This window comes from Paenibacillus sp. FSL H7-0690, assembly GCF_037980415.1.
Classification (GTDB): domain Bacteria; phylum Bacillota; class Bacilli; order Paenibacillales; family Paenibacillaceae; genus Paenibacillus_AQ; species Paenibacillus_AQ odorifer.
The window spans coordinates 3,863,988-4,094,673 of record NZ_CP150281.1; the positions used below are offsets into that span (position 1 = coordinate 3,863,988).

Below are 230,686 nucleotides of genomic sequence, written 5' to 3' on the forward strand. Positions count from 1 at the left end.
AACTCCTGAAGTAACAGGGATTACATTAGAAGGATTTCAATATCCTTTGAATGATGCTACTTTAAAGCTAGGGCAATCTCTAGGTGTAAGCAACAAACTGATTTCCTCCACTGGAACAGTTAGAATACGTAGTGGATTATTGCTGATTATCCAGAGCAAAGACTAAATACATAGTGATATAGAAACATCCTTGTAACTTTTGTTTCAAAATTAAAAAGCCGTTAAATCCTTTATATATCAAGGGGTTTGCGGCTTATTTTATTGCTCAAAATATCAAGTTATTAATTTTTTGTAACTTTTAATGAATTTTTAATAAAACGCTTACAACCCAGGCCCAGCCTCACTTTATTGCTGCTCTACCAAATTTTATGACATAGATAACCTGCTATACTACGAATCAGGCAAGCAAGACAAGCCAAGCAAGACAGATTGATATACTAACTTTGGAGGTACTTACAACATGAATAAACAACAATGGATAAAAAAAGCGATTGTTATAGGAATGGTTACTACAATGGGCTTAGGAACAATGATGGCAACTGGTGTAGGTGCAACTAAAGTTGAAGCCGCTACGGTGTCCAAAGGACAAAGCGTCGTCAATTTCGGAAAAAACTTTATGGGAACTCCATACAAATTCGGAGCCTCTACTTCTACTACTAAGGTTTTTGACTGCTCTTCCTTTATGAAACATATCTTTAATAAATATAATGTATCATTACCCCGCACAGCTGCGGCTCAATCAAAAGTAGGAACTGCTGTATCCAAAGCTAACCTTCGTGTCGGCGATCTTGTATTCTTCTCCAGCGGCAGCAGAGCAACTGGTAAAAATGTAACTCACGTAGCTGTTTACGCTGGGAACGGTAAAATTCTGCACACTTATGGTAAACCAGGTGTTACGGTTTCTGATCTTAATTCTGGTACATGGAAAAAGACTTATCTAAAGGCTCGCCGCGTACTGTAAACAACAGCTCTATAGTAGAGTCTTTTCTATAAAAGAGAATTAGTCTCAGGATGTGGTGCTGCCTTCGGGCACCCTCATTACATATCCTGTTCCGCGAACAGTATGAATCAACTTGTTCCGGTACCCTTTATCAATTTTTAAGCGGATATGCCTGATGTATACATCTACAACATTGGTATCTGCATGGAATTGATATCCCCATACTTGTTTGAGTATTTCCTCGCGGGAACATATAATCCCTCGATTCGCAGCGAGATAATATAGAAGATCGAATTCTTTATGCGTCATCTTAAGCTCGATCCCTTCACGGGTGACCAGCCTGCGGCTGGGATCGAGCATTAAACCATCTACCTTTAACAGATGTTTTAAATTTCGACGCCGACCCGTGAGGGTTAATAAATTTAGAATTCTACATTTAAATTCACCGGTATGTAGTGGTTTTGTCATGAAATCATTCCCTCCGGCTAAAAAGGCCGCAACTGCTCCGTTACCAGATAATTCTTCGGAAATCACCATGACCGGAAGAATCATTCCCTCATCTCTTACTGCGGAAATGATTTTCCATCCTTCCCATGTTCCCACCTCGCCTAAATCAGCAAGCAGTAATACCGGTTCTACTTCAGAAATGGATAAGCGAAGATCTTCGGGATCTTCGCTTTTTGTTATTTGCAGACCGATATCATTAAACACTTTCGCAATAGCGTCTAGTTCTTCCTCTCCTCTTCCGTTTCCCGCAGACATGTACCATATCATTTGCTCACTCACGAAGATCCCCCGTATCCATCAGACATGCATCAGCATCCCATTAATAGATATAGAATCCCCGGAAAACAAAGAGACCATTCCTATGAAATGGCCTGAAGATCTGTTTATTATGCTTTTTATCCAAAATATCGATGATAAAAGCTACGGGCAGCGGCAATATCCTTCGTTCCATGGATCAATGCCCGGCCATCTGCGAAGATCACCATCCGGTAAGGACCTTCCTTAAAGGAAATCAGATAAGGATTGCTCTCTACCTCACCGTCTCCTAAACGAGACAGACGACTGGCTGTTTCCTGCAAGTTAAGTTTCTGCGGCCGGGCAGGGCGGATCTGTACGGTATCCCTGCCACAAAGCACATCACTTCGTTCCGTATTTAAGGCTGTTAGATAAGGGTAGATCGGATGAGTCCCACAAGAAGGACAATTCTCCTTTTTAGCACTTTTCACGCCAATTTCTTGATGTTCATTACGCCATACATCGAAAGTCAGCAGTTTATTCCTTAATTGGTCCTTACGGTTACCGAGAAGCTTTAACGCCTCAGCTGTAGCATTTGCAGTAACCAATTGCACGGCCTGGGGAAGAATACCCGCTGTATCACAGGTATCTCCCCCTAGTGGAACTGTACCTAAAAGACAATGAAGACATGGCGTTTCTCCAGGCAAAATCGTATATGTAATTCCATAGCTTCCTACACAAGCTCCATAAATCCAAGGGATATTATTCTTTTGGGCAATATCATTAATGATGAGACGTGTATCGAAATTATCAGTCCCATCCATAATCAGGTCCACCCCTGAGATGAGTCCTTCCAGCTCTTCCTTCCGCACATCCATAACATGCGCTTCTATGACAACCTCAGAATTAATCTGCTGCAGTCTGTTCTGGGCTGCAATGGCTTTTGGAGCTCGCTCCTGCGCATCCATCTCGGTATACAGCTGTTGGCGCTGCAGGTTACTCCACTCTACATAATCGCGGTCAACGATGAGAACATGCCCAACCCCACAGCGGACTAATGTCTCTGCAATCCCTGTACCTAACGCACCCGCACCAACTACAAGCACTTTTGATTTTGCGAGACCCTGCTGTCCTTCAGTACCAAATGGCGTGAAACGTATCTGCCGTGAGTATCGATCTTCTCGCCCAGCGTTATGAAACATGCATTATCTCCTCCCCATATCCAAAAAGCGGAGAACAGCAGGATGTCTGCTATTCTCCGGATTTATGATTATTCTATACTTGTACAGCTGACCACTGCTCAACATCCCAAATTTTCGTAACCCAATCTTCATAAAAATCAGGTTCATGAGATACAAGCAGGACTGTGCCTTTATATTCTTGCAAAGCGCGCTTCAACTCTGCTTTAGCGATAACGTCAAGGTGATTGGTAGGTTCATCGAACAGTACCCAGTTGCTTTCGCGCATCAAAAGCTTACAAAGTCGCACTTTCGCTTGCTCCCCACCACTCAGCATACTAAGCGGACGTGTAATATGTTCATTTTTTAGGCCACAGCGTGCCAGATGTCCACGAACTTCGTTCTGAGTTAAACTGGAGAATTCATTCCAGACATCCTCAATGGGTGTAAGACTAGCTGCTTTCACTTCTTGTTGGAAATATGCAGGGTTCAGATAATCCCCAAGATAGGTTTTGCCGCTGTATGTTGGGATCACTCCCAGAATTGTCTTCAGCAGTGTCGATTTACCCACACCATTGCAGCCAACAATAGCAATCTTCTCTCCACGTTCAATGACCATATTTAGCTGTGGCAGCAGCGGACGATCATAACCGATCTCGAAATCAATTCCCTCGAAGACAGTTTTCCCGCTTGCCCGGCTCTCTTTAAACTTAAAGGTCGGCTTAGCAGCTTCTTCAGGACGATCAATTCGGTCCATACGATCAAGCTGCTTCTCACGGCTTTTTGCCCGGCCTGAAGTTGAAGCACGCGCTTTATTCCGCTGGATGAAGTCCTCTTGTTTTTTGATAAAATCTTGTTGCTTCTCATAGGCATCGATATGCTGGTTTTTGTTCATCTCCGCCATATCGAGGAATTTCTCATAGTTCGCCGTGTAACGGGTCAATTTACCGAACTCTAAGTGATAAACGACATTAACGACTTTATTCATAAACTCAGTGTCATGGGAAATCAATATAAATGCATATGGGTACTGTTTCAAATAGTTGGTCAGCCAATCGATATGCTCAACATCCAAATAGTTGGTAGGCTCATCAAGCAATAGTACATTGGGTTTCTCCAGTAGCAGCTTCGCCAGCAGCACTTTGGTTCTTTGACCACCGCTGAGAGAAGCAACATCACGATCTAGCCCAATCACGGACAGGCCTAAACCATTGGCCATTTCCTCTACTTTTACATCAATCAGATAGAAATCTCCGATATCCAGTTGTTCCTGAATGTCTCCCATCTGCTCCAGTAGTACTTCTAGTTCCTCAGGCGAAGCATCACCCATCTGCTCTGTGATCTTCAGCATTTCCTGCTCCAACTCAAGCAATGGCAAAAAAGCGTCCTTTAGAACATCGCGAATCGTTTTGCCCGGTGTAAGAATCGTATGTTGGTCCAAATAACCGTAACGCACCCGAGGGGTCCACTCTACTTTACCATTATCCTTCAAAAGCTTTCCTGTCAAAATATTCATTAGCGTCGATTTACCAACGCCATTTGCTCCAACAATTCCAACATGTTCTCCTGGTAACAACCGGAAAGACACGTTCTTGAACAATGTCCGATCCCCAAAATTGTGGGAAACGTCTTCTACAGTAAGTAAACTCATAAATTCTCCGCAAGCTCCTGTCTATACTTAAATAATGCGTAAATCAAATCACGTATAAATATATATTTTATCATACTTTAGCGGAACACTGAATTAAATGTTAGTCCCAATAGCCTATCTTAAGAAAAAACCACGGCGTTTTCCAACGTTTCGCTCGCCCTTAATGTCCCCTAACAGCTCAGCAATTACATCTGCCAACTTCCCTTTTTGTAAAAATGGATCTTGCTGACACGGTAGATTATAAACTCTATTTATACCTAAAGAATTTCGCAATACTTCAACAGATTGGTATTCAGCAAGTGGTAACCCCACTCTCCATTCCCGTTCAGGCTGCAGCCCACTCCGTTTAATCCATAATAAAGTTTCCTCCAATCGCCAATCGGCGCCAGAAGCAATCAGAATGGGAATATCGCTATGCTTGATTTCTTCCAGCGCTCCATCAAATCCACCCGTTCCCAGATCTAAGACAACAAATTGATAACCCCCTCTCATAAGCTCTGCTACATTCCCATGGAGAGGTCGCTTCCAGTAATGAACCTTCCTCCAGGAAAATGCAAGCTCAGGGCTCTTAGCAGGAACTGAAGCGCTCTGCGCGTCAAGCATACTGTGCATGCGATCATAAACAGATGAATCTGGAGATAGATCAACCCAAGCTGTTGAACCGATCTGTCCCAAATAACTGCTAATCGCAAATGAAGTATGTGTTGTTCCAAGTCCCGGCCTTACTCCAAGTAAGGCGATCACTATAGCCTTCCGTTTATCAACCGCTAGGGGCACAGACACTGCTAAAGGATTACCTTCATCCATATCATTTTCCACACGAACCAGCGCTTGAATAACAGCTGTTGCCTCCTGATATCTTTCCTCCGGATGAGGCCGTAATAAACGTCTAATTATAGGAATAAAAGCTCCGGGAACATGGTCACGCAACTTATTTTCCATTCCAGACTCCCAGTGGCTGCATAAGCCTCCGGTAGCCATATACAAAAGTAATGCACCAAGACCATATAAATCAGAAACCGGCTGACTCTGCCCATTCCCATACTGCTCAGGAGCCGCAAATCCTACTGTACCAAGCTTCACCGTATCTTCATCGATTCCTTTTCTATAATTTCGAGCGATTCCGAAGTCGATTAACATCAATTCTTTTTGCTTAGTTAACATAAGATTGGAGGGCTTTAAATCACGATAAACAATGGGCGGATGATGACCATGCAAATATTGCAGAACTTCTAAAAGCTGTTTAGCTATTTGTAGGATGAACTCACAAGGTAAAGGTCCGGGATTATCCTTCATCAGCTGACTTAAAGTTATCCCTTCAATATAATCCATAACTAAATAAGAATACCCTTCTTTATCCGAAAGATAGTAATCAACAATACGGGGAAGCCGCGGGTGATCCAGACCCATTAGCATCTCCGCTTCCGCCTCAATGTCTGAAGGTAGTTCTTCTGAGCTTACACTTTCTTTTACAGCCCAGCGTTTCCCCTTTAAACGCAGATCCTCCGCAAGATAGACAATACTCATTCCACCTGTTCCAATCTGATCAATAATTCTGTATCTGGCGTCCATTATCTGCCCTACCCCAAGCTTCGATGCAAAATTCACCTGAACTTCCCCCTTTTTCACATAAAAAAAGAGAAAGCTTCCGCCATTAACGTTGTTACCGCAGATTACGATAACGTTAATAACGGGATGCTTTCCCTTAAGATTTTTAAATAACTTAGTATTTAATCATATAAAGTGTGATCTCATCACGATTATGAAACAGCTGCTTGGCCCGTTGAATCTGCATACGTTCGCTCTCAAACATTGCGATGATCTCTTTGATCATCGCTAGTGGTTTCTTATGCATCAGCTTTACGGTCACAATCGCTGTTCCGCCTGGGGACAGGCTGTGCAACAGCCCTGTTACAAGCTTCGCCATCAGTTTAGGGCTCCAGCTCATATCACATACAAGCAGATCAAATTCATTATCGCGGAATTTCACTTCTCCGGCATTTTTGCGCAGGATTTTCAGACCCGGGTAATTACGCAGCGATTCATGCATCAAAGCAGGGTCAACCGCTGTTACCTTCATTCCACGCTCCAGCAAGAAAGAAGTCCAGCCCCCTGGAGAGGCACCGATATCAAGCGCATTACGGAAGCTGTAAAAAGGAATACCGAACTCCTTCTCCGCTTCCATCAGCTTGAACTTAGCACGTGAGATTTGTCCGTCTTCCTTGCGGAAACGGATTGCACCGCCATTCCAGCCGGATAGATTCTCTTCTGGTCTGGACACTCCTGCATATAAGGCATTCCCGTCTGCGTAGACAGAAATGACCCATGCCGGATCTTGTACTGTAAATTCTGCACCCAAGCTCTGCAATTGCTCCTGCAGCCATTCACGAAGTTCGCCCGGACTTTCCTGCCAGAAGGAAGGATCCCCTTTACGAACATTTAGGGATACTTTCTCCCCCTCTAGCTCACTGCGGCGGCTTAAATACACAGCCAAACGCTGTAACCCATCCATGGTTCCTTCATCCTGAAACTGCACAGGCTGTATATGACGAAGGAAAATGGGCAGATTCTGTGTGAGCAATCGTGATACTTCCTCGGGTTCAGACTGCAAGGTGGCTAGAAAGATTTCTCCCGGCAACAGCAGCGTACTCTTTACTGCTCCGAATAAGCGCCGAAGCTCTTCCTGAGCATATGGCGCAAAGCCGTGATTAGCTGTACAAATATATCGGGAGTACACTATTTCTTCCGGAGCAGTGGTCTGCTCTTCGTTATCATGTCTTAATTCGTTCAAATCGTTTTGCCTCCAGGTCTAATTTTAATCCAGGGACGACCGCTATCCCATTCTACATCAACAGGAATATCATAGGTGGCCAAGATCATTTCTTTGGTTAATACTTCTTCTTTCGGTCCGGAACCAGCTAGCTTACCGTCGCGAATTAAAGCAACATGTGTAAAAAGCGGGACGATTTCCTCCACATGATGAGTTACATATACAACGGAGACATTACGTTGTCTCAGCTTGTCTACTTCAGCCAGCATTTTTTCTCTTTCGTACAGATCAAGACCTGCACAAGGCTCGTCCATAATCAGTAGTTTGGGGTCAGCCATAAGACATCTTGCCAGCATTGCTTTTTTTCGCTCTCCCTGTGACAAGGTTCCAAAAGGATGAAGTGCCATATTGCCCAGATTCATATCCTCTAGCAAGCGGATTGCCTTCTCCTTCACTTCGTGTGGAATGCTCTCGTAGAAACGCAAATAAGCGTAAGCTCCTGTAGCTACAACCTCCCACACCGGATCATTTAAAGACATTTTCTCCATTAAGGAAGGACCAATATAACCAATCTCTTTACGCACCTCGCGTAAATCACATTGACCATATTTATTCCCCAATACCTCAACAGTTCCTTTGCTAGGGAATAAATAACCTGTCATAATCTCCAAAATTGTTGTTTTGCCCGAACCATTTCGTCCCAAAATGACCCAGTTTTCGCCTTCCTTCACTTCTAACGATACATCGTCCAAGATTAGGCTTTCTTCTCTGCGCAGAGATAAATGTTGTAATGAAATGATCATGATATAACACTCCTTATGTATTCCAGAATCCGCTCAACTGAAACCATTGAATAATAAATATGCGGATTCTCTATCCGGTCAGCAGAAGCCACAAGTAGAGCAGGGACACTGGTAATACGGTATTGTTGGACCAGATTAGGCAACATGTTCACATTTCCGGCAACCATTTGGAGTTCAGCAGGCAATAGATGTGCCGCTACTTCCAACATGCGTTCTGTAGCCTTACAGGTACCACACAGCGGAGTATGCAAAAATACTACCAGCGGTTCTCCAGGTCTCGTGAGTATCTCCAGTAAATCCGCTTCATTCATTTCCTTCATTTCAGACCCGTCTCCCCAGCGATATCATAAAGCTTATCAGAACTTAGGGGACCATTAAACAAGATCATCCCCTCAGGTTTAGCCGCGTATAAGATTTCATACATTTTTTTTCTCCCTAAAACACTGGAGGTGTGTAGATAGATTTCACGGGGGTACAGTCCTTCCAGAACAATCCGTCTAGCCACTTCCCCACCAGAATAATCATCCGGTCCCATATCATAATCTAACGATAAAATACCAACCTCACACTCACGCAACATCAGAAGACATTCTTCTGTTGTCCTGGCTAAAGCAAATCCAAGCGGACCTTTACGGAGATCGTCCATATAGATATGAGTCACTTTCTAGCCCCCGCTTCAAACCAACTGCGAACAGTAGCTATTTCATTCCGATGACTGCCATCTGAACCCTTTTCAGTTTCCAAAACAACAGATTTTTTACGTAATGGATCAGAAGTTATTAAGCGCTTAAGACCCTCTTCGCCGATATAACCTTTTCCTATTCCAGCATGCCGGTCCCGTCTCGAATCAAAGGGAAACTTAGAATCATTTAGATGAACAGCTACAAGATGCGGCCAAAATCCAAGCTGGTTTCCTCGTTCAAGCAAGTCTTCCGTATGCTCAGGATTCCAAATTCCCGCCGCAAAAGCATGACAGGTATCCAGACAAAATCCAATCTTCTCGGGAAACTGGCTAAGCTCACGAACCTTCACCAATTCTTCAAGTGTAATCCCTTCGGTACCATGGTTGCCCGCTTGATTCTCGATTAGCAGCTTGGCGTTACCTTCCCATGACTCCAGCGTCTCATTCATACATTGTATAATATTTTGATAGCCTTGTAACGGCTCCATTCCAGCAAAATGTCCAAAATGAACAACAATGCCTAAGGAACCGCAGGCTTCAGCAATATCCAGATCATTAAGTAGGGAGTCTACATACACCTTTCGCGGGGTAGCGTCATCCCTATTCGCAGCCATATTGATTGCATAAGGGGTGTGGGCGATAGAGGTGATCCCTTTTTCTTGGCAAAAGAGTGCACAATCCCTTGTATCTCGAATATCAACCGTCTTTAACTTCAGACTGCGCGGATTTTTCGGAAAATATTGAAAACTTGTTGCACCGCTCTCCCAAGCAAATCGGGCAGCTCTCCCATATCCACCACGAATGCTGACATGAGCCCCTATTTTGGGTTTAGGCTTCATGCTGACAGTCTGGGCAATAAAATACTTTGCGTCCAGACAGCTCTGTTTTGATAATCGTTCCCCCATCGCGTAGGCAAGGCTCGCCCTCACGGTCATAGACTTTACATTGATCATTATAAGAACCAGTAACCGTATCACCGGTCATAAATGGCATTTCCATGTATCCGCCAATCTCTGTCGCATCAGTCAATACTTTTTGAATGCTTTGATACAGGCGGGAAATGGCTTCCGGTGATAAATTTTGTACTAAAACTGAAGGCAGAAGCCCTGCGTCAAAAGCAATCTCATCCGCATAACAATTTCCAATACCCGCCATTACATGCTGATTCACTAACAGACTTTTTAACGCACCACGCCGCCCTTTTAATATTCCTGCAAAACGTTCCGGCGTCATCCGTCGATCCAGCAGCTCAGGTCCAAGCTTACCCATCGTTGCTTCGCTTTCCTTCACGGATACTAAATGTAAGAACCCTAACCGCAGGCCCATAAAATAAAGGATCTGATCACCAAATGCGATTTCTACTTGCGTATTACGATCCGGCCGTTCTTCTTCTGAACCATAAAAAAGCAATCCACCCAGCATTAAATGCAATAGTAATCTTCGTCCATCATGGAGATGAAACAAAATATACTTGGCGCGCCGCTCTACAAAAACAACACGCGCACCGATCAAGGCATTAATGAAAGCTTCTGTTTCCATGTTAATTGTTTTTTCTCTGTTCACAATTACATTAGTTATCGGAACATTTATAATACGCTGGCTAAGCAGCTGTCTATAATTCTCCATTTCCGGCAATTCTGGCATACTCATCGTCCCCTCTAAGTTGGTGAAGTAATAAGACCCTAGCTATTATACACCGAGAAACATTTTAAGTTCAGCTAAATCGGCACATATTTCATCGGGAGTGATCCCTGTGATGCTTTTATAGTGCTCCAGATTCTCTGTAGTGGTTAAACCAGTAAGAACAAGGATTGTACGACAGCCCGCATTAACACCCGCAGCGATATCCGTACGCATATTATCCCCAACAACAGCAGCATGTTCAGGTTGAATGTTCAGAAGATCTGTCGCATATTTGATCAGGTGGGATTCAGGTTTACCGATCACTACTGGCTTCACTCCACTTGCAGCCTCAATTGCTGCACCAATCGTACCCGCACCCGGCATAACCCCATCATCTGATGGTAACATTAAATCTGGATTGGTGAGCACAAACTTTGCCCCGCTCAAAATCCAACGCGAAGCTTGAGCTAACGAAGCATAATTAAAAGAACGATCGATACCTTGCACCACATAATCAGGGGATTCTGTGACGATTTGGAGCCCTGCCTCAATGCAAGCCAAACGCAGTCCCTCTTCTCCAAGTATCGCCACTGTAGCCCCAGGTGATTCCTCAGCTATGTAACGTGCGGCTGCCATAGAAGAGGTACATACCTCCTCAGCTTTCGCCTCAATTCCCATTCCACTTAAGTGGGCAGCAACGTTAGCTGCCGTACGCGATGAGTTATTAGTAACAAATAAAAAAGGGATATCCGCTTCACGAAGAGCTTTTATCAGCAGATCAGCACCGGGAATCATTTTATGCCCATGGTACAATGTACCATCTAGATCAATCAATAATCCTTCAATTTGTTCCATCACTAACCCCTCAGTTTCCACAATAAATTTAATTAATATAATAAATAAATAATAGTATTAACAAACATGTAGCCTTTGCCCTGCTTGGATTTACAGAAAAACTCAATCCCTTTAGGTGGAAGATATCACCTACTGATTTTCGGCAATATGTCCAGCCATTCGTTCGTCTTTTACTCCGTGATTACTTTAAATCTAACACACTTCGTCGAATGAAATCGAACAACCGTCCCATCCAGCATTTTTTAGCATAGCACTGTCATTTCCTGCGCTTTCCCGGAAAATAATCATTCCCCCTATTGCCCATTTAGTCTGCGAGGTACCGGATATGCATTAAATTCCTCAGCTAATAATGTCTCTGGGAATAGGAGTTCAGCTTCCTCAAGCAAAGGAATTAACTCTTCATGCGAGCTGTAACGAGAACTGAAATGAGTCAGCAACAGCTGTCCTGCTTTGGCTTCTTTTGCTAACTCTGCAGCCTGACGGGCTGTACTATGATGATATTGATACGCCATGTCAGCCAGATCATGGGCGAAGGTTGCTTCATGAACGATAAGGTCTGCATTAAGAGAGAGTTCTAAGGCTCCCGAACAAGGTCTTGTATCTCCAAGGATAGTAACAATACGTCCTCGTTTGGGTTCTCTGACAACATCAGCAGCACAGATTCGTACACCTTCATCCGTAACAACATCTTCACCTTTTTTTAATTTCCCATAAATCGGTCCCGGTTTTAAACCATAACTCTTAAGCAATTCCGTATTGAGGCTTCCGGGACTATCCTTTTCCGTTACCCGGTAGCCATAGCTGTCAATCCGGTGCTCAAGTAATGCAGCCTCAACTTTAAAGCTATCATCCTCGAATATAATTCCTCCTGAATGCTCTACAATCTCAATCTTATAAGGAATTCGGGATTGGCTCACAGCTAAGGAGATCTCTAAGTAAGCTTTTAATCCAGGGGGTCCGTACACCGTTAACGGCGCTGTCCCTCCCTGATAACCACGACTTGATAATAGACCTGGAAGACCAAATAGGTGATCACCATGCAAGTGGGTAATGAATAGCTTTTCCAGCTTTCCTAGCCGAATCGGTGAACGAAGAACCTGATGTTGTGTACCTTCCCCACAATCGAACATCCAAATACTGCGACGTTCTTCCAGCAGTCTTAATGTAACGGACGTTACATTGCGTTGTAGCGTTGGCACACCTGCATTAGTACCTAAAAAATATAAATCCATTCTTTTTCCTCCCTTCTGCTTATTGGCTCAACCATCTCTTTTCAATTCTAAACGACCTTCTTCCAGCAAAAAACCCCCCAGTTACGGGAGGTTCCGCTGAAAGGGATACAATCCCCTACAGACCAGGTATATAAATGAAAGAATTACAGCTTCTCTACATTAAAATACTGCGCTTCTGGATGGGCAAATACCATAGCCGAAACGGAAGCTTCGGGCTCCATCATAAAGCCTTCTGTAAGGTGAACACCGATATCCTCCGGAGATAACAACTTAAACAGTGGACCTTGATCTTCTAAATCCGGGCATGCAGGATAACCAAATGAAACACGGATTCCTTGGTATCTTGCCCCATGTCTTTGCTTCATCGTCATATCCGCCGGATCCGGGAAACCCCAAGTATCGCGCATCATATGATGGACGCGTTCCGCCAGTCCTTCTGCCACTTCAAGTGCAACCGACTGCAAGGCGTGTGAACGCAGATAATCTCCGCTTTCTTTCAGCTGAGTAGACAATTCACGTACACCGTGACCTGCTGTTACAACTAGGAATCCAACATAGTCCATAATACCACTGTCAACAGGTTTCAAGAAGTCCGCCAAGCACAGATGAGGCTCTACCCCTTGTCTCGGGAAAGTAAAGGTATGCAGGATCTCGGACGTATTCTGTGGATTATACACTATAATATCATTCCCTTGCGATTGTGCAGGGAAGAATTGATACATAGCATGTGGAGTAATGGTACCCTCTAGCATTGCTTGATGGAGAATATCGTCTACGGTACCTTTCAGTTCAACAGTCCGCTGATCTCCAGCAGCTAATTGGGCTTCTACAGAACCCCGTAACCCCAAATGATGACCCAGCAGCATTTGCATATTCACATAGGGGATAATATGCCCCAATGGATAGTTACGCAGTACGTGGCGTTCTAAATCCGGTGGAACAAATACAGGTGCATCTGGAGATATTTTGGAACGCACTGCTCTGGTTAGTTTCGGCAGTTCTTGCTTAGGCGCCACCGCAACCGCTGCTTCTGCCTCCACACGAATTTCCTCGGCAATCTTCTCCCGTTCTTCAGGGTTCATAAGCCGATTGGCAATATCCAGCCCGTCCATAGCGTCCTTAGCATACAATACTAGACCGTCATATTCTGGACGAATACGGGTCTTCGTAAATTTACGGGTCAAAGCTGCGCCGCCAACCATAATCGGAACATCGATACCTGCTGTACGTAAATCCTGAGCGGTGAGGACCATCTGCTGAGCAGATTTCACAAGCAGCCCGGACAATCCTATCGCATCAGCTTTTTCTCGACGGAAGGCTTCGATAATGGTCTCTGGTGGTACTTTTATACCCAAATTAATGATCTGATAACCATTATTAGAGAGGATGATCTCCACTAGATTCTTACCAATATCATGCACGTCCCCTTTTACGGTTGCCAGCATAATTTTCCCTTTAACCGCTGTCTCATCCTTCTGCATAAACTGCTCTAGATGATTGACAGATGCCTTCATCACTTCAGCGCTTTGCAGCACCTCAGCAACAATCAATTCATTATTATTAAATAACCGGCCGACTTCCGACATCCCTGCCATCAGCGGTCCATTGATGATCTCCAGCGGACCAGATTTAGTCAATGCTTCATTAAGATCAGGAATGAGTCCTTCCTTCGTACCTTCAACCACATAGGAGGCTAAACGCTCTTCAAGTGACAGGTTGGAAATCTTCTCTTTTTTCTCTACTTTTTTACCACGGAAAGCAGCTACAAAAGCAGAAAGCGTCTCATCATTCGTATTATAAATCAGTTCCTCAGCAAGATGACGTTCTTCGGCAGGAATGGAAGCATACCGCTCCACTTTCTCTGTATTTACGATCGCATAATCCAACCCAGCTTTTGTACATTCATAAAGGAATACTGAGTTCAACACTTCACGTCCCGCTTCCGGCAATCCAAAGGAGACGTTGCTGATGCCCAAGATCGTATGAACACCTGGAAGTGCTTCCTTGATCAAACGAATGCCGTCAATCGTTTCTTTTGCTGAACCGATATATTGTTCATCTCCGGTTCCTACAGGGAACACCAATGTGTCAAAAATAAGATCTTCTCCTGCTAAACCGTACTTATTCACTAGCAAGTCATAAGAGCGTTTAGCCACTTCCAGTTTATCTGTGGCCTTAATGGCTTGTCCCGTCTCATCGATGGTACCCACAACAATAGCTGCACCATATTTATGAATGATCGGCGTCACCAGCTCGAATTTTTCTTCACCATCTTCAAGGTTAATGGAGTTAATTATCGCCTTACCTTGACAGTACTGCAAAGCCAAATCGATAACCTTAGGATCGGTAGTATCGATCATCAGGGGTACTTTAACCTTTTTCACAACCAGTTCTAAGAAAAGCTTAATATCTTCAATCTCATCACGGTCAGGGTCTTGTACACACACGTCAATAACCTGTGCCCCACTCTTCACCTGAGCACGGGCAATTTCTGAGGCTTCCTCATATTTACCTTCGACGATAAGACGTTTAAATTTACGAGAGCCAAGTACATTCGTACGTTCACCAACCATGTATGGACGGTTGTCGTTCTCAATATAGATAGGCTCGATGCCTGAAAGTGCAGGCGGATGATTACCTGTCAGCGGGCGTGGAGGATATTCAGAAAGTGCTTCCTTCATCGCACGGATATGCTCTGGTGTCGTTCCACAGCACCCCCCCGCAATGTTCAGCCAGCCTTTTTCGGCAAAGGCTGCAATCTTGCGAGCTAAAGAATCTGGAGATTCATGATAATGTCCGTTCTCATCCGGCAATCCTGCGTTTGGATAACAGCTCACGGCTGCGGAGGAGATCTCCGAAAGCGAACGAATGTGATCCCGCATGAACTCAGGACCAGTCGCACAGTTGAGGCCCATAGAGATAGGCTTCAGATGTTCTAATGAGATATAAAATGCTTCAATATTCTGACCCGCCAATGTAGTACCCATTGGTTCAATTGTTCCTGAAATCATAACCGGCAATGTGATGCCAGTCTTTTCAAAAGCATTACGAATACCAATACTTCCAGCTTTAACGTTAAGTGTATCTTGAGAGGTCTCCAGCAGCAAAACATCTACTTTACCGTCGATCAATGCCACTGCTTGTTCCTCATAGCTATCAACTAACTCTTGGAAAGTAACGCCTCCAGTTACTGAGAGCGTTTTTGTTGTTGGACCCATAGCCCCCACGACGTATCGCGGACGGTCAGGTGTGTCATATTTGTCTACTGCTCTGCGAGCCAACTCTGCTGCCGCTAGATTGATCTCACGTGCCCGCTGAGGAATATCATATTCAGCTAGCACAACAGAGGTTGCACCAAATGTGTTAGTCTCAATGAGATCAGCCCCTGCTTCGAGGTACTGCTCATGAATCGTCTGAATGACTTCTGGACGTGTTAATACCAGCATTTCATTACAGCCGTCCAGCTCATCGCCTCCAAAATCTTCTCCAGTAAGAGGCACCTGTTGGATCATCGTGCCCATTGCGCCATCAAGGATCAAAATCCTTTGTTGTAAGCTTTCCTCAAGTGTATATTTAGCCAACTAATAGTCCCCCCAGTAAAACATTAGAGTAAGTTTAGCAGAATAAAGGAATTTCGAAAAGCCTTCCTTTCCACTCTGCTTTATCTGTTATTGCTCAGTAAGCGTTGCGAACCTTTGAATCATGGTTTCACAGACAGCTCTTTGCTAGGCATAGAGTGCTGTGTCCGGGCTGTCACATGTGAAGTGACATTATATTGTCCTTCCTTTTCAAGGGTCCCTTCTGCTTGATAGACTCCTTTACCAATTAGCTTTCCCTTAAGCTCTATTTTCTGTCCCTCATCATTTTTATTCACAATTTCGAACAGAACCTCTTTTGCATCATCTACTGCCTCGTTATCTTGGGTCACCACAGCTTCAAAGGTTACCTTTTGATTTACAACAACTTCTTCAGGACTCCATTGTAGTTCGACTTTGATAGGTTCCATAGACATGTTCATATTCATGTTATGTATTTCTGAATGCTTGGTTCCATTTGAAGAACATCCACCTAGTACTAGAAGTGTTGCACCTAATAATACAGCGACTAATTTCTTCGATCTCATCATTTGGAGCCCTCCCAATCATTATCGAATAATAAAAATCTACCAATTCATGTTATACATCTCCATCTATTATACACATTATTATTGGTTTTTCAGTATTTTGCGTCAATTCCGCATTAGTCTTGTGACTTAAATCATTTACTTAAAAATCTAATGAATTCCTTATGTTAGTATGTATGTACAGAAAAGCAGCGAGTTTCTTAGGATCTCAGAAACTCGCTGCTTTTATAAAGTCTTTATGTTGGAGCTAATAGCTCTGTATATCTTACAAGGATTGAACTAGTGGAAGAAGTTCCTCAAGGTGATTGATTTCATGATCCGGATGAATATCAAGACTAGGTGCTCTACCTTTTCTATTAATCCAGACCGTGGTCAACCCTGCTGCCAGCCCCCCACGGATATCCGTTGTCAGCTTATCGCCGACCATAACCGCTTGCTCAGGCGTTACATCAAGAAGCTCTAAAGCATGCAGGAAAATTTCCTTATCCGGTTTGCCTTTACCAAAGCTTCCGGAAATCACAATATGATCAAAGAAAGGAATTAACTCGGGCACACCATCTAGTTTCTCTTGTTGCAGTGCAGGACAGCCGTTCGTAAGTAGCAAAAGCTTCACTTGACCCCGTAACTGTTCCAGTACATGCATTGTTTCTTCATAGATGTATGGACGTTTTCTGCGCTCTGCTGCGAATTTAGTTGCCAAGGTCTCAGCTAGTGCTTCGTCTTCCACCCCTAACGCTGCAAGTCCGCGACGCCAAGACTCTTTACGATATACCGGTGCAAGCTGCTCCAATTGACGGAATTCTGGCTGTTCACCTGCCGTAAAGTTAGCCCAGAGTGCTTCATATGGATTAATTCCGATCATCTTTGTAAATGGGAACGTCTCATAAGATTCATACAAGCTACTTGCTTCCTTTCGAACTGCAACTTCTAGTTCTTGTGGATCTATCGTATCCCCGGCGGCTTCACAAGCAAAACGAAATGCTTCTTCGACGCTCCGATCATCCCACAGCAATGTATCATCAAGGTCAAATAGTACAGCAGAAATTGGCATTACAGGTCTCCCTCTCCCTTTAACTGGTCTAGTTCTATTCGTGAACTACTTCAATGTTGTGAGCTTTAGCAAATGCTTCTAATCGTGTACTCATCGCATTAGTATCATAGCGATTCATAAGTTTTGTGAAAATCCATTTCGTACGTTTCCCTTTGTGCTTAATGACTACAGCTCCACGCGAAAGGGTGATTTTCTCAATATCTGCAGCTGGAAGTCCGCGTTCGCGATTGAATTTAATAGTGGACAGTCTTGCTTTTTCCACCTTCAAGTACGGACGACGGAAGAACAATAGCGCTGCCAGCAAATAGTACAGTACTACTCCCAGCCAATTAGCCAGCATGCCATTGCCTTTGGCCTGATCAATAGAACCAACTACCCAAAACATAGTGCCAAGTATCACTAACACTACCGGAAATGCAATGTTGCGACCTTTAAAGACTTCGGCATTCTGGGTAGGAGATTTAGAGGCATAAATCGTATCCTTGCCTTGTTTCTTTCTTTGCTTGTTGATTTGCTGTGTGTTGCGTTGAACCATTCTTTCCCAAGAACGGGCCATGTGCGTTCCCCCTAGTCATCCTGAAATATCTATGAAAAGGAACAGCGAGCTAATGTTTAAGCCCCTTGTTACCTTGTTCATGCTCATCGTTATCTACTACTTCAATAGTATTTAATTGTGCTCGGAAGTTATTGCGGATATTCCCCAGGTAAATTTCACGAAGCTTGGCGCGTTCCGCCACTTCCTCTTGATTAAGGCCTACGCTCTTCTGTTTGCGTGCCAATTCGTTAATTCGCGCGACCAACTCATCAATATTCAATACTTTCCCTCCCCCTATAAATTAATTCTAACTCTGCCATGAGAAAAAGAGCTTGTCAAGGTCTACTCCCTGCAAGCTCTACTGGTCATTCTATTATGTTCTCAGAAAATTAATAAATAGGTAAAGTAAGTATGTCTCCAGCGTTAATTTGACTACTCTTAATCCCACTTGAACGTTTAATTCCTTCTATATAAACAACTGTCTTCATATCAGCTGGTTTATTCTTAAGAGCAATACTCCATAGTGTATCTCCACGTTCAACCACAATCCGCTTCTCTTCCTTCATTATAGTCGTCGATCCTGCAAATACATTTCCCACTACTGTTAGGCCAGATAATACTAGCACGAAAATCAATATTAACTTAATAAAGAAATCTTGACGGAACAACGAAATCATCCCTCCAAGCAAACGTTCCGTTATCTCTTTCACCTTAGCGGAATTACGTGCAACGTCATTATGTCCTATAGATTCAACCACTGGGGCCTTATCGTAGATGCTGCGGTATGTACTGTATTTTAGCATAATCATCATCCTCCAAACACTTGTTCTTACTTTCGAATTTATAATAACACGAACATGTGTTTTGTTCAATACTATTTCAGAACAATTGTTCTCTTTTTTTCGAGAGACTCAAGCGGTTCATTTTATTATCATTTGTCTACCATTTTTTAACTCTAGCAGATTTATATTTATAATAGTTAGAACTTATGTTTGTGCGAACGGTAGTTCTATGTTATAATTTTCCCAAACATTACTATATGGGGTTGATTCCAATGTCAAAGATTTCAAGTCGCCAGCTGGCGATCCTGGAATTTATACGAAGCGAAGTCCGCAGCAAGGGTTATCCACCTTCCGTCCGGGAAATTGGAGAAGCTGTTGGCCTTGCTTCCAGCTCCACAGTTCACGGTCATTTGGACCGGCTTGAGAAGAAGGGACTTATTCGTCGAGATCCAACGAAGCCACGTGCAATAGAATTACTAGGCCAAGAGGATTCAGAGAATGTTCACCAATTCGCGCAGACCATCTCACGGATTCCTGTTGTAGGTAAAGTTACCGCCGGGGTACCTATCACTGCTACAGAGAATATCGAAGACTACTTCCCACTTCCTACTCACTATGTAGGTGACAACAAAGTATTTATGCTGTCTGTCATGGGTGATAGTATGGTGGACGCAGGCATTATGAATGGTGACTATGTGATTGTTCGCCAACAACAAACAGCGGACAACGGAGATATCGTTGTAGCCATGACCGAAGAAGATGAAGCAACCGTTAAGACCTTTTACAAGGAACGTGATCATATACGGCTTCAGCCGGAGAATCCAGCTTATGAGCCGCTTCGCCTTAATCGCGTAACTATTCTCGGAAGAGTCATCGGATTGTTTCGAGATATCCACTAAGTATGCACTTCTAACATAAAAGGCTGTTCCGCATATGCGGAACAGCCTTTTTTCTACGTTTATTTGCTTTTCCAACCACTTACGAACATTTGTTCCCAGTGGCTAAAATGGCCATTTTCTATGAATAACCCTTTAGGCGTTCTGCTCATATCCTAATTAGAAAGGAGTGTTGCGTATAATGCCCAACTACCGAATTATTGTAGATCTGACCCAACGAATGTTATATCTTCTGGACAATGATATTGTGATTAGAGGTTTCCCTGTCGGCATCGGTAAGATGTTAACCCAATCCCCAGTGGGTGAATTCACTATTATTAACAAACAACCCGACCCAGGGGGTCCCTTCGGTGTGTTTTGGATGGGACTGTCTAAACCACACTACGGAATTCATGGAAACAATGACCCTTCCTCCATTGGGAAAGAGGTGTCCCACGGCTGCATCCGGATGTACAACGAGGATGTGTTAGCACTCGCTGCTATTGTCCCTATAGGCACACGAGTAACGATAAGAAATTAAATTCGAATGGAGGCTCGGCAACCCCCAAATCACATTAAAAATGGGGGTCATTACATAAGTAAGTATTTTTTCATTAGCATACTAGGAGTTTCGTGATTATATGTCGAATATTGTTAACAGGATTGCAAATTGAAAAGGATGTGTTTAGTTTGAATAATTCAAAAATTAGAACCCTCGTCGATTTTAAAGTCGATGCACTGGGTAAGCTGTCCGGTTTACTTTTAAATGATGAACAAGCTAGTGGAAAAAAAGTGAATTTGCTCACCTCTTTTGGCAGCATTCAGGGAATCGTCTCTCCAACCGTCTCCAACAAAGAGGATGTATTTGATTTAAAATCTTTGATGGATGATGTAATTGTAGACGAATACATATCTTATTTGGGAGCAGAACACCCTGATAAAAATTTCAGCTATAACTTTGTTGTCCTCAATGACGTTACTGTAAGACCTTATGCTAGTTATGGGACTCCGATCGAATACAAACAGCTGATTGTTTATACCGATCATATCACTGCCTTCAATTTTCTATAGGTTTTCATAATCACCTTAAAAAGCACCCTTGCAGCAACCCCCAATTTTGCATCATTTGCAGAATCGGAAGGTTTCTCTGGGTGCTTTTTTTGGGTTAATCGTGAAGCCGATCCTATAATTCCACGAATTTCCCTTTTAAAAGATACTAGTGGAGATCATTCAGGCATATCTTTCAATAAGCAACAATTTGAGTCTAATGAGATAACTAGGAGGTGTGATTATATGCTGATTATCTTGATGTACTTATTTGCTATTTTAGGAGTTGTTTTAATTCTAAGTGCCGCCATTATAAAATTGAAAACGCTATCTGCTTCATCTGAAATTTCTAAGCTAGTTAATGCGACCTCATCTTTTAACATCAGCTTCACCAAAACATTCATTCCCCCCAATCAATCTCACTTGATCGCACTTAACGAGCCTAATAAAAAATTGGCAATCGGTACCAAAAATCCGAAGAGTAACAAAAAAGCAGTAGCAAAGCTATACTCTTTTGATAATGTAATGGGATCCGAGATTGTGGTTAACGCACTTACCCTTTCAAAAGTATCCAAAAGACATCAAAACAGCAAAACTACTGCAACAAGTGCAGATATTAACGTCCTTAAGGAAGCTGATGAAGAAGCTAATGTGATTGAAGAGCTTACGCTTAAAATATATATGAACAGCAAAGAAACGCCTGTGTATTGTATCTCCTTCTTGCCGGGTTTATTGCCTATTCAACAATCCGACAACCAGTACAAGGAAGCTTACTCCCAAGTACAACAATTACATGCACTGTTCAGGTCAATCGTATCTGAATAATTAAGTTGTTTTTTGCGCAATAAGATGTGTGAAAATAGCAACGTCCTTGTATGGAGATAAACTGCTTAACTTAAGCTCTAGCTCCACCATTTCTACATGCCATTGCTCATCCATTTTTATTTCATTATCCACAATATATCCGTAGATATTATGTATTCCGTATATACTTCTAATCTCATAACCACACTCCGCGAGCCATTCCACTAATTGATCTTTTGTATAGATGGTAATGTCTGTTTGAATAATGCCGCTATATTCCTGCGTGTTTCCAATACTGTCTATAGCCCCCATAGGATCTTTATTCATAACGGCTTTTTTCATCACTTTTGCCACTGGATTATGAGTTATAAGAGAAAGCATTCCGTTTTCATTTTGTTTTTTACTAATGTCCATTAACAATTGTTTTGGATCATCGAGATATTCAAGCACATTATGGCAAAAAATCCAGTCATATCCGTCCGCTAATACATCTGCATCTTGTAGCGTTGCCGATCTAAAGGCTATGTTAAGACCGTCTTTACATGCAGACTCTTGCGCAATGACTATCATCTCTGGAGTCGGATCTATCCCTGTAACTGTATAACCTTTTTTTGCGAATTCACGACTGGTTATCCCAAAACCACAGCCGATATCTAAAATAGATTGAACCTCTTCAGAGCTGCAGTGATTGTCAATTTGCTGCCAAGCGGAATGATAAAACAATCTCCCCCAAGGCATTTTAATGTAGTTTAAATAAGAATCCATTGATCTAGCAAAAGCCTTTGATGTAGACACCATATCGCCATACCCCCATTTGTTTTCGACATAAAAATCTAAAATTGCACACTAAACCCATCAAACTGGTGAATGCCCGTACCATGTGCTACTACCTTTTGCTCACGTAACTCACGAACCGCTTTTTTGACCTCTTGTAAAATAGATGGATCTAAACCCAGTGTATTATGAGAACCGAATACTTGGGTAACTCCTGGAATTTCCGTAATCTTTTCTAAGGATGCCACTAAATCAACCGGACTAGTCGAAGGGTAAAAGGCATAGATTGGCGTAACGTCATACAATAAATCACCTGTAAACAGATATCCGTTGGCATGATCAAAAAGGCTGATATGACCTGGCGAATGACCTGGTGTGTGGTATATTTCTATTTTACGCCCGCCTATGTCGAGCACATCCCCTTCTTGTAAAAGAGCTGTTGGTTTCCCTTGAAAAGGTATGTAGGTGTTAGGATCAAAGGTTTCAGGAACAGGAAGTGTGATGTCCCGGCTCATATCTTTTCGAATCTGGGCAAGGGACAAGCCTTTTATTCCGCTAATCAGCCAATCCTCATCCGCTTTATGAACATAGATTGTCTCGAATTGCCCATGACTGCCAATATGATCTGCATGCACATGCGTAGTTATGACAGCGATAGGTAAATCCGTTAACTGATCCGTTATTCTTTTTATATTATCAATACCTAATCCCGTATCAATTAACGCGGCTTGTTTTTGCCCCAAGAGTAAAAAAGAATGCACCTTTTCCCAATGTCCATATTCACTGATTGCATAGGTGGTCGGATCAATTTCCGTTACTGTAAACCAACGATCTTTACTCAATTACGCTCCCCCATTCCATTTTCCCCTTACATGCTCTTCTCCCTTACAATAATCCGCCTGTTCATCTGCTTGATAGATTTCTTGATAGGGCAAAATGTTGATTTTGCCTGAGTCTGGATATTCGCAAACATCTATTCCCTGATTCGTTCGGAGATCCAGATACCTGCATGGTGCATCGGAATGATTATAAAGCTGGTGCGCCCCTTCCGGTCCCATTTCAAAAAATATTACATCCCCTTCAGTAACCTCCGTAAAACCCTCGGGTGTTCTTAACATCGCTTTTCCCGCTAAAATCACAAATATTTCTTCAGCATTTCTATGAAAATGATAAGGAAAAGAATATTTATCAGGATCTAAAGATCTGATATCAAAAACTAAATGCTTGGAGCCCACCATTTCAGCTAACCTTTCACTCGTATGCCAAGCAAACTCTGGGATCGGGGACTGTTTTTGTGTAAAAGAGACCGTATTTTCATTAAAAATCTTCACCATCTGCAACACTCCTCCTTATGTTGTGCGTTCAATTACAACAAATAAAGAATCCCAGCTACAGCTAATGAAATAAGACCACCTAAAGCGGACCAATTCGCTACTTTGTTTTTAGCTTTACGGTCTTGCTTAGATTCCGAATAAAAGTTACCTCTTTGTTGTGTACCTGTCGTGAAGGCTCCAACACATATACCTGAAATTATAAAGAAGCCCAATCCTATGTAAATAAAAATTTGCATGAACTTACTCCTTCCCAGGAAAGAATTAGTTATCTATATATAAGATATTTTAACATTAAATCCCTCTACTACGTGCCATGACTTTCGGACCCAGATGACGCTATTTGCTAATTTTGAGCCTTTGAAGCATGGTTTCGGACTCCAGTGACGTTATTCCTAAGGCTGAGGCTCATATTGAGCGTTTTTAATGCCAATAGCGACTATGGAGTCCTTTAGTATCCCAAATGTGAGATAAAGCTTCATATAAGGTCTGTTGGGTCCTATAGCAGGCTCATACGCGAAATTTGCAACCTCAGCAAACGAAAATTGGCGTTCGAATGAAGTAAGGTACCAAAAAGAAGAAGAAGTGTGCCAACAACCATTTTTTTGATTATGGTTATGGCACACCCCTTCTACTCCGCACAACTCCTACGGCTCTGATCACACTTAATTCCTTTCAAGTTCAAGTGTTGCCAGTGAAACCATCACCCAAGGTGCAAACTTCGACGAATCCCCCTTAGGATTGTGTATCCGAAAAAGAAAAGCTTCCCCCGCCTGATTCTTCCAGACCATATAATCTTCTATCCCCTTATCACTGGTAGCCTGCAGATATAATTCAGCAAAACCTAGAGGATGTTCAATTAGTTCCCCGCTATGGTCGTTTGCCTTTCCAATTGCAGAAAGCTCGGTTTGTCCCTGCTGCTTCAAAGCTGTGAGATCGTAACCGGCAGGCAAGTGTTCAATTTGGGCATAATAGGTTGGATCCTTAGTCAATAATAAACGATTAGACTGCGAGTCTAGTGTGAAATCCTGAAAGACATACAGGGAATATCCATCACCTTGCTCAAGTGTACCTTCTTGCCCTGAAATCCCTCCTTCCTGTTCACCAAATGCTTTGGTCTTTGGTCGATCGGATGTTAGAGGATCAGTGGCCTCCGGACTGGCGGACTCCTGCACCTCCATAGAAGGAGTAGCAGAAGGTTCAGGAGTGGTTGTAGCTTCGACAACTGGCATAGGTGCTGCACTTGACGCTGTAGGTTTTGCCTCGTCTGTTGTTTTATTGTTACTACATGCACCGAGAATTGAGGAAGACAGAAGAATACTAGTAACTGTAGTTAATAATATTTTTTTCATTACGCACCTCCTTATTACTATATTAGTTATTACCCACATGAGTGACGTGTCCTCTTATTCTTCAAACCTTTTCTCAATTTTATTGCTACGGATTGAAAAATTTCAAACAATCGACTCGTTCTTATTTACAGCTATGGAGTTGTGCTCGAAATTCAAATTGTTCCCGGACGATTCGGGCACCAACTATCTTAATTAATGCCACCAGATTCCATAAAGTGACCCATGAGATCTTAGTTCTTCTCGGTTTCATAAGGTTAATTGGACTGAGCAAGAGCAAGGTAGACGATAAAACAATTAAAGTGAAAAAAAATTTACAATCACTTTTACTTTAACACTTTTAGAATATACAAAAATAATAAAATAGCGACTCACAGCCAACCGCGGGGGGGGTCTGTAAATCGCCATTCTTAATGATCTGTAACTCAGGTCTTGTGTCAATACTCTTTGATAAATTCTTTTATAGTCACGATGCGGGAATATAACCAATGACTGACCATGACTATGTATAATCGTCTATAGAGTTATTTTTTTGATTTATAACTTCTTACTAATAAACTAATACCTTTAAAAATCAAAACCACTAATATCCCGAAAATTATCAAAGTAAATATTAAGTTTGACCAAACTATATCCAAATTCACTCCTCCGTCTCTGCATTTAATTCATCTATCTCCCATGATATCCCATTATTTATGATAAATGAACAACTTCTTACACGTTAAAATTGTTAATCAACAATATGCCAATTTTGATATTCACCTGTAAAACATCCTCGAATAACCTTAACCTCAGCTATTTGTGGGCATTTCGCGGGCATTTTTCGTAGACATATCATCGATGGTTACAAAACCACTATTTTGCCCAAACAAAAAAAAAACTCAACACCAAAGGCGTTAAGGGTTTAAAGGTTCTAGCAAAGCGTCATATATTGGTTTCTTTCCCACTCGTGAACCGAGTCCGGTTTACAGTTTGCCTTTTTATAATGGTCTGAATAGTACCTAATTCCGTTAAAATAAAGGGTTCTCTGAGAAAACGATTACGGATTTCATTGTCTTCCTTCTATTATTTGTGAGCATTTTGTGGGCGTTTATGTGTGCAGGAAATATAGCCCAATTTTCAATCAGAAGAGGTACTACAAATGCAATTGAAGATTTCAATCTAGGGAATAGAATCCAGAATATCGCTATCTTAAAAGTGGCTTGAAAATCGTATTGGGAGAATCATCGCCGTTAAAATTAACTTTAGATATCGGATAACCATCGCTAATTGGCTTCGTTCCGGAATCATTGGTGGATGTATCATAGGATCCATTGCCTCCGTGAGGGAAGAAATTTAATGTATGAACAAAAACCCTGCTACCATCATGGTCAGCAAGGTTTTATTATGACGCTTACTCGTAGAGTTGATTACAGATAAAACAAAATTTTTTTAGCAATAAAAGAGCAGTTCAGGTTATCCCTGTGATGACTCTTCTACATGGTACAACTCCTAACAGCAGCAATACAATGTTACACAGCTTATCTACTACTAAAGGACAAGAAAAAAGGAACCATAAAACGTCGCCCGCGCGGCAAACGAAAATAGTTTCCCGGAGACGCCACTGATGCTACCGATACAACGACAGAACCATTACTCAAATGACAGGGCTGCTTACTTTGGAATGTCCCAGAGAACTTTTGAAGAACAAGGAGCACCCTCTAAATTATGAGATGGGAAGATTTAAAGCCGGGACAGTCCGTGCATATCTGTGACAATCACGATAGCGGATTTGGTGGAAGGTGCGGAAGTATTGTAGCTATTGGTACTTTTATTGGTATCAGCGAACGTATAGGTGCGTTGATTGACATATATGAACCGTTACTAATAATTATTTAACCAGAAGCCCTCGAAGAAGTCGACTTCGAATCACTGCCACCAGGACTGGCTGAATTTGATATAAGACCCATCAAATTATAATGCCTCGTCAGCATTATCACTGACGAGGCGATTTTCACATCGTATTAGCTAGGTGTCTCATTGAGCTATCGATCTCCGTTAGTTGAATCCACCCGTGGAATGTAAAACTTGGCCAGTAATCCACTCCCCATCATCGGTGGCTAAGAATGCAACCAGACGAGCTGCATCCTTAGGCAATCCTACTCTACCTGTTACAAATTGCTTAGATAACTGCTGTCGTAGGTCAGGAGTCATCCAGCCGGTGTCTGTGGGTCCAGGATTTATCGCATTTACGGTGATGCCTTTCGGACCCACCTCTGCTGCAAAAGTTCGTGTGAAAGCATCTATTGCCCCTTTCGTTGTGGCATAAGAGATTTCACCAGCCATGGGGCCTAGTGATTGGCCCGATGTCATATTAATAACTCGACCACCTGCCGATTGCGTAAACCGTCTAGCGAATTCCACACTAAGCATAGTTACCGCCCTAACATTAATTGCGTAGTGTGCATCCAAAGACTCTGGGGTAATCGTGGTTAAGTCATCGTTAACCGAATAACAAGCATTGTTAACAAGAATGGAAGGTTCTCCCAGCTTCTGCTCAACGTTATTTAATAAATCCATAAAGCTTTCAGGTACAGAAAGATCCATCATTAGGTGTTCGCAACGAACGCCCATGGCACGTATTTCCTCACAAAGTTGCTTTTGCTCCTCGTTATTGCTACCCCAGGGCATCTGTTGATCGTAACTAACCCAGTGTGTAAAAAATACATCAGCGCCTAGATAGGCCAACTCTTTGCACACTGCAGCACCGATTCCTGTGCTGCGACTTGCACCTGTTACTATTGCGATTCGACCTGTTAATCTGCCAAGTGTAGTATTCATGGGCCTTTTCTCTCCTTTTTATTTTGAAGTCGCATTAAACTGCGGTGACTATTGTGCAAATCTGCCCGTTACTTCAATGAAAACAGCAGGCTACCGTGGCGCCTGCTCATTAATGTGTATTATTCAACTAAAGTTCCCGTTAGCTCAATAGTCTTATGTTTTAATTAGAGTCGCTGCTTATAGTTGTGAGACTTGCCGAACACCTAACGCAGTGACGTCCCGACGGGCTTAGGGGGCTGGATGTGGTCACTCGCTTCTCAGAGTGACCCGGAGCGTCAATATGGTGTTAGCCGAAGGAAGTTCTGGAAGCAGCCATTGTATTTAAGGCGTTCTCAAAATAGCTATATACTTCATCTGCAATTCCCAGAAACTCTTCAACAAGTACATTACTATCCAAGTAACAAGCATACAGATAATCAACTAAAGCGGAGTCAATGTCACAATAGTTTAATATGGCATTCTTCATCTTAATAATGTCATCTTGCCATACACCTGTATCTTCTAAAACCAAAGAGTATAATGCACGAATTAATCTCTTAGAGTAACCTTTAATATATCTAATTTTCATTGTATTATCACTAGCATTAGAAAGTAAACTATGTATACGATCTACTTCCTCCTTGGTCTCTGTATTTAAGTCTAAAATGAACTCTGGAGAAATAATTATCGGTGGTACTTTTTCACCAACGTCATGACCATATATGCAAACACAAATTATCTTTACCCAAAAACCCCACTCATTTGGTTTACTTAATACATCGTCAATCGAGCAAATTATCGTATCAATCTTAGTTACTATTGGATATTCTTCCAAAAGCCTGTCTTTAATATTTGACAATCTTTCGTAATCAATATCTTTGGGATTTACACATACAATAGTAAAGTCTGCATCTGACTTAAAAGGTTTAGCAGTTCCTTTTGGAATCGAGCCACACATATAAATGCTATGAATCTTACCTTTGAATTCGGTAAGTATATTATCTATATACTTATCAACAAAATCCTTATATTCACTTTGTATTTCAATTCTATTTATAACTTTTTCTAATATCATATAGACTCCTCCTAAACTAAGAACTTCTTTCGGCTAACGCCTTTTTGCGAACTTCGTAAATTCGTCATGACTTAAGTTATTCGCGAAATCATTCAACTATCCTGCCCAGTTAGCTTAATAAGGGATAAGTGAAAATGTATTCTGATAGACTACTCCAAGAATCAAACATTGGGGTATTTATTTTTTATGAAAAGAATTATTGTTCCAATCTTCATGTCACTTTTCTTATTATTGATGCCTGTACTTGCTGAGGCACATCCAGGACGCACAGATGCAAATGGGGGTCATTATTGCCGCACAAATTGCGCAAAGTGGGGACTGGAAAACGGAGAATACCATTACCACAACGGTGGAGGTTCAGATTCTAAACCGGCTGCCACATTTGTAAGACGTTAGATTTTTCAGCTGAGGATAAAGCAACTCTATTCGGAGATACAAAAATGTTTAATTCGCAACGAACGATAAAAATTAGTCAATCTATCATTAGCGATCTAAAGCAACACATTAAATATCAGAACCAAAATAAATTAGCTTGGAAGGGTTCCTATAGAGATGATGGAAACTTCATGCCAAAGTCTTCTTTATTCAATTCTTTTTCGCGAATTTTGAAACGTATCGGTCTTCCACCCATGCCGATTCACTCACTAAGACACACTCATGCAGTGCTACTACTAGAAGCAGGCAATGATATGAAGTATGTTCAGGAGCGACTCGGACACGGAAATATTACAATTGCATCTGATGTCTATTCTCACATTTCCAAGAAGATTGAAGAAAGTAGTATGGAAAAGTACGAAGCCCACATGAGATCTATCCTCGAATAGCACCCACTATTTATTTGTGGGCATTTTGTGGGCACCGTCATTATAGGGGTCCCTTACTACTCCCACGCCCACACACAAAAAAACCCTCAACACCAAAGGTGTCAAGGGTTTAAAGGTTCTAGTAAAGTGTCATGTATTGGTTTCTTTCCCACTCATGAACTTGTGTACGATAGATATCCCATTCGATTTCTTTCAGCTCGTAGAAGTGAGCCAGCGCATGTTCGCCGAGAGCCTCGGTAATTACATGGCTGCGGATCATTTCGCTTAGCGCTTCTTTCAAATCGGATGGCAAGCTTGGGATGCCTTCTTCAATACGCTCTTCCTCAGACATCACATAGATGTTACGGTCAATTGGAGCTGGAAGATCAAGCTTACGCTTAATTCCGTCTAGCCCTGCTTTCAACATAACAGCAAGTGCGAGGTATGGGTTAGCTGCCGGGTCCGGGTTACGAACTTCAACACGTGTGCTAAGCCCTCTCGAAGCTGGGATACGAATCATCGGGCTACGGTTACTTGCAGACCAAGCTACGTAACAAGGTGCTTCATAACCAGGAACAAGGCGTTTGTAAGAGTTCACTGTTGGGTTAGTAATCGCTGCAAAAGCACGAGCATGCTTCAAAATACCAGCCATATAATAACGTGCAGTTTTGCTCAGACCTAGCTTGTCACTTTCATCGTAGAACATGTTTTCTTTGCCATTAAACAAGGATTGGTGAGCGTGCATACCAGATCCGTTAATACCAAACAATGGTTTAGGCATAAAAGTTGCATGCAAGCCATGTTGACGGGCAACCGTCTTCACAACGAGCTTAAAGGTTTGAATTTGGTCAGCAGAAGTGATCGCGTCTGCATATTTGAAATCAATTTCATGCTGGCCGGAAGCCACTTCATGGTGGGAAGCTTCGATTTCAAAGCCCATTTCTTCAAGGGTCAATACGATTTCACGACGGCAGTTTTCCCCTAAGTCTGTAGGAGCTAAGTCGAAATAACCACCTTGGTCATTCAATTCTGTAGTTGGGTTACCTCTTTCGTCTGTTTTGAACAAGAAGAATTCAGGTTCAGGTCCAACATTCATCGCTGTAAAGCCCATTTCTTCGGCTTCCTTCAGACAACGCTTCAGGATACCACGTGGGTCTCCAGCAAATGGAGTACCATCCGGCATATACACGTCACAAATCAGACGTGCAACACGGCTATCAGTCACCCAAGGGAAGATTACCCAAGTATCAAGGTCTGGGAAGAGATACATATCGGATTCTTCAATCCGTACATAACCTTCGATGGAGGAACCATCAAACATCATTTTGTTGTCGAGTGCTTTTTCCAATTGGCTAACCGGAATCTCTACATTCTTGATAGTACCTAACAGATCTGTAAATTGCAGACGAATGAAACGAACATTCTCTTCCTTGGCAATGCGTAAAATATCCTCTTTAGAAAAGCTCACGTGATCCTCTCCCTTTCAAAACTCTGTATATTATTATTTATTAAAAAACCGGGATAACTCACCTTGAATAAGCGATACCTGTCCCGGTCTTTTACCGGAAACTAGTTCTTGCTTCAGCAAACGGTGAAGCTGCGAATCTGATAGCTCTCTACGTCTAACCTCTGTGTCAGGGGTAATCACAGTAGCTTCTTCGGATTCCTTCGAGACTGGGTTCATTACTTGCTTGATGCCAGCAATGTTAACACCCTTTTCAATCAAGGCCTTAATTTCTAATAGGCGCTCAACATCATTAAAAGAGAACAAACGTTGATTCCCAGAGGTACGTGCAGGTACGATTAGACTATGCTGTTCATAATAACGAATTTGTCTTGCAGATAAATCAGTTAACTTCATTACAATTCCAATAGGAAATAATGCCATATTTCTGCGGATTTCATCACCCATGACTCATCCAACCTTCCAATGATCTTTTTCTGATCTCATTGTACATTTCCTAATACAGCGTGTCAATGGTGTGTAAGATTTTCTGACAGTAATTTTCGATCACGCATACTTTGGAGTGCCATCAAAACGCCATATTTGACATGGGAGTAGGTTAATCCCCCTTGCATATAGCCAATATAAGGCGCACGGATAGGCGCATCTGCCGATAACTCTAAGCTACCACCTTGTATAAACGTACCTGCCGCCATGATGACAGGATGTTCATATCCCGGCATATCCCATGGTTCTGGAACTACATGGCTGTCTACCGCCGCAGCACGTTGAATTCCCTGCACGAAGGCAATCAAGTGATCCGGTCCATCAAAGGAAACCGCCTGAATCAAATCTGTACGAGGTTCATTCCACGCTGGTTTCGTCTCAAACCCGCAGCGCTGAAATACAGCTGCCGCAAAAATACTGCCTTTAAGGGCTTGTCCAACTGTATGCGGAGCCATGAATAGGCCTTGGTATAACCCGCGGGTAGTTCCTAACATTGCGCCTACCTCGCCACCGATACCAGGAGCTGTAAGACGGTACGCTGTAAGCTCTACTAGATCTCTGCGCCCACAGATGTATCCACCCGTCTCAGCAATTCCACCACCAGGATTTTTAATTAATGAACCCGCTACTAGATCCACACCAACCTGTGGAGGCTCAAGCTCTTCAGTAAACTCACCATAGCAATTATCAACGAACACAATAACATCCGGTTTCAATGACTTCACTCTCGCTGTCATGTCACCTATTTCGGCTACTGTGAAGGAAGCACGCCAATCATAACCACGCGATCTTTGGATTCCAATTACTTTAGTTTTCTCATTGATAGAGAGAGTTACCTCTTCCCAATCAATCTTACCCTCTGCTGTAAGGGCAACTTCCCGATATGTAATTCCGAAGTCTGCGAGTGAGCCTGTCCCATCTCCTGCTTGGCCAATCACCTTGTGTAAGGTATCGTACGGACGACCTGTGATGTATAAAAGCTCGTCTCCTGGTCGCAGCACACCAAAGAGGGCTGTTGAAATGGTATGTGTTCCTGAAGCAAAATGCGGGCGCACCAAAGCTGATTCCGCACCAAAAACGTCAGCATAGACAAGATCCAGCACTTCGCGTCCACGGTCGTTGTAAGCATACCCCGTTGAACCCGCAAAATGATAATCACTGACCTGATGACGTTGAAACGCTTCAATAACCTTCCATTGATTCTTATCGACAATTCGATCAAGAGCTTTGACTGCACCTTCGATTTCAACTTCTGCGGACTCTGCCGCTCCTAAAATATCTTCTGCAAAAACTGCCATTAGTTCTTATTCGCTCCTTACATTTACTTGCCATCATAATGACAGAAAGCGACAGTTGCCTGACGCTTTCTGTCATTAGCTATTATTTTATACCTATACAACAAGCATTTCCACTTTAGGGGAACAAAGAAGATTACGGCTGGTCCACAAAATCAGCAAGCATGTAACCCCATTTATCATAATCCTCTTTATTAAGACGGACGTTATAGATAACATCGTTCTCATCATAGGTGGTTTCCAGAACCTCACCTACTCTGTAAAGCAGGGAAGAAATATCGCCTCGGTCTCCAGGAATGCGAAAATTCAGCGTATCTCCAGCCAACTCATCAGAGATAATTTCAATAATCCGGGTTAAATCCTCCGGGTTAAACGCACTGATTTTCAAAAACCCTGTGCCTGTTGGCAGCATTTCCAGTTGCTCAGGCTCACATAGATCGATTTTATTAAAAAGTACTATTTGCGGTTTGCTAGCTGCCCCTAAGTCCTGCAAAATAGTTTGCACAATCTCCATCTGCTCCTCACGCATTGGAGATGAGGCATCCACTACATGCAACACCAGATTGGCCTCATTGACTTCCTCCAGCGTTGCGCGGAAAGATGCTACAAGATCATGCGGAAGATTCTGAATGAAGCCTACAGTATCCGTAAGCACTACCTCTTTGCCACCCGTTAGTTGAAGCACACGTGAAGTAGGGTCAAGCGTAGCAAACAATTGATTCTCAATATAAACATCCGCATCCGTAAGCTGCTTAAGCAGCGTCGATTTACCAGCATTCGTGTAGCCGACTAGAGCAACCTGCACTGCCCCTGCCTTACGGCGGCGTTCACGGTGCAATTCACGGGTTTTAACTACCTCATCCAACTGGCGTTTCAACTCCGTAATCCGACCGCGAATATGACGGCGATCGGTCTCAAGCTTACTTTCACCTGGCCCTCTGGTTCCTATACCCCCGCCTAATCTGGATAAGTTTTTGCCTTGACCGGATAACCGCGGCAAAAGATAGGACAGCTGTGCCAGCTCTACTTGAATAATACCCTCTCGTGTTTTGGCCCGCCCAGCAAAAATATCCAAAATGAGCTGCGTCCGATCAATAATCTTCAGATCCAGAGACTCTTCAAGGTTCCGTACCTGCGCTCCAGATAATTCCTGATCAAAAATAGCCGTATTAGCTCCAAGACCATCAGCGGCCATGCGGAGCTCTTCTACCTTACCTTTCCCGATAAACCATTTCGAATCCGGTGTTTCCTTATTCTGACGCAACACATCCAGGACTTCAACACCTGCTGTTTCTGCTAATTGTACTAATTCCTGCAGAGAAAGCTCTGGGTCAATACCGGTACGTTTAATTTTATCTGTGACGAGAGTGACCAATATCGCCCGATCTTGAATATCCGTTTCTGTATCATGCGTAGTTATTGCCATTTATTCATGCTCCTTATGACGGTAATAGAATCTTTGTGTACCATTTAATCAGTTTTTCACTTCTTGCTGATGTTATACAGATGAACCTGTTCATTCACAGCGCTTCAAAACATTTTATCATAAGTTTCATTGGTAATATAGGCTGATAATGGAACGGCTCACCATTCTGTCCGCATTTTCATTATGATAATCTTCAATCTTTTATAAAAGATAAACCGACTAAGCACGTATAAACTTAGCCGGTGTCAATTTATTTAAGAAATTATACTCTCCCCTTTTGAATAATCATCGACCGTAAGAACAAGGTCTCTCGGTAAGATCTCCATCAAAGATTGTTTAGATATTTTGACATGCCTGCTTATTAATCTAACCGCTTGATGGCGGATTGCCTGTTCGAGGATATTGCGTACATACCGGGCATTACTAAAGTTTTCTTCAATAATTTTCTCATTAAGGATTAACTCTTTTAGTTTCCCGTTTGTTTCTGGAGTAATTATATAGTCTCTTTCAGCAGCCATTTTATGTGCAATCAATATCAGTTCATCTGTTGTGTAGTCCTGAAAATCGAGTTGAATTGGAAATCGTGAGGGAAGCCCGGTATTAGCCTCCATGAACATCTCCATTTCATTTGGATAACCCGCTAAGATAATGATGAGATCATCATTCCTGTCCTCCATAACCTTTACAAGACAGTCGATTGCCTCTTTTCCAAAATCCTTATCTCCGCCTCTAGCCAAGCTATAAGCCTCGTCAATGAATAATACGCCACCCATAGCCTTCTTAACAAGGTCTCTGGTCTTTTGAGCTGTATGCCCTATGTATTCCCCCACTAAATCCGCTCTCTCTACTTCGATTAATTGACCTTTACTTAATATGCCCATATTCTTTAACAGCTTGGCAACGATTCTTGCTACAGTTGTCTTTCCAGTCCCGGGGTTGCCTTTAAACAACATATGATAAACCTGATTAACTACATTTAACCCCAGTTCTTGTCTCATTTTTTCCACTTGGATAAGCGCATGAATTTCATATATGAGATCCTTCACCTTTTCAAGACCGATAAGCTCATGAAGCTCTTGCAGGATTTCTTTTGTAGATTCTAAATGATTATTTTGAGCCAGCGCGCTCTCCAATGTTTCATTCGTAATATTTGTTGGGTCTTGATTTTTGAAAGTTATATTCATTCTGGAATCATTAATGGTTATCTTTCTTAAATTTTCTTCACCCATTGTAATCACCTCGTTAGAGCATTATATGCAATAACTGAATGACATCATGCACTTGTTTTAAAGAATGGGGTTTCGACATTGGATTCCCTGCTATCTCTCGCATCTTCTACGATGGTACACGAGGATAGAATGACCGAAATGCATAAAAGTCATAAGCAGACATTTATTTTTTTATCATTTCACAACCCCATTATTTTTGATCTACAAATAACAAATAGCCCCCATTTAGAGTTTAGTCCATTTGGGGGCTGGCTTTTCTAATCAAGTCTCTTCCGGAATAGGAAGCATTATTAGAAGATTCTGATATTTGGGAACAATTACAGGAACAACTGCTGGATTTTCCATTTCGTATAGGCTAGAATTTCACGCGACTTATGCCTTGTCATCGACAGAACAGTGGATTCAGTAAGCCCTAGTTCAGAATTCACATAACCGAGCTCGTCCGCGATTTCGTGTGAACGCCATCCATGATATGTATGCGTAATAATAATTGCTGAGGATAATCCCTCACTTGTCATAATTGCTTTGCTATACAGAAGATTCTCGTAAGTGCTGGTAGCTTTATTTTCAACAGAAATGGCGCTATCCGGAACTCCATGAGCTACTAAATAATTGCGCATGCCTTGACCTTCGGTATATTTAAGATCAGGTTTATCCAAACCTCCAGAAACTATGAAATGCGGGAACATCCCCTCTTGGTAAAGCTTAAGCCCGTAATCCAATCGTTCCTTCAATCCCGGGCTAGGTTCATCTCCCCACATCGACATGCCAAGAATGATCCCTGTATCGGCTTTGAGCATAGGATCTGTCGTTGCAGCTTTATTGATATTCCTCAATGCGTACGCACACCACAACAAACCAACTACAACAATAACCATTAAAGCAATAAGCAACGTTCGTTTAGACCAAATTCGGCGTTTTTTGCGAACAATCCGAATCGGGGAAGAGTCTCTTCCATAAACGTACCATTCCATCTTTATTTCCTCCTGAATTCTCCATGATGAAATAATTCGGCACGATGTTTCAAAGAGAGTGAGAAATAAGGGAAAGCATGAGCATCGATGCCACGTAAAATAGTATGGGCAGTCTCCCAGGCTAGCTTATAATCGTTTTCTGAGATGTCTTGCCTCTCCAGTGCTTCCTCCAGTTCATCCTCATCGAGCAAAAACACCTCGCCGTTCCAAAGTACTACCACGTCCAGATACAAATCGTCAAACCAAGGCACACCTTGGTCAGTAACGCCTTGCACTTTACAGGTGTCTATGTACCATTGAACAATATTTTGTTTTTCGTCGAACATAGCCGTCACAATATAGTGACTATCTTTCGGAAAATATTGCAGCCAGGAATAACCTTTATCTGCAATACGATATGTATGTCGTCCATAGCTCTTCCACAGTGGTTCTTTCAGCCCGTAGATGGTATAAAGCGTAATATATCCGCTGAATTCCCGGCTCTCCACATAGCGGCAGGCAAAATGGCGACGCGTAATCCGGCGCCAGTTGGCCCGGTCTCCGAATTTACGTTTCATAGAAATTACCCTCTCCAGTATGGTCTATTCAGCTTAACACATTTAGAGGATACACTCAAAATATCCCGCAAAATACAAGAAATTTTTCTTCTAAACCTAATAAAAACGGCAGTCCAGCTTCGCTCTATAAATAAAGCAAAGCTGGACTGCCATGGATAAAGCTATTGTTCGAAATTCAAATTCGTTTTATTGAGTGGAAGAATCCCCGTTCACAAAACCTGTCTCTGGATCAGGGTTTGTGGATACATTCCCACTCTCATCGCCGGAACCCTCTCCACCGATAGTGGGTTCTGGAGTTGGGGTCGGCATTGGTGTTGGCGGTGGCGGGGTGATTTCAGGGATTGTAGTACCGCCGTCATTTCCGCCTCCCTCATTGCCGCCTCCGTTATTGCCACCATTTCCATTCTCTCCGTTGTTGCCACCGTCCTCTGGGGTCGGGGTCGGAAGATTAGGATCTATGGTGGGTTCAGGGGTCGGCATTTCATCCTGCACGGATACACTAACCACATTGGAGGGCTCGCTCTCCACTTTTAGCGCAGGGTCATAAGAAGTTACATAATACTCGTAAACCAAACCAGGCAGTGCACTAAAATCGCCTGCGCTGGTAGTCACTGTATTTAACAGTGAGCCAAATTCAGCTTCCGATGTCTCTCTACGATAAATACGATACTCAACGCCGGCAACAGGAACTGCCTCCCAATTGAGATTTACAGTCATCGTAGAAGGATCATATGCTGCTGATAGTCCAGTAACGGTCTGAGCTGTTTCTGGTGTTTCAGTAGGCTCAGGAGCAATCTCGTTATCGAGCTGCGGGAAGGATTTCTTAGGAACATCCTTCAGTGCTTCCTCCATGACCTTACCCCAGAAAGCAGCGGCAAGCGGACTGCTGTTCTTAAGCAGATGCTTTTTACTTGGCTTGTCGTAACCCATCCAGACTGCTGCAGTCCATTCTGGCGTATAGCCTACAAACCATACATCACGGTTCGAGCTGATTCCAGAATATCCACTTTGCGTCGTACCGGTCTTACCGGCAACAGGACGGTCAATCCTAGCTTTTCTACCCGTACCGCTCTCCACGACCTTCTGCATCATCTCAGTCATTTGATAAGCTGTTTCCTTACTCATCACTCGCTCAGGCGTTGTATTCGCTTTGTAGACCGTCTCACCACTGCTATCAGAGATGGATTTAATGGAATAAGCCTCTCTTAGTTCGCCGCCATTTGCAAAAGCGCTGTAGGCTTGCGCCATTTCCAGCGTATTGGTCCCTTTGCTCATGCCTCCAAGAGCCAGCGATAGGTTCTTATCCTCATCTTCCAATCCAATGCCTAGTTTCTTGGCAAATTTAAATCCGGTATTCACACCAATTTCATTGAGCAGCCAAACAGCCGGAATATTCTCTGATTTCTGAATGGCATCACTCATGTTGATGCTCTTAGAATATCCGTGCAGGTTGGTTGGACAATAGTTCGCGAAACATTGCTTCTCGTTGCTTAGCGTTGAATTCATGGTGAATTTCCCAGTTTCCAGCGCTGGAGCATAAGAGACAATTGGTTTGAAAGCAGAACCTGGAGAACGACGGCTGCCAGTTACACGACTGTAGCCTTTTTTCTCATAATTCCGTCCGCCAAGGAGTGCGACAATGCTGCCATTCTCCTGATTCACAATCGTCATTGAGCCTTGTACCAGCTCTTCATCTACACTCTTTTCAAAATTATCACTATCTGCAAAAGCATCTTCAACCGTTTCTTGAGCATGCTTATCCATGGTAGTGTAAATTTTGTATCCGCCGATATTCAGATCATCTTCTGACAATCCAAATTTTTCTTCCGCCTCATCTACTGCAAAATCAATAAATGCTTGATAACGCTGTTTCTTTTCTGGCGGCTTATAGTTATAATCTACGGCTTTTGCTTCGTCTCTTTCCTGCTCCGTAATGTACCCTTGCTCATACATAAGCTGAAGCACTACTGCCCGGCGTTCCTTCGAAAGATCAGGGTTACGCAGCGGGTTGTAACGAGACGGGCCTTTTGGCATGGCCGCCAATGTCGCGATTTCCCAAACCTTAAGCTGACTCAAATCACTTTTACCAAAATATCTTACTGATGCTGCTTTAATTCCGTAAATTGTACCCCCGAAGTTAATCCGGTTCAGATACATGGTAATAATCTCTTCTTTAGATTTCTGATTCTCCAGGGCTACGGCAATCGACACCTCAGTTGCTTTACGGAAAAACGTCTTGTCCCGTGTCAGGAAGATGTTTTTGGCGAGCTGTTGAGTAATGGTACTACCGCCCTCTACCATACTTCGTGCGGCTATATCCTTTACTGCTGCCCGGCCAATCGACCATAAATCCACACCAGAATGTTCGAAGAAACGTTTATCCTCTGTGGCTACAAAAGCGTTAACCAATAACGGTGGAATTTCTTCATACTCTACTGGATCACTTTTCTCCAGTGATAATTCGCCGATTAAATTAGCATTGCGGTCATATACCTTAGTCGTTTCATTCACTGTTAGCTTATCCTGGTTCTCAAGCAGAAGCTTTTGACCATTTAGCATAATGAACAGATATCCACCTAATGCACAGAAAATGGCCAATGCCGTAGCGAAGAACAAGCTCCACAGCACACGCTTCTTCGTCAAAAATTTCTTTTTCTTTTTTGGTTTTGATTTTGGTTTTGATTTGGAACTGGACGATCCTCTATCTCTATTGTGATTCGTCCTGGATGTATCGTCTCTAGACATAATGCCTCCTGACTCCCTTTCGGAAATAAACATAAATGGTCTGCCATGAATGAAAAGAACAACCTTCACAGGTTGCTCTCTCACACTCTATTCAAACGATTTATAAACAAGAAAGGTTTCAATTCATTTTTGATAAATGTTATTCTTCACTACTGCTGTCTTGCATCAGTGATACACTACGTTGTGGTGTGAACGTGGAAATTGCGTGTTTATACACCATTTGCTGGCGTCCATCACTGTCAATGACGATTGTAAAATTGTCGAATGCTTTAATTATTCCCCGGATTTGAAAACCGTTGGTCAGATATACCGTAGCAGGGATATTTTCTTTGCGTAGTTGGTTCAAGAATGTATCTTGGATGTTAATGGACTTGTTCATATGACGTACCCCCAATGGTTCAATTAGATTGTTCAGAAGTATATTCAAGACCTGAGAGAAACTTTCCTGCTATTATACCACGTATTTTTGAGAAATTCTCAGAAAAGTTTTGTTCACCTTCGACATCGATCCACTCGATTTCCTTCATGTGGCGAAACCATGACAACTGTCTTTTGGCGAATCGGCGAGTATCGCGTTTAAGCAGTATCACAGCTTCTTCCAGCGTCAGCTCTCCCGCCAGGTAAGCGGCAATTTCCTTGTAACCCAATCCCTGCATGGACACAAGGCTTCTGCTGTAACCGTTATCCAGCAGTCCCTTCACCTCAGCAACGAGACCATCCGCCAGCATGCTATCAATTCGGTCCTCAATACGTTTATATAGTATTTTCCGGTCCATTGTCAAACCTATGAGACATAAGTCATAGGGAGATTCCTTCTTTTGAGCAGCATGAGAAGCGGAAAGTGTAGTGTTTGTCTGGTGTTGAATTTCCAGTGCACGGATAATTCTGCGACGGTCGTTAGGATGAAGTTTGGCTGCGCTGACTGGATCAACCGCCTCGAGTCTGGCATGCAGTGCAAGCGCTCCATGTTCTTCCGCAAATTGATCCTGCTCTTTACGGAAAGCTTCATCAGCCACTGCTTCCGAGAACTGAAAGCCGTAACATAAAGACTCAATATACAGTCCAGTCCCCCCTACGATAAAGGGAAGCTTCCCTCTAGCGCTTATCTCCTCGATGAGTCTAGTGCCCTGCTCTTGAAATTCAGCGGCAGAATACGCATCCTGCGGATCATGAATATCGATCAGGTGATGGGGAATGCCGTTCATTTCGGCGGGTGTAATCTTAGCTGTACCAATATCCATACCACGATAAACCTGCATCGAATCGCCGGAAATAATCTCAGCGTTATAAGCCGCTGCCAGCTCCAGACTTAACCGGGTTTTGCCTACGGCAGTTGGTCCTAACAGCACTAGAACCTTATGCCTTTCTTTAGTTGTCAATGTGTATCACCCCGTACGATGTTTTGGAGTTGCTTCGGAGCAGCTCAGTAAACCCTAGACGTTCAAATTCGCCACTCAAAGCCTTTTCTTTTAAAAGAACAGTCTTACGGGCGACCCTAACCGCTTCGGCTACACTCTCTGTCGATAAGGCTGCACGGTTAGCGAATTGCCGCAGCGGGGAAATCGAGGCAGAACCCGTCAGAGGCACGCGAAACATAGGATCAAAGTAAACAATATCCACACTTCGATCTGGTTGAGACCGTAAATAATCCAAATGTTCACTATGCACGACATTAACTCTGCGTAAAGCCTCATTGACCTTTACTTGCCCAGAGGTGTAATGAGACATCCCTTCACTGAGCAGTGCGTACAGCGGTAATGAGCTCTCCAAAGCGGTAACCTCTGAGGACTCACCACCATGTACAGCAAACAGTAAGGAGTCAGCTCCTAATCCAGCTGTACAATCCAATACGCTATCTCCGGGAAGCATTCGAGCCGCAACAAGCATCGGCTCGATCTCACCCTTTAGAATTCGTTTAGCGCGAACGAAGCCCATGCTCGGATGAAACTCCATAGGCTCCATTCCTAAGCGGTGTAGTCGAACAGCGTCCTGAGATAGAATCAGAATATCCTCATCTCCGTAATGTTCAACCATCCTTGTAATGGAGAGCTTCTCACGTGGAGCATAACTACAACCCGTTCTCTCCGCAAGGCTTTGCGCGCGTTCTACTATTTCCATTATCGGGCTATACCCCGTAGTTATAATCATGGTGCCTCCAGTCTTGCTCTTAACAAATTTCAAAAAATGTATAATTACATAACCCGCTTGAACAATTTCTCTAAATCATAGGATGAAAAAGAGATCACAATCGGCCGTCCATGTGGGCAAGTATACGGTTGTTTGCACTCTGCCAGTCGGGACAACAGAGCCTCCACTTCCTGTTCTGTTAGTTTATGGTTGGCCTTAATCGAGGCTTTACATGAACACAGAATCGATGACTTTTCTCGTAGCTTCGCAAGATCAATCATACGCTCGCTTAAGACCCACTCCGCCATTTCTTCAACGACCGCCTTCTCATCCCCTTCAGGAAACCAATAGGGCAAAGAACGAACAAGAAAGGTCTGTCCGCCAAAGTGCTCAAGGTATACCCCGGCCTGCTGAAACCAATGTAGACGTTCACTAAGCTGACGACTTTCAGAAGGCGTGAACTCCAGTGTAATCGGCAGTAACAGCTCCTGTGAGGCATCCTCCGGCCGACCAAATTTCTCATAGAAGTATTCGTAATTAATACGTTCATGTGCCGCATGCTGATCGATTAAATAGAGTCCTCCATCATTCTGGGCTATGATATAGGTCCCATGATGCTGGCCTATATAATTAAGCTCAGGAAAGGCTGGAAGTCCAGGCTCTTCTTGTTGTGGTGGAGCCCATAGCTTCTCAACCGAAGGGAGCTGCTTCTGCGCCATTGACGTTTCTTGCGGGCGATAGCTATTGGAATAACTAGTATTCGCATTAGTTTGGCGCCCCTGCGAAGATGAAGACGGATAGCCTGACCCGTAAGCTGGAGCTACCTCGCGAGCCACCTGATGATCTGCCTGACCTTCCTTGCTAAAATCACGGGAATTACGGTCAAGGTTCGATGACTGTAGTCCACTTAAGAAGCTGGCAGATCCCGTAGGGGCTGTATCCTTCTCATCACCATTCGAAGATGACGGCGGAACAGCTCCTTTGGAAAAAGCAAATTGCTCCTGGATAAAGGAGCTGCTGCCCTTGGGTCCGATTGTTTCCTTGCTTGGACGTGGAATCAGACTTTGCCCCAGCAGTATTTTGCGGATCTCCTGCTCAACAAAGGTGTAAAGCTCATTCTCTTTACTGAATCTAACCTCGAGTTTTGCTGGATGTACATTGACATCTACCAAAGAGGGGTGCATATCCAGTTCAAGAACTAATAACGGATAACGGTTAATCGGAAGCAAGGTGTGATAAGCACGCATGATGGCTGCGTTCAGTCCATTACTGCGAATATAACGTCCACCGACAATAGTAGTGATTGCATTTCGATTGGAACGTGTCCATTCTGGACGACTAATATATCCGGAAATCCGGTAATCCAAGTCTTCTGCCGTAATCGGCAGCATTGCTTTGGCGGCATTGGTTCCGTAAACAGCTGCGATGACCTGCAGCAGATCACCATTTCCGAGCGTATGCAGCAGCTGATTGCCATTATGATGCAAGGTAAAAGAGATCCCCGGATGAGCCAGCGCCATGCGGTACATGGCATCTGAGATATGTCCCAGCTCCGTCTGAATACTCTTCATATATTTCAGCCTTGCCGGCGTATTAAAAAACAATTCACGAACGGCAAGATCACTTCCCCGGCCGGATGGAGCGTCCTCATTTCGCATGAGATTGCCACCCTCAATGTCTACTAGCCGCCCTTTGCCGTCATCGGCAGTTGCAGTTAGAAGCGATACCTTGGAGACCGCGGCAATACTGGGAAGTGCCTCTCCGCGGAAGCCTAAGCTTGTGATTTGAAATAGATCGCGGCCATTCAGAATTTTACTTGTAGCATGACGGTAAAAGGCGGTCTCGCAATCTTCAGGATCAATCCCGGAGCCATTATCTTTAACGCGGATGCTCTGCAAGCCCCCCTCTTCTACCGATACCTCAATTCTTGTACTGCCAGCGTCAATTGCATTCTCGACAAGCTCCTTTACAACAGAAGCTGGCCGCTCTACTACTTCACCCGCAGCTATCTGGTTGGCAATATGCTCGTCCAATATATGAATTTTGGCCATTTCATTCACCTCTTATTTAGGCAATCAATTATTATAAAATCTTTATTGCAGATCCTTAACCTTCATCTTCAGCTCGTTCAACAGACTCATCGCCTGCAGCGGCGTCATATTCATAAGATCAGCGTCACGCACAGAAGAAATGAACTCTTTTAGCGCAGGATTCTCTTGGATTTCGGTTACCGCAACTTGATGTGCACTACCTTTGCGATTCTTGCGTGGTTCTTCCTCACCAAAGATAGACAACTGAACAACCTCATTTTCTACAGGTGCCTCAGTGATGACACTTACGGCTTGCGCTATCGAGGATGCGCTAGCAACTTCTCTTACAGCCGCCTGTCTTTCGAGGCTTCCCCCGTAATGAAGTTCAGAACCACCAGGATGGGCTGCCTGCTCAATGCTCTGCAAGAGACCATAAGCTCGGTCAATAATCCCTTCAGGAAGACCCGCAAGACGTGCACAATAGATGCCATAGCTGCTGTCAGCCGCTCCAGGAACTAGCTTGCGCAGGAAGTTAACTTTATCACCGCTCTCTTGAACAGCCATAGAGTAATTCCGCAGTCCTTTAAGACTTCCTTCCAAATGAGCCAATTCATGAAAATGCGTCGAAACTAGAGCTTTGCAAGAAATAACATCATGTACATATTCAATAACCGCCTGAGCGATGGCCATACCTTCACTGGTCGAGGTACCTCTTCCCAGCTCATCAATAATAATCAAGCTACGAGCTGTTGCTTTCTCTGTCATAACCTGGATATCAGCCATTTCCACCATAAATGTACTTTGTCCACCGATCAAATCATCAGCTGCTCCAATACGAGTGAAAATCCGGTCTATAAGCGGAACTTCAGCACTGTTTGCTGGTACAAAACATCCAATCTGAGCCATGATGCAGATCAGCGCCACCTGACGCATGTAAGTACTTTTTCCCGCCATATTAGGACCTGTAATTAGAAGAATATTACCTTCTTCCTTACTCAGCGTGCTTCCATTTGCAATAAAAGCAGAATCTTTAAGCACCGCCTCCACAACGGGATGACGGCCCCCTTCAAGCCGAAGATCATAACCATCCGAAAGGACTGGCTTCACAAAACGATGTTCGGCACTAACTGCCGCCAAGCATTGATACACATCAATCTCGGCAACCTTTTCCGCAAGATTTTGCAGGCGGGGAATTTGCCCGCTGATGCGATCACGCAGTTCGGTAAAGAGGCTGTATTCCAAATCCGTCATTTTATCCTGAGCTTCAAGGATGAGTGCTTCCTTCTCCTTAAGCTCAGGAGTGACAAAACGCTCTGCGTTGGCAAGCGTCTGCTTACGTTCATATCTTCCTTCCGGCAGTGCAGCCAGATTGGATTTGGTGATCTCTATGAAATACCCGAAGATTTTGTTATAGCCGATCTTCAGTGACTTAATGCCAGTGGCCTGTCTTTCCTTAGCTTCCAGTTCAGCGATCCAACGTTTACCGTTACTGCTAGCTTCCCTAAGCTCGTCCAAACGTTCATGATAACCGGAACGGATAATTCCACAGTCGCGCACAGACACCGGGGCATCCTCGACGATTGCGCGGTCAATATCCTCTCGCAGCTCAGCGCATTCATCCATACTTGCACCGATCTCTCGTAAAGTAGCTGAACCGGAGGTCATACATAAATCCTTCAATGCAGGAATTTGTGCCAGCGATAATTTCAGAGCATTCATATCACGGCCATTGGCACTGCCAAAAGCAATACGACCCACCAAACGCTCCAAATCATAAATTTCTTTAAGCGCTAAACGCAGGTCCTCGCGAACGATAAACTGATTGTACAAATAATCGACAGCCTCTAGGCGCCGTTCGATCGGAGCTCGCTGCAATAGCGGCTTATCAATTCTGCGGCGCAACAGACGGGCGCCCATCGACGTTTCCGTTCGATCTAGCAGCCAGAGCAGGGATCCTTTTTTGGAGCGTTCGCGAACCGTCTCGGTTAGTTCAAGATTCCGGCGTGTAAATGGATCTAGAATCATATAATTGCCTGGTTCATAAGGAGAAATCTGACTAAGCTGCCCTAACGAACGCCGCTGGGTCTCATTCAGATAAGAGATCAGAAGCGCCAGACATTGTCCACGTTCCTTCTCTAGACGTACCCATGCCGCTTCACCGAACTGACGACGTGCCAGCTCCTCCTCGCGTTTCTCCCAAGGGGTGTAAACTACAGGTTTGGCTAACAGCGGCGTTTCGCTTCGCAGGATCTCCAAAAGTGCAGCGTCTCCGATGATCTCAGCCGGTTCATAAATGCCAATCTCATCACGCAGCCATTCGGCTCCAGATAATACCGAAGTAACATACAGCTCACCAGTTGTTAAATCGCAGGCAGCTAATGCCATCATTCCGTCACTTTCGGTGACGCAAACGAGGTAGTTATTGCTCTTGTCAGCAATGATTTTTCCATCCATCACGGTTCCTGGTGTCACGACGCGTACAATATCCCGCTTCACCATGCCTTTAGTGACTGAAGCATCCTCTAACTGCTCACAAATGGCGACTTTATATCCTTTTTCTATCAGGCGTTGAATATATCCCTCGGCGGCGTGGTAAGGCACTCCACACATAGGGATTTTCTCCTCGCCCCCGCCTTCGCGGCCTGTCAACGTAATCTCAAGCTCCTTGGAAGCCAAAATGGCATCTTCAAAGAACATTTCATAGAAATCGCCCAGTCTAAAAAATAGGAAGGCATCCTTAGCCCCTTCCTTTACCTTTAAATATTGCTCTATCATCGGCGTATATTGTGCCATGGTCAACCTCCATGCCTATTTAATGCTGTCCCCCATTATAACAGAAAATTGATGGACAAAGTTACCCTGAAACCTCACATTAGTACAACGAAAGACTAGAATACTTATCAGACAAACACTTACTTGAGGTATATTCTTCTGCTTTTAAATATTGTAAAATCTTAACACAGAGCGTCAGCCCATATAAAAATCAAAGGAGAATACAATATGATACGAAAGCTAACGAAGGATGATCAAGAGCTGCTGATGGCATTGCTGCGGAAAGAGCCGGCGCTTAATTTATTTATCATTGGCGATGTGGAGAATTTTGGGTTTGAGCAGGATTTCATGGATTTATGGGGAGAGATTGACCCAGCCGACGGGCGGATAAAAGCCGCTCTGCTGCGCTTCTATAGAAGTTACCTTCCTTATGCAGATGGCCCTTTTGATGTCGAGGGGTTCGCTGAGATTATCCGAAAGGATAATGACATACATATGATCTCCGGAGCCTCAGAGGTGGTGAAGGCTTTTGACGGGGAAATTAATTTCAAACAAGTAAAACAGCTGTATTTTGCTGAATTAAAAGAAATGAACAATAAAATAAGTGAGTCCTTCTCTTCAGCTGAGCCTATTAAAAAAGCTACGGTTCAGGATGTAGAAGCGATTTGCGCACTCACGGATACCATTGAAGAATTTGAAAGCAGCCGGAATGGTTCAAGAACCAGCCTGCGTAAAACGCTGGAAAGCAACACCGGCCGCACCTATTATATGGAACGGGAAGATAAGGTCATTGTCACCGCTTCAACTTCAGCGGAAAATTCCATGTCAGCGATGATTGTAGGGGTTGCCACACATCAAGCATTCAGAGAGCAAGGCCTTGCTTCGCGCGTAATGGCACAGCTATGTGCAGACCTGCTCTATGAAGGAAAGTCATTGTGCCTCTTTTATGACAACCCACATGCCGGAGTTATTTATAAACGACTTGGTTTTCAAGATATCGGTTCATGGACCATTGTTAACATGTAGACCAAATAGTAAAATCACACTTTTACTTTGCTGCACCATAACTCACGTATATCCCGTGATTCATCCCACGTCCGTTCAGCGGCAATATAGTCGAATAAAGGCTCGATATAGGGGGCGGCAATCTCGTAGCCGCCTAGGGAACGCAGCTGCGCCAGCAATGGGGGGATTGCGGCGCGCAGCGGAGATTTATCGCCGCTGTAGTAGGCGATATGCAGGTCTTCCCGGTCGAGCGGGCGTTGCGTCAGGTCCTCATAATGGCTCACGATTAGGTGAGCCAGATAGACCGCGCCTTTAGCGATGACCGGGGATACCAGGAAGCTCGGTAAGGTCCGGTACTCGAAGCCGCCATGCGGCTGAGTCCGGAAATCGCCGAGCACACCGTATCGGGGACGACGCGCCCCTGCGCGGACGTCTTCGAGCAGAAGCATGGGCAGCGCGAGATAGTTATCGAGCGCGCGCAGCAGCGGCGCCGTCAGCGTCACGCCGCTGAAGTGCAGATGGCCGCCGAGGGCCCAGCCCGTCAGCGGCATGCCTCCCGCCCGCCAGCGCAGCGAGCGGTCGGCGATGAGCCGGTCCGCCAGCGCCGCGGCGGACATCAGCTGCGCCAGCAGTGCGCGCGGTTCCCCGCGCGGCTGAGGGCGCAGCTCGGCGACCGGGAACGCGCCGCGCGTTCCCGGAGGTCCGGCGTCGCAGCCAGCGACGCCGTCCGTGGGCAGGTACCGCGACGCAGGCACGACGCGGCCGGTGGATTCCCGGAGGATGATAAACTCCGGGTCCATGCCCATCAGCAGGCCGCTGCGGCCCGGCTGCTCCAGAGCCAGCTTTCGTTCCAGCGCTAGCGCTGCGGAACGATAAGGCTCGGGCAATCGTTGCCCGGAGGTCTTTACTAGTGGAGTGACTCCCTCCACCACATACCTCCGGTTCCCCATTGCCCTCAGCAGGACCTCACCGCTATCCAGCCCCAAGCTGTACAGCGTGCGGACAGCAATCCGCTGGAGCAATTTCATCACTCCGCGAAGCTCTCCCCGCACTCGGCCTCCCGTGGTATTGCTCTCGGCATTAGCAAAGCTCACTGCTTCGCTGTAATTATCGGTGGCCGCACGCATTCCAAGACCTGCTCCAAGCAAAGAGATGTGGAGGACAGTCAAATGATAAACCAATATCTTATAACACTGCCTGTGACCCTTCTCAGTAGCATCCGAAGCATATGTATCGACAAAATGTTTTCCAGATGGCGTCAGCGTTGCTTCAACCCCACTTCTAAGCAATCTGGACTCTCTCTCTGCCACAGACAATTCTGAATACACCTTAAGACCTTCATTCATACTCTTTAGCGCCTCCATCCGAGCGTGAACCTTTTTTCATCCTAAAAATAAATAAAAAAAAGGAGGGCATTCGCCCTCTACGCCGCCGCACTCCCTACATATAATGGACCATAACCCATTGATACTCAGTTAACGGCGGCGTATCCTTCCTTACAGCTCATCATCCAGATTGTCAGGGTCCAGATCATCGTAATCGAAGCTATCACCTTCAAAATCATAATCCTTGTCTTCTGGATCATCACTTTGCTCAGTGACATACACACGGACTTTGGTCTCAGCCACCAACTCCACTTCGAATTCGCGCTCTACGCGAAGTGTCACACTGCCTCCGCCTGGCGATACGCCCGCCTCTACACAGTTGGGTTCCTGCGTTGCCTCCGCAGAGACCTCAACTGTTGAAGTGCGGTGTCTCGTGTCCAGGTAGGAAAGCGGAATGAGCTCCACATAAGAGACTGTTTCCTTTGCTACCTCGGTCTGCTTGTTCTTGTCGTACGAGTACCAGATGTTTACATCATAAGTACCAATTACTTCGATTCCGTTCCCGGCGGCAACCGCTTCGTATTGGTGGTTGATAATCCAAGCCCCCAAAATACTAGTCGGATGATGTGGCGGAGTCACGGTATGGGTTGCTGTAGAGAACTTACGACCTTTGCCGCAAATTGCCTTCGTAATGATCTCCCTTGTTTGACGTTTATGGCTTAATGACATCTTTGAACCTCCTCCATACAATCATTCACTATCAAGTGTATGCAGGTTCTAGGCATTTGTTGATTGTTAGACTATAAATAAATTTGAGTAAGCCCTCAAGAAGGCTTTTTCAGGAGACTCATAGTTCATTTTATTTCAAAATTTGTACATATATGAGTAGATTCCAAAAATGGTCCAACCTGTTCCAGAGCCATTCCTACCCCCTCAAAAAACCTTAAAACACCAGCTATTGCGGGATTACCCGCACAATTCCAAGCGATCTATGTTTGCTTAAGTCAATAAAATCCTCATCAATATTCACCAGTGGCCGCAAAGGGTCTGTAGCAAGAATCATAACAATTTTTCCTTTTCGCCCATCTGTCAATTCCACTTCGTTCCCTAGCATTGACTGCATTAACTTATTAATAAACACTCTGCAAATATAAGGGTCGAGCTTACCGAACACACTCTCCTCCATTTGCAGTAATACTTCGTATAAAGGAGCCGCTTTGCGATAAAAACGGTCGGAGGTCATCGCGTGAAACACATCAGCCACAGCAACGATTTTACTGAAATCAGTAATCCGGTTTCCAAGCACACCAAATGGATAACCACTGCCGTCCATTCTTTCATGATGCTGTAAGGCTACTAGCGCTTGGGTATGGTTTGTGCCTACCGTATCCCTGATCATCTCATACCCAAAGGTCGTATGCTTTTTCATCAGCTGAAACTCTTCGTCGGATAATGGACCGGGCTTGGTTAATATGTCATCCGGGATTCTCATTTTGCCGATATCGTGAAGAGTCGCTGCAATGGTCAACATGCTCAAATCCTCAGACTTTAGCTTCAGCCATTTGCCTAGCAAGGTAGATATTATGCCCACAGCTACATTATGTCTGTATGTATAATCATCTTTGGTCTGCAAAGCAGCCAATACTCCGTAGAAGTCATTCTTTTCGCTTACCTGCTGGATAAACGGAATCACTTCATTTCTAACTTCCAGCATAGGAATTCTTTTATTTTTGTTATGACGAATCTGTTCAAAAATATTCTCAATCGCAGCTGTACAATCATCAATTGCAAGCTGGAAAAATTCCGCGCTATCCAGCTGGACGACGTCATGAGATTCCAGAGTGATCTTATGTTGACGAATTAATCTAATATGTTCAGCACTCAATAAAGTCAATGCGGGTAAAACAAATACTCCTTTGTCATTAAAGAGGTTAGCTACAAGTTGTTTTCCGATAAATGATTCCATATCTTTGTCCATACGCCTCACCTGCCAATGCGGAAAATTCGTATATGAATTCCCTGCTTGAATTTGAACTCACCCTATAATTGTTAATCCCTTTCGAAGATCAACTTTTAGTTCATACATATTTTATCGTGATTTCAGGGGCGAATGTTAATACTTCACTTTATTAAAGCCTAATTTTAAGCTTTTTTCCGGGTGAGCAAACGTTTCTCAGGCTTATAGCTGACCGGTATTTTATGGCGTTTCGCAATTTTTAAATAAAGTGCCAATTCTCTGCAAAGCTGCAGAATCGCTGATCGCACTTCAAATTCCTCACGTGTCTCTGGCAAATCCATGCTTTCAAACTCATGTTCAAGCTCTTCCAGCAAATGTTCCGTGCGGCCTGTATATTCTTCAGCCAAAACATCTCCGCTAAGCTGGTCGAACAATTCAGCTACCATCTCTCCATGCGGTAAATGGCGATATACTTGAGAAATCAGCTGCATCATGCTTTGTATCGATTCCAGCTGCTCCTTACGCATATAGAAATAGACATTCCAAGCTTCATCAGGATGAATTACATGATTCTCCATCTCGCGAGTAGCTGCTGTCAGTCCCCGCTGCACTGCATTATCCGCATCAATTAATTCTTTGCCATCCCACATATACGCAGGCTCACGCAAAGTACGGGCCATTTGAGTAAAAATAACTGAAAAGTATCGATCCACTTCCTTGCGGATTCCATAAATAACTCCCCCAGTCTGTGGCATGTAAATTAAGTTGACCACCCCCGCTGAACCGAGACCTATGGCCAGTAGCTCTACTTGCTGCAACAACACATGTAGCGATAACTCAGCTTGTCCAAACACACGAAACACAATAACAGAGCTAGTGACAATCCCTTCCTTGTAGCCAGACTTCACAATCATCGGAAAGCCAACAAGAACGTACAGTCCAAGTACCCAGTAATGAAACCCTAATATCCAAAATAAAATACACCCAAAAAAGAGTCCCACGAGCGAGGCCAAAAAACGCGCCGTTATCGTCCGGAAACTCCTTTTCAAGGTAACCTCCACACCCAGAATGGCTAAAAGCCCTGCACTTTGTGCATTGGGTATGCCTACTGCAGACGCGAGAAGAACGGACATTAACGTCGCAGCAGCTGTTTTAATCACACGAAATCCCATAACCCTATCTCTCCTTAAAAGCACTAACCGTTAATAGGTAAAGATATAGACATGTTACAAGATTTTGTGAATGGACACAACGTTACATTAGACTTACCGCCGGTATAACAAGCGCTTCTCCAGATACACTACCAGTTGATACATTGCCGTTGCTACGGCTGCAATAATCAGCAGACTGGACATCACAAGCGTGAAATTAAACACCTGGAATCCATATATGATCAGGTACCCAAGACCGGATTTTGCTACTAGAAACTCTCCTACGATAACCCCGACCCATGACATTCCCACATTCACCTTTAGGGTAGAGACCACCGTTGGAAAAGATGCCGGAAGAATCACTTTAAAAAACACCTGAACTTTAGAAGCTCCAAAAGAGCGGACCACCTTCACCAGATTAGGATCCACACTGCAAAAGCTATTGTAAACAACAAGTGTAGTAATAATCACCGTAATCGATAAGGTTGTCACAACGATAGCGGTGAAACCCGCCCCGAACATTACGATAAAAATCGGCCCCAAGGCCACCTTCGGCATACTGTTAAAGACAACCATAAACGGATCAAGCACCGCTGATAAAAACGGAGACCACCAAATAATCACTGCCAGCAGCGTTCCTAACAAGGTTCCCAGAACAAATCCTACCGCAGTCTCTCCTACCGTCATCCCCAAATGAGGCCACAAGCTTCCACTGATCATATCCTGCCAAATCTGCTTGAAGATTTTTGTCGGGTAGCTGAACAATAACTCATCAATCCAGCCCATTCTTGCTCCTGCTTCCCACAACACAAAGAACAGCAGCAATAGACTGCTTCTTACAGCAATAACCTGATTACGCCGGCGCTGTTTAGTTTTTTTGAAATCCACATGCATTTGCTGCAGCCACAGTTCACGGGAAGCTAAGACACCCGCTTGCTCTGTTCGTTTCATTAGCTTTCCCTCCCTGCGATCTCCATCTCTGTCCATACTTCATGAAAAAGCTCCGCAAACCCTGGCTGATCACGCGCATACAGCGGTGGGGCTGAGCGGATTAGCTCCGGAACAGGAAAAACTTTACGAATCTTCCCTGGATTTCGCTGCAATAAAATAACCCTACTGCTGACCGCAATCGCTTCTGACAGATCATGCGTGACCAAAATAGCCGTGGTTCCCCGGCTGCGTAAGGTCTCTGAGACTAAATCTTCCAGCTGAAGTTTGATCTGATAATCAAGTGCCGAGAACGGCTCGTCTAACAGCAGCAGTCCTGGATTGGTAGCTAATGTTCGTACAAGAGCCACCCGTTGCCGCATCCCTCCGGATAGCTGAGAAGGATAGGCCTGTTCTTTCCCTTCTAATCCCATCTCGCGCAGCAGCTCCAAAGTCCGTTTATGACTTTCTTCGTTTAAGCTTCCGGTAAGCTCCAGTCCAAGCACGGCATTGTCAAGAATACTCCGCCAAGGAAAAAGATAATCCTGCTGCAGCATATATCCAACCTCAGGTGAAGGGCCTAGAATGGGTTGGCCATTTACGAATACTTCACCCTCAGAGGGCTGCAGCAGTCCGGCAATAATCGATAGGAGAGTCGTCTTACCACAGCCACTTGGGCCTACTAAGCTGACGAATTCTCCTTGCTCGACATTAAGATTTAGATCCTCAACGGCCAGTGAAGCTTCCCGATCGCCGAGATAGGCATGCGTTACTCCCTTTAATTGCACTACTGGAAGCAAGGTCATCCCCTTCTTATAGTTAACAAAATCCATTTAGGATCTTATCTCTCTTATTTAGAGCTACTGCTCTTTATGGTCTTTTCAGCTTTTTCAGCAAAAGTATTATTCACGATCTTTTCTGCTGGAACACGTTCTTTAAGTTCACCTGCGTTGTCCATAACATCTAGCAGATTATTCCATTCTTCATTATCAACAACCGGATTAATGGCGTAGGTGTCCTGCTCCTTGTAGCGTTTTACAGCAGAAATCACAATGTCACGATCCGTTTTATCAAAATAAGTTATTATGGCATCCGTAATTTCTTCAGGACTATGTTCCTTCACCCAAAGCTGAGCACGCTGGATGGCATTAGTGAACTTTTGCACGGTGTCTCCATTTTTGCTAATATAGCTGTTTTTTGACATGAATACCGTATAAGGTAAATAACCGCTCTCCACCCCAAACGATGCCACTACAGCTCCCCGGTCTTCTCGTTCGAAGATAGAGGCCTGCGGCTCAAACAGCTGCACATAATCCCCAGTACCTGAAGCAAATGCACCGGCAATATTAGCAAAATCGATATTTTGGATCAAGGTAATATCCTTCGCAGGATCAATTCCCTTTTTAGATAAAGTAAACGCGCCTGCCATTTGTGGCATTCCGCCTTTTCTTTGACCAAGGAAGGTAGAGCCCTTCACTTTATCCCAATTAAAATCTCCATCAGCCTTCCGGGCGAACAGGAATGTTCCATCCCTTTGAGTCAGCTGTGCAAAATTAATGACCGGATCATCCGAGCCCTGCTGATACACGTAAATGGAGGTTTCTGAACCAACCAACGCCACATCAATAGCTCCTGAGAGCAATGCAGTCATGGTTTTATCTCCACCGGGAATCGTCTGCAGTTCTACATCCAGCCCTTCATCTTTGAAGAAACCTTGAGTCAAGGCAACATACTCGGGTGCATAAAAGACAGAGCGGGTAACCTCCCCAATCTTCACCTTTACCGTCTCTGACTTTCCGCCGCAACCGGCAAGTACTGAAAAGCATAAAGTAATGATCATGAGCGACAATGACAGCTTTTTCCGAATCTTCATTCTTCATTCTCCTTTCTTACCGGGTCCTTCGCCCTTGCTTAAAGCATATGCACATGCCTACTGAAAGGTTAAAATCCCGAATATCGTGGGGAATTAAAAGAATATCCATGATATCAGCGGTTTTTATTGATTTTATGGATAAATATCACTGGATTTGCTGTTTTTATATCTGTGCAAACGTTTTACCTGAGGATTTGATTACAGTACTATAAGAATTAAAGCGCTTACCATTTCCTTTATAGGAAAATTGCAGCAGAAGGGGTTATTTTATATGGATAAACTAGCAACATCTATCGCCAAAAAACACACAATAAACGGACTTTTGACTCTTAGCTTAACTGCCGTTCTGCTATCCGGTTGTTCAGTAAATAATAACAATATTCCCTCCTCTGCCTCCCCTTCTCCATCGCCAAAAGCAAATACAGCTCAGAATACTACAACACCTCCCGCTGCAAAAACGATAACCACTGACGAACAGCCCTCAACGGTTTATTATGAGATTTTTGTTCGTTCATTCTATGACTCTGACGGGGATGGCATCGGTGACCTCAAAGGGATTACCAAGAAATTAGATTACTTAAATGACGGAAATCCTGACACCACAGACGATCTGGGGATCGGTGGGATTTGGCTTATGCCTATTAACCCTTCACCAAGCTATCATGGTTACGATGTGACAGATTATCGTGCAATCAATCCAGATTATGGGACGATTGAGGATTTACAAGAGCTCGTTACGGAGGCGCATAAACGTGGGATTAAAGTAATTATGGATTTGGTCGTGAATCATACCTCCAAAGAACATCCTTGGTTCGTAGATTCCGCTAAAAATAAAGACAGCAAATATCGCGACTGGTACATATGGGCTGAAGATCAAGGACGCCCTGCCAATGGAGCTAGTGCCGCTGGTAGTGGCAGTGCATGGCACTCTTTACTGGGTAGTCATTATCTAGGTGGCTTTTGGGAAGGCATGCCTGATCTAAATTTTGATCATACGGAAGTTCGTAATGAAATGAAGGATATCGGTAAGTTTTGGCTGGAACAAGGGGTTGATGGATTCCGTTTAGACGCTGCTAAACATATTTACGAAGACCTTCTAAGCGACAAAAGCCAAGCCACAACCAACAAAAATGTATCTTGGTGGCAGGATTTCCGCAAATCGATGAATGAAGTAAATCCTCAAGCTTATATTGTCGGCGAAGTATGGGAGAATTCTGCAGTCACCGTAGGGGCTTATTTGGATCAAGCCTTCGACTCTAGCTTTAACTTTGGGTTAGCCGAGACCCTTATTAATTCCGTGAAAACTGAAAAAGACAGCGGGACTGCCTTTACGCTGGAACGTACGTATAATTTGTACTCCAAAATATCTGATAGCCATTTTACCGATGCAATTTTTTTGACAAACCATGATCAAAACAGAGTCATGAGTCAATTAGACAGCAATCTGGATCATGCAAAAATGGCAGCAGCCCTGCTGTTAACCTTGCCTGGAAATCCTTTTATTTATTATGGTGAAGAAATAGGAATGCTTGGTGTAAAACCAGATGAAGGAATTCGTGAGCCCATGAGATGGATGACAGCGGATCAGGGTGAGGGGCAGACTACTTGGGAGGTCGGCAGCAATAACGCTGATGATGTTAGCATTAATGTCGAAAGCCAGTCTAACGACAGCAGCTCACTGCTTAAAAGATACCGCGAACTCATTGCGTTAAGAAACGAAGTCCCAGCGCTCCGTGATGGCGGAATTCGAGACTACACTTCTGGCAATGCAGGGGTAATGGCCTACGAACGTATAACAACAGAGGATCAACTCCTCGTTGTTCATAACCTAACTGGAGATGAACAAATCATTACGCTTCATCCAAATGTTGAGGGTATCTCTTACACCAAGATCCAAAAGACAACTGCTGACAAAGTGACCTTAAATTCAGATCAGCTTACTCTTCCTCCCTATTCAACGGTTATTGTGGACTAGGAAAAGCGGAGGAATGAAACACCCACTCTGCCACAGAACCACATAATTGTGCTTTCGATATAGGAAGAGCTACAATCCAGTCTTGGGAAGGATCGCTGCTCATTCGCAGCAACCAGCCACTTGAATGATCACTTATGAAGCTAGCATACTGAAACTTCCAGCCATTTTCACTAGAAATACAGAGTCGCAATTCTCCCTCTGCGTCGAAGCATTTCATCACTTGTGCAAGATGGTTGGAATGGACATCATCTCCTGTCTCTGCAGCTAAACACTCTGAGAGTCTGTGAACCGTAGAGGAATCAGAGCCTTTTTTCAGCTCCTCGAACCTTTTTTTTGACATTAGTAACGCCGGAATCCCGTGAGCAAAGGGCTCCATCGCTCTCTCACATTCAAACAACTCGAGACAAAAGCTCTCTGTTTCCTCTCTGTTCTTCAGCACACACGGAGGAGAGTCCGGTGTATTATTGCAGTAAGCTAGTATTTTATCCTTATGTATTTGTAAACACAGATCTTTAGTTTTCTCCTTCTCTCTATATTTGAATCTACCTATCCTTTCTGCTGTAGACGCAGTATTTAACAATTCATTTAATACTACTTGGTCGGTTACCCGATCTGGAAATAAAAATTCCGTTAAATCCGTTAAATCCGTTCGTTCTTTCTCATTCACATTATTGTATCCTTCCTGTATTACATATAAATGTATATTAAACTAGCAATCTTTATGTTATCATAAGCTAATTTTAAGGTAAAATTAAGAAACAAGGGGTATGATCATTAACATGAAATACTTGTAGCGAGGTGATTTCAAAATGAGAATGCTCATCACATTTCAGAACAAACTTGTACCTGTGTATTTCACAACAGAAAATAAACAGCCCACTCAAAAAGTACTTAGATTACTTAACAGTACGCTGGAGCTCAAAATTCAAAAGGGCAAAAGTGCCCTCCAGAAATGCCTCAATTCTCTGATTAGTATCGAAATTAAAGGCTCTGAAGCTATATTGCACAGTTACAGTGAAAATGATTCATTGGCGCTATCCCTCTATTAATGGAGGGGTAGTTTTTTTGTCACAACATTGCTGTCCTAAGCTTTCTAATAAGGAACGTCCTAAGTAGCCAAGTGGTGCTGCTTGGACTCGTTGTCTTTTTGAAGCTAAACTTGATCCAAAATGACACTCCGTTTGATTTAGATACTATTTGCGCATACATAGGTATACATAGCTTCAACTCTCAAAGTCAGGGACCTTGGTTTCGCTGGTTCTGCTTGGTTCTGCTTGGTTCTGCTTGGTTCTGCTTGGTTCTGCTAGGTTCTGCTTGGTGCTACTTTGTACTGATTTTGTGCTATTTCATGGCACGTTTGGATTGCTGCTTGCCGGCCATCCCCATAGCCGCCTGCTTTCGGACTCAGATGACCTTAATCGTAACTTTTGGGCTCATTTGGAATTCTAACGGACCCCAGGGTCACTATTGGCTCGAAAAACACTAATTATCGACCTCAAAAAGCTAAATAGCTGCGCTGGAGTCCGAAACTCTGCTCTAATGTTCATAAATTCGCACTTAGCGTCATCTGAGTCCGCGGTAATCTAAATTCGAAACTCAGTTTGCTTTAGTTGCTATTGTCGTGTACATAGTTGCTACTGTCGCGTACATAGTTGCTACTATCGTGTACATAGTTACTACTATCGTGTACATAGTGAAGCTAGAATAAAAAGTGGACAGTAGTTAACAGACTGGCGATAATGAGTCCACGGAGGTGTGTTCACATGGGAGAATATCGACAACGGTATAACGAAGAATTTAAAAAACAGACAGTGCAGTTCATTCAAGAGCAAACAAAGACAGTGGGCGACTTGGCGGAAGAGCTCAACATCCCAAAAAGTACCCTGCATCAATGGATGAGCCAGTATCGAGAATTAAAGAATGAACCGGCAGCTAGCGTGGATCGAGTACGAGAACTCGAGGCACAGTTGAAAGAAATGAGCCGTCAACTTCAAGAAAAAGATAACAAGATTGCCGATGTGGAAGAGGAATTAGCGATCGTAAAAAAAGCAGTGCACATCTTCAGCAAACCAAGGAACTGAGATTCCAGTTTATTGAAAAACATCGCTCCGAGTTTCTCTTGGAGAAGATGTGCATGACCCTACATGTGTCACGGAGCGGGTACTACAAGTGGCGGACAGAAAAAACCAGTACGCATATGCTTCGTAAGGCTGCGATAATGAAGCGAATTCAGTATCATTTTACAGACCATCAAAAGCGGTATGGGAGTCCGAAGATCACCCGCCTGTTACATCAAGAAGGTTATACCGTTACCGAACGCACGGTGAGTGTGTACATGCGACATATGAAGCTTCGCTCCATTGTCTCCAAAACGTATCGGGTACAGACCACTGACTCCAATCATGACCATCCGATTGCCCCGAATACGCTGAACCAGCAATTTAAAATACGCAAACCCAATTCAGTATGGGTTACCGACATTACGTACATTCCTTGCCGGGGAGGGCGCTTGTACCTGGCTAGTGTGATGGACCTTTGCACGCGCGAAATCGTGGGGTGGCGTTTGGACAACCATATGGAAACTAGCTTGATTTCGGGCGCTTTACAAGATGCCTACGAAGCTAAACAACCGGAAAAGGGTCTATTACATCACTCCGATAGAGGTTCTCAATATACTTCTCATGAATACACAAAGCAGTTGAAAGCGTATGGCATGGAGTCCAGCATGAGCCGCAGAGGTAACTGTTATGATAACGCCTGTATCGAGTCGTGGCACAGCATTTTGAAAAAGGAGCTCATTTATTGTAATCCACGATTCAAAACTAAGGAGCAAGCCTACCAGACACTTTTTCAATATATTGAGTTTTACTATAACCGCAAGCGAATGCATGGCGCGCTGGGGTATCTTTCTCCAGTTCGTTTTGCTGAGCAATTGACTAGAATGTCTGTTGCGTGACTGTCCACTTTCTTGACAGAGGTCCATAGTTACTACTGTTGTAGCTTTAGTCGCTGCTTTTGAACTCATAGCCACTGCTTTCGGACTCAGATGACCTTAATCGTAACTTTTGGGCTCATTTGGAATTCTAACGGACCCCAGGGTCACTATTGGCGCGAAAACACTAATTATCGACCTCAAAAAGCTGAATAGCTGCATTGGAGTCCGAAACTCTGCTCTAATGCTCATAAATTTGCATATAGCGTCATCTGAGTCCGCAGTAATCTAAATTCGAAACTCAGTTTGCTTTAGTTGCTATTATCGTGTACATAATTGCTACTGTCGGAGCTTTAGTCGCTGCTTTTGAACTCATAGCCAATACTTTCGAACTCATAGCCGCCTGCTTTCGGACTCAGATGACCTTAATCGTAACTTTTGGGCTCATTTGGAATTCTAACGGACCCCAGGGTCACTATTGGCTCGAAAACACTAATTATCGACCTCAAAAAGCTGAATAGCTGCATTGGAGTCCGAAACTCTGCTCTAATGCTCATAAATTCACATATAGCGTCATCTGAGTCCGCAGTAATCTAAATTCGAAACTCAGTTTGCTTTAGTTGCTATTATCGTGTACATAGTTGCTACTGTTGTAGCTTTAGTCGCTGCTTTTGAACTCATAGCCACTGCTTTCGGACTCAGATGACCTTAATCGTAACTTTTGGGCTCATTTGGAATCCCATCGGACCCCAGAGTCGCTATTGGCGCGAAAAATACTAATTATCGACCTCAAAAAGCTGAATAGCTGCGCTGGGGTCCGAAACTCTGCTCTAATGACTGAAAATTCGCATATAGCGTCATCTGAGTCCGTTGGCCGCTGAGGATACTTGGAAGGTCACTTAGCGAGTGATTTGTTGTCTGACTTAGCCGTTAACTTGGTGTGTAGCTCAGTGAGTTACTCGGCCGGCGGGTGACTTGGTGTTACTTGGTGTGTAGCTCAGTGAGTTACTCGGCGGGTGATTAGTTGTGTTAGTCAGTGAGGTGACTTAGCCGTTAACTTGGTGTGTGACTCAGTGGGTAACTCAGCGGGAGATTTGTTGTGTGGCTTAGTAAGTCGTTTAGCGGTTGACTTAATGTGTGACTCAGTTAGTAACCTACACGTTACTAGTTATGTGACTCAGTTAGTAACTTAGCCGTTAACTTGGCGTGTGACTGACTCAGTGTGTAACTTAGCAGTTGACTTGGTATGTAACTCAACAAATGACTTTGCATTGGTTAGCAGATTAGATGTATCAGGTGGCCTGACCCTACTATGTCACCTGCCAAAAGTGACGTTTGTCGTAGGTTGGCTTTCATTTGCTGCCCCTTTATGCTGAAGCAATCTGCCAGGACTAAAAAACGCAGAGCAGTGATCCCCCCTTAACGGGAGGATCACTGCTCTGCTATATTTACGGACTTTTTTAACCCAAGGACTCTGTCTCGTTCAGCGAAAAATCTACTATTAAGAAGAGCTCAGCAATTATCAGCTGATCTTGTAATTCTTCTGCTCTGCTTTTTCAGCTTTCTGGATTCGAAGTCTAAATAGCTTCACTAAATTCTGACGCGTATGCTCTTCGTGACAGCTGTCCAATTTTTTAATGATAAACCGATCGATGGACATGTCAATCGCTCCTTTTAGATCATTCTGGAACTTATAGAGACAGGAAATTATTTCCTGTTCTCTTGTATCACCTATTAACCTTGTTTTCATTTTTTCAAACTCCTTAAGCGCAAACAAATTTCAAGAACAAAAAAATAATTTACAAACAAAAGATTACATGCTATATTAAATATAGTTAATATTAAATACACACATGCAAGGGAGAAATCATAATGTCTAAAGTTCTATTTATTAAAGCAAACAACCGTCCAGCAGAACAATCCGTAAGTGTTAAGCTGTACAATGAATTCTTGGAGAGCTACAAACTCAACCACCCAGAAGATGAAATCACTGAGCTTGATCTGTTCGCAGAGCAACTTCCATACTACGACAATACCCTGATCACTGGTATGTATAAAGCCGCTCAAGGATACGAAGCAACACCTGAGGAAGCAGCTGGTGCCGCTATCGTTAATAAATATCTTAATCAGTTCATCGCTGCAGATAAGGTAGTATTCGGTTTCCCACTGTGGAACATGACTGTACCTGCTGTATTGCACACTTATGTAGATTACCTTTGCCAAGCTGGTAAAACATTCTCTTACACTGCTGAAGGTCCAGTTGGTCTTTTGACAGGTAAAAAAGCAATCGTTCTGAATGCAAGAGGCGGTATCTACTCTGAAGGTCCTGCTGCAAGTGCTGAAATGGCAGTAAACTTCATCGTTGGTAACCTTAACCTGTGGGGAATTAAAGATATTACACAAGTAATCATCGAAGGCCACAACCAACTTCCAGCACAATCCGCTGAAATCATTGAAAACGGATTGCAACTGGCTAAGGAAACTGCTGCATCCTTCTAAACCATAACCGTTTAGATTCAATTCAATAATGAAGGGCGCCCCTTAGCTGTCAAAAGCTAATGGGCGCCCTTTTTCAATGTCTATGCCGTTATATCAATTCTTTTTAATATTCATCCAGCTCTTTACGCCATCCGTATCCTCTGGTTCTGGATGAACTCACTTTAGTGGAAGCTGCGCTTTTTCTCTTAAGCTTGGCTTCTTTATTATTTTGGTACAATACTTCTCGTTGTGTTTTTCGGTAGTTGAATAGTCTCTTCTCTTCCAGTTCACCTGTTTGGACTGCTTCCAGTACAGCACAGCCCTCTTCGCGTTCATGTCTACAGTTACTAAACCGGCACTTAGAAGCTAGACCGCTGATATCACTAAACGCTAGATCAAGACCACCTTCATCTTCCCAGAGCTGCAGCTCCCGCATCCCCGGTGTATCTACGATAATCCCCCCATCCGGCAAAACAAACAGTTCACGGTGGGTAGTAGTATGACGTCCGCGGCTATCCCCTTCTCTAACATCCTGCGTAATCTGAAGGTTCTTCCCGCATAGCCAGTTGACCATTGTCGACTTCCCACAACCGGAAGAGCCCGTAAGAGCTACTGTTTGACCCTCACCAATGTAAGGCAGCAGCTTCTCGCGTCCTTCATCTTGTATTGCACTAACAGCATGTACTGATACTCCGGGAGCCGCGCTCTCCATTTCAGCGATTTTACTGTCTGCATCATGACAAAGATCCGCTTTAGTGAGTAGAATAACTGGATTTGCCCCACTATTCCAAGCCATGATCAGATATCTCTCCATCCGGCGAACATTAAAGTCATCATTCAACGCGCTGACCAGAAATAATGTGTCTACATTGGAGGCAACAATTTGCTCATCTTGTGTATTTCCTGCGACCTTGCGTGAGATCACACTCTGCCGAGGCAATACGCCATGTATGATTCCATGCTCGCCGCCATCTTGCATCGCCAATGCTACCCAGTCTCCAATGGCAGGAAAATCACCCGAGGCTACAAATGTGTGTCTCAGCTTCCCGGCAAGCTCTCCCCACGTCTCTCCTACATCAGTTAACACCTTGTACTTACTGCCAAAGTCACCAACGATTCTCCCGGGAATAAATTGTTTATCCTCTGCATGACTCCACTTTTCATTCCATTTTGTACTCCAGTTTTCATTCCAACCATATTGCTTTATGCTATTCATTCATTTCCTCCTAAAAGATATGTTTATGTTTTTTCTTGCCCCTTGGCGTTTTCCGAGAACACAAAAAGCCGCCGGAAATAAAGACTCCGGCGGCGGTATGTAGACATGTGGATTTATTACACCAAATCCAATCTTTCTACACACGCAAAAAAGCCACCGGACCCTATACGGTTCCCGGTGGCTCTAATAAGCGTAATTGAGCTTACCTGCTAAACTGCCCGAATCAATTATTCGGCAGCAGCTGTTCCCGGAAGACACGTATCCACAACAGTTGAGTTCATTACATTTAAAACTGTCATAAAACATCGTCTCCTTCCGAAATTTAAGATGCTGTTATCATAATTGGTGCAGCAGTAAAATGTCAACCCCAAATTTTCCAGATTACAAAATAGCCTTTAATTCTTTCAGCTCACGGATCATTTTCCAAGGTTGGATGTCCAGCTGATCATCCCAAGGATGTTTTCTTTGCAGCCATATCCCTTCAAGGCCAGCCTTTCCTGCACCCCAGATATCATTTACCGGATGATCCCCTATAAACAAGGTTTGATCCGCAGAGGCACCCAGCCTGTCTAAAGCTAATTGATAAATCGCAGGGTCAGGCTTCGCAATGCCAACTTCTCCAGATATAACTATAGCCTTGAAGTACTCTCGCAGGCCGAGAATATCAATTTTGGTGTTCTGGATTTCTTTTTTACCGTTGGTGACCAGCCCCAAAGTATATCCACGCTCCACGCAATACTCCAGAACCTCCAAAGCATGCTCCATGGCTGCACCATGATTGATGTAGCTCGCATCATAATACGCTCGGATATGTTCAGCCGTCACAGGCTTTTCCCAAGGCAGGATCTCACTAAGTTCTAAGAAAAATCCGTCTTTATCACGGTAGCCATCAGCATCTCTGTGGATCATATCCTCGATCACGGCCTGCGCTTCCGCAGGTTCAAGATGCCCAAGAAAATCCTGCACGAACTGAGTGCTAAAGCTGCGAAATGTATAGTCGCGATCCATTAAAGTATTGTCCAGATCAAATAAAATAGCTTGTACTTCCTTCATCAAGCAATTCCCCTTACATGCTGTTAATTTTCAAACTTAACCTACAGAATGTAATTGTACTATGCCTTAAGAGACAAAGAAAAGACTATTCAACAAAAAGGATTTGTGGCTTCCCTTTTACTGAACAGTCTTTGTGAAGATTCGTATCTGCGTCATTCCTTTACTCGAAATGCTCTGCCCGATGGGTCAGCATCATTTCTTCATCCGTAATATACAGCGGAAAAGGAGGTGTTTCTTTCAGATAACTTTCTGTAGATAACAACCGATAATGAACCTCTGGCAACCAGGTGTCTTCAAGCAGCGGTAGCTTGCCTGTATCACTAATATAACTGTCTACAGCAGCCTGAACTAAATCCAGATAATACGGCACTAACTTGTCTTCTTCCTCGAAAATTTCATAGGTCTCTCGAGACATATAGAAATTCCGTTCGGGTATTCCACCTAAATAACGTTTCAGACGACTCATATCGATTCTTTTGTCCTCTAAGATTAATGCTGTTCTATTAATAGGTCCAGGCATATCTTCTTCGAACTTTCGAATCGCCTGTTTCACTTGAGGTAATGTGACGGTTACATGATCTGATTTGGGTTGCTTTTTTGTGCGTTTAAATAACATAACGAAAGTCTCCTTTCTAAATATGTCTCAGATAACGCTTACAATTCCATTTTATTCGAAATTCGAATAATTAATCAGTACATTTCAAATCGACACAGAATGTTAATATTTAAAAGATCATTATTTGACATATTCCCACCGAGTCCATACTTCTCGAGGATTTAGTTCATACTTGTCCTTCTCACGATACATAAACTGATGCATGATGAATTCACGACGAATAGTGGCAAAATCTTCATGAAACTGCTTAATAAACTCATTGATTTCCTTTTCCGTATAAACAACACCTGGCTCCAGCTTCTCAACCATGTATTGAAGCGCTATCAATTTCTTCTTGTATTGTGCGGGAATTTGCCGCAGCCGTCCATCTTTAGAGAAAAAATTACGGATTACAGTATCCTGAAGACTATTCTCAGGCAATTGCTCTTCCATATTCTCAGCTCCTTTCGAAAAAATAAATTGCAGTGAAGCTTCAGCCCCATTATTGATAAACTCCGGATTCAGTTTAAAGTAAACTGTATTTTTGTCGCGTCTTTCCTTTATTAGAGCCGCTTCACGTAATTTAGCCGCATGATGAGTGACTGTAGGCTGCGATAAATTCAACTTTTCAGCCAGCGCTTGCCCGTGCATTTCTCCTTGGGACAAAAGCAACAATAAGCGAAGACGCGTTGGATCAGCTAAAGCTTTATGATAACTCACGATTTTCTCCAACTGCACTGGGTTCACGCTCCTAGAATTTCACAATAAATTGATACATTAGATATATATCTAATTATATAATAATCAACGTTGTTCTTGCAATGGTTATTATACTCAATCTGCTCTTATGGAAAAATTCATGAATTTAGGGTAGGATTTAAAGAAAAGATAGTAACAATCAGGAGGTAACCCGCTTTATGAAAGATGTCATTATTATCGGTGCAGGTCCTTGCGGCCTCTCGGCAGCTATCGAATGCCAACGCCAAGGCCTGTCCAGCCTTATCATTGAAAAAAGCTTTATTGTGCACTCCATTTATTTGTATCCAACAAATATGCAATTTTTCAGTACGGCTCAGTTATTAGAAATCGGGGATGTTCCTTTCACTTCGACGAACGACAAGCCTTACCGTCATGAAGCGCTTGTCTATTATCGCCGAGCCGCCGAGCAATATGGTCTAGAGATCGCCGCTTATGAAGAAGCTTTATCCATTGAGCCGCTTGAAGATGGAACCTTTGCCGTACATACGTCAAATATGCGTGGTGAGCATCAGAAACGTATCACTGCAAATGTAGTTATAGCAACAGGTTATTTTGATCAGCCGAATATGATTGGCATTCCAGGTGAAGAACTACCTAAAGTTACTCATTATTTCGGTGAAGCCCATCCTTACACGGGAATGAAGGTAACTGTAATTGGCGGCAGTAATTCCGCAGTAGATGCAGCACTGGAGCTTATGCGTGTAGGAGCTACGGTAGATATGGTATATCGTGGTGAAAGCATCTCAGAGAATATTAAACCTTGGGTTCGGCCAATCTTTGAAGGCATGGTGCAAAAAGGGAAAATCACTCTGCACTTAGGCTCGCGTGTCACTGAAATTACTGCAAGCTCAGTAATTGTTACGGATCATAAGGGGGACAAGAAAGCATTGGATAATGATTTCGTTCTTGCCTTGACTGGCTTCCGTCCGAGCCGTACCCTCCTCACTTCAGCGGGTGTGATCATGGATGACGACATGGATAAGCCTGCTTTTAACACCTCTACCATGGAAAGTAATGTTCCAGGGTTGTATGTTGCTGGAGTAATCGCCTCCGGCCGCAATGCTAACGAAGTGTTTATTGAGACCGGAAGAGGGCATGGTAAGCTTATTGCAGATCACATTGTGTCAAAAGAAAGTTCTAATCCTAAGGAGTTGAAACATTAAGATGGACATGACCTCTTTGCTTTTGCTTGGACTTGCAGCGCTTGGAATTATCAGCAGCAATTCCCCTGTAACAATAGCAATGGTCGTCCTATTATTGCTAAGAGTACTTGGCTTACAGCAAACTTTTCCTTGGCTAGAAAAATACGGTTTAACCATCGGGATTATCATCCTGACCATCGGGGTCATGACCCCATTAGCCAGCGGCAAAATATCGCTGCAGACAGTCGGTCAATCCTTCTTGCACTGGAAGTCCTTGCTTGCTATCGCTATCGGCATTCTTGTCGCTTTTCTTGGAGGCCGCGGTGCTACGCTCATGACCAACCAACCCACAGTTGTTGCAGGTCTACTGATTGGCACGGTGATCGGGGTTGCGTTATTTAAAGGCGTTCCGGTCGGTCCGCTGATCGCAGCCGGCATTTTATCACTTATGATCGGCAAAATGTAATAGAACAGCACACAAAAAAGACCGCTTTTGGCGGTCTTTTTTGTGTGCCTTTTATAGAAGCCACTACATCACTATTCCTCCACCTGAGAAATGGACTGCGGAATTTGCTGCACCGCTCTTTTTTCAACGACTAATAAATCTTCAACGCCATACTCTGTCTTAATTTTCTGCAACTGCTTCAAAGCCTCTTCTTCTGTATTAAAATATCCTGCTTCCACGAGATATAAGCCCTTCTCATCCTTTAACATCCGCACATCCTCTAACCCATATAACATTTCTTCAGCCATACCCAGCGCCTCACCAGAAGGCTGTGAGACCGTTCTTAACGAATATACAGAGCCCCCTTTTACTTCGTCTCCTTTCTCTTTTAACGTAATCACTACCTGTGCTGGCTCTTTATATTCCTTTACCTCATAAGCAACCGAGTCCGTAAGCGTGACATTGAACCGAATAGCCGAATCATCTAGCGTAATTAGTGGATAAGCATCCTGGACATATCGGCTTTGTTTTAATGTCTCCAGATCTTTGACTGCTGAGAATTTTCTCGCCCCACTTACTGTAATCGTCATTGTTGCCGGATTTTCCGTAAACTTTACGTTATATGAGCTTGCTAACTGTTGTGTTTCATCTGGATTTGCAAAATTCAAAATCAATTGATCGCTATTCTTCAATTGTTTCACCGAAATAAAGTTCACATCTACTCCATCCTGAATGGTTCCACCACCTGCACTTCCTTCCGTAAATTGCAGAACACTGACCAGCTTACCTAGAACCGGTATTTGATCCATACTACTCGCAAAAGCAGGAACCGTATTTACACCCACCGTAAAAGAAATCAATACAGCCGCAGCTACTGATCCTGTCCATTTCAAGGCACGTTTTGAAGAACTATTTTTCTGTTTATAGATTTTCCCTCTTTCAATTCCTTTACGAGAAGCGAATGATAGTTCTTTAGGAATTTCAATCTCATTATAGGCTTGCTGTAGACGTTCTAGTTGCTTATCCAAAGTACTCACTCTCCTCCATACTTATTTTTAATTTTTCCAAACCTCTATAAATAACGGTTTTGACACTGCTCAGGGGCATATCGAGAACTTCTGCAATTTCCTTTATGGGCAAGTCCTCCAAATATCTCATCACAATCACCATTCTTGATTTTTCATCAAGGCCGCTGAGCGCTTCATGCAAGTCCATAACTTCTTCCCTAGATTTCGGAGCATAGCTGCCTCCCAGCTCTTGATCTATATACACGATTTTTTTAGATTTACGGATAAAGTCCAGCGCACAGTTGACAGCGATCTTGGTGAGCCAAGTTTTAAAATATTGCGGTTGCTTCAATTTATGAATGGAGATATAGGCTTTGAAGACGGTCTCCTGCACAATCTCCAGTGCATCCTCTTGATTCCGCACATAGGAGTAGGCCATTCGGTATAAACGCTCCTGCATGCCTTCAATAAGCGCAGTAAAGCTGTCTTCATCACCTGCTATCGCCTTTTCCTCAAGCGTGGTTTTATTCACGTTCCTCACTTCCTTTCATGATGTTTATAAGCTTTAGACGCACATGATCTCCGAAAAGACTCAGATTCCGTTTAGAATTTTTGCCATAGTATAAGTTACTGTGTGCCGCCACCCTGATTGGAATTCAAAAAAAGTGGCCTTCTCTTTCGAGAGGACCACTAACGTGTTCAAGTATTTTTCCAAAAAAATATTAAGCGTCTAAATGCTGTACGTTAAATAATCGCGCATAACTACCCTCTATCGCCATCAGCTGTTCATGCGTACCCCGTTCAGTAATTTCACCATTCTCAAGTACGACAATCTGATCCGCATGTGTAATCGTTGACAGTCTATGCGCTACAATTAGTGTAGTACGTTCCGAAGAAAGAGACTGCAGCGCTTGTTGAATTAAATGCTCCGATTCCAGATCCAGCGCCGAAGTAGCTTCGTCTAATATAAGAACCTTCGGATCCTTGAGAAATACCCTTGCGATAGCAACCCGCTGCTTCTGTCCTCCGGATAGCTTAACACCACGTTCTCCCACTTCTGTCTCATAACCCAGTGGCAGCTGCTCAATAAAATCATGCGCATTGGCAGCTTTTGCTGCTGAAATGACCTCTTCTTCCGTGGCATTAGGATTACCGAACAAAATATTCTCACGCACAGATCCGCTGAATAAGAAATTATCTTGCAGGACCATGCCGACAGACCTACGCAAGCTTTCCTGTGTTAATTCCTGTATATCATAACCATCCATTTGGAGGCTGCCTTTACTGATGTCATAGAATCTCGGGATCAAGCTTATAAGGGAGGACTTTCCTCCACCGCTCATTCCGACGAACGCAATGGTCTGTCCGGGCTGAATACTCAGATTAATATCTTTTAAGACCCAATCATTCTCTTCGTTATATTTAAACCATACATTCTCAAAAGCAATCTCACCACGTGAATCCTTTAGCACTTTTGCTCCCGGCTTGTCTACAATATCATAAGGCTCATTCAGCAGCTCAAGCACCCGTTCAAGAGAAGCAGAGGCTTGCGTAAGCACCGTCGAGGAATTAATCAATCTCCGCAGCGGGGAATACATCCGGTCCAGATAGCCAAAGAAAGCTACAAAGGTACCTACTGTCAAATTGCCATGAATGACCTGATAACCACCATATCCGATGACCAAAAGAGGTGCTATATCCGTTAATGTATTAATAATTGCGAAGGTCATAGCATTCCAGCGGGTTTGCGCCATCGCTTTTTTAAGAAAGTTACCGTTGATGTCCTCAAACTGCTTCTGATCCACTTTTTCCATCGTAAAGCTGCGGATGATTGATATCCCTTGAATCCGTTCATGGAGATAACCTTGAATGCCAGCCAGAGCTTGGGAACGATCTTTCGTTAACAGCTTAAGCCGCTTATACAATTTGTTAACTGCAATTGCGTAAAAAGGTAATACCGAGATAGACACGAGCGCCAGCACCGGATTTAAATAAAACATAAATCCCAAAGCAAAAACTAGTGTAAACGTGTCGAGCCATACATTCATCATGCCGACTTCGACCAAATTTTTGGTCTGCTCAACATCGTTAATAAATCTGGAGATGGCTTCTCCCACCTTGGTATTCTGATAATACCGCAGTGACAGCCGCTGTAAATGACTGTAAAGCTTATTTCGCATATCGAACAACACTTTACTTGTGATAAGCTGAGCAAAGTATTGGCGATAATACTCTACGGGCCCTCTTACGATAACAAATAAAATTAAGGCACCACCCAAAATAAGCATCAAATGTGATACCCGTTCCTCAATCCCCATGCTCGGGTTCATTAGGAGGTCATCGACCACGTATTTCAGAATCATTGGCAGTGTTAGCGGAATACTGAATTTGATCATGCCGATAAACAGCGTAAACACAATCAATTTCATATAAGGTCGTACAAAAGTAAAATATGATTTCCATTGCTTCACAGGAATATTCTGTCCCTTCTCTTTAGTGAGTTGCTAAGTACAGTTGACTTTTGCTCTCTACAGTGTTTTTATAATTTTAGATCATAAGTACAATTGCAGTACCGAACTTCAGGAGGATAACGATGTCTAGACAATTTGTGACGGAAGCCGTCATGATGGCGATTTACGGCCAGCTTCTCGTATCGAGCAGCCCTGTAGAATATATAGTGCCTTATACTACCGTGATGGAACTATACGAACTGCGAGACAGCGATGATCCGTTGATGAACCGTCCGGACGACGACAAGCATGTTAAGTTGAAGATAAGTGAGCTCATTGCTTATTTTGAAGAACCGCTCAACGCGAAGAAGATCAACCGCTGTTTAGCTGTGCCTTGGGCGAAAAGCTCAGGTATTCTCCTTGGCGGGCAATCCAAAATCACCATCATTAACAGTATGGATACCGCTGCCTACGGTGAGATGTTCGATCCCATCGAAACAGAGCTTCTGCTGTCCTCACAACGTGAGAAAGTACCTATCCTAACGGATCAATTTGAATTGATTCAACGGATCATCGAGGGTGGAGTTCCAGTTCAGGTGTACGATATTGACGACTTCGACTTCGCTCTGGAGGAAGAAACCTCTCGCAATTTGCACTGATAACACCTATGTATCTCCAACTGGAATACCCTCATTTTAAAGACAGCATTTGAAAAGCCCCTGCCTTTTGGCAAGGGCTTTTCCTGATTAAAATAAACAATCATTAAGACAACTATACCTGCACTTCGCCGGATGCCGGCTTTGGTTCGTACTTATATTCAATGTCATCCTCTGACTCAGAGTATACGATAGATAGGTCATAACCTTCCATATACCACAAGTCCTGCTCCTCCATGTAGAACACAATATCATCCTGTTTGACCTGAATAGCTGGACGCCCAGGTGCTTCTGTAGCAATGCCCAGCGAAAAACCGGGGTGAAGTCCACCTCCCGAGCTATAACGGGGAAATAAACGAATATAGTCTCCATTCTTAAGGTCCAATTCTCTCTTAAACCAAGCTGCCGCTGCTTGACTAATTTCCATGTTCATTTCTCTCAGCTCCTTTGTATATTCTAATCATAACGAAAATAAGTCGATATTCAAACAACTTTATGCAATTAATGATTTCCCAATCTATTTAAAATTAAGTTTGACAAATTCGCGAACCGGATGATAAACTCTGAACATAACTAAACGTCTTCTAGTTATTACCAAATTAATGAAAGGGGTGAGCGCGGTGTTTACGAAGTTACAGCCATATTATTTTACTATTGTTGGAATTTTTACTCAACCGAATACCGAAGCAGCCCAAGTGATTAAGCCATCCTGAAGTTTTTGCGAGTCTTATGGACCGTATAACTTTAGTTCTTGAAGGTCTCTCACATGCTTGGTGCTGTAACGCACCGTGCGCATGATAGCTGTAAATTACAGGCATATCGTCCGTTTTCGGATGATATGCCTTTTTTGTTTGCTGAAGAGATAATCACTTGCGCTTTTATCAGCATCACAAGCAATCATTACAACCTGAAAGGAAGGGATTTACTTGTTCTCTGTTCTTCGCGATCTCGGCTGGTTTTTTCGCCGAGAAAAAAGGCGTTACCTGATTGGACTCATATTACTCATAGGTGTGGGCGTTCTTGAATTACTCCCTCCACGTCTGCTAGGCAATGCCATTGACGACATAGTACGCGGTTCGATTACTACAGCATCGCTTGCCAAATATATCGGCATGATCTTCATTTTGCTGCTAGTTATTTATTGGATTACCTACATATGGATGCACAAACTTTTCGGAGGTTCCAACCTTGTTGAGCGCCTGCTGCGCTCCCGATTTATGAATCATCTTATGACTATGACACCCTCGTTCTTCGAAAAAAATAGAACTGGTGACCTCATGGCCCGGGCAACCAATGATATCAGAGCCGTCTCAGCTACCGTAGGATTCGGGATGCTTACACTGGTGGATTCTACAATCTACCTTACGGTTGTGCTGTTTGCGATGGGCTTTCTCGTAAGTTGGAAATTGACCCTTGCAGCAGTATTACCATTACCTCTAATTGCAATAGCTATGATTTTTTATGGTAAAGCTATTCATGATCGGTACAGCTTAGCGCAGGATGCGTTCGGAGATATGAATGACCAAGTGCTCGAATCTGTCTCTGGTGTGCGCGTAATCCGTGCTTATGTCCAAGAGCGTCTTGATGAAAAACGTTTCTCGGATATTACTGAAGATGTTTACAACAAAAATATGGCCGTAGCTCGTGTCGATGCTTTCTTCGAACCAACTATCCGCTTCTGCGTCGGACTCAGCTACATTATTGGTCTTACTTATGGGATTTACCTTGTATTCCGCAATCAGATCACACTGGGTGATCTAGTCTCCTTTAATATGTACCTCGGTATGATTGTATGGCCGATGTTCGCTATTGGAGAATTGATCAACATTATGCAGCGTGGTGGAGCTTCCCTCGAACGTATCGACGAGACGTTAAACTCCAAACCCGATGTTCAAAATGCTGCCCATCCCGTACAAGTTCCCCACCCTACTCGAATCGAGCTTAACGATGTGACTTTCCGTTATCCTTCTTCGACGATAGACAATCTAACCCATGTCAACCTAACCCTGAACCAAGGGCAGACATTAGGTGTAGTCGGGCGTACAGGAAGCGGGAAATCTACACTGCTCAAACAATTGCTCCGCGAATATCCGACAGGTAATGGAGAAATCCTTATCTCTGGCGTGCCTATTCAACAGATTTCCCTGGATCAGCTGCATAGCTGGATGGGTTATGTTCCACAAGAGCAAATCCTTTTCTCCAAATCCGTTCGGCAAAACATTCAGTTTGGTCTAGACAACGCCGATGACGATACGATTATGCAAGCCATTACAGCTGCCGCTTTCCAGAACGACCTGGGCACATTGTCCGATGGTCTGGATACTCTAGTGGGTGAACGTGGTGTATCTCTCTCCGGTGGACAAAAGCAACGTGTCTCTCTGTCCAGAGCTTTTATCGCTAATCCTGATATTCTTATTCTGGACGATGCCTTATCAGCCGTTGACGCTCGTACGGAAGCTCAGATTATCGACAATATCCGGAATGAACGTGCCGGAAAAACCACATTAATCTCTACTCACCGTCTTTCTGCCGTCCAACATGCCGACATGATTGTTGTACTGGATAACGGACAAATCGTTGAGCGAGGTACACATCAGGAACTATTGGATTTGAATGGCTGGTACCGTGAACAATATGATCGGCAGCAAGTCGAAAATAACTTATCAAATGATTAAACTATAACCATAAATAAACGAGCTACGACTACGCAAAACATTTTAGGAGGTGTCACGGTTGACACAAAGTACAGGCAAACGCCTGCTGGAATATGCATTGACCGCAAAGAAAACCTTTATCGCAGCCCTTCTGCTGCTTTCAATCGGGGTAGCGGCAGAGCTGGCAGGTCCATTTATAGCCAAAAGCATGATCGACAATCACATGCTGGCCATCGAGAAGCCCTATTTCAGCACTACGTCTCCCGATAAGGCGGCTGAATATAACAATAATTTATACAAACGCGGCGATCGCTTTGAGCCTGATGAAACTAAAGGCCAAGAAATTCGTGTTCTTCAAGCAGGGAGAAGTTTCTATTTTATTAACGAAGCTGTAACACAGCCTGACGGTGAACGAAAGTTCATCGATGGAGAGATGCATATCACCCGTGGTGATAACGAAGTTATCTATCCCGCGGTTAAGCTGTCGGCCGATGAGCTGTTCGCTTTTTACAAACCCGAGCTTCCTGGGATCTATCAGTTGGTCGGAATGTATGCTATTTTTCTTGTAATCTCCATCTTTGCTGAATTCGGAAAAACCTACTGGCTGCAATCTTCGGCGAATCAGGTAATCCGGAAGCTGCGGACAGATGTATACGCGCATATCCAGCGACTACCCGTTCATTTTTTTGACAATTTGCCTGCTGGTAAGGTAGTGTCGCGGGTTACAAATGATACCGAGGCGATTAAGGATCTATTCATTGCGGTCCTCTCCAATTTCAGCACCGGTATTATCAATATAACTGGCGTGTATATCGCTCTGTTCTTACTTGATGTCCGTCTGGGTCTGATCAGCTTGTTCATTGTACCTATTCTTGTGCTGTGGATCGTGCTCTATCGCAAAATTGCGACCAAATACAATACGATCATTCGCTCACGTCTAAGTGAAATTAACGCCATTATTAATGAATCGATTCAGGGGATGTCAATCGTCCGGATATTCCGCCGTCAGAAGCAGCTTAGTGCAGAATTTGAGAACCTGAACGATGATTACTTGAAATATCAGAATAAAATGTTAAATCTGAATGCTTTCACGTCCCACAATCTGGTGAACTCACTTCGCAGTCTCTCTTTTGTGATGGTGCTTTGGTATTTCGGACATGGCAGTATTACTGGTTCAACCTTTGTATCCTTAGGCGTTCTGTATGCCTTTGTCGATGTGCTCGGACGTTTGTTCCAGCCTATCACAGGTATGGTGAACCAGTTGGCGAACCTGGATACTTCTATGGTATCTGCGGGACGTGTGTTTACGCTTATGGATGAACCTGGAGAGAATGTTACGGACGGCTCCATGCCACGCTACAAAGGGAAAGTGGAATTTAAGAATGTATCTTTTGCTTATAAAAAAGACTACGTCCTGCGCGATATCTCCTTTGAAGCACGCCCGGGTGAAACTGTCGCTCTTGTAGGTCATACGGGTTCCGGCAAAAGCTCAATCATCAATCTGCTGTTCCGGTTCTATGATCCACAAAAAGGCGATATTACGATTGACGGTCAAAAGGTTACGGATATTCCGAAGCAGTGGCTGCGGAATCACATGGGCATCGTGCTGCAGGATCCGTACCTCTTCACGGGCACCATTGCTTCGAACGTCAGCCTAGGGGATGAACGAATTTCCCGTGAACGGGTAGAACGTGCTTTGCGTGAGGTTGGTGCGGATAAGTTACTCGCTCATCTTCCACAAGGATTTGATGAACCTGTCATCGAAAAAGGAAGTACTTTATCTGCGGGTCAGCGGCAATTGATTTCTTTTGCGAGAGCTCTCTCCTTTGACCCAGCTATTCTCATTCTAGATGAAGCTACCTCCAACATCGATACAGAAACGGAAAGCGTCATTCAGGATGCGCTGGAAGTTCTCAAAAAAGGACGCACCACTTTCATCATCGCTCACCGCTTATCCACGATTCGCAGTGCAGATCAGATTCTAGTCCTGCATCACGGAGAGATCGTAGAACGCGGCAGCCACGATGAACTGATGGCGCTTGGCGGAAGATACTTCCGTATGTACCAGCTGCAAGTAGGTGCTGCTGCTAACAGCTCTGGCGATAACGCTGGCGCAAGCAACCGTCCAGCACTCGGAAACTTGCAACCCTCTCTTGAAAAAATGTAATTTAAAACCCTGAGTCACTTCATTGTGATTCAGGGTTTTTTCCTGCTTGATCTTAGAACAGATGTTCTGTATTATGGAAATTAATACATAACCTTGGAGGAGCAAACGATGCTTACTTATAATTTGACTAAGAAACAAGCCAGGCTTTTTCTGCTATCTCATCAAAAGTTAACTGCTGGAGCTATCCCTTCTGGAAAACTTAGTATTTATGACTATGTTCGTCACGTAGGCTGCATCCAATATGACCCCCTTAATATCGCTGGCCATAATCATGAGCTGGTCCTCCAGGCAAGGATACCGGGATTCACACCAGAACTAGTCCAAGAGCTTCTGTATAAAGACAGGCTGCTCGTTGATGGCTGGGACAAGAACATGTCTATTTTTTGTACCGAGGATTGGCCTTATTTTAAGCGGAGAAGAACTGCTGCTGCCTCCCATCATCAGGCTAATGAGCCTGTAATGGTCGCTGTAGCACAGGTTCGTGAAGAGCTTCAGAAGCGTGGTCCTCTCTCCTCTCTGGATTTAGACGGAAAGGAAAAAGTAGATTGGGCTTGGGCTCCGACAAGATTATCACGAGCTGCAATGGAAAGCATGTACTTTTGGGGAGAGATTGTTGTCCACCATCGTGTACATACCCGGCGATATTATGATTTCGCTGAACGTTTGTTACCCTCAGAGCTGCTGAGTTCAGCCGATCCAAATGTCACGGAAGAACAATTTCATGATTGGTATGTGTTACGTAGAATAGGAAGTATCGGCTTGTTATGGAATAAATCTGGAGACGGATGGCTGGGCATATCCGGACTGAAGAGCAAAGAGCGTGCGGCGGCGATTCAGAGATTGCTGGAGAAGGATAGTCTCAGAGAAGTTTTGGTCGAGGGGATTAAGGTTCCGCTTTATATCCGCAGTATAGATGCTCCAACCTTGGAGTCTGTGATGCTGCAAGAATCTGAAGAGATTGGGCTTCAACCACGTGATTCATTTGCGGCCGTATTGGCTCCGCTGGATAATTTGTTGTGGGAACGTGAGCTGGTTCGGCAATTATTCGGATTTCATTACCGCTGGGAGGTCTATAAGCCGGCAATAGAACGAGAATATGGTTACTATGTACTGCCTATATTATATAATGATCGTTTTGTTGGCAGATTTGAACCGGTGATGGATAAGAAGAGCCAAACATTGAATATTAACAATTGGTGGTGGGAACCTGGAGAAAGCCTAACACCGGAGATGATTCCGGCATTAGGCGAAGCTTTAACTGCACTCTCTCGCTGTGTTAGAGCTTCTTCGGTTCATTTTAGACCAGAGGTTGTAACTTCTTGCGGATTAGAAGGATTATTACAATAAGTTTTCCTCCTCTAATCCAAGTTTCGTGAACATTTCTGTGCAGTAGCCTTGCAGTTTAACTTCAAGTCTACTTGCTTTATTTTTAAAACGTTTCAGCTCCCGAATCATTTTAGCCCTTCCGGCAGGCGTAAAGGTTTCCTGTATACGCTCTTTAAAGTAATCATGAACGATGTAATTACGTTGTTTCCACACTTCCTCCAACTGAGCGGTTTCTTGCTCCGAGAATGGAAAATGATGTTGGATTTCTTTGATGAGTTGGCCGAGTGAATTGCTGAGTTTTCGCTGATAAAGGTCTGTCAGATCTGCTTCTGTTGGCGTTTTTCCTTGTGATAGCTTAGTAAGCAATAGCAAGTTGGTAAGCTGCTGCTCGAGGGCCTGTCCATAATAAACTGCCAGTCCAAAATAGGCGAATAACTCTTTTGATTGTTCACTCTCAGGTACATATGTATCCTTCATCTTTTCCCCCACTTCTGTATCCTTGTTCCTTTTATCTATACAAGTTATGTTTTGTTGTAATCCCTCTGTCTTGATCTGTACAAATAAAAACCGATAAGCAGTGTTATATATACTAATGCTTGTGCAAAGGAACCTAACACCTCCGCTAATGACAATGTATCAGCTTTCATCATGGCCTCCATTACAGGAGTTACTGGCGGCAACAACCAGATCAAAAAATGAAATATACCAGGCAAACTTTCGCTGATTTGTGCTCCGCCCAGTGATAGTATAACGATAGCTAACAACATACCTGTCGCATGACTGCCTTTTTGAACCCAAGAAGATTGAAAGAATAGGGCAATAGCCACACCAAGCATACCCAATAATCCATGTCCTATGAGCGCGAGAATTAACCGATATCCCCCGGGTGATTCTGCAAAATGACCCGTTACCCAAGGATAAAGGACAATCAATAGATCTAGCAGCAGCGTTAGAAATGCAAGCGTTAAGATACCACCTGCACTATGTTTAGCCGCACTTCGCATGTGAACAACTGCAATCTGCCGATGAACAGCGTGCTCATGATTCAAAAAGCTAAGACTCATCCAAGCGCAGCTTATAAAGAGCATTACTGCTGTAGCGGCATAGCTATTCATAACTGGATTGGGCTTATAAGAATACAATATCAAGACTGCAATCACAATCCCTGCTAACGGGCCGAAATAACGCTGAGATCGAGTATAACTTCGCAGCATGTAAACGATAAACGGATACACGTAAGACCCCCTGTTCAACTCCTAGGATTCATCCATTTTTCTAAGTCATGCGATCCTCCGCGAGGTTCTACCGATTGTATTGAACCACCCGACTCCAAGATAACCCGCAAAAAAGTATCTGTTTCTGAACTTGTTACTGTCAACGCCGTACGTTCTATGTTACAACTATCCTTAAACGTATTTATTGAAATGAAACCTGCCATTTCCTTCAATTGCTGCAGTTTCTGAATCGACAGATTAGACAATAGTATGTATGTAGAGGGTTTTATGTTTAGCTTCTCTGACCCCTGAATTGACTTTACAATTTTCCCTTCATGTATCACATGAACCTGATCCGCAAGCAATTCAATCCATTGGGGTTCATGTACAGAGAAGACTATAGCAGTCCCCTTATTTCTCAAAACGATGAGAAGATCAGCTAACTTATTCATTGAGGGGAGATCAAGGCCCGACATAGGTTCATCAAGAAGCAGCAACGAGGGACTTCCCAACAAGCTTTGAATCAAATTAATTTTTTGCAGCATTCCTTTGGAGAAATTTAGCATCGACTGCTTGCGAAAGTGCTCCAGTTTAAAAAGTTGAAATAACGTTGTTAGCTCCTGTTCGATCCGGACTGGCGCAAGGCCGCTAATCTGACCCATACTTCGCAAGTACTGTTCTGGGGTCAGCTTCAACCCTGGAAACATCTCAGGTGCATAACCAATTCTCAGATTTGGATCCTTACAACTCAGCTTTCCTGAGGAAATGTGGACAAGTCCAGCTAAGATTGACAACAGGGTACTTTTGCCGGATCCGTTTCGTCCGATCAGAGCTGTTACAGTTCCCTTTTCAATAGTGAACGATACATCCTCCAATACGGGTCGGCGTCCATACTGTTTACTGATCTGCTCTAATTCAATTAGGGAAGTAGCAACACCTATACTACCGCCGGCAAAGTTACGATCTACTAAGTTCGCCACTTAACATTCTCCCTTCATATCTACTGTTAATTCTCCGGTTCCCTACGAATTTCCTCTTCTAGGAATCAAAAAAAAGAAAGAACTGCCATAGCAGCCCTTTCTAAAATTTACTTTCAATCCAGTATTTCTCCCCTTTTTTTGTTTATTTAATATTCTGAGATAAAATCTCATCGGCTTGAAGGCGGAACTGTTCGGCAGCTTTTTCAGGAGTGATTTTGCTGAACATAAGCAGATCATATAATTGACGTAATACGCTAGTTACTTCTGAAGCACCCACCGGATCCGGTGGATCCATCGGACTGCTATTCTGCTCCACCCAGTCAATATATTCAAAAACCTGTGCAAGCTCTGGCTCTAGAAATGGCTTCATCTGCTCTTTAATAGCTGAGGACACCGGGACGCCACGTTCTCCCTTAAGCACTTTATTAGCTTCCAGATTATTGACAAAGAAATTAATGAATTTTGCTGCTTCCTCCTTTTGCTTAGAGCTTTTTGAAATCGAAAAAAACATCCCTGGTTTCAAGAATAAGCCGCGATCATTGTGCGGGCCTGGCATGGTGGCTAAAGCCAGCGGTTTTCCGTAACGCTGAACAGTGCTAATAAACTGATTAGAATATCCCCAACCCAGCAATGCTTCCCCTTTGTAAAAAGGGTCTTGATCCGGTTTGTTAACATCTAACGTCCAGATATCAGGTTCGAAAATCAGTTTTTCCTGCATCAGACGCTGCATACGTCCGAAATACTCTACAAACAAGCGATCATCGCTATAGCCAAGGGTTATTCCATCTTCCGAGAACAATGACGCTCCATTCTGCCGTAAATAATAAGCAAAAAACTGTTCTGGCGTCAGATAAGTTCCCAGATAAATTCCTTTCCCCTGTTCCTTTAAAGTAACGCCGATCTGCTCAAAATCCTCCCAGCTCCAATCCGTCCCTGGAGGCTCAATTCCCTGCTCCTTAAAAACTTCTGGATCATACACACTGTACAAAGCATTAATCCCTAGATTAAAACCATATAGCTGCTCGCCTAGTTTACCTCCGGCAAGATTGTTGTCGCTGATGCTGCTCGTATCTATAAGTCCGCTCTTAATATAAAGTGACAAGTCTTGCAATAAATTCAAAGTTCCATATTGCGAAAGGTAAGAGATATCCATTTGGATAATGTCTGGAAGAACATTGCCTGCTGCACTAGGTGCAAGCTTTTTCCAATACTCATTAAAGGCGCTGTAATCATATTCAATTTTCACCAGAGGATTCTGTTGTTCATACATTTGGATAACCTGAATTGTAGCGTTATTCCGGAAGTCACTTCCCCACCAGGCAATCCGGAGGTTAATTTTTTCTACTGCATTCTCTGGTGGAAGGTCCGTTTGTTGCCCGCAGCTACCGAGAGTTGTAATCATGCATAGCAGTGCCAAGCTAAGTATGAATCTGCGCATCACCTACACCTCCTGCGGGAACGGCAAAAGAACACTGACTTTTGTTCCAAACCCAACCGTACTCTCAACATAAATGCCATATTCCTCACCGAAGGCAAGTCTGACCCGGTCACGGATGTTAAGCAAGCCAATACCTGTGCCTCTAGTCTCTACTTCCCCATTTAGTAATCGTTTGAGGAAATCCGCTTCCATTCCGGGGCCACGATCCTCAACTACAATCGCTAGCTTGCCATCAAATGGTTCAGCATATAATAGAATTTGACAAGGTTCAATCATCGTCTCAACACCATATTGAATAGCATTCTCCAACAGCGGTTGCAGGGTTAGCTTTGGAATAGAGACAGTATTGAAGACCTCTGGAATCTCCATATGAAAATCCAAACGTTTCTGAAACCGATAATTCTGAATAGTGATATAATGCTTCACGATTTCTAGCTCTTGCGCGACTGTGATTACATTTTGTTTCAAGCTGATCGATGACCGAAGAAGAAAAGCAAGCGAGACAACCATGCTCGAAATCTGTGCATGTTCACTTTTTTTAGCTAACCAGTGGATAGAATCCAGTGAGTTATAGAGGAAATGAGGATTAATCTGCGCTTGCAAAGCCTTAAATTCTGTCTCTTTTATAATCAGCTGGTTGGCATAGTTCTCTTTGATCAATGTGTTAATCTGTGTTATCATCTGACGAAATGTCCGTTGTAATAACCCCACCTCATCCATTTGCTGAAGTGGAGGAGCCATCAGCTTAGTATCCATACTGTCCAGATCTCCATATTGAACCTCTTTCATTTGACTGATCAGCGAGCGAATCGGTTGTGTCAGATTACGGGCAAAGCTCATCCCTAGCGCAATTATAATCACAATCGCAATTCCAAATACAATGATCATTGTATTCTTCAGCCAAATGGTTTTTTCAAAAATATCATTATAAGAAACATAGTTGTAGTAAGTCCATCCAGAGTAGGAAGATTGCTTCTGTGATACAAAGGCAACTTCTCCATTCATCTCTTTGATTTCGTATCCAGCCCCTGATTTTAAAGGCTGTAAAACCGCCGTTACACCGTCCGCCACTTTCCGATAAGGATAAACCAGTTCCTGACCTGCTTTCAAAATAATATCGCTGTCTTCTGCGGCCACACCAGCGTAATCTTGGGCTAACCTCCCTATATTAATGCGTAAATAGAGCGTGCCCAGCTTATCTAGCGTCATTGGATCATAAGCTCTCACTTCTCGGACCATGACCAGCATCGGATCTGAATCGTCAGGATACAACCAACGTACAGCACCATTCCCCGCTTCTGCCTCTCGGGTCATTCGTGCCGATTTCTCCTCTGTGAACAGAATCGTCTCTCCGTATCTGCTGACCTTCCCTTGAGAATCGATCAAATGTACAGACTGAATGTAACGTTCGTCCATACTGATATGCGTCCATAACCGATCAGCAATCATCTGCCGTGTAACATATCCAGTAAAATCGGAATCATCTTTGCGCAATTCCTTAAGGCCTTCTTGAATTTGCCGATCAGCAATCATCGTCAAAGTCATGGATTCCAGCTTTTTAAGCTCCATATCAATCGTAGTCGAAGACAAATTAAGCAGCCGATACGACTTGTCATAAAGCTGCTTGTCATAAATAGAGTAGGCATAATATAAAGAACCGAACGCCATGGATATAATCAGAATCAGTATCAGAACAATCATCAGGAACACCTTCATTTTAATACTCAAATTCCGATAAACTTTCATCCGGGCTCTCCTTTGTCACTGTAATATAACTTGTATACCACATTATGGATAACCCGGATAGTCTTCTTAATCCGCTTATTTAGCCATGTAACGGTCATATGCAGCCTGATGGATTTTTATAGCTTCTTCAATGCCCATTCCTTTGATCGTATCCACCATTTTTTCAAATTCTGAGATTGGTTTCTGGCCATTAATGATTGCTGTCATCGTTTCATTCAGATACGTGTTGACCTGACTCATAATGGAAGTGCTTTTGCTGGCTTCGTCAACGCTCAAACGAAACGGAGGAAGCGTCAAATCAGAGCTAGCCTTCATCCAAGAAGCATTAGCCTCTCGTTGCCCCTCATCGAACAATAAAGCATCCAAATAACGGCTATCCTGATTGATGGGTCCATCCATAATCGAAAGCGCATATGAGGCTAACGCCTGATCGTAAGTCAAACCTTTAGGATTGTTGGTAATGACATCTGTGAATTTTATTCCTTCTCCTTCCTTCACATAGCTCTCACCTTCAATTCCGAAGTTGAACAATTCATGTCCTTGCGGGCTGTAATTGAAATCCATCCATTGGACAATATCCTTCAGTTTCTCCTTATCCGCTCCGGTAGTGATTGCTTCACCATACGTCAATACTTTATTGTTCATATTAAAAGTAGCATAAGCTGTTCCGTTAGGAGAAACCGGCCAAGGTACACCTGTAAGATTAAAGTTCGGATCGGTATCGCGCATCAGGTTGAAGAATTTGCCCATGCCGCTAAAGACACCACCGCCATAAGAACCGGCTAAATTATTCGTCACTTTATAATCAAAGGCTTTGCCATCGTTGGTCATAATTTCTGGATCAATAAGCCCTTCCTTATACCATGTGGCCATCGTTTCCAAGAAGCTTGAATAACCTAGCTGAATCGGCCCGTATTCGACCTTATCCCCATTCATCTGAAAACCGCCGATTACCCCAAACCCTGGTGAGAAATCGTGCAGCTTCGTCAGGTCACCAGGACCCCAGTTTCCAGTGAACGCCAGCTCATCGGCCTTCCCGTTGCCATTAGGATCTTTTTCTTTAAACGCTTTCAACACAGTATGCCATTCCTCAATGGTGGTCGGCGGCTTCAGTCCCAGCTTATCGAGCCAATCCTTGCGCATTATCAACCCTGAAGTGGCATTCAGCTTCAGCGCATCCAGCTTCAAAAGAGGGAACATATAGATCGTTCCATCATCCAGTGTGATTTGTTTTTTTACATCCGGGTCGGATTCAATGATTTTGCGAAGATTCGGTGCATATTGTTCTATCAGCTCATTTAAACGGATAATTCGGCCATCCTCAATTAATTTCTCCGGCCCACCAACCGCATCCGCCCAATTATAATAAATGACATCTGGAAGCTCTTTCGTAGAAATCAACAGGTTGAACTGATCCTTCTGCTGTCCAAGTGGTGGGTGCGTAAACTTCACTTTGATGCCAGTCAACTCTTCTTTCTTTTTATAGCTGGCCATATCACCAAAACTCTCCAAAGAAGCGGTAAGCTTACCATCATTGGCACGCCAGTAATTAATCGTCATTCCGTCTTTTGTAATTGGCAGTGGAATTTCTGTCAGCTTCTCCACCGGCGTATTAGTTGCGGTAGTATTCCCCTTATGATCTCCCGCCTTATTACCCGCACTAGTTCCATCATTATTGCCTGAACAGCCAGCCAGCATTGTAGAAAGAAGGACGGAACTTAACATCATGGCCCCTATTTTTCTTTTCACCCAAAATCGCCTCCATAAATAAATGTTATTTATTGTTTCACGGCACCGATTAAAGCGCCTTGAACAAAATATTTCTGGATAAACGGATACACCAGCATGATTGGTAACGTTGAGATAATGATAGTGGCGTATTTGATGTTCTCACCGATAGCGAAGCCTGTATCTACCCCAGCTCCCATTGACTCTGTACTGCTGCTAATCAGAATATCCCGCATTACAATTTGAATCGGATAGAGATCCTGACTGCGCAAATACAGCATCGGGGCTACATAATCATTCCAATGGTCAACCGCATAATAAAGAGTCATAACCGCGAGAATAGATTTGGACAGTGGCAGTACAATTCGGAATAAAATCAAGATATCATTAGCTCCGTCAAGCTTCGCCGACTCGATCAAGCTGATCGGTATTCCCTCAAAGCTAGTTTTCATTATCAAAAAATAAAAAGTACTAATCGCTCCAGGTATAATCATCGCCCAGCGGGTATCGACCATTCCGAGGTTCTGAATGAGCAGAAAAGTCGGGATCATCCCTCCGCCAAAAAACATCGTGAAGGTGATTAACTTCATCAGTGTTTTTCTACCGAAAAGATCTGATCTGGACAAGGAATACGCTGCGATTGATGTCATCAATAAATTAACGATTGTCCCAACAGTTACATAAAAAAGTGTATTTAAATATCCACTATAGATTTTCGAATTTTGAAATACCGCTTTGTAAGCTTCGAGCTGAAAGCCTTCAGGCAGCAGCATTAATGACCTGGAACGCAGCAGTTCGTTCGGATCACTCACAGAGGAATTCAGCACATACAGGAGCGGATAAATCGATACAGCCATGATGCCTAACAACAGCAACACATTAATACAGTCAAAGATACGTTCACCTGCCGAACGGCGCATAGGTTCACCTCCTGTTCCTCACCAAAGACTGGTGGAGTTCACTTTTTTACTAATAGAGTTGGCAAGCAAAAGCAGTGAGAAATTTATAACCCCGTTAATTAATCCAATGGCTGTGGAATACGTATAATTGCCTTCCAGCACCCCAGAACGGTATACAAAGGTTGAGATAACATCCGAGGTTTCATAGGTTGGAGCGGTCTGCATCAGTAATATTTTTTGAAAATCGGAATTCATAACCGCGCCCAGACGCAGAATCAGCATAACGACGACAGTAGGCATAATTCCCGGCAGGGTAATGTTCAGAAGCTGTTTCCAGCGACCTGCGCCATCTATTTTGGCAGCCTCATATAATTGGGGATCAATTCCGCTAAGCGCCGCCAAAAAGATGATGGAAGCCCAGCCCGCACCTTGCCAGATGTTGGAGAGAATATAAAGTGGCCGGAACATATCCTTCTCTGCCAGAAACATCACAGGCTGTAGATCAAAAAAGCTACGAACTACGTTAAACAACCCGCCATCAAGTGCTGAGAATGTTTTTAACATGCCGACAACAACCACGACTGAAATGAAATGCGGCATATAGCTAACGGTTTGAATCGTGCTTTTGAACCACTTATTCCGGACCTCATTTAACAGCAAAGCCAATATTATGGGTGCCGGAAATCCGAAAATAATACTGTAAAAGCTAAGAATCAGTGTGTTCTTAATAATCCGCCAAAAGTAGTAGCTTTCAAAAAACATTTTAAAATTATCAAACCCGATCCACTGCCCCGCCATAATCCCTTTTATAGGACTATAGGATTTCTGAAAAGCCATTAGCAGACCGTACATCGGCCCATAGCTGAAAATCAGATAAAAGAGCACCACGGGAATTAACATGATATACACATATTTATTCCGCTGCAGTTCTTTTTTCACATAAGACCATTTGCCGGGTTTCATACCGGACTTCTTGGTCAGCAGCTGATGCTTAAGCTCCATTGGTTGGCCTCCCCGTATGTAATATGACTAGCTTCCTTATGCACATAACTTTACAGGTAAAGCTGTCCTTTCCCCATGTTCATATCCGGTAATTATTTGTTCAAAACCGTGGAACCCTCTTTGTCCTCGCACACAAAAATACCCCACAGTACTTATCGATCAAGTACGTAGGGTATATGGGCTATCTTTAAATGAAACAATTATGGAGCCGTTTTTTTATATTCGGAAGGAGAAAAACCCGTGAATTTCTTGAAGGCTTTGCTAAAGTAGGATACATTATCTCCAAAACCGACTTCTTCAGCTAGAGGTCCAATCGTAAAATGTGCACATCCTTCGATGATTTCGAGCGCTTTTTGCATCCGGTATTTCATAACATAATTCGTAAACTTTTCCCCCGTTTCTTTCTTGAACATCTTACTAACATAATCAGGATTCATATAAATCTCCTGTGCAACAGTCTGCAAAGTTAATGTCTCTTCACAATAACGCCTATCCACGATACGCTTTACCTCTGCCACCATTTGCGATTGCTTACTGCGATTGCGGCTATAACGATCAAGGGTAATCTCTTCTGCAATACTCATTACAAACTGCTGAAAAGACTGGAGCGTGCTAGTCTCCATCATTCGAGGCAGCTTATCAATATATGTTTGCATCTTGTTTTGATCACTCAAACGTATAATCTCCATGAAGATCTGGATCAGATAGGATTTGGTCTTGGCAATGTCATATCTAAGATTCAGAAGTTGATGCAAAAGTGACAGCAGCTCGCATTCAGCATCTGCCCAGTGCCCCGCTTTAATGAGCATAACGAGGTGTTCGAGATCCAGTTGCAGCTCTAGACCTTCCTCATCCTCTGGAATGCTGATATCTTTTTCTGTAATTAAGCTCCCTTCCCCCAGATAAAATCTATGGCTAAGACATTCAATCGTCTGCGTGAATAAAAGCCTTACTTGCGTCAGCTCTCCAGGTTCACTTAATGCGGCCGTCAGATCAATATGATAATATTTCATAAAGGTAGCGCGGATGCTGTCTATTTTCTCAAATAAAGCAGCTTCAGACAGGTCATCTTCCATTAATAACAGAACACGCCGCCCTACGGTGGAGCTTAAAATATGATGTTGAAAAATATCTCCCGCAATATTACTGACCGCGAACAAATGCTCATATTCATGTTCTCCTTCAATCTCTACCAGCAGTAGCCTAACACGTTGACTCTGAAAATTCAGTCCAAATAGCTCACCAAAATATTTCCATTCCTCCACACCATAGGTCTTGTTCGTCACAAGCTCCTTCAGGAATTGTTCTTTGGCATGTGGAAGTACACGTTCCAGTCCATATTTTATCGATAGGATAAAGTTCTCCTCGTACTGCCGTTCCTCTCGCTTCTGAACTACCTCGCTTAGCGCTTCATTCAGGCTCTCTTCGCTGCACGGCTTCAGTAAATAATGTTTAACCCCATACTGCATCGCCATCTTAGCATAATCGAATTCTGAGAAGCCTGTCAGCATAATAAAAGAGGTCTCAGGATGAAGCGCTGTAACCGTCGCCACCAGCTCCAGCCCGTCCATTCCCGGCATACGAATATCGGTAATAATAATATCAGGTATAGCTTGCTTGATTAATTCTAATGCCTCCAAGCCATTTTGCGCGGTTCCAATAAGTTCTGTGCCCAATGCTTCCCAGTTCATTACCGATGAGATGCCATCCAGGATAATAAATTCATCATCAACTAAAAGGACCTTTTGCATGATACTGCTCCTCCAATCTTTTTTGTAAGCGCTATCAATAATATGTAAAAGGTTAAATCTGTATGTATTTAGCATTCTACATGCTTGTTTCCTTTTTTTCTACCAATAGCATGAATCAAACAGACCTGGATATAAAAAACCAGACTATTGCTATATCTCTACAGCAACAGTCTGGCTATTAGTTCATATATGAGAGTTAAGTTATACGATTTACGCATATACCTCAACAGCATCGCTAATCAAACGGCATGCCTCTGCAGCTTTACGGCAGGCATTAATACATTCTTGGCAGTGATTATGTATATGCTTGCTGCTCTCATCCGCGCATGCTTCACATATTTCTGCACATAGTTTTAGAATTCCAGATACAAACGGACTTTGACGGGTCATTGCTTGAATGGCATAAGAACAAATATCCGCACATTCACGATCGAGTCGCATGCTCTCACGAAGAGATGCAAGATCATATTCTTTTAGGCTTGAGACATAGCTGTAGTTACAGGCATTCATACTTTCGAGACAAGCGTCAATGCACTCCTGATATTGAATTCGGGTCATAGCCTTCAACCTCCTGCATTTTTAATGGTATGCCTTACTATTAACCTACAAGATTAGGAATGAACCACAGCTTCTTCTGAAGCAGAACGGATTACAGGCTTCTTTTGATCGTTCCAGGCCGAACTAAAATACGTCCTTCCATCTCCAGCAGCTTCGTGCGTAACTCACTGGATGAGAAATGTTCCCCGATAAATACAGCTACGTCTGGCACTTCGCCTTGAGGTGTGATTTTCATAAAATCAGCTTCACGGTAAGCATATTGAAAAAGAAAACGACTGGAGGTGTCATTAAAGGTCACAATGCCTTTAGCCCTATAAACATCCCGCGGAAGCTCCTTGACGAACTGCTCAAAGGTCTCGCTGTTGACAGGTCGTTTGAAGTAATGTGTGTATGCCATCACGTGATCGTGGGAAGCATGGGTGCCTCCAGAAGGTTGCAGAGCTTCCTCATGCACATGGCTTTCACTGTCGCCCTCTTCAAGCTGTGAATCCGTAAGAACTCCACCTGCGCTACGCAGAAGCTCCTCTGTGTCGATCTCACAACGCTCCGCTGGCATAATCGGTGCATAAGAATTCCATTTTCGCAGAACGGTTGTGATCTCTTCTGCTTCATCTGCTGAGACACGGTCAGTTTTATTCAGAATCAAAACAGAGGCGCAGCGAATTTGCTCCTGCATCAGTCGATAGGTTGCGCCTTGCTGCGCACGGTACAATTCGAGCAAATGCGCGGCGTCAACGACAGTGATCAAGCTTTTCAGCTCTACTTTTTGATACAGTGAAGTTTCGGTTACGCCATCTACAATTTCCAGCGGGTTCGCCGCACCTGTGGCCTCAATAACAACAACATCCGGTGATTCCTTCTTGATAAGAGTAGTTAGCTCTGTACTGAGATCTCCTCGGATAGAACAGCAGATACAGCCGCCGAGCAGCTCAGCCATAGGAACGGTTTGCTCAACCAGCAGCCCATCCAGATTCACTTCACCCAGCTCATTCATCACTACTGCCGGGCGTAAGCCCTGATCTTTCCAATGTTCCAGCAGGCGCTGCAGCAGGGTAGTTTTGCCGCTTCCCAGAAATCCTGACAATATATACACAGGTACAACCTGTTCCATGATTCATCGCTCCTTGCAAATTACGGGTATGGTAGCGAGTTTACTACATGATGCCAAAGCACGCAAGCGGCATCCCTATAACCTCAAAAGATTAGCGCTGGATAACGAAACTTGTCTTTGCTTCCTCCATACCCTATCATGAGAACATCTCTAATTTAGGAGCTGATCTCATTGTCATCCGTTGAAGAACATCGGAAGGAAGCACCACAATCCGTATCCTGCTATATCATTACCGTCTCCGACACCAGAACTACCGAAACCGATACCGGTGGAGCTTTAATCCAATCCATGCTTGAGGCTGCCGGATATGAAGTTATAGGCCGTACCATTATCAAAGACAACTATCAAGACATTCGTGAACTACTCTATAAAAACGCTGATCACACTGGAGTTGAAGCCGTACTGCTCACGGGTGGAACAGGAATTTCTCCCCGTGATACCACCTACGAAGCTGTTTCATCCTTGCTGGATAAAACGCTGCCGGGCTTCGGTGAGATTTTTCGAATGTTAAGCTACACAGAGGATATAGGTTCGGCGGCAATCCTTAGTCGAGCAATTGCAGGTACGATTGGCAACACAGCTATTTTTTCTATGCCCGGCTCCACTGGAGCCGTTAAATTGGCTATGGAACGGCTTATTATCCCGGAGCTTCGTCATGTAATGCGAGAGATATACAAACAATAATCCCACCCATTTTTTTATAAACTAGACAAATAACCAAGCATACCTTTGTTCTGTGCGTATAATACGGTAAGTTCACACACAAAGGAGCTGAAGGAAATGTCAGAAGAATGTCCAAAATGTCCGGCCCAAACTGTCACCGACCCACCTAAGGTGGTTTATCAAGATTATTACCACCCTCAAGTTGTGAATGTTATTCACCCGGTAGAAATCGTTAGACGCCATCACTGTGTCCCAGTTCCTCGCCATTGCTATACCTATTCTGTTAAAGATATCATGTGCGATAACTCTATGATGCCTAGAGGCAGAAGATAAAACTCTACTTCATAACTCTATTAAAAGAATCCTATAAGTGAGAGAAACATCCATGTCCAACGCATGGGGATGTGCTCTCGCTTTTTTCTGCATAAAAGATTTGACAATCCTGACCATTCCCCCTATAATTTTGAACACTTTACGCGAAAGTGGTTTTTGATTAACCAAACAGTTAATCGGAAAGGAAAGAGATGAGCTCACTCCAAACTTTAAATCGAAAGATCAAAACGGTCGTCAGTCCTTTTCATGAGTTATTATGCAGTCTTCATGTCTTCCATCAACCAGAACACCATCCAACAAGATTACAATGGGCTTTGGAGCTCAAGAAAAGAATGCCTCTTGCTCTACAGGAGAACATCCACACACTTGGGCAGTTGTCAGAACGTTGGATCACTCTGCTAGATTTACCGGACCGTATGGGTGTCCCTATTTCTTGCAATCAAGGAATCACTCTACTCAAAAAACTTCCGGATGCAGAGCTAGTGTATCTATTTATGAATCAAGAAATTGCACTAAGTACTATAGTCGAATGGCTGAATGAATCGGAAAGCAAGCGTTCGCTGATGAAGTTGAGTGGAAACGTGAAGTACCTGATAAACAATCTGGCTAGTGTTCGCAAGCTGTTAATCTCAACATTAATTACATACGAACATGATTATTTCGGGCAGGAATGGGACTATATTGAACCATTTATGAACATCTCAGCCGCTCAGTTTCAAGACTTAGCCAGTCGTTCCCCGGAAAAGACATTAAATACGCTCCACCCACGCCTCCTCTCAGAGAACGGGACTCTGACAGTACAAAAGGCTGTAACGTATTACTTTCCTTATGACCAGCTTGGACAAGTGTACGTTTTTCCTTCTACATTCATATTTCCGCATCTGCTTGTTGGCTGGTTCGAAGACACTTTATTTTTGCCTCTCACGGTGGATGTTCCCGGTCTTGCCTTTAGTGAGGGACCGCCGAGTGACCTGTTACGCCAACTCAAAGCTTTAAGTGATGATACGCGGATGCGAATTCTGAAACTGCTGTGGAAAGGGCCGCATTGTACCAAGCAGCTTGCGCCAATATTGGGTATTTCTGAAGCTGCAGTCTCTAAACAGCTAAAACAACTAAGTGAAGCAGGATTTACCCAATCACAGCGAAAAGGGAATTATTTATTTTATTCAGTGAACAAAGAAGTCTTTGATAATCTGCTCATCCTGCAAAGGCAGTACCTTGAACAATGAGGTTAATGAAAGGTGTGAGTACATATGTGGCATATCGCTATCGCAACCCTAAAAAGAAACCAAAAATCTAATCTTAGAGCCTTTCCCTGGACCTTTACATTCGGGCACATTATTGATGGAGTTTATCTAGTCATCATCTCTTATTTTTCTTATGTGTATCTAATCAAAGGGGATATAGATTCAAAATTTGCTATCTATAGTGGCAGTGAGGACTATCTGACCTATGTAATTATTGGAGGTATGCTCAGTATATTTTCCGTCAGTATGATGATGAATGTATCCAGGGCACTTATTACCGAATGGAGAGAAGGTACACTTGAGGCACTGCTGCTCTCCCCTTCAAGCCGGAGCGGTTATTTTCTAGGAAACGCAGTCCAGCAGTTGTATCGAAGTGGGGCGGAATTGCTGGTAGTTCTCTTCTTTGGCCTTTTAGCAGGACTTCGACTCCCCTCCGTTGACTTCCTATCTGTCTTCATGGGAATTTTGCTATTTTTACTATCGTGTTATGCGATGGCGCTGGTGCTAGGAAGCATTATGCTTTATACAAGGGACACCTTCATTGTGCAAAATACTCTATTTACGCTAACTGCTCTACTGTGTGGATTTCAGTTTCCAAGGCAATACTTACCTGACTACTTGCAGGCTATAGGTGAGATTTTCCCATTGACCTATGCGCTACAACTCCTTCGAGGCTCGCTGCTAACTGGAGAAACAATACGATTACCTGACATATGGCCAATCATACTGCTTAGTGTTGTATACATAACGGTTGGTCAATGGACAAACCGGCGCATAGAGCGCGGGTTGTTCGAACGATTCTAAAACCTTGGAGGGGTGAAACCATTGATTAATATGCATGAAGTTACTAAGATTTACGAGAGCAAACATAAACTGAGCTGGTTCCGTTCGGAAAAAAGATCAGTGACAGCAGTGAAATCACTATCTTTAGATATCGCTGCAGGGGAAATCGTAGGTCTTCTCGGTCTAAATGGCGCTGGAAAAACCACAACAATACGTATGCTTTCTACTCTCCTAGAGCCAACCTCCGGCAGTATTGAAGTCGATGGAATGTCACTACACAAAAATCGACAGGCCATTCAGCAAAAAGTAAATATGATCGCCGGAGGAGAACGAATGTTGTACTGGCGGCTCACTGGTAGAGAGAATCTTCAATACTTCGGTAAACTCTATGGAATGAACAGCCCTCACATCGCTAGAGAAGCAGGACGTCTTCTGGAGGAAGTAGGTTTGACCCAAGCTGCTGACCAACCTGTTGAACAATATTCTAAAGGGATGAAGCAACGGCTGCAAATCGCCCGCGGACTTATCAACGATCCACAATACTTATTTCTAGATGAGCCCACACTTGGCCTTGATGCCCCTATTGCCAGGCAGCTTCGCAGTACGATAAGAAAGCTTGCACTGGACAGTGGAAAGGGTATCCTTCTGACCAGCCATTATTTACAGGAGGTCGAAGAACTTTGTGACCGAGTTTATGTACTGAATCGAGGCGAGCTTCTGCTCTGTGACAAACCTGAGCGGATTGTCCATCAGGTTGCAGGCTCGCAAACTGCTCATTTAGAGGTTACAGGCTGGCATGAATCACTTCGTCCCAAGCTACTAGAGCATCTACGAACATTTACTCAGCCTGCGGAATTAATGGGTGTCTGCGCAACAGAAAAACTAGAACTTCAAAATGATGGACTGCAGCGCATTTCTGTAAAAACACCTTCGGCTGATAGAATCATTACAGAGCTGCTGCCATGGACTACTGAGCAGGGGCTTAGCATTAAAAGCTTCGCATCCGAAAAACCTACTTTGGAGGATGCGATTATCCTCCTTTCGGAAGGAAGGGTATCATGAACTTACATAGCTTATGGTTTACCCTTAGCGCGGAGATCACTAAGCAGCATCGAAATAGAGTTAAGGGACGCGCAGTGTTTTTTTCACTTCTACTCTGGTCGGCGCTCACCTTTTTAACCACCTACTTTACTATGCAGCCCTTTAGAACCGGAGCAGGATCAGCACTCTCAAAAGTAATACCAGATGGACGGATTCCCCTTTTTCTGCTGAGCGGATATCTCGTCTTTCAGTTATACTGGACGGTTGTGCAAGCCGCATGGTTATTCGAACAAGAACGCAAAGGGGGCACACTTGAGGTAGTGTTCCTAACGCCAGCGTCAAAAATGGCCTTCCTGTATGGACGTTCCGTATATTCACTATTTCACGGAATATGGATGTTCGCTTGCTTCTCCATTCTGACTTTCATTTTTCTTGCGGACGTAACGACTGTTAACTGGGGCGCCTTATTACCTGTATTAATACTTATCATGATATCAGCGGTTATATGGGGAGCTTTGCTGTGTGCGATATCTCTATTCTCAAGGGATTCAGGGCTACTCTATTACATCTTTCAAGCACCAATGGAGCTGTTTGGCGGGGTTCGTATTCCACCAGCAGTATTCCCAGCATGGGCAACGGGTTTATCCCTTCTGTTTCCACTCACATATAGTCTGGTTCTTGTGCGCGGGGCGTTATACGATAATATCGGTACTAGCTGGTGGTGGGCTCTCGGCGCTTTAATCGTAGGTAGTGCTTGTCTTGTCATTTGTACCCGCTATCTTCTGGTTAGAGCAGAACAACATGCAAGAGTAAAAGGAAACTGGACTTTATTCTAACTGTAAATGACCAAGTCTTTTACACATAGGACCTAAGAGACGTTATTTGCTGGTTTTTAGCTTTTTCAGAAGTTTCGCGGACTCCAGTGACACTATTCCTTCAAAAAGGGTTCATTTTGGGAGTTTTAGGGCCGATAACTGCTTTGGAGTCCGTTAGAATTTCAAACGGGAGAGAAAGCTTTGTTTAAGGTCAGTGGGGTCCGAAAACTGCTTCTTACGCGCAAATGCTCCCTAACCACACAATAACCCGGCAGACAAATCTGCCGGGTTATTTCATATTTTATATACTGGAGATAGACACAGCTTATAAGTCAGGATGTTCGTGTTTTGCCTTGAGACGATTCCAACGGCGCTCAACTTCTTCTTCGAAGCTGTGTAAAGCTGGCTCATTCTCAGGTTTCAACAAATGACGAGTTTTACCCATTGTCTTCAGCCATGCTGAGAGCTCAACACGTTTGCCCTTATCTTCAGGATTATATGTGATATTCGTAGAACCATGCTCTACTTCATATAACGGGAAGAAGCAAGACTCAACAGCTAATGATACGATGTTCGTGCCTTCCTTATCATCAGACATCCAGTTTAGCGGACATGCGATCAGGATTTTACCATACACCAAACCTTCGTTTTGTGCGTACCACTGTGCTTTTGCCGCTTTTTTCACCAGATCCTGCGGATAAGCCTCCGAACCCGTGAAGACATAAGGAATATTAGTAGCCGCCATAATTTGTGCTGTATCTTTATGCTGAGTAACTTTACCTTGCTGCTGCTTGCCGATACTGGAGGTTGAAGTACGGTGACCCAGTGGTGTCGAATAGGACTGCTGTGCTCCAGTATTCATGTAACCCTCGTTATCGTACTCTACAATAATCATTTTGTGACCACGCAGTGCAGCTCCAATTGCCGGTCCCATCCCGATGTCCATACCGCCATCTCCGGTTACCATAACAAACGTAAAGTCCTCTTTAAGCCCTAGTCCATCCAGCTCACCGCGACGTTTGCGTTCCCAGAACATCTCTACGACACCGGACAAGGTAGCCGCTCCATTTTGGAAAAGATTATGGATAAACGTTGATTTATGGGAGGAATACGGATACCCCGTAGTCGTTACCATGGCACAGCCTGTATGATAAAGTGCGACGATATCCCCTTCAATCCCTTTGAAGAAAGTCTCCAGTCCTGAGAAAATCCCGCAACCTGGACACGCACCATGCCCTGGGGAGAGCCGTTTAGGTTTCTTCGTCAAGCTGCGCAGTGGCGGAATCCGTACGCTTAATTTGCCTGTTGCTTCATCCTGTTTCACAGTAATTAACCCTGTCTTCAGTGAGTCAAAGTCCATTGGCTTCAGAAGACGTTGCGGAGCTTTATCTGGTGTACCCGGATTGTGGCCATAATAATCAAATGGTATGTCTACTCGATCTGCAGCAACAGCATCTATTGCTAATTGGAAAAAGGCATGACCATCTTCTGCGTAGAAGTCCTTACCACCCAAACCGTAGATACGGCTAATTACTTTAGTCGTAGTGTTGCCATATGTGAACAGGGCTGCCTTGATTTCATTGACCATGTTACCACCATGTCCGCCAACAGAATCTGCACGGTCACCAACGGTGATTGCTTTAACATTTTTCAGCGCTTCAGCAATTTGCTTCTGCGGGAAAGGACGGATCATATTCGGCGAGATTGCACCGGCTTTGATCCCTTGCAACCGAAGCTGATCCACAACATCCTTAATAATCTCAGAGGCAGAATTCATCAAGAATACGGCTACTTCAGCATCTTCCATCCGATATTCCTCGATCATTGGATAATGACGTCCGGTTAACTCAGCAAATTCCTTCGCAATTTCTTCAAAAACTTCACCCGCATTGTACATAGCTACGGACTGCTGATAGCGGTTGTTAATATAGTCAGGTTCGTTCATATAAGGACCAACCGTTACCGGATTATTGCGGTCTAAAGTATCGGTAAAGCCTGTTGGAGGCTGCGGTCCAACAAATTTATGAACATCCTCCCGATGAGTAAAAGCTTGAACGCGGCGTTTCTGGTGGGAGGTGAAATATCCATCTGAAGCCACCATTACCGGAAGACGAACTTTAGCATGTTCCGCAAGCTTCAATGCCATTAGGTTCATATCATAAACAGATTGTGGATCCCGGCACATTAAAATAGGCCAACCTGTATTCAAAGCAAAATACAAATCTGAATGGTCCCCGTGAATATTCAGCGGTCCAGAGATCGAACGGCAGATTAGATTCATAACCATAGGCATACGCGTACCAGCTTGTACAGGCAATTGCTCAAGCATGAACATATAACCTTGGGCACTGGTAGCATTAAATACACGTCCGCCAGCCGTTGAAGCGCCATAACAGATTCCAGCAGAGCTATGCTCGCCATCTGACGGAATCAGCATAATATCATGCTGGCCATTCGCTTTCATCGTATCAAGAAATTGCGCTACTTCTGTCGATGGAGAAATCGGAAAATACCCCATTACATGATAATTTATCTGATGAGCAGCATAAGCCGCCATTTCATTGCCGGATTCATATAGGAATTTCTGCTCTACTTTAGCAGAGCCTACTTCTTTTTCATAATCTATAGCCACGTGTATTCCACCTTTCCTCCGTTAATTAGGCCTCAGTAACGAGATCAAAAATATGCCGGACCGTATGACTCTCTGCGTAGCCCTCTTCCTCACGTTCGCCAGACAAGGCAGTTGTAGGACAAGCTTCTACACATTTTAAACAGCCTTTGCAGTATTGATAATCAATACCTTGCAGGAACATTTGTGGACGTCCCTTCTTATCAGGCTGCTCATCCCAAACAAAACACAGATCAGGACACACCGTATCGCACTGCGCACAATGAATACAATCCTCCTGCTTAAAATGAGGCAGCAAACCGGAGCGTGAAATGCTCAAGTTCTTTAAAAAGCTGCTGCCAGGATTCGTAATGGTACCGCCGATTGGCTGTGTTTCATAACCCAATGTGGAAATATCAGACCGCACGAACTCAGGCATTGTCACGCCCGCAGGTAGTGGAAAATGCATAAACTTAACTTCATTAAATCCACGGTCGAAAGTAGTCAGTGCTGACTGTACTGCCTGTGGATATTTTTTGCCTAGTGATTTCTCTATAACGCCTTTCATAATTTCAGGGTCCAAGAAATCACACATCCGGAACAACGCGCCTAGCATCGCCATATTAACGCGGTTTTTCTCATCTAAGGCGATAGTTGTAGCATCAACGACTGCAATAGTTCCTGCCATCATATTCAGGGATGATTTCAATTCCTCCGGCGATTTTGCTGAGTTCACCAATACTGTGCTATGTTCATAAATTCCGCTAATTACGTTAACTGTCTTTGCTAATGCTTCGTGAAATACCCCAACAACATGCGGACGCTCAACCGGAGACGTGTCACGAATAGGCGTATTCAAATCACAAAACCGGATATGCGCTTTTACCGCTGATCCCTTCTTCTCCGAACCATATGACGAAAAGCTGACCCCATTCATTCCAGCACCGACAACACCTGCTTCTGCAAGCATTTTACCAGCCAGGTTCGCACCCAACCCTCCAATTGACTCCAGACGAATCTCAAAAAATCCGAGCTCGTTCACTTTTGGTAACTGTACCACCGACATAGCCCCTTTCAGAATGTCATCTAGTATAATATCCTTTTGACTTTTTCAACGATTGTAACTTGATTTTGCAAGACGCGAAGTGACAAATCTTGCATTTTCCAAGTGTTGCCTAAGCTTATTTATCTACTTTCATTTAGCAATAAAATTAAAAATTAAGATGTTAAATTCATCACATTCTTCGTGATCTATGCATAGTATCAACAACATCGTCAATAACCTTTGTTCCTTTTTCCAATTGATTTTTTTGCATCCTCTATGTATCAATAGCATTGTTAAAAAACAGAAAAAACGAATAACATTTTTACTCCTTGTGGGGAACCTGTGGGGAAAGCCCACAAAGAAAGAGACCCGGGTTATTCCCCCGGGTCATCCACTTTAAGAATATCTTTAAAAGGTATTTTAACGGTGTCATCGCATCCTACTTAATAGGACGAAGTAAAGAAAATTAACCTTAGGGGATGGAAAAATTGAAAATCGAAGAATTAACGCTTGGCGTTCAAGTCCGTATCATAGATGGTTTCCATATCAGTAAGATCGGCATTGTTATAGCTAAAGGAACAAAAAATGTCTTGCTCGATATTGGAGAGCCGTTACTTATTAGTGTGCTGCCAGCACATCTAAAACCAGCACCTGAGGATCCATTACCACCAGGATGGGAAGAAATCAAGGTATAAATTATCTAATTAAAATGCCTTATCAGTGATTATACTGATGAGGCATTTTAATTAGATAATTGTTTTAGGGTCTTATTGTCTTTATTGAGCTATCGTTTCCCGTTAGCGTAATGAATTTTACCGAATGTTCCGATGCGTGATTATGGTGTTATTTGTAGTTCCTACCTTCTAAAGAATATACATAATCTATATGTTCTCTAACAAAACCCTCAACTTTTCTTTTTTTATGTATTTTGAATCCAACACTCTCATACATTTTTTGAGCAGATATAAAGTCGATATTAGTAGTTACAACAATTTTCCTAACATCATTTTTTATGATTCTATTAACAGCTTCTTGGAGTTGCATTTTACCATAACCATTGCTTTTTTGTTTTGTAGCAATACAATTATGTCCGATTTCCACATAATCAGGTACATTTCTTGGGTCCCATGAAACAAAACCAATTGCTTCATCGTTTAATGTAGTAATAAACCCACATTCATCTGCAATCTGTAAATTATCAAAGAAGAAATTATCAAATTCCTGCCAATCTGAACTACAATTTTGTTCATATCTGCAATCAAATAAGTAAGCATCTGTCAACAATTCAAAGATTAAACCACGGTTAAAATCACTTACTTTTCTAAATTTAATACTCATAAATTAATCTCCTTTTCTTTGCTTAGATGTATAATATTAATTTCTCGTCCATATATTTTCAAACTATTTTAGCTTGTATGTCGCATAACGTTAATCACGAAGTTCGTAAATACTCCATCTCAAAAAGAGTTCGAGAAACGATTGAGCTATCCTGCCCGTTACTTCAATATAAAAAGCAGATTGCATTAGCAGTCTGCTCTTTACGCTATCGTTTCTCGTTAGTTGAACGAGCAATTCGTCTTATTCTTCGTACAACCATTCAAAATCATCATGTAGAATATATTCGTTTGGTCCTAATTCCATTGAATAACTTGAACAGACTATATCCTGTTGGTTATATTCGTTTCCGTTATCAATTCCTAAATAAATATGTTAAAGTAGTTTGTTTGATTTTGCTCGCTCAGGGACTCTTTCAAGCATCCTTGAGGATTTAACAATTGCAGAACGATAAAATTCGCTCCATTCATCAAATTCCATACAATAAGGCAAGTTAGCGTAAACGACACCTGAGAAAGTTAAAATTGCTTCCCTAACCTTATATGTGAAATTATGTTCACCTCGGTCAACACGCTCAACTACCTTTAAAAAGTGAACCTCAATCGATTTGTTTTCGTAGTCTACTATTAGTTTTTTTATAACTGAATCATACATGTAAATCATCATTATTTTTATAATCTTCTATACTCATTTAATCCTCCCATATTGGGCTAGTTCCTTAGTTAAGTTATTCGCTAAGCAATGAATCAATCCTGCCCTATATCTTAATGAAAAAGAAGCACTGCGGATCGCGTGCTGCTTCTTCGTGCGTTGAACAAAAGTTTCTCGTTAGTTCAATCCTTTGTATGCTATTCCGTCAATCATCATAAGACAATCAGAGTCAAAAAACTCTGTCGTAGATGTCATTCTAGCAGGGAATTTATCCTTTTCAAAATACTCACAAAAAACCTGTTCCATTTCAGGTAAGTCCTTAATGTACTTTAGGTATACATTCACCTTAACAACATTATCCAGTGGTACATCAAGTTGATTAAGAGTCTCTTTTAAGTGTGAGAAAGTATTGTGAATCTGTTCTGTAAAGCTCTGTCCAAAACCCCGATGTAATCCGAGAAACACATAGTCACCAGCCGCAACAGCAGATGAATAACTAAATGGTGTTGAAATTCGATTTATCATATACATGGCCTCCTATGTATTAAGTTCCATAATATATTTTAGAACATACGTTTTAAATGTAAATATTTACTTGTTGGCTCTCCACGCAATCCTGCCCGTTAGCTTAATACGAGATAAAGCGACACTCGATTAAGTGATTGCCTCAATAATTTCCTCTAGTTTAATCCATTCCCAATCGTCATCATGATGGAACTTAATCTGTTTCAACTGCCGATCGACTCTCATGACTATTCCATGGATGGATCTGTCCTCATATTCCCCAAACAATGTAATCGTGATCGGACTGCAATCCTCTAAAGATTGAGCTAATACCTGTGAGATTTCAGCTAATGCTTGGGGATCTAAATCAGGCTTTGATCGCACCTCTTCTTTCAGCGAATCGTCCAGAATCCTATTTTTATGCTCAGGTATTATCACCCGACTTCCCTCCCATAGTCCATTACCTTCAAGTTTCTTACGCTGTTGTGATTTCATTGTCTTCGTCGACTCCCTTAATAACTCTCAACGCTCGTGGCATGTTCTTACCTCTCTGTATGTACCCCTTGATCTCTAAGCGCTCCATGTGCGCATGTATTACCGCTGTAGATGACAATCCTACCTCCTTGGCAAGCTCCCGCAAAGTAGGTGGATAGTGATTGACTTTGATCATCTTAATCAACGCTTCAAGGACTTCTTTTTCTTTATTCGTTAATGGCTTCATGCAATTGCTCCTTTATCACTTGGCTGCCAAGCTAATATGTTTGTCGCTAGAAACACCCTCGGCGCTCCAGTGTTTAAACAAGTTGCGCGAATCTTCCCATCCTTTATGCCTTTCACTTCAATTTTGCGCTGAGTGATTTTACCGACTTTATCAGAGTAAATAATTTCAATGGTTTGACCAATCTGCATATGCATGTTGATAGCCCCTAAAATAAGAACATTTGTTTGTATTATATACGAACATACGTTTCATAAGCAACAAGTAAACGATCACTCAAATTCCTGCATATGTATTTTTAAAGAACATATATATTTTATCCCATATAAAGTAATTAATGTTTAGACATATTCCTCCATTAAAAGTTAATATTCAAACGTTACGCAAAATAAAGGTGGGATTCAATGAAAAAGAATAAATAGATTAAAAAGTGGAGTTATCAGAACATTAATAAGGAGGAGTGTATCAGATGAAAAAGTTTAAAATAGCTTTACTATTCGTTTTTAGCTTCGTTTTTATTTTTTCGGCTTTACCTATGAAAGAGACTTTCGCTGCTTCTGAAGGATTATTAGATGGGAAAATTTTCTCAGTGGGAACTAATGCATACTTACAAATGTACACTACTACTAAAATTACAGATGGTGATTCAAAAACCTCAGAGGACTTCAGTTCCACTAATAGGGTTATGTGGATAGATATCGAAAAAACTGATATAAAATACTATAGATATACAGGCAATAAACACATTTCTGTACTTCTTTACACCACTGATCTTTCTACCACTTCGGCTGCCTTTTCTGCGATTCCAGATGGTGTAATTCGTGAAATTCCACTTTCTCCTATCACACAAAAAGGAATTACAAGAATAGGTCTATATGCTGGAGAAGGGTGGTCAGCAAGTGAATTCAATGTTTATTCAGAAATGCCAACACCTACGCCGACTGTAACCCCGTCGCCAACACCAACGGCTACTCCAGTGCCTACAAGTACTCCTAGCCCAACTGTTACACCAACACCAACTGCTACACCAACACCAACGGCTACTCCAGTGCCTACAAGTACTCCTAGCCCAACTGTTACACCAACAGTGACGCCTAAACCTACAGCAACTCCAGAGCAGCCAACAGGTGATCGTGCTATTCTTACCATCACTCTGGTGAATGGAACAGAAAAAGAATACGACCTACCAATTGCAGAAGTAGATGCATTCTTGAAATGGTATGACTCCCGTGATGCTGGTAGAGGACCAGGTTCATATGCTATTGATAAGCATACAAATAACAAAGGACCTTTCAGCAAACGTAAAGACTATGTTGTATTCGATAAAATACTCACATTTGAGGTAAGTGAGTACACAATTCAATAAACAAAAACACCCCCGTCGACCACTTAAGGTTGACGGGTTATTTCATAATTTGGGAATTTACTGTGTGCACCATTACAATGCCACGTATCTCCTTATCCTCAACTAAGTCAAAAAGCGTTGATCCCTAGCTGATTATCTTCCTTATATTGATTAAAAAAATAACCTATATTAGAAGACATGATTGGTGACACCAATCTGTATCCTAATATAGGCTTTCAGGTATTTAATCGATTTTTGCCAATTCGGAAAATTCCCCTTACTTGGTCATATATACTACTATTTATCGTTTACTTTACATCAAAACGAAAGATTGCTAGAACGCTCTCCTCTGTAGCTCATATAGAATGACCCAAACATGAGTTATCCGAACTAGTTTTATAAATATAGATTTAAAGTTTAAAGAGAATAAAAACCGACACTAATAAAGAAATAACGCCGGCGATTCCCAAAAGAAAATTTGAAGCAGTGGAATATTTTTTTTCATAATGTGATTCTCCCAATTGTAAAAACAATGACACACTCATACTCAAAACCATAAAAAATAGGTAGATTGAGTGATGAGGATCTAGGAAAATCAGGACGACAAATATTACTGTTACAATGTTGAAAAAATAGCGTGCAAATCTGATTAGAGATGTGTTTTGCAATTGATACACCTCACAAACATTTATTAATACTCGTTCACAACTTGTCCTCCATTATTATACAACACACTATAAGCATTTTTTATAGCGGCCCGGCCACTATTCCCATTTTCATAGATTGCATAAGCACTTGCAGAAGACCCTATAAGCCCCAGCACAAATCCCGGTGTCAATATGCCTGCACCGGACGCTATAAGAGCTGCAGACGCAGTTGAAATATTTGAACGAGCGCTGGCTACATTATTAGCATACATTTTAAAATCTGATACAACAGAACCTTGGTTAGCCAACAAGACTACTTTAGGCCATTTTTCGCCTCCAGGATCAAGAAAAAAGTTAGTATTGTCTGAATAGGAAAAACATTGGAAGCGAGTAGCATTCGAAGTTGTAGCGTTTGTATAATATGCACCGTAGTAGTATCCGCCTGCTTCAGTAAGATATCTAGGCATCAACCCTAATTCTTCATTCAAAGATACTTCTGAGTTCAGCACTTCATCACTAAGTTGCTGTCCATCAATAAAATAATCGCCAGCAGATGTGATTACTATTTCCGTGTGTTTAATTTCATCTTGAAATAGCCTAGCATAATCACTTGATGGCTCATTAAAAGTGTACCGAATGTCTTCTTTAAGATCAAGTTTTGTTTCTGTGTCTGTGATTATCTTTTCAATAATTGTGTCTACTGTTTTTGTACCTACTACCTCATTGTTATCATCAAAAACATCAGTAGTGAGATTATAGGGTATAATTTCGCTTGAGTTTTCTGTAGTTCTTTCTGCTGAATTGGCATAAGTTGAACCTGAGAAAACAATCACGATACACAAGGTCATTATTAAACTGGTGATTTTCTTAAAATTATTCATTATTATTCTCCCTCAAATTTTATTTTTATTTTTAAATCCCTATCCTCCTCCCTATTAAATTTGCGTTCAACAAAACAATATCACACATCATTTGAGAATAATGTCGTTTTATGTATTTTAAACAACATCATCCTTAAAAGTTAATATTTAGTGAACTTTTGGCAATATATAACTACATCATGTTGCGCGTACTTGCCGACTTTATCTATGTAAACAATTTTACCAATCTGCATTTCCATGCTAATAGCTTTCCAATAACAAGAACATTCGTTCGCTTTATAATCAAATGTGTATTCGTTAATCAACATAAAAAAAATCCCGCCAACCATTTAAGGTTGACTGGGTATTTGTTATACACACTTATGATAAATATCACACACCGATGAAAAATCACCTCTATTTCTACAAATGTGTATCATTTATACTTTTCAACTAGTCCATTTCAGGATAAACTGATTCTTGGTGTAATTTTTTGAACCTACTTAGGAGGCATTAAATGTGAAGTCAAACGAAGCATCATTACAGAAAAAATTGCTTCCACGGCATATCAGCTTTATGGCGATGGGCGGCGTAATCGGTACGGGGATTTTTAAAGGAAGCTCTGAGACGATAAGCATTGCTGGACCAGGGGTTGTTCTCTCCTATGTATTGGCAGGCTTGCTGCTACTAGTCGTTATGGGTGCAATTGCCGAAATGGCCACGGTATACCCGAACAAAAATATGAAGGAATTCATCCGCGAGGCTTTTGGAGAACGGCTCTCCTTCATCGTGGGTTGGCTATATTGCTTCATGTGGTTGACTGTCTGCGTAATCGAAGTGCTGGCGGCAGGAAGCTTCTTGCAGTACTGGTTACCGGATGTTCCATTATGGCTACTGAGTCTAGCAAGTGGTGCTTTAATTATTGGCATCAATATGATGAGTGTAAGCGGTTATGGAGAGACGGAGTTTTGGTTAGCAGGAATCAAAATAGCTATGATTATCATCTTTATTATTCTGGGAGCTGCATTATTGTTTGGGCTATTGCCTATGTCTGAAGGGACTCCCTATTTAAGTAATTTTACGGATTATGGCGGATTATTCCCACAAGGCTGGACACCTATCTTCTCTGCCCTTCTGGTCGTCATGTTCTCCTACGGCGGATCTGAGCTGATTGGACTAACTTTAACAGAAACTCAAGATGCAGAAAAAGTGTTGCCTAGAGTTGTCAAAAGCTTCATTTTACGTGTTATTCTGTTCTACACCATTCCAATTCTGATCATCTGTGGGTTAATTCCTTGGAATCAGCTTAACGAGCATACCAGCCCCTTTGTGCAGGTATTAGCAGCTACAGGACTTAAGGGTGCTGACCATGTTATGAACTTCATACTGATTACGGCTGTGCTCTCTGCTGCTAACTCTGGTATCTACGGCGCCACACGGATGTTGCACTCTTTGGCTTCACAGGGTGAAGCTCCACGTAGCTTAGCAAAGACCTCAGCAAAAGGTGTGCCGATCAACAGTCTTAAACTTTGCGCTATAGTTCTTTTTGTTGGTTCTATGTTAGCGTACTTCGCACAGGATGGACTTTTCCGGCTGCTGATGGCTGTTCCCGGCTTCGTAGTAAGCTTGGTATGGATCAGCATCTGCCTATCACAGCTGAAGCTGCGGAAAACCTATCCTAAAGAGCCAAGCTTTAAAGTGTGGGGTTTCCCTTATATTACGATTTTGACGCTTATCTGTTTGTCGGTTATCACGATTTCCTTCCTTTTCGACACTCAGAACCGGATCAGCATAGGCACATGTCTGGGCTTCCTGCTGATGCTTACCATCTGGTCATTCGCTAAATTCCGAAAGAAGAACTAAACTATATATCTCGCACTTACATGAAAAAAGGTGTATCCATTATTCTTCGCGATCGCGTAGAACGGGGATACACCTTTTCTTATGGGACCGTTGATTTGCCTACTCGCATCGAATTCGCCCTATTCTACGGAATTTATACCGTTGATTTGCTCACTCACACCGGATGCGCCCCATTCTGCGGGATTTATACCGTTGATTTGCCTACTCGCATCGAATTCGCCCTATTCTACGGGATTTATACCGTTGATTTGCTCACTCGCACCGGATTCGCCTCATTCTGCGGGATTTATACCGTTGATTTGCTCACTCGCACCGGATTCGCCTCATTCTGCGGTATATATACCGTTGATTTGCTCACTCGCACCGGATTCGCCTCATTCTACGGGATTTATACCGTTGATTTACCTAATCGCACCGGATTCGCCCCATTCTACAGGATTTATACCGTTGATTTACCTACTCACACCGGATGCGCCTCATTCTACGGGATTTATACCGTTGATTTGCCTACTCTCACCGGATTCGCCTCATTCTGCGGGATTTATACCGTTGATTTTCCTACTCGTACCGGATGCGCCTCATTCTGCGCGATTTATACCGCTGATTTTCCTACTCGTACCGGATGCGCCTCATTCTACGGGATTTATACCGTTAATTTGCTCACTCGCACCGGATTCCCCTCCTTCTGCGGGATTTATACCGTTGATTTGCCTCCTCGTATTGGATTCGCCCTATTCTACGGGATTTATACCGTTGATTTGCTCACTCGCACCGGATACGCCTCATTCTGCGGGTTTTATACCGTTGATTTTCCTACTCGCACCGGACGAGCCCCATTCTACGGGATTTATACCGTTGATTTGCTCACTCACACCGGGCGCCTCATTCTACGGGATTTATACCGTTGATTTGCTCACTCGCACCGGATTCGCCTCATTCTACGGGATTTATACCGTTGATTTACCTAATCGCACCGGATTCGCCTCATTCTAAGGGATGTACTTATTCTTTTGGGGGTATGATAATTTGTCGATATACTTTAACTAGTGTTCTGTTGCACAAAATGCAACAAAAGCCAAATCAGATATACGCGGACAAACTAGCTTAATATACTTTCAGAAAATAAACTCACGGCGTTCGAAGTTAACAAACGAAAGCTTCACCCAACGTCAGCTTCACCCAAACGTCAGCTTCACCCAAACGTCGGCTTCACCCAAACGCAAAAAAGCACGGGAATCTAATCTTCCCGTGCTTCTTTCCATCGAAACTACAAAATCTACTCGATCTCCGGCTGAATATGCTCCGCGATCAATTGTTGCTTGCTGGTCCAGACCTTCTCACTCAGATTCACCCGGTACACCTCTGGATTGAGCTTACGCAGATATTCCGGCCAGAACAGATCCTTCTGCTCCCGATGGTAACGGCGAACTTCATTCAGATCCGGCAAAGTATAGACCTGGAAGCCGTTCACGTAAATCGGCTCAAGCATAGGCAGCGCTTCATAACGCTCCACATACTTGTGCATGTATGGATGCAGCGGATTAAACAGCTTCACCCGACCGCCGTTACGTGGAGATTCCTCTTCCGGGAAGCAGATATAATCTGCTAGCGCTTTGCCATTTTTCCCGATAATCCGGAATACGTCCTTGCTGCCTGGTGTGGATACTTTTTCAGGGTTAGAAGAAATCTTGATTGTCGGTACCATTTCTCCAGTTGCGGACTCAATTTCTACCAGCTTATAAACTCCACCCAAAGAGGGTTGATCCGAAGCCGTAATCAATTGTGTGCCTACACCCCATGTGTCGATGGCTGCACCTTGCAGCTTCAGATCCATGATTGTATTCTCATCCAGATCGTTGGACGCCACAATCTTCACATAATCGAGCCCCGCTTCATCCAGCATATTCCGTGCCTGCCGGGATAGATAGGCCAAGTCACCGCTGTCTAAACGGATACCGATCATCTTTTTACCTTGAGCTTCAAGCTTTTTGGCGGTTCTAATCGCATTCGGCACACCACTGCGCAACGTATCGAAGGTATCAACTAATAGTGTAACTTCATCAGGCATCACCTTGGCATAAGCATCAAAAGCTTCCTGCTCACTGCTGAAGCTCTGAACCCAAGAATGAGCATGTGTACCTTTGGTAGGGATGCCAAACATTTTACCTGCCAGCATGTTGGAGGTTGCATCAAAGCCGCCGATATAGGCCGCTCTAGCGCCCCAGACCGCCGCATCCGCTTCTTGTGCCCGACGGGTACCAAACTCCAGGAGTATATCATTCGGAGCTACCTGCTTGATTCGGGAAGCCTTCGTAGCGATCAGCGTCTGGTAGTTCATGAAGTTCAGAATAGCGGTCTCCACCAGCTGCGCTTCCATGATCGTCCCTTCCACACGGATTAGCGGTTCATCCGGGAAAATCAACGCCCCTTCTTTCATCGAATAAACGTTGCCCTGAAAATGAAATTGCAGCAATTCTTCCAAAAAGGCAGGAGCGTAATTTTCTTCTTGCTCCGACAAGTAACGGATATCATCTTCGGTAAAACGCAAGCCGCCGATGTACCCAACGATACGCTCTAGTCCTGCGAACACGGCATAGCCGTTTCCGAAAGGCAATTTGCGGAAATAAGCTTCAAATACAGCTTTTCGCTTATGGCTTCCATTCACCCAGTGAGCATACATCATATTGATCTGATATTTATCTGTATGTAGCGCAAGTTCTCTCTTCAAGTCCTCATCTCCTAATATCCACGTTGCTGTATGTGTATGTTTTTTATAGTATTATGCCTTAACAACGTCTGCTCCTAAACTTCCCCGGAAATGATTTAGTGCCCATTTATGTCCATCCGCGTTGAAGCTGGCGACCGCATCTTCGTGCACAGTAATAGTAAAACCTTTGTTATATGCATCCACCGCAGTGTGCAAAACACATATATCTGTACATACGCCAATCAAATGAAGGTCAGTAATGCCACGTTCCCGCAGCTTAATCTCCAGATCAGTTCCACTAAAAGCGCTATATCGAGTTTTGTCCATCCAATAGATGGAATCCTGGTCAGCTTCATAAACAGTTTTCAAACTTCCATAAAGCTCCCGCCCTCTAGTCCCTCGTACATTGTGAGGTGGAAACAGTTTACTCTCGGGATGATAAGGATCATTGTCTTCATGTAAATCCACAGCCATTACAACATAATCGCCATTTTGGACAAACTCAGACGTTAATTGGCTGATTCTTGGCTCGATATCGATTGCAGGCTGCCCAACCGGTAAATTCCCATCGACAAAATCATTGGTAAAGTCAATTACTATTAGTGCTCTCATGAGAATCGTCCCTCCCCTGATTTAAGACACTACGTATAAATGGACAACAATGGCTCGTGATCTGTAAACATATACAACTGAGCCGGGCGTTGTGAGTATTGATTGGAGCTGAGTGCATTGCCCTCTTCATCTCTCACTTCTTTTAATATACCCTGACGGCTGCGTGTTGACGTGATTTTACGAATAAAATTTGGTTCTTTAAATTCTGGCACTACTGTCTGAATTACCTGATAAAGCTCACTTAGCGTAAAATGCCTAGGCAAAAACTGTCTTGCTATCGTTGTCTGCAGCATTTGCTGTTGGATACGTACGTATGCATCCTTGATGATTTCATGGTGGTCAAAAGCGAGCTCCAGTTCTTCTAACGCTTCCTGCAACGTAAATAAACCCACTTCACCCGCATCGTCGGAAGCTTGTCTTTGCTCCAGCATCCACTCTTCTACTAAAGCGAAAAAGGCATGACTGATAATCCATCCCCGAGGGTCGCGGCCAGGTGTACTATAAACCCCAAGATATTCTAAGTGACCTCCATCAACACCGGTCTCTTCTTTCAGCTCACGAGTTGCAGCATCATATATAGACTCATCTTCCTGACAGAATCCGCCTGGTAGAGCCCACATGCCTGCACATGGCCATTTTTTCCGTCTAATTAACATTACCTTCAACTCACGTAAAGGCAGCGTCTTGGTGACCGTCTTCCGCTCGCGTTTGGTAAGTGTAAACATTACAATGTCGGCCGGAACACCATCCGGTGTACGATATTTTTTGGCGTTATAGGTTAATTCCCCATTGTCGCTCATAATTGCCCCATCCTTTTCCGAAGCTGTAGTTTTACTTATTCGTATCTTTAAATGTACCAAACATGTTCTTCATAAATCAACAGATGAATTCCATTATTTTACATTATCCTACAAAAAAGACTATATGAGAAACGACGTTGTCGTTGAATTATAAGGATTATGTATTTTCATGTACTTTACTTCTACCTCTTATATTGAAATAAAGGGACGGATCTGCATCCGCCCCCTGAACTGAGTGTGGGTTATCCGCATGTGGTCGGAGGCGCTTCAGTGCCGGCTTCCACATTTATTTTTTCCGAAACGGTATCTCTAATCACGGAAATTACCAGCTGAAGCAAATAATTAATGTCGCTCTGGCTTTGCTGAAATTCGTTCACGACTGGAATACCGTCGATCTCATCTTGCAGCACTTCAATTTCACGTTCAATTTTGGCGACCATATCTTTATTATTGAAGCTTTCGAAGGCCACGATTTCTTTTTGTTTTTTCTTAATGGTCGCAATCAGTCCTTGCACACGCTCGTGATTAAGAATTTTTTGCTCAGCCTGCTGAAAATGGCGTACCTCTTCACTGGTTGAGATTAATGATGCTAGTTCTTTAGCTTTGCCCATAATATCCTCGCGAACGATCAGATCACGGGTATTATAAGTTTTCATTCCATATTTATTCAACTGTTGTTCTTCTGTACTCATTAGTCATCTCCCCATTCGTATGTGATTAATGAACAGCTGCGGCCTCAACCACAATATCCCCTTTAATGTACCATGTTTTGGTATCTGTAATTCTCACGTTCACAAATGTGCCGATAAGCTCCTTAGGACCTTCAAAATGAACCAGCTTGTTAGCGCGGGAACGGCCGGAAAGGACTTCGGAGTTATTCTTACTCTCCCCTTCAACCAGCACCTCTACAACTTCATCCAGCATTCGGTCATTAATAATCCGGCTGTTCTCTTTGATGAGATCATTTAATCTTTGCAGACGTTCACTCTTCACCGACATCGGTACATTATCTTCCATCGCCGCTGCTGGTGTGCCCTCACGTGGAGAATAAATGAACGTATATGCCATATCATACCCAACCTCACGCACAAGCGATAGGGTATCTTCAAATTGCTCATCAGTCTCCCCAGGGAAACCAACGATAATATCGGTACTTAATACAGCATTCGGCACACTTATCTTAATCTTGCGTACTAATTCCAGATAAGCTTCCCGGGTATATTTACGGCTCATTTTCTTAAGAACGGCAGTACTTCCCGATTGAACCGGCAGATGGATATGCTCCACCAAGTTGCCGCCTTTGCCCAAAACCTCAATCAATTTATCGTCAAAATCTCGTGGATGCGATGTCATAAAACGAATGCGCGGAATATCAATCAGACGCATATCATCCATCAGGTTCCCGAAGGTGTAATCAATATCCGTAAAGTCTTTACCGTAAGCATTTACGTTCTGCCCCAATAGCGTTACTTCCTTGAAGCCTTGGCGCGCAAGCTCTCTCACCTCAGCGATAACGTCCTCTGGACGACGACTGCGTTCTTTACCGCGTGTAAACGGTACGATGCAATACGTGCAGAACTTATCACAACCATACATAATGTTCACCCAAGCGCGCATGCCTTCCCGCTTCTTCGGCAAGTTCTCAATAATGTCGCCTTCTTTGGACCATACCTCAACCACAAGCTCCTTACTAAATACCGCTTCTTTAATGAGGTGTGGCAACCTGTGAATATTATGCGTACCGAAGATCATATCCACGAAGCCATGCTTTGACATAATCCGGTTGACTACGCCTTCCTCTTGCGACATGCAACCGCATACCCCTAACAACAGACCCGGCTTCTCGATCTTCAGGTTCTTAAGATGTCCTAGCTCTCCAAATACCTTATCCTCGGCGTTCTCCCGAATCGCACAAGTATTCAGCAAAATGAGATCCGCGTCATTCCGGTCAGCGACACTGCGGTAGCCCATCTGTTCCAATAGGCCCTTCATCGTTTCCGTGTCATGCTCATTCATTTGGCAGCCATAAGTCGTTATATGATAATATTTGCCCACTCCGAAATTCTGCATCTCTTCAGGAATCTCGAAATCATAATGCACTTCTATTTCTTCCTTGCCGCGCCGTTTTCCTTCTTTATAGTCAGGCTGGCTATTAATTTGCACATTTCTTCCTTTAATCCGGTAAGTAACCTTACCTTCCTCTTCACTAATTACCTTTGCATCACTAAAATCAAAATATTTCGAATAATCCTTAGAACCCTTGCCGGATTTTAAGTCCGGTGAGTTATGGTTCCCCTTTGTCATGCTGTTTTCACGTCCTCTATTGTTCAACAATTATTTTTATACTTTGCTAATTTAAAATTATAACATAATGCTGGCCTAACATAGAAGTGCCCGGTCTATTAATGATGTAATGAAGCGTTGCATATCGACAAAAAAATACCCCGCCAACGTTTGGCAGGGTCAAGTTCTATCATATTAAGGGGGGTATGCTACTATTATAAGCAGATACACTACTCTTGAAACAGTTACACAACCTCTTACCTAAAAAAATAGTCATTGTATATTCTGCTAGTTTTAGTAAAGCGTATTCGTTGCTTCAGGAGTAAATGGGATGATTTCGTCTATCGCTCCACTCTGTACTTTGGCAGGCCAAGCCGGATCGCTAATAAGCGCTCTGCCCACTGCAACCAAATCAAACTCCTCCCGATCAAACCTTTCAGTTAACTCATCAATATTATCCTCAGGCTTCTGAGCTTTATCTTCCTCGAAGAAATCGCTTTGCAGGCCAATAGAGCCTACTGTAATACACGGCTTCCCGGTAAGCTTCTTAGTCCACCCAGCTAAATTAAGATCAGAGCCAGCAAATTCAGGTTGACTGAAGCGTCGGGTCGAGCAATGAAAGATATCTACACCCGCTTCGCTAAGCGGGGCCAGGAAACTTGCAAGTTCTTCTGGAGTCTTCGCCAGCTTCTCATCATACGCCCCCAGCTTCCACTGGGAAAAGCGCAGCACGATTGGGAAGTCTGGTCCAACCGCTTGACGGCATGCTTTAATGATCTCGACAGCGAATGTTGTTCTTCCTACCAAATCGCCACCGTAACGATCGGTACGTTTATTCGTTCTATTCCAGAAGAACTGGTCTATCAGATACCCATGAGCGCCATGCAGTTCGATGCCATCAAAGCCAACGCTTTTGGCATTTGCCGCCGCTTGAGCGAAGGCTGTTACTAAGCTTTCAACCTCTTCTGTGGTCAGCGGCTCTGTCACCGGCTCACCTGCTAAATTAAGACCCGAAGGGCCTACAGGAAGGGCTTCAACGTTAGGATACTCGCCGATTGTACGCGCCATCCCCACATGCCAAAGCTGCGGGATGATCTTGCCGCCAGCTGCGTGAACCTCTTCCACAACCTTCTTCCAGCCTTCTAAAGATGCTTCTTCATGTATATTAGGAATATCTTGGTGACTGACAGCCGCTGGATGATTTATCGCAGTACCCTCAGTAACAATTAATCCCACTCCACCCTCTGCACGTCTACGATAATAAGCGGCAACATTGCTTCCCGGCACACCCTTCGGAGACTGCGCGCGTGTCATCGGCGCCATTACAAATCGGTTCGACAGCGAAAGATTCCCCACTTGAAAAGGTAAAAATAGTTGCTCTGTATTCATATGTTACCTCCAATTTATTAATTGATTACTTTAAGTAAGCTTATTATCTACCCAAAAGATGGGAAATGCAAATTTTAAGAAAAAGACAACAAAAACCGGACCTCGCAGAATCTACGATTGCCCGGTTTCACCAAATTATAATGACTCTCTAGACTTCAAGAATCCCCGCTTTAGGTGTAACTCCAAATGCTTTAGCTAAATCCCATAGCTGTTGGTCTGTGATCTTTTGTTTGATTTCTCTACCGCCAATCAAGTTGTAGATCGTCGCAGCCTTTTCAACCGTTTCTACTAGACCAAAGGTAGCATCCATGGTGGAGCCAGTGCCAAAAATCCCATGCTGCGGCCAGATGACTAAACGGTGATCCTTCATTTTTTTGGCAGTCTCACGGCCGATTTCACTGCTGCCCGGAACAATCCACGGAATAACACTGACCCCATCAGGGAAAACAACAAGGCACTCTGTGCACATTTCCCATAACGTTTTGGTAAACTTCAGTTCGTCCAGATCATGCGTGAAGGTCATCGCGATAACATTTGTAGCATGTGTATGCAGCACGATACGGTGTGTGGGATCTACTTTCAAACGTTCAATATGACTCATAAAATGCGAAGCGAGCTCACTCGTAGGAACTGCACCATTCCGCAATCCCCACAATACTTCCACACTTTCGCCATTGCCGCTAACTCTTAACACTCCCAAATTCGCTTCAGGGTCTTTAATCACATTTCTGAAATATTTGCCCGAACCTGTTACGATAAAATACTTGCCTGCTAATTCTTTTACCGGAAAGGTGAGTTTGATCGTGCGCAACGGCTCCAGTACATTAATATACTTAGCCACCTCATTCTCATCCAGTAAATAGCTGACATTCCCACCATTCAGTTCATCCCAGCCAAGCTCCCACATATGACGGGTGATCTCTGACATTTCCTGAATAAATGGAGCTTCACTGCTGGCAATATAACCTTTTGATTCTAACAAGGATGTACTCATAGTCTATTCTCTCCTTTGTATTTGCTGCTCTCCGTATCCACTTCTATCTTAAAGACAAAACGTCTTGTTCGTAATTTTTCACTTCAGTAAGCCATTGCTCACGCACCGGTGTACCTTGTGATGCACAGTAGTAATCCCAGACCGCTCCAAACGGATACGATTTGAACTCTTCTACCAGAGCAAGACGTGAAGTATAATCCCCGGACCGCTCGATTTGCTTAAGTTCTTCCACTGGTTCCAGCATCGCACGCAGCAACGCCTTAATAGTGTTGCGGGTGCCAATGACCCATGCCGCGAGATGATTGATACTGCCATCAAAGAAATCCAATCCAATATTCGTACGAGGAAGTAAATCCCCGCGAACCAATTCACGGGCGATTTCCAGCAGCTCATCATCCATTGTTACCACATGGTCACTGTCCCAGCGGACAGGTCTGCTGACATGCAGCAGCAGCTGCTCACTGAACATCAGAATCGAAGATAATTTATTCGAAATCACTTCTGTAGGATGAAAATGTCCCGCATCCAAACAGATCGCTTTTCCATTTGTTAAACCATAACCCATATAGAATTCATGAGAGCCAACCACATAACTTTCAGAACCAATTCCAAACAGTTTACTTTCCAAGGCATCCATATTATAAAGCGGATCTATTTCCTGACTAAAAATCTCATCCAGCGACTCTTTTAAACGTACTCTCGGAGCTAGCCGATCTACTGGCGTATCCTTATATCCGTCTGGAATCCAAAAGTTCGTCACACAAGGCTGACCCAGCTCCCGCCCAAAATGCTCAGCGATCGTACGTGAAGCTTTACAGTGTCTGATCCAGAAATTCCGAATCTCCGCGTCCGAATGACTGAGAGTGAATCCATCGGCTGCTTTCGGATGTGAGAAACAAGTAGGGTTAAAATCAAGCCCTAAGCCCTGCTCCTTCGCCCAATCCACCCAGGATTGAAAATGTCGTGGCTCTAGTTCATCCAAATCTACAGGTTCATCTGTATCTGCGTAAATAGCATGCAGGTTAACCTTATGTTTACCAGGAATAAGAGATAACGCCTTTTCTAAATCTTGACGTAGTTCATTTGGTGTACCCGCTCGGCCCGGATAACTTCCCGTTACCGCAATGCCCCCGCTTAGTTCTTTTTCCTTAAAAAGAAAACCTTTTACATCATCACCCTGCCAGCAATGTATGGAAATTTTAATTTGCGCGAGTCGCTCCAGCACTTTATCCACATCAATACCGTGGGCTGCGTATAGTTTTTTGGCTTCGTTATAACTAGTGATAATGCTCTGATCCATGCTGTTTATCCTCCTAAATTAGTGCAACGTCTGTTTCGCTTAGATAAGCTCATTCACCTTGGACAGATGAAGGCTTCTCCAGCGATTTAGAATGTTATTAAAATGCTTGATCGGCTGCGGAATGTATGATGTTATTTCAAAAGATTGTTCGATAATAGCTCTTGCCTCAGTTATGTCTGCAATGGAATCTGTGCTAATCATCTGTACTACTATATTTCCTAGAGCAGTCGCTTCCGTTGGTCCAGCCTTTACTTCCCTGCCGATAACGTCAGCGGTTAGTTGGCATAAAAGCCGATTGTTCGCCCCCCCGCCGACAATTTGCAATCCCTCGATCCGACGTTCTGTCAGCTCCTCCAACTCTTCCAAATAAGTTAGATAGGATAACGCCAAGCTGTCAAAAACACAACGTGCTAACTGTCCAGGTGTCTCCGGAACGGGCTGCTCACTCTCCATACAGGCACTGCGGATTTCTTCTATCATGTTCGATGGATTAAGAAACCTTGGTGCATTACAAGGGATCAGGCTGCGAAACCCCTCTTCTCCCTGTGCAAGCTCTGCAAGCTCCGCAAAACTATAACAATTGTTCAGTAATCTGCGAACCTCTTGAATAAGCCATAAGCCCATTACATTTTTGAGGAATCTATAAGTTCCGTAGGCTCCCCACTCATTGGTGTAGTTAGCCTGCATGGCTTTTAGAGAATTTAGAGGCTCCGTTCTTTCTACACCGAGTAAAGACCAAGTTCCACTGCTGATATAAGCTGAGCCTTCTTGAAGTGGAGCACCTAGCACTGCTGAGGCCGTATCATGGGAAGCCACACAGATCAGCTGGCATTCAGGCAGGTCATATTGTTGGATTAAAGCTTCGTCAAGAGGACCAACCACTACACCAGGCTCAGTTAATTTTGCAAATTGATCTTTCCTGATATTCAAAAATTCTAATAGGTCATCGTCAAAATCCCGGCTTTCCAGATTCAACAGCTGTGTTGTAGATGCAATCGTAACCTCGTTGATTTTACGGCCAGTCAGTCGGTAATATAGATAATCTGGTACAAGTAAAATCTGATCCGCTTGCGCTAGCTCTTCTTCTTTATGAACATATAACTGATTCAAGGTATTGATGGATAACTGCTGGATTCCTGTCTTTTCATAGACGGTTTGTGGTGAAAGCTGCTGTGCCACCTGATCCACAGCCAGATCCGTTCTGCGGTCCCGGTAGGCGTATACTTCCTGAACACGATTCCCGTCCGCATCTACCAGCACATAATCTACACCCCATGTATCAATACCGAGCGTACAGGTAGTAATTCCATCGGTTTTAGCCTTCCGAAGCCCGATCATAATCTGCTCTACTAAATAATCAATGTCCCAGAAACAGGAACCCTCTTGTTCCGTAAAGCTATTGCTAAAGCGATGAAGCTCTTCTAAGGAAAGAATACCTTCTTGCAATATTCCGCGCACCAGCCGCCCACTTGAGGCACCGATGTCAACCGCGATGTGATTATTCATAAACAATCTCCTATGATAAGGGGTGATTTATAATATTTTTTTGAACAGTGTAATAACTTCTTCTTTAGTAGGAATAAAAGGGTTCCCTGGTGCACAAGCATCCTTCATCGAATTTTCAGCCAGAAGATCAAGATCTACTTCTTCTACGCCAAGCTCGGATAATTTGGCTGGAATCCCTACTTCTTTAGATAACGCCTTGATCGACTCAATTACGAAATCTGCGCATTGTTTATCTGTTTGGTTCTCTACATTTAATCCAATCGCTTTAGCAATGGATCTGAATTTCTCAGGCACATATTTGGCATTTTCTTCTTCCACAAAAGGCAGTAGCATCGCGTTACATACGCCGTGCGGCAGATCGTATACGCCGCCCAGCTGATGCGCCATCGCATGCACATAACCAAGCCCCGCATTATTGAAAGCCAATCCGCCAAGGAATATCGCGTATACCATCTGTTCACGCGCTTCGATATCATGGCCATTCTTCACAGTACGAGCCAGATTAGCAAAAATAAGCTCCACTGCGGCTAGTGCCGTAGCATCGGTTACCGGATATGCTCCCGGCGTCACCAGCGCTTCAATCGCATGAGTCAATGCATCCATACCCGTGGCCGCGGTAAGTGCAGCGGGTTTATCAACCATAAGCTCAGGATCGTTGACTGAAATCGTCGCAAGGCTGTTCTTATCTACCATAACCATCTTCACTTTGCGTTCTTCGTCTGTGATTACATAGTTAATGGTCACTTCAGCCGAAGTACCAGCAGTGGTATTCACGGCGACAATCGGCAGTGATTTATGCTTAGACTTGTGTACACCTTCATATTCTTTGATATGACCGCCATTTGTGGCAATGATACCAATGGCTTTGGCAGTATCCTGTGGTGATCCACCGCCAATGGAAATCAGATAATCACAATTCTGCGCTTTGAGATAATCAACGCCATCGTGGACATTTTTACAGGTCGGATTGGGTTTCACTTCATCATAGATGGCATATTCAATCCCCGCTTCGTCCAATACCGCCAGTAATTTACCAGCAATGCCACTTTTCATAAGGAATTTGTCCGTAACAACAAGCGCCTTTTTTAATTTAAGCTCTTGGATGTATGGACCAATCTCCTGCAAGCATCCCTTGCCCATAATATTGATCGATGGAACATAATACACATGCGTGCTCATGCTTGACCAGCCTCCTAAAGTTAATTTATCAACACCAAAGTTTTACACACAACTCTGCAAGCTAGAGCGTAGTATTCCGGCTGCAGCGCCTCAGGCTGGCCTCTAAATCGCAACTGGGCCGGCTCTGGTATCTTTCAAATCTAATTACCACTACAGGACTTATTTTCTCCTTCATCGTATGCCCGCAAATCTTTGTTGTCAACATTTTAAATATTATTTATGTTGTTTTTATTTGTTTTATATCCGTTTTGTGAATATTATTGGAAAACAAACATGATTTTACGTTGATTTTATTGCAAAACACAGATATTTGGAGCTATGATTAAGGAATATACAGATTTCGGAAAGGTGATCCCTATGCTTGCAGCTGAAAGACGCAAAAAAATAATAGATCTTGTTCATCAGGATAAACGAGTATTAGTCTCTGATCTAAGCCGGATGTTTGAAGTTACAGAAGAGACGATACGCAGAGACTTGGAGAAGCTGGAGAAGGATGGAATTCTAAGCCGAACCTATGGCGGGGCCATGCTGAATCGTCACACGAACGAGGATTTGCCTTTTGTTACACGCAATGCGCTGAATACAGATATCAAACGGGGAATCGCCCTTAAGGCGCTAGATTTAATCAATGATGGAGATACGTTAATGGTGGATCCTAGCTCCACAGCCTTTGAGTTTCTAAAACTGCTTGGCAATAAAAACAATCTGACCATTATTACGAACTCGATTAATATTTTGCATGAGTTCTCGAATTCTGGGATGGATATCATCTCTACCGGAGGTTCTTTACGTTACCGATCCATGTCACTCGTGGGTCCTGTAGCACATGACACCATTCAAAGATACAATGTGGACACTGCGGTTATCAGTTGTAAAGGAATAGATATGGAGCGAGGCATCACAGATTCTAATGAACCGGAGTGTGAGCTCAAGAAATATATGCTACGTCAAGCTAACAAGGTCATACTCCTGGCCGATCACACCAAATTCGATAAGACCGCCTTTACGAAGCTGATCGAGCTTGGCCAAATCGACTTTTTGATCACAGACCGCCAGCCTTCTGAGGTTTGGTTGAAGCGCCTGAACAAAGAGAATATTGAGCTTCTCTATTAATCGGGCTCAAACGCCTTCGCAGCCCATTTAAAAATGCCGTTCCCCAATGAGTAATGGGTGACGGCATTTGTTGTATGGAGATGATTATCTTTTTGTATAAACCTGAGAGATTGGGACTACGTTGACTGTTGATTTGGGATTTTCGCGTTGCACTTGCGTTGTAGTTTTTTTCCTGCAAATATATATAAGCGCTGGTGGAAAATTCAGCAGCACCCACTTCGTGTGTAGGATCTCAAAATGCTGGCTCAACTCTGTTTTCATCCGCGGAAAATATTCATAGGTTATAAACCACCCTCCTTCTTTTAAAGAAGAAATGATCTGTTCCATAAACCTAGTGCGGTCTGGCTTCGAGAAATTCATCAAAGACAAACTACTCACGATACAATCCAGCTTCTCCAGACTGCTGTTATGAAGCGCAAGACGCAGCCGGAGACAATCGTTGTTGCAGAAACATCCGGGGAATTCCTCTCTTAACTGACTGCGAAAATCAGGATCTATTTCAAATAGAAGAACATTCATACCGGTCTTTTCTCCACGCGGAATAAACCTTGTGATTGCACCAGTCCCCGCACCCAACTCAGCCATAGAATGCACTTGGTTCCAAGGCACTGGATCAAGCAACGTCTGGGCCAGCCAATGTGAACTGGGAGTTACACTACCATATTGTCGGGGCGCATGCAGAAATTTATTTAGAAAATGAAGTCGCTCACGAATTCCACTTTGCATGAAATCTCCCCCTTGCTTCCTAACTTACCCTTCTACCCCTAAAATATGTAAACTGCATTAAATTCGTACTCCATCTATACTTCCCATTATCTATTCCCCTTAAAATAAAAAGCCCAAATTTCTCCGCAACATAAATTGCGGGAAATTCGAGCTTGTAAACACTCAATTCAGAGTCGGCCAATCTTATTTAGTTTCCACAGCGTGTCCGCCGAACTCGTTCCGCAGTGCAGCAACTACTTTTCCAGTGAATGTGTCGGTCTCAAGGGAACGGTAACGCATCAATAACGCCATAGCGATAACCGGAGTCGCCGCTTGTAAATCAAAGGCGGTTTCAAGCGTCCATCTGCCTTCACCAGACGAATGCATAATGCCCTTAATCTCATCTAGTTTAGCGTCCTTCGAGAAGGCGCGTTCCACAAGTTCCATCAGCCACGAACGGATTACAGAGCCGTGATTCCACACCCGAGCTACTTCCTCAAAGTTGTAGTCAAATTCACTCTTTTCAAGAACCTCAAAACCTTCACCGATAGCAGCCATCATGCCGTATTCGATACCGTTATGCACCATTTTTAGAAAATGGCCGCTACCTGCTTTACCAGCATATAAAAAGCCGCTTTCTACAGCTGTATCACGGAAAATAGGCTCCACAACTTCCCAAGCTTCGGGATCTCCGCCAACCATGTAACAAGCGCCATTACGCGCCCCTTCCATACCGCCAGAGGTACCTGCATCCATAAAGTGAATTCCGTGCTCCTTCAATTCCTCATACCGACGAATCGATTCCTTATAATGCGAGTTTCCTGCTTCAATAACGATATCACCTTTAGACAACTGTGGAGTAAGTTCAGCGATTACAGAATCAACGACCTGATGCGGAACCATGATCCAAATGATTCTTGGTGTTTCCAATTGCTGTACCAATTCTGGAAGCGTTACTGCTCCACTAGCGCCTTTAGCTTTCATTTCTTCTACAGCAGGTGCATTCAGATCAAAAGCAACAACCTCATGTCCATGATCCAGCAAATTTTGACCCAAATTAAAACCCATTTTTCCTAACCCAACTAATCCTACTTTCATGTAAATTCCCTCCGATTTATAGATTCTTGTGATGTATTTTAGCTAAATTGGCAAAAAAAACAGGCAGGGGCTTAAGCCCCTGGCCGTATATATTCCTGCGCTGCTGCAACTTCTGCTTGAGCGTCGAGAAGATCTGACTCCTGATCTGTATCATCAAACCACCAGCGGTCTTCACCCAAAAGCTCCATAGCCGCATCTGGACCATAAGAACCTGAAGCATAGGTATGAAGTGGCATTAGCCCCTCTTCCATAGCTTCCTGGATTGGTGTAACCCATTGCCATGACAGCTCGACTTCTTTCCAATGAGCGAAGAAAGTGGCGTCACCACGAAGTGCATCAAAGATCAGATTTTCGTAAGCTTCTGGTACGTCTGAAGTTCCGGCTTCATAAGTAGCGAGGACAGGTTCAAGTTTCCCTTTTTGCAGCTGATCCTTCGTATTCAACTGAAGCGTAATGGCTTCATTCGGACCGATCTCGATGATGAGCAGATTTGGAACGTCATTTCCTTTATTTTTGTTATTGTTATCATTAAACGGTTCTTTAAATTCTATAACAATTCTTGTTGATTTCTCTTTCATTCTCTTGCCGGTACGGATATAGAACGGAACTTCATTCCACAATGGATCATCTATAAACAAACGCGCTGCAATAAACGTCTCATTTTGTGAGGATTGGCTAATTCCTGGTTCATCTAAGTAGCCTGCAACAGATTTACCTTTAATTTCACCTTCAGCATATTGTCCGCGGACAACATATTGATTAACTTCGTCTTTACTTAGCGGAATGAGACGCTCCATGACATATCTTTTCTTCCCACGGATCTCTTCAGGTGTACTGCCTTTTGGAAGCTGCATCGCCATCATCATGAGCAATTGCAGCATATGGTTCTGGAACATATCACGAAGTGCCCCAGCTTTATCATAATAGCCTGCCCGTTCTTCAACGCCAACAATCTCACTCGCCGTAATTTGCACATTTGCGATATACCGATTTTTCCACAGTGCTCTAAGCACAGGATTTGAATATTTTAGAACTTCCAGATTCTGAACCATCGGTTTACCCAAGAAGTGGTCAATTCGGAAAATCTCCTCTTCAGTAAATACGGCATTCAAGCTGTCATTTAACTCTCTTGCTGTTTGCAAGTCTGTACCAAAAGGCTTTTCAATTATCAGACGCTTCCAGCCCTTCGTAGATCCCAGACCACTGGAGTGAATATTGGCGGCAATTTCCTTGAAAAACTCAGGACCCACCGATAAATAGAACATCCGATTCTCCGGAATGTTAAAAAATTGCTCACGACGTTTAACATGCTCCAGGAGCTTCAAATAATCCTCTGTATTACCTACATCTAGAACGCTATATTCAAAAGCTTCCAAGAAAACCTGCAACTGTGGAGATTCTACTGCCGGCTGTCTAGAAAATGTCTGCAAAGATTGCAGGACTTGCTTACGGAAAGCTTCAGTTGAAACTTCTCTTCTTCCTAATCCAATCACTGAGAGAGGACCTGAAATTTGACCATCTAAAAAGAGGTTATATAGTGCAGGATAGATTTTACGTTTTGCTAAATCTCCTGTAGCGCCAAAAAGCACAAATGTTGATGATTCCACTTTCATTCCTCCCGCTATTATATATTATTTATTAACTTACTTTTAATTACTAGCATACTCAGTAGAATCAATCATACGACTGATATTTTTATTCGTCAACCTCATTTCGACATTTACGAAAAGTTATTATTTTCACAAAGCTTCGAATTGGTAATTATGATTAATGTCACACCAATTATCTTATTGGATTATTCGTATTAATTCACTAGGAAATAATCCGCAAATAAGATAACAATCCGCTCCCAGCATGGCTTTTGGCGTTCTGAATTTACACACTCTGATTTAAAATTCTTCATCCAAAGCTGTTTACAACATAAACAAAATTCCCAGTCGCTTAAATAAGCTCATCCTTCCACTGTGTTTCAAACTAACTTTTAGTAATGGAGTGGTTTGGTCTCGCGCGCCTCGAAGAAGACTATGCGATTTGATACCAAGTTTGGGAATTAAGCATAAAAAGTGACTGCTTCGAGGAATATTACTTGAGAAAACTTCGAAGGAATTTTCGCTGAGCACATTGGAGTGATTTGGAGTCTGTGAAGAGAACGATTGGGGATGAGATGACGTTTGCAAAGAGTACCATTGGGGATAGGTTGAAGGTTGCTAAGAGTACCCTGTGAATGTCTTGAGTTTGCTAGGTGAACCATTGGGATTGTCCTGAAGTTTGCTAGGTGTACCGTGTGGATGTCTTGAAGTTTGCTAAGTGTGCGCTTTGGGGGATCACTTTAAAGTTCGCATAGAGCGTCTTTAGATCCAGTTTGGAGTAACATTTATGTTTACCCGCATCTCCGGCTGCGGCGAGATCAGACCTTGGAGACCTTAGACGTCGATTCGTTCTCGTCTGCCGTGGCTTTATGTTCACACTAACTATGGGTTCGGACTCAGGAGACACTATTTCACAGATTTTGGTCATTTCGCCATGCTATCGGACTCAGATGCAACTATTCGACCCAATGTACTCCTCTTTGGAGCAAATACTTGGTAATAAGAGCTATGCAGTCCGATACTTCTGAAAAATGCTCCAAAAACACTAAATAGCTGCAATACAGTCCGAACGATGATGTAGTATCTTCAAACTTGGCTAGTCCGGACTCAGGTGACATTCTACTTCGATACTTACTCGTCTGCGGAGGCTACGAGTCCTCGCCATCGACGGTCCGGACTCAGGAGACGCTATTTCACAGATTTTGGTCATTTCGCCATGCTATCGGGCCCAGATGCAGCTATTAAACCAAATTCACTCCTCTTTGGAGCAAAAACTTGGCAATAAGAGCTATGCGGTCCGATACTTCTGAATAATGCTCCAAAAACTCTAAATAGCTGCAATACAGTCCGAACGATGATGTAGTATCGTCAATCTTGGCTAGTCCGGACTCAGGTGACATTAAACGTCGATACTTACTCGTCTGCGGAGGCTACATGTTCTTGCCATCGATGGTCCGGACTCAGGAGACGCTATTTCGCAGATTCAGGTTATTTCGCCATGCTATCGGACTCAGATGCAACTATTCGACCCAATGTACTCCTCTTTGGAGCAAATACTTGGTAATAAGAGCTATGCAGTCCGATAATTCTGAAAAATGCTTCAAAAACACTAAATAGCTGCAATACAGTCCGAACGGTAATGTAGTATCTTCAATCTTGCTAGTCCGGACTCAGATGACCTCAGACGTCAATTCGTTCTCGTCAGTTGAGGCTACATGTTTTCACTAACTATGGGTTTGGACTCAGGTGACGCCTATACGTCGATACTTACTCGTCTGCGGAGGCTACATGTTCTTGCCATCGATGGTCCGGACTCAGGAGACGCTATTTCACAGATTTTGGTCATTTCGCCATGCTATCGGACTCAGATGCAGCTATTGAACCAAATTCACTCTTCTTTGGAGCAAAAACTTGGTAATAAGAGCTATGCGGTCCGATACTTCTGAATAATGCTCCAAAAACACCAAATAGCTGCAATACAGTCCGAACGATGCTGTAGTATCTTCAATCTTGCTAGTCCGGACTCAGCTGACATTATACGACGATGCTTACTCGTCAACCTAGGCTATATGTCCACACTAACTATGGGTTCGGACTCAGGAGACGCTATTTCACAGATTTTGGTCATTTCGCCATGCTATCGGACCCAGATGCAGCTATTGAACCAAATCCACCCCTCTTTGGAGCAAATACTTGGCAATAAGAGCTATGCGGTCCGATACTTCTGAATAATGCTCCAATAACACCAAATAGCTGCGATACAGTCCGAACGATGCTGTAGTATCATCAATCTTGGCTAGTCCGGACTCAGGTGACCTCAAACGTCGATTCGTACTCGTCAGTTGAGGCTGCATGTCTTCACTAACTATGGGTTTGGACTCAGATGACGCTATACGTCGATTCGTTCTCGTCTGCGGAGGCTGCAAGTCCTCGCCATCGATAGTCCGGACTCAGGAGACGCTATTTCGCAGAGTTAGCCCATTTCGCCATGCTATCGGACTCAGATGCAGCTACTCGACCAAAAAGTGACCTCAAACGTCGATTCGTTCTCGTATGCTAAGATTGCAAGTCTTCACCATCTAGGGATCGGACTCAGGAGACCTACACGTAGATATCTCGTCATCCCCATGGATCAATTAGATCCGGAAGTCCTTATAACGCAGATTCAAACCACCTCACAATAGACTAGTTACCAGCCAAGTTTACAATGCCATTTGTTTAGAGCCGGTACATTAAGTGTTATAGTTAATGAACATAAGATTTTTCATTCAGTTCACGAAAGGAAGGAGTATTTTCATGAATATGGAGCAATGGGAACAAATTCGGACGGGACAGGGATTTATAGCTGCCTTGGATCAAAGTGGTGGCAGTACACCAAAAGCGCTGCTGCAATATGGTGTTGCAGAGGACAGTTACTCTAATGAAGATCAAATGTATGGGTTGGTTCACGAGATGAGAACGCGCATTATCAAGAGCCCTGCATTTGATTCAAAGCATATACTGGGTGCAATCTTATTTGAGAACACAATGGATCGTTCCATAGACGGGCAATATACTGCCGATTTTCTATGGGAGAAAAAAGGGATTGTGCCTTTCCTGAAAATCGATAAAGGTCTTGCCGACCCTGAAGACGGAGTACAACTAATGAAGCCTATTCCCGGCTTGAGTGATCTTCTGAAGCGGGCCAACGAACGTAACATCTTTGGTACAAAAATGCGCTCGGTGATTAAAGAGGCTAATCCTGCCGGTATCAAAAAGGTGGTTGAACAGCAGTTTGAAATCGGTAAGCAGATTTTAGCAGCGGGACTCGTACCTATTATCGAACCGGAAGTTGATATCCACAGTGCTGATAAAACGGCTTCAGAGAAGCTGCTAAAAGAAGAACTATCGGCCCAATTGTCTACGCTGGGCAAAGACGTGAAGGTCATGCTTAAGCTCTCCATCCCAACGGAGAATAATTTCTACCGCGAATTAGTGGATGATCCTCATGTTTTGCGAATTGTCGCTTTGTCCGGCGGTTACACACAAGCGGAGGCCAACGATAAGCTCGCCCATAATCAAGGACTGATCGCCAGCTTCTCACGTGCGTTATCACAGGGACTAAGTGCTGGGCAGTCAGAAGAAGAGTTTAACGCGCTCCTCTCCAAATCTGTAGAAGCAATTTATGCAGCCTCTATTAAATAAGATCCTCATTTAAACCAGACACATAAAAAGAGCTGTTTCCCTGACAGGTGTTCCCTGCTGGGTAGCAGCTCTTTTTTTATGATGAGAATTTACTTTAAAAGTCTAGAACTTTCAGATTAAACGCCATTTCATCTACTCATTCAGCCCACACAAGCATGCAATGGGTTTGTTAAAGTCCCTTACATCTTATCTAAGGACCACACCTGTACCTAAAACACATTAATCAACCAATTCTCTGTTGTTTCTTGGTACACCATCCATAATTCCTGTTTTTAATCCAGCGCATTTCATTACCCAATAATTTCTTGATCTTACGCAAAAAAGGCTTCCACCACGCAAGTACGCGAGGTAGAAACCTAATCGATTACTTCTATGTTATCTTAAATCGAAACCACGAGGATTAATGCAATTAAAGCTGGCAGTCCTTGCATAAATAAAATAGACTTTTTCACCGTCAGTCCGCCATATAACGCTGCCACTATAACAGTTGATAAGAAGAAGATTTCAATTTGATGACCGAAATTTACATTCGGATGAACCAATCCCCAAATTAAACCTGCCGCCAAAAATCCATTGTATAACCCTTGGTTCGCTGCCAGTGTTTTAGAAGCATCCGCAACTTCCTGTGTCATTCCAAAGACTCGAAGCCCTTTTGGCTTTGACCAAGCGAACATTTCTAAATAAACAATATAGATATGTATTAACGCAACAACACCGACCATAATATTAGCTACCCATACCATCAAAATAACCACCTTATTTTAATTTGTGTACAATTTAATTGTATCACATTAAAACTCAAAAGTGTATACAACATCTCATAAACAATTCGACACTAAAAAAGAATAGCCATAATCTTCAAAAAAAAGACTATCGCTATTCCATACGTAATGTTTTATGAAATTCTAAAATACTTTTGCAGCAATATAAACGGTTACGCTATTGTAAAAACCATAAAGAGAGCCATTGCTCCAGACGAAATTGCTAGGATCTGAAATTCCCGTATTTTGAGACGCTTGATGTCCATGTTTCTCTGACCATAGACCTGAGCTATTTTGAAGCATGAAGTGGTAATCAACGTTATCCTCAGGAATATCGACTTTACCATTACCATTTGAGTCGATCCATCCCACTCTTAGTGCAATTCGATGTTCATCGGAATTAATCGCTGCAGTTCGGCCCGGAAGTATCCGCCAACCCGGCTTAAAGTATAAAGGATTCGTATTGCCATCTTGAACCACAAGACCAGCAGTATAATACACGTTAGTAAAATAGGCAGGATCTCTGACATTTGAGACCCCGTCTCCATCACCAGGGTTGATTGCCCCTGGAAATCTTAAGGCATAACCATAACAGTTAATCCCATAACTATTTTCGGCTGTATAGGGCCACGCATGACCATAAGCGGAAGCTAGAGTTGCTTGCGGAGAATCAGGTTCAAAAGTAGGTGTTATTAGCTCCGGTGCTAACAATTCATTATTAATAAGATTGTCATCTGCCGGGGGTACAAAGCTTGATGACTCTTTGAGTTCTCCAACTGTAGTAACATTTCCTTGTGTGTCCACAATAATCGTATCGTCGCCCTTCCATTCTCCAACCCAAACCTTTTCCGGTCCAGAAGTTTGGACTTCTTTCAAATTACTCATGTCGACGTCGATGGGTGCGGCCATTGCAGCAGAGGACAGGGCCAGATTCAGCAAGAGCGTGCAGGTTAGTGCAACTTTAAAAGTCTTTTTCAAAATCACAAACATCCCTTTCTATGTAAGATAAGTAAAAATTAACGTTTTATCCTAAAATAGACTATGAAGAATGTTATGGTTTTTCCGAACACCTATAAAGCTTTATATTCAAAATAGTCAAAATAAGCCGGCTTCGCTTGCTGATCCAAATCCTGAGCACATACCCCGACATAGGAACCGGTAAAGCCAAGCTTGCCGCCATATTCATCCGAAAGCGTACCAAAATCTAAGGGAGTACAGACAGCTGTCCAATTCACCCCGTCTGATGAAGCATAAAACAACAGATCACGTCCATGAATTTCCGCCTTTAGATAATAACGATCCCAATCTTTCACAGATAGCTGCATAGAGGAAATCTCATCGTATTTGCCACCTCTACACAGCACAACGCCCAAACTAGTTCCACGAATCTCATCTGCGGTAACACGCAAATAATAGTAATCACTGTCATCATAATAGAGGACTAACCCAGCCATTTGCAGGAAGCTATCCGGCTCGAATTCCAGACAGGTTGTAGCTAAGCATTCAAAATGTTGAATCGGCCGGGCAATTAAACTCTGATCATGCAGTGAAGCTAATGACTCTCTGCCGCGCAGACGAAGAAAACCCGGACGTTCCTTCAAGCTAACCCAAGATTCATCAAAAGGTACACGCAAGCTTTGGTATGGAAATCCAAGAACCTCTCCATCAAATTCATCTCTGTTTGGCAGCTCCTCAAAAGTGAATATCGGCAGGTCAGGAGCCACGGTCTCCAATGCAGGCAGCTTCCCTCCGTGGGCCAATCGCAACCAGCCATCCTCTGTCCATTCACAACGTTGAATCGCAGTTTCCCGGCCTAACGGATTCATCGTTGACGTTCCCGGAATCGGACGTGTGCATAAATGCGCCATGTACCAGTCCCCATTCTGAGTCTCAACGAGCGATCCGTGCCCTGCTTGCTGAAACGGGTAGGTCAGATCATGTGCCGTGGTCATAATCGGGAAATCCGGATCCGTCTCATAAGGACCTGTGAGGCTTCGGCTTCTAGCTAAGGTGACCATATGGTTGATGCCGGTGCCCCCTTCTGCTGTCAGCAAATAATAGTACCCATCCTTCTGGTACAATTGCGGACCTTCGGTCACTCCGATAGGTGTCCCTTTATAAATTTCATGGATAGGTCCCGTTAATTTGCCAGTCTCCGGGTCATATTGCTGCATAACGATGCCAGAGAAGTTATTGTGATTTTTACGGAAATCCCAACGCATATTAAGCAGCCATTTGGTCCCTTCCAGATCATGGAACAAAAATGGATCAAATCCGCTGCCATTAAGTCTAACCGGCTCACTCCACGGGCCCATGATTTCCGTCGCTGTAATTAAATAATTATGCAGATCTTTATATACACTTTTGCGAGATTTCACATCTGTAAATAGCAGATAAAATACGCCTTGATCATAAGAAAGCGCGGGTGCCCAAATGGAACCAGAGCTTACGTTACCACGCAGATCTACTTGTGAGGCTTCTGTCAGCACACGTGAAATGGAATGCCAATGAACTAGATCCTTGGAATGATGAATTTCTACACCTGGAAACCATTCAAAAGTAGAGGTTGCGATATAATAATCATCCCCTACTCTAATAAAAGACGGATCTGGATGAAAACCTGCCAACACCGGATTAACAATTTTTTGCGTCATAATGTTACCCTCCACTACCGGATTTTTCATAGTTTAACGTATTTATTGTATCGCTTTCATAACGATTAAAGTTATAATGAGATATAAGAAAATGTTTGTATTTTGTCATCTTGGAGGGCCTATGAAGCAGCTGTTCGAACCTGTTGTTTTTGAAGAACATAAGACCTTGATTTGGGATTATAAAATATATACCGACGACTATTACAAAGGTTATTATCACTGGCATCAATGCTGTGAAGTCATGTTCGTGTATGGCGGACAGGGAAACGTTGTTGTGAATCAGCAGATGTACGATATCCGCAGGGGAATGTTATTCTTTTTCCAGCCCTATCAGCTGCACCGGATCTATTCTGAGGTTTCTCCCGAGTGTCCTTTTGAACGAACCATCTTCTACATTGATCCACATGTTGCTGAACACCTGCTGGAGGGTTTTGCGAAAAGGAAGGCTTTATTCACAGCGCTTTGGCAAGGGAAAAATACACATTGTGCCTTTGATCTTAAGGACCACGTTGAGTCTGTGGAGTGGATTCTGGAGCAATATAATCACAATAAAAAAGTCAGTCTGACTGAGGATACCGAAGACATTTCACTGTTAATTCTTCAATTATTGAGCAATATAGGAACTGAAGATCAGCATGTATTCCAATCAGGAGAACGGCGAACCTTGCGCTATTCTGAGAAAATCATGAGTTTTATCGAAGAGCATTATCATGAGGAGGTTAATCTGGATCAGTTAGCTGAGGAGATTCACTTGTCCAAATCCTATATCTCCAGAATCTTTCATCAGGAAACCGGAGGAAGGCTTGTTGATTATCTGACTGCCCGCCGGATCAAACAGGCCTGCCGCTTGTTAGGAACGACAGACCTGCCTGTGGAGCAAATCGGAATCACTGTTGGTTTTCCAAATGCCTCTTATTTCAATCAACTGTTCAAAAGAGTCCTAGGGACGACGCCATTAAAATATAGAAAAAGTAATTAGATCCAATCTACACAACCGTATTTTTTTCAGTCACGAAGAGTATATTTTTAGCAAAATGATTAATATCTATCAGCTCTGGGCGGGGGGCGTCCACCAGTTCACCATTGATCCTTAAATTGACAAAGGTCACATTTTCAACAGCTCTCTCTTCGTCATATCCATAAATTCGTGAAGGGTTGGCCGTCCCGCTATAGCTGATGTCGCGAAATGTAATGTCCCGGATGCTTGTCCCCGGCTCTGGATTGTAATCCTTGTTATAGACCACCCGCACATCAATTAGCTGCCCCCGCTCAATACGCTCTACACGTATATTTTCATATAGAACATTACATACCCTATTTCGATCCCCGGCATTAATCGCCAGTGCCCCCCAATAGTTCTCTTGCGGTTCGTGATGATTCAAGATATCAATATTTGCAAAAACAATAGACTCAATGGTGTCCCCGTTCCGTTCATGGTCCCCATGTGTACCAATCATTAATGGATGAGCGACATCCGCCCACAGAATGGAATCACGAACGCTAATATTACGGGTATCCCCATAAAAATCCCATCTCGAGCCGTAAATAGCAATACAATCATCCGAATTACGCATAAAAACATCCCGGATTCTAACCTCGGAACTAGACATAATATCAATGCCATCAGACCACCCCCGAGTGCTAAACGATTTGAAATTATCAATCACAATCTGCTCAGACTGCCCGATGAAAATGCTGTAATGTGGCGGATCAATCACGGTAATACCTTCCACATTTATGGATCGCGAAAAAATAATTCGTATCCCTCGAAAGGCCGAGAATCGATGAAAATCCGCAAGATAAATTATACCGCGACCACGAATGGATACATCATGAACTCCCTCGCATACCAAGGAACCTACAAGCACTGAACCTCCGGCAAGATACACCGTGGTTTCCGAAGGGACCGGCAATACTGTTTCTTCTATATAATGTGTGCCTGGAGCGAAATAAAGCACCTTCCTTTTTTCACGAGGATCAGCAGCGGCATTATCCAGCAGCCGTAAAAGATCAGGTTTCCGGTGTATACCCGGTTGGACTACTAGAACATTAGCATCCTCTGGTTGAGGGGCATCCTTCTCCTTAGGGTTAGCAAATAAATGCAGATTTCGAAAAATATCACCGTTGATCTCAATCGATAACTTTTGCGGACCTGTTAGCTTAAACAAAATGGTATTTCCATGATATTCGTAAGAGATCCCTCGCGAAGCCGGAGCAATGTTCACACAATCAATCTCCGTATAAAGACAGGTGACTTCAACTTCTACTGTACCTTCCAGATCAAAATAAGCCATGGATGCAGGACGCACCTCATGCATATCTACCTTAACCTCGTAAATAAACAAGCTATGCCATTCTCCTTCAGGCTGCCGTACTCTAACCTTATAATCCTCACGTCCCGGGATATCTTTAGGTGCTTTATATACTTGTAAATCATCCACTTTACCATCCTCCTGTTCATTTCGATTGTATCGCTTCCAACACCGATAAAGTTTTAATGTGTTATGCAGAAATGTTTGTATTTTGTCAGTTTTAAATTATAAGCCAACTTCAACATGACAATAATCAAACATTTCCTTATATCAAAACACAACTTTCCTGAGCTTTAGAAAGCTATACTCATAACATCCTAATTACACTGGAGGCAATAATAATGACAAACCCTTATTGGCAGGAAATCATAGGTAGACTTGATACAAAAGTGGAACGTATGGTAGAGCAGATCGGTAACAAGTGCCCGCATTTTGCCGGGAAAGATGGCAAATTTGATGATATCGGTTCAGACTGGTGGACCACAGGATTCTGGCCTGGACTCCTCTGGATCATGCATGATATGACCGGAAAAGATCTTTACAAGGAGGCTGCTTGGCATTGGGACGGTACCTTGGAGGAATGGTTTGTTAAACCAACGGTTGAGATGCATCACGATGTGGGATTCCAATTCCTTCCGACAGCTGTAATCAAACATACAATTACAGGTGACGAAGATGCCCTGCGCAGAGGAATTGAAGCGGCGAATTTCCTCGCTGCCCGCTATAATCCTGTAGGCAAATTCATCCGCGCATGGAATGAAGATAAATACGGCTGGGTAATTATCGACTGTATGTTAAATATCTCCCTGCTGTTCTGGGCCAGCAAAGTGACAGGTGATCCCCGCTATAAGCATATTGCAATTAGCCACGCCGAAACGACAATGCAATATGGCATACGTGAGGATGGATCCACCAAACATATTATTTCTTTTGACGCAGAGACAGGTGCTTATCTTGAGAATTTTGGCGGTCAAGGCTACTCGGCTGAATCCTCTTGGAGCCGAGGAACAGCTTGGGGATTGTACGGCTTTATCAATACTTATCGCCACACTGGTGATGAACGTTTCCTGAACACTGCTAAGCGGATCGCACATTATTTCATCTCTGCTTTGCCTGAGGATCAAGTCCCTTATTGGGATTTCCGCCTAGAGGATGATACCCGGATGTTCCGAGATAGCTCCGCAGCCTCTATAGCCGCTTCAGGATTATTAGAGCTTGCAGATATCGTACCCTTAGGCGAAAAAAGTCTATATGCAAATGCAGCGGAGCGAATTCTGCGCTCACTGACGGAAAATTACGCAACCTGGGAGCTGCCGGAGCATGAAGCGATTTTATTGCACGGAACTGGCAGTGGCAATTCCTTCATTGATGTATCCCTGATCTATGGAGACTACTATTATATTGAAGCTGTCGCTAAATTAAATGGCTGGAAACATCGGATTTTCTAATTGCAGATAGTTAATTTAAACAACAAAAAGACACCTCTCTTGAGGTGTCTTTATATATTTCAGGCTATTCGTTCACCAGTGCCGCAGCACCCTCCAGAAGCATCAAGCCGCTGAGTTGAATACTCAGCTGAACCGGAAGCTCCGGTTTCACTTCCCACGATGAACTGCACAGACCCAGTTGTTTATCCAGACCTTTTTCCCACAACTGCATTGCATTGGCCAATATAACCTCGCGAATACGGATATTTACAGGAGATATTTTACAGAGCTGAACCAAATAACGAATCAGAATGCCCTTGAACAATCCAGTATCATCAATGCCTTCATCAGGCAACATCAGATTAATTGGATCGCATAACCGATCAATACATGTATTAGCCGTTCGAATCGCATCTTCTAAGTAATGAACATCACCTGTATTCTTGTAAAGCTCTAGGCCAGCGCCTAGAAACACTCCCTGACAGTAAGTAAACTCCCAGTCGTAATCGATCTGGCCATCCCCAAGTCTATTCATCCCATCCCACACAAAACCAGTCGTAGAATCCATCAAATATGTCTTGTTCCATTCATAGATACGGAGCGCCCACTCCAGATCCTCTTGCTTATGAAAAAGTTCATATAACCGGGCTGCAAGGATGACGGCAGGTGCATTGGCAGGTGTGTTTTTATAATCTAGCTGATCCTTCTTCCACGCCAGACCTCCACCCAACTGTTCATTCCAAGCCGTCTTAATATCCTCCCATAGATCAAGCACAGCATTTAAATAGGCTTCATGTCCTGTTACCCGATAAGCACGCAGCAACGCCAATGCTGTCCATTCCATATCATCATAGTAATTATGCCTGAAAGTCCCCCCGTTATAAGCTTGCAGACTCTGACTTAGCTCCTTAATTTTCAAGGAATACACAGGATCTCCACTACGCTCATAACCATCTACTAAAATATCAATGACATGAGCCTGCCACCAATAATAAAAGTTTTCCCCCGCAACGTTGTACGCTCTGGGATACCATTGGTTCATGATCCCCGTCTCAGCATTATAATAATTACGTAGTAGACATTGTTGGAACCACTCGGACTTTTCCTGCCAACTGACTGCTTCTATGGCTTCCTTTGCTTGTGTCATTAAGAACTCACCTCAACCCTGTTCTTTAGTTAATTCAGCCATCTTCTCCAGCAGCTTGATCGCACTAAGCTGGGAGCTGAGCTGAATCACACCAGCGGAAGTCGAAGTCCAATCTGTGCCAAACAACACTTTATCCTCTGACTTTCCTTGTTCCCAGAGACATTCTGCATTCGCTCGCAGGAAATCTACAGCTTTAACTGCTGCGGAATCAGCTTTGACCCATTCAGCTGTATAGCGAATCAGGATTCCTTTAAACAGTCCCGCATCACCATTTCCTTCATCTGGCAGCACACCTCCCTCAGAGTCAGCAAGTTCATGGGCTGCGGCGGCAAAGGTTAGACGAGCATCCTCTAAATATTCCTGCTCTTTAGTGATACGATACAGTTCAACTGCTGCGCCAATGAAAACACCTTGGTTGTAGGAGTATTTCCAATCTTTATCGATCTTTCCATCGCCAGTGCGATTCATGCCATCCCATACAAAACCCGTTGCCGGATCTACTAGATGCTCTTTTTGCCATCTGTATATTTTTAACGCCCATTCAAGATTGCCAGCTTCACCAAAAGCTTGATACAAGCGTGCCGCAAGTATAGCTGCCGGTGCGTTGGCTGGTGTATTTTTATAATCCAACTGTGATTTCTGCCAAGCAATTCCACCGCCCATATGCTCGTTCCAACCTGTCTGAATGTCGTTCCATAAAAGAAGGGCTGTATCTTTATAACCTTCCACTCCTGTTGCTTGATAAGCACGAAGCCACGCGAGAGCCATCCATTCCATATCATCATACAACTCATTTGGCCACATACCACCATTTCGTTGTAGCAGACCTTCATGAAGTGCGGAAAGCCTTTTGGCATACCAGTTCTCTCCAGTCCGCTGTAGTCCATCTACCAATACATCCACAGCATGGGCCATCCACCAATAATGAAAAATAGTGTTGCATTCTCCATTTGGACAAGGTGTTTCTATATTGTACATTTTGATCGCTTCATTCCAGAAGAATGAATCCAATGCAGCTTGTGCTTGATTCGCCCGTTCCTCCCAAATCCCTATCTCCAATTGATTCATATAGACTCTCTCCCTGGTTCGATTTTTATTGCATTAACCCTTAATACCACTGAAGGCTATCCCCTGTACAAAATAACGCTGAAGAGCTAAAAATAACACCAATATCGGCAAGATTGCTACTAGCGCTCCAGCCATCATTGGACCGTAGTCTGTTTGAAAATTATAAGAAAAAGCTTGAAGTCCCATCTGAATCGTTGCTTTGTCGGGATCATTCAGCACAATCATTGGCCACAAGAAACTGTTCCAGCCCGCTTGGAAGGTAAAGATACTTAAAGTAGCCAGCGCTGGTTTAGTCAACGGCAAATATATCCGCCAAAATATTTTAAACTCTCCACAGCCTTCGATCCGGGCCATTTCCATCATGTCACTAGGCAAGGTGAGAAAGAATTGCCGCATGAAGAACACAGCAAAGGTTCCAGAAGCGCCCGGAAGAATAATCCCCCAGAATGAGTTCATCAGCCCGTTACCCCCGCTACCAAAAATATCATTTCCTCCAAAAAGAGGAATATGGCGCATGACATAAACCGTGGGGATCATCGTCACAATGCCTGGTATCATCATCGCCGCAAGCAGCACGCGGAATATCGGCTTATTGAGCTTAAAATTCAATTTTGCGAACGCATAACCACTGATAGAACCAAAGAACAGATTCGCCAATACACCCGCTACTGCAAGTACAAGCGAATTCCAGAAATAGAGCGCAAACGGAACCGTAGTAAATGCCTTACGATAGTGTTCTAAGGTCAAATGTGAAGGAAACCACCGGATGGGCATGGCGAAGATCTCTTCGTCAGGCTTCAAGGATGTAAGAACACTCCAATAAAAAGGTAGAAACATTACGATAGCAATAACTATGCACACTATATAATAGATAGATTTGCTTAAGCTTCTTTTTAATAACGAACTTCCGCTAGTATCCATACCTCTATCCCCCTTCTGCATGGCAAGCCCGGCTTATACAATGGACTCCTCCGCCTTTGTGATCCGCATGTTTATTAGTGAGAAAATGAGAATCGCCACAGCAAGCACAAATGCTTGTGCAGACGCATACCCCATTTGCAATTGATTAAAGCCCTGCTGATAGATCAGATAAACTGGAGTCTTTGTCATATTCGCCGGACCACCCTGCGTCAGCACAAAAGCTTGGTCGAACAACTGCAACGCACCAATGATTGACATCGTACTGACAAGAAAGGTTGTTGGTCGCAGCTGCGGCCAAGTAATAAACCGGAAACAAGCCAGCTTATTAGCACCGTCCAGCCGTGCAGATTCATACAAATAGTCGGGCACGCCCTGCAGACCTGCCAAGTAGATAATCATATTAGAACCTACCGATTGCCAGAGGGTAAGCATAATAATGGATAACATCGCCGTTCGGGTCTCGGATAACCAAGCTGGACCCGTAATCCCAACATAAGACAACAATCCGTTAACCAAACCAAATTCAGGATGCAAAAGCCAGATCCAAACGGTAGCAGCAGCAACGGCGGATGTAAGGGTAGGCAGATAATTCAATGTGCGGAACAACTTTACCCCACGCCAGGATCGACTAAGCAGAATCCCGAGGAGAAGCGAAATCAGAATATTAAATGGAACGAAAATGATGGAATACAGAAATACATTTCGGAATGTTTTCCATAACAAACTGTCCTCTATCAAACGGCGATAGTTATCAAAACCGATCCAATCGTTTCTACTAAGTACATCGTAGTTGGTAAAGCTTAAATATAGCGCCATTACCACAGGGATGACTGTGAATACTGTAAACAGCAATACCGTGGGTGTAATAAACAGATAAGCCGTCCGCGCCTGATGTTTCTCTAGTTTTCTGATGGAAGCCATTTCAGCTACCCCCTCCTAAGCAAAAGGGAGGCGAAACCTCCCTTCACTTCAAATGTCTTACTTATTATTTCACTACTTCATTATCCTTCAGCATTTTGTCGCCCTCTTCTTGCGATTTCCTCAAGGTCTCATCAATGCTCATCTTGTTTTGCTGGTTAAGCTGCAAATTAGGGGCCAAAGCATCAGTCTCCATCACGGAATATCCAGGATGGTTCGGACGAACCTTGGCGAACTCCAACGTTTCCAGAAACGGCTGCCACTTTGGATCATCCTTGAAAAATGGATCTTCCATCGATGGCTTATAACCCGGCAGATTTAGACTCGTCTTTGCCCAGAGCAACGCGTTATCCTTGTTCGCTGTCCACCATTTGATGAACTCCCATGCTTCTTCCTTATGTTTGGAGCCTTCTGGAATCACTAGCCCAAATCCACCCATGACACTACCTTTATCACCATTTGGTCCGGCTGGAGGAGGAACGATTCCATAATCCAGGTCTTTACCATATTTGTTATAGGTGCTGAGCATCCACGGACCGGAATACAGCATAGCCACTTTACCTGTGACAAAAGCATCTTGCCCTTCACCAAGTCCAAGTTCGAACCCTACTTTATACACTTTGTCCTTGTTCATTAGGCGATCCCAGAACTCAAGCACCTGCTTGCCCTGCTCATTATTAAAATTGGTCTTTCCATCCTCTGTAAGCATGGTGCCGCCAGCCTGTTGGAGATACATATTAAAAAGTCCCAAATCTCCCATAGAAAAACCTGCAGTCTCCAATTTATTGCCATTCCATTTCGTTAGCTTCGTAGCCGCTGCCTCTAGCTCATCCCAAGTTGTTGGAGGCTGAAGTCCTGCCTCTGCGAGCAGCTTCTTGTTATAGAAAAGAGCACGGGCATCTACTGTAAGCGGCAGCCCATATAATTTGTCATCGTATGAAAGCTCCCGTAGGGATTCACTGTAGAAATCATCTTCGGAAATACCGTCACGCGTTAAGTATTCATCCACCGGATGCAGTACATTTTTCGGGGCATACAGCGAAGTTCTCCAACGGTCCCAAAACAGTACATCAGGAGTGCCGCCATTGGTCGCAGAAGTTAGGAATTTCGTGATCATATCCTGTTGCAGCACATATTTTACGTGAATTTTATCCTGCGATTTATTAAAAGCATCCACCATGGTCTCGAATTGCTTCTGCCCCTCACCGCCCCAATCTCCCCAGAAGGTAAGCTCTGTCTTTTTCCCGGTACTGCTCCCAGCTTTGCTTGTGTTTCCGGTCTCTTTGTCCGCAGATCCGTTATTACCACCGCAGCCCGCAGCAAGTGCAGTAGTCATTACCAAAACAATTGAGGTAACCAGCCATTTTTTCATGTTCTCTATCCCCTTTAGAGTCGATTATTCAAACCTTGTTGGTCTCATCCGCGCTTAATCTGCTTACCGCAGCGCATGAGTACAAGCTCACAGAACATCATGTTTGCCCAAGAGAACCATGGACGTGTAAATTCATCAGGATTATCCACATAAAACCCTTCATGCATAAATCCAGTTCCTGCATCCGTCTTCTCCAGCAGATGAAGTAAGGCTTCCTGTTCCTCAAAGCGGGTAGATGTCATTCCCTGCATCGCTAAAGCTATGGGCCAGATATACCGATTTGGCGTATGCGGACTTCCAATGCCAGCAGCCGCTTTTCCTGCGAAAAAATAAGGATTAGTGCTACTTAAAATAAGTTCACGGGTATTTTTATAAATAGGATCATCAGCAGTCACATAACCCAAATAAGGGATAGAGAGTAGACTAGGTACATTTGCATCATCCATAAAATTCACCTGTCCCAGACCATCTACTTCATAAGCATAGACCGCTCCAAACTCTGGATGTTCTACAATTCCATACTCACTTATTCCCTTATTAAGCTGGTCAGATAGTTTTCTAGCTTTCTTTTCCAGCTCCTGATCACCTAAAATCTCACGGGCAATTTCACACACATATCGTAAAACAACCACCGCGAACATATTGGCCGGAACCAAATACCCATATTCACAGGCATCGTCACTAGGACGAAATCCAGACCAAGTCATTCCGGTATAAGCCGTCAACGTCCCTTTGCCTTCTCGAGCTAACGTATCCGTGGGCGGACAGTTCATCCGTTGAAAAAGATATTTTGAATCGCGCTCATGGTTCTGTTCGGTAGTCCATAATGTTATGATTCTTTCTACGCCTGTTACAAACGACTCATTAAACTGACTAGTACGGCCCGAATTCTTCCAGAGCAGATAACTCAGTTGGATTGGATAACATAACGAATCAATTTCATATTTTCTTTCCCAGACTCCCGGGCTCATCTCCGTCAGATCCTCTTGGTGGCCATGCCCACTTTCTTCTTCATTGAATGCGTTAGCATACGGATCAAGCTGGATGTAAGTAAATTGTCTACGTACAAGTCCCTCAATCATGTCTGCAATTTCTTCATCTTCGGAGGCAAGGATTAGGAAAGGTCTGACCTGTGCGGCGGAATCCCGTAGCCACATCGCTGGAATATCTCCGGTAATAACAAAAGTGCTTCCGTTTGGCATTCGTTTTAAGGTTGTGTTCCAGGTGTTGGCCATACATTTCTCGAACATTTCGGCTAATTTCGGGCGATCACTCAGCTGTGCTTTTACGCTAGATGCCAGTTTATGCATTGACTCGGGTATTTCTCTAGTTGCTTTCAGTTATAATACCCCCTTTTTCTTTTTAAATTTGAAGCGCTTTCATTGATTAGTATATTGTCATGTGATTAGTATGTCAATATGTTTATTTTATTATAATGATATATCAATACATCTATAATGATAAATACATATCTAAAACAAATAAAAAAACCCATCCAAAAAGATAGGTTTTTATAACAACTAATATATGTTTAATTTGGAGAATAAGCCAAAATTCTATTTAGAGATAGATTGTTTAGCGGAGCTTGTGGATTCACCAGAAATTAGCTCAGCTTCCAGCATTATCTTATTGGACACACTCTGCCCGTTCATAATTCGCAATACATTTTCTACTGCAAGCCGCCCCATCTCTTCTTCATTTTGCCGTAAATGGGTAAATGCATAACCCGAACCAAGTGGAGTTGGCGGACTATCAAAGCAAATGATCGAAATATCTTCTGGAATTCGTAGCCCAAGTCGTTGGACCGCAGTTCTAGCCAGCAGCGCAATATTATATTCCACAGCAAAAAGCGCCGTTATTGTTGGATTCTTTTGCAAATGAGAAATTAGCCGCGAAATGTCATGTTCAATATTCTCATCGTTGAAGGAATCCGGTAGTGTTGAGGTCAAATCACTGACCCACAATCCCTTGTCTACAGCTATTCCCCGTTCCGCATGCGCTTGAATAAATCCCTCTACCCGCTCTTCAAGAGCTGTGGTATCCGCTGGAGGTGGAGAGAGAAAGGAGATATTAGTATGCCCGAGATCAAATAAATACTCCGTACCTTTGAGTGCAGCCTGCATATTATCAGTACTGATCGATGCTGCTGCCACTCCTTTTAAATGGCGATCTACCAGAACTAGCGGGAACCGCCCTATCACCAATTTTAGAATCTCCGCATTAAAAAATTCGCCTTGAGCCGGAAAAATGATCAGACCATCTACACCTAAGCTGAGCAACTTCTGAATAGATTTCTCTTCGTTCTCCGGCACCCCAAAGGTTCTTCTTAAAACCAGAAAACAATCATTATCACGTGAAGCCTGCTCCATGCCATAAATCAAACCTGTGCCATAGCTGTTGCCAAAGTCGGTAATAACCAGACCGATCGTCTTTTCCTCATGGTTAAAGGAATTGAAAACAGTTCCGTCGGAGACCGTCCCCGGAGATATCGCTGATTCCATGTAATCGACTGCTGGATCTGCCACAAATGAACCTCTCCCCGGTTTTCTCACAATTAATTGTTCCGCGGCGAGCATTTCCAGAGCTTTTTTACTCGTAATCCGACTAACATTATAGGCTTCAGCCAGTTCTTTCTCTGAGGGAACCCGTTCCCCTTGTCCATAGGATTTATTAACGATAAGCTGCTTCACTTCATCAAATATTTTTTCATACATCGGTTTGGATGATGTTGTCTCACTCATGACTTTCGTTATCTCCTGACTCTAATTTTTTCATCTTATACATAATAATATATCATGATATATTAAGTTTGTCGACAGTTGTGCGGCTACAGCAAAAAAAGAGGGAGGAAGGAGGTAAAGTGGAAAAATACAAAACTTCGTATATAAACAGAGATAACCCGTATTCAGTGAATGCTGGTTAAATAAAGGCTAAGTAATCGCTATAAATATCATTTCTACTATATTCTTAGATAATATCAAACCGTATTTCATCTAACAAGTTTTTACACTTTTGTCCATTTGTTCTTTTTTTATTCAAAAACAGCTAACACAGGTCTATCGTAAATTGCTGTTCAGAATATATAATAGAGACTATCTGGTATAGAAAGGAAGTTGAATAGTTAATGAAATTTAATGATTATCGCTATGAGCGCCCGGATGTAGAGAAGTTCAAACAGGATTTTAACAACCTGCTTAAAGATCTCAATGACACCGAGCCATTAGAAGTGCAAAAGGCTTCCGTTACCGCTATTAACAAGCTTCGCAATGAGTTTGACACCCTGCAGACATTGGTTAGCGTTCGCCATTCGATCAATACAACAGATGAATTCTACAAGGCTGAACAGGAATTCATGGACGAGATTGGCCCTATCGTTCAGGAATACATAACGGACTACTACAAAGCACTCGTCAATTCCAAATACAGAGCCGAATTCGAACAAGAATGGGGCACGCAGCTGCTTCAGCTTGCAGAAGTAGCTCTGCGTACTTTTAGTCCAGAAATCATCGAAGATTTACAATTGGAGAACAAACTCTCTACAGAATACGCTCAGCTTATCGCGTCCGCCAAGATTCCATTCGAAGGCGAAGAACGGACACTGACTCAGCTTACTCCTTTTGAATTGTCCACGGACCGCGATATGCGTAAACGTGCTTCACAAGCCAGATATGATTTTATGTCTGAACATGAGAGTGACTTTGATCGAATCTATGACGAGCTAGTTAAAGTCCGTGACCGCATTGCTAAAAAGCTTGGTTACAGCAACTTTGTTGAGCTAGGTTATGACCGGATGATGCGTACCGATTATAACGCCGACATGGTAGCCAACTTCCGGAAACAAGTTCTGGAGCATATCGTACCCGTCTCCCAACAGCTTAAGAAACGGCAGACTGAACGCCTAGGTCTGGATGCCTTGAAGTTTTATGACGAGAACTTCAGCTTCAAGACTGGCAATGCCACTCCTAAAGGAGATCCTGACTGGATTGTAGCTAACGGATCCAAGATGTACAAAGAGCTCTCTCCGGAAACTGATGAATTTTTTACTTTTATGTTGGATAACAATCTAGTGGATTTAGTAAGTAAAAAAGGTAAGCAAGGCGGTGGCTATTGTACTTACTTCAGCCAATACCAAGCACCCTTTATCTTCTCAAATTTCAATGGAACCTCAGGGGATATTGATGTCTTGACCCATGAAGTGGGGCATGCCTTCCAGGTGTATGAAAGCCGAAATATTAATGTACCTGAATATGCTTTTCCTACTTATGAAGCCTGTGAGATCCATTCCATGAGCATGGAGTTTTTTGCTTGGCCATGGATGGAATTGTTCTTTGAAGAGGATGCAGACAAATACCGTTTCAATCATTTGGCAGATAGCCTTCAGTTTATTCCTTACGGAGTTACTGTAGATGAATTCCAGCATTTTGTTTACAGCAATCCTGAAGCAACCCCTGCTGAACGTAAGCAAGCATGGCGAGAAATCGAGAAAAAATATTTGCCGCACCGCAATTATGAAGGTAATGCTTATCTGGAACAAGGTGGATTTTGGCATAAGCAAGGCCATATCTTCGCCTCCCCGTTCTATTACATTGACTATACACTAGCACAGCTATGTGCCTTCCAGTTCTGGAAACGTTCAAATGAAGATTTTAAATCCGCTTGGAGTGATTATTTAGAGTTATGTCAAGCTGGAGGAAGCAAATCCTTTATCAAGCTGGTTGAACTTGCGGGCCTGACTTCACCTTTTGAAGATGGCTGCATTAGTTCGGTCATTGGAGAGATTGAAAGCTGGTTAAACAGCATTAATGATAAAGAACTTTAATAATACCTTGCAGTACCGATAAAAAAGCAATCCCTGCTTCTTAGCTGGGATTGCTTTATTTTCATATTAAGGTTATTTAGCGATAACGAATCAACAAGTCCAGTGGATAACGACCTGCATTACGGCCATACAAAGCTAGCCCGCCGTCCTCTGCTTGCAGCTCCAAACGGAAAACACGATTGCGATCCAGCTTCGCTGCTAACTGCCCCGGTACACTTGCCTTGCATAGGTAGCCATAAGATCCAGCCTCATCCAGCTTATTCGCTATTGGCTGATAATGCCAAGACAAAATCCCTCTGCTATCAGCCGGATCATCCGGTAAATAGAAAGAACCAATCCGCTGCCCATCCACCAGAACGTTCACTCGGGAAGGATGACGCTCTTCATCCGTCATATAATACGTATTCGGATTATATTCCACCCTCGCATCTGCCCCATGCATAAGATCAAGGCCCATATCATTAAGCTTCGTACCTTCAACATGCCGCGCCAGCAATCGTTTAGCACTTGCTTCGAACATGATTTCGATCTCACCAATCATTGATTTATCTGCTGCATCTGGCAGTGTAACCTCGTATACATACTGACCTTGCCCAGCACCATTGATCTTAAATCCTTGGATAGCATCCCATTGATGCTTAAAGTTATGATCGGTATAAGCTCCCACTGGAATTTGAATAAATTCTCCTTCACCTTTAAACAATACAGTGTTATTACCGCCTCTTACATCAAAAGTAATGAAATTCCGCGTGATCGCTTCACCCTTCTCATTAATCAGAGAAACAGCAAGTATTGCAGCCGCCTCCTGACCAGGCATTGTAATGTTCAAAGAAGGAAGTATAGTGTTTCCAAAGTTATCCCATTTCACAGACATATGTCCACTTTGCGCAGTGACCCGAGTCCCCAAATTGTCGTACCACAGTTCCCATTTCAGCTTCAAATTATGACCGTGATAGCTGTCCGCGAAGCTGGAACCTAGCAAAGGTACTTTAACACTCTGCCCTGCTTCTACTGTCTGGCATGGAGGAGCATCTAACACGATAAAATCTGGGGAATGCAGATCCGCAATCGTCATCCCGGGAACAAAATCCCCATATCCAAAATCCTTATCGCTCCCGTCTAGCCGGTAATAACCATTGAACTCATTCGTAACATCACGGAATTCAGTAAATACGAATCCACATAGCTTATCATGCCGCCGGAATTCATTCATCATATAGCGGTAATGCCATGCCAAATCACTGTCCCCTGCACCACCTTCTATCCCCCACACGTTACCGCATTCGCTGTTCATTAGAGGGGCATCAGACTGTACGTTGCCGCCAATACAGTTAAACTCCGATCCCGGGAATGTTTTATCTACAACCTCATTTAAGTGGGCTTGCAGCTGCTCGTAACCATTAATGTAAAAGTGCCATGTATTAATATCCGATTCCACATGATCATAATTACACGGCGAGTTATCCTCAACAATTCTAGTCGGATCAAGCTGCTTCGCCCAGCGATATTTCTCCCGCACCCATTCCTGTGTCTCTTTAAGATAACTACTCTGCTGCTGTACATCACTTGTGAGGCTAGCCTCCTGAGCATCTGTCTTCAAACCCCAGGTCTCGTTGAACATAACCCACGAAAAAATAGATGGATGATTATAATCTCGTTCAATCACCTCAAGGGCTTCTCTCTCATAGGAGGCTCTGGCCTTGTCATCCGGATTACCCCAGAAACAAGGCATATCTTCCATAACAAGAATGCCAAGCTTATCCGCCCAATACAGCTTACGGGGTTCTTCGGGCTTAATATGAATTCGCACCATGTTTAGCCCTAAACGTTTCATTAGATAAATTTCATCCCGCATGTCTTCATCCGTTGGATAGGTGAAAAACCCTGTCTTGTGATAGGACTGATCAAGAGTACCGTTCAAATATATCGGTTTACCATTTAAGGTGATCCACCGATAATCACGATCTTCAAAGCGGGCAGTCTGAATTTCGCGAATTCCGAAATAAGTGCTGACTGTATCTGTACCAAACGATCCACTAAGCTGCAATTCACCTTCATATAAATAAGGATTTTCTGGACTCCACAAATGCGGATTGGGAATATCGATAGACAGCTTACATTCGTTCACCCCTGCTATAAGCTGCAGCTTCTCTGTATGAACAACAGAATGATCAGCGAATTGCAGCGTAAACTCTGCCGAACCCGTTTCATGCGCGATTATTCTTGTAGTTACCTTCACCTGTCCATCTATACGGGTCACAAACTTTGCATCTTTCATATAAGTTTCGGGACGTGCTTCAAGCCATACAGGCTGCCAAATTCCACGGATTTCTCCATATCCTTGTTTGCCCCGCGCTTGATAAGCATGATCGAAATCCTCAGCTCTTACGACAATATTATTCTCACAATTAGCTGCCCAGTAAGGTGTAATATCAAATTCAAATGAACCATATCCACCTTGATGTGAACCTACATGTTCTCCATTTATCCACACATCACATGAATAATCTACTGCCCCAAAACGTAAAAACAATCGTGTTTGTTGGTCAACAGCCTGCCCATTCACGGTGCGGCGATACCAGCCTATTCCTTGTTGATCGCAGCCAATTCCGGATAAGGGACTTACCCAAGAAAAAGGTACAGTGATCATTGAGTCGTAAGCGATTTCAGGATTGGAGTACCATAACGCCTTCATACCTTCATTGTTCGGATCAAACTTAAATGACCATTGCCCATTCAAATTCATCCATTCATGACGTTGCCAATGTGGATGAGGGTGTTCAGAACGAGGAATCGCAAGTGTCTCAGAAGCTAATATAGAAGTTGTCATATGGCGAGCACAGCCTTTCAAAATAAGAAGTTGAGCCCATTTTAGCACCAGTATACGATTTTCGCAATGTTTATTATGATTTTACAATACTCAATCTTCATTGTACAATAACCTCAACCCATCCTATACGAAAAGGAACAAATATGATGAATGATATTTCACAAGAAACGATACGTTATCCCGCGTCACGCATTTTAGATGTAGCTAAAGCACTGTCTGGTGACGTCCGCGTCCGCATTCTTGAAGCCCTTGGAGAGAAGCCTATGAGTGTCAGTCAATTAGCTGAGACGTTAGGTGTAGCTCAGCCAACGATATCTATCAATGTGCAGACGTTAGAACAGGTTAATCTTATCTCATCTACACAAGGAGCAAATCGCGAAAAAATCTGTGCGGTCACCTGTCGCTCTATTCAACTCGATCTCCCTTCAAAGCTAGGGGATGGGCTGCATCAAACTGAGGAAATACATATGCCCATCGGAATGTTCTCCCACTGCTCCATACAACCGTCCTGCGGGATGGCCGGAAAAGATGGTGGTGTCATTGGCTCCCAAGATGATCCAAGAGCATTCTACATGCCTGAACGAGTCGATGCCTCTCTCTTATGGTTCGCAGAAGCCGGTTATGTCGAATACTATTTTGCCAACCCCCTGCCTCCAGGCGTCGAGTTGGACGAAATCCGCATTTCGGCAGAAGTATGCTCAGAAGCCCCTTCATTTCGAGAGGATTGGGCCAGTGATATCAGCTTATCCATCAATGACCAGTTAGTCGGGACTTGGACCTGTCCCTCCGATTTCGGGAACCGCAAAGGGAAACTGACCCCTGAACGTTGGAGAAGTGGAACTGAATATGGAGCTCTTACTACATGGAGTGTCTCGGAATCGGGCAGCAGCTGTAATGGTTCTTTCTCATCTTCCACTACAATCAGCTCTTTAAAGCTGACGTTTAATGAACCTATTCGTGTACGTTTTGAAATTCGGGAGGATGCACTCAATAAACGAGGACTAAATCTGTTCGGAAGTGGGTTCGGGGACTATGCCCAGGATATCATACTGGCGTTTGTACGACGTCCGAAATGAGGAAAAAGAGGCAGGAGTGCCTCGGAAGTGGATCCAATGTTCACCAGCATCAAGAAGAACATCAACAATGGATGCACACTTCCAGCCCTGACCAGATGGACCTCTCTATTTCATACTAGTAGAGACCTTTATTTTGCTTCAACTTTTTTTAGATTCTCAGCGACTCTGAAGGTTACAATCTTGCTAATTAATTCATAAGGCATAGGCTTATCAATAGGGAATTGAACGGAACCTTTAGCACCTTTATAGCCTGATAATTCATCTTTAAAAGCATTAATTCCACTTGGAGTTGGATAGAATCCAATATGCTTGGGATAAGCAGCGAAATGCACCAAATTTCCGTGTAATGCAAAAGTAGGCATCTGATAGCTTATTTTTTCCTCTGCTTCCGGTGCCGCCTCTTTTATCACCTTTCTTAACGTATTAAGGATTTCCTGAACCTCAAGCGAAAACCCGGAAATATAGGTATTGATCGATTCATATGTGATTTTACTTTCATCCATGATATAACTCCTCTCTGGATCATCTCCACGATTTGCATAAATGTAGGGCCGCTAAAGCCTCAGCTTCAGTACTTTTGAACAACATTTTATCGCCTTGATTGCATTCGTAAATAAAATCATTCAGACTTTTGCTGTTATAGCTTGTAAATTCTCCTACGATAGCAACTCTCATCTGATAGTTTGTATATTTTTGTGCAATCTCACCAGCAACTCCAGACTTTAGCTCGAAAAAATCATCCGTAATCTGTTCCTTCCTCAGAAGCATTTTATCGCATCCTTGGTATTTCACATTCATCATTAAGTCTAAGGCATCCCTTACATTATTGATTATGATCTCCTCACCAGAGATTATAGCTACCGTTGAATCATTCTTATCATCCACTGTGATTTTCATTCAAGACTACTCCTTTTCCGCGAAGAATTTCTGCAACATTATGATTACTCTGCTTAATCGCAACCGACCATGCAGATTCACCACTTTTTATTTTAGCAGAAATGTCGGCGCCATGTTCGATTTACAACTCTATTAGTTCTACATTATCCGTATGAAAAGCAGCAGAATGTAAGGAAGTATAACCATCACTATCGAATATATTATTCTCCATATTCGCAAGGTGCGGATGAGCTTTCAGGATTTCTTTCAGCCGTTCTGCATAGCCTGATTATGCTGTCTGAAATACATCATTAATGATTAATTATCGTATAAACGAGCTAAGCCATAAAAAGAAAAGAGGACTCGTTCAATGTTCTTTGAACGAATCCTCTAATGATCACAATTCTGGAGCTCAGTAGATTAGATTAAATCCGACTTTTCAAGTAGCCGCTTCACGATCTCTGCAACCTCAGCTCTGGTCATATCATCTTTCGGAGCAAGCCCTTTACTGCTTCTTCCCATGATAATGCCTGCCTGCAAAGTGTCAGTAACTCCACTGATTGCCCAGTTAGAAACCTTACTACTATCTGTAAATGGAGCTAACAAAACGTCAGCCGATTGAACAGAAAGCTTAGTCTGTAGCGCTGTAATTTTCATCGCTTTAGCAATAATTAACATCGCTTGTTCACGGGTAATATGTTCATCAGGGCGGAACATGCCATCTTCAAAACCATTGATTAATTGATAAGTAAATGCCGTGTTGATCGCACTGTTATACCAATCCGTGGTCTTTACATCTGAGAATGGTGTTGCAGCTTGTTCCATCTCAAGTCCCAGACCGCGTACAACAATCGCCGCAAACTCTGCACGGGTAATGGCTTGATCCGGAGTAAATTGACCACTACCTGTTCCCTCAATGACTAATCGGGAGCCCATATCGTTCACTGCCTCTTTTGCCCAGTGATTAGCTACATCACTAAATTCAAGCGGATGCCAGATTACGGAGTAAGTACCTCCGCTTAAGCTATTGATAGTAGCAAAATATTTGCCATCAATTACAACCACTTTAGTAGGAACATGGTGTACCGAACCTTCGGAATCAACGTACACTCCAGTTGTAATCTTGTTCGGGTCCATCCCTTCAGGAATGGCTATGGTACGTTTAACATACGTATTGAATTGGGAAAGTTCAATACTCTTATCTCCGTAGATACCTCTAGCCGTAAAATTAACTGGCGCGGAAACTAATGAGAAGGATCCTTTTTGCGCAGCTGCTTCTAAAGCTTTAACTTTATCGGCTGTAGGAGCACTAATTTCAATCTGTATCTTAATATCTTGCAAAGCTACCGACTTGCCGATTTGCTCGTTCAAAGCGTCAATATTAATTTGTTGAGCAGGCAGTGTAAATGTCGCATTTCCCGCTTTAATCTCAAGAATCGCTTGATTACCCTGCATATTTTTAACCATTTGTCCATTTAATTCGCCAACTATAACATCAGATTTACTATTTGCACCGATAGAAACTACTGTACCTTTACCTTCAGTGGCGAGCTTGTCCTCTAGCTTCTTCTGATCTAACACAATAGTGATTAACGTTTGCTCATTCCGTTTACCATTCGTTGCGGTTCCCACTGTTTCAGCTTTACCATTGATTAGAATGGAAGCAGCATTTACCACAGGTGCCGGAGTTGGTGATGGGGTTGGTGATGGGGTTGGTTGCGACGGAACAACAACATCACCACCAGATGGAGTGCTAGGAACAACTGCATTGGACTCAGCAGAGAATTCGCTGATGCCAGCTTTATTGATTGCCTGTACCGTGAAGGTATAGCTTGTTCCATTCGTCAAACCACTGATTGTCAGAGGACTTCCAGTTCCTGTAACCGTCAAACCTCCCGGATTAGCAGTTACAATATATCCTGTGATTTCGCTGCCTCCATCGTTCACCGGCGGGATAAAGGTGATGATTGCTTGACCATTCTCTGCAGTTGCAGTTACGGATGTTGGAATTCCAGGTGCTGTAACTGGTTTAACAGGTGCCTTCACAGTAACGGTTGTAGAAGCCGTATAACTACCATCTTTCGTCGTTACCGTTATGATGGCTGTTCCTTCACCAATCGGAGTTACTACTCCATAAACAACCTTAGCTACTGTCTCATCGCTCGAGCTCCAGATCACACCTTTATTTGTTGCATTAGCAGGAGCTACTGTCGCTTGTAGAGTTCCCTCGCCTTCACCCACCGTTAAGTTAAGTTCTGTCTGGTCTAAAGTCACCCCAGTTACGATAACGTCAGGTGGCTTAGGAGCGGCTACATTAACTGTGGTTGTAGCTGTAAAACTTCCATCTTTGGTCGTTACCTTGATAACCGCTGTACCCTCTCCAACCGGAGTTACTACTCCGTTCACTACGGTCGCTACAGTTTCATCGCTCGAGCTCCAGATCACGTCTTTATCTGTTGCATTCGCAGGCTCTATTGTTGCTTTTAGAATTCCATCAGCTTCACCAGCTGTTAAATTCAGTGTTTCCTGATCTAACTTCACTCCAGTTACGTCCACAACCGGCGGGATTGGAGCACTCACATTTACTACAGACGAAGCTGTAAAACTTCCATCTTTCGTCGTTACCGTAATAACCGCTGTACCCTCTCCAACCGGAGTTATTACTCCGTTCACAACGGTCGCGACTGTTTCATCGCTCGAGCTCCAGATCACGTCTTTATCCGTTGCATTGGCAGGCTCTATTGTTGCTTTTAGAATTCCATCAGCTTCACCAGCTGTTAAATTCAGTGTTTCCTGATCTAGCTTCACTCCAGTTACGTCCACAACCGGCGGGATTGGAGCACTCACACTAACTGTGGTTGTAGCTGTAAAACTTCCATCTTTGGTCGTTACCGTAATAACTGCTGTCCCCTCACCAACCGGAGTTACCACACCGTTCACAACGGTCGCAACTGTCTCATCACTCGAGCTCCAGATCACGTCTTTATCCGTTGCATTGGCAGGCTCTATTGTTGCTTTGAGGAGTCCATCAGCTTCACCAGCTGTTAAATCCAGTGTTTCCTGATCTAGCTTCACTCCAGTTACGTCCACAACGGGCGGGATTGGGGCACTCACATTTACTACAGACGAAGCAGTAAAACTTCCATCAGTAGTCGTTACCGTGATGATCGCTGTTCCAACGCCAACTGGAGTTACCACCCCGTTTACAACGGTTGCAATAGTCTCATCACTAGAGCTCCAATTTACTGTTTTGTTCGTGGCATCAGCAGGTGCTATTACGGCACTAAGCGTGTCTCCTGCTTCTCCTTCCGTTAAACTGAGTGATGGTTTATCCAGGGTCACTCCGGTTACGATTACATCCCCCGTATTGTTTACGGTCACATTAAAAGTGTAGGTGTTGCTTAATGCTCCATCACTTACCTTAACAGAAATCACACTGGTGCCAAAAGCATTCGCTGCGGGTGTTATTTCTAAAGTCCGTTGCTCACCACTTCCACTTATTTTCAGTCCATTATTCGGAATTAAGAGCGTATTCGAGGAAGTAGCTGATACTTGTAGGTCATCTCCATCCACATCGAGGACCTTAAAGGATCGTGAGACCGACTTGTTTTTATCGGTTGTAGTATTCCCCATAAAACCTGTGTCCTGCTTCCAGGTTGCCCCAGTAATTGTGCCGTTCTTAAGGGGAAGACCAGAGGTATTAATAGCGACATTCCCATCATTGCTATTCGCTAATTTATAGTTTAAAGCCAGATTAGGCTCCGAGCCTGTCAAGTCGACATTCATTTCTCGAACAATATCACTTTGGGTCTTGGCTTTACTCCAGAACCTCACGTCTCTCATTCCACCGTTATAATCTCCGTCCTGTCTCCACGTGCTTTTTCCAAGCCAGTTATTCGGACGTGCAACGTTTCCTACTGTACTTAAATCCATGGCCCCTTCTGCCTTAAGTACACCATCCCAATAAATCCGTCCCTTTTTCTGACTGTGATCATAAACAATCGCGACATGAACCCATTTAGAAATCGGGAAATCCTCAGTGACATTAATATCTCCCTTATTAGTGTAGGCAGTGAAATTCATCCGTTTACCGTTAAAACCTACAAAAATATTGTGGTTCTGCTCTGCGATCGAAGATTCAAAAAATCTCATCCATGTCTGAAAAGCATCTACCTTCAAAAATCCTTCAACTGTAAAAGAATTCCCATAAATCCGTTGATCCGGGAAGGTCACATAATCCCCGTTACCGTCAAAACTAAGATAGTCCCCACCATTTAGTTCTGTCAGATAAGGTGCATCGTTCACTGGATTTACAGTAATTACGGCTATACCCGGATCTGAGCTGAACGCGGCAGATACTGTGGTATTCGCATTTTTTTGATAATTTTGATAACCGGATGCTGTTGTATCCCATAGCTTAAAGCTAATGGATGCCGTTCCGTTCCAGTCTTTCGCCGGGACAAAACGGATTTTCTCCGATTTCAGCAGCAGAAAAGCATTACTGTTTGACACCGGCTCGATATTATACCAAATTCGTCCCACCGTGTTGTAATACTGCCAGGCCCCTTTGGTATTATCTAAAGCTACTACAGCAATCCCTGTTGACGCTGGATCCGATACTTTTCCTGTCAAAAAGCTGGCTACCTCAACTCCTGCGTTGGTATAGTCATCTTCATTGATCGACGTTATTATAGCTGGGCTATTCTCGAGCCAACCGAAACTAGCTTTTGCACTTATGATTGGAGTTTGCATAGGACCTACCCCCTGCACCACAAGTCCAGTACATAACGAAATACTAATGCCTATTTTCATAAATGATGGCTTCAAACTCTATTTCCCCCTCTAGCATAAATCATGTCCTTAATTCGACAATAATCGAGAGTATTATACAAAATTAAGATAAACAAAAAATAAACAAAAAAAGAACCCTCGATAGCCATCCTTTCGAAGGTTCCTTCCATTACAATAACTTCTGTTTCATTAACGCTTTAAGTTTAGGATCGGGTGTTGTTCCGAGCTCTTGCTGCAGCATCTCTTCCAATTGACCAAATTTCCGCTGTGCTTCATTCATTCGCCCTAATTCAATTAATAAGTTGATGATTTCATGATAGATGTCCTCTCGCAAGGAATCTAATTTTAATATTTCTCCAAAATAATGCAGTGCTTGCTGCTGCTGATTCTGCTCCAAATGAAATCTTGCAGCCAGCTCTAGCAATCCTATATATTCATGCTCGAGTCTGCGCGTCCTGCCACTGGCCCATTCATAGGCTTTTCCTTTGAGTAATGCTCCTGTGTATAAAACTTCTGCTTGAATCATCCATTCAACATGTCTTTCAGAGGTTTGCCTGATTTGCTTTAACAATCGCTCAAATTCATACAGATCACAATAAATGCTGCTTTCTACTACATGAATTTCATTCCTGCTAGCTTTTATATAATTGGCGCCGATTGCTTTTCGAATATAATACAGCGTCGAGTTCAGATTCTTCCATGCTTTTTCAGGCTCCAATCCGCTCCACAACGTGTCGATAATTTCCTCCCGGCTAACCGTCCCTTTACTAACCAGAAAAGCAAATAATTCTTCTGTTTTTGGACTTCTCAGCTTGATTAGCTCTCTGTTCTGCGTTCTGCGGTACACTTTTAAACCATTAAATAAAAAAACTTCTAACGTAGGCTCAGCCGTTGTATTTCGATTTATTTTTTTGAGTTTCTCTAACGTCTTAGACAACCGCTCCGCAGTTACAGGCTTCAAAAGATAATCCACTGCACTTAGGTCAAAAGCCTGCAGCGCATACTCATCAAATCCGGTTACAAAAACCACATCTATCGATTCATCCAATTCATGCAAAAGGCTAGAAAGCTTCATCCCATTCGTCTCAGGCATAGAAATATCCAAAAAAGCTACATCTATCGGATTGGCCTTCGCAAAAGCATAGGCTTCCGCAGGATTCAAAAACGTCTCATAGACATCAATCTCTCCGCTCTGCGATAAGATCCGCTTCAGGCGTTTTACCGATAACTCCTCATCATCTACAATAATCGCTCGCAGCATGCCTCAACCTCCCATCCGCTTAAGCTGCTGTATTGGAATTTCAAAAGATACCGTTGTGCCTAATCCTTCAGCACTTTGAATATGAATATTTTTTCCATATAATAGCTTGATGCGCTGACTGATATTCCACAGCCCCACCCCTCTTTTATCTACATCTGACTGCATTACTTCTTTCAATTTATGCTCACTCATTCCAGATCCATTATCCTCCACAATAAAGCTAATCACAGAATTCTCTAATTCTTTTACAGATATAATTACCGTTCCACCCCGCAAATTGGACATTAGGCCATGCCTTATTGCATTTTCGACCAAAGGCTGTAGAATCAGCGGAGGAATCCGGTAATCCGTATTCACTCTCACATCATATTCCACATTTAATCTGGCACCGAAGCGTGCTTTTTCAATATTGATATAAGCCTCTACCAGCTCAAGCTCATTCTCCAGACTCGTTAGTGAATCCAGTTGTTTGAAATCAAAGCTGCTTCGCAAATACTGGGACAGCTGCAGTGTCAACTCTTCGGCCTTCTCAGGTTCTTCCACACATAGTTCAGCAATTGAATTCAGAGCATTGTATAAGAAATGAGGTTTGATCTGGGATCGTAAAAAAGCAATTTCGGCGTCTTTGGCAGTCTTCACGGAAGCTCTCAATCGGGTCAGACTTTTAACACGTGCCATTAGCTCTTCAGCTTCAAAAGGTTTTCCCACATAGTCATTTGCACCGTTATCCATGGACATCTTCATATCGCTCACCCTGTTCTTGGCCGTCAACATTAACACAGGCAGTTCAAAAGGAGTAAATCTCTCTCTAATCTTTTGCAGAACCTCGTAACCCGAAATGTCCGGCATGGTAATATCCAGTACCACCAGAAAAAAGTCTGTGTTTTTCGCTAGCTCCTCAAGTGCCATCTGCCCGCGATTGACAACCACAATAGAATATTTCTCTAGCTTAAACAGATTGATCATAGATTGCAGATTGGCAAAATCATCGTCCACTACTAAAATGGGCTCATCGATCTCGCCTTTGATATAAAGGGGATAACTACCATGGGAGAAACTTAATTCTTTATAAGAATGTGCCGCCTTAAGGGTTGGCCTCGAGATTGGCTTAACCGCTTTATCCCACCGTGGAAGTGTAAAAATAAACACCGAACCTTTTTCCACTGTAGATTCCACAGCTATGTTCCCACCATGCAGTTCTACTAGCTTCTTAGTAATACTTAATCCGAGCCCTGTTCCACCATGACTATGAATCTCCGCCTCATCCACCTGCTCAAAAGCTTTGAAAATACGCTCCTGCATATCCGGTGAGATACCCAAACCTGTGTCTGCCACACGTACTTCCACCCACTCCTGAATAACTCTGGCACTAATCTCTATTTCACCCTGTTCCGTAAATTTAATCGCATTATCAACCAAGTTGTGGAAAATTTGAATCAGACGATTGCCATCTGCATTCACCATAGGGAAATTCGAAGCGACTCTGTTAACGAGCAGGATCGACTTTTCTCCGAGCAAAAAAGAATGAATACCCATGACGGAATCAACAACGGCTTTCAAATCCAGGTTGCTTTTGTATAATGTGATGTCTCCATACTTCATTTTGGAATAATCAAGTAGTTCATTTACCATATGTGTTAATCTTCTGCCGCTCCCTATTACGATCGCTAGATTCTGCGCTTGTTTTTCATTAACTGGACCCTCAACCCCATCCAGCAGCGTAGCTGTAATGTTCACTATGGCATTTAGAGGTGTTTTTAGTTCATGTGAGGTGTTGGAAAGGAATTCATCTTTAATTTTATCCAGCCCGATCAGCTGGTTTTTCATCTCGTCTATGGTATGGTAGGCTTCAAAAAAACGTAGAACAATCAGCACGATCATGATGATATTAAAAGCCACAATGTAAAACTGCCCGAGCCAAAGGTTCTCTTTTATAGAAAGAGCAAACAAAATAATGTCTATGGAATATAGATTAATAGCTAGAATCGCCATAAACATCAGCAGCAATTTGATTCTATTTACTTCTGCGCTTCTGATATATAGGGTAGCCACTCTGCATAACATCCAAATTAACATCAGCTCATATAAAATAATCACATACGGATAAATGACCGTGTAAGAACGAATCGGCAGGATGGCGACCAGAATTATAAAGCTGCCTAAAACAATCGTTATGGCTTGAGTAAATTTTAAAGATATTATGCTTTTGTGCATTTGGTAAAAAAATATTGCGAGCACAATAAAGCAGGAGATGGAGCTTATATCCTTTACTTTGTAGAGCACTATGAACGAAAGTTTAGGGAAAAAGAGTAAGAGTGAACGCTCGCCGATCAACCCATGATATATCGCAAACAGCAAACAAATAGTTGCAAACACAAGTAAAGAGTAATCCTGCTTACGGTATAAGGACGCTGCCCCAAAGCAGATAAAAAAGATAAGGGCAAGTGTGCCTAAAATAGCAACGGTGCTAAATTCACGGGCCGTACTCTTCTGCTGAACCTCCATCATTGCTGCTTCCTCACCAAAGGATAAAGAAACCGGAATGCCCCCATTTACATAATCGAAGTTGGAGACTTGAATTATAATTTCTACATCTCCCTTATCAGACGAAAAAAGCCCAATCAGCGGGATATTCCCTGACCGATAATCAGCTTCATTAGCAGCAGGATTACCATCCTCAATAACTGACTGTCCATTAACAAAAATCCTGCTTGAAAAGCGGATATTAGTTTTTTTCAAGGCGAATACCCCGCTTACGGGCAGGTTTTTTAGAACCATCCGATAGGTGGCGGAACCGAAGGCGGGTAAAGGGCTTCCATTAACGATGTTGCCGTTCCACCGGGAGGGCACCTCCATCCAAGCTGTAGAATCAGGTATATCTGCGCTACCCGCCCTAAAATGCTCAGAAGTTAATAGCTGGTTCCAATAAAACTCCCATTCACCGTCTAACTTGATAATCTTATCCTGTTCATAATCCCAAGCCGCGAGATCCATGACTCCATGCTGCACTTGCAGGTGACTTCCTTGTTTATCGTGACCCATAAGAATGGATAGAGGAATCGCAGATAATAAAATTAAACCAATCAGATAGATAAGTAATGTCCTTTTGAGCATCGTATCGGCCCCTTTTATGGAAGAGTAAAGCTGCAGCAATCACCAGGGCCATCCTGCAACACGTGATGTAGAGTAAAAAGTTTAGATGAACATAGATAATTCTATAAAATTTTCTAATTTCCTTCACAATTCGACAAAGTAATAGGCCTTTATTAGGATTTTTTTCGGAAAAAGCGGGACTTGTATGAAAAGAGGGTCTGATATGACCATGATGAGTAGGATGACGGTATGAGCACGATGAGTAAGATGACGAAATGAGCATGATGAGTTTAATGATGAAATGAATGGACCAGTTGGGCGACTTGTGCTACTTTGGCGACTCGAACGCATCTGCCCGGCACTTGCGGACTCAGGAGACCTTATTTGCTGAAAAACGAAGGTTTTGACACGCTATCGGACTCAGTTGCAACTATTCGCTCATAACTACCCCATTTTGAGTCGATATGCAGCTAATAAGAGCTATGCAGTCCGTAACTTTTGGAATACGAGCGAAAATGTACGAATAGCTGCAATACGGTCCGTTCATCCCGGAGTTACATGACTTTGGTGACATGGAAGACATGAACACAATGATATCTGATATCTTGGACTAGATAGATAAATCCGACGTCGTTGGTGACTCTGAATGCTTACGCCGCGCGCATGCGGACTCAAAAGACCTTATTTGTTGAAAAACGAGGGTTTTGACACGCTATCGGACTCAGTTGCAACTATTTGCACATAACCACCCCATTTCGAGTTGATTTGCAGCTAATAAGAGCTATGCAGTCCGTAACATTTGGAATACGAGCGAAAATGTACGAATAGCTGCAATACGGTCCGTTCGAAAATGAATAATGATATTGCGCAGAGCACGTAATCCATTTTTGCGGATCAGTAACCACATAATGCTCGTCCTAGAAAAGCCATGCGGCCGCGCGGGGGAAGAATCCGCTTTTAGAGTAACTATTAACTTCAGCAAATTTAGCTCGTTCACCATGCTAGCTTCTTTCATCTAAAACCTATTAGAATTCGTCATCTTTATACACAATAACTCATTGAAGAAATCCCCAGCACTCGTTATAATAGCAACTATAGGTCGTGAAGAACACGCCGCTTTTATACAATCTCTATCCTGGGTTAAGCTCAGGAGGAATTGTATGGGAGCGGCTTTTTCTTTTTTCAAAAAATTACTTAAGGAGGATATACAAAATGTCCAGATTCGAACAGCAACTAGAGGAATGGTTACAGATCAACTTGGATAAGGAGAACAATCCCCGCAGACAGGAGCTTCTTGCAAAAGGGTTGGGCTATGGAACAGTCGAATTTCTGCGTGCCGTATGGTTTCCTGCTGTAGGAAACTTCAACTACTTGTTCCCCGAATGGGAAGTGCGCGATTTCAACAATGGTTATCGTTATCTTGATCTGGCCTATATGCCAGGTGGAGCAAAGGGTGGAATTGAGATTCAAGGCTACGGTCCGCATGCTAGAGATCTTGATGTACGACGATTCAAAGATTTATGTAGACGCCATTCCTTATTATCGCTAGACGGTTGGACCTTCCTATCCATCGCCTATCCCTCAATCACGGACGAGCCTCAGCTATGTCAACAACTAGTACTGGCATTCATCGGCAAATTCATGGCTTCAGACGCGCCCTCTTCATTAACTTGGTTAGAAGCTGAAACACTTCGTTTCGCAAGACGTCTTCTGCGTCCGTTCACACCTGTAGAGCTCACCCACCATCTTAGAGTCACTAATCGCCATGCCCGACGTGTTTTACATGAGTTAGTTGAACAGCAGCTACTAGAGATCGTCGGTGGAAAAGTACGCAATCGAACCTATCAGCTTAGAATGTGATGATTTGATTAGTTTGTTTTGATTAGTTTGGTTTGATTAGTATGGTTTGATTAGTATGGTTTGATTAACAAAGTTACGTTCGGACCGTATAGCTCTTATTTCCCAATTATCTTCGTTTTCGCCACGCTATCGGACTCAGTTGCAGCTATTTACTCAAAAACACTGCTCTGACCCAATTCTTCAGCTCATTAAGAGCTATGCAGTCCGAAACTCACGGAAAATGAGCGAATTAGCTAAAATAGCTGCATTACGGTCCGTAATGGCAACTCTAGGGTCATACCAGCAAGGCTCATACAAAAAAATGATCCTGAATCTAATCCGTTGCACCCCCGCATTGTCCTTCCAAAATCTAAGTCTTTTTCATTACCATCTATTACTATTACTATTACTATTACTATTACTATTACTATTACTATTACTATTACTATTACTATTACTATTACTATTACTATTACTATTACTATTACTAATCATTATTCAGAAAAAAAGTGCTCTGCTTAGTCCGTATTTTAATCAACACTTGACCTTAGGTCTGACCTAAGGTTTATAGTTATTTTATCAAATAACTTACAGTTAGGAGCACCGCCCTTGAATCCGTACCTTACAATTGGCGAACTATCAAAACTTATGAATGTATCTATCCACCAGATTCGATATTTTGAAGAAAAAGAAATCCTGTTTCCATCCTATATAGACAATAATCAGTACCGGATGTACGGCATCGATGAGATCTATCAATTGGCACATATCCTGTTGCTCCGCAAATTAAACATCCCTGTCAGCACCATTAACCAAAGTATGAATAAATCCGCAACGAATGACTACCAACTGCTGTTAGAGAAATCGTTAAACAAAATCAACTCAGAAATAAACCAATTAATAATGCTGCAACAATTTATACAAAAGGTACTAAAAGAGCATGCAGATTATGGCAACATGAAGGGGGATTATCAAATTAAACATGTGGACAATCGTTATCTGAAAAAGTGGTTGGTGCTAGAGGATAACGAAACAATAACTGCACGAAGTTTATATGAAAAAAGACCGCAGTACCATCATTTATTTGAAACAGATTTGCATTATGTATACGATTCTGAACAAGTAACCTTATGCTTTGAAACCATTGAAACCACTCCCGCCCCTGACATTGTTTTAGAAAAAGGGTGTTATCTCTATAAAGCATTTTTTGTAACAGACGATCAGGATGTAGATCATGAGATTGCCAAGCTGGAACACTTTTTAAATGGGCATCACTACATGGTATTGGGACCAATCATCATTTTGGAGAAATCGTACCTATCCATGTTTAACAACGACAAGCTTCATTATGAGCTTCAAATTCAAATCGAGCATGCCTTAGATGATACCACTAAATGAGTACAAACGAGGTTATCATCGCCCATTACCAGGAACAAGATCGTGAGGCTGTAAGCAGGCTTTTGGTAGATGCATTTCACGGGAAATTCCACTCTCTTCTCTCTCTCGAGGACAATGAAATTGCTGATCTACTTATAAGACTTTGGGAACAAGATTCTACTTCTTTATCATCCAAACAAATAATCGCTTATGAAAACGGAGACGTGGTTGGCACTATCTACTTAAAATGGCAGGATACGCTCTCCCTTAAAAAAGGAACAATTAAACCACTGAATCGGGCTCCCTTTTTGCAGCTATTCAAGAAATTTGGATGCTTAAATGTCTGTAAGTTAATCCTTGGGTTATATTTTTTGGATTATCAACCTAGAGCAAAAGAGTGTTATGTGGCTCATTTGGCTGTTCGGTCCAGTCACCGCAATAAGGGAATTGGCAAAGAGTTGCTGGGTTGGGCGGCGGATTTTGTAAACAGTCATTCTGAGGTTGAAAAGCTAACGCTACATGTTGCTAACAAGAATAAACGAGCAATTAATATGTACCAGCAGTTGAACTTTGAGATCCATAAATCTGACTATAGCGCGGTAAGACATTTACTTTTTAAAGAGCCTGTTTGGCATTACATGATAAAAAAAACATCGCTACAATCTGGGGGATCAATGAATGAAAAAGAAAATTAAGCTAACTGTCTGGATGATTACCATTTCGTTGTTGATTGCAGCAGTCCTGTTCGTACTACAGCAACATTCTTTTTCAATGACTGAGCAAAAAATTGAAATAGATACGCCTCAAGGTCAACTAACAGGAACCTTAGTTCTGCCCAAAAGCTACTCTGGAACCGTCGGACTGGTAGTTTTTGTTCATGGGGATGGCCCAGTTAATGATACTTACGATGATGGATATAAACCTTTGTGGGAAAAGCTCGCCTCTGCCGGATATGCTTCCTTATCTCTTAACAAACCGGGTATTGGGGGTTCTTCAGGGAACTGGCTAGAGCAAAGCATGGAAGATAGAGCGCAAGAAACTATATATGCGATTAACTGGGCTAAAGCCTTACCTATGATTGATGCTCAAGCTATTGGTTTGTGGGGAGCAAGTCAGGCGGGCTGGGTGATTCCTAAGATTGTTAAAAAAGTGCCTGATCTCGCCTTCAGTATTCTTGTATCCCCCGCCATTCAATGGATTTCTCAAGGACAATACAATACCAGACAAGAGATGATTTTAGAAGGTTTTTCAGAACAGGAGATACAAAAGAGAGAAGATTATAACGCGCAAATCCTACTGCTACTTAAAGAACAGGCGTCGTATGAAAGTTACTTGCGAATTGCACAATCGGACGATTTAATTTCCAAAGAAAAATGGGGGTTTTTCGCTAAAAATTATCAGTCTGATGCGAGCGGGGATTTAAAAAACTTCACTACACCTGTCCATTTAGTTCTTGGCGGGCAAGATATAAATGTAGATGTTGAGGAAACCGAACGTGTTTACCGTGAAAAAATTCCTGAAAACCTACTCTCCGTCTTCTATATTCCTGATGCTGATCACTCCATGCTCTCAAAAAAGAATGCCTCATCACCATTAAGAACATATTTGACCGCTGTCTTTTTTCCACGACATATTGTTGTTGAGCCATATTTAGATGATTTGGTTCACTTTGTAAGCCAGTTTTAATCTGTTTGCCATCCATTATGCACTCTCGCCAGCTGAACTCCCTACGTTCGGACTGTATAGCTCTTATTTGCCAATTATCTTCGTTTTCGCCACGCTATCGGACTCAGACGCAGCTATTTACTCAAAAACACTGCTCTGATCCACTTTTTCAGCTCATTAAGAGCTATGCAGTCCGAAACTCATGGAAAATGAGCGAATTAGCTGAAATAGCTGCACTACGGTCCGTAACGACAACCGCGGAAGTAATGACTGCCCAAGCCCGTGTATTGGCTATGATTTCCCCAGAATCTACGTATCTTATAGAATACCTACGACTATCACCAATGCACTCCCTACGTTCGGACCGTACAGCCCTTATTTGCTGAATTTCCTCGTTTTCGCCACGCTATCGGACTCAGTTGTAGCTATTTACTCAAAAACACTGCTCTGATCCACTTTTTCTGCTCATTAAGAGCTATGCAGTCCGAAACTCAGGGAAAATGAGCGAATTAGCTGAAATAGCTGCGTTACGGTCCGTAACCACCACGCGGAAAGTACTTAACAACAGCACAAGCCCGTGTATTGGCTATGATTTCCCCAGAATCTACGTATCTTATAGAATACCTACGACTATCACCAATGCACTCCCTACGTTCGGACCGTACAGCCCGTATTTGTTGAATTTCCTCGTTTTCGCCGCACTATCGGTCTCAGATGCAGCTATTTACTCAAAAACACTGCTCTGATCCACTTTTTCAGCTCATTAAGAGCTATGCAGTCCGAAACTCAGGGAAAATGAGCGAATTAGCTGAAATAGCTGCATTACGGTCCGTAACTCCAATCGCGGGCGTAATTTTTGCTCAAACGGTCGCGGACTTCCACTGCGAACGTACTTACCGGCAGCTTAGGTTCACTAACGACAACCGAGTATGTAATTTTTGCTCAAACGTTCGCGGACTTCCACTGCGAGCATACTTATCGGCAACTTCGGCACCCGTAACCACCACGCCAGCGTACTAACCACCAGCAACAGACTCCGAAAACTCCACGTAAGTAGCAGAAGCAAAGGCATAAACCGGGTGTCATTAACTCAGATTATCCCTCTCCTGCTGCATAAACAGCGTTATATGGCGTATTGATTATAGCTGTACGCTTTAGTGATAACGTATAATTTCGGATGATCAAGCTTAGCTTTGGTCAAAATCGATCATATAAGGAGAGGTTTTAATCATTGAGAAAACAACAACGTTTGTTAGCCATGCTCGTAACCTTCCTGCTTTTGTGTTCCTCTTTTCCGTTATCGATGTTTGCAGAGGAAGCACCTGATCCTTATGAAGGAATGATTAACATTCAAAGTGAATGGCAAGGCAGCGTATTTGGTGATGTTGGGGGGCAAGACAAGATTACTGCGGCCAACTTTGGCATTACGGAGAACACGGATGGATCAGCAACACTGCGAAGCTCGAACGATAGAGGTAAAGTATCGGGCAGCACGGAAGGTATCGCTTATTACTTTAAAGAAGTTGATCCAAGTGTTAATTTTGAATTGAAGGCAACGGCTCACGTGGATGCTTGGACAGCCAATAACCAAGTTTCCTTCGGAATAATGCTGCGCGGCAATGTGTGGGATAACCAATTCGGAGCCTACTCTGGAGATTATGTCGCCGTGGGTGCTTTGGATCAAGAAATGAAAGCGTTTCATAAATTGCAAAATACAAGCCTACAGAAACTTGGGTACGTGTTTGATAACGCTAATCGCCCTGCCCAAGGAGAGAATTACGAATTAAGCATCAAAAAGACCGGAAATCTGTATATTGTCCGCATCGGCAATGAAACCAAAACGATCGAAAGCTTTGACGGCTCCATTCAATATGCGGGCCTTTATACTGCTAGAAATACTACGGTTACGTTCCGAAACATTCAATTCAGTCAAGAAGGCCAAATCGAGCTAGGACCTTGGGGCTTCAGCGCCTTCGGAGGCAATACTAGTCCAGCTAAGAACCCCGAACCTATAATTGAAAGTCCAACCTCTGTAACGATGACGACTTACGGCGGCAAAATCTCCAGCAGCGATGAGGGATTATCTTTTTATTCGAAAGAGATTCCTGTGGATGCGAACTTTGAACTGAAAGCGACCGCTTCAGTGATTGCTTTTAATAACAATAGTACTGTCAGCACACCTAACCAGAAATCCTTCGGTCTTATGCTCCGCGACAGTATTGGGACGAACGGAGATACAAACACAACTACTTCTAACTACGCGGCGGCCGGTGCTTTGGATCAGGTAATGAAAGGTTTTTATAAAAAAGACACCCAAGTGAAGTTAAATCCTTTTAGCGATATCCAGGCCCCGTCCACAGGAACTGTATATTCGCTAAGTATTAAGAAATCAGGAGATACTTATCGATTAAGTGTGGGTGATCAGACCGAAATCATAACTCTGGACGATACGTTCACTGATACTCTTTTTGCCGGAATTTATGTAGCTAGAGATGCAACTGTTACTTTCAGTGACATAGACATCCAGCTTGAATCCAAAATCGTAACCAGCTTAACCGCTGATACGAGCGCAATGACGAAAACCACTTATCTGGTTGGTGAGCCCCTTGATTTGACTGGATTAGTCGTTAAGGCTATTTTTTCTGATGAGAGCGAGGCAGTTTTATCTTCTACGGATTATATTGTTACAGGCTTTGATAGCAGCAAGGTTGGAGAAAATATCATAACCATTAACTACAACGGTGCTTTCGTGAGCATTCCTTTGCAAATCGTTCCATTATCTATGACCTCATTATCAGTGAAGTATTATCCAGCTAAAACCGTATATTACCCAGGGGATACCTTCGATCCAGAAGGTCTTGTTCTTGTTGCCAATTATAACGACGGCTTCCTGACCAAAGAACTGACCAGTGATCTTTATTCCCTCTCCATTAACGGACAACCGGTCAGCGATTTATTACCGTATCTATTTACGCAATCAGGCTCCACAGCGGTATCCGTTACTTCAACAGAGGCGCCGGCAATCACATCGACCTTTAATGTGGAAGTAAAAGCAGCGACGTTATCCGCTTTAGAAATTCGAAATGAACCTAAACAAACACTCTACTATATCGGGGACTCCCTCAAACTAGAAGGACTTGTGGTTTATGCTCATTACAGTGATGGTACACAGATTCGGCTGTTGAACAATGAATACAAAGTCTCTCCTCTCGACACCACGACATCTGGGGATAAAAAAATCACAATTACGCATAAAGGCTTAACAACCTCTTTTCAAGTTAAGGTCAACGTTAAAAAACTAGTAGGCATCGAAGTCACCAGCTATCCTAAAACTACCTTTTTTATTAACGAAAACTTTGACAGCAAAGATCTCTTCGTATCCAAAGTGTATGATAATTCAGATAGAGAGAAGCTAAACAGCTATACGCTCGACACTTCCAAGTTCAACAATCAGGCAGCTGGAGTGTATGAAATTGGCATACTCCCTACCGATTCTTCTATTATGCCCATTACGTATTCCGTTACAGTAAAAGAAAAGATGGATCCCGTTTGGAAAAGCATTCAATTCGGTCAATCCACTTCAGCTACTAACAATCAGACGATTGTCAACGAGGATGGATCCGCCCAACTGATCGCTTTGGAAGGCGGCGGTAAAGTCACCGAAGATCATGACGGCATTACCTTCTATTACACCGAGCTAGATGCTGCGGAAGATAATTTCGTGCTGTCTGCGGATATCCAAGTGTTGGCTTTTGCAAAAAATCCATATGACGGGCAAGAATCTTTTGGCATTATGGCACGTGACGTCATCGGCACACAAGGAAATTCTAGCGTCTTTGCATCCAATATAGCTGCCATCGGTGGTTATAGCGGCGGGACGAAAAGCGATCTGGGCACACAGCTTTTTGTCCGTACGGGAGTTGAAAAAACGGATGGGACTGGCAGTAAAGGGATTCAAACCATCATGCTTCAAAAAGAACGTCCTGCACCTGCCAATACTGTTCCAGCAGCACCTTACCATTTAACCTTAGCAAAGACGAATAGTGGTTTTACAGGACAGCTCAATAATGGCCAGCAAGCTATTCATTTCACACCAGACATTCTAAGCGTACAGGATTCAAAAATGTATGTCGGATTCTATGCTGCTCGTTTAGCCACAATTAATGTAAGCAATATTCAATTAACAGTCACTTCAGCAGCTACAGATTCTCCTAAAATAGAACCACCTGCGACTCCCGTCACACCTAGCTTAAATATACTTTCACTAAGTAAAACCTCAGATCCAGCTTACCAAATGATTGTGCGCTCTAATGTCAACGGAACGGTGACGTTGAAGCAAGGTTCTACGATCATCGCTCAGGATATCGAGGAAATATCTGGTAAACGTCTTTCTATTCCCACGAGACTTCTTGATCAAGGAGATACGAACTTCAGCATTACTTTTTTACCAGATGATACTCAGTATTTGACCTCTTATGAGAAGATCATCAGCAACTTTACCGTCACCCTAAAAAGTTATAACGAAGATGATGATATCTACGTATCCCCCACCGGATCAAGCTCCGGAGATGGAACAATCAATCTCCCACTTGATATCGATACTGCGATTGATTTCGTTAAACCAGGTCAGCATATTATTGTGCTTGAGGGTCGTTATGTGCGGAAATCACCACTTGAGATTAAAAAGTACAATGATGGCAAAGCCTCCGCCAAAAAGTATATAGAAGCAGCACCAGGAGCAAGACCTATCTTTGATTTTGACAAAAAAACAGAAGGTGTTCTCTTGAGCGGAAACTATTGGCATGTGAAGGGACTTGATTTCACTCGCTCAGCTGGGAATACCAAGGGCTTTACAGTGGGAGGCAATTATAACATCGTTGAAAATAGCCGTTTCTATGCGAATGGTGACACTGGTCTACAAATCAGCCGAACTGATGGTACCGCGATAGAAATCAATGAATGGCCTTCCTACAACTTAATTCTCAACAGTACCTCCTTCGACAACCGTGATCCATCCGACAATAATGCCGATGGCTTTGCGGCAAAATTGACTGCGGGTGTTGGTAATATTTTTAGAGGTTGTCTGGCGCATAACAATATCGACGATGGCTGGGACTTATATACGAAAGCAGGCTCAGGTGCAATAGGTTCAGTGCTGATTGAGCACAGCGCCGCCTTCAACAATGGGTTCTTAACAGACGGAACCGTAGGTGCCGGTGATAAAAATGGCTTCAAGCTTGGTGGCGAAGGCATTCATGTCACACATACCATCCGCGATTCCATCGCCTTTGGTAATGGCGCTTATGGTTTTACAAGCAATAGTAATCCAGGTGTGATCGCCATCAACAACATCGGATTTAACAATACGCGTGGTAATATAAGCTTCACCACTTATGATCACATTACTGCAGACTTTACGATTGACGGTTTCTTATCTTACCGAACTGCCAACATTGCAAAAGACCAATATCCAGCTTCTTTAGCTGCGGACAATAATTTCATGTTTGACGGTACGCGATCGGCGAATAAATCAGGTTTAGAACTGAGTGATTCTAACTTTGTCAGCTTAAATCCTGTAGTCAATTACTCTCGGGATACTGACGGGAATATAATCTGGGGCGATTTCTTGAAGTTCATTCCTTTGGATGGGCCGGAACCAAGTCCGACGGCTTCTCCGAGTCCAACGGCTTCTCCAAGTCCGACGGCTTCTCCGAGTCCGACGGCTTCTCCAAGTCCGACGGCTTCTCCGAGTCCGACTGTTTCTCCGAGCCCAACGGCTTCTCCAAGTCCGACGGCCTCACCGAGTCCGACTGTTTCTCCGAGTCCGACCGCTTCTCCAAGTCCGACGGCTGCCGTGAGTGCAGGCAGTTCCGGAACATCGGTTGGAGATTCGGCCACTACTATACTCCATTTGGACGGTAGCGTAAGGATTGAGATACCTACTACTATGAATGGAGAAAAAGCTAGCGCAATATTGACTGAATCTTCCTTACAAAAGATTATGGCTTTAGCCAAACCTAATTCCGCAGGCCACAAAATCCTAAGAATTCAGCTCGCAGAGGAACAATCGCCAAAAGTTGGCTCATTTGAAGTCACTCTCCCTGCCGCAGCATTTCTTGTTGGAGCATCCACACTGCAGCTGGAGATCAATACATCACTAGCTACCTTTGTACTTCCGGATAATCTATTCCCGGCGAAGACACTGGACAATGTGAAGACGGTTACCTTGCTCCTCAAGCCTGTCGATACAACAGGAAGTTTAAAGAAGCAATTGGGTGAAAGTTTGCTTATTGATTACGAGTTACTTTTGGATGGTACAACAGTTCAATTAGAGAGTTTAAATTCGGCCATACAAATTGGGCTTCCTTATCCAGCAGCTGTACCTCCATTGAACAACGCCTTTATTGTAGTGTGGAACGTCAATGAGCACGGAGTCATCCAACCGGTAGTAGGCGGGAATTATGATTCAGATAAGAAGCAAGCTATTTTCTCAACAACAAATTCATCTGGACAATACGCCGCCGTTTACAATCACAAAACGTTCAGGGACATAACTGATTCTCATTGGGCGAAGTTTATTGTAGAAGTACTAACATCAAAAGGTGTCATTAATGGTGTAACAGAAACAGAGTTTAGGCCCGACCAGACTGTTACACGTGCAGATTTCGCACTTTTATTGGTTAGAGCTTTAGGTCTATCCGCAGCAGAAGGAAATAGCTTTGCTGATGTGTCACCTAACGATTATTTTTATGAGGGACTTATGACAGCTCAGAAATTAGGGGTCGTTACGGGCCAAACCGACGGCCTTTACCACCCTCATGACTCCATCTCCAGACAAGAAATGTTTGTTATGGCAGCTAGGGCATTGAAGGCTGCTGAGGTATGGGAATCGAATACGACCTCTTCCTCCCCCTCTGCATTAGACAGCTACACCGACCATAATCAAATTTCTAATTATGCGGCAAATGATATTGCAACGCTGGTATCAGCAGGTCTCATTAAAGGAGACTCTCAGCAGCAGCTTACACCAACTGCCCATTCCACACGTGCCGAAGCCGCCATGCTGATTTACAGAATTATGATGCAAAAATAAAAAAAAGAACTCCAAGACCACTATACTCGTGGTTTTGGAGTTCTTTTTATCCTCTTCCCTCCCCCCTTTAAGTCTTCTAGTTCATTTCCTTATCAGGAGGATTGGAAACCCGATACCCTTTCGGCGATTGATGGGTGATTTTCTGGAAATTCCGATGAAATGACCGTAAGTTACTATAGCCGCAAAGGTTGGCAACTTCACCAATAGTCAGATTCGAGTTTTTTAATATATAACATGCTTGTGAGATCCGATAGTGATTCAAGTAATCTGTGAAGGGCATTTTCATCAGCTGGACAAACAGCTTTGATAAATACGGGTAATCATATTGCAGATGTTTTGCTACCGCTTTTAATGTGCAATCGGCAGAATAATTTTGTTCTACAAAAAGCAGGATTTTATAGAGCACCTTTGTTTGCGGGGTCTGTTTGACCGGAGCAAATGATGTCTGACAGATCAACTGCGCGCATACACCATACAGGAAACTTTTCTGGCTATAAATCGAATCCAGCTTTGTACAATCAGGTTCATTCACAGCATGGAGAACATTATCATTTGGTATAAAGCTTTTATAATTCATGTGAAAATCACCTATCAATTCTGTGGAGAAAAGGATTACCATAATCTCCGAAAAATCAATCGTCTCAAATTCATGCATCTGATTAGGAAAAATAAAAACCAGATCATTTTTCTGCACCTGATAGCTTTTCCCATCAATGGTGATAGATAACTGCCCGTCTTTGACATAAATAATCTCAAATGCCCGATGAAAATGAAGTGGAAAATGATAGTTTTTCAATGAAATGAGTTTAAAGTAATCTTTTTCGCTGACACCATGTTTTTCAAAAAAGGGCCACAAGTAGATTCTCCTTCACGAAAACACTAATTTTGTCTTAAAGTGTACTATATAAAGTATAGAACTAACAACGTTATTTCCTATAATATTGGATAAAGTCAACCAAGCGGAGGTTATAGGACAATGGAATATCACATATCAAAAACCGGTTCAGATCAAGGTCAAGGCACTCAGGTGGATCCCTTTTTAACCATCAATAAAGCGGCTTCAGTAGCTGTGGCTGGGGATAAGGTTATCGTTCATGAAGGGATATATCGCGAGTGGGTAAAACCGAGATACAAAGGATTAAGCGAACAAAGAAGAATTATTTATCAAGCCGCTGAAGACGAGCAGGTTGTCATAAAAGGCTCTGAGCATATACAAGATTGGCAGCAGGTTGAGAACCAAATATGGAAAGTGATCTTGCCGAACACGTTTTTTGGCATCTTTAATCCGTATGTTGAGGAAGTGTCTGGCGATTGGCTCGTCACTATAGAGGAGAAAAGACACTTAGGGGATGTATATCTAAATGGCATGTCTTTTTATGAGGTCAGTCAGTATGATCAACTGGCAGCTCCTGTCGAAAAGCTGGAGTTCAAGGATCTCTGGACACAAGAGATGGTTCCGGTCCAAAATCCAAAACAGACGACCTACGTTTGGTTTGCCGAAGTAAGCCCTGACCACACCACGATTTACGCTAATTTCCAAGGTGCCAACCCGAACAAAGAACTGGTAGAAATCAATGTACGCAGATCTTGTTTCTACCCTGAAGAAACCGGAATTGATTATATTACTGTAAAAGGTTTTGAAATGGCGCATGCGGCAACACCTTGGGCACCTCCAACGGCAGACCAGCCCGGACTGCTGGGCACTAACTGGAGCAAAGGCTGGATTATTGAAAATAATATCATTCACGATGCCAAATGCAGCGCTATCAGTATCGGCAAAGAAGCTTCCACAGGCCATAATTACCGTACCCTTCGAAAAGACAAACCCGGATATCAATATCAGCTTGAATCCGTCTTTACTGCTGAGCGTCAGGGCTGGAGCAAAGAATCGATCGGTTCACATCTTATCCGCCATAATACCATTTATGATTGCGGCCAAAATGCCATCGTCGGCCACTTAGGTTGTATTTTCAGCGAAATTCATCATAACCATATTTACAACATTGCGACAAAACGGGAATTCTGGGGCCACGAAATTGCCGGGATCAAGCTTCACGCACCGATCGATACTCACATCCACCATAACCGGATTCACGATTGTACTTTAGGTTTATGGCTGGATTGGCAGACCCAAGGGACAAGAATCAGCAAAAATCTGTTCTATCAAAATCATCGGGATTTGTTTATAGAAGTAAGCCATGGCCCTTACATTGTTGACCATAATATCTTGACAGCTAAACATGCTTTAGAGAATGTAGCCCAAGGTGGAGCCTATATCAACAATCTGATCGGCGGCAGGATGGTTCATCGAAAGGTACTAAACCGGTCCACGCAATATCATCTTCCGCATAGTACAAAAATTGCCGGTTTCTCACTTATTTATGGTGGGGACGATCGGTTCTATAACAATATCATTGTTGGAAAAGACGGATGGACAGGCGTGGGAACATCACATTTCAATCACTACACCACCTCTTTGGCGGAGTATATCGAGAATGTCCATAAGTTACACGGTGATCTTGAGGAGTTTGAACTCGTTGAACAGCCTATGTTCATTAATAACAACGCTTACTTAAACAGTGCAGAGCCTTTCGAAAAAGAGAATGTAAAGCTGGTTGAGGAAAGCTTTGATCCAGACTTCTTTATTGTAGATCAAGGAGATGAGGGATTCCTTTCCATTGATCTGCCTGATAGCTTCGTTAACTTCTTAGGTGAAGTACATTCAACTGAAACTTTGCCGCGGGTGCGCATCGTGGATGCCGAGTTTGAGAATCCGGATGGCAGCAATATAATCCTGGATACAGATTTTCTGGATAACAAGAAAGAGAATAAAAGCACTTTAGGACCTCTTACACTTTTGAATAAGGGCAAAAATTATATTAAAGTGTGGTGATCGGTAAAGCAGGTGGCTAGTCCACCTGCTTTTTTCATTGCAATCATTGAGTCTGCTACTTATTGGCCTTAATCTTTTGAATAGATACTTCGTTTTGTTCTATTATGATTTGATATTCAACAATCTCTCCTGCTTTAAATTCTTCGTTAAATTCTTTACTGACCGTTCAAAGAATTGATCTGAAGGTCATGGACGATAAATAAAACGAATATAGATAAGTCTTGTGAAAAGTTATCTGAATGATACTCTAATTCAAAATAATAATCCTGCCCGTGATTACACCCTTTTCATCTCTGGAAAATTGAAGTGCCCTAGTTTCTTTATCGTCCGCACTGAAGCTTACGGAATCCGAGTAACCGATTTGCCCTTCCTCAAACATATTTTGGACAAAAAGCTTGACACTCCAGTTATCGTATTCATAATTGAAAGCCCCTTGTTCATCAACACGCACTTCCTTTACAGATTCAGGGATAATCGTGCCGGTGGAGATTTTTTTCTTCATATCCTCTATTTTTTTAATTAGTTCCTTCTCATCATCATCAATAGAGGCAGCTGCATCTGTTGAAACCGCTGAATCAACTTTGCTGTCGGCAGAGGGTTCTTTCAACAGCTCCTGTAAATAGCTCTCAGCTTTGACAGGGTCAGCTTTGGTTGGGTCCAGCGGAAGTTCAAATAGAATAGCGGTTCCCTTGTAATCGTTATTAGCGCTAATTTCCCCCGTACTTTCATTATAAGCAAACGCATCTTTGCTGAAAAAAGAACTACCATTACTGACAGCTAGATATACCCCTCGGTCAGCGAACATCTCCACTCCATCACATTCAATCAGCCGGTACATAATTCCATCTATAACAGCCTCGCTATAGCCACCATTCATTGTTGTGATATTAACCTGCCATGGTTTTAGTCCCTTTATAAGCGGTGACACAAAGAATGGATCCTGGCCATACTCCGGTTCACTTGTAGCAGGCATGGGGCCACCGTCTATTCTGGCGATGGATACAACGGCATAGGATCTGTTTGGGTTAATATTCTGATCAGACTTACTCAGTTCTGAAAGACCTTCCCCCGAGACTATTCCATTCAACGTCACGTTATAATCACCAGATATAACCGATTGGTTGATTTCAACAGCATCCCTGCTTTCGAATGCTTTTGCCAGCAGTTGCTGGCCCAGATGCTCAGCAACCTGCTTGGGGCTAAATAGCTGTGTAGCTGCATAAGCCGTTAAAGACATTACAAGCGTGAATATAGCAACCATTAGTCCAATCGAAACTCTTTTTTTATAGGCTGGTTTCATTGGTTTAGTCTCCTTAAACTGTTGGATGATTCTTTCGTTTAATTCCTCTGTCGGCTCTGCTGTAGAAGCTAGCGCTTGCTTTAGCAGTTGATCCAACTTTTCGGAGTCATTCATTGGGATTCAACCTCCAAAATCTTTTTCATCGCCTTGCGGGCTTGGAAAAGTCTGCTTTTAACTGTGCCCGGTGGAATCCTTAGCGCTGAAGCAATCTCATCAACGGTCATTTCTGCGGTATAGTACAGATAGAGCGGTATTTTCAGTTTCTCATTCAGCCGGTCTGCGGCAGCATGAATCATGTGCCGAAGCTCCTGGGACAGCAATGCATCCTCTGGCATAACCTCTCCATCGAAAGTACACGCCAGATCGACCGCTTCATTATAATCTGCTGTAGGTGCAATTCTTTGCCGCCATGCCCATTTTCTGCGTTTGTTTTTGCGTAATGAGATAGCAATCGAGATAAGGAACGCTTTCGGATTTTGGTTCAGGTCCATTTTATGCCGCATTTCCATAGCTTTTAAAAAAGTCTCCTGATAGAGATCGTCCGTATCCACCCTATTCCCCGCAAGCGTAAAACAAAATGCGTAAATTGCTTTGCCATGTAATTTTATTAGGTCACTCAACTCTTCAATTTCCAAGTAGGCTACTCCTTTCTGAATGGCCATTCACCTATATATTGTCGTAACCTTGGAATCGGTTCACTATTTTGCTGTTGACTTTGACCTTAGGGTAAGGTGTTAAGTAGAGCTAGAACCAAACATCGATGTTTTGGCTTGGAAGCTTAATTAAAACGAAAAAAGGAGATGACTTTTTGCTGTCGATTGGAGAATTCTCGAAGATATGCGAAGTTTCTACGAAGACGCTTCGATATTATGATGAGATCGGATTAATTCATCCCGATGAGATTAACCCTGAGAACGGTTATAGGTATTACTCCATTAAACAACTTAAAAAAATGCTTTTTATCAATCGTCTGAAAGGTTATTGTTTCTCGCTGGAAGAAATCAAAGACATTTTACAATGGGAACAGAATCATTCAGAAGAGAAGCTCTACTCAGCCCTTAATCTCAAGAAAAAAGAAATACAGGAGAAAATAAGCGCTTATGAATACACCTTACAACAAATCAATAGTGATGTTTTAAATCTGGAGAAAGGTATTCCCATGATGTCTTACCTGAATGAGATAAAAGTAGAGCTTGTTGAAACTCAGCCTATGAATATTCTTTTTATGCGTCAGATGTTGAGCAGTGATGACTATGCGTTAGGTTATGGACATTATTTTAGCAGGCTATATGAAAAAATCGCCACGGAAAAACTCACTTTGCTCGGTACGCCAATAACGATATATCACAGCCATGAATATAATCCAGCCGGAAATGATACAGAGTTTGCTCTCCCCATAAAAGAGGGTGTAAAAGGTACAAGAGATTTGCCTGATGCTCTTTGTGCGAGATCTGTTCTTAAAGGCACCTATTCAGAATTGACCTCGGTCTATGCTCAGCTGAGAGAATGGATAGAAAATGAAGGTTATGAATGGGTGAACTCACCTTATGAAATCTACTTAACGGACCCGACACAGGTTGCTGTGCCTGAGGATCTGGTTACCGAGGTCTATTTTCCAGTAAAGAAAAAAAATTCATAAAGGAGTAACTTTCATGCTCAAAAACAATTATCCAACTTCAGATTGGCAAATCTCAGCCCCCGCAAACTTAGGAATGGATGCTAATATGCTTTCAGAGCTAGAATCAAGGATCAAATCCGAGTATAGCAATATCAACGGGATTGTTGTGGTAAGAAATGGAACTATTGCTTATGAAAAATATTATAATGGCGCTAGCCCGAATGACACACATCATGTGGCCTCTGTAACAAAAAGTATCATATCCGCGCTCATAGGCATTGCCATAGAGGCTGGCTTTATTAACAATGCAGATCAAAAGGTACTGGAGTTTTTCCCGGACTATGTTCCAAACGCTGCTCAAGATCCGCAAAAACAAGAAATCACCTTACGCCAACTCCTTACGATGACCGCACCTTATGCTTTTGCAGATTGGCACGAACCGCTGGAGCAAATGTGTATGCAGCCTGACTGGGTAAAATATACGCTGGATATGCTAGGCCAACAAGGAACAATTGGGGATTTCAAATATTCTACCGCTGGAGCACATCTGCTTTCTGCCATCATCACGCGCAGCACTGGACAAAGTGCCCGTGAGTTCGCCAACGAACGTTTATTTAAACCTATCGGAATGAATGAAATCCCGGATTATGAGATGAGCTCATTTGGGTTCGATGATTTGTTTGGGGTTAATGTGAAGGGGTGGGTGGAAGACCCAAATCGTATCACCACAGGAGGATGGGGACTTACGTTGTCTCCACGCGATATGGCGCGTTTTGGTTTATTATATTTGAACCATGGACAATGGGAGAATAATCAGATCATTTCGGAGACATGGATTGAGGAATCAACAGCGATGAACCCTAATCATTACGGTTACTTGTGGTGGCTACGCGAAGAAGACGGGGTTTACACCTACTCAGCGTTAGGTGATGGTGGTAATGTCATTTGCTGCATTCCAGAAAAAAAACTTGTCGTAGCCATCGCCTCAGAATTCACACTTCAGCCTCGTGACCGGTGGCCTCTGATTAAGAATTGTATTATTCCGTCTGTTGTAGAGTAAAGAAGATAGAAAACATGCTGGTTGCCACTACTTCATTAACAACTAGGAGAGCAACCAGCTGTCTACACTCTAAATCATTTTGCTTCAAGGAAAAATAATATCGCCTTCGTTGCTGCTTACATCAAAAAATCCTACTTTGTGTTTTATAGCCAACTCCCGCATCGCCGTATAAGCTTCCTCAGCTACAGAATAAGCGAAAGCCGCATAGATGACGGATGAGCCAAGCGAGTAGTCAGTCAACCGGTTATCCGTTCCGGCTTCCTCCATCGCTTCAAAAATCTCGTCCTCTACATTCATATTAGGAAATTGCTCAGACAACTCACTATAAAAGCGTTGCAACGCCTCCGATAAAACTGATGGATCATTATAGGCATGGTCTTCCGACCACTGCACTTGCTGTTCATACCACTCCATAAACGCTGCTCTCTCTTGCGGTGCTTTAGACGTCTCGAATGCCATCAAATCATAGCTCATTTAAAATCCTCCTCTAACCCACCCTAATCGTGCATTTTCAGTTCCTATAAATTGTTGGGCTGTTTCGATTATATATTAAAAATCATCAGACCCATACTATAGAATCATGATACTTCCTCACCCGTTAAATATCATGTGAGCTCCGGTGTATCCACAAAAGTAACCACTGGCTCCATTACGCCATGTAGTTCGAATAAGATTAGCTCGTTATCACCTTGACGCAGAAGCGGCGCTGGTAAGTACAGTGTTTTAGTTGGACCCTTCTCCCAGTAGCGCCCTAAATTAAAGCCGTTTATAAAAACCTGACCTTTACTCCATCCATCCAGCTGCAAAAAAGTATCCTCAGGCTTACTGACTTGAAAGCTCCCCCGGTAAAAAGTGGGCTGCTGACGTTGCTCGCAATCTATCGGTGTGAATGATAATCCCTTAAGATGGGTTAAAGGCAAAGAACGAATCGTCCAATCATGCAGGAATTGATAGCCGAGTCTAACGCCACAGGTTATGCCTTTTGGATCACGAAGCAGCGGGCCATAATTTACACGCCCCATATTCTCCACAAGGATGTCGATCTGCAGTCCCTCCGTTGGAACCTCTAATGGAATTCCTCGCGGATCCCAGCGTTCAACTGTACCGACAAAGGCCCCATTCGCGAATACAAGCGCACGATCACGTACTTCTTGAAGGACGAGCTCCGTACTGCTGCGGGGTCCACTGATCTTCGTCGAATACAAAATGAACCCATAATTCTGATTCAGTTTCTCCATTGGCTCGGGACATGCTCTATGTACTGGGTGAGACAAAACGTCTAACTGAGTGAACAGTGGTGCTGCTTCTGTCATCAACACTTTACCATAAGCTTGTGACTTTATTAACGGCGGTAATTCCAGGGGCGGCAACGTTACGTATTTCTCAATTATTGTTCGAGCTGCATAGAATTTTGCAGTTGGCTTACCGGATTCGTCCAGCAGCGTATCATAATCGTAGCTGGTTACGATGGGCTCATATTTGTCAAAAAGATTTGCCCCATTCATAAATCCAAAATTCGTCCCCCCATGGAACATATAGAAGTTAACAGAGGCTCCTAAAGCCAGCATTTCATCCAAAGTCTCCGCTACTTCAGATTCGGGGCGTGTATTATGCGGTTTCATCCAGTGGTCAAACCATCCATTCCAGAATTCCATACACATCAACGGTCCCGTAGGCTGATATTCACGTAGTTTAGCAAAGGCTTCCTTTGCCCGTGAACCGAAATTCACCGTGGCGAACACTCCGACAATCATGCCCCCTTGGAGCATATGATCTTCAGCTCCATCTGAAGTAAACAGCAGAACGTCCATGCCCCGGGCGATCATTCCTGCTTTTAGATCATTCAGGTAAGTCTTATCACTACCAAAGCTTCCATATTCGTTCTCTACCTGAAGAGCAAGCACAGGCCCACCGTTAGTGCTTAACAAAGGCCGCAGACGTGGAAGCAACTCATCGAAATAGGCATCCAACTTAGATAAATAGACGTTATCATTACAACGCAGCTGTATGTTATTCTCCGCAAGTAACCAAGCTGGCAATCCACCGAATTCCCATTCCGCACAAATATAAGGACTTGGCCGCAAAATCACGTGCAAACCAAGCTCTCCAGCAAGTCTAACGAAAGCCTCGATGTCAGCAAATCCAGCAAAATTGAAGCTCCCCTCCTCTGGTTCGTGTAAATTCCAAGGAATATAGGTTTCAACAGTATTCAATCCACAAGCCTTCAGCTTCAGCAAACGATCCTGCCAATATTCCGGAACGATCCGGAAATAATGAAGCGCACCAGAAAGCAACCGGATGGGTTGTTCGTCTAATGTAAAATGATCCCCTGATATGGATAACTTCCGCATATAATTTCTCCTCCAACATTGAGATAGACTATTTAATTATAGGTAATAAAAATATCAACCCATATGGACGATTCTAATGAAATATATGGAGAATTCATTGGTTGCTAGAGGCTTTTGTGATGCTATACACTATATTCATAGGGGGTTGTTACGGATGTCAAAAAGAACTCATATTTGGTTAATTACCACAGATCAAATGCGTGCGGACGCACTAGGTATCGAAAACGCTTCCGTACTGACACCTGAGCTTGACAAGCTTGCTTCGGAAGGCACACTCTTCACTGGTGCTTACTGCGCTAGTCCTGTTTGCACGCCTTCACGTTCTTCCATTTTTACAGGCAGGTATCCGCATGTTCACGGTGCCTGGAACATCGGTACCACACTCAGAGAAGACGAACTTACCTTATGCGATCATTTAAAGAAAGCGGATTATAAAACCATCGGTATAGGAAAGATGCATTTCCGCCCTCAGATGAAGGGGGACTTTTCACAAGAATATGAAGAGCCTGCTTATCGTGACCGCGGAAGAGCTTCCGATGGAACGTACTACGGATTTGATGAACATCATATTACGGAAGACAATTGTATCGGGGAATATATGGAGTGGCTTAGAGAGCGCAACCCTGAAGCGGCAGAACGTTTCAGCAAGGACCGTTACAGAGCTTCTAATGCTCAAAACGATGTGTGGGAGAGCGAAATCCCTCCAGAGCTACACCAGTCATACTGGATTGCTGAACGGAGTATCGATGTGATCCTCGCCCACAAAACCGAACAACCGCTATTTTTATGGACCAGTTTCGTCGATCCACATCACCCTTTTGACCCTCCAAAAGCTTACGCGGATATGTACGCTGACACTGACATTCCATCTCCAGCCAGCGAAGCAGACGACGTGCATCTTCGTCCTCCACATCTGCTGCGTCAAAGTCAGGGAGGATATTGGCCTGGTGGCGGTGAGGAGCATTCTCTTGATGAAGCGCATATGAAACGGCTCACCCGAAATTATTATGCGATGATTACTTTCATTGATGAGCAGATCGGACGTATTATAAAAGCTTGGCGTCAAAAAGAAATGTACGATGATGTAGTCATCCTCTTCACCAGCGACCACGGAGAACTGCTCGGTGACCATGGGCTGATTTACAAAGGGCCGTGGTTTTATGAAGGGTTAACACGAATCCCGATGATCGTACGCGGTCCTGGGATTGCTTCCGGGCAACGGGTCCCTGCTTTAATGGAACATGTTGATATTGTCCCCACACTGCTTGCAGCCGCAGGTCTCAAAACTCCCTACGGAATTCAAGGTGTGTCACAGATGGAGGTGCTGGCTGGAAGAGAGTCCCATGTGCGTAATTCTGCCCTAACCGCTTATATTGCTCATGATCGCGGCATTAACGCTAAGTGTTTGCGTACAACACGCTATAAGCTGGTAATCTTCGCAGGTGAGACCTACGGTGAATTGTATGATTTGAAAGAGGATCCTCATGAGAACTCCAATCGTTTTGAAGATCCCGATTATAGAGATATTCGCCATTCGATGGTTGAATTGCTCGTCCATCGAATGATTCAAGATCAGGACCCTTTGCCTGAACGCCGGAGTAGCTGGTAAATTCACTAACCTTTCTTTCTATCCTTAACAGACTTAGGGCAACCTGAAAGTTCAGGTTGCCCTAAGTTATGATTATTTCCCCAATTGGGATGCCTTTAGAATATGAGAAATTGGGCGTCCGGCAATCCATTCGCCGTTGTTTACAAACCCTTCCTCTCGTCCCTCCAGCTCGTGAATAAGACGCTCTCTCCATTCTTTTATGCGCTCGAATTTATCAATACAGCCTATCGCATTAATCTTCTCTGAGGGGTCTGCCGCTAAATCAAAATACTGCTCTTCCCCTGTCTGAGAATACCAAATAAATTTCTCACTTCCATCCGTTAAGAAGTGGTGGGACTTTTCTCCATAGGCTTGTTCCCCATGAATATAAGATCGCCACAATGTCTGATCTCCCCTGCACAGCGGCAACACACTTTGCCCTTCTACTGTAAATGGTATTTGGACGCCAGCAGCTTCAAGAAATGTGGGCATAATATCACGAAGCTCTACAATGGAATCAAGCCGGGAGCCGGCAAGAAGTCCAAGCGTTTCTCCCGGATCAAACATTATGAAGGGAATCTTAGCACTTCCTTCATAAGGAAGAGATTTGCGGAAGTAATGGTGATCCCCCATCATTTCACCATGATCAGAAGTAAATAGAATCAAAGTTTCATTTAAAACTCCATACTCCTGCAGCCCATTGATCAACCTCCCAATTTGGTCGTCAAGATGCGTAATTAGCGCGTAATACGCGGCACGGGCACGATCCAATCTGCGCTTTGGCAAATTAGTGAACGAAGAAGTTGGATCCTTAGCTCCGTTTAAGGCAGCACTCTCGTCCACCCAATCTCCGATTGGAGGATCAGGAAATTCCAAGTCCTTGTACATATCTAGATAACATTGTGGCGGATCCAAGGGGGAATGCGGGCGAACGAAGGAAGACCATAGGAAAAATGGTTTCCCAGGGTCTCTTCTTCGCAAAAAGTCTAGCGACTCGGTTACGCACCAATTCGTTGGATGCATCGCTTCCGGCAAGTGCCAGGGGCGGGCAACCGTTGAGGCGTTGCAATCGAGGCCTAAGTCAGTGATATCCGAATTGGTATCAGTTTGTCTTCGCAGCCACTGCAAATAATCGTCCACTTGATCATAGTGTTCATCATGGAACGTTTGGTTCTTATCCCGATTGTAGTGAAGATATCCATCATGAAGCACCACATTATGGAATCCACATAGATTACGTGCAGGATACACATGCATCTTGCCAACACACTGCGTATGATAACCAGCTTGAGCAAGCTCTCCGGCAATCGTATGGGCGTAATTCCATTCAACCTTATCCTGATAACCAACCCGGCCATGTGATCTTTGCCCCATTCCTGTCATGATAGCAGCCCTGGCGGGAATACAACTGGGGGTAGCCGAATACGCGTGCTCAAATAAGATCCCCCTTGATGCCAGAGCGTCCAGGTTGGGTGTCTCAACGACGGGATGTCCCATAATGCTCAGGCAATCAAAACGCATCTGATCTACGGTGATAAGCAGAAGGTTAGGCTGCTTTGTGTCCTTTTGATTGTCCAGATTAGTATCAATCATAACCTCACCCCCTTCTTAAACCCCAGCGATCACAGACGGTGTTGCAATCGTGTGCCATAAATTCGCACTTATCGCCCTGGGGTTGCCCTCGTCAACAAGGCCGTCGAACGTCAGAAGCTCCTCTTCTAATTCAGCAATCTGTTCCACGTTCCCTTCGACATAACGATTGATTCGATGAATCGCCGTTCTGATTCTCTGAAGCAATCCTCCCATACGAAGATCAAAGACATCAAGACCAAACACCTTATTTTCCTGCTCCCATTGCACTCGATAGTCGTCCATGAATTGTCTGGCCAAATCAGATAATTGTGGCAAAGTCACCTTGGCAAAGTGAGCCAATTCCTCTAAATCTCCACGATGATAAGCTTCGCGTATAGAAATCCCGATTTCGCTCTTTATTTCGAGCAAGCGACACAAGCTGGCTTGTACAGAGAATAAGGATTGCCAAGGCGAATTGCGAGTGATCGCCTGTTCGAGCTTTTCTGCACTTTGCTGATAATGCTTCGAATACGCGCTAGGAATAACATGTCGATCGAACAAACCACATAAAATATCTTGATAAAGCAAGTATTTAGCCGGATTGATAGAACATCCCCCCGGTGCCGAATTACCCGGAACCAAGTTGGCCGCATCGAGTGCCATAAAGTCATCATAATTGCCTTGCACGCAGCTACTGAATCTTTCTTTGACATGGTTCTCCACGAAACATCTCGTGTAGCAGAGCTCCGCCCAAAGTTGAAGGGTAGGAAGAACCGAGAAAACGGAAGCTTCAGCGCCATTATCTCCCCATGCGGTAATCAACACTTCTTGAATTCCATACTTAACACAGCTATCATGAGCCAGCAGACTGACATGGCGACTGAATTCATTGTTTGGAGCGAAGCCCATCCATTTCCAAGCACCACCTGCAAATCCAATATGATCATTCAGCTGCTTATGTTTGCTTAACATCCCGTCGTATTTCTCCTGCGTTTCCGAATAATAATCCCAGTAGATCAAGGTAACATCTTCAGGAATCAGCTTTACAATATCAGGGCTAATTGGACTTTCAGCATCGTAATATTCTCCGGAACTGGCCAGACGAAAAAACATGTCGCTCCACATCATCGTCTGGAAACCATATTTTCTGGCGATCTCCATAACAGTGCTAAAGTGTTTTAACATTAACGAGGAGCGATCCTGATACCCATGCTTATCCAGGTATTTACCAAGTCCCATCATATGAGCTTCGTCCATCCCGATATTTATGCGGCGACTGCTTACATGAGCCGACATAAAAGCAAACATTCGATCAATTAACTCATAAGTTCTGGGATCATCAATAAGGAGAATATCCTCGAAATCCACAAGCGGTGCATGTGCCTGCCATTTCAACGCTTGGCCGAGATGGGCCAGGGTCTGAATACAAGGAACCAGTTCTATGCCAAATAACGCGGCATACTGATCCAGCTCCCGAATTTGATCTCCTGTATATCGGCCTCGCAAATAGCCGAAATAAGGGTATCCCTCCAGTTCGTAGGTGTCTTCCGTATACAACTGAACCGTTGAATATCCCATAAGCGCTAAACGCCGGATCAATTCCTTGTATCCTTCATAGTTAAGAACCGCATTTCGCGAACAGTCTACCATGAAGCCTAACTGTTCATAAACCGGCCGTTCATTAATTTCAACTCGTTCTCCACGGCGTACGTTCTCAAGAAATCGGCTGAGTGCCCGGAACAATTGATGTTCCTGTTCATACGCAATGGTGACCTGAGCCTCATCGTAAGATATTCGAATGCCCTTCCCTTGCTTCTTACAAATCACTGGTATCCCTGAGCGTTCCATTCGAATACTCAATATTCCCGCTACTTCTGAAACAGCTGCTAACTGTTTCTCGGTTAACCCTGTCAAATGAATGCTAAGGTTCATAGACTTTACCCTCCCAATCTTATAAGTATGCGGTCTGTAGCGCCGCACAGTCTAAGCCATACTTCAAATAATTAAACGGAAGATCCGGGCTACTAGCGCCCGGATCTTCTCTATTCATCCATTATTCAATACCTTGTTCCTTGGCCTTCTCATTTACTTCCTCTATCATTTTATCAAGACCTTTAGCCTTATAATCGTTCACAATGCTATTCCAGTAACTCTCAACGGGTTCTTTGGAAAGCATGATCTTAAGCAAATCATCATGGTCAAGCACAGTAAATTTATCCTTTGTTGGGGTGGACATATAAGTTAACCGAATGTCGTATTCTGGCACCTTTGTATTGTTCTGAATCCAGTCGATGTAATCGACAGCTTCTTTGCGGATTCCTTCGTTAGCAATCGTCGGGTTATCCATGTTATAGCTATCTGAAGTTTCATAAGCCACCAAATTCTTCAGAAATCTGCTAGCTGGATACTTCTCATTTAATGAACCCTTTTCAATGACAACCTTCTGCCCATTTTCGAGCTTATAATCTACACCTTCGATGCCATAAGTCAACAGATCCTTGCCTTCAGGAGACAACACATAATCATAGAGTGCCATGATGCGATCCATCTTTTTATCGTCAATCTTATTGCTGAAATAGCTTTCTGACCAGTATGTTTTAAAGATGGCATGTGAACGTTCACCATCAGGACCGATAAGCGGCTTGAGCGCCTTCACGCTCTCCGTCATATCCTTATCCGGATAAGCTGTTTTCCAGCGTTTTTCATACATATCGCTATTTAAATTTATGAAACCTCCACCGCTTAGAAGAGCAGCTGCTTTGCCTGCTACGAAATTGTCATAGGACTCTGCTGGTTTGACGAGCGCGATGTCTGGATCGATCAATCCTTTTTCGTACATATTCTTCATGTTTTGCAGCGCTGGCAGCGCATTTTTAGAGAATACAGCAGGGATAAACTTTCCATCCTCTTTGATCCATTTAAAATCACTGCCGCTTCCATCACTAGTAGCAACCGGGTTGCCATACAACCAGAAGAATCCGCCCAGCATCTTGGTAGTTGTCGTCGTAAGGCCAGTAACATGCTTGCCTTCCGGATCCGACTTTACGATTGCATCAAGCATGGCTTCAAACTCTTCCCATGTCTCTGGCTCTTTGGTGATCCCAGCCTTTTGAGCAAGATCCCAACGATAGAAGACCATACGATCCAGTGCGCTCCAATCAACACTCGGGAACATCCGGCGAGGCACAGTATAATACTTTCCATCTACTCCTAATCCTTTAATATCTGGCGATTCGAAGTATTTTGCAAGGTTTGGATACTTTGAAAGATCCGGGAGCGCTTTGACAACGCCTTGATTCACCCATTTGCGCTGATATTGCGTGCCGACGGCGTCGATCGCGAAAATGTCTGGCAATTGGCCGGAAGCGGCCCACATTTGAATCTTCTGGGTATAGTCATCCCAAGACAAATTGACAGGTTTTAGTGTGATGTTGAATTTCTCCAATACTTGTTTAGCGATCGGGTCCTTTTCGATGTTAGCAATCTCGGCATCCGCATCCCAAAACCCAAGAGAAATGGTCATTGGATCCTTGTAAGGATTATCCGTGGAGTTAGAAGAATTCGGAGATGTTTCACCGTTTGAACCAGCCTGCCCTTTGCCGTTATTGCCTCCACCGCAAGCCGTGAGTACTGAAGCCAACAAAGTTATACATAATGCCAATGTCATTATTTTCTTTCTATGCATGCTTGAAACCTCCCTTTATACTATTTTAGGATAGAATCAATCTATTTAAAATCTTTCTTATCCTTTTATTGAACCCACCATAATCCCTTTATTAAAATGCTTCTGCAGGAACGGATAAACAACAATAATCGGAATACTCGAAACCACAATCGCTGCCATTTGAAGTGCAGGTGTGTAGACCTTCCCCGTCTGCTCCTGCTCGGCCATCGTTTGTGCCATTTGGCTTAGCAAGGAATTCGAAGTAATGAGTGTCTCCCGCAGATAAATCTGAAGTGGTGCTTTTGCAGCGTCACTGATAAAAATCAGCGCATACCACCATTCATTCCATCTTTCCACAGCATAGAACAAAGCAAAAGTCGCCATGAATGGAGCAGAGATCGGAATAATGATTTTGAAAAGAATGTACAGATCATTCGCCCCGTCCAGCTTAGCCGATTCTTCCAAGCTTTCTGGAATGGTATTGAAATAGTTTTTCATAATGATTAGATAAAACGTATTGAGACCCGCGGGGATGATCATGACGAGTATATTGTTTACGAATCCTAGATCCTTAACGACTAAGTAAAAAGGAATTAAACCGCCATTGAAAAACATAGTGAACAAGATCAAGCTGAGCATTATGTTTCTGCCGGGCATACCCCGCTTGGATAATGCGTAAGCTCCCGCCACAGAGATTGTCATACTGAACAACACGCCAACCACAGTTACGATGACAGAATTAAAGATGGAAGTCCAAAACTTCATATCCTGAAGCAAAAGCTTGTAAGCGGACAGGTCAAACGAAAGCGGAAAAATATAAAAGTCACTTTTACTAATCGCTTCGAACTTTGCCACAGAGATAATAAGAACATTATAGAAAGGAAAAAATGTTACTATTGCTAGGAGCCCCAGAACCACGAATGCGACGATATCGAAGACACTCCACTTTTTTCTCTTTTTAACCGTTGTGTCGGTCACTTGCTTCTCCCCTTTTCCTGCAGATTAATACAGCCCTTCCTCGCCCATCTTCTTAGCGAACGTATTGGCCGCCCATAAAAGGATTAGGCTGATAATGGACTTGACGACACCCACAGCGGTCATATATCCAAAGTCTCCTCCAATCGTGAAGGAAGTCCGATAAATGTAAGTATCGATCGTGTCGGCAACCGAATATACCGGCGAACTATACAGGTTGAAAATTTGCTCAAAGCTCGAACCTTGGGTTAGTAGTTGTCCAACTTGAAGGATTAACAGAACTGCGACTGTACTCTTCAAACCCGGCCATGCGATGTTTAGCAAACGGCGAAACCGGTTCGCTCCGTCCACTTCAGCCGCTTCAAACAGCTCAGGATTGATCCCTGCCAGAGCCGCCAGGTAAATGATTGAATCCCAACCAATCTCTCGCCACACATGCGTGATATACAGAACGGGTCTGAATGCACTTTCATCGACAAGAGGAGAATTCGGATCTCCACCAAACAGCATGATGATCTGGTTATAAATCCCGTCCTTGCTTAAAATATTGATAATAATCCCCGACAGTACAACCCACGATATAAAATGCGGGAACGTCAGGATCGTCTGAAAAAACCGCTTCATTTTTGTCCTGGAAAACTCATATAAAACAATCGCCAGGATAATGGGCATCGGGAAATGAGTGACCAGCTTCATCAAGCTGATAATGACCGTATTCCAAAACGCCTTGCGAAAATCGGGGTCGGTCAGCAGCGTTTGAAAATTCTCCAACCCAACCCAAGGACTTCCCAGAATCCCCTCACTGTAATTAAATGTTTTGAACGCTAGCGTTACACCGTACATGGGAGCATAGCTGAAGAGGGCATACCAGATTAACACCGGTAGAACCATGAGGTAAAAATACTTGTACTGTAAAATCGTTTTTCCTAAACTTTGCTTTGGAGCACGAGTTTTTAAGCTTCGTTTAGGCGTACGAGCGGTTACAGAATCAGCCAATCTTCTCCCCACCTTTCTGTATGAGTTTGTTATGCTTGTAAGCGATTTATATGGTAAATTATATCGGGAGTGTAAATTCTCTTGTATAGAGAATACAACTCCGATCATGTGGATTTTTCACACCTTTGCGGGAGACCTTCCTGTGGCACGTAATATCGGACATAGTGAGCGTAAGATCGTCCATACCCCCCTTGGTCCACAATCGCTAGGATAAATCTAAGAGCTCTATAAAGAGAGGGGGATTCACTTATGCGTTCAGTAATTATTGCAGATGATGAGAAGTGGATTGTAGAAGGAATTAAAGCAGGAGTGAATTGGAAGAAATACGGCTTTGAAGTGATCGACGATGCCGAAAACGGGCAAGAAGCCCTTCAATTAATTCAATCGCTTCGCCCCACCCTTGTTCTAACAGATATCAAGATGCCTGTTATGAATGGACTAGAGCTCATTCAACGTGGCAAGGCCATCGCGCCTGATACGATCTTTATCGTACTCAGCGGACATGCCGAGTTCGCTTATGCACAAAAAGCAATGAATTATGGTACTTTCGGATATTGTCTCAAACCCTTTGAAATCGAAGAAATTGAAGGAATGCTCAACCGAATAGCCCAGCAACACGATTCCAAGACAGTTAAAGAACAACCTATCCACGACTTCGAACTTTATGAAGCGGTTTGTTCCGGAGATCTTGAACGAATTAACTTATGGTTGGATGAGAAGAAAATACCCTTGTCGAAAGATACCCCTCATATCCCCATTGTTATCCAAGGGTTAAGTTCACCTGTAGATGTCAGGCAGTTCTCTTCCCTGGTCTTCCCAATGAGCCGCCGTCGGTATGGTTACTTATTGGAAGAGTGCCAATACGAAGTCTTCCTCCAGGGTCTTAAACAAACAGAAGTTGTACAAGAGTGCGGAGTCGGGATCGGTCCTCCTATTTCGGATATACACCAATTGGATGCGTCTTTAGAGTCCGCCTCTCATGCTGCTTTCAGTATGTTCACAACGGGGATGCCCGGATGTTACCGGGTGAATCCACAACAGGAAATACCGATCGATGAGAAGCTCAAAGAGATATCCCGGATTCTTCATAATAAAGACCGGCTCGGTTTCATAGCAGCCATGGAATCGATAAAGAAATTATTCAAAGAGGGAACGTTCACCATTAAAGAAGCCTATTTGCTCTATACATCGATCCTCTACTTATTTCCTCGGGAAGGAACTCGGGTTAGCGGCCGTTTTTTTGAAGGATATGAACAGCTCTATTATCGGTACGGCACGGCTGAAGCTATGATCGATGATCTGATTCTTATGACACTTGATATTTTTATGAACAGAAACGAAACTGATATTTCACGAATCTCAAACCATAAAGTCAAAGAAATCATGTTATACATCCGCAACCATTTCAATCAAGAAATTTCGATTCAGCAATTAGCCAATCAGTTTTTTTTAAGCCCAAATTACTTATGCCAATTATTCAAAAAAGAGGTCGGCGAGACCATCATCGAACATATCAGTCGTTTACGAATTGAATACGCTTGTAAAACGCTGATCGAAACCAACCTTTCCATTTACCAAATCGGTGAGAAATGCGGTTTTCAGGATTATTTCTATTTCACACGAATTTTTAAGCGGCATCTCAAAATGACACCTACACAATATAGGGAACAAAACAATGAAAACATTTAAGAGACTATCCATCCGTACTCAGGTTTTGCTATTCGGGTTATTTATTGTTGCCATTATCCCAATCATCGTTTCACGAGTCTACCAACTATCAAGCGAGACTATCATTAATCAAAATACGCAATACAATACGGAGCTGGTCTCCCTCCTCAAACAACGGATTTCTGACAACTATGCCAACGTCTCTTCCATGATGATGAATGTGGGTTACGATTCGACCGTCCAAAAGTTCCTAGTCGAGAATGATAAGCTTCGAGTCTACGATCTATCCCAAAAAGTTGAAGGATTGTTGAGCATCGCCCGAAATATGAACACGGATATCTTAGATATTATTGTTATCGGTAGCTCAAACACACGTATTTCCTTAGCAGGAAGAACAAAATATGCTATCGATCTTATGAAAACAGCTGAGGAGGATGGAATCGTTCATTATCGCGGATACAGTCCTCCAGACAAAGTCATCGACAAGAGAAAACTGCTTTTCGGGATGAACATCTTCGCTTCAGGTGACACGTCCCTATATGGTGAAAAAATTGGCTATCTCGCAGTTATTGTAGATATGAAAGCCATTCAAACTGAAATTTCTGAGTATCCCCGATTGGTCGGAACCAGCTTTTTTATGATGGATGATAAAGGCATGATCTACTCTAATAGCAATGAGCCGGAGGATATGCTCCAGCAGTTTCAAACTCGGGCAACTGGAAGGGATGGAGAGTCCATCGTTGAGACGGTTCATGGAAAGAAATATGCAATTCAGTCCTTTAGCTTACCGGAGATCTCTGGAAAAATCATAACCGCTGTTCCTGTCCATAATTTAATGAAAGAACTGGAGAAATTGAAGAAGGTCAGCTATGCTCTTCTAGCCTTAATCTTGCTGGTCGTCTCTATTCCCTATTCTGTGCTTATGATGAATCTCTTAAGACCGTTGTCTAGGCTTATGCGCTATATGAATCAATTAAAAGGCGGAAGTCTGGGGATATTGAATAACAAGGTCGATTTAAAGGGCTATGCTGAGATTGAAATCATCTCTCGACAGTTCAACGATATGACCACACGGATCCACGATTTGACGGACCAATTAATCGATGCTTCAACTCAACTTTATCTGACCGATCTGGAAAAGCAGCGGGCGGAATATTCGTATTTACAAAGTCAAATTAATCCGCATTTCTTAAGTAATACTTTAGATACAATCAAGGGCGTTGCGATCGTAAAAGGAAATCGGGATATCTTCGAGATGACTACCGCCTTAAGCACAATGCTCAAGTACAGCATCAAAGGCAAAGAGGAGGTAACTCTTGGGGAAGAGCTGAAAATCGCGGAATCTTGTGTGAGGATTTACCAAGGCCGTTTCCCGGACAAATTTACTTACAAGCTGTTGTGTCCACAGGAATGGCTACACATTCCCGTGCCTAAAATGATCCTTCAACCTATTGTTGAAAATGCGCTTGGTCATGGGCTTGAGGCACAAGGACAAGGAATTTTGCTGATCTCCGTAGAGAAAAACGAAGCGGGGCTGCTTGAAATCGTGGTTGAAGATAATGGTGTAGGTATCGATACAACAAGACTGGAACAACTTACGGAGTTGCTGGCTGGTAAGAATATAGAATCAGGAGATCATATCGGTCTCCTAAATGTCAATAATCGTCTAAACCTTAAGTATGGCGATCCTTGCGGCGTTCTGCTGTACAGTAAGGAGGGTAGCGGGACGAAGACCGTTTTGAGGCTTCCCGGATCTTTAATAGATCCACAAAAAGCGAGAACATAAATAGGGAGGTTGCCCATTCAGGGCAACCTCCCTTTCATATGTCTTTCATTCACCGCATTTACTAGGATATTATTAAGCATCCTATAAGGATGAGCTCAGATACTCTTTGGCATGGTAGGGTCCACCTTCCATAAGTACCGTCCATAATGGATCGATATCACAATCCATGGAGCCCATCATATGATCATGCCATTCATTCAACAGATAGACAGCCTCCATACAAACGTCTTTACGCACTTCGGCAAGATTATGTTGTTCATAAGGATCATGCTTCAAATCAAACAGCATTTCTTGCGGGAATCCATGGTGTCCGTCATGATAGGTACGTATATATAACCAATCCGCAAACCGGACGCTGCGTTGACACACATGCGCGCATTGTGAGATTACGAGATACTCACGCCCTCCCAAATTCCCCTCCAGAATAGCACCTGCATAACTTTCACCATCCCAAGAAGCAGCCGCTTTCAAATTCAAAAGGCTCGCTAATGTAGGTCCTAGATCAAGGTGATAATGTAGCCCCTCCTCCACGATTCCCTTCTTGCCCCCTGGCCAGCGAACAATCATCGGAATACGGCAAGTCGCCTCGTCTGCTGTGCCATGTTCGGAGTAAATTCCTAGTTCACCCAGACTCTCTCCATGATCCGCAGAGATCAAGATAGCCGTATCTTCCATCACGCCAAGTTCTCTCAGCTTAGAAAAAACTTTCCCGAGATGCTCGTCCAGATACTTAACTCCAGCATCATAGTTGTCAAAGATAACACGCAGGTCATCACGGTTCTCTATCTCCTGCTGATGCCTGAAATGCTGCTGATAATGCGATTTCGCGAGCGCATTCATATCTTCAATACTATGCTGCCCCTTCTTATTTCGGTGAAGCTCAAACACTTCTTCCGTGATCCAATCGGGTAAAGGCTCCTTCTCGAACGGATTACCGTAGCTCTCGGGTGTACGATAAGGTGTATGCGGATCCCAGAAATTCAGGTGCAGAAACCAATTTTCGGACTCCCCGTTATCCTCAATCCATTTAAGTGCCACTGGAAGCACCTGCTCTGCCGTCTCATGCCCTCTGCCACCAACATTAAACACTTCTTGGAACCCGGCGTTAAAGGTCCACGCCGAGTGTCGTTCGGAGAAGGTGCTGATCGATGCGGTTTTCATCGCCGCTTGCCTTAATATAGCCGGAAGGCTCTCCATCCCCAGACGGTCATTGAATTCACGTTTGGCTCCTTCTCTACGCATATCAGCAGCGGTTCCGCCATGCCCTACAATCCCATTATGAATGCCAAATCGCCCCGACATTAAGGCGGAACGAGACGGCAGGCAAGGAGCATCTGAACAATAGTAGTTGGTAAAGGTGACACCTTCTTTAGCGATTGAATCGATATTCGGGGAGGTATTCCGATGATAGCCATAACATCCCAGATGGTCCGGGCGAAGCGAATCCAAATCCAAATACAAGATTCTCATGAGTTATTCCCTGCCTTTCCTTTTCATCGAAATGGTTACGCTCGATTCGGGGAGCTTAGAATGATCTGCTCATGCTTATAAGAGTAAATGAATATGGAAAACTCCGCTATGGAGCAGCGATGTTTGTTTTTGTAAATTCGATACTTTTCCGGTACTCTGCCGGCCCCTTGCCGTATTCGCCACGAAATACCTTGCTGAAGTGTGAAGCATCATAATAACCACATCTCTGGGAGATATGCTCGATTGTATAATCCGTATATTCCAGCATTTGTTTAGCTTGCTGCAGCCGCAATTTTCGCAGCATTTGCATGGGTGTCAGTTTATATATTTTCTGAAATGCCCGGCTAAAATAAACAGGATTCATATGATAGAGCTTGGAAAGCTCCTCTCTACTAATCTCCTGATCAAGCCTCTCCTCCATATATTGCAACGCTTCGTTAAAGCGGTCCGTGATAAAGGGATCTCGTGAAGAGCGGCGCCCGCCAAGCTTGGTACTCTCCATAATTTCGTAAAGAAGAAAAAATGCCAATGAACCGACCTGAACATTCCTGAAATCATCTTCCTCCTGCAACCACAGGCTCCGCAATTCGTCAAATCTTCGCTCATATTCGCTTCGATCCCGGACCCGAATCACCTTGCCTAAAGGGAATAACTTAAAAAAGTCATCTCCGTCTTTAACTTTAGCGTTAATATTAAACAGATAATGTACGCCATCCGTTTTGGAGATCACATTGAAAGGCTCGTTAGGACGGTGGATCATCACATCTCCGGCAGAAGCAACATATTCTCCTTCGGAGGATGTCGTCAATACCTCACCTTTTTGGATATAAGAGACGGTATAACAAGACTGGACGTAATCGAACAGGATCCGCTTCTGATATTGAATCTTTAGGACGTCCAGCACGCTGATGTCAAACTGACTATGGATGATAGAGGACAAGGAAGTTCCTCCTTCTTATGTAGTAGTCGTAAAAGTGCTCTAACCTGTATAATCAGCCGCACATCGAAAGCCAATATTTCCGGCAGAGCTGTCTGGAGTATTTTTGCTTCTAGCCGCCACCCGATAACGGTTGCAGTAAGATTTATGGCACAAATACGATCCTCCGCGCATTGATCTTGCGACACCACTTATTGGACCTTTCGGATTCACGGCTTCGGAAGATAAATGATAATCCTTAGTAAACCAATCCGCGCACCATTCCCACACGTTTCCTGACATATTATAAAGACCATAGCCGTTAGGCAGATAGGAATTTACAGGTGCGGTACCTGCAAATCCATCGCTGGCATGATTTTTATCGGGAAACTTTCCCTGCCATACATTACAGCGATGCTCTCCGCCTGGTTTTAATTCGTCCCCCCAAGGATACCGTTTCTGAACCAGTCCTCCTCGTGCGGCATACTCCCACTCCGCTTCCGTAGGCAGACGTTTACCAGCCCAGCGACAATATGCATCCGCATCATGCCATGATAGGTGAATAGCCGGATGATCAAGTCGTTCATCTACATGGGAATCCGGACCTTCAGGATGACACCAATCCGCTCCCTCCACCACCCACCACCAGGGGGTTTGAGTGGCTACTTGGGTCACCTTTTTCCCAGTCTCCATGGAAACAAAAGAATGAAACACGTAAGACCATCCAAATCGTTCCGCATCTGTAACATAGTTTGTTTCCTTGATAAAAGCAGCAAACTGCTTGTTCGTAACCGCCGTTGCATCCATCAAAAAGGAAGATAAGGTAACCTTCCTAGTCGGCCCTTCTCCATCTGCGGGGAACCCTTCCTTATCATCCGTCCCCATAAGAAAAGTGCCTCCAGGGATAAGGATCATGTCCGAGAAATCTTTCACCCCTGTTATTCCTTGAACCGTTGTGTTCTCCTTACAAACATCAATAGATTCTTGTTTCGCGACTTGATTTCGACTAGCTGAACAACAAGCCCGTATATTCTCTGACATGATTTACCTCCAATCTGGGATTGTCCCGGCTCTGTCTAAAAAAAAGCTACCCCAAGAATGCCAGAAGCAACGATAATGGTGAGCGGATGCAGCTTATATTTCATTAAACCATAAAGTGCAGCGAATACAATGATCAACATGCCAAGGGTCTGCCAAGTAATAAAAGCATGTTCCACGCTATTTAAGCCAAAACGAATCGCAGCATAGGCAATCAAGCCTGTAATCACTGGCCGCAAACCATAAAATAACGTTTTAATCCATTGACTGTCCCTCACCCGATAAAAGAAGACGGAAATAACGATGATGATTAAAAATGAGGGCAGAACCATGCCTAATGTTGACACAATCGCTCCTTCGATTCCGGCTATACGATATCCGATCAAGGTTGCACTGTTCGTTGCAACAGGCCCGGGTGACATCCCTGCGATGGAAACTACCTCTTGGAATTCCCCTTCGGATAACCAACCCCCAGCCATGGCTTCATGCTGAATCATCGGAATGATGGCGTACCCTCCTCCAAACGAGAGAAGGCCAATTTTTATAAAAGTGAAAAATAAACTCCAAATCACATCGCTTCCCCCTAGATGTAATACTCCGGATAATTCGATTCTTCATCAGAAACTTTCAAGGACTCCTTCTCCGTTCGAACTTGGAGCCCAAAGAGCTGTTTAATTTGCAGATATACAAACCCAATACATAAACCAACTGCAATCACGTAAATGGGATTAATTCCGAAAACCAGTAAAACAACCGGTATAACTAACGCCGTAACAGCGGTAGTCTTGTCAATTATAGCGTTCTTGGCCATTCGATATGCAGCTACTAGGATCAAGGCAATAACAGCACCATTTATCCCTTTCATAGCGGAAATGACTTTTGGCTGGTCTGCCAGCTGGGAGTATACGGCGCTAAGCAAACAAACAATGATAAAGGTCGGAATCGTTATCCCTGCGATTGCAGCAATCGCACCCTTCACACCAGCAAGACGATAACCAATGAATGCTGCTGCATTTACACCTACACCCCCAGGTGCAGCACCAGCTAAAGATAGAATTTCATCCATCTCCTCTTCAGCCAGCCATTTTCGTTTAGCGGAAATTTCCCGTTCGATCATAGGGATCATCGCATAACCTCCCCCGAAGGTTACAGGACCAATTCGAACAAATACCCAAAACAACTGAAACAATAGACTTATCCTCAGGTCTGTATTCGGTATCATATTTGTTTTCATAGTTGTTCTCATGGAATCCACCCTTATATAATCTGTCGTAATTTCATTATATCACTTTTTCCCAAAATGGAATTAAGTTTTTTGAACGGTAAAATACAACCAAGGGTTTATGAGTTATACTATATTCATGTTAATAAATACAAACTATATAAAAAACGATCTTACAAGTTCATCCTATATATAGCTTGGAGGTATATCGTGGAAAAGCGCTCGACACACATTCCATCACCAAAAAAACTCCTATACGACCGAATCGCCGAACAAGGCACTGTTTCCAAGTTGGATCTTTTACAGACATTTTCGCTTACCAAAAGCACAATGACCCGGATATTAGATGAGATGACGGAAGAAGGCTTGCTGATAGAAAGCGGATTTGGAGAATCTAGCGGAGGCAGAAGACCTATTTTATACCAGATCAATCCTTCCTACGGTTATATAATCGGTTTAGAGATTTCCAGGGTGTATTCTTCCCTTGGTTTATTTGATATGCAAATGAACCCAAAATCAATAGTTCACTGGCGAATGGATCAGGCATTCACACCTGAAAGATTTATAGATCATATCAGTATTCAAATACGCGCTTTCCTTAGGGACCATCAGTTAGTGGACAGTCAAATCATCGGGATAGGAATAGGGGCTGTGGGGCCACTTGATCGGGAACAAGGCTTGATCCTAAAACCGCTGCACTTCCCTTCTTCAGGCTGGAACAATCTGCCGATTTGCAAACTGGTGGAGGAACGGACGGGGTTCAAGGCATGGTTGGACAACGGTGCCAATTCTGCACTGCTTGGGGAACGATGGTCTATCCGTCACGCAAACATCCAGCATATGCTTTATGTACATGCTGGAGCAGGTCTCCGCTATGCGATGATGTCGCATGGAAGTATTGTTCATGGCACAATGGATATGGAAGATGCAATTGGTCAAATGATCATCCAGACAGATGGACCCCGATTAAATCATGACGGGAACTACGGGGCTCTGGAAGCATTTGTATCTGTGCAGGCGCTAGAACAAAGTGCACGCTCAGAGGCGAAAATGGACAACGAACTGATCCTCCAAAGATATAAAGTGGCGCCTGAGAAGCTGACTTATGATGTATTGGTACAAGCCTTTAGAGACGGTAATCCACACGTGCGTGAATTATTTACTCAAGCTGCCAGCCACTTCGGGATCGGGCTCGCTAACGTTATCAACCTGTTTCATCCAGAGACCATCATTCTAGGCGGTGCGCTCATTCACTCTCACGAGTTGTTTTTCCAAACAGCGGTGGAGGTGGCACAGAGAAACACTTACCGTTATCCTGAATACCAACCTCACTTCTCCCTAGGTATATTAAAAGAAGAAGCTGTGGTGACGGGTGCGGCAATAATGGCGAGAAATCATATGGTTCTATAACATAACAAAAAGGTTGTTCCCAATCCTTTGCATGACTGTTGGGACAACCTTATCTAGTCAAAGCTATAATGCCTGACAGCAATTTTTGAATTTCTTCCCGCTTCCGCAGAAACATGGATCATTTCGACCTGGAAGTGGTTTTGCACTTTTCCTGTACTCCAGCATCCGCTCCGATCTAAGTCGGTTCGCCAGTAATAACATGCGTTCATAGGCGTATGAGTAGAACATTTTGTAGCTGTGACAGAAATAATCAACCTCAGTCCGATCATTAACATCAAGCCAATTCCGGTTGCGCGGACATCCCCCATTGCAAAAGCTAAGGTACTCACACTTATTGCATGATTCATTCATATTGGGCTTCATTAACAAAAAATCATCATATAATGGGCTGGTTAGCAGCGCTTCCAGGTCAGTTTGGCCGATATTTCCTAGCCTATGCTCTTCATCGATAAAGAAATCGCAAGGGTAGGCATCCCCGTTCGTTTCAAGCACCATCATCTTCGGGCAACATGAGTTGTGAACGCATAACTCTGCCTCACGATGCATGAATACAAGAAGCATATTCTCAAAAATACGAATAGGAAGCTCTGGGTACCCCTCATTGTACCAAAGGTCAAATGTACGGCATAAAAAGACTCCGTATTGTTCAGGTGTAATTCGGAAACGTCCCGCTACATCACTTTTCTGAGAAACAAAATCCATGCAGGGGATAAACTGAATATTCGGAAAGGTATGTTCTAGATAAAATGCCATTAACTCATCTGGTTTCGTCACGTTATCTTCATGAATCACCGTCAGAATACTATACTCCACACCCTCATTCTGTAAATGACGAATCCCACGCATAACTTGATCATAACTGCCTTTTCCCAAACCCGTTACACGATGAGCATCATGAATAGGCTCTGGGCCATCCAGACTAATCCCGACCAAAAAGTTATACCGTTTAAAAAATTTCGCCCATTTCTCATGGATAAGCGTTCCATTGGTCTGCAGTGCATTACTGATCATCGTATGAGGCGGAGCGTACTTAGCTTGGAATGAAATCACTTGTTCAAAATACGGAAGTCCGGCCAATAATGGCTCCCCACCCTGCCAAGAGAAAGTCGCTATCCCTGATGATCTTTTCATGTACTGAGCGATAAACCGCTCCAGAAGCTCCGTATCCATCACCCGGATCGGTTGCTGAGGATGTCCCCCGGCTGTACTGTAATAGCAATAATCACAGGCTAGATTACAATCCTCTGAGACGGTTTTCCACATGACATGAAGGGTCTCCTGCTTAGAGGTTTGTATACATGCAGTCATACGATTCTGCCCCTCCTATGTAATACTATCTTTGTAAAACCTAATTCCTATTTGTTCAATTAAATCATAGATCTGCAAGTCAACGATGAGTAAAACATCATAGCTGGTCAAATAACTGGGCACAAAAAAACTGCACTCCCCATTGTCCGTTGGGACAAAGCAATAAGGGTGTGCAGTTTCTTTGTGGATGAGTCTAACGGTAGTTAGAGACTAGTCTTATTAATTACGGACGTATTCTTTATTTGCTGTTTCTAACATGGATTTCCAATCCGCAAACTTCGTCTCCCTAACAACATGACGATCAAACAGTTCATCAGGTATGTCAGCAACATCTTCTTCTGTCTTTACTTGAAAGTTCCCTTTGGTTACAAACTCATCGAAACTTTTGTAATTGGAATACTTACTCATAAACGCTTCATTAAACAATTTCTCGAAAGAGATGTGATTGGGATCTTCTTGATACGTTTTCTGTCCTTGTAACTCATTCATTAATTCTTCCATGGTCATTGGTTTTTGTCTTCTCAAATTACCACTCCTAATTTTCTGTTATAGTTGTAGAATATCATGTTAATCCATAAATCACACGAATCCTAAGCTTACCATAATTTTGACGATTTCACCTTTCAAATTTCACTTATTATGCAAATAGTCGGCCTCTATACTTAAAATACAACAAAAAACCTTCCTTATTCATAAGGAAGGCTTCTTATTATTAGGACAATTTCACCAGGCTGTAGTTTTTCTTACCCTTACGGATAATGATAAAACGTCCGCCGATGGCTTCGCTGGCTGTAACTTCAAATGCTACATCGCTAACTTTTTCACCGTTCATGGAAATTGCGCCTTTGGTGATGTCTTCACGCGCTTGACGTTTGGATGGCTCAATTCCTAGATCTACCAGCCACTCCACGATATTTTTGGACTCCAATGTCGTTTCGTAGGTCGGCATTTCCTTGAAGCCTTGCTCGATCTCGTCAGCGGTCAGAGATTTAATATCTCCACTGAACAGAGCGGCAGTAATACGTTTAGCCTGCTCCAGCAATTCCTCACCATGCACGAATCTGGTCATTTCTTCAGCCAGTGTTATTTGCGCTTCACGTTTATGCGGTTCGGTCTGCACCTTTTCTGCAAGTGCATCAATTTGTTCTTTAGAGAGGAATGTAAAGTACTTCAGGTATTTCACAACATCACGGTCATCTGTATTCGCCCAGAACTGGTAGAATTCAAAAGCTGTCGTTTTGTTCGGATCCAGCCAAATGGCTCCGCCAGCTGTTTTACCGAATTTTGTACCATCGGCTTTCAGCATAAGCGGGATGGTAAGTCCGAATGCCACCGCTTCAGAACCTTCTTTTTTACGGATCAGATCTAAGCCACTTGTGATGTTCCCCCATTGGTCAGAACCACCGATTTGCAGCTGCACATCTTCATGCTGGAACAGGTGCAGGTAGTCCAGGGATTGCAGGATTTGGTAGGAGAATTCCGTAAAGGAAATTCCGCTGTCCAATCTGCTCGCTACAACATCCTTGGCAAGCATCGAATTGATGCTGAAGTTTTTACCATAGTCACGCAAAAATTCGATAACATTGATTTTATGCGTCCAATCGTAGTTGTTCACCATGCGGATTTGATTGTCACCATCAGTCACGAACAGTTTTTTCATCTGTGCTGTAAGTGCGTCAACGTTGGCTTGGATTTGCTCCAGCGTTTGCAAAGAGCGTTCAGATTGACGTCCACTTGGATCACCAATCGTTCCCGTAGCTCCACCAATAAGAATCACCGGACGATGTCCTGCCAGTTGAAATCTTTTGAGCACCATGAATGGAATCAAGTGGCCAATATGCATACTGTCACCTGTTGGATCTACACCGCAGTACAGGGATACCGATTTTTGATTGGTCAGTTCTCTAAGCCCTTCGGCATCTGTTTGTTGATTGATGGCATCGCGCCATTCTAGTTCGTCGATAATATTCATTGCCTTACACCCCTCAAAATTAGTAGTTATCCTATAAATGAAACATCAGTCCGCCAAGCGGAAACGGTTCGCCCTCCTGATTAGGACGGGACCGTTTCAGCGAGAAATATAAGGAGTATTGATGAAGTGAACCCTATAAATCCTTATATTTAAAAACAAAAAAAATCGTCCCCTTGTCTATTGTAGACATAGGGACGATTGAATAACCGTGTTACCACCCAGATTGCACCCATGAAACGCTTATGCTCAAGCATACCATTGATACCACTCTTGACGAGATATCGTTCGCCATTCCGCTCGGTATTACCCGAGATACTCCAAAGTGTAATTCGCAAGCTTAGTGTGTACCGGGTTTCATCAACCCCCGGCTTTCTGAAACAGGGACTAAGTTACTACTGGGCTCCTTCAACGTATATCGTATATAAGATTACAGCCAGTATAGTGAAATAATTCTTTTATGTCAACTATCTTCAGGAGAGAATGCCGTCACACACTTCTACTGTAAAGCGCTACTAGGCATTTCCACTTTTTTTCTGATACAATTACGAAAAAAGAGGTGAACGAATCCGCATGTTAGATCCTATCGATAACCATATTTTGATGCGGCTGGCCCAAAACAGCAGAATTTCCTATACTGATCTAGCTAAAGAAGTCAGTTTATCAAGTGTCGCGGTGAAAGATCGTATTGATCGGCTAGTCAATCAAGGGATTATTGAACAGTTCTCGATTGTCATCAGTGCTGAAAAGCTAGGAAAGAAAATCTCCGCCTACCTGGAACTTGAAGTAGAACCTGCTCATTTAAATCATATCGTCGATGTATTAAAGGAAAACGAACGCGTAGCTGTATTATACGAAATGACGGGACCATGTATTCTGCATATTCACATCTTGGTAGAGAATCTTGAAGAGATGGAACGGTTTATGCATGAATCAATCTACTGTCTGGATGGACTGGTACGTGTAGAAAACCAAATCTTATTAAAACGCCACAAAAATCAGGACGGAATGAATATATAAGAAAAAGAACCGCCTATAAAGACGGTTCTTTTCTCATATGGATTTTTTTAGGATTATCGAATAATTGCTATTTCGTCCTACTCTGTCTTAGCCAGCTTAGCTTTATAAAAGTTCACGAAATATTCGCTGACCACGATCTTCCCGTTCACAACACTTATTGGGGCTGCAAGCTTCACTGTCTCTCCGTTGTAAATCCCCGTTGTCGCTCCAACCTTCATCACCAGAACATTGCCATTGTAACTTAGCGTAACTGTCTTAGTGGCTGGCTGCCAGCCAACCTTTGCTCCAAAGTTCTCAAAGCTGCTCCGTAAAACCACGGGCTTGCGCTCGGAATCGCCGAATTGACCTTTATCAATTAAGGCGTGTACGCCCCAGTTTCCATCCACCACTTGTGTAATTCCAAAATCAGCTGACACAGACATCAGAGAGTACGCTTCATCTTCGCTCAATTCCATTCCAGCCATTAAAAAATCTTTTGTTTTATGAGCGGCATCCTTCATGGCTTTGTCGATGGACGAGTTTTTGAAGATATCCGTCTGAGCACTAGCCCCCAGCTCCTCCAAATAATTGGCGTAGCTGAATCCATGCACAACCCACTCGTTCTCATTTTCAAGTAATGGGAAGTTTAAACCTTTCAGCTTGTTGTTAAGCGATGCTTTTTTATGAAGAATGACTTGTATATCCCCAGTGACCGATGTCTCGATCGCAGTTCCGTTAATCTCCGAATCGCCTTGACCGGCATGCGGGTCACCGATCGACAGTAGTGCACCAGCTACGGATACAGGATAATACATTGTTGCACCTTCGGTAATCCGCCAATCATCTACATTACCGCCGTTGTAAGAAGGTGGAACGGAGTCAACAACATCCGCTTCTTTCGGCGCCACACCCATTGTACCAAAGTGGAGACGAACCGGAATTTTCACACCTTTTAGCACATCGAAGTTTTTATCAATCGTATTATGGTCAACGATAACACCCGGGTAGTCAATTGTCGGGTGCACTTGACCATCTGGATCGGTTTGCACAGACCATTTGTAGTTATATACAGCTGTTGCATAATCTGTTCCACCCTCCGTATCCATCTCGTAGATGGTTACTACCTCACGCTTTTTCGGCTCCTCCACCATATCTCCATATAGATAACCCCAGTTCGCTGCGGCATTCACGCCATATGTTTTGCCAGCGTATTGGTCATTCCCATTTGGTCTCAGCTTCATGTCCAGAATCTTAACTTCCAGCACATCTCCTGGTTCAGCACCTTCAACAGCGATGGGACCCGTCATAATATGTACGCCTGGCCCGCGGAGCGCTTCGTTCTTCTCCCCCTCAATCCAGTGGAAAATATCCTCTACTCCCGCATCTCCTTTAATCATCCGCTCGTAATCATCACCAGAGTGATGTGTAATGGCCTCAACCGTTACGATGTCTCCCGAATGCACAGTTAGAGCTGGATCTCCCTTACCTATATTCCCCCATCGAACAGTCTCCGAATTCGCCTTCAGAACATGGGTTTTTGGTTTATACGCATCGTTTGTTGTGTTAGCATACATAACACCAGATAACGAATTCACCCCTAAAAATAGGGATAACGTGACACCTACATTACGAATTATTTGTTTTTTCATACGAAAATCCTCCATCCCTTTAATAAGTGTTAGTTTTTATAACATTTGGTGTTTCTGAGTATAACAGATGACTTGAGGATTAACAATATAAATATTTTCACAAATTTCGGTTTAAATAATAAACACGAAGGAGTCTTTCTCTTGAATTATCCAAGTTAACTCCACAATAAAAAACGCCAACACTTATTAGCTCATAGTGTTTGGCGTCGGATTATCCAGTCTAAAGTAATGCACTAATTTTATTTTTGATCAGTAATACTTCTTGTTGCCCGGGTTACAATCCGCTTTGTTTCCTTGGTACCTGATAGGTTCAACCATTCATCACAAATTCGCTGTACCCATGCCGGATGGCTTTTGCTAGCATCATTTAACCAATTGCTTACAGAATCCTGAACGTATTTTGCCGGATCAGAGTTAAGAGGTTTTAATAGCGGAAGGGCAATCGCTGGATTTTCTTTGAGTGCTGTAATATGCTTTGCCCATACCCCATGTGGACGCGTCAATTCGATCGCAAATCTCCTAATATTTGCGTCCTGATCATGAACCCAAGCCTTTAATAATTCAATGGAAGCATCCAGCTCGGCAATGACTGATTCCCTTAAAGCCATCCATGAAATCTCACGCACCCCAAAATGACCATCCGCTGCAAAAGGACGGATTGCTGTTAGTTTTTGAACTAGACTCCATTGATGATTCTGGCCCACGATATAAGCAGCCCAGCAGCGAACACTATCGGATTTATGATGAGCTAACACAGCAAATAGCCGGGAACGTTCCAGCTCTGATTTACAGTCAAATAGAAGCTGCCACTCACGTGAAATCACCGGGATGAGCTTCATGATTTTCTTTTCCGATAACGCATTCAGCCTTTGTAAAATTGGTTTAGCATCCTGTTCAAAACCTAGCTCATTCAGTACATTTTCCAACAAGACAAGATGATCCACAGCAAGCCATTCCGTTAAATTCACGCTCTGTAGATATCCTTTATTCAGCAGTTCTACAATCTCAACGGGAATTTCAGTAACCTTTCGAGCGCCCTTCCTGTGTTCCATGGAAATCGTCCCTTCACTATGATTTGAAAGCTTAAATCACCTTCATGTCATAGCTAGGATACCGTTGTTTCTAAAAATGAAGCTGTAATCTCGTTTACAACTCGATATCTATGTTATATTTCTTTCCAAAATCTTGTCTCGCTGGATATAGATAGTTCTGAACCCTGTCTGAATAACCTCCGCTTTCACCAATTCTTGCAATGCCACTGTTACAGCTTCTCTGCTGGCTCCAATTAAATTAGCGATTTCTTGATGCGATAGAGGAACATTAATTTTGTAACAATTATCCTTATGCTCAACCCCATGCTGATCCGCTAGCTTTAAAAGAACGCACAATATTTTATCATGCAGATTTCCGATGGCTAGATTTTGAGTTAACTGACTCATACTTTTTATGCGGTCGCTCAATACTTGCAATAATGACATCATAAACCTAGGCCGGTGAGAGATGAATTCTTCAAACCTTGCAGGATCAATTGTGCAGATATGGCTTTCCTCAATCGTTTCAATATAATGTTCCTTCGTTCCAAAAGAAATCATACCCATTTCACCAAAAACATTACCCTCACTGAGGATATCCGATGTAAATTGCTTACCGTTTGCGTTTAATTGGTATAAGCGAACCTTTCCTTTTTTCACAAAAAACAGTCCTTCAGAAAAGGTTGACGGTGTTTGGATATATGTATTTTTGGGGACTACTGTTATTCGCGTTAATTCTTCCATTTCAATTAGATCTTCCAGTCCTAACGATTGAAGCAAATTGAATTGAGATAAATAATGATTTTTTTCCATTGCCCCTCCTGTATAAAACGCTATTCATTTCTTCAGTATACCTTACAAAAAAAGCCACGTCCTAAGGACGCAGCTTACTAAATTACCGGTTACTTGCTTCCCAGCGCGCTACTTCTTCCCGCACACGTGGGGCCACTTCGGTGCCCAGCAGTCTAATCGCCTGCATAACATCCTCATGAGGCATCGTGCCGTGCGGCACATGTAAAAAGAATCGCGTAATTCCCACATGCTTGCGCAGATGAATGATTTTATTAGCGACAGTTTCTGGATCACCTACGTAAAGGGCGCCCTCTAAGCTGCACGCTGCATCATAATCTGCACGATGGTACGGAGGTGTTCCTTTTTCTTTCGCCCGCACATTGGTCCGGGCATGCGTTGAAGGAAAAAATTTCTCCAGCGCTAACTGATTAGTCTCCGCTATGAACCCGTGTGAATGCGAAGCGATTGGAAATTTTGAAATATCATGCCCGGCTTCAGCTGCTGCTTTTTTGTAAAGCTGTACATGTGACGCATAATCCAGTGGTAGAACATTCCCTATAATCGCTAAAACAAAAGGCAAACCTAGTGATCCTGTGCGGATCGCAGACTCTGGACTTCCTGCACTCCCGATCCAAATCGGTAAAGGATCTTGAACCGGACGCGGGTAAATCCCCAAATTTTCTATAGCTGCTCGGTGTTTGCCTTTCCAGGTCACTTTTTCTGACTTTTGGATGGCTAATAACAATTCCAGCTTCTCATTAAACAGTTCTTCATAATCCTTCAGATCATATCCGAATAGAGGAAAAGACTCTGTAAACGAACCCCGGCCGATCATAATCTCCGCACGTCCGTTTGAAATTCCGTCCAGCGTTGCAAAGTCCTGAAACACACGCACCGGATCGGCTGAAGACAGGATCATTACAGCACTGCTCAACCGGATCTTAGTAGTCAACGAAGCAGCCGCAGCCAGTACAACCGCAGGTGAAGACGCCGCATAATCATGCCGATGATGCTCACCTACTCCGTATACATCTAACCCCACCTCTTCGGCAAGTACAATTTCCTCCACTACTTCACGTAGTCGTTCTGCATGACTTATTGTCTCACCCGTTTGGACATCAGGTGTGGTCTCGACAAATGTGCTTACTCCAAGTTCCACTATTCATTTCCTCCTAATATTCTGCACGATGCATTATTCTCTGGATGTAAAAAACCATAAAGGGACTACCTAATTATACTAACTAATTTAGGTTCCTTCGACTATAATCGAAGTTCATCTAATTAGATCCCCCTCACTATAGATCGGACTGAGGAGCCGTTAATTTAATAATTTCATTCATATTGCTAAATTATCGGACTTAGATGCAGCTATTCGTGCAAAGTAGCTTCCATAATGTTAGTTTAATTGCATTTTGTGCAACTATATACGCTTTGAAGGCAGCCTTTGTGGATTTAGTTGCACTCTGTACACTTAAATACGAGCACTTGCCTCAATATGGCGGGATTCTAGAATAATAGTTGTAAAATATGCAATTAAATTGCCCTAAAGCTGCGAGCATAAGAGCTTAATTGTACTTTTTACAACTATTTTGCTTTTTTAATGAGAATTGTGAGGGTGCTGCTAGTGCGATGTAATCGCGATGTAATAGCAAATGTAATTAGCAATGTAATTAGCGAAGTAATCGCAATAATACAAAAACAAAAAAGACCACTAATCACCTAAACACAGACGATTAGCGGCCGGTCAAATCCAAGCTAGTTTGCATTCCCAATATTCGGAGTTATCGGCTTATCCAGCGATTTCGGTGGTTTGCTTGGGTTTATCCCAACGCCGATCCGACCGAATACATACGCTCCGCCAGGAATTCGATTCGCTAAATTCATTATAAGTGCCGAGCCTACCACACAACCGACAAATTGCAGCAGAACACTAAATAGTCCAAGGTTTTGCAACCCAAATGAAGCTGGAAGCTTAACGAATATAGCCAATAGCAAAGGATGAAGCAAGTATATGCCAAAAGAATATCTGCTGCTCCATTCCAGCACACGTGGCACTTTCTTCATTTTCGATGCCACGGAGAAGAGCAGCAAAATCATGCTTAAGGCGAATAGAAGCATATCAATTCTTTTGGAGCTATGCGCCGTTATCCAGCCTTGACTATTCACGAACAGCACTAGCGCACCTGTCAGAACCGGGAGCGTGTATACGGCTATGCGGAACTTTTTTAATTTTTCCCGGAACCACAGCTCATTTCGTCCCAAGTAATAGGCTACTGTAAAGTAAAAAATCCAACCAGGTGCGAAAATCCAGTACATTTTATCCCAGAAATAATGGGCGGCTGCCGTATCTGCGGGCGTAGTAAAGTTGAAGAAACCCAAATAGATAACGTTAATAAGGAACGATACGATTAGAACATTGCGGGGGTTAAGCCGCTTCGCATACGTCTGAAACCAGAGGAATAAAGCATAAAACTGAAAGATAATCAGTATAAAATAACCATGGAAATCTCCAATCAGCAAATGACGCCAGAGGTAATACCAAAAAGCCTGCAGCAAAGAAATGCCATCACTACTCGACAGCTCCAATCCTTTTAGTCCTGCATACAAGGTCCCGAAAAAAAAGTAAGGCAATAAAATATACTTGATTCTTTTCTCCCAAAATCTCGCTGGAATTTCATTGGGATAGGCAAATGACAACACGAATTGGGAGATAAATACGAATACAGGTGTGCCAAACGTTAGCAGTAAACCCACCGACTCTACCCAAGATGTATTTCCATCGTCATAAACCCGATAAAGAGCATGCAGCAGGGCTATACTTAAGCAGGCTACACTACGAAGAACGAACATTTCCGAGTTCATTTTGCGTTCCATGCGGAGTGCCCCTTTCAATGTGTGCTTTTAATGATCTACTGCGCTTCCTACACTTAAGCGGTCAGTAATTGTTTTTTTCAGCCCGGTATGAAAGTTATGGTTAGGGAACCAAGATAATAATTCCTGGGCTTTTTGATTGTTTAAGTAGCTATGGAGAATATCCCCCGGACGGGGCTCCGCATAGGTTGTCAGGAAATCACCACCCGTGATGTCGCTTAACATCCGAACCATCGTATTTATCGAGGTTGGTATTCCGCAGCTAATATTCATCGTCTCATTATTCACCCTGCCTTCGGTCTGAACCGCGTCAACAAACGCTTGCGCCACATCCTCCACATAGACGAAATCTCTAGTCTGCTCACCGTCCCCATAGATAACAAGATTCTTCCCTTGCTTTATGCGATCCAGAAAAACGGAAACAACGCCAGCTTCCCCATGTGAACTTTGCCTAGGCCCATATACATTAGCGAGACGCAGTATCGTATATTTTAGCCCATGTAAGCTGGAAAACATCCGAATATATGACTCTGGTACACTTTTGGATACACCATAGCAGGACTCGGGATTTAAGGGATGCTGCTCATCAATGCTCAAATATTCCGGGTTCCCATAAACCGCTGCCGACGAGGCATAGACTAGCTTTTGAACCTGATGGATCTCGCACATGCGCAGTACATTCAGCGTGCCAACAATATTCACATTCGCATCAAATAACGGGTTCCGCTGTGATTCTCTGACGTCGATCTGTGCAGCCAGATGAATGACTGCATTTGGCTTTTCAAGGTTAAACACCTCATGCAAAGTCTCATCCCGAATATCGTACTTATACAGAACCGCAGCAGGATTCATATAAGTCAGACCGGAGGCTCCGGATACATTATCTACAATCACAGTTTCTATGCCCTTTTTTATTAGACGATCAACCACATGGGATCCAATAAAACCTAACCCCCCAGTTACCAATACCTTCAAAATAAAAAACTCCTTTCGCCCGCTAAGAGTGATCTTTGTACCGTGCATTCCCCGAAAAATTCACATAAAATACAAAATCAAAGGATAAAGGAGTGAAGTATATGGCTACTGCCCCTATTCCAGACAGCTCGGTGACTACGTCCATCCTTTCTGATGGTGCTGTCACATCTATTAAAATAGACCCTGAGACTAACGGTTATGTGAACGTCCGATCGTACGGCGCTGTAGGAAACGGTATCAAGGACGATACAGTAGCGATTCAAAATGCTATCAATGCGGGAAACGCCAAAAACAAAGTAGTAATCTTTCCTCCAGGTGTATATAAGGTATCTTCGGGACGCATGCGTAACCCCTCCATCCTCGACTGGTGGTGTCTTCGAATTCCAGCCAAAACGAATTTAAGCTTTGAAGCCGGCTCCAAACTTGTGCTTGCCCCGAACCCACCTTCAGACACTAGGGTTCTAGTAATCTTAAATGCCTCAAATATCACAATCGCGGGCACCCTTGAAATTGATGGAAGTGCATCGACTGTTAAAACAGCCGTCAACGATCAGCTTCACGGCTTGTTCATTTCTTCTTCGCAAAATATAACGATAGAGTCAGTGTACTCTCACGATTGCTATGGGGATAATATCTTCATTGGGGGGACAGAAGAAATCCCCTCCGTTAATGTGCACATCGGATATGCACGCTGTGAGACTGCTGGACGAAAGAACTTTGTGGTCCATTTTGTAGACCAGCTTCATGTCAACAGAGCGGTTCTGAATAATAGCCGCGGTGGCGCACCAGGTTTTACTGGCGCTAACTCTCTCGATCTTGAACCCGACGTCTTTAAAGGAACGCGCAGCTTTTATCAGCGATTCGACTCCTTGACTACCATTGGTTTCGGTAACGATCTATCAGCAGGGCTTACAGATGCTATCGCTAGACTCTGGACACTCGACATCGGTTCACTAGATATGCGTGTAAGCGGATCGGTAAGTCCAGCCTTACTGTCCTATGGACTGACGCTGAAAATCAATCACTTGGCTATCCGCTCCACCGATCATAAAGCTAGCTTCGGTCTACAGACGATCTATTCACAATTTATTGATATCGCTAGCGCCAAGTTCGATGGCATCGGGGGCCCTGCGATCTATGCAGCGTTTAATGCTGCCGGAGGTAAACCAAGATTGCATATCGGTTCGTTAGGAATGTACGGCTCGGGTTCCACCTTAGCAAGTGGTGTCCGAATCGACGGAGGAGATCTTTATGTGGGGACGATAGATGCACAGGATTTAACGGGCAATACCTTGCATTTATTCACAACGGAGTCTGACGCGATGGCTACTGTCGACAATATGATCGTCCGCAATAGCGGAACCAATCAGGTAGTGCTAGTCTCTTCTTACGGTGCAGCTAAACCGTCTCTGCGCCTCAATAATGTAGCGGTGTTCGATACCCGAGCAGTGAAGGTAAAGCGAATTCTAGAATTCGAAACACTAATCGGCATGCAAGGCACATCACTAGGAACCTTGTATAATCCATATTCGCTTCTTGAATGGTTCTCGACCTACGGTAACTTCAAACGGGCCATTCGCCTCACTGGGGGGACAGTGTTGCCCGCGGTGTTCATAGTAGAGGGTTCGCCCGAGGGAGTCGTAACCGCCCCAGTTGGCAGTCTGGCCATGCGAACGGATGGCACGGCACAAGCCACTTTGTATGTGAAGGAAAGCGGATCAGCTGCCAGCGGATGGAAGGCTAAATAAGATGAATCAACGGTATTGGTTACATGTCTCTATCGCATAAACGACACGTTCCAAATCCTCATCTGATAAAGAGCTTCCAGAAGGCAGGCAGACACCTGTTGAAAATAATTTATCCGATACACTGTATTCCTCACTGTAAGGATAGTAGTAATTGCTCTCGAACAAGGGTTGTAAATGCAGCGGTTTCCATACAGGTCTAGCTTCGATATTGTGCTGTTCCAGACATGACAGGAGTTGTTGTGAAGAGAACCCCGCCACTTCTTCATCGATGGTCAGCGCACTCAACCAGTGCGTGCTGCGACAATTGCGCGCTTCCGGCATAAAATGAAGACCCGGTATGGACCCTAAACGTTCCCTATATCGCCGGCCAATAGATCTGCGCCGTTCAACCCGCTCGTCAAGCAGTTCTAATTGACCGCGTCCTATGGCTGCCAACAGGTTGCTTAACCGATAGTTGTATCCCATTTCGGAATGTTGATAATGAGGGGCAGTGTCTCGGGCTTGCGTAGACCAGAAGCGCGCTTGATCTAAGGCTTCGGTATCGTCGGATACGAGCATGCCCCCACCTGACGTCGTAATAATCTTATTTCCGTTGAAAGAATAGATTCCGAATTGGCCCCACGTTCCGCTGGCCTTGCCTTGGTAGAAAGCGCCCAGTGATTCGGCAGCATCCTCAATCAAGGTAATTCCATATCGGTTAGCGATTTCTACAATGGGCGACATGTCTGCACTTTGTCCGTATAAATTGACGACAACAGCCGCTTTTGGCAGCAGTCCTTTGTCATTCAAAGCTTGGCAGGCCCGCTGAAAAGCTAGCGGACACATGTTCCAGGTCTCAGGCTCTGAATCGACAAATACGGGGGTGGCCCCCAAATATAAAATAGGATTGGCGCTAGCAACGAACGTGAGCGTTGAACAGATCACGTAATCTCCTTGTGTGACACCGGCTAGACGAAGTGCGAGATGAATCGCCGCCGTGCCAGAGCTTAACGCTAGTGCACCCTTTGATCCTGTGTAGGCGGCCATCTCCCGCTCGAACGCATCAACTTGCGGACCAATAGGAGCAATCCAACCAGAGTGTATCGCCTCCTCCATGTAGACCTGCTCACGTCCACTAATATGCGGCGGGGATAACAAGATTCGTGGCAGAATGCTTGTTTGACGAATGCTCATGCGAAGCTCCTTTCTCCATTTGGACCGATTTCTTCAGATGGAATACATATCATATCGAGATCTGGATGCCGATAGAGCGGAAAGTAATTTCCTGATATTCTGGTGTCACAAAAGGATATGATCCGCTCATACAACTCTGGGAAAAAAATTCGTTTACCTAAGTAATAGTCAAGGGGTTCCAGTTGTGTCGCGAATCTATGCTTGAATTGAAATAAGTCGTCATTCCCCTTATATCCCCCGCCAAGATGAAAACATTCAAAGCCATTTTCCATCCCCCACTTGGCTGCTGCGTGTATTAGCAATTTGGTAGGTGACCACTGCAGATAGGCGCGATCCCAACCACATAGGTGATAATGCATCCACGGTCGTTCATGTAACACGATGCTGGTCGCCACCGTTTTCTCCCCATCCATAGCTTCGAATAGCTCTACTCTCCCCTCAAGTAGATGACTAGTATCTTCTATAAATTTTTTGGGAAAATAATAAAAAGAATCCGCCTGTAAATCGTTTAGTGTTCCGTAATACAATTCACTGAAGGACTCAATACGATCCTTCAGATTCGAGTTTCGAATCGTAAAGGGTGCGGACTTTAATTTATGAATATTCCGTTTATGATTGCTGCCATAATGCCGGATGAGCTCTGACTCCGAACCCACAGTCAAATCAATATAAATTGTATTCCTATTCCATTCGGTGGTCAGACCGCTTTGATATTCCGTAGCGTTGCCAATTAAGGGATGAAATCTTACAAACTCGGTCATGATCTTTTTCTCTCTACAGTAATCCGTGAACGTTTCACTGAATTGCCGGTACAGCTCACTTCGTTCGGCTCCCGGAGGGAGATTCGATATCGGTCCCCCGTATCCATAGGGTGTACTAATGTCGTACCAATCGCCTTCAAGCCCCAGTTGGATTACGGCAGGAAGATGGCTTATGGAACGAAGTAAGTAAGGATAAACTATGAGCTGGTCTCCCTGCTTAAAAACAAACAGCTCTGCCTGCTGATGCTCTCCATCCTCAAACAGCCGAAAAAACGCTGAGGAGAAATAGATATCCTTCGTCTCTAGCTGGTTCAAATAGGCATCCCATTCCGCTGAACTAGAGCTGCCTAACACGATGAAGTTACTCATACAACACCTCTTGATTCTCCAATAGTTTGATCATACGTATACTTTCAGTGCTTAAGATTAGCCCGGGGTCTCGCTCACGCAAATAAGCATCTGAAGAAAGCAACAGCAGCCTTTTCTCCCGGTCTAAATCCATTAATACGTCTGTCAAAAGATTGCAGCCACTCCACCCTCCACTTTGCAGTTGGATACGATAATACTGTTCACCTAACCGGCCCACAACTGAAGTCTCTTCCTTCGTTCTAATCTTAAGAGAAGAGAATCCATACTTTTGATGATGTGCCTCTGCCATCGGATAATCATCTATGATGTACGCCAATGCTTCTCTATCCCTATCAATCGATGGAGCCAAATCTCTTACATACCAGTAAGTCCGGCCTTCCTCTGCAAAACCAAGCCGCAAATACCAAGCATGAGCTTGCTCATTCCACGAAAATACATCAAGTGCCAGCTTCGAAATGCCATCCTTTTGGGCTAATGTCTCCCCGTACGCCATAAGCTTGCCGCCGATGCCGTCTTTTCGATAAGCTGCGTCCACATTCAAGTTATTCAGAACCAGCATCTGCTCCATTCTTCGCCATTCAGCGAATCCAATAAGAAGCTCTTCAGAATAGGCACCAATCAGCAGTGTTGCTGAATGGCTTCCGCATTTACATGCTGCTTTCAAATATTCGGGATAACCGCCACAGGCGAATATGGTTTGATTGTAGACCGACTCTGGCAAGTTGCTCTGTAAGAGCCGGCATGCAAGGTGAATATCATCTTCCTGAAGCGGACTAAACCGCAAATTCATGCCGACCCCTCCTTTTGGTTCATTCTGTACTCATCGAGCGGCAGACTATGCTCACCCGGATTGGCCACAACGTCATCTTGGCGGATCACCTTCAGCACAGTTTTGCATAAGATCAACGCATCTAATCTAAAGCTCAGCTTCTCAACATAGGTAACGTCATAGGAGAGCCGCTGTTTCCACTCCGAAGTATTACGTCCAGATACCTGCGCCAATCCCGTTATTCCGGGTCTTACAGTAAATCGCAGCCGCTCCCGTTCAGAGTAATGCGGGCTGTAACGGATGAGCAAAGGTCTTGGTCCGATCAGACTCATTTCTCCCTTCACAACATTTACTAATTGCGGGAGCTCATCCAGACTCAGCTTTCGAATCAATCCGCCGAATTTGATATAACGCCGAGCATCCGATAACGGCTGGCCCTGCGCATCATACATTTCAGCCATGGTTCGGAACTTGTAGATGTAGAAGGGTCTTTCTCCCATTCCCGGCCGCTGCTGCTTGAACAAAATAGGACTTCCCAGCTTTATCCGAAGCAGCAACGCCACCACAGCCATGACCGGACTAAACACACCTAACATAACGATCGCTCCCACCAAATCGAAGCCCCGCTTCATATGGCGATACATGGTAGTCTTTCCCCCGCCTTTCTCTTATTCCGTAAAAAGACGTTCTGTAAGTGACTTTACCTCTTCCGGATTTGCACTCCAATAATACACTTTGGTTCGGACGAGCGGATCTAGAGCAGAGCTGTTATGGCCAGGAATCTGTTCGTAAGCAAAATCCGCGGAATCCATTCCCTTGAATAGCCAAGCTAAGCTCATCAAATCACTGTCACTAAAACTCGTATCAATAATGTCTTTCTTTTCACGCAGTAGCAGTCCAGCTAGATCAGGAATATGCTCCGGACTTAATAGCTTTTTGGCTACAGCCCGAACGATATTGAATTGCTCCCGTTGGCGGCTAAAGTCACCCTCCGGAGTCGAGTAGCGCTCCCTTGCTAAATAAAGCGTGTGGGCACCATCCAGATGCTGCTCACCTTTCTTGATGGTGATCTCCGGAGTGATGGTCACATCCTGATCAATTAGCATATCGATCCCGCCGATCGAATCGATGAAATCACGAACACCGGAGAAGTTCGTCTTGATGTAGTAATGAATAGGAATATTCATAAAATCACTAACGGCTTGAATCAGTGTCAGCGTACCCTGCTGATTCCCACCCTTTGTCTCACCAACGATATGTGCATGATTGATCTTGGTATAACCGACATTCTGCACATAAACCCGCGTGTCCCGCGGCACAGATACGATATTCACCTTCCGTTGATCCGGCATCACATGGGCAACCATGATCGTATCTGCCCGCGAGCTTTCTCCCCCCCAAGTGTCTGTTCCAATTAGCACTACATTAAAGGATGAGCTTTTCTTATCTGCTGGGGATATCGCCGCAGTTGGAGTCTGTGTAGACGTTGTAAGGGTAAGCTCATCCGTTTGAGCTTGTGGGGCTGGTGTGCTGAGCGATTGCACCATCGCTTCATTGTCCGTAACCACATTAGAGCTAGGGATCGTCAAGGGGTTAAGAATCGCCTTATTAAAACGATGCTCTGGATTCAATATCCCTCCAATCCAGATCCCCCCAACTACAACCACAACAAGAATAACAATCAGGCTGTATCGTCCCACCCGCCGCATGCATGAACGTTTACCTGTAATTGCCTTGTCGCGCTTGCCCCATAATCTTGTCATCCATGAATGCTTAGTCGACTTCATAGGTCAGATTCCCGCATGAACTTCGGATTTAATGCGTTCAAGATCATGTGTGCCCACCTGCGGTTCTTCCTGAAAGCCCGAATAGCTTGGAATTAGCTGCTTTAGCAGTTTTTTGATCTGATGACTGCTTGGCATCAGTTCATACCGTTTGCACAAGTTCTCCAGAACCCCCAACACCAAATTCAGTTCAGATCTGGAGACACTTTGCGGGCGGCTAATCATAATACGGTAGTTGTTAGTGACCAATAACCCTTCTTCTTCAGTCAAAAGCTCCTCAAACAATTTTTCTCCAGGACGAATGCCAGTGACCACAATGGGAATATCTTTGTCAGGCTCGAGACCCGACAAGCGGATTAAATCCCTCGCTAGATCGTATATACGAACTGGCTTACCCATATCCAGCACAAACACTTCTCCCCCTTGTGCCAGCACACTTGCTTGAATAACCAACTGTACCGCTTCGGGTATCGTCATGAAGTAACGCACCATATCCATATGTGTAACCGTCACCGGGCCGCCGTTTTCGATTTGTCTTTTGAATAACGGAATGACACTGCCCCGACTGCCCAGCACATTACCAAAACGTACAGCGGCAAAAACCGTCTTACTTAAGGAATTCTGATCATTAATGATCATTTCCGCGGCTCGTTTCGTGGCCCCCATAACACTGGTAGGATTAACCGCCTTATCCGATGAGATGAGGATGAACCGTTTAGCGCCATATTTAGCACTCGCTTCCGCTACATTCCTTGTGCCGATCACATTATTTTTAACTGCCTCTACTGGATTCATCTCCATAAGAGGAACATGCTTGTGAGCAGCGGCATGATACACAATGGAGGGGCGGAACTTTTGAAAAACGTTATCGATCCGCGATACATCCTGAATGTCCGCTATAATGGGATGAATGATCTGATCGGGATATAACTGCCGCAACTCTTGTTCAATAAGATAAATGCTATTTTCTCCATGCCCCAAAAGCAGCATTTCCTTCGGACGATACGCAGCCAATTGCCGGCATAATTCCGAACCAATTGAACCGCCTGCACCCGTGATGAGTATACACTCGCTTCCCAAATTCTCACGAATCTCTTCCGTATTAATTTCTACGGGGCTTCTCCCCAGCAAATCATTTACGGATACTTCACGGATCATGTTAATGGCCATTTTCCCGTCCAAAATATCGGTCATACTAGGCATTAACTTGATCTGAGCTTTGGTAGATTTGCAGATTTCGATGATCTCCAGTAATTCCTTTTGAGGAGCCGTAGGCAAAGCGATGATAATGAACGAAATATCCAGCTGCTCGACTGCCTGGGGAATGAAGTTACGGTTACCGACAATCGGCAACCCCATAAGCTCCAGCTTGCGCTTTGAGATATCATCATCTATGAAGGCAACTGGGTTCATGAATTTAAATCTTGAATGCTTGATATCTTTGGTAACGAGGATGCCTGCTTTTCCCGCCCCAACGATTAGCAGATTGCCTTCGGATGAACCCTTTATTCCCAGTGTTTCGAATCTATCGTTGATGAGGCGGTTAACTAAACGTAAGCCGGCAATGCCGAGAAATACGTAACCCGCTGCAAAATAAATCGAAATCGGCAATCGATAGGAAGGGACGAATACATGCGCAGATACATTGACAGCAACCACTCCGCAAAGTGTTAAAGCACTCACTTTTAGCAGCTGCAATAACTCACCTATACCGGTGTATCGCCAAATATTGTTATACACCTTGAATCCAAATGAGAACGCTGCGTACACCATAATGTGAATGAGTATCGCCCACGGAAGCATCCACATGTACTGCTCAGGGATTTGAAAATCAAACCGAAGTAAAAACACAAGCCACACTGAAGCCGCTATAATTCCCGCATCCAACATGACTAAACGTACGATCCGCATTTTCATCACTTCTTTCTCCCTAATTAACTAATTATTCGTTTATTCGTTTATTCGTTTGTTGTCGTATATGCGAGAATGAATTATCTATCTGCTGTCAGACCCGTTTGTACTTCAGACGGAAATGGCTTTATCCCTGGTTCTTTCAGCGCTTCTATATAAATCGAGTCCATTTCACGAAGCACCGCTGGCAATCCATAGCGAATAATCCTGTCCTTGTTCGCCTTACCCATTGCTGCGGTCAAAGCTGCGTCCGCTCGCAGTTGAACCAGTGCTTTTGCCGTAGCGGCAATATCATCCACTGGAACCAACATGCCCGTTGACTCATGCTCAATCAAATCGCGAATGCCCCGAATATGTGTGCCGATCACGGGTTTGCCTGCTGCCATCGCCTCCATAATCGCCCGGGGTAACCCCTCACGATAGGACACAAGTGCCGCAACATCACACGCTTGTAGCAAATCCGGTATATCTCTTCGGAACCCCAGAAAATGCACCTGATCCCTAACCTCTAACCGAGTAGCAAGTTCTATAAGGGTTTGCTCGAAAGGACCTGTACCTGCGAATGCTAGATGAATATCGCTTGCTTGATCACCCAAATGATGTAGTGCTTCGATCAACTGTTTTTGGTTCTTGTTAGCATTTAACTCAGCGACGCAGAGAACAACGAATGAAGGATTATCATTGTCACTCTTAGGTAAATCAAATAGCTGGTGACGACTTTCCCCCATCATTTTTGCAATTTCATTATCCCCCTCACCGCTACCGTATACTTGAAGATCAAGCCCGACTCCGCTCACATAAGTTACTTTTTTTCGGACAGGGAATTTCTGAGCACGCTCATAATCTTCACTATTAATGGTGATCAGTACATCCGTCCAACGTGCCATCAAATACTCCAACGGATAATAAAGCATCCAGTTCAGAAAAGGAGCACCTTTAAAAAAATGAAAACCATGAGCTGTATACAATACGCTAGGGACACCTGCTCTATGGGCTGCAATCCGTCCGAGAATCGAAGCCACTGGTGTATGTACATGGACGAACTGAAATTTTTCCGCTTGGAAGCTTTTCGTTAAGATCCGCAGAGCCGTCCAATTCTTCAACTGTAAAGGACTTCGTTGTATAGATACGTCGTGACATACAATTCCCCGCTGTTCCAAGCGCTGTCTGGCTTCGCCCGGCTGAGCGTAAGCATGGACTTCACACCCTTTTTGCAGCAATAACACCATGTAAGGTAAATGAAAACTCTCGAAATGCCCATATATGGAAGCTACAAAAGCAACCTTTGCTTGTAAGCCACCCTCAGCTGGAATACTCCCGATGTCCTTACTTGAGCTTTTATTGAGGTTGCTCTGCTCGTTGTCGAAGCTTGCGCCCAGTTGACCGTTCAACGTGTTGGGTTCGATAGGGCATCTCTCCTTTCAGGTTTTTGTCTGTTAACCGGATGCAAGCTCCGTTCATCGCCATCATGAACCACCAATACCGCTGGAATAACGCCTCAATACCCATCGATAAACCAATCATCGCCGCATGGGACAACAGCAATGCCATAATAATTGGCCTATGAATGGGATCTGCTGCACGATAAGAACGGATACCCACAATGAAGAACCAAATCATAAATCCGCCATATACAATCAAGCCCAATAAGCCGAATTCAGTCAAAAACCATATTGGCGTGTTGTGGATAATAATGCGCAGTTCGTAATTATAGGAACCAAGCCCAATGCCTAATAATGGACTTTGTGCGATCCAATCCACCGCTTTGTCAATGATGTCAAGACGCGACTGGATCTGGGAAGGTCTGCTGGACATAGACTCCAGCACATTTAGATAAGCGGTGCCTTTATACAGCAGCAGAGCTATAAAAGCCACACCAAACCCCATTCCGATCTTGATCAGTCTGGAAGGTTTGGTAATCAAAAGTGTAAGTAATACAAGGAAGAGACCAATCCATGACGAGCGCGAGAAAGTCATCATAATGCCCCCGGCTAAGCTTATCGTCGCTAATATGCTGACCCATCCCCGCAGCAGCTTTATCTTCTCCCCACTCGTCATGATATGAATGGCAAAAGCCGTCACCAGCAATCCCCCGTATGCATTGGGATCAATTAACATGCCGGACAACCGCCCGTCTTGCACCATGAACGGAACCTTTACTCCGCTGAAAAAAGCAAATAGGGCAACACCATTTAAGAGCAGCACACTGGTCAGAAAAAATCGGAGCATCTTATATAACCGTTCCCAGCTATCTACGGCTTGCACAAGCATGATGTAGGTCAACAAAAGGAGTATGAATCCAATATCTTTTTGCAATAAGGCGTATTGGGTTATGAAGCCGTTGCGCCAAATGGATACAAAGGAAGCTAGAACAAAAATGAACAGCATGCCCCAATGCCATGAACTGAATATCCTCCGGTCCAATTTGAGATGGAATCCAGCGGCAAACAAACCTAACATTAAGAAGAGATCCGACGGGGCGATACGGAAGGCTCCACCAAAATCAATCTGTGCCGGAAGGCATATGATATACCCCATGACCGCAAACAGAAATAAATTGTGCATGGTGTAGGGCTTCCCTACAACAGATACAGATGTCATACAAGTCCCTACTTTCCTACTTTCCTATAAAACAAAGAACTTATGCCGCCGCTTCGGACTGTTCCCGTTTTCTTACCTTTCCGATGACACGATACAGCACAACTACACTGCCAATCATTTGTACAAATAACGACGAACTAGCCCCCATCGCAGCACCTACTACCCCGTAATGAGGTACGAAGATCAGACAACATAAGCCATTAGTGAATGCTGTGCACAGAAACAATGGAATCTGGGCTTTGTACCTTCCGGTAGCCGTTATGGCATACCACAGGTAGGATGAAATAAATACCAGCATGGTGGACGCCAGCAGCCAATGAAACAATCCTAACTCTCCTGCCACGTCTGAACTGAATAATACGGTTAACAGCTTGTGGCCAAACAACCACCCTATCAAACAAGCGACCGCACTAAAACCCAAACCCATCGCTATCATTCGGCTGAGTAAAGTGACAAACTCCTTGTGTCTCCCGCCTGCGTGCCACCTGGCAAGACGTGGTGTTATGGCTTCACCAAGTGCGGTGACGACAACATTGCAGGCAACAATCATATATGAGAGTGAAGCATAAATACCTAAGTCATGCTCCCCTTTAAAATAGGAAATCGCGTATAATGGGATATTCGTATTTAACGACATCAACGCCAACACCACGCCTAGCGGTGAACTGACGATCAGTAAACTCCATAGGCTTCTTTTGTTGAAGAGTGGCCTGAGAGAAGTGTATATTCTCGCTTTACGAGCATCATATCCAATCGTTATCGCTAACCATCCGATAATCATGACTAACAAGGCAAGAATAAGGCTCTGTGTAGGGATAAATACGAGGATGAAGATTAGAATGGAGAATAACCCTTTTGCCATTCTGGAGATTGAGATTTGATCTAATCTCTCCTCCTTTTGAACGATGCCTAATAAAATATCACTGATTGATTCAACGATTCTATACAGACCGATGAAGAAAATAACCAATGCTGTATTCCAATCCAAACCACTCATTATGCAAAAACCTGCGGTAATCGTAAACGCAAGGGCGGTTGTTATCAGCCGTAAGCCCAAAAAGTCTCCAAAACTGTATTTCCCCGATGAATCAACGATTAATACGGAACGAAGATGTAGATGCGACAGCATAAAGATCGGAGCAGTAACTGCAAGCCCTAGCGAATATTGCCCCACGATTGCCGATGACCCGAATTTATTCAGCAGGATCACAATCACAAACTGAGCACCAGCGTAAGTGATATTCCCGAGCAAATAACGAAGAGAAGCAAATGACATAGACGTCAGACCATTCCTGAAGAAGAGGCCCACTCGGCAAAATCTTCACCACGAATCTTGGAACGCCTGCTCTTTTTCCGATAATTCAATACGGCTCCCAGCAAATGTGCTCCCTGCTGCTCTAGCAAGTGCTTGGCAGAACTCGTGTGCTTTAAGAGCACTTTTCCGGATTTCACAACTAGCAATACCCCCTCAGTCATCGTTGCCAAAATAAGGGCATCCGAAAATGGCATTAATACAGAGGATGAGTCGATGACAATCGTATCAAAACGCACGCTCAGCTCTGCAAACAATCGCTTCATTCCTTCAGAGCCTAATAATTCAGCGGGATTTGGTGAAATCGGACCAGAGGTCAATACTGACAAACCTTCTGCATCCTCAATCGAAATAATGCAATCCTCTAAGCGGGTATGATCCACTAAGATACTGCTAAGTCCGATCCAATTAGGCAGATCAAATGCCTTATGCACCGTTGGCGTACGTAGATCCCCATCAATGAGAAGAACTGTCTTACCAGCTTCCGCCATGGCAATCGCCAGATTTATCGCTACCGTTGATTTTCCTTCATCCGGAAGCGAGCTTGTGACTAATAAAGAGCGGATCTCTCCACCAACGCGGGTATAACGAATATTGGAGCGTATGCTTCGGAATTGATCTCCGTTAGATGACTTCGGTTGTTCCAGGCAATATAATTTTGGCGTTTTCTTCTTCATAACTTGTGGCTCCTTCTGCTGATTTGGTTTTCGCTTTATTCCGCCGTTTACGTGGCTTCAATTTGCCCACGGTTCCCAGAAGCGGAAGCTGCAAATCAAGCTGAATATCTTTGGCACTTCTCACGGGTTTCTCCATCAATTCCCGGAGGATAGAGATTGCGATCCCGGTAATCAGCGCCAATCCGAAGGCAACAGCCATATTGAAGACCGGCTTAGGTGAGACAGGATCAGAAGGAACCTTGGCACGGTCGAGAAATACAACATTCTCCACTCCCATAATCGATTGAATATTCGCATTAAAAGCTTCTCCGAAGCCATTCGCGATATCTGTTGCCCGTTGAGCTTTTGAATTGGTCACAATTACCGTTGTTACGAGTGATTCACTATTGGTTCTTGTCTTCACATTTTTGAGTAACTCTTCCGCTGTCATTTTTAGCTGCAGCTTTCTGACAACCTCTTCCGCTATCCTGCTGCTTCGAATGATCTCCCCGTAAGTGGTTACCAGTTTTTGTCCGGCCATAATGTCATTAATTGCTTTCTGCTGCCTGTCTCCTTGAATAAGTATAGAAGCTGTCGCCTCGTATTTCGGCTGTAAAACATAATAGCTAACACTACCAGCGAGCCCGACTGCAGCGATACATAATACAATAATGAACAGCAGCCTACGTTTTACTAGTTTCAAAATGCTGCCCAGTTCGAATTCCATCGATCATTTCTCCTAACTAGTTAATGTATTGTCGCCTCTTTAACAAGATTATTGTTGTATATTCATATTCTCTTTCTCTCAACATATGTCCAAGTCCGTACTTAAAATTTAAATGTCAAAATATTAAAGGGCTCATATAGCTCACCTGTTAAAATCCAACAAAAAAAGGCATTCTTCCAGCAAAATCAACTGGTAGAATACCTTACATATAAACTATCTAGTTCAGGAATGTACAAGTGCAGTCAACACCATCAGGAGATATCTTTACGTTTCAGAACATGATGAACATTGCTTAACATGCCGGATAGAACTCCAGCAATTGGGAATACTGCCCAATTGACGTCCCAGCGCCCATAGACAAAACCCGTGAACAGAAAAATCGCTGTCGCCAAAGGCCATAATACAGCCCCAACAACTCCAACAAATCGGTTCTCTTCCTGCTTCTCTGCAGTGATATTCGGCTCCTCCAGCAACTTCGTATAAGTACCCTGGATATTCCCGTAATAGATGAACAAAAACATCGCCACAGCTGCAATAAACAGAAAAGCAGCGACTCCATAGGGAGCATAGTCATCGTTGACATAGCTAGTGGTAAAGATAAAAGCCGGCGACAGCACGCATAGGCAGACTCCTGTAATCAGAGAAAGACGGTAAGTCGGAGCATAAAGACTTTGGCTGCGTTGAAGCGCCATTTTTAGAGCATAAGGCAGCTGAAAGCCTTGCTCCAGACTCTTAAAGCGATCCAGCTTCATTCCGCTGTGTATAAACATCCCGACCGCGATAGCGACCAGCACGAACATTCCGACCAGCCCCAGCATCGAACCTTTATCACTCATAACAGCCTTATTTTCAAATATTGTATCCAGGGTGATCAAAAACGCCACTCCGCATGCGCAGAGAAAAACGCCGATCCCCGTCCATAATCCAGCGCTTCGTCTGGCCGCCGCATAAGCGTAAACCTCTTCTTCCGTCAGCACCGGAATAGCCTGTTCTGGCGCAACCGGATTGATGCCAAGCTCCGCTGTCAGCTCTTCAATATTGCCGAATTCCGATATGACGATACCAATCGCCTCATTCTCCGACTTGCCAGCAAGCTTCAGCTCCAGGTACTTCTCCTCCATCCCTGATAGCAGCTCTTGCTTCAGATGTTCTAGTTCCGGAGTCTTTGGCAGACCCGCAAACATATTATCCAGATATACTATGATCGTCTCCATGCTCTATCACCACTCCTTGATAAATTGGTTTACAACTTGCTGTGTAACCTTCCATTCCTCACATTTTTCTCGGTAATAGGCGAGACCCAAAGAGGTAATCCGGTAATACGTACGCCGCTTGCCAAGACTCTCATCCAGATAAAAGGATTCTATATATCCGTTTTTCTCCAGTCGGGTGAAGGCAGAATATAACGTTGTCTCCTTCATGACATATTTCTCCTGCGTTAACTGCCTGATATTTTTGGAAATCTCGTACCCGTAAGATTCCCCGTCCAGCAGCATGTATAGGATCATCGTATCATTGTAGCCGCGTATAACATCACTGCTGATCAAAAATATCCCCCCATGATTACTTCATCTGTCGTAGTAGTTGCAGTATAACATAATTACTACGACAGATGAAGTAGTTAATGGAAAAATAGGCTAACATAATTTGAGGACCGAACCTTCCTTGATTAAATCACAATTGCTGTCTGCGCATGACGTAGCTTCCAATATGAGGTTAGGTATACGAAGGTGCAGGCCAGTAGTGTTTGCGGGGACGATGGTGTTTACTAGTAGGCTGTTTGCGAGGGCGGGGGTGTTTACCAATTGGTTGTTTGCAGGACGATGATGTTTACTAGTAGGCTGTTTGCATAGACGATAGTGTTCACCAATTGGTTGTTTGCAGGACGATGGTGTTTACTAGTAGGCTGTTTGCGAAGTCGATAGTGTTCATCAATTGGTTGTTTGCAGGACGATAGTGTTTACTAGTAGGCTGTTTGCATATACGGTGACGTTTACCTACTCTTAGTTTGGCGGATGAGGTACTATCGGACTCAGTTGGCGTTATTCGAGGCATTTTACTACTTTTCAGGTTCTATCGGACCCCAATGCACCTATTGGCGCACAAAACATCATATTTAGGGCCCTTTCTAGGGAATAGCTGCACTGGAGTCCGAAACTACGCTAGAACTGCGAAAAACATACTAATAGCGTCATTGGGGTCCGTTAGCCTTGCTTGCCCCATTATCTATTGAAGCAACAAACCAACGCTGGTTTGTTTTCCTTTTTATTGAACCTTAATACAATAAGATTGACTGCAAGAACATAGGTGTTTACTTCCCCTTACTTTGCCGGACGAGGTACTATCGGACTCAGTTGACCTTATTCGCAGAAATCCCCTACTTTGCTGATCCTATCGGACCCCAATGCACCTATTGGCGCACAAATCACCATATTCGAGCCTACTTCTAGGGAATAGCTGCACTGGTGACCGAAACTACGCTGGAACTGCGAAAAACATACTAATAGCGTCATTGCGGTCCTTTAGCCTTGCTTGCCCCAATATCTATTGAAGCAACAAACCAACGCTGTTTTGTTTTCCTTATTATTGAATCTTAATACATTAGTTAGTTAATTACCCTGGACGAGGTACTATCGGACTCAGTTGACCTTATTCGCAGAAATTCCCCACTTTTCTGATCCTATCGGACCCCAATGCTCCTATTGGCGCACAAATCACCATATTCGAGCCCACTTCTAGGGAATAGCTGCACTGGAGTCCGATACTGTGCTAGAACTGCGAAAAACATACTAATAGCGTCATTGGGGTCCGTACCACAGTGGACGATTATGAGTCGGCGATGTGATTAGATGTATATTGTTGATGTTGGTGATGTTGGTGATGGTGGTGATGGTGGTGATGGTGGTGATGGTGACGTTGATGTTGATGTTGATGTTGATGTTGTTGATGTAAATCCAAGCGAAACTGAGTCAAAGTCAGCAAGTCAAAACACAAAACAGCGGTTCTCCCATATTGGGGAGAACCGCTGTTTTGTTGTTTTTTTATAATCAATAAAATAGTTAATGATTGCTAACGAATACATCAACTTGAATACGTTGACCTATTAATGTCGTGTACGGAGCATGCGTCCAACAAAATAAAGCATTTGTTTACGTGTAAAAAAACGTGACATTTGAGCAGAAATATAATTTGTAAATCCTGGGACAGCAAATACTTTTTTAGCCTGAAGCGACCGAAGAGCCACTTGAACGACATTTTCTGGAGTGTCTCGTTTGCCTACCGAAGCCTCATCGGCTCCCACGACATTAAAAAATTCTGTTTCCGTAGCCCCCGGACATAACGCAAGAAATTGTACGCCCCGTTTCCGATTTTCCTCCCATAGCGCTTGAGTAAATGATAATACAAAAGCTTTTGTCGCTCCATATACAGCCATATTAGGGAGAGGTTGAAATGCAGCTGTTGATGCAACGTTTATAATCACTCCACTTTTTCTATTTAACATCTCTGGCAAAAACAAATGGGTCAGATCTACAACCGCCAAAACATTTAGCATCACTTCTTCATGTTGTCTCGAACCAGATAGTTGTTCAAAAAGCCCATGCGTAGCAAAACCTGCATTATTAATAAGAATATCAACGTTCAAGCCACGTTCTACACATTGTTGATAGAGCCTGTCAGGGGAACCTTCTTGAGATAAATCAGCAACTAGAACCTCCGCTTGAATTTGAAATTCTCGTTGTAATTTTTCCGCTAAAGCAATCAGTTTATCTTCAGAACGGGCGACTAAAATCAAGTGACTTCCTTTGGCTGCAAGTTCTCGAGCAAACGCTTCACCTATACCCGAAGAAGCTCCGGTAATCAATGTCCATTTATTTTGAATTGTAATCATTGTTATCCTCTCTCCCTTTAACGACCATTTAGAAACAGTGTTTCAATATGAATCATTGTATCCAAGTGAGGTTGTGTTGTCAAATAAAGTTCTACACATTTAATTATTGGCTATTTCTCTTCTACATCAGTAAAATAAGGGTTAGAAATAACGGCTATCTAAAAAAAGCTAAAGTAAAGTTCTAAGGAAGTGAAACTACATGCAAAAATCGTCCAAAATATCTTCTATAGATGCTGAATCCGTTACAACCTACCCAAAAGCAAAGCAACGGCATGCGGAAATATTAAGACTGAACATTATCGAAGCCGCTGCGGCCATTATGCATGAATCCGGACCCGAAGGTGTAACCATCCGTAAGGTTGCTGAAAAAATGGAATGTCCCACAAAAATCATTTATAACTTGTTTGGAAACAAGGAAGGTTTAGCGAAGGAGCTTTTTCTGCAAGGGTGTAAATTGTTGGCTGCTGCCTTTCAAGCGGTTCCAAAACAAGACAATCTAAATTTATATCTTCGCGAGCTTGGACAAGCTTATTGGGATTTCTCACGGAATCATACTAGCTATTATATGGTTATGTTCGGAGGAGCCTTTAGCGAATTCAAACCGGAGGAGGAAAGCTTACATGCTATCTTTACGGCACTACAACAAGTGATAGCCCTTATTACAGAAGCCATCGAACAAGGATTTATTAACGAAAAAGACCCTCTGCTTGTTGTGAACCTGGTGTGGGCGTCATTGCATGGCGTCATTCATCTGCATTTAGGGGGACATATTCAAAATGAGGAAACGGCTAAAATATTATATGATAGATCGGTCTCCAATTTAATTCATACCTTCTTTAAAAAAGATAATTAATTCTAAAAAGGCCTCTTTGCAAGTCCCTACTCAATAAATTCAAGCCGTAATCTTGGGATATCCTTAGATCACGGCTTTTTTAACATGCTAAAAAAACACAAAAAAACGGCATTTCTGCCGCTTCTTCATCTCTCTAATTATGTCCGGCGCATATATGCACGCACAGTGATAGGTGCAAAAACCGCAACAATCACAGCAGCTCCGATAAGTGAGATAGCGAAATCCCAGCCTACGGTTCCAGAGTTAGCAAGCTCACGGACAGCTGACACAAGATGCGAGATTGGATTGACTTTGACAAACCATTGCAGCCAGTTAGGCATCGTATCTACAGGCACGAAGGCGTTGGATAGAAACGTGAGTGGGAACAACACAATCATTGATATCCCCTGTACGCTGGAAGCGGTTCGGGCAATCACACCAAAGAAAGCGAAAATCCAGCTAATCGACCAGGAGCAGACAATAACCAAAAGCGCAGCAATTGCGACATGCTCCAGACCGCCATCAGGTCGGTAACCCATAATATAGCCCATGACAAAAGTAAGCACAGTAGCGATCGTATATCGAATCGTATCTGCCAACAAAGCTCCGGCTAATGGGGCTATTCGGGCAATCGGCAATGACTTAAAGCGGTCAAACACCCCTTTATCCATGTCTTCCCGCAGTTGGACACCAGTGACGATGGAGGTCGTGATTACAGTCTGCACTAGAATACCAGGAATAATAACGGGCAAATAGCTCACTACATCTCCTGATATGGCTCCACCAAAAATATAAGTAAACATTAGTGTGAAAATAATTGGCTGCAGCGTTACGTCGAACAATTGCTCGGGTGTGCGACGGATTTTCAATATCCCGCGATAAGCCATCGTTAACGAGTTACGAACAGATTGTTTGAAGCTCGTATGGTTTTTCAATTGTCGGGTCGCACCTGGACTAATAGTAGAAGTTCTCATACTCATGCTCTTGCTGCCTCCTTATTCATTGATTCTTGTGATGCTTGGGATGCCTCATCCGTAACTCCATGGCCAGTGATCGTCAAAAACACTTCATCAAGCGTCGGTTTCTGCACACTCATCTCTGCGAGTGGAATCCCCGCTTCGCGGAGTGCAATAAGCAAATCAGTGACTAAATCAGCGTTCGCCATCGGTGCAGTAATTTTTCCAGCCTCATTCGGCACAATAGACTGGATATGCAGCACATGTTCCACAATCCGGCGCGCTTGAGCGATATCTTTAAGGTTTTGGACTTTTAAGTGCAGCGAGGTGGTGCCCACTGAAGCTTTTAGCTCATCCACGGTGCCTTCTGCAACGACATGGCCATGATCAATAACTGCAATACGATCTGCCAGCTGATCGGCTTCTTCAAGATACTGTGTAGTTAACAGCACTGTTGATCCTGTGTTCACCAACCGACGAATGGTATCCCACATTTGCGAACGTGTCCGTGGGTCCAGACCTGTTGTTGGTTCATCCAAAAAGATAAGCGGAGGCTGGGCAATCAGACTCGCTGCAAGATCCAGCCGTCGGCGCATACCACCAGAGAAATTTCGAAGCGGCCGTTTCGCCGCCTCCGTCAAACCAAACTCTTCTAACAACTCCACTGCCTTTTGCCGCGCCTCTGCCCGCCCTAACCCTAAAAGACGTGAAAAGATAATCAGATTCTCTGTAGCACTAAGTGACTCATCTACAGAAGCATATTGTCCCGTAACCCCTATCAATTGCCGAACAATCTGCGACTCCTTTACCACATCATGCCCGAAGATTCGCGCCGCCCCCGCATCCGGACGAAGTAACGTAGCCAGCATCCGAATTACCGTCGTCTTTCCTGCCCCATTGGGACCAAGAAC

The 230,686-nt window shown here is 43.5% G+C and carries 196 protein-coding genes and 1 pseudogene (2 of these 197 only partly in view); 51 read left to right on the forward strand and 146 right to left on the reverse strand.

Features of this window, described 5'->3' with window-relative positions:
• Both MHI32_RS17005 and MHI32_RS17010 read left to right on the forward strand, forming a co-directional pair.
• Positions 1-166: the 3' end of a thiamine diphosphokinase gene (locus MHI32_RS17005; RefSeq protein ID WP_036687693.1), read on the forward strand. 476 nt of this gene lie to the left of the window's left edge; only the last 166 of its 642 coding nucleotides appear in the window; the start codon falls outside the window, past its left edge; its stop codon occupies positions 164-166.
• A gap of 294 nt (positions 167-460) precedes the next feature.
• Positions 461-961 carry a C40 family peptidase gene (locus tag MHI32_RS17010; RefSeq protein WP_076128433.1) on the forward strand — a complete coding sequence of 167 codons (501 nt, stop codon included), beginning with the start codon at positions 461-463 and terminating at the stop codon, positions 959-961.
• 45 nt (positions 962-1,006) lie between these two features.
• Here the strand turns inward: MHI32_RS17010 and MHI32_RS17015 are convergent, their stop codons facing one another.
• From MHI32_RS17015 to MHI32_RS17100, 18 genes are all read right to left on the reverse strand, one after another.
• On the reverse strand, positions 1,007-1,726 hold the full coding sequence (locus tag MHI32_RS17015) for a response regulator transcription factor (protein ID WP_076128431.1): 720 nt from the start codon (positions 1,724-1,726) through the stop codon (positions 1,007-1,009).
• A 116-nt stretch (positions 1,727-1,842) separates the two neighbouring features.
• Positions 1,843-2,883 carry a ThiF family adenylyltransferase gene (locus MHI32_RS17020; RefSeq protein WP_076128429.1) on the reverse strand — a complete coding sequence of 347 codons (1,041 nt, stop codon included), beginning with the start codon at positions 2,881-2,883 and terminating at the stop codon, positions 1,843-1,845.
• A 73-nt stretch (positions 2,884-2,956) separates the two neighbouring features.
• Entirely contained in the window at positions 2,957-4,510 is a 1,554-nt protein-coding gene (locus MHI32_RS17025; RefSeq protein WP_036687697.1) for an ABC-F family ATP-binding cassette domain-containing protein, read from the reverse strand.
• Between the two features lie 114 nt (positions 4,511-4,624).
• Complete coding sequence (locus MHI32_RS17030; protein ID WP_340010334.1) at positions 4,625-6,118, reverse strand: serine/threonine-protein kinase; 1,494 nt, start codon at positions 6,116-6,118, stop codon at positions 4,625-4,627.
• Positions 6,119-6,233: 115 nt separating this feature from the next.
• A complete protein-coding gene (locus MHI32_RS17035; protein ID WP_340010336.1) occupies positions 6,234-7,301 on the reverse strand; it encodes an SAM-dependent methyltransferase in 1,068 nt (355 codons plus the stop codon).
• Positions 7,298-8,080 carry an ATP-binding cassette domain-containing protein gene (locus MHI32_RS17040; RefSeq protein ID WP_036687827.1) on the reverse strand — a complete coding sequence of 261 codons (783 nt, stop codon included), beginning with the start codon at positions 8,078-8,080 and terminating at the stop codon, positions 7,298-7,300. Before MHI32_RS17040 ends, MHI32_RS17035 begins: the two co-directional genes overlap by 4 nt.
• Positions 8,080-8,403, reverse strand: coding sequence for a thioredoxin family protein (locus tag MHI32_RS17045; protein WP_076128425.1), 324 nt, complete (start codon positions 8,401-8,403; stop codon positions 8,080-8,082). The genes MHI32_RS17040 and MHI32_RS17045 overlap by 1 nt, the downstream gene beginning before the upstream one ends.
• Complete coding sequence (locus tag MHI32_RS17050; protein WP_340010337.1) at positions 8,400-8,744, reverse strand: cyclic-phosphate processing receiver domain-containing protein; 345 nt, start codon at positions 8,742-8,744, stop codon at positions 8,400-8,402. Before MHI32_RS17050 ends, MHI32_RS17045 begins: the two co-directional genes overlap by 4 nt.
• On the reverse strand, positions 8,741-9,604 hold the full coding sequence (locus MHI32_RS17055; RefSeq protein WP_340010339.1) for a deoxyribonuclease IV: 864 nt from the start codon (positions 9,602-9,604) through the stop codon (positions 8,741-8,743). The genes MHI32_RS17050 and MHI32_RS17055 overlap by 4 nt, the downstream gene beginning before the upstream one ends.
• Complete coding sequence (locus tag MHI32_RS17060) at positions 9,594-10,409, reverse strand: DNA-formamidopyrimidine glycosylase family protein (protein WP_076133771.1); 816 nt, start codon at positions 10,407-10,409, stop codon at positions 9,594-9,596. The genes MHI32_RS17055 and MHI32_RS17060 overlap by 11 nt, the downstream gene beginning before the upstream one ends.
• 45 nt (positions 10,410-10,454) lie before the next feature.
• Complete coding sequence (locus tag MHI32_RS17065) at positions 10,455-11,243, reverse strand: TIGR01457 family HAD-type hydrolase (RefSeq protein ID WP_340010341.1); 789 nt, start codon at positions 11,241-11,243, stop codon at positions 10,455-10,457.
• A 293-nt stretch (positions 11,244-11,536) separates the two neighbouring features.
• Complete coding sequence (gene rnz / locus MHI32_RS17070) at positions 11,537-12,475, reverse strand: ribonuclease Z (RefSeq protein ID WP_076281714.1); 939 nt, start codon at positions 12,473-12,475, stop codon at positions 11,537-11,539.
• A gap of 143 nt (positions 12,476-12,618) precedes the next feature.
• Positions 12,619-16,056: a methionine synthase gene (metH, locus tag MHI32_RS17075; RefSeq protein ID WP_076128413.1), complete on the reverse strand. Its 3,438-nt coding sequence runs from the start codon at positions 16,054-16,056 to the stop codon at positions 12,619-12,621.
• Between the two features lie 119 nt (positions 16,057-16,175).
• Complete coding sequence (locus MHI32_RS17080; protein ID WP_038571571.1) at positions 16,176-16,601, reverse strand: FixH family protein; 426 nt, start codon at positions 16,599-16,601, stop codon at positions 16,176-16,178.
• A 262-nt stretch (positions 16,602-16,863) separates the two neighbouring features.
• On the reverse strand, positions 16,864-17,649 hold the full coding sequence (locus tag MHI32_RS17085; protein WP_076184436.1) for an HAD family hydrolase: 786 nt from the start codon (positions 17,647-17,649) through the stop codon (positions 16,864-16,866).
• Positions 17,650-17,683: 34 nt separating this feature from the next.
• Entirely contained in the window at positions 17,684-18,205 is a 522-nt protein-coding gene (locus tag MHI32_RS17090) for a hypothetical protein (protein ID WP_076128411.1), read from the reverse strand.
• A 49-nt stretch (positions 18,206-18,254) separates the two neighbouring features.
• The gene (locus MHI32_RS17095) at positions 18,255-18,464 is read right to left on the reverse strand and encodes a DUF896 domain-containing protein (protein WP_036687717.1); all 210 of its coding nucleotides are present in this window, start codon (positions 18,462-18,464) and stop codon (positions 18,255-18,257) included.
• Between the two features lie 109 nt (positions 18,465-18,573).
• Positions 18,574-18,987, reverse strand: a complete 414-nt coding sequence (locus MHI32_RS17100) for a LysM peptidoglycan-binding domain-containing protein (RefSeq protein ID WP_076128409.1) — start codon at positions 18,985-18,987, stop codon at positions 18,574-18,576.
• A 251-nt stretch (positions 18,988-19,238) separates the two neighbouring features.
• On the opposite strand from MHI32_RS17100, the gene lexA reads away from it, so the two are divergent.
• From lexA to MHI32_RS17120, 4 genes are all read left to right on the forward strand, one after another.
• Positions 19,239-19,865, forward strand: a complete 627-nt coding sequence (gene lexA / locus MHI32_RS17105) for a transcriptional repressor LexA (RefSeq protein ID WP_036687720.1) — start codon at positions 19,239-19,241, stop codon at positions 19,863-19,865.
• Positions 19,866-20,043: 178 nt separating this feature from the next.
• Positions 20,044-20,382, forward strand: coding sequence for a L,D-transpeptidase (locus tag MHI32_RS17110; protein ID WP_076128407.1), 339 nt, complete (start codon positions 20,044-20,046; stop codon positions 20,380-20,382).
• 149 nt (positions 20,383-20,531) lie between these two features.
• Positions 20,532-20,912 carry a hypothetical protein gene (locus tag MHI32_RS17115; protein ID WP_139329870.1) on the forward strand — a complete coding sequence of 127 codons (381 nt, stop codon included), beginning with the start codon at positions 20,532-20,534 and terminating at the stop codon, positions 20,910-20,912.
• 222 nt (positions 20,913-21,134) lie between these two features.
• On the forward strand, positions 21,135-21,713 hold the full coding sequence (locus MHI32_RS17120; protein WP_076217986.1) for a hypothetical protein: 579 nt from the start codon (positions 21,135-21,137) through the stop codon (positions 21,711-21,713).
• On the opposite strand, the gene MHI32_RS17125 is transcribed toward MHI32_RS17120, so the two are convergent.
• The 7 genes from MHI32_RS17125 to MHI32_RS17155 form a co-directional block, all read right to left on the reverse strand.
• A complete protein-coding gene (locus MHI32_RS17125) occupies positions 21,714-22,490 on the reverse strand; it encodes a methyltransferase domain-containing protein (RefSeq protein WP_340010345.1) in 777 nt (258 codons plus the stop codon).
• Between the two features lie 35 nt (positions 22,491-22,525).
• Entirely contained in the window at positions 22,526-23,308 is a 783-nt protein-coding gene (locus MHI32_RS17130) for an MBL fold metallo-hydrolase (protein ID WP_340010347.1), read from the reverse strand.
• Positions 23,309-23,797, reverse strand: a complete 489-nt coding sequence (locus MHI32_RS17135) for a cupin domain-containing protein (RefSeq protein ID WP_340010349.1) — start codon at positions 23,795-23,797, stop codon at positions 23,309-23,311.
• Between the two features lie 35 nt (positions 23,798-23,832).
• Complete coding sequence (locus tag MHI32_RS17140; RefSeq protein WP_076184440.1) at positions 23,833-24,036, reverse strand: DUF5316 domain-containing protein; 204 nt, start codon at positions 24,034-24,036, stop codon at positions 23,833-23,835.
• A 426-nt stretch (positions 24,037-24,462) separates the two neighbouring features.
• On the reverse strand, positions 24,463-25,149 hold the full coding sequence (locus MHI32_RS17145) for a hypothetical protein (protein ID WP_340010351.1): 687 nt from the start codon (positions 25,147-25,149) through the stop codon (positions 24,463-24,465).
• Between the two features lie 2,034 nt (positions 25,150-27,183).
• Entirely contained in the window at positions 27,184-27,966 is a 783-nt protein-coding gene (locus MHI32_RS17150) for an SDR family oxidoreductase (RefSeq protein ID WP_340010353.1), read from the reverse strand.
• Between the two features lie 286 nt (positions 27,967-28,252).
• A complete protein-coding gene (locus MHI32_RS17155) occupies positions 28,253-29,020 on the reverse strand; it encodes a nucleotidyltransferase domain-containing protein (protein ID WP_076308344.1) in 768 nt (255 codons plus the stop codon).
• Between the two features lie 186 nt (positions 29,021-29,206).
• On the opposite strand from MHI32_RS17155, the pseudogene MHI32_RS17160 reads away from it, so the two are divergent.
• Both MHI32_RS17160 and MHI32_RS17165 read left to right on the forward strand, forming a co-directional pair.
• Positions 29,207-29,368: pseudogene (locus MHI32_RS17160) on the forward strand (YHYH domain-containing protein); the annotation flags it as partial.
• 92 nt (positions 29,369-29,460) lie between these two features.
• Positions 29,461-29,844 carry a tyrosine-type recombinase/integrase gene (locus MHI32_RS17165; protein WP_340010355.1) on the forward strand — a complete coding sequence of 128 codons (384 nt, stop codon included), beginning with the start codon at positions 29,461-29,463 and terminating at the stop codon, positions 29,842-29,844.
• A gap of 118 nt (positions 29,845-29,962) precedes the next feature.
• Here MHI32_RS17165 and glnA read toward each other — a convergent pair whose 3' ends face one another.
• From glnA to mutS, 13 genes are all read right to left on the reverse strand, one after another.
• Positions 29,963-31,291 (reverse strand): type I glutamate--ammonia ligase, encoded by a 1,329-nt coding sequence (gene glnA / locus MHI32_RS17170; protein WP_036687730.1) that lies wholly within the window; start codon positions 31,289-31,291, stop codon positions 29,963-29,965.
• A 33-nt stretch (positions 31,292-31,324) separates the two neighbouring features.
• Complete coding sequence (locus MHI32_RS17175; RefSeq protein ID WP_019910684.1) at positions 31,325-31,735, reverse strand: MerR family transcriptional regulator; 411 nt, start codon at positions 31,733-31,735, stop codon at positions 31,325-31,327.
• 62 nt (positions 31,736-31,797) lie between these two features.
• Positions 31,798-33,072 carry a methionine gamma-lyase family protein gene (locus tag MHI32_RS17180; RefSeq protein WP_036687732.1) on the reverse strand — a complete coding sequence of 425 codons (1,275 nt, stop codon included), beginning with the start codon at positions 33,070-33,072 and terminating at the stop codon, positions 31,798-31,800.
• A gap of 133 nt (positions 33,073-33,205) precedes the next feature.
• A complete protein-coding gene (gene hflX / locus MHI32_RS17185; RefSeq protein ID WP_076128387.1) occupies positions 33,206-34,495 on the reverse strand; it encodes a GTPase HflX in 1,290 nt (429 codons plus the stop codon).
• 254 nt (positions 34,496-34,749) lie between these two features.
• On the reverse strand, positions 34,750-35,724 hold the full coding sequence (locus tag MHI32_RS17190; RefSeq protein ID WP_340010358.1) for an AAA family ATPase: 975 nt from the start codon (positions 35,722-35,724) through the stop codon (positions 34,750-34,752).
• A gap of 317 nt (positions 35,725-36,041) precedes the next feature.
• On the reverse strand, positions 36,042-36,698 hold the full coding sequence (locus MHI32_RS17195) for a YdcF family protein (RefSeq protein ID WP_076128385.1): 657 nt from the start codon (positions 36,696-36,698) through the stop codon (positions 36,042-36,044).
• Between the two features lie 2 nt (positions 36,699-36,700).
• The gene (locus MHI32_RS17200; RefSeq protein WP_076190185.1) at positions 36,701-37,255 is read right to left on the reverse strand and encodes a DUF402 domain-containing protein; all 555 of its coding nucleotides are present in this window, start codon (positions 37,253-37,255) and stop codon (positions 36,701-36,703) included.
• Positions 37,256-37,441: 186 nt separating this feature from the next.
• The gene (locus tag MHI32_RS17205; RefSeq protein WP_076190184.1) at positions 37,442-40,000 is read right to left on the reverse strand and encodes a PBP1A family penicillin-binding protein; all 2,559 of its coding nucleotides are present in this window, start codon (positions 39,998-40,000) and stop codon (positions 37,442-37,444) included.
• A gap of 139 nt (positions 40,001-40,139) precedes the next feature.
• Positions 40,140-40,379, reverse strand: coding sequence for an RNA chaperone Hfq (gene hfq, locus MHI32_RS17210; RefSeq protein WP_036687741.1), 240 nt, complete (start codon positions 40,377-40,379; stop codon positions 40,140-40,142).
• Between the two features lie 19 nt (positions 40,380-40,398).
• Entirely contained in the window at positions 40,399-41,379 is a 981-nt protein-coding gene (miaA, locus tag MHI32_RS17215) for a tRNA (adenosine(37)-N6)-dimethylallyltransferase MiaA (protein WP_175619957.1), read from the reverse strand.
• Complete coding sequence (locus MHI32_RS17220) at positions 41,369-42,148, reverse strand: class I SAM-dependent methyltransferase (protein ID WP_076184446.1); 780 nt, start codon at positions 42,146-42,148, stop codon at positions 41,369-41,371. The genes miaA and MHI32_RS17220 overlap by 11 nt, the downstream gene beginning before the upstream one ends.
• Before the next feature lie 44 nt (positions 42,149-42,192).
• Entirely contained in the window at positions 42,193-44,178 is a 1,986-nt protein-coding gene (gene mutL / locus MHI32_RS17225; protein WP_076190183.1) for a DNA mismatch repair endonuclease MutL, read from the reverse strand.
• Positions 44,179-44,220: 42 nt separating this feature from the next.
• Positions 44,221-46,950 carry a DNA mismatch repair protein MutS gene (gene mutS, locus MHI32_RS17230; RefSeq protein ID WP_340010361.1) on the reverse strand — a complete coding sequence of 910 codons (2,730 nt, stop codon included), beginning with the start codon at positions 46,948-46,950 and terminating at the stop codon, positions 44,221-44,223.
• Between the two features lie 207 nt (positions 46,951-47,157).
• Here mutS and MHI32_RS17235 point away from each other — a divergent pair, with 207 nt between their 5' ends.
• Positions 47,158-47,955, forward strand: coding sequence for a GNAT family N-acetyltransferase (locus tag MHI32_RS17235; RefSeq protein WP_340010363.1), 798 nt, complete (start codon positions 47,158-47,160; stop codon positions 47,953-47,955).
• Between the two features lie 14 nt (positions 47,956-47,969).
• On the opposite strand, the gene MHI32_RS17240 is transcribed toward MHI32_RS17235, so the two are convergent.
• The 7 genes from MHI32_RS17240 to MHI32_RS17270 form a co-directional block, all read right to left on the reverse strand.
• On the reverse strand, positions 47,970-49,280 hold the full coding sequence (locus MHI32_RS17240; protein ID WP_339168180.1) for a hypothetical protein: 1,311 nt from the start codon (positions 49,278-49,280) through the stop codon (positions 47,970-47,972).
• A 150-nt stretch (positions 49,281-49,430) separates the two neighbouring features.
• On the reverse strand, positions 49,431-49,988 hold the full coding sequence (locus tag MHI32_RS17245; RefSeq protein WP_036687755.1) for an outer spore coat protein CotE: 558 nt from the start codon (positions 49,986-49,988) through the stop codon (positions 49,431-49,433).
• Between the two features lie 226 nt (positions 49,989-50,214).
• Positions 50,215-51,237, reverse strand: a complete 1,023-nt coding sequence (locus MHI32_RS17250) for an HD-GYP domain-containing protein (RefSeq protein ID WP_051491532.1) — start codon at positions 51,235-51,237, stop codon at positions 50,215-50,217.
• A gap of 164 nt (positions 51,238-51,401) precedes the next feature.
• Positions 51,402-52,388 carry an aromatic acid exporter family protein gene (locus MHI32_RS17255; RefSeq protein ID WP_076128366.1) on the reverse strand — a complete coding sequence of 329 codons (987 nt, stop codon included), beginning with the start codon at positions 52,386-52,388 and terminating at the stop codon, positions 51,402-51,404.
• A 93-nt stretch (positions 52,389-52,481) separates the two neighbouring features.
• Positions 52,482-53,318, reverse strand: a complete 837-nt coding sequence (locus MHI32_RS17260) for an ABC transporter permease (RefSeq protein ID WP_076128364.1) — start codon at positions 53,316-53,318, stop codon at positions 52,482-52,484.
• Positions 53,318-54,127, reverse strand: a complete 810-nt coding sequence (locus MHI32_RS17265; protein ID WP_340010366.1) for an ABC transporter ATP-binding protein — start codon at positions 54,125-54,127, stop codon at positions 53,318-53,320. The genes MHI32_RS17260 and MHI32_RS17265 overlap by 1 nt, the downstream gene beginning before the upstream one ends.
• A gap of 17 nt (positions 54,128-54,144) precedes the next feature.
• Positions 54,145-55,167, reverse strand: a complete 1,023-nt coding sequence (locus MHI32_RS17270) for an ABC transporter substrate-binding protein (protein WP_076128360.1) — start codon at positions 55,165-55,167, stop codon at positions 54,145-54,147.
• A gap of 271 nt (positions 55,168-55,438) precedes the next feature.
• On the opposite strand from MHI32_RS17270, the gene MHI32_RS17275 reads away from it, so the two are divergent.
• Positions 55,439-57,142 (forward strand): alpha-amylase family glycosyl hydrolase, encoded by a 1,704-nt coding sequence (locus MHI32_RS17275; RefSeq protein WP_340010368.1) that lies wholly within the window; start codon positions 55,439-55,441, stop codon positions 57,140-57,142.
• On the opposite strand, the gene MHI32_RS17280 is transcribed toward MHI32_RS17275, so the two are convergent.
• On the reverse strand, positions 57,129-57,809 hold the full coding sequence (locus tag MHI32_RS17280) for a hypothetical protein (protein ID WP_036687996.1): 681 nt from the start codon (positions 57,807-57,809) through the stop codon (positions 57,129-57,131). The two genes, MHI32_RS17275 and MHI32_RS17280, sit on opposite strands and share 14 nt — an antisense overlap.
• Before the next feature lie 142 nt (positions 57,810-57,951).
• Between MHI32_RS17280 and MHI32_RS17285 the strand changes: the two genes are divergently transcribed.
• From MHI32_RS17285 to MHI32_RS17295, 3 genes are all read left to right on the forward strand, one after another.
• A complete protein-coding gene (locus MHI32_RS17285; RefSeq protein ID WP_036687997.1) occupies positions 57,952-58,191 on the forward strand; it encodes a hypothetical protein in 240 nt (79 codons plus the stop codon).
• Positions 58,192-58,905: 714 nt separating this feature from the next.
• Entirely contained in the window at positions 58,906-59,223 is a 318-nt protein-coding gene (locus MHI32_RS17290) for a transposase (protein ID WP_340010371.1), read from the forward strand.
• Positions 59,224-59,234: 11 nt separating this feature from the next.
• Positions 59,235-60,098, forward strand: coding sequence for an IS3 family transposase (locus MHI32_RS17295; RefSeq protein ID WP_340012747.1), 864 nt, complete (start codon positions 59,235-59,237; stop codon positions 60,096-60,098).
• Between the two features lie 1,498 nt (positions 60,099-61,596).
• Here MHI32_RS17295 and MHI32_RS17300 read toward each other — a convergent pair.
• The gene (locus MHI32_RS17300) at positions 61,597-61,824 is read right to left on the reverse strand and encodes a hypothetical protein (protein WP_038571602.1); all 228 of its coding nucleotides are present in this window, start codon (positions 61,822-61,824) and stop codon (positions 61,597-61,599) included.
• A gap of 122 nt (positions 61,825-61,946) precedes the next feature.
• Here MHI32_RS17300 and MHI32_RS17305 point away from each other — a divergent pair, with 122 nt between their 5' ends.
• Positions 61,947-62,573 carry an FMN-dependent NADH-azoreductase gene (locus MHI32_RS17305; protein ID WP_076128352.1) on the forward strand — a complete coding sequence of 209 codons (627 nt, stop codon included), beginning with the start codon at positions 61,947-61,949 and terminating at the stop codon, positions 62,571-62,573.
• A gap of 103 nt (positions 62,574-62,676) precedes the next feature.
• On the opposite strand, the gene rsgA is transcribed toward MHI32_RS17305, so the two are convergent.
• The 4 genes from rsgA to MHI32_RS17325 all read right to left on the reverse strand — a co-directional run bounded on the left by rsgA (position 62,677) and on the right by MHI32_RS17325 (position 66,154).
• Positions 62,677-63,768, reverse strand: coding sequence for a ribosome small subunit-dependent GTPase A (gene rsgA, locus MHI32_RS17310; RefSeq protein WP_076128350.1), 1,092 nt, complete (start codon positions 63,766-63,768; stop codon positions 62,677-62,679).
• Between the two features lie 381 nt (positions 63,769-64,149).
• Positions 64,150-64,821, reverse strand: a complete 672-nt coding sequence (locus MHI32_RS17315; RefSeq protein WP_076128347.1) for an HAD family hydrolase — start codon at positions 64,819-64,821, stop codon at positions 64,150-64,152.
• 160 nt (positions 64,822-64,981) lie between these two features.
• Positions 64,982-65,437, reverse strand: coding sequence for a DUF3939 domain-containing protein (locus tag MHI32_RS17320; protein WP_036688004.1), 456 nt, complete (start codon positions 65,435-65,437; stop codon positions 64,982-64,984).
• 120 nt (positions 65,438-65,557) lie between these two features.
• The gene (locus tag MHI32_RS17325) at positions 65,558-66,154 is read right to left on the reverse strand and encodes a metalloregulator ArsR/SmtB family transcription factor (RefSeq protein WP_036688006.1); all 597 of its coding nucleotides are present in this window, start codon (positions 66,152-66,154) and stop codon (positions 65,558-65,560) included.
• Between the two features lie 179 nt (positions 66,155-66,333).
• Here MHI32_RS17325 and MHI32_RS17330 point away from each other — a divergent pair, with 179 nt between their 5' ends.
• Positions 66,334-67,338 (forward strand): YpdA family putative bacillithiol disulfide reductase, encoded by a 1,005-nt coding sequence (locus MHI32_RS17330; protein WP_036688007.1) that lies wholly within the window; start codon positions 66,334-66,336, stop codon positions 67,336-67,338.
• 1 nt (position 67,339) lies between these two features.
• The gene (locus MHI32_RS17335; RefSeq protein WP_036688009.1) at positions 67,340-67,783 is read left to right on the forward strand and encodes a DUF441 domain-containing protein; all 444 of its coding nucleotides are present in this window, start codon (positions 67,340-67,342) and stop codon (positions 67,781-67,783) included.
• A gap of 71 nt (positions 67,784-67,854) precedes the next feature.
• Here the strand turns inward: MHI32_RS17335 and MHI32_RS17340 are convergent, their stop codons facing one another.
• The 3 genes from MHI32_RS17340 to MHI32_RS17350 form a co-directional block, all read right to left on the reverse strand.
• Positions 67,855-68,790, reverse strand: coding sequence for a DUF4179 domain-containing protein (locus tag MHI32_RS17340; protein WP_076128342.1), 936 nt, complete (start codon positions 68,788-68,790; stop codon positions 67,855-67,857).
• On the reverse strand, positions 68,783-69,301 hold the full coding sequence (locus MHI32_RS17345) for a sigma-70 family RNA polymerase sigma factor (protein ID WP_340010374.1): 519 nt from the start codon (positions 69,299-69,301) through the stop codon (positions 68,783-68,785). The genes MHI32_RS17340 and MHI32_RS17345 overlap by 8 nt, the downstream gene beginning before the upstream one ends.
• Positions 69,302-69,491: 190 nt before the next feature.
• Positions 69,492-71,240: an ABC transporter ATP-binding protein gene (locus tag MHI32_RS17350; RefSeq protein ID WP_076128337.1), complete on the reverse strand. Its 1,749-nt coding sequence runs from the start codon at positions 71,238-71,240 to the stop codon at positions 69,492-69,494.
• 122 nt (positions 71,241-71,362) lie between these two features.
• Here MHI32_RS17350 and MHI32_RS17355 point away from each other — a divergent pair, with 122 nt between their 5' ends.
• The gene (locus MHI32_RS17355; RefSeq protein WP_036688017.1) at positions 71,363-71,878 is read left to right on the forward strand and encodes a hypothetical protein; all 516 of its coding nucleotides are present in this window, start codon (positions 71,363-71,365) and stop codon (positions 71,876-71,878) included.
• Between the two features lie 112 nt (positions 71,879-71,990).
• Here MHI32_RS17355 and MHI32_RS17360 read toward each other — a convergent pair whose 3' ends face one another.
• Entirely contained in the window at positions 71,991-72,308 is a 318-nt protein-coding gene (locus tag MHI32_RS17360) for a HesB/YadR/YfhF family protein (protein WP_076304075.1), read from the reverse strand.
• Positions 72,309-72,801: 493 nt separating this feature from the next.
• Between MHI32_RS17360 and MHI32_RS17365 the strand changes: the two genes are divergently transcribed.
• The 3 genes from MHI32_RS17365 (at position 72,802) to MHI32_RS17375 (ending at position 78,043) form a co-directional block, all read left to right on the forward strand.
• Positions 72,802-74,550 carry an ABC transporter transmembrane domain-containing protein gene (locus tag MHI32_RS17365; RefSeq protein ID WP_076184456.1) on the forward strand — a complete coding sequence of 583 codons (1,749 nt, stop codon included), beginning with the start codon at positions 72,802-72,804 and terminating at the stop codon, positions 74,548-74,550.
• 58 nt (positions 74,551-74,608) lie between these two features.
• On the forward strand, positions 74,609-76,696 hold the full coding sequence (locus tag MHI32_RS17370; RefSeq protein ID WP_340010377.1) for an ABC transporter ATP-binding protein: 2,088 nt from the start codon (positions 74,609-74,611) through the stop codon (positions 76,694-76,696).
• A gap of 108 nt (positions 76,697-76,804) precedes the next feature.
• A complete protein-coding gene (locus MHI32_RS17375) occupies positions 76,805-78,043 on the forward strand; it encodes a winged helix DNA-binding domain-containing protein (protein ID WP_340010379.1) in 1,239 nt (412 codons plus the stop codon).
• On the opposite strand, the gene MHI32_RS17380 is transcribed toward MHI32_RS17375, so the two are convergent.
• The 11 genes from MHI32_RS17380 to MHI32_RS17430 all read right to left on the reverse strand — a co-directional run bounded on the left by MHI32_RS17380 (position 78,035) and on the right by MHI32_RS17430 (position 90,449).
• Positions 78,035-78,499 carry a hypothetical protein gene (locus MHI32_RS17380; RefSeq protein ID WP_038571625.1) on the reverse strand — a complete coding sequence of 155 codons (465 nt, stop codon included), beginning with the start codon at positions 78,497-78,499 and terminating at the stop codon, positions 78,035-78,037. The genes MHI32_RS17375 and MHI32_RS17380 overlap by 9 nt on opposite strands.
• 44 nt (positions 78,500-78,543) lie before the next feature.
• A complete protein-coding gene (locus MHI32_RS17385; RefSeq protein ID WP_340010381.1) occupies positions 78,544-79,257 on the reverse strand; it encodes a hypothetical protein in 714 nt (237 codons plus the stop codon).
• 14 nt (positions 79,258-79,271) lie between these two features.
• On the reverse strand, positions 79,272-80,216 hold the full coding sequence (locus MHI32_RS17390; RefSeq protein WP_340010382.1) for an ABC transporter ATP-binding protein: 945 nt from the start codon (positions 80,214-80,216) through the stop codon (positions 79,272-79,274).
• Positions 80,217-80,358: 142 nt separating this feature from the next.
• Positions 80,359-81,654 carry an ABC transporter substrate-binding protein gene (locus MHI32_RS17395; RefSeq protein ID WP_340010383.1) on the reverse strand — a complete coding sequence of 432 codons (1,296 nt, stop codon included), beginning with the start codon at positions 81,652-81,654 and terminating at the stop codon, positions 80,359-80,361.
• A 3-nt stretch (positions 81,655-81,657) separates the two neighbouring features.
• Complete coding sequence (locus MHI32_RS17400) at positions 81,658-83,400, reverse strand: sensor histidine kinase (RefSeq protein ID WP_076128319.1); 1,743 nt, start codon at positions 83,398-83,400, stop codon at positions 81,658-81,660.
• A 75-nt stretch (positions 83,401-83,475) separates the two neighbouring features.
• Positions 83,476-85,149 (reverse strand): extracellular solute-binding protein, encoded by a 1,674-nt coding sequence (locus MHI32_RS17405; protein WP_076220116.1) that lies wholly within the window; start codon positions 85,147-85,149, stop codon positions 83,476-83,478.
• Between the two features lie 29 nt (positions 85,150-85,178).
• The gene (locus tag MHI32_RS17410) at positions 85,179-86,048 is read right to left on the reverse strand and encodes a carbohydrate ABC transporter permease (RefSeq protein WP_076128315.1); all 870 of its coding nucleotides are present in this window, start codon (positions 86,046-86,048) and stop codon (positions 85,179-85,181) included.
• Positions 86,049-86,066: 18 nt separating this feature from the next.
• Entirely contained in the window at positions 86,067-87,029 is a 963-nt protein-coding gene (locus tag MHI32_RS17415) for an ABC transporter permease subunit (RefSeq protein ID WP_076184463.1), read from the reverse strand.
• A 200-nt stretch (positions 87,030-87,229) separates the two neighbouring features.
• Positions 87,230-88,780 (reverse strand): response regulator, encoded by a 1,551-nt coding sequence (locus tag MHI32_RS17420; protein ID WP_340010385.1) that lies wholly within the window; start codon positions 88,778-88,780, stop codon positions 87,230-87,232.
• Between the two features lie 210 nt (positions 88,781-88,990).
• Entirely contained in the window at positions 88,991-89,338 is a 348-nt protein-coding gene (locus tag MHI32_RS17425; RefSeq protein ID WP_036688030.1) for a four-helix bundle copper-binding protein, read from the reverse strand.
• A 91-nt stretch (positions 89,339-89,429) separates the two neighbouring features.
• Positions 89,430-90,449 carry a GTP-binding protein gene (locus MHI32_RS17430; RefSeq protein WP_076184465.1) on the reverse strand — a complete coding sequence of 340 codons (1,020 nt, stop codon included), beginning with the start codon at positions 90,447-90,449 and terminating at the stop codon, positions 89,430-89,432.
• A gap of 165 nt (positions 90,450-90,614) precedes the next feature.
• Between MHI32_RS17430 and MHI32_RS17435 the strand changes: the two genes are divergently transcribed.
• The 5 genes from MHI32_RS17435 to MHI32_RS17455 all read left to right on the forward strand — a co-directional run bounded on the left by MHI32_RS17435 (position 90,615) and on the right by MHI32_RS17455 (position 95,352).
• On the forward strand, positions 90,615-91,133 hold the full coding sequence (locus MHI32_RS17435) for a molybdenum cofactor biosynthesis protein B (RefSeq protein ID WP_076128304.1): 519 nt from the start codon (positions 90,615-90,617) through the stop codon (positions 91,131-91,133).
• 503 nt (positions 91,134-91,636) lie between these two features.
• Positions 91,637-92,674, forward strand: coding sequence for a metalloregulator ArsR/SmtB family transcription factor (locus MHI32_RS17440; protein ID WP_340010387.1), 1,038 nt, complete (start codon positions 91,637-91,639; stop codon positions 92,672-92,674).
• Between the two features lie 24 nt (positions 92,675-92,698).
• Positions 92,699-93,496: an ABC transporter permease gene (locus MHI32_RS17445; RefSeq protein ID WP_339187337.1), complete on the forward strand. Its 798-nt coding sequence runs from the start codon at positions 92,699-92,701 to the stop codon at positions 93,494-93,496.
• 30 nt (positions 93,497-93,526) lie between these two features.
• The gene (locus MHI32_RS17450; RefSeq protein WP_282579861.1) at positions 93,527-94,537 is read left to right on the forward strand and encodes an ABC transporter ATP-binding protein; all 1,011 of its coding nucleotides are present in this window, start codon (positions 93,527-93,529) and stop codon (positions 94,535-94,537) included.
• On the forward strand, positions 94,534-95,352 hold the full coding sequence (locus MHI32_RS17455; protein ID WP_339187339.1) for an ABC transporter permease: 819 nt from the start codon (positions 94,534-94,536) through the stop codon (positions 95,350-95,352). Before MHI32_RS17450 ends, MHI32_RS17455 begins: the two co-directional genes overlap by 4 nt.
• A 304-nt stretch (positions 95,353-95,656) precedes the next feature.
• Here MHI32_RS17455 and MHI32_RS17460 read toward each other — a convergent pair whose 3' ends face one another.
• Both MHI32_RS17460 and MHI32_RS17465 read right to left on the reverse strand, forming a co-directional pair.
• Complete coding sequence (locus tag MHI32_RS17460) at positions 95,657-97,963, reverse strand: thiamine pyrophosphate-dependent enzyme (protein ID WP_076128294.1); 2,307 nt, start codon at positions 97,961-97,963, stop codon at positions 95,657-95,659.
• A gap of 25 nt (positions 97,964-97,988) precedes the next feature.
• A complete protein-coding gene (locus MHI32_RS17465; protein WP_340010390.1) occupies positions 97,989-98,999 on the reverse strand; it encodes a 2-oxoacid:acceptor oxidoreductase family protein in 1,011 nt (336 codons plus the stop codon).
• Positions 99,000-99,472: 473 nt separating this feature from the next.
• On the opposite strand from MHI32_RS17465, the gene MHI32_RS17470 reads away from it, so the two are divergent.
• A complete protein-coding gene (locus MHI32_RS17470; protein WP_340010392.1) occupies positions 99,473-99,679 on the forward strand; it encodes a hypothetical protein in 207 nt (68 codons plus the stop codon).
• 148 nt (positions 99,680-99,827) lie between these two features.
• Here MHI32_RS17470 and MHI32_RS17475 read toward each other — a convergent pair whose 3' ends face one another.
• The 6 genes from MHI32_RS17475 to MHI32_RS17500 form a co-directional block, all read right to left on the reverse strand.
• Positions 99,828-100,322: a GNAT family N-acetyltransferase gene (locus MHI32_RS17475; protein WP_340010394.1), complete on the reverse strand. Its 495-nt coding sequence runs from the start codon at positions 100,320-100,322 to the stop codon at positions 99,828-99,830.
• Positions 100,323-100,694: 372 nt separating this feature from the next.
• Complete coding sequence (locus MHI32_RS17480; protein ID WP_340010396.1) at positions 100,695-100,985, reverse strand: hypothetical protein; 291 nt, start codon at positions 100,983-100,985, stop codon at positions 100,695-100,697.
• A gap of 162 nt (positions 100,986-101,147) precedes the next feature.
• A complete protein-coding gene (locus MHI32_RS17485; protein ID WP_036684125.1) occupies positions 101,148-101,495 on the reverse strand; it encodes a RidA family protein in 348 nt (115 codons plus the stop codon).
• A 129-nt stretch (positions 101,496-101,624) separates the two neighbouring features.
• Positions 101,625-101,969 (reverse strand): YolD-like family protein, encoded by a 345-nt coding sequence (locus MHI32_RS17490; protein ID WP_340010398.1) that lies wholly within the window; start codon positions 101,967-101,969, stop codon positions 101,625-101,627.
• Positions 101,950-102,195 carry a winged helix-turn-helix transcriptional regulator gene (locus MHI32_RS17495; RefSeq protein WP_340010399.1) on the reverse strand — a complete coding sequence of 82 codons (246 nt, stop codon included), beginning with the start codon at positions 102,193-102,195 and terminating at the stop codon, positions 101,950-101,952. The genes MHI32_RS17490 and MHI32_RS17495 overlap by 20 nt, the downstream gene beginning before the upstream one ends.
• Positions 102,192-102,389, reverse strand: coding sequence for a hypothetical protein (locus tag MHI32_RS17500; RefSeq protein WP_340010400.1), 198 nt, complete (start codon positions 102,387-102,389; stop codon positions 102,192-102,194). Before MHI32_RS17500 ends, MHI32_RS17495 begins: the two co-directional genes overlap by 4 nt.
• A gap of 272 nt (positions 102,390-102,661) precedes the next feature.
• Here MHI32_RS17500 and MHI32_RS17505 point away from each other — a divergent pair, with 272 nt between their 5' ends.
• A complete protein-coding gene (locus MHI32_RS17505; RefSeq protein ID WP_340010401.1) occupies positions 102,662-103,558 on the forward strand; it encodes a hypothetical protein in 897 nt (298 codons plus the stop codon).
• Between the two features lie 670 nt (positions 103,559-104,228).
• Here the strand turns inward: MHI32_RS17505 and MHI32_RS17510 are convergent.
• The gene (locus MHI32_RS17510; protein WP_340010402.1) at positions 104,229-105,065 is read right to left on the reverse strand and encodes a hypothetical protein; all 837 of its coding nucleotides are present in this window, start codon (positions 105,063-105,065) and stop codon (positions 104,229-104,231) included.
• Between the two features lie 498 nt (positions 105,066-105,563).
• On the opposite strand from MHI32_RS17510, the gene MHI32_RS17515 reads away from it, so the two are divergent.
• On the forward strand, positions 105,564-106,907 hold the full coding sequence (locus MHI32_RS17515) for an amino acid permease (RefSeq protein WP_036688050.1): 1,344 nt from the start codon (positions 105,564-105,566) through the stop codon (positions 106,905-106,907).
• A 95-nt stretch (positions 106,908-107,002) separates the two neighbouring features.
• A complete protein-coding gene (locus MHI32_RS17520) occupies positions 107,003-107,815 on the forward strand; it encodes a hypothetical protein (RefSeq protein ID WP_340010403.1) in 813 nt (270 codons plus the stop codon).
• 368 nt (positions 107,816-108,183) lie between these two features.
• On the opposite strand, the gene MHI32_RS17525 is transcribed toward MHI32_RS17520, so the two are convergent.
• The 10 genes from MHI32_RS17525 to MHI32_RS17570 all read right to left on the reverse strand — a co-directional run bounded on the left by MHI32_RS17525 (position 108,184) and on the right by MHI32_RS17570 (position 119,677).
• Entirely contained in the window at positions 108,184-109,635 is a 1,452-nt protein-coding gene (locus tag MHI32_RS17525) for a nicotinate phosphoribosyltransferase (protein WP_076194691.1), read from the reverse strand.
• A gap of 51 nt (positions 109,636-109,686) precedes the next feature.
• A complete protein-coding gene (locus MHI32_RS17530; protein ID WP_076194688.1) occupies positions 109,687-110,226 on the reverse strand; it encodes an isochorismatase family cysteine hydrolase in 540 nt (179 codons plus the stop codon).
• A gap of 29 nt (positions 110,227-110,255) precedes the next feature.
• Positions 110,256-111,026 (reverse strand): NUDIX domain-containing protein, encoded by a 771-nt coding sequence (locus MHI32_RS17535; RefSeq protein ID WP_036688055.1) that lies wholly within the window; start codon positions 111,024-111,026, stop codon positions 110,256-110,258.
• 242 nt (positions 111,027-111,268) lie between these two features.
• Positions 111,269-111,718, reverse strand: coding sequence for a YlbF family regulator (locus tag MHI32_RS17540; RefSeq protein ID WP_076128288.1), 450 nt, complete (start codon positions 111,716-111,718; stop codon positions 111,269-111,271).
• A gap of 25 nt (positions 111,719-111,743) precedes the next feature.
• Positions 111,744-113,330, reverse strand: coding sequence for a tRNA (N6-isopentenyl adenosine(37)-C2)-methylthiotransferase MiaB (gene miaB, locus MHI32_RS17545; RefSeq protein ID WP_076194685.1), 1,587 nt, complete (start codon positions 113,328-113,330; stop codon positions 111,744-111,746).
• A gap of 273 nt (positions 113,331-113,603) precedes the next feature.
• Entirely contained in the window at positions 113,604-114,698 is a 1,095-nt protein-coding gene (locus MHI32_RS17550) for an NADH:flavin oxidoreductase (RefSeq protein WP_076219350.1), read from the reverse strand.
• 148 nt (positions 114,699-114,846) lie between these two features.
• On the reverse strand, positions 114,847-115,692 hold the full coding sequence (rhaD, locus tag MHI32_RS17555; protein WP_036688060.1) for a rhamnulose-1-phosphate aldolase: 846 nt from the start codon (positions 115,690-115,692) through the stop codon (positions 114,847-114,849).
• A 43-nt stretch (positions 115,693-115,735) separates the two neighbouring features.
• Complete coding sequence (gene rhaA, locus MHI32_RS17560; protein WP_076280044.1) at positions 115,736-116,992, reverse strand: L-rhamnose isomerase; 1,257 nt, start codon at positions 116,990-116,992, stop codon at positions 115,736-115,738.
• Between the two features lie 39 nt (positions 116,993-117,031).
• Positions 117,032-118,498: a rhamnulokinase gene (gene rhaB / locus MHI32_RS17565; RefSeq protein ID WP_076184474.1), complete on the reverse strand. Its 1,467-nt coding sequence runs from the start codon at positions 118,496-118,498 to the stop codon at positions 117,032-117,034.
• A 27-nt stretch (positions 118,499-118,525) separates the two neighbouring features.
• Positions 118,526-119,677 carry an iron-containing alcohol dehydrogenase gene (locus MHI32_RS17570; RefSeq protein WP_076184475.1) on the reverse strand — a complete coding sequence of 384 codons (1,152 nt, stop codon included), beginning with the start codon at positions 119,675-119,677 and terminating at the stop codon, positions 118,526-118,528.
• A 357-nt stretch (positions 119,678-120,034) separates the two neighbouring features.
• Between MHI32_RS17570 and MHI32_RS17575 the strand changes: the two genes are divergently transcribed.
• Positions 120,035-120,790 (forward strand): DeoR/GlpR family DNA-binding transcription regulator, encoded by a 756-nt coding sequence (locus MHI32_RS17575; protein ID WP_076100077.1) that lies wholly within the window; start codon positions 120,035-120,037, stop codon positions 120,788-120,790.
• 84 nt (positions 120,791-120,874) lie between these two features.
• Here MHI32_RS17575 and MHI32_RS17580 read toward each other — a convergent pair whose 3' ends face one another.
• From MHI32_RS17580 to zwf, 3 genes are all read right to left on the reverse strand, one after another.
• A complete protein-coding gene (locus tag MHI32_RS17580; protein ID WP_076194673.1) occupies positions 120,875-121,516 on the reverse strand; it encodes a methyltransferase in 642 nt (213 codons plus the stop codon).
• A gap of 183 nt (positions 121,517-121,699) precedes the next feature.
• Entirely contained in the window at positions 121,700-122,593 is an 894-nt protein-coding gene (gene gnd, locus MHI32_RS17585) for a phosphogluconate dehydrogenase (NAD(+)-dependent, decarboxylating) (RefSeq protein ID WP_036688068.1), read from the reverse strand.
• A gap of 71 nt (positions 122,594-122,664) precedes the next feature.
• Entirely contained in the window at positions 122,665-124,200 is a 1,536-nt protein-coding gene (gene zwf / locus MHI32_RS17590) for a glucose-6-phosphate dehydrogenase (protein ID WP_340010404.1), read from the reverse strand.
• Between the two features lie 2,778 nt (positions 124,201-126,978).
• Here zwf and MHI32_RS17595 point away from each other — a divergent pair.
• Positions 126,979-127,866 carry a fructose bisphosphate aldolase gene (locus MHI32_RS17595; RefSeq protein WP_076281684.1) on the forward strand — a complete coding sequence of 296 codons (888 nt, stop codon included), beginning with the start codon at positions 126,979-126,981 and terminating at the stop codon, positions 127,864-127,866.
• Between the two features lie 380 nt (positions 127,867-128,246).
• Here MHI32_RS17595 and MHI32_RS17600 read toward each other — a convergent pair whose 3' ends face one another.
• From MHI32_RS17600 to MHI32_RS17610, 3 genes are all read right to left on the reverse strand, one after another.
• Complete coding sequence (locus MHI32_RS17600) at positions 128,247-128,609, reverse strand: DUF1304 domain-containing protein (protein WP_076128270.1); 363 nt, start codon at positions 128,607-128,609, stop codon at positions 128,247-128,249.
• 162 nt (positions 128,610-128,771) lie between these two features.
• On the reverse strand, positions 128,772-129,605 hold the full coding sequence (locus MHI32_RS17605) for a hypothetical protein (protein ID WP_076281683.1): 834 nt from the start codon (positions 129,603-129,605) through the stop codon (positions 128,772-128,774).
• 92 nt (positions 129,606-129,697) lie between these two features.
• Positions 129,698-131,281, reverse strand: a complete 1,584-nt coding sequence (locus MHI32_RS17610; RefSeq protein WP_076281682.1) for a glycoside hydrolase family 43 protein — start codon at positions 131,279-131,281, stop codon at positions 129,698-129,700.
• A 121-nt stretch (positions 131,282-131,402) separates the two neighbouring features.
• Between MHI32_RS17610 and MHI32_RS17615 the strand changes: the two genes are divergently transcribed.
• Positions 131,403-132,260: an AraC family transcriptional regulator gene (locus tag MHI32_RS17615; protein ID WP_076128265.1), complete on the forward strand. Its 858-nt coding sequence runs from the start codon at positions 131,403-131,405 to the stop codon at positions 132,258-132,260.
• 7 nt (positions 132,261-132,267) lie between these two features.
• Here MHI32_RS17615 and MHI32_RS17620 read toward each other — a convergent pair whose 3' ends face one another.
• Positions 132,268-133,722 carry a glycosyl hydrolase family 28 protein gene (locus MHI32_RS17620; protein ID WP_076194660.1) on the reverse strand — a complete coding sequence of 485 codons (1,455 nt, stop codon included), beginning with the start codon at positions 133,720-133,722 and terminating at the stop codon, positions 132,268-132,270.
• Between the two features lie 212 nt (positions 133,723-133,934).
• Here MHI32_RS17620 and MHI32_RS17625 point away from each other — a divergent pair, with 212 nt between their 5' ends.
• A complete protein-coding gene (locus MHI32_RS17625; RefSeq protein ID WP_076281681.1) occupies positions 133,935-135,041 on the forward strand; it encodes a glycoside hydrolase family 88 protein in 1,107 nt (368 codons plus the stop codon).
• 64 nt (positions 135,042-135,105) lie between these two features.
• On the opposite strand, the gene MHI32_RS17630 is transcribed toward MHI32_RS17625, so the two are convergent.
• The 7 genes from MHI32_RS17630 to MHI32_RS17660 form a co-directional block, all read right to left on the reverse strand.
• Entirely contained in the window at positions 135,106-136,167 is a 1,062-nt protein-coding gene (locus MHI32_RS17630; protein ID WP_076128258.1) for a glycoside hydrolase family 76 protein, read from the reverse strand.
• A 12-nt stretch (positions 136,168-136,179) separates the two neighbouring features.
• A complete protein-coding gene (locus tag MHI32_RS17635; protein ID WP_340010407.1) occupies positions 136,180-137,235 on the reverse strand; it encodes a glycoside hydrolase family 76 protein in 1,056 nt (351 codons plus the stop codon).
• 33 nt (positions 137,236-137,268) lie between these two features.
• Positions 137,269-138,156 carry a carbohydrate ABC transporter permease gene (locus MHI32_RS17640; protein ID WP_076142466.1) on the reverse strand — a complete coding sequence of 296 codons (888 nt, stop codon included), beginning with the start codon at positions 138,154-138,156 and terminating at the stop codon, positions 137,269-137,271.
• A gap of 33 nt (positions 138,157-138,189) precedes the next feature.
• Complete coding sequence (locus tag MHI32_RS17645; RefSeq protein WP_036688088.1) at positions 138,190-139,077, reverse strand: sugar ABC transporter permease; 888 nt, start codon at positions 139,075-139,077, stop codon at positions 138,190-138,192.
• A 64-nt stretch (positions 139,078-139,141) separates the two neighbouring features.
• Complete coding sequence (locus MHI32_RS17650; RefSeq protein WP_076280054.1) at positions 139,142-140,446, reverse strand: ABC transporter substrate-binding protein; 1,305 nt, start codon at positions 140,444-140,446, stop codon at positions 139,142-139,144.
• A gap of 44 nt (positions 140,447-140,490) precedes the next feature.
• Positions 140,491-141,756 carry a glycoside hydrolase family 125 protein gene (locus MHI32_RS17655; RefSeq protein WP_076302643.1) on the reverse strand — a complete coding sequence of 422 codons (1,266 nt, stop codon included), beginning with the start codon at positions 141,754-141,756 and terminating at the stop codon, positions 140,491-140,493.
• A 246-nt stretch (positions 141,757-142,002) separates the two neighbouring features.
• A complete protein-coding gene (locus MHI32_RS17660) occupies positions 142,003-143,187 on the reverse strand; it encodes a GntR family transcriptional regulator (RefSeq protein ID WP_076128248.1) in 1,185 nt (394 codons plus the stop codon).
• Between the two features lie 383 nt (positions 143,188-143,570).
• On the opposite strand from MHI32_RS17660, the gene MHI32_RS17665 reads away from it, so the two are divergent.
• The gene (locus MHI32_RS17665) at positions 143,571-145,265 is read left to right on the forward strand and encodes a M3 family oligoendopeptidase (protein ID WP_076184489.1); all 1,695 of its coding nucleotides are present in this window, start codon (positions 143,571-143,573) and stop codon (positions 145,263-145,265) included.
• 76 nt (positions 145,266-145,341) lie between these two features.
• Here the strand turns inward: MHI32_RS17665 and MHI32_RS17670 are convergent, their stop codons facing one another.
• Positions 145,342-148,095, reverse strand: coding sequence for a glycoside hydrolase family 2 (locus MHI32_RS17670; RefSeq protein WP_076304057.1), 2,754 nt, complete (start codon positions 148,093-148,095; stop codon positions 145,342-145,344).
• Between the two features lie 143 nt (positions 148,096-148,238).
• Between MHI32_RS17670 and MHI32_RS17675 the strand changes: the two genes are divergently transcribed.
• Entirely contained in the window at positions 148,239-149,171 is a 933-nt protein-coding gene (locus MHI32_RS17675) for a helix-turn-helix domain-containing protein (protein ID WP_340010409.1), read from the forward strand.
• A 128-nt stretch (positions 149,172-149,299) separates the two neighbouring features.
• On the opposite strand, the gene MHI32_RS17680 is transcribed toward MHI32_RS17675, so the two are convergent.
• The 6 genes from MHI32_RS17680 to MHI32_RS17705 all read right to left on the reverse strand — a co-directional run bounded on the left by MHI32_RS17680 (position 149,300) and on the right by MHI32_RS17705 (position 160,099).
• The gene (locus MHI32_RS17680; RefSeq protein WP_340010411.1) at positions 149,300-149,674 is read right to left on the reverse strand and encodes a DUF1801 domain-containing protein; all 375 of its coding nucleotides are present in this window, start codon (positions 149,672-149,674) and stop codon (positions 149,300-149,302) included.
• A gap of 19 nt (positions 149,675-149,693) precedes the next feature.
• A complete protein-coding gene (locus MHI32_RS17685; RefSeq protein WP_076128242.1) occupies positions 149,694-150,068 on the reverse strand; it encodes a DUF4180 domain-containing protein in 375 nt (124 codons plus the stop codon).
• A 399-nt stretch (positions 150,069-150,467) separates the two neighbouring features.
• Positions 150,468-154,874 (reverse strand): Ig-like domain-containing protein, encoded by a 4,407-nt coding sequence (locus MHI32_RS17690; RefSeq protein ID WP_340010413.1) that lies wholly within the window; start codon positions 154,872-154,874, stop codon positions 150,468-150,470.
• A gap of 133 nt (positions 154,875-155,007) precedes the next feature.
• The gene (locus MHI32_RS17695; protein ID WP_076129707.1) at positions 155,008-156,099 is read right to left on the reverse strand and encodes a response regulator; all 1,092 of its coding nucleotides are present in this window, start codon (positions 156,097-156,099) and stop codon (positions 155,008-155,010) included.
• Positions 156,100-156,102: 3 nt separating this feature from the next.
• The gene (locus MHI32_RS17700) at positions 156,103-159,213 is read right to left on the reverse strand and encodes an ATP-binding protein (protein WP_139330226.1); all 3,111 of its coding nucleotides are present in this window, start codon (positions 159,211-159,213) and stop codon (positions 156,103-156,105) included.
• Positions 159,214-159,973: 760 nt separating this feature from the next.
• Positions 159,974-160,099: a hypothetical protein gene (locus MHI32_RS17705; protein ID WP_256717263.1), complete on the reverse strand. Its 126-nt coding sequence runs from the start codon at positions 160,097-160,099 to the stop codon at positions 159,974-159,976.
• Between the two features lie 305 nt (positions 160,100-160,404).
• Here MHI32_RS17705 and MHI32_RS17710 point away from each other — a divergent pair, with 305 nt between their 5' ends.
• The 5 genes from MHI32_RS17710 (at position 160,405) to MHI32_RS17730 (ending at position 171,166) form a co-directional block, all read left to right on the forward strand.
• A complete protein-coding gene (locus MHI32_RS17710; RefSeq protein ID WP_076182320.1) occupies positions 160,405-161,052 on the forward strand; it encodes a transcriptional regulator in 648 nt (215 codons plus the stop codon).
• Between the two features lie 588 nt (positions 161,053-161,640).
• Entirely contained in the window at positions 161,641-162,429 is a 789-nt protein-coding gene (locus MHI32_RS17715) for a MerR family transcriptional regulator (RefSeq protein ID WP_076305730.1), read from the forward strand.
• Positions 162,426-163,103 (forward strand): N-acetyltransferase, encoded by a 678-nt coding sequence (locus MHI32_RS17720; RefSeq protein ID WP_340010415.1) that lies wholly within the window; start codon positions 162,426-162,428, stop codon positions 163,101-163,103. The genes MHI32_RS17715 and MHI32_RS17720 overlap by 4 nt, the downstream gene beginning before the upstream one ends.
• Positions 163,087-164,094: an alpha/beta hydrolase gene (locus tag MHI32_RS17725; RefSeq protein WP_076182327.1), complete on the forward strand. Its 1,008-nt coding sequence runs from the start codon at positions 163,087-163,089 to the stop codon at positions 164,092-164,094. Before MHI32_RS17720 ends, MHI32_RS17725 begins: the two co-directional genes overlap by 17 nt.
• A 1,210-nt stretch (positions 164,095-165,304) precedes the next feature.
• Positions 165,305-171,166, forward strand: coding sequence for a bacterial Ig-like domain-containing protein (locus MHI32_RS17730; RefSeq protein ID WP_340010417.1), 5,862 nt, complete (start codon positions 165,305-165,307; stop codon positions 171,164-171,166).
• A 76-nt stretch (positions 171,167-171,242) separates the two neighbouring features.
• Here MHI32_RS17730 and MHI32_RS17735 read toward each other — a convergent pair whose 3' ends face one another.
• The gene (locus tag MHI32_RS17735) at positions 171,243-172,022 is read right to left on the reverse strand and encodes a helix-turn-helix domain-containing protein (RefSeq protein ID WP_076303304.1); all 780 of its coding nucleotides are present in this window, start codon (positions 172,020-172,022) and stop codon (positions 171,243-171,245) included.
• 120 nt (positions 172,023-172,142) lie between these two features.
• Between MHI32_RS17735 and MHI32_RS17740 the strand changes: the two genes are divergently transcribed.
• Positions 172,143-174,059, forward strand: coding sequence for a right-handed parallel beta-helix repeat-containing protein (locus MHI32_RS17740; RefSeq protein WP_340010419.1), 1,917 nt, complete (start codon positions 172,143-172,145; stop codon positions 174,057-174,059).
• A 247-nt stretch (positions 174,060-174,306) separates the two neighbouring features.
• On the opposite strand, the gene MHI32_RS17745 is transcribed toward MHI32_RS17740, so the two are convergent.
• Positions 174,307-175,473, reverse strand: a complete 1,167-nt coding sequence (locus MHI32_RS17745; RefSeq protein WP_076129716.1) for a hypothetical protein — start codon at positions 175,471-175,473, stop codon at positions 174,307-174,309.
• Positions 175,470-175,994, reverse strand: coding sequence for a sigma-70 family RNA polymerase sigma factor (locus tag MHI32_RS17750; protein ID WP_081387985.1), 525 nt, complete (start codon positions 175,992-175,994; stop codon positions 175,470-175,472). The genes MHI32_RS17745 and MHI32_RS17750 overlap by 4 nt, the downstream gene beginning before the upstream one ends.
• A gap of 173 nt (positions 175,995-176,167) precedes the next feature.
• Between MHI32_RS17750 and MHI32_RS17755 the strand changes: the two genes are divergently transcribed.
• Positions 176,168-176,998: a MerR family transcriptional regulator gene (locus MHI32_RS17755; protein ID WP_076141902.1), complete on the forward strand. Its 831-nt coding sequence runs from the start codon at positions 176,168-176,170 to the stop codon at positions 176,996-176,998.
• Between the two features lie 13 nt (positions 176,999-177,011).
• Positions 177,012-178,037, forward strand: a complete 1,026-nt coding sequence (locus tag MHI32_RS17760; protein ID WP_340010421.1) for a serine hydrolase — start codon at positions 177,012-177,014, stop codon at positions 178,035-178,037.
• 84 nt (positions 178,038-178,121) lie between these two features.
• On the opposite strand, the gene MHI32_RS17765 is transcribed toward MHI32_RS17760, so the two are convergent.
• Both MHI32_RS17765 and MHI32_RS17770 read right to left on the reverse strand, forming a co-directional pair.
• Entirely contained in the window at positions 178,122-178,511 is a 390-nt protein-coding gene (locus tag MHI32_RS17765; protein ID WP_076133856.1) for a hypothetical protein, read from the reverse strand.
• Positions 178,512-178,642: 131 nt separating this feature from the next.
• On the reverse strand, positions 178,643-180,388 hold the full coding sequence (locus MHI32_RS17770; RefSeq protein WP_339187411.1) for a beta-galactosidase family protein: 1,746 nt from the start codon (positions 180,386-180,388) through the stop codon (positions 178,643-178,645).
• A 154-nt stretch (positions 180,389-180,542) separates the two neighbouring features.
• Between MHI32_RS17770 and MHI32_RS17775 the strand changes: the two genes are divergently transcribed.
• Positions 180,543-181,997, forward strand: a complete 1,455-nt coding sequence (locus MHI32_RS17775; protein ID WP_340010424.1) for a sulfatase-like hydrolase/transferase — start codon at positions 180,543-180,545, stop codon at positions 181,995-181,997.
• Between the two features lie 72 nt (positions 181,998-182,069).
• Here MHI32_RS17775 and MHI32_RS17780 read toward each other — a convergent pair whose 3' ends face one another.
• From MHI32_RS17780 to MHI32_RS17800, 5 genes are all read right to left on the reverse strand, one after another.
• On the reverse strand, positions 182,070-183,569 hold the full coding sequence (locus MHI32_RS17780; RefSeq protein ID WP_340010426.1) for an arylsulfatase: 1,500 nt from the start codon (positions 183,567-183,569) through the stop codon (positions 182,070-182,072).
• Between the two features lie 15 nt (positions 183,570-183,584).
• Entirely contained in the window at positions 183,585-185,480 is a 1,896-nt protein-coding gene (locus MHI32_RS17785) for a family 20 glycosylhydrolase (protein ID WP_076303313.1), read from the reverse strand.
• Between the two features lie 121 nt (positions 185,481-185,601).
• Complete coding sequence (locus tag MHI32_RS17790; protein ID WP_076129725.1) at positions 185,602-187,233, reverse strand: extracellular solute-binding protein; 1,632 nt, start codon at positions 187,231-187,233, stop codon at positions 185,602-185,604.
• A 57-nt stretch (positions 187,234-187,290) separates the two neighbouring features.
• On the reverse strand, positions 187,291-188,190 hold the full coding sequence (locus MHI32_RS17795; protein ID WP_076129726.1) for a carbohydrate ABC transporter permease: 900 nt from the start codon (positions 188,188-188,190) through the stop codon (positions 187,291-187,293).
• 24 nt (positions 188,191-188,214) lie between these two features.
• Complete coding sequence (locus tag MHI32_RS17800; protein WP_076129727.1) at positions 188,215-189,183, reverse strand: ABC transporter permease subunit; 969 nt, start codon at positions 189,181-189,183, stop codon at positions 188,215-188,217.
• Positions 189,184-189,432: 249 nt separating this feature from the next.
• On the opposite strand from MHI32_RS17800, the gene MHI32_RS17805 reads away from it, so the two are divergent.
• Entirely contained in the window at positions 189,433-190,872 is a 1,440-nt protein-coding gene (locus MHI32_RS17805; protein WP_340010429.1) for a response regulator, read from the forward strand.
• Positions 190,859-192,637 (forward strand): histidine kinase, encoded by a 1,779-nt coding sequence (locus MHI32_RS17810; protein WP_036688197.1) that lies wholly within the window; start codon positions 190,859-190,861, stop codon positions 192,635-192,637. Before MHI32_RS17805 ends, MHI32_RS17810 begins: the two co-directional genes overlap by 14 nt.
• An 81-nt stretch (positions 192,638-192,718) precedes the next feature.
• Here MHI32_RS17810 and MHI32_RS17815 read toward each other — a convergent pair whose 3' ends face one another.
• The 5 genes from MHI32_RS17815 to MHI32_RS17835 all read right to left on the reverse strand — a co-directional run bounded on the left by MHI32_RS17815 (position 192,719) and on the right by MHI32_RS17835 (position 197,307).
• Complete coding sequence (locus MHI32_RS17815; RefSeq protein ID WP_076129730.1) at positions 192,719-194,107, reverse strand: sulfatase; 1,389 nt, start codon at positions 194,105-194,107, stop codon at positions 192,719-192,721.
• A gap of 106 nt (positions 194,108-194,213) precedes the next feature.
• The gene (locus tag MHI32_RS17820) at positions 194,214-195,047 is read right to left on the reverse strand and encodes an AraC family transcriptional regulator (RefSeq protein WP_340010432.1); all 834 of its coding nucleotides are present in this window, start codon (positions 195,045-195,047) and stop codon (positions 194,214-194,216) included.
• Positions 195,048-195,086: 39 nt separating this feature from the next.
• Positions 195,087-196,064 (reverse strand): formylglycine-generating enzyme family protein, encoded by a 978-nt coding sequence (locus MHI32_RS17825; RefSeq protein WP_340010434.1) that lies wholly within the window; start codon positions 196,062-196,064, stop codon positions 195,087-195,089.
• A 35-nt stretch (positions 196,065-196,099) separates the two neighbouring features.
• Positions 196,100-196,633, reverse strand: a complete 534-nt coding sequence (locus MHI32_RS17830; protein ID WP_076129733.1) for a chromate transporter — start codon at positions 196,631-196,633, stop codon at positions 196,100-196,102.
• 11 nt (positions 196,634-196,644) lie between these two features.
• On the reverse strand, positions 196,645-197,307 hold the full coding sequence (locus tag MHI32_RS17835) for a chromate transporter (RefSeq protein WP_340010436.1): 663 nt from the start codon (positions 197,305-197,307) through the stop codon (positions 196,645-196,647).
• A 186-nt stretch (positions 197,308-197,493) separates the two neighbouring features.
• On the opposite strand from MHI32_RS17835, the gene MHI32_RS17840 reads away from it, so the two are divergent.
• Complete coding sequence (locus tag MHI32_RS17840) at positions 197,494-198,693, forward strand: ROK family protein (protein ID WP_340010438.1); 1,200 nt, start codon at positions 197,494-197,496, stop codon at positions 198,691-198,693.
• A 63-nt stretch (positions 198,694-198,756) separates the two neighbouring features.
• On the opposite strand, the gene MHI32_RS17845 is transcribed toward MHI32_RS17840, so the two are convergent.
• From MHI32_RS17845 to tyrS, 3 genes are all read right to left on the reverse strand, one after another.
• On the reverse strand, positions 198,757-200,001 hold the full coding sequence (locus MHI32_RS17845; protein WP_340010440.1) for an anaerobic sulfatase maturase: 1,245 nt from the start codon (positions 199,999-200,001) through the stop codon (positions 198,757-198,759).
• A gap of 219 nt (positions 200,002-200,220) precedes the next feature.
• Positions 200,221-200,508, reverse strand: a complete 288-nt coding sequence (locus tag MHI32_RS17850; RefSeq protein ID WP_042189061.1) for a hypothetical protein — start codon at positions 200,506-200,508, stop codon at positions 200,221-200,223.
• 205 nt (positions 200,509-200,713) lie between these two features.
• Complete coding sequence (tyrS, locus tag MHI32_RS17855; RefSeq protein WP_076129736.1) at positions 200,714-201,973, reverse strand: tyrosine--tRNA ligase; 1,260 nt, start codon at positions 201,971-201,973, stop codon at positions 200,714-200,716.
• A gap of 570 nt (positions 201,974-202,543) precedes the next feature.
• Between tyrS and MHI32_RS17860 the strand changes: the two genes are divergently transcribed.
• The gene (locus MHI32_RS17860) at positions 202,544-202,990 is read left to right on the forward strand and encodes an Lrp/AsnC family transcriptional regulator (protein ID WP_339187433.1); all 447 of its coding nucleotides are present in this window, start codon (positions 202,544-202,546) and stop codon (positions 202,988-202,990) included.
• A 77-nt stretch (positions 202,991-203,067) separates the two neighbouring features.
• Here MHI32_RS17860 and MHI32_RS17865 read toward each other — a convergent pair whose 3' ends face one another.
• From MHI32_RS17865 to MHI32_RS17890, 6 genes are all read right to left on the reverse strand, one after another.
• Positions 203,068-204,618, reverse strand: a complete 1,551-nt coding sequence (locus MHI32_RS17865) for an acetamidase/formamidase family protein (protein WP_340010442.1) — start codon at positions 204,616-204,618, stop codon at positions 203,068-203,070.
• Positions 204,619-204,857: 239 nt separating this feature from the next.
• Positions 204,858-205,670, reverse strand: a complete 813-nt coding sequence (locus MHI32_RS17870; RefSeq protein ID WP_340010444.1) for a DNA alkylation repair protein — start codon at positions 205,668-205,670, stop codon at positions 204,858-204,860.
• Between the two features lie 108 nt (positions 205,671-205,778).
• Positions 205,779-206,462: a Crp/Fnr family transcriptional regulator gene (locus MHI32_RS17875; RefSeq protein ID WP_076129738.1), complete on the reverse strand. Its 684-nt coding sequence runs from the start codon at positions 206,460-206,462 to the stop codon at positions 205,779-205,781.
• An 82-nt stretch (positions 206,463-206,544) separates the two neighbouring features.
• The gene (locus MHI32_RS17880; protein ID WP_076129739.1) at positions 206,545-207,600 is read right to left on the reverse strand and encodes an LLM class flavin-dependent oxidoreductase; all 1,056 of its coding nucleotides are present in this window, start codon (positions 207,598-207,600) and stop codon (positions 206,545-206,547) included.
• A gap of 596 nt (positions 207,601-208,196) precedes the next feature.
• The gene (locus MHI32_RS17885; RefSeq protein WP_340010447.1) at positions 208,197-209,315 is read right to left on the reverse strand and encodes an acyltransferase family protein; all 1,119 of its coding nucleotides are present in this window, start codon (positions 209,313-209,315) and stop codon (positions 208,197-208,199) included.
• A gap of 27 nt (positions 209,316-209,342) precedes the next feature.
• Positions 209,343-210,287: an NAD-dependent epimerase/dehydratase family protein gene (locus MHI32_RS17890; RefSeq protein ID WP_076303324.1), complete on the reverse strand. Its 945-nt coding sequence runs from the start codon at positions 210,285-210,287 to the stop codon at positions 209,343-209,345.
• A gap of 101 nt (positions 210,288-210,388) precedes the next feature.
• On the opposite strand from MHI32_RS17890, the gene MHI32_RS17895 reads away from it, so the two are divergent.
• Positions 210,389-212,035, forward strand: coding sequence for a glycosyl hydrolase family 28-related protein (locus MHI32_RS17895; protein ID WP_076303325.1), 1,647 nt, complete (start codon positions 210,389-210,391; stop codon positions 212,033-212,035).
• A gap of 6 nt (positions 212,036-212,041) precedes the next feature.
• On the opposite strand, the gene MHI32_RS17900 is transcribed toward MHI32_RS17895, so the two are convergent.
• The 13 genes from MHI32_RS17900 to MHI32_RS17960 all read right to left on the reverse strand — a co-directional run bounded on the left by MHI32_RS17900 (position 212,042) and on the right by MHI32_RS17960 (position 225,645).
• On the reverse strand, positions 212,042-213,208 hold the full coding sequence (locus tag MHI32_RS17900; RefSeq protein WP_340010449.1) for a DegT/DnrJ/EryC1/StrS family aminotransferase: 1,167 nt from the start codon (positions 213,206-213,208) through the stop codon (positions 212,042-212,044).
• Positions 213,205-214,338: a GNAT family N-acetyltransferase gene (locus MHI32_RS17905; protein WP_076182393.1), complete on the reverse strand. Its 1,134-nt coding sequence runs from the start codon at positions 214,336-214,338 to the stop codon at positions 213,205-213,207. Before MHI32_RS17905 ends, MHI32_RS17900 begins: the two co-directional genes overlap by 4 nt.
• Positions 214,331-215,128 (reverse strand): GNAT family N-acetyltransferase, encoded by a 798-nt coding sequence (locus MHI32_RS17910; protein WP_076214686.1) that lies wholly within the window; start codon positions 215,126-215,128, stop codon positions 214,331-214,333. Before MHI32_RS17910 ends, MHI32_RS17905 begins: the two co-directional genes overlap by 8 nt.
• On the reverse strand, positions 215,125-215,751 hold the full coding sequence (locus tag MHI32_RS17915) for a sugar transferase (protein WP_076129746.1): 627 nt from the start codon (positions 215,749-215,751) through the stop codon (positions 215,125-215,127). Before MHI32_RS17915 ends, MHI32_RS17910 begins: the two co-directional genes overlap by 4 nt.
• A gap of 24 nt (positions 215,752-215,775) precedes the next feature.
• On the reverse strand, positions 215,776-216,894 hold the full coding sequence (locus tag MHI32_RS17920) for an LCP family protein (RefSeq protein ID WP_340010451.1): 1,119 nt from the start codon (positions 216,892-216,894) through the stop codon (positions 215,776-215,778).
• Between the two features lie 3 nt (positions 216,895-216,897).
• Positions 216,898-218,808 carry a nucleoside-diphosphate sugar epimerase/dehydratase gene (locus MHI32_RS17925; protein WP_076182408.1) on the reverse strand — a complete coding sequence of 637 codons (1,911 nt, stop codon included), beginning with the start codon at positions 218,806-218,808 and terminating at the stop codon, positions 216,898-216,900.
• Between the two features lie 74 nt (positions 218,809-218,882).
• Positions 218,883-220,193, reverse strand: a complete 1,311-nt coding sequence (locus tag MHI32_RS17930) for a glycosyltransferase family 4 protein (protein ID WP_340010453.1) — start codon at positions 220,191-220,193, stop codon at positions 218,883-218,885.
• Complete coding sequence (locus MHI32_RS17935; RefSeq protein ID WP_339168316.1) at positions 220,141-221,367, reverse strand: O-antigen ligase family protein; 1,227 nt, start codon at positions 221,365-221,367, stop codon at positions 220,141-220,143. Before MHI32_RS17935 ends, MHI32_RS17930 begins: the two co-directional genes overlap by 53 nt.
• Positions 221,368-221,443: 76 nt before the next feature.
• Entirely contained in the window at positions 221,444-222,679 is a 1,236-nt protein-coding gene (locus MHI32_RS17940; protein ID WP_340010454.1) for an oligosaccharide flippase family protein, read from the reverse strand.
• Positions 222,680-222,684: 5 nt separating this feature from the next.
• Positions 222,685-223,392 carry a CpsD/CapB family tyrosine-protein kinase gene (locus MHI32_RS17945; RefSeq protein WP_340010456.1) on the reverse strand — a complete coding sequence of 236 codons (708 nt, stop codon included), beginning with the start codon at positions 223,390-223,392 and terminating at the stop codon, positions 222,685-222,687.
• A complete protein-coding gene (locus MHI32_RS17950) occupies positions 223,340-224,098 on the reverse strand; it encodes a Wzz/FepE/Etk N-terminal domain-containing protein (RefSeq protein ID WP_076303331.1) in 759 nt (252 codons plus the stop codon). Before MHI32_RS17950 ends, MHI32_RS17945 begins: the two co-directional genes overlap by 53 nt.
• 251 nt (positions 224,099-224,349) lie before the next feature.
• Positions 224,350-225,312 (reverse strand): permease prefix domain 1-containing protein, encoded by a 963-nt coding sequence (locus tag MHI32_RS17955; RefSeq protein ID WP_340010458.1) that lies wholly within the window; start codon positions 225,310-225,312, stop codon positions 224,350-224,352.
• A 6-nt stretch (positions 225,313-225,318) separates the two neighbouring features.
• The gene (locus tag MHI32_RS17960; protein WP_036688249.1) at positions 225,319-225,645 is read right to left on the reverse strand and encodes a PadR family transcriptional regulator; all 327 of its coding nucleotides are present in this window, start codon (positions 225,643-225,645) and stop codon (positions 225,319-225,321) included.
• A 1,302-nt stretch (positions 225,646-226,947) separates the two neighbouring features.
• On the opposite strand from MHI32_RS17960, the gene MHI32_RS17965 reads away from it, so the two are divergent.
• A complete protein-coding gene (locus tag MHI32_RS17965) occupies positions 226,948-227,145 on the forward strand; it encodes a hypothetical protein (protein WP_340010460.1) in 198 nt (65 codons plus the stop codon).
• Between the two features lie 56 nt (positions 227,146-227,201).
• Here the strand turns inward: MHI32_RS17965 and MHI32_RS17970 are convergent, their stop codons facing one another.
• Positions 227,202-227,987: an SDR family oxidoreductase gene (locus MHI32_RS17970; RefSeq protein WP_340010462.1), complete on the reverse strand. Its 786-nt coding sequence runs from the start codon at positions 227,985-227,987 to the stop codon at positions 227,202-227,204.
• 199 nt (positions 227,988-228,186) lie between these two features.
• On the opposite strand from MHI32_RS17970, the gene MHI32_RS17975 reads away from it, so the two are divergent.
• A complete protein-coding gene (locus tag MHI32_RS17975) occupies positions 228,187-228,840 on the forward strand; it encodes a TetR/AcrR family transcriptional regulator (RefSeq protein ID WP_076220107.1) in 654 nt (217 codons plus the stop codon).
• A 137-nt stretch (positions 228,841-228,977) separates the two neighbouring features.
• Here MHI32_RS17975 and MHI32_RS17980 read toward each other — a convergent pair whose 3' ends face one another.
• Together MHI32_RS17980 and MHI32_RS17985 are read right to left on the reverse strand one after the other, a co-directional pair.
• Positions 228,978-229,793 (reverse strand): ABC transporter permease, encoded by an 816-nt coding sequence (locus MHI32_RS17980; RefSeq protein ID WP_076129863.1) that lies wholly within the window; start codon positions 229,791-229,793, stop codon positions 228,978-228,980.
• A 2-nt stretch (positions 229,794-229,795) separates the two neighbouring features.
• A protein-coding gene (locus tag MHI32_RS17985; protein ID WP_076281648.1) for an ATP-binding cassette domain-containing protein crosses the window boundary here: on the reverse strand, positions 229,796-230,686 show its 3' portion. 141 nt of this gene lie beyond the right edge of the window; the window shows 891 of its 1,032 coding nt (coding positions 142-1,032); its start codon lies off the right edge, out of view — the gene reads right to left on this strand; its stop codon occupies positions 229,796-229,798.

Excerpts from the sequence above, each read along its gene's own strand:
- MHI32_RS17165 (WP_340010355.1), top strand. The coding sequence starts at position 29,461 with ATGTTTAATTCGCAACGAACGATAAAAATTAGTCAATCTATCATTAGC.
- MHI32_RS17910 (WP_076214686.1), bottom strand. The coding sequence starts at position 215,128 with ATGAATTTGCGGTTTAGTCCGCTTCAGGAAGATGATATTCACCTTGCA.
- MHI32_RS17235 (WP_340010363.1), top strand. The coding sequence starts at position 47,158 with ATGATACGAAAGCTAACGAAGGATGATCAAGAGCTGCTGATGGCATTG.
- MHI32_RS17430 (WP_076184465.1), bottom strand. The coding sequence starts at position 90,449 with ATGGAACAGGTTGTACCTGTGTATATATTGTCAGGATTTCTGGGAAGC.
- MHI32_RS17790 (WP_076129725.1), bottom strand. The coding sequence starts at position 187,233 with ATGCATAGAAAGAAAATAATGACATTGGCATTATGTATAACTTTGTTG.
- mutS (WP_340010361.1), bottom strand. The coding sequence starts at position 46,950 with ATGGCACAATATACGCCGATGATAGAGCAATATTTAAAGGTAAAGGAA.
- MHI32_RS17205 (WP_076190184.1), bottom strand. The coding sequence starts at position 40,000 with ATGTCTAGAGACGATACATCCAGGACGAATCACAATAGAGATAGAGGA.
- MHI32_RS17145 (WP_340010351.1), bottom strand. The coding sequence starts at position 25,149 with ATGAAAAAAATATTATTAACTACAGTTACTAGTATTCTTCTGTCTTCC.
- MHI32_RS17415 (WP_076184463.1), bottom strand. The coding sequence starts at position 87,029 with ATGGAGCTTAAGCATCAGCTGCTGACCAAGAAGTCCGGTATGAAACCC.
- MHI32_RS17665 (WP_076184489.1), top strand. The coding sequence starts at position 143,571 with ATGAAATTTAATGATTATCGCTATGAGCGCCCGGATGTAGAGAAGTTC.
- gnd (WP_036688068.1), bottom strand. The coding sequence starts at position 122,593 with ATGAAAGTAGGATTAGTTGGGTTAGGAAAAATGGGTTTTAATTTGGGT.
- MHI32_RS17580 (WP_076194673.1), bottom strand. The coding sequence starts at position 121,516 with ATGCAAAGTGGAATTCGTGAGCGACTTCATTTTCTAAATAAATTTCTG.
- MHI32_RS17860 (WP_339187433.1), top strand. The coding sequence starts at position 202,544 with ATGTTAGATCCTATCGATAACCATATTTTGATGCGGCTGGCCCAAAAC.
- MHI32_RS17475 (WP_340010394.1), bottom strand. The coding sequence starts at position 100,322 with ATGAGTATTAAATTTAGAAAAGTAAGTGATTTTAACCGTGGTTTAATC.
- MHI32_RS17535 (WP_036688055.1), bottom strand. The coding sequence starts at position 111,026 with ATGAGCGACAATGGGGAATTAACCTATAACGCCAAAAAATATCGTACA.
- MHI32_RS17490 (WP_340010398.1), bottom strand. The coding sequence starts at position 101,969 with ATGAAATCACAACAGCGTAAGAAACTTGAAGGTAATGGACTATGGGAG.
- MHI32_RS17265 (WP_340010366.1), bottom strand. The coding sequence starts at position 54,127 with ATGGATTTTGTTAACTATAAGAAGGGGATGACCTTGCTTCCAGTAGTG.
- MHI32_RS17720 (WP_340010415.1), top strand. The coding sequence starts at position 162,426 with ATGAGTACAAACGAGGTTATCATCGCCCATTACCAGGAACAAGATCGT.
- MHI32_RS17765 (WP_076133856.1), bottom strand. The coding sequence starts at position 178,511 with ATGAGCTATGATTTGATGGCATTCGAGACGTCTAAAGCACCGCAAGAG.
- MHI32_RS17875 (WP_076129738.1), bottom strand. The coding sequence starts at position 206,462 with ATGGAAAAAAATCATTATTTATCTCAATTCAATTTGCTTCAATCGTTA.
- rhaA (WP_076280044.1), bottom strand. The coding sequence starts at position 116,992 with ATGGATCAGAGCATTATCACTAGTTATAACGAAGCCAAAAAACTATAC.
- MHI32_RS17915 (WP_076129746.1), bottom strand. The coding sequence starts at position 215,751 with ATGTATCGCCATATGAAGCGGGGCTTCGATTTGGTGGGAGCGATCGTT.
- MHI32_RS17650 (WP_076280054.1), bottom strand. The coding sequence starts at position 140,446 with ATGAAAAAATGGCTGGTTACCTCAATTGTTTTGGTAATGACTACTGCA.
- MHI32_RS17290 (WP_340010371.1), top strand. The coding sequence starts at position 58,906 with ATGGGAGAATATCGACAACGGTATAACGAAGAATTTAAAAAACAGACA.
- MHI32_RS17780 (WP_340010426.1), bottom strand. The coding sequence starts at position 183,569 with ATGATTGATACTAATCTGGACAATCAAAAGGACACAAAGCAGCCTAAC.
- MHI32_RS17935 (WP_339168316.1), bottom strand. The coding sequence starts at position 221,367 with ATGCACAATTTATTTCTGTTTGCGGTCATGGGGTATATCATATGCCTT.
- MHI32_RS17500 (WP_340010400.1), bottom strand. The coding sequence starts at position 102,389 with ATGCATATGCAGATTGGTCAAACCATTGAAATTATTTACTCTGATAAA.
- MHI32_RS17895 (WP_076303325.1), top strand. The coding sequence starts at position 210,389 with ATGGCTACTGCCCCTATTCCAGACAGCTCGGTGACTACGTCCATCCTT.
- MHI32_RS17705 (WP_256717263.1), bottom strand. The coding sequence starts at position 160,099 with ATGTGGTTACTGATCCGCAAAAATGGATTACGTGCTCTGCGCAATATC.
- lexA (WP_036687720.1), top strand. The coding sequence starts at position 19,239 with ATGTCAAAGATTTCAAGTCGCCAGCTGGCGATCCTGGAATTTATACGA.
- MHI32_RS17140 (WP_076184440.1), bottom strand. The coding sequence starts at position 24,036 with ATGCAAATTTTTATTTACATAGGATTGGGCTTCTTTATAATTTCAGGT.
- MHI32_RS17055 (WP_340010339.1), bottom strand. The coding sequence starts at position 9,604 with ATGAAGCCTAAACCCAAAATAGGGGCTCATGTCAGCATTCGTGGTGGA.
- MHI32_RS17770 (WP_339187411.1), bottom strand. The coding sequence starts at position 180,388 with ATGCGGAAGTTATCCATATCAGGGGATCATTTTACATTAGACGAACAA.
- rnz (WP_076281714.1), bottom strand. The coding sequence starts at position 12,475 with ATGGATTTATATTTTTTAGGTACTAATGCAGGTGTGCCAACGCTACAA.
- MHI32_RS17575 (WP_076100077.1), top strand. The coding sequence starts at position 120,035 with ATGCTTGCAGCTGAAAGACGCAAAAAAATAATAGATCTTGTTCATCAG.
- MHI32_RS17260 (WP_076128364.1), bottom strand. The coding sequence starts at position 53,318 with ATGAAACGAACAGAGCAAGCGGGTGTCTTAGCTTCCCGTGAACTGTGG.
- MHI32_RS17695 (WP_076129707.1), bottom strand. The coding sequence starts at position 156,099 with ATGCTGCGAGCGATTATTGTAGATGATGAGGAGTTATCGGTAAAACGC.
- MHI32_RS17410 (WP_076128315.1), bottom strand. The coding sequence starts at position 86,048 with ATGCGCCGTTCGGCAGGTGAACGTATCTTTGACTGTATTAATGTGTTG.
- MHI32_RS17505 (WP_340010401.1), top strand. The coding sequence starts at position 102,662 with ATGAAAAAGTTTAAAATAGCTTTACTATTCGTTTTTAGCTTCGTTTTT.
- MHI32_RS17025 (WP_036687697.1), bottom strand. The coding sequence starts at position 4,510 with ATGAGTTTACTTACTGTAGAAGACGTTTCCCACAATTTTGGGGATCGG.
- MHI32_RS17450 (WP_282579861.1), top strand. The coding sequence starts at position 93,527 with ATGCATGAAGTTACTAAGATTTACGAGAGCAAACATAAACTGAGCTGG.
- MHI32_RS17615 (WP_076128265.1), top strand. The coding sequence starts at position 131,403 with ATGAAGCAGCTGTTCGAACCTGTTGTTTTTGAAGAACATAAGACCTTG.
- MHI32_RS17150 (WP_340010353.1), bottom strand. The coding sequence starts at position 27,966 with ATGAATACTACACTTGGCAGATTAACAGGTCGAATCGCAATAGTAACA.
- MHI32_RS17600 (WP_076128270.1), bottom strand. The coding sequence starts at position 128,609 with ATGGTATGGGTAGCTAATATTATGGTCGGTGTTGTTGCGTTAATACAT.
- MHI32_RS17850 (WP_042189061.1), bottom strand. The coding sequence starts at position 200,508 with ATGACCATGGAAGAATTAATGAATGAGTTACAAGGACAGAAAACGTAT.
- MHI32_RS17760 (WP_340010421.1), top strand. The coding sequence starts at position 177,012 with ATGCTCAAAAACAATTATCCAACTTCAGATTGGCAAATCTCAGCCCCC.
- MHI32_RS17660 (WP_076128248.1), bottom strand. The coding sequence starts at position 143,187 with ATGAGTGAGACAACATCATCCAAACCGATGTATGAAAAAATATTTGAT.
- MHI32_RS17065 (WP_340010341.1), bottom strand. The coding sequence starts at position 11,243 with ATGGAACAAATTGAAGGATTATTGATTGATCTAGATGGTACATTGTAC.
- MHI32_RS17220 (WP_076184446.1), bottom strand. The coding sequence starts at position 42,148 with ATGATTATAACTACGGGGTATAGCCCGATAATGGAAATAGTAGAACGC.
- MHI32_RS17445 (WP_339187337.1), top strand. The coding sequence starts at position 92,699 with ATGTGGCATATCGCTATCGCAACCCTAAAAAGAAACCAAAAATCTAAT.
- rsgA (WP_076128350.1), bottom strand. The coding sequence starts at position 63,768 with ATGAATAGCATAAAGCAATATGGTTGGAATGAAAACTGGAGTACAAAA.
- MHI32_RS17355 (WP_036688017.1), top strand. The coding sequence starts at position 71,363 with ATGTCTAGACAATTTGTGACGGAAGCCGTCATGATGGCGATTTACGGC.
- MHI32_RS17060 (WP_076133771.1), bottom strand. The coding sequence starts at position 10,409 with ATGCCAGAATTGCCGGAAATGGAGAATTATAGACAGCTGCTTAGCCAG.
- MHI32_RS17835 (WP_340010436.1), bottom strand. The coding sequence starts at position 197,307 with ATGAGAACAACTATGAAAACAAATATGATACCGAATACAGACCTGAGG.
- MHI32_RS17425 (WP_036688030.1), bottom strand. The coding sequence starts at position 89,338 with ATGACCCGAATTCAATATCAGGAGTGCATTGACGCTTGTCTCGAAAGT.
- MHI32_RS17805 (WP_340010429.1), top strand. The coding sequence starts at position 189,433 with ATGCGTTCAGTAATTATTGCAGATGATGAGAAGTGGATTGTAGAAGGA.
- MHI32_RS17510 (WP_340010402.1), bottom strand. The coding sequence starts at position 105,065 with ATGAATAATTTTAAGAAAATCACCAGTTTAATAATGACCTTGTGTATC.
- MHI32_RS17335 (WP_036688009.1), top strand. The coding sequence starts at position 67,340 with ATGGACATGACCTCTTTGCTTTTGCTTGGACTTGCAGCGCTTGGAATT.
- MHI32_RS17640 (WP_076142466.1), bottom strand. The coding sequence starts at position 138,156 with ATGGATACTAGCGGAAGTTCGTTATTAAAAAGAAGCTTAAGCAAATCT.
- MHI32_RS17970 (WP_340010462.1), bottom strand. The coding sequence starts at position 227,987 with ATGATTACAATTCAAAATAAATGGACATTGATTACCGGAGCTTCTTCG.
- MHI32_RS17255 (WP_076128366.1), bottom strand. The coding sequence starts at position 52,388 with ATGGGATTTCGTGTGATTAAAACAGCTGCTGCGACGTTAATGTCCGTT.
- hflX (WP_076128387.1), bottom strand. The coding sequence starts at position 34,495 with ATGGCAATAACTACGCATGATACAGAAACGGATATTCAAGATCGGGCG.
- MHI32_RS17740 (WP_340010419.1), top strand. The coding sequence starts at position 172,143 with ATGGAATATCACATATCAAAAACCGGTTCAGATCAAGGTCAAGGCACT.
- rhaD (WP_036688060.1), bottom strand. The coding sequence starts at position 115,692 with ATGAGTACATCCTTGTTAGAATCAAAAGGTTATATTGCCAGCAGTGAA.
- MHI32_RS17495 (WP_340010399.1), bottom strand. The coding sequence starts at position 102,195 with ATGAAGCCATTAACGAATAAAGAAAAAGAAGTCCTTGAAGCGTTGATT.
- MHI32_RS17595 (WP_076281684.1), top strand. The coding sequence starts at position 126,979 with ATGAATATGGAGCAATGGGAACAAATTCGGACGGGACAGGGATTTATA.
- MHI32_RS17540 (WP_076128288.1), bottom strand. The coding sequence starts at position 111,718 with ATGAGTACAGAAGAACAACAGTTGAATAAATATGGAATGAAAACTTAT.
- hfq (WP_036687741.1), bottom strand. The coding sequence starts at position 40,379 with ATGAACAAGTCCATTAACATCCAAGATACATTCTTGAACCAACTACGC.
- MHI32_RS17645 (WP_036688088.1), bottom strand. The coding sequence starts at position 139,077 with ATGGCTTCCATCAGAAAACTAGAGAAACATCAGGCGCGGACGGCTTAT.
- MHI32_RS17965 (WP_340010460.1), top strand. The coding sequence starts at position 226,948 with ATGTATATTGTTGATGTTGGTGATGTTGGTGATGGTGGTGATGGTGGT.
- MHI32_RS17300 (WP_038571602.1), bottom strand. The coding sequence starts at position 61,824 with ATGAAAACAAGGTTAATAGGTGATACAAGAGAACAGGAAATAATTTCC.
- mutL (WP_076190183.1), bottom strand. The coding sequence starts at position 44,178 with ATGGCCAAAATTCATATATTGGACGAGCATATTGCCAACCAGATAGCT.
- MHI32_RS17815 (WP_076129730.1), bottom strand. The coding sequence starts at position 194,107 with ATGAGAATCTTGTATTTGGATTTGGATTCGCTTCGCCCGGACCATCTG.
- MHI32_RS17945 (WP_340010456.1), bottom strand. The coding sequence starts at position 223,392 with ATGAAGAAGAAAACGCCAAAATTATATTGCCTGGAACAACCGAAGTCA.
- MHI32_RS17655 (WP_076302643.1), bottom strand. The coding sequence starts at position 141,756 with ATGCATAAACTGGCATCTAGCGTAAAAGCACAGCTGAGTGATCGCCCG.
- MHI32_RS17375 (WP_340010379.1), top strand. The coding sequence starts at position 76,805 with ATGCTTACTTATAATTTGACTAAGAAACAAGCCAGGCTTTTTCTGCTA.
- MHI32_RS17710 (WP_076182320.1), top strand. The coding sequence starts at position 160,405 with ATGTCCAGATTCGAACAGCAACTAGAGGAATGGTTACAGATCAACTTG.
- MHI32_RS17725 (WP_076182327.1), top strand. The coding sequence starts at position 163,087 with ATGAAAAAGAAAATTAAGCTAACTGTCTGGATGATTACCATTTCGTTG.
- MHI32_RS17920 (WP_340010451.1), bottom strand. The coding sequence starts at position 216,894 with ATGAAGTCGACTAAGCATTCATGGATGACAAGATTATGGGGCAAGCGC.
- MHI32_RS17950 (WP_076303331.1), bottom strand. The coding sequence starts at position 224,098 with ATGGAATTCGAACTGGGCAGCATTTTGAAACTAGTAAAACGTAGGCTG.
- MHI32_RS17480 (WP_340010396.1), bottom strand. The coding sequence starts at position 100,985 with ATGATGATTTACATGTATGATTCAGTTATAAAAAAACTAATAGTAGAC.
- MHI32_RS17670 (WP_076304057.1), bottom strand. The coding sequence starts at position 148,095 with ATGACAACTTCTATATTAGCTTCTGAGACACTTGCGATTCCTCGTTCT.
- MHI32_RS17200 (WP_076190185.1), bottom strand. The coding sequence starts at position 37,255 with ATGAAACGTAAATTCGGAGACCGGGCCAACTGGCGCCGGATTACGCGT.
- MHI32_RS17275 (WP_340010368.1), top strand. The coding sequence starts at position 55,439 with ATGGATAAACTAGCAACATCTATCGCCAAAAAACACACAATAAACGGA.
- MHI32_RS17810 (WP_036688197.1), top strand. The coding sequence starts at position 190,859 with ATGAAAACATTTAAGAGACTATCCATCCGTACTCAGGTTTTGCTATTC.
- MHI32_RS17155 (WP_076308344.1), bottom strand. The coding sequence starts at position 29,020 with ATGATATTAGAAAAAGTTATAAATAGAATTGAAATACAAAGTGAATAT.
- MHI32_RS17080 (WP_038571571.1), bottom strand. The coding sequence starts at position 16,601 with ATGATGAGATCGAAGAAATTAGTCGCTGTATTATTAGGTGCAACACTT.
- MHI32_RS17870 (WP_340010444.1), bottom strand. The coding sequence starts at position 205,670 with ATGGAACACAGGAAGGGCGCTCGAAAGGTTACTGAAATTCCCGTTGAG.
- MHI32_RS17270 (WP_076128360.1), bottom strand. The coding sequence starts at position 55,167 with ATGAAGATTCGGAAAAAGCTGTCATTGTCGCTCATGATCATTACTTTA.
- MHI32_RS17380 (WP_038571625.1), bottom strand. The coding sequence starts at position 78,499 with ATGAAGGATACATATGTACCTGAGAGTGAACAATCAAAAGAGTTATTC.
- MHI32_RS17975 (WP_076220107.1), top strand. The coding sequence starts at position 228,187 with ATGCAAAAATCGTCCAAAATATCTTCTATAGATGCTGAATCCGTTACA.
- MHI32_RS17885 (WP_340010447.1), bottom strand. The coding sequence starts at position 209,315 with ATGGAACGCAAAATGAACTCGGAAATGTTCGTTCTTCGTAGTGTAGCC.
- MHI32_RS17845 (WP_340010440.1), bottom strand. The coding sequence starts at position 200,001 with ATGACTGCATGTATACAAACCTCTAAGCAGGAGACCCTTCATGTCATG.
- MHI32_RS17360 (WP_076304075.1), bottom strand. The coding sequence starts at position 72,308 with ATGAACATGGAAATTAGTCAAGCAGCGGCAGCTTGGTTTAAGAGAGAA.
- MHI32_RS17635 (WP_340010407.1), bottom strand. The coding sequence starts at position 137,235 with ATGAATCAATTGGAGATAGGGATTTGGGAGGAACGGGCGAATCAAGCA.
- MHI32_RS17685 (WP_076128242.1), bottom strand. The coding sequence starts at position 150,068 with ATGAAAATCACAGTGGATGATAAGAATGATTCAACGGTAGCTATAATC.
- MHI32_RS17190 (WP_340010358.1), bottom strand. The coding sequence starts at position 35,724 with ATGGGTGAAGAAAATTTAAGAAAGATAACCATTAATGATTCCAGAATG.
- MHI32_RS17745 (WP_076129716.1), bottom strand. The coding sequence starts at position 175,473 with ATGAATGACTCCGAAAAGTTGGATCAACTGCTAAAGCAAGCGCTAGCT.
- MHI32_RS17125 (WP_340010345.1), bottom strand. The coding sequence starts at position 22,490 with ATGGTGTCTACATCAAAGGCTTTTGCTAGATCAATGGATTCTTATTTA.
- MHI32_RS17315 (WP_076128347.1), bottom strand. The coding sequence starts at position 64,821 with ATGAAGGAAGTACAAGCTATTTTATTTGATCTGGACAATACTTTAATG.
- MHI32_RS17530 (WP_076194688.1), bottom strand. The coding sequence starts at position 110,226 with ATGAGAGCACTAATAGTAATTGACTTTACCAATGATTTTGTCGATGGG.
- MHI32_RS17905 (WP_076182393.1), bottom strand. The coding sequence starts at position 214,338 with ATGAGTAACTTCATCGTGTTAGGCAGCTCTAGTTCAGCGGAATGGGAT.
- MHI32_RS17245 (WP_036687755.1), bottom strand. The coding sequence starts at position 49,988 with ATGTCATTAAGCCATAAACGTCAAACAAGGGAGATCATTACGAAGGCA.
- MHI32_RS17440 (WP_340010387.1), top strand. The coding sequence starts at position 91,637 with ATGAGCTCACTCCAAACTTTAAATCGAAAGATCAAAACGGTCGTCAGT.
- MHI32_RS17090 (WP_076128411.1), bottom strand. The coding sequence starts at position 18,205 with ATGGCCCGTTCTTGGGAAAGAATGGTTCAACGCAACACACAGCAAATC.
- MHI32_RS17020 (WP_076128429.1), bottom strand. The coding sequence starts at position 2,883 with ATGTTTCATAACGCTGGGCGAGAAGATCGATACTCACGGCAGATACGT.
- MHI32_RS17285 (WP_036687997.1), top strand. The coding sequence starts at position 57,952 with ATGAGAATGCTCATCACATTTCAGAACAAACTTGTACCTGTGTATTTC.
- MHI32_RS17195 (WP_076128385.1), bottom strand. The coding sequence starts at position 36,698 with ATGGAATGGTACGTTTATGGAAGAGACTCTTCCCCGATTCGGATTGTT.
- MHI32_RS17925 (WP_076182408.1), bottom strand. The coding sequence starts at position 218,808 with ATGAAAATGCGGATCGTACGTTTAGTCATGTTGGATGCGGGAATTATA.
- MHI32_RS17700 (WP_139330226.1), bottom strand. The coding sequence starts at position 159,213 with ATGCTCAAAAGGACATTACTTATCTATCTGATTGGTTTAATTTTATTA.
- MHI32_RS17250 (WP_051491532.1), bottom strand. The coding sequence starts at position 51,237 with ATGGACAAAGATATGGAATCATTTATCGGAAAACAACTTGTAGCTAAC.
- rhaB (WP_076184474.1), bottom strand. The coding sequence starts at position 118,498 with ATGAATAATCACATCGCGGTTGACATCGGTGCCTCAAGTGGGCGGCTG.
- MHI32_RS17940 (WP_340010454.1), bottom strand. The coding sequence starts at position 222,679 with ATGTCATTTGCTTCTCTTCGTTATTTGCTCGGGAATATCACTTACGCT.
- MHI32_RS17110 (WP_076128407.1), top strand. The coding sequence starts at position 20,044 with ATGCCCAACTACCGAATTATTGTAGATCTGACCCAACGAATGTTATAT.
- MHI32_RS17775 (WP_340010424.1), top strand. The coding sequence starts at position 180,543 with ATGTCAAAAAGAACTCATATTTGGTTAATTACCACAGATCAAATGCGT.
- MHI32_RS17240 (WP_339168180.1), bottom strand. The coding sequence starts at position 49,280 with ATGAATGAAGGTCTTAAGGTGTATTCAGAATTGTCTGTGGCAGAGAGA.
- MHI32_RS17455 (WP_339187339.1), top strand. The coding sequence starts at position 94,534 with ATGAACTTACATAGCTTATGGTTTACCCTTAGCGCGGAGATCACTAAG.
- MHI32_RS17630 (WP_076128258.1), bottom strand. The coding sequence starts at position 136,167 with ATGACACAAGCAAAGGAAGCCATAGAAGCAGTCAGTTGGCAGGAAAAG.
- MHI32_RS17980 (WP_076129863.1), bottom strand. The coding sequence starts at position 229,793 with ATGAGAACTTCTACTATTAGTCCAGGTGCGACCCGACAATTGAAAAAC.
- miaB (WP_076194685.1), bottom strand. The coding sequence starts at position 113,330 with ATGACAAAGGGGAACCATAACTCACCGGACTTAAAATCCGGCAAGGGT.
- MHI32_RS17675 (WP_340010409.1), top strand. The coding sequence starts at position 148,239 with ATGATGAATGATATTTCACAAGAAACGATACGTTATCCCGCGTCACGC.
- MHI32_RS17120 (WP_076217986.1), top strand. The coding sequence starts at position 21,135 with ATGCTGATTATCTTGATGTACTTATTTGCTATTTTAGGAGTTGTTTTA.
- MHI32_RS17330 (WP_036688007.1), top strand. The coding sequence starts at position 66,334 with ATGAAAGATGTCATTATTATCGGTGCAGGTCCTTGCGGCCTCTCGGCA.
- MHI32_RS17610 (WP_076281682.1), bottom strand. The coding sequence starts at position 131,281 with ATGACGCAAAAAATTGTTAATCCGGTGTTGGCAGGTTTTCATCCAGAT.
- MHI32_RS17320 (WP_036688004.1), bottom strand. The coding sequence starts at position 65,437 with ATGTTATTTAAACGCACAAAAAAGCAACCCAAATCAGATCATGTAACC.
- MHI32_RS17825 (WP_340010434.1), bottom strand. The coding sequence starts at position 196,064 with ATGTCAGAGAATATACGGGCTTGTTGTTCAGCTAGTCGAAATCAAGTC.
- MHI32_RS17485 (WP_036684125.1), bottom strand. The coding sequence starts at position 101,495 with ATGATAAATCGAATTTCAACACCATTTAGTTATTCATCTGCTGTTGCG.
- MHI32_RS17180 (WP_036687732.1), bottom strand. The coding sequence starts at position 33,072 with ATGGCAGTTTTTGCAGAAGATATTTTAGGAGCGGCAGAGTCCGCAGAA.
- MHI32_RS17900 (WP_340010449.1), bottom strand. The coding sequence starts at position 213,208 with ATGAGCATTCGTCAAACAAGCATTCTGCCACGAATCTTGTTATCCCCG.
- MHI32_RS17010 (WP_076128433.1), top strand. The coding sequence starts at position 461 with ATGAATAAACAACAATGGATAAAAAAAGCGATTGTTATAGGAATGGTT.
- MHI32_RS17680 (WP_340010411.1), bottom strand. The coding sequence starts at position 149,674 with ATGGATGAAAGTAAAATCACATATGAATCGATCAATACCTATATTTCC.
- MHI32_RS17400 (WP_076128319.1), bottom strand. The coding sequence starts at position 83,400 with ATGAAAGTTTATCGGAATTTGAGTATTAAAATGAAGGTGTTCCTGATG.
- MHI32_RS17570 (WP_076184475.1), bottom strand. The coding sequence starts at position 119,677 with ATGAGCACGCATGTGTATTATGTTCCATCGATCAATATTATGGGCAAG.
- tyrS (WP_076129736.1), bottom strand. The coding sequence starts at position 201,973 with ATGAATATTATCGACGAACTAGAATGGCGCGATGCCATCAATCAACAA.
- MHI32_RS17625 (WP_076281681.1), top strand. The coding sequence starts at position 133,935 with ATGACAAACCCTTATTGGCAGGAAATCATAGGTAGACTTGATACAAAA.
- MHI32_RS17955 (WP_340010458.1), bottom strand. The coding sequence starts at position 225,312 with ATGGAGACGATCATAGTATATCTGGATAATATGTTTGCGGGTCTGCCA.
- MHI32_RS17305 (WP_076128352.1), top strand. The coding sequence starts at position 61,947 with ATGTCTAAAGTTCTATTTATTAAAGCAAACAACCGTCCAGCAGAACAA.
- MHI32_RS17085 (WP_076184436.1), bottom strand. The coding sequence starts at position 17,649 with ATGCCAATTTCTGCTGTACTATTTGACCTTGATGATACATTGCTGTGG.
- MHI32_RS17100 (WP_076128409.1), bottom strand. The coding sequence starts at position 18,987 with ATGCTAAAATACAGTACATACCGCAGCATCTACGATAAGGCCCCAGTG.
- MHI32_RS17420 (WP_340010385.1), bottom strand. The coding sequence starts at position 88,780 with ATGCAAAAGGTCCTTTTAGTTGATGATGAATTTATTATCCTGGATGGC.
- MHI32_RS17550 (WP_076219350.1), bottom strand. The coding sequence starts at position 114,698 with ATGAATACAGAGCAACTATTTTTACCTTTTCAAGTGGGGAATCTTTCG.
- MHI32_RS17395 (WP_340010383.1), bottom strand. The coding sequence starts at position 81,654 with ATGCGCAGATTCATACTTAGCTTGGCACTGCTATGCATGATTACAACT.
- MHI32_RS17785 (WP_076303313.1), bottom strand. The coding sequence starts at position 185,480 with ATGAACCTTAGCATTCATTTGACAGGGTTAACCGAGAAACAGTTAGCA.
- MHI32_RS17045 (WP_076128425.1), bottom strand. The coding sequence starts at position 8,403 with ATGAAGGAAATGAATGAAGCGGATTTACTGGAGATACTCACGAGACCT.
- MHI32_RS17175 (WP_019910684.1), bottom strand. The coding sequence starts at position 31,735 with ATGGGTGATGAAATCCGCAGAAATATGGCATTATTTCCTATTGGAATT.
- MHI32_RS17865 (WP_340010442.1), bottom strand. The coding sequence starts at position 204,618 with ATGAAAAAACAAATAATTCGTAATGTAGGTGTCACGTTATCCCTATTT.